The following is a 230,686-nucleotide window of genomic DNA, read 5'->3' on the forward strand; positions in this document are numbered from 1 at the left end:
TGCCGCTCGGGGCGGCTGAACGCCGTGTACACCCACGCCCGCGACAGCGCCTGCGCCGCGTCCCCGGGCAGCACCACGACCGCCGCCGGCCAGCGCGCGCCCGCCGCCTGGTGCGCTGTCAGCGCCCAGCCGTGCCGCAGGGTCTGCTCGACACGGTCCTTCGGTACGAGGACGGCGGCGCCGGCGCAGGTGATGCGCAGGCCGTCCGCGTCGGCGCCCACGACCCGGCCCGGGACCGTGCGGCCGGGCGCGGGGGCGTAGGCGACCAGGTCGCCCGGGTCGTACCCGGCGAACCGTCCCGGGCCGGGGTTCAGGCGCTCCTTGAGGGCCGCGTTCAGCGCGCGCGTGCCGGCCGCGCCGCCGTGGCCCGGCGTGATCACGACGGTCTCCCCGGGGGACACCCCGAACGCCCTCGGTACGGAGTCGGCGACCAGCTGCACGGTCCGGTGCACGGCCTCCCCGGCGTCCCGCACCGGGACGATCACGATCTCCTTGCCGGGCGCGTCCACCTGGTTCAGCTCCCCGATGCCGATCCCGGAGACCAGCTCCCCGATCGGCCCCGGGTCCGGCGTCCGCGACGCGACCTGCGGGCACACGCGCGCGGCGAGCACATCCCCGAACACGCGTCCCGCGCCGGCCGACCACAGCACCCCGGGGTCACCGCTGAGCACCAGCCGCGCCCCGTCCGGCAACGACTCCACGACCATCGCGGCTGCCTCGACGTCCAGTTGAGGCGCGTCGAGCAGGATCAGCAGGTCGAGCGCGAAGGCCCCGTCGGAGTCCCGTCCGGGACCTTCGAGACCGGCGAGGAGACCGGGGAGGGTGACGACGGAGGGGGTGGGGAGGGGGGCGCCGCTTGCGGGGCCGGGGCCGGGGCCGGGGGGCGGGGTGACCGGGGTGCCTGCGGTGGCTTCCCTTGTGCGGTGTGGTGGGCCTGCCGGGGTGCCGTGGGTGGCGGCGTTGTTGTGGCTGTCTGCGGGGGCGCCGGTGGTGTCGTGTGTGTCTGCCGGGGTGCCGTACGTGTCTGTGTCGGCCCCCCTGGGATGCGCGGGGTGCGGGATGCCTCCCCCGGTGCCGGGTTCCGCGTTCAGCAGCGCCGCGAACCTCTGGCGGCCGTCCGCCGTGTGGCAGGCGGCGACCGCGCGCAGGCCCAGGGCGTGGGCCGCGTCGAGGAGGGCGGCCGGTTCCGCGCGGGACGCCTCGCCGCCGGTGTGCAGGACGAGACCGTTCGCGGCGACGGCGCGGATCAGGTCGGCGGCGCCGCGGGGTGCGGTGGAGGCGGCCGTCTCCCACGCGGGGGAGTCGTCCTTGGGGAGCGCGTTGACGATCCGGGCGAGCCCGTCGGCGAGGCTCTCCTCCGCGAGCGCGTGCCGTTCGAGGCCGACCAGCACACGGACGGGACGCTCCTCCTCGTCGTCCTGCGCGGGCGCGGCTCCGGGCTCCTCCAGAGCGTCCTGGAAGATCAGCGCCTCCCCCTCGGCGACGGTGTCCTGTACGGCGCCGTCGGGGTCCGGTACGCCCCGCTGGGCCAGCGCGCCGGTCAACACCGACAGCTCCAGCGCGGTATGCCCGGCCAGCGCGGCCTGCTCCAGCAGCCACAGCGTCACCGCACGCCCCCGCCGCTCGTCCGCCGGCCCGCACTCGGCCCCGAGCAGGGCCCGCGCGAACCCGTCCGCCTGCTCGGGCCGCACCCCGGAGACCCGCAGCAACTGCCAGGGGTCCTCCCGCAGCAACTCCGCCGCACCCTCTCCGAGAGCCACCGCGACCTGCGGCGCCAGGGCCTCCGGCGCGGACCCGCCGACGAGGACGCGCCGGACGGCGTCGACGAGGGCGGGGGAGGGGGCGAGGGGGTTCCCGCCGACCCCGGGGAACGGGGCCAGGAAGCCCTCGGCGCCCCCGGAGGCCGAGGTGAAGGGACTCCCGGCACCCCCGGAGGACGCGGCCAGGGAGCCCCCGGCAATCCCGGGACTCGCGGCACTTCCTACGCCGCCCGTGCCGCCCGCGCTTCCCGAGCCACTCAAGCCGCCCGCGCTTCCCGTGCCGCTTGTGCCGCCCGTGCTTTCCGCGCCGCTCGCGACGCCCGAGCTTCCTGTGCCGCCCGAGCTTCCCGTGCCGATCGCGCTCACCGAGCCGCCCGAGCCACCCCCGCTTCCCGTGCCGACCGCGCTTCCCATGCCGCCCGTGCCGACCGCGCTTCCCGTGCCGACCGCGCCAGCCATGCTTCCGGTGGGCCCGAACCCGGTGTCAGCCCCCGGGCCTCCAGCGGCCCTTGAGACGCCGGTGGTACCCCCGGCGCGATCTCCCCCGCCGGACCCGAACCCCCCGGCGGTCGCGGCGTCCCCCACCGCCGACGGAGCGGACCCGTCCGGCATCCCCCGCTCAGGACGTCGCCCAGGGCCGGGAACGCTCCGCGAGGGAGGCGCGGCGTACGCGCTCGCGGGCTTCGCGCCGCTCTCCACGGCCCGTACGGCGGCCAGCAGTTCCGCGGCGGTCCCGCTCAACTTGCCGCCTGCGGCGATCGGACCGGCCTTCTCGGCCTTGCGCCGCGCGATCCGCTCCCGCTCGATCTTCTGCGCGGCGAGTTCGGCCTGGGCCTCACTGAGTTCAGGAGCCGCGGCCTCACCCTTCTGAGCCTCACCGGAACCATCCGCACCCTCACCGCCGGAGCTTTCCGCGCCGCCGGTCTCCCCGCTCGCCTCGGTTCCCGCCAGGCCGGAGGACTCCCCAACCGCTTCGACCTGGCCGTCCCCGCCCTCGGCGACCGAGAGTGCGGGCTCCTCGGCGCGCACACGCTCCCCGCCCCCGGCCTCCCCGCCGGTGGCCACCGGACGCGCGGCTTCCTCGGCCGCAACGCTCCCGGCGCCCTCCACCTCACCCCCGCCTCCGGCGCTCCCCGCACCCGAGGCGTCCGCGCCTTCGGCGTCCTGCGCTTCGCCCCCGGCGACCGCTGCCTCCCCCGTGCCCGAGGCGTCCGCGCCCTCGACGTCCTGTGCCCCGCCCTCGGCGAGATCCGCTTCCCCGCCCCCGGCGCTCCCCGCACCCGAGGCGTCCGCGCCCTCGACGTCCTGCGCTTCGCCCCCGGCGACCGCTGCCGCCCCCGCGCCCGAGGCATCCGCGCCCCCGGCATCCTGCACCCCACCCCCGGCGCCCCCTGTCCCCCCGGCGCCCAACCCCCCGCTCGCGTCGGTCTCCCCCTCCGGTGCCCCCGGCGTTTCGTTCTCCGTGGTCTCCGGGTCCGTGCTCACAGCGTGCTCCAGTCGTGATCGGGATAGCGGTGCACGGGCGCCGACACGTCGTCGAGGGCCCGGCAGATCTCGTCTGGAAGCGTAAGGGCCTCCACTGACAACGCGGCGCTGAGCTGCTGCGCGTTGCGCGGGCCGATGATGGGCGCGGCGACGCCGGGCCGGTCGCGGACCCAGGCGAGGGCGACGTGCAGCGGGGTGACGGCGAGTCCGTCGGCGGCGGTCGTCACCGCGTCGACGATGCGGCTGGCCGTGTCGTCGAGGTAGGGCTCGACGAACGGCGCGAAGTGGTCGGAGGCGGCGCGGGAGTCGGGCGGGAAGGCGTCGGCGCGGTACTTGCCGGTGAGGACGCCCCGGCCGAGCGGCGAGGAGGGCAGCAGCCCGATGCCGAGGTCGATCGCGGCCGGCAGCACCTCGCGCTCGACGCCGCGCTGGAGGAGCGAGTACTCCATCTGCGTACTGGACAGCCGCGTACGCGTGCCGGGCGCGGCGAGCTGCCAGGTGGCGGCCTTGGCGATCTGCCAGCCGCAGAAGTTGGAGACGCCCGCGTACCGCGCGCGCCCGCTGGAGACAGCGATGTCGAGGGCCTGGAGGGTCTCCTCCATCGGCGTGTGGGGGTCGTACGCGTGGATGTGCCACACGTCCACGTAGTCCGTGCCGAGGCGGGCCAGCGACGCGTCCAGCGCGGCCAGCAGATGGCCCCGCGAGCCGTCGAAGCGGCGGTCGGGGTCGGGCACGCTGCCCGCCTTCGTCGCGATGATCAGGTCCCGGCGCGGGACCAGGCCCTCTATGAGACGCCCCAGCAGGTATTCGGCATCCCCGTCGCCGTACACGTCCGCCGTGTCGACGAGGGTGCCGCCCGCTTCCCAGAACGTCTTCAAGAGGTCCGCCGCGTCGTGCTCGTCGGTGTCGCGGCCCCAGGTCAGGGTGCCGAGCCCGATACGGGACACGCGCAGGCCGGTGCGGCCGAGATGCCTCTGCTCCATGAACGCCGAGATTACTGGCCAGAACCGGGCGGTGGGTGGCCTGTGGATAACCGAATCCGCAGGTTGTGGATCGCAAGGCCGGTACTCCCGGCCGTGCGGGGGTGCGCGCTATGGTCTGTCCACAACGGACGTTACTGATCGGTAAGGGGATGCGGCCAATGCAGCTCGGGATCAACCTCGGGTACTGGGGTGCCGGGATGGACGGGGACAACCTCGCCGTGGCGCAGGAGGCCGACCGGCTCGGCTACGCCGTGTGCTGGGCGGCCGAGGCGTACGGCTCGGACGCGGCGACCGTGCTGACGTGGGTCGCCGCCAAGACCGAGCGCATCGACGTCGGGTCGGCCATCTTCCAGATCCCGGCCCGCCAGCCCGCGATGACCGCGATGACCGCCGCGACCCTGGACTCCCTGTCCGGCGGGCGCTTCCGCCTCGGCCTCGGCGTCTCCGGGCCGCAGGTCTCCGAGGGCTGGTACGGCGTCAAGTTCGACAAGCCGCTGGCGCGCACCCGCGAGTACGTCGAGATCGTCCGCAAGGCGATGACCCGCGAGCGCCTGTCGTACGAGGGCGAGCACTGGACGCTTCCGCTGCCCGGCGGCCCGGGCAAGCCGATCAAGCTGACCGTGCACCCCGAGCGCGAGCACATCCCGCTCTACATCGCCGCGATCGGCCCGAAGAACCTGGAGCAGACCGGCGAGATCGCCGACGGCGCGCTGCTGATCTTCCCCTCCGCCGAGCACCTGGAGGACACCGCGCTGAAGCACATCCGCGCGGGCCGCGAGAAGGCCGGCCACACCCTCGAAGGCTTCGACGTCTGCCCGACCCTGCCGCTCGCCCTGGGCGACGACAAGGACGTCGAGAAGCTCGCGGACACCTTCCGCCCGTACACGGCCCTGTACGTCGGCGGCATGGGCAGCCGCAAGCAGAACTTCTACAACCAGCTCGCCCAGCGCATGGGCTACGAGGCGGAGGCGGCGGAGATCCAGGACAAGTTCCTGGCGGGCGACAAGACCGGCGCCGCGGCGGCCGTCCCCCACGACCTGATCGACAAGACCGCCCTGCTCGGCTCGGTGGACCGCATCGCCGACCGCATGAAGTCCTACGCCGCCGTCGGCGTCACCACCCTCACCCTCGCCCCCGCGGGCTTCACCCTCGAAGAGCGCCTCGCGTCCCTGCGCGCGGGCGCGGAGGCCCTGGAGCTGGCCGGGGTGGCGTAACACCCCGGAGGGTTCCACGGCCGTGGCGGGGGCTCGGGGGTCTCCCCGCCACGGCCGACTGTGAGGAACAACGTCACTGCACGTGCGGAGTTACGGGGTGGGGGTACTTCGGACGGGTGAGTTGTCCGACCGACGTGTTGCGGGCAGGAAGAGATCGGACTTGACTCTTTCTTTGCGAAACCCCCGCAGGCGTGGAACGAGGTGATCGGGATGCTGTCGGCGAAGAGCCTGTTCGAGGAGATCCTGGACGACGACGAATCGTTCAGGCTGTTCTGTTCGATCGCGGCGAGCGGCGAGGCGCAGGGCGGCTGGGAGAACGCGCGGATCGCGGCCCTGGTCCCCGAGAGCGAACGCGACCTCGTGCCGAAGATCGCCCGCCACGGCGCCGACGAGGACAAGCACGGCCGGATCTTCGGCGCCCTGATGAAGAAGCGCGGCCTTGACCCCGTCCCGGTCCCCCCCGGACACCGACTACACGATGCTCCTGGAGCGCGGCGGCATCGGCCTGGCCCACGAGAAGCTGAAGGCGGACCAGCCGCTCACCGTCCAGGACGTCGTCACCTACCTCGCGCACAGCAGGGTCACCGAACAGCGCGCCTCCGAACAGATGGACCTCCTGCGCAGGCACTTCGCCGACCACCCCGACCTGGGCCGCGCCGTACGGATGATCTCCGCCGACGAGGACAACCACCTCGCCTACTGCCACGAGGAACTGCTGCGCTTCGCGCGCGCGGGACACGGCCGGACGATCCAGCGCACCCTGCGCGCGTGCGCGCTGGCGGAGATCAGGGTCTTCCGGGACGTCAGCCTCGCGGTGATGGCGCACATGGGCCGCATCCTCGGCTGGCCGAGGACGAAGTCGGCCGCCCTCGCGGCGGGCATCCACGCCCTGTACGCGTACGAACGCCTCGCCGGCTGGCACCGCATGGTCTCCCTGGAGATGCCGGCCCGCAGGAACGCCCTGGGCGGCCCGGCCGGCCCGCAGCTCGCCTGAGCCCAGCCCAGTTCAGCCCAGTCCAGCCCCGGAAAACCACCCCTCACAGCCACCCCCGCCGCTTGAACAGCCGGTACAGCACCACCTCGAACACGGCCATCACCAGGATCACCGCCGGATACCCCCACACCCACCGCAGCTCCGGCATGTGGTCGAAGTTCATGCCGTAGATCCCGGCGATCATGGTCGGCACGGCAGCCATCGCGGCCCACGCGGAGATCTTCCGCATGTCGTCGTTCTGCCGGACGCTCATCTGCGCGAGGTGCGCCGACAGGATGTCCGAGACGAGCCGGTCGAGCCCCTCGACGGACTCGTTCACGCGCGCGAGGTGATCGCCGACGTCCCGGAAGAACGGCCGGGACGTGTCGTGCACGAACGGCACGGGCGTCCCGTAGGACCCCGACAGCCGGGTCAGCGGCAGCGTGAGCGGCCCGGTGGCGCGCCGGAACTCCAGGACCTGGCGCTTGAAGGTGTAGATCCGCGACGCGGCCCCGCGCGAGTCCCCGCCGTCCGGCGAGAACACCTCCGCCTCCAGCCCCTCCAGATCGGTCTGGAGTTCGGTGGCGACCTCCAGGTACCGGTCGACGACGGCGTCCGAGATCGCGTACAGGACGGCCGTGGGGCCCTTCGCGAGGAGTTCGGGCCGCTCCTCCTCCAGCCGGTGCCGTACGGCCGCCAGAGGGGCGTCCTGGCCGTGTCTGACGGTGACGACGAAGCCCTCGCCGAGGAAGACCATCACCTCGCCCGCCGAGACGGTGTCGCGGTCCTGGTCGTACCCGACCGGCTTGAGGACCACGAACAGCGAGTCGTCGTACACCTCCAGCTTGGGCCGCTGATGGGCCTTGAGGGCGTCCTCCACGGCCAGCGGGTGGAGCCCGAACTCCTCGGTGACGAGGGAGAACTCGTCCTCGGTGGGCTCGTGCAGCCCGATCCACACGAAGCCGCCGCACGCCCGAGCCCCGGCCAGCGCGTCGGAGAAGTCCGGCGGACCCTCCACCCGGCGGCCGTCACGGTAGACGGCACAGTCGACGATCACGGAGAGTATTCTCCCTTCGCCCGAGAGACAGCGCACACGCGCGGACACCTACCCTGGCCGCATGCCCACCCTCATCCTCGTCAGGCACGGCAGGTCCACCGCCAACACTTCCGGGGTGCTCGCCGGCTGGACGCCCGGCGTCGCCCTGGACGAACGCGGCACCGCACAGGCCGCCGCCCTGCCCGGACGGCTCGACGGACTGCCGATAGCGGAAGTCGTCACCAGCCCCCTCCAGCGCTGCCAGGAGACCGTACGGCCCCTCCTGGACGCGCGCGGGATCACCGCGCACTCCGACGACCGCATCGGGGAGGCCCACTACGGCGACTGGAGTGGACGCAAACTCGCCGAACTGAGCGGCGACCCCCTCATGGAGGTCGTCCAGGCCCACCCCTCGGCCGCCGCCTTCCCCGGCGGCGAGTCCATGCGCTCCATGCAGACCCGCGCCGCCGAAGCCGTACGCGAGTGGAACGCGCGCGTGGAGCGCGACCACGGCGAGAACGCGGTCTACCTGATGTGCTCCCACGGCGACGTCATCAAGTCGCTCGTCGCGGACGCCCTCGGCCTGCACCTCGACCTGTTCCAGCGGATCTCCGTCGAACCGTGCTCCGTCACCGCGATCCGCTACACGCGCCTGCGCCCCTTCCTGATCCGCCTCGGAGACACCGGCGATCTCTCCTCCCTCGCGCCGCGCGAGGAGCCTCCGACCGGGCACGCGACCGTGGGAGGCGGTGCGGGCGCACCGTGATCGTCGCCCGCAGTAGGGTGAAGCGGTCCGCACAGCGCGCGCACACGCGCAGGACGTAATCCGAACCCACGACTCTTACTGGAGACAGGACGTGTCCCGTCAGGTGTTCCTCTACGACCCGCCGGACCGCTTCGTGGCCGGCACGGTCGGACTGCCCGGACGCCGTACCTTCTTCCTCCAGGCCGTCGCCGGCCCCCGGGTGACCAGCGTCGCGCTGGAGAAGACCCAGGTCGCCGCGCTCGCCGAGCGCATGGACGAACTGCTGGACGAGGTCGTGCGCCGCAGCGGCGGAAACGCCGCCGTACCCGCCGTCGCCCCCGCCGAGAACTCCGACACCCGCCCCCTCGACTCCCCTGTCGAGGAGGAGTTCCGGGTCGGCACCATGGCCCTCGCCTGGGACGGCGAGGAACAGCGCATGATCGTCGAGGCGCAGGCCCTCGTGGAGCTCGACGCGGACTCCGAGGAGGACCTCGCCGAGGCGGAGGAACGCCTCCTCCAGGACGAGGAGAACGGCCCCCCGATGCTCCGCGTCCGCCTCACCGGCGCACAGGCGCGCGCGTTCGCCAAGCGCGCCCTGGACGTCGTCAACGCGGGCCGCCCGCCCTGCCCGCTGTGCAGCCTGCCGCTCGACCCGGAGGGACACGTATGTCCGCGCCAGAACGGATACCGGCGAGGGGCGTGACCACCGTCGAACCCGCGGACACGCTCCTCCTGGCGCGCGGTGAGCTGACCGTGCGCGGACGCATCAGCGACGCCTCCAACGCGGCCCTGTACTGCACGGTGACCCACGACGGCCGGGAGGCGGCCTGCGTGTACAAGCCCGTCGCCGGGGAGCGGCCCCTGTGGGACTTCCCCGACGGCACGCTCGCGCAGCGCGAGGTCGCCGCGTACGAGGTGTCCGCCGTGACCGGCTGGGGGCTGATCCCCCCGACCGTCCTGCGCGACGGCCCCTACGGCGAGGGCATGTGCCAGCTGTGGATCGAGGCGTCCCCTGAGGCCGAACTCCTCGCGCTCGTCGACGCGCGGGAACCGGAGCCGGGCTGGAAGGCCATCGCGTTCGCCGAGGTCGGGGAGGGGAAGACCGCCCTCCTGGTGCACGCCGACGACGACCGCCTGCGCCGCCTCGCCGTCCTCGACGCCGTCATCAACAACGCCGACCGCAAGGGCGGCCACCTCCTGCCCACCGCCGACGGCCCGCTCTACGGCATCGACCACGGCGTCACCTTCAACACCGAGAACAAGCTCCGTACGCTCCTGTGGGGCTGGGCGGGCGAGCCCCTGACGACGGATGCCCTCACGGCCCTCAAGGCCCTCAGAGGGGCCCTGGAGCCCTCCGGAGCCCTCACCGCGACCCTCACGCCCCTCATCACCCCGGCCGAGCTGGACGCCACCCGCGCGCGGGTCGACGACCTGCTGACGACCGGCAAGCACCCGCAGCCCAGCGGAGAGTGGCCCGCGATCCCCTGGCCGCCGGTCTGAAAACTCCCCACCCACCCTGCACATCCCCCCGATCCCCGCAAGACCGCCTTTTCCGTCATCCGGTGCGCTCCGGTTCGTATACCGAACTACGGTCCGGTTACGCTCATGACATGCATGCCTGGCCCGCTTCCGAGGTCCCCGCCCTGCCTGGTCAGGGCCGCGACCTGAGGATCCACGACACCGCGACCGGTGACCTCGTCACCCTCGACCCCGGTCCCGTCGCCCGTATCTACGTGTGCGGCATCACGCCGTACGACGCCACGCACATGGGACACGCGGCGACCTACAACGCGTTCGACCTCGTGCAGCGCGTGTGGCTCGACACCAAGCGGCAGGTGCACTACGTCCAGAACGTCACCGACGTGGACGACCCGCTGCTGGAGCGCGCCGAGCGCGACGGCGTGGACTGGGTCGCGCTCGCCGAGAAGGAGACCGCCCTCTTCCGCGAGGACATGACCGCCCTGCGGATGCTGCCCCCGCGGCACTACATCGGCGCCGTCGAGGCGATACCCGGCATCGTGCCGCTCGTCGAGCGCCTGCGGGACTCCGGCGCGGCGTACGAACTCGACGGCGACATCTACTTCTCCGTCGAGGCCGACCCGCACTTCGGCAAGGTGTCCAACCTGGACGCCGCCGCGATGCGCCTGCTGTCCGCCGAGCGCGGCGGCGACCCCGACCGGCCGGGCAAGAAGAACCCCCTCGACCCGATGCTGTGGATGGCCGCCCGCGAGGGCGAGCCGAGCTGGGACGGCGCCTCCCTCGGGCGCGGCCGGCCCGGCTGGCACATCGAGTGCGTCGCCATCGCCCTCGAACACCTCGGCATGGGCTTCGACGTCCAGGGCGGCGGCTCCGACCTCGCCTTCCCGCACCACGAGATGGGCGCCTCCCACGCGCACGCGCTGACCGGCGAGTTCCCCATGGCCAAGGCGTACGTCCACGCCGGCATGGTCGCCCTGGACGGCGAGAAGATGTCCAAGTCCCGCGGCAACCTCGTCTTCGTCTCGCAGCTGCGCCGCGAGGGCGTCGACCCGGCCGCGATCCGCCTCGCGCTCCTCGCCCACCACTACCGCGCCGACTGGGAGTGGACCGACCAGGTCCTCGCCGACGCCGAGGCCCGCCTCGCGCGCTGGCGCGCCGCCGTCTCCCGCCCCGACGGCCCCGAGGCCGAGCCCCTCGTCCAGGAGATCCGCGACGCCCTCGCGCACGACCTCGACGCACCGGCCGCCCTCGACGCCGTCGACCGCTGGGCCTCCCGCCAGCAGGAGCAGGGCGGCACCGACATCGGCGCGCCCGGGGTCGTCTCCCGCGCCGTCGACGCGCTGCTCGGCGTCGCCCTGTAAGGGCAACGCCCAGGCGAACAGGGGCGGTTCCCCGTACCGGCACGTGTCACCGGTACGGGTGAACCGCCCCTCACGCTTGACGCCCCCCCGCGAGCCTCAGCCGCTTCGGCTCCTCAAGCTATCGATGCCCTGTCAACCCCTGTGTCCCGCGCGGCAGTTGTGATGGGGTGGGATCCCAGTTGACCGCCGGACCGGCCAACTGCCGGTCCCCGCACGCGGAAGGACGCCCCGTGGCACCCACACACGGTTCCTTCGCACAGCCCTTCTCCCGCCGCCGGATGCTCACCGCCGGCGCGGCGGCACTCGGCGCAGCCGCCATCGGCACCACGACAGGCACGACGGCCCACGCGGCCCCCCGCGCCGCCCGGCCCGACCTCATCCCCCTCCCGAACGGCTTCCGCCCCGAAGGCATCGCCATCGGCCGCGCCCCCTACGCCTACCTCGGCTCCCTCGGCGACGGCTCCATCTACCGCGCCGACCTGCGCACCGGCGAGGGAAAGATCCTCTCCGCGGGCCCCGGCACCCCCTCCGTCGGCCTCAAACTCGACGACAGGGGACGCCTGTTCGTCGCCGCGCGCGGCGAGGGCGCCCGCGTCGTCGACGCCCGCAGCGGCGAGATCCTCGCCACCTACCGGCTCACCACGACGACCCCCACCTTCGCCAACGACGTCCTCCTCACGCCGCGCGCCGCATGGTTCACCGACTCCTTCCAGCCCGCCCTCTACGCCCTCCCCCTCGGCCGGGGCGGCGCGCTCCCGGCCGCCGCCGACGTCGTACGCGTCCCCCTGAGCGGCGCCTGGGCGCAGGTTCCCGGCGAGGTCGTCAACGCGAACGGGATCGCGCGGACGCCCGACGGGTCGGCGCTGCTCGTCGTGCAGTCCGGCGTGGGCGCGCTGCACCGGGTCGACCCGCGCACCGGCGTGACCACGCTCGTCGACCTCGGGGACGCGGCGCCGCTCACCAACGGCGACGGGCTGCTGCGCGCCGGACGGCTCCTGTACGTCGTACAGAACCGGCAGAACGCGATCGACGTGTTCCGGCTGGCCGCCGACGGCCGTAGCGGGGTGTTCCTGCGGCGGATCACCGACGCGGACTTCGACGTGCCGACGACGGCCGCCGCCTACCAGGGGCGGCTGTACCTGCCGAACGCGCGGTTCACGACGACGCCGACGCCCGAGACGGCGTACGCGGTGGTCGCGGTACCGGCGTAGAAGGAGCAGGAGAAGAGGGCAGGGGCACCGGTCGGTGCCCCTGCCCTCTGTTCAGTCCTCCGACGAATCGTCGTCGTCCCCGCCGCCCGCCTTCGGTGGCCTCGGGGGGCGCGTCTTCTCGTTCGGGTCGTTCGGGTCGCGGCGGCGCAGGTAGCGCTCGAACTCGCGGGCGATGGCCTCGCCGGACGCCTCCGGCAACTCGGCCGTGTCGCGGGCCTCTTCGAGCGTCTGGACGTACTCGGCGACCTCGGTGTCCTCGGCCGCGAGCTGGTCCACGCCGACCTGCCAGGCGCGCGCGTCCTCGGCGAGCTCGCCGAGGGGGATGCGGACGTCGATGAGGTCTTCGAGGCGGTTGAGGAGCGCCAGCGTCGCCTTCGGGTTCGGGGGCTGCGACACGTAGTGCGGGACGGCCGCCCACAGCGACACCGCCGGTACGCCCGCGTGCGTGCACGCCTCCTGGAGGACGCCGACGATGCCCGTCGGGCCCTCGTACTTGGTCTCCTCCAGGTCCATCCGGCGCGCGAGGTCCGGATCGGACGTCGTCCCGCTGATCGGCACCGGACGTGTGTGCGGGGTGTCACCGAGCAGCGCGCCCAGGATCACCACCAGCTCGACGCCCAGTTCGTGCGCGAAGCCCAGCAGCTCGTTGCAGAAGGACCGCCAGCGCATCGACGGCTCGATGCCGCGCACCAGCACCAGGTCCCGCGGCTTCTCGCCGCCGATCCGCACGACCGACAACCGCGTCGTCGGCCACGTGATCTTCCGCACGCCGCCGTCCATGAACACCGTGGGGCGGTTCACCTGGAAGTCGTAGTAGTCCTCGGCGTCCAGCGCCGCGAACACCTCGCCCTTCCACTCCCGCTCCAGATGCATGACGGCGGTGGAGGCGGCGTCGCCGGCATCGTTCCAGCCCTCGAACGCGGCCACCATGACTGGGTCGATCAGCTCGGGAACTCCCTCCAGCTCGATCACCCAGCGCCTCCTTCCGACGTGCCCTCGCCTGACCACCCAACCTTACGGCGTGCGGCAAGGGCGCCCGCAGCCCCCTTCCACGGGGGAGTGAACGGATCACTGCCCCGTCCGGAGCCCTCGGACACCCCTGACCGCAAACGTACAGAAACCGGTTTCACAGACTCGCCCGCAGCCACTGCTCCACGCTCGCGATGTGCACCGTCGCCCACGACCGCGCCGCCTCCGCGTCCCGGTCCCTGAGCGCCTCCAGGATCGCCCGGTGCTCGTGCAGGGTCCGCGCCACCGCGTCCTCCTGCGTCAGGCCCCGCCAGATCCGGGCCCGCGTCGTCGGCCCCGACAGCCCGTCCAGCAGCGAGCACAGCACCGAGTTACCGGCGCTCTGCACGATCCCCCGGTGGAACTCCAGATCGCACGCGACCAGCTCCTCCACCGAGGGCCCGTCGCCGAGCCGGTCCAACTGGGCGCTCAGCGCGTCGAGTTGCTGCTCGCTGATGCGCAGCGCCGCCATCGCCGTCGCGGCCGGCTCCAGGATGCGGCGCACCGCGAGGAACTCCAGGACGGTGTCGTCGCGGTGGAAGTCGACGACGAAACTCAGCGCCTCCAGCAGGAGTTGGGGGTCCAGGCTGGTGACGTACGTGCCGTCGCCCTGGCGCACGTCCAGGATGCGGATCAGCGACAGCGCGCGCACCGCCTCCCGCAGGGAGTTCCTCGACAGGCCCAGTTCCGCGGCGAGTTCGCTCTCCTTCGGCAGCCGGTCGCCGGGGCGCAGCGCACCCGAGACGATCATCCCCTTGATCTTCTCGATCGCCTCGTCGGTGACTGCCATGCCGGCCTCCCATGCGTGCGTGTTTCCGACACCCCAGACATCGGAGGTCTAGCGGCCATTATGAGGGTTCAGACGATCAGTGACTCCAGATCCGCGACCACCGAACACTCGTCCAGCGTGGTCAGCGCCCGCCCCCGCATCAGGACCCTCCCGTCGACGACCGTGTCCCGCACGTCGTCGGCGCGCGCCGCGTACGCCAGCGTCGACCACGGGTCGTGCCGAGGCCGCAGATGCGGGCCGGACAGGTCCACGACGACGAGATCCGCCCGCTTGCCCGCCTCCAGCGACCCGATCCGCTCCCCGAGCCCCAGCGCCCGCGCACCCCAGCCGGTCGCCATCCGTACGGCCTGCTCGGCACCCACCGCCGTCGGGTCCCCGCCCGCCTTGTGCACCAGCGCGGCCTGCCGTACGGCACCCAGCACGTCCAGCGCGTTGGAGCTGACCGCGCCGTCCGTGCCGAGCCCGACGGTGACGCCCGCGCCGAGCAGCCTCGGTACGGGGGCGATCCCGCAGCCCAGCTTCAGGTTCGACACGGGGCAGTGGGCGACCGAGGTGCCGGTGCGGGCCAGTGCCGCGATCTCCGGGCCGGTCAGGTCGACGGCGTGCGCGAGCAGGACGTCCGGGCCGAGGAGACCGAGGGAGTCCAGCAACTCCACCGGGCGTTTCCCGTACTTGACCTCGACGGTCGCGACCTCGGTGGCGTTCTCCGCCGCGTGGATGTGGACCAGCGCGCCGAACTCCCGCGCCAGAGCGAAGACGTCGGTGAGCTGGGCGGGGGAGAGGGTGTAGGCGGAGTGGGCGAAGACGACAGGGCGGACGCGGGTATGGGCCTCAAGATCCTTACGCGCCCAGGTAGTTCGCGCCTCGAACGCCATCCCGTCCGGCGGCTCGGGGACGTCCATGAACGTCGGCCCGGTCAGCAGCCGCCAGCCCGCCTCCCGCGCGACCCGCTCGGCCGCCTCGTGGAACCAGTACATGTCGAGCGCGGTGGTGACCCCGGCCCGGATGGACTCGGCCGCCGCGAGCCGCACCGCCGCCGCCACGTTCTCCGGCGTGAGAAGCTCCGCCTCCCACTTCAACACCCGCTCCAGGAAGCCCTGGAGCGTGACGTCGTCGGCACGGCCGCGCAGCAGCGTCATCGCGAGGTGGGTGTGCGTGTTGACGAACCCCGGCAGGACCAGACACCCCGAGGTGTCGATGAACTCCCGGGCCTCGTAACGCCGTTGCAGTTCCTCGGCGGGACCCACGGCGACGATCTCGCCGTCGTGGACCGCAACCGCCCCTTCGGGTACGACAGTTCCGGCGTCGTCCACCGTCAGGACGTCACCCCCGTGCACCAACAGGTCGACACTCACCGGGAGTTCTCCTCCGCCAGCAGCCGCAGCGCCTCCAGCGAGACCACGGCACCCCGCTCGACGCCCTGCGCGACGACGTCCCGGTGCGGGTCGTACACGCTGGTGCCCTCCTCGTCGACCAACTCGTCGGCGTTCGCGCCGTCCACGACCAGGACGCCGCCCGCCGTCAGGCCCCGCAGCGACGCCGTGACCAGGAGGGCGGAGAGCTCCATCTCGATCGCGGCGAGGCCGACGCCGGTGTACGCGAACAGGGGGAGGTGGCCCGGCTGGAAGGCGGCACGAGTCCACACGATGCCCCGGTGGTGCGGGGCGCCGGTCTCGCGGGCCGCCCGCTGGAGGGCGAGGACCGCCTCGGGGGCCGCGAACGCCGGGTACTCCGGCGGCAGGAGCTGCTGGGTGACCCCGTCGTCCCGGACCGCCGCCTCGGCGATCACCAGATCGCCGTCCGCGATCCCCGGCTTCATCGCACCCGCCGTACCGAACCGCAGGATCGTCCGCACCCCCGCGTCCGCCAGCTCCTGGAAGAGGAGGTTCGCGCCCGGCGCGCCCACCCCGTGCGAGGCGACGACGACCGGCAGGCCCTTCCAACTCCCGCTGAAGACACGGTACTCACGCTGGTACGACACCTCCGCCGCCCCGTCGAGCAGCTCGGCGACGACCCCGGCGCGCGCCGGGTCGCCGACGACGACCGCGTGAACGGGCAGGCCGGTACGGGGAATTCGGGTGACCGGCAGGAGATCCTGCGTCATGAGACGGCTCCAGGAGAAGGGGTACGGCGACGGCGGCGGGCCGTCGACAGGAACAGGGCGCCGAGCGTGACGACGTACGGCGCGGCGTCGGTGGCCTGCTGGGGGAGGCCGACGCCTTGGAGACGGAAGCCGACCGCCTCCGCGAGGCCGAACAGCAGCGCCGCCAGCAGCACACCGACCGGCAGCGCACGGCCCAGCATCACCGCGACGACCGCGATCCAGCCACGGCCCGCCGTCATGTTCTCGGTGAACAACGTGACGTTCCCCAGGGCGAGTTGGGCGCCGGCCAGTCCGCACAGCACGCCCGACAACAGTACGGCCCCGTACTGGTACTTCGCCGGGCTGACCCCCAATGTCGCGGCGGCGTCCGGGGATTCACCCACGCCGCGCAGCCTGAGGCCCCACACGTGCCGGGACAGCACGAGCGCGGCCACGGCGACCGCGAGCCACGACAGGTACGTGAGCGGGGTGAACCCCCCTGCCAGGGGAAGGCCGTTGAGGCTCGGGTCGCTGAACGTGCCCTGCACGCCGAAGACCGTGCGCAGCAGGAAGCCCGTCAGGCCGACGGCGAGGAGGTTCATGGCGATGCCGAGCACCACCGCGTCACCCTTCAGCGTCACCGCGCCGACCGCGAGGACCAGCGAGTACGCCGCCGCCGCGAGAGCCGCCGCGAGGACGCCGAGCCAGGGGCTGCCGGTGAACCAGCTCGTGGCGACCGACGTGAAGCAGCCCAGCAGCATCATGCCTTCGAGGCCGATGTTGAACACACCCGCGCGCTCGCAGATCGCCCCGCCGAGGGCGGCGAGGAGGATCGGGGTGAGGGCGCGCAGGGCCGACATCAGGAGGTCGGAGTCGAAGAACATCAGACGGCCTCCGCTTTCGGGGACTTCTCGGCCGGGCCCGGCTTCCCGGACGGCCGCACCTTCCTGAACAGCCGTTGCGGGAACCGGAGTCGGGCCGCCAGGAATACGATCACGATCGCTTGCAGCACCTGCGTCAGCTCGCGCGGCACCTCCGTCGTCCGCTCCATCGCGAGCCCTCCGACCTGGAGGACCGCGAAGAAGAATGCCGCGATCACCGTGCCGACCGGGGCCGCCGTCGCCAGCAGCGCCGCCGTGAGCCCCGTCCAGGTGTAGCCCGGCGCGGTCAGCGAACCGTCCACGAAGCGGTACGGGAAGCTCAACACCCCGATGGCGCCCACGAGTCCGGCGAGCGCACCCGAAACGGACATCAACTTCAGCGTCAGGCCCGCCCGTTCGACCCCGGCGTACGCGGAGAAACGGGAGTTGAGCCCCGTCATGCGGATCTCGTACCCGAACGCCGTCCGCCGGTCCGTGAACCAGTAGGCCGCCGCCGCGAGGACGACCAGGACCAGGCCGACGGTGACCGTCGAGTCCCCGAACGCCGGCAGGGACACGCCGTCCGGGAACGCCCGCGTCTGGGGGAGGCTGGAGCCCGGCTCCTTCAGCGGGTGCCGGGCCAGGTACGAGGCCAGCGACACCGCCGGATAGCTCAGCAACAGGCTGCTGACCAGCAGCGGGACACCGAAGCGGTTCTCGCAGAGGGCGGCCAGCACGGCGTACCCGGCGCCGACGGCCATCCCCGCGAGGAGGGCCAGGACGACGGTCAGCGGTGCCGGGAGCGGGGAGTACAGGGCGGTGGCCGCCGCCGTGATGCCGCCCAGCACCAGCTGTCCGTCGCCGCCGAGGTTGATCAGCCCGGCGCGCAGCGGCACGGCCAGCGCGAGGGCGAGGCCCAGGACGCTGGTCGTCGTGGTGAGGGTGGCACCGATGCCGTCCGCGCCGAGCGCGCCGGTCAGGACGGCGTCGTAGGCGGTCAGGGGGTCGGAGCCGGTGCCGAGGAGGAAGAGGGCGCCGATGAGGAGACCGGCGAGGACGGAGGAGGTGACGGGGGAGCGGAGGGTTGCGGTGAGGCGGTCGACAGTCATATCAGATGCCCACACCCTCGTCCGCGCCCTCGTCCGTACCCCCGCGTGCACCCGCGCTCACAGCCGCGCCGCTCCCGCCTGCCATCGCCAGCCCCAGCATCCGCTCGTCCGCCTCTTCCTTCCCGTACGACGCCGTCACCCGCCCCTCGTACATCACCAGCACCCGGTCCGCGAGCCCCCGGATCTCGCTCAGCTCGGCCGAGACGAGGAGCATCGCGTGCCCGGCGTCCCGGTACGCGATCAGTTGGTCGTGGATGTTCTGCACGGCCCCGATGTCGACGCCCCGGGTCGGCTGCTCCACCAGCAACAGGGGTGCCCCGTGGGCGAGTTCGCGGCCGATGAGGAGCTTCTGGAGGTTGCCGCCGGACAGGGAGGAGGCCGGCGCCGAGGTGGCCGCCGTCTTCACGCCGAACCGCTCGACCAGCGTGCGCGCGTGTTCGCGGACCGCGCCGGGCGCCAGCAGGCCGCGCCGGGACAGCGAGGTGCGGTGGTGGCCCATCGCGAGGTTCTCGGCGACGCTCGCCGCAGGCGCCGTACCGACCGCGTGCCGGTCCTCGGGGACGTACGCCAGCCCGTGCGCCCGGCGTTCGGCGGCGGACGCGTGCGTGAGGTCGCGGCCCCGGACGGACACGCGTCCTCCGGTCACCGGCCGCAGCCCGGCCAGCGCCTCGACCAGCTCGCTCTGCCCGTTCCCGGCGACACCGGCGATCCCGACGATCTCCCCGGCCCGGACCGCGAGGTCCACATCGTGGACGCCTTGAGCGGAGAGACCGCGTACGTCGAGCACCGGCTCACCCGGCGTCCCCGCCGCGTGCACCCGGTCCAGCTCGACCGCCCGGCCCGTCATCGCGGCGGCGATCTCCCGCGCCGACGTCTCCGCGGTGACCAGCCGCGACACGACCCGCCCGTCCCGCAGGACCGTCACCCGGTCCGAGGCCGCCAGCACCTCACGCAGCTTGTGCGTGACGAGGATGACCGAACGCCCTTGCCCGGCAAGGGACGTGAGGACGGCGAACAGGGCGTCCGCCTCCGCCGGGGTCAGTACAGCCGTCGGCTCGTCGAGGATCAGCGTGCGCGCACCCCGGTGCAACAGCTTGAGGATCTCCACGCGTTGCCGCAGCCCGACCGGCAACTCCCCGACCCGCGCGTCCGCTTCGACCGCGAGGCCGTGCTCCTCGGCCAGCTCCCGCACCCGGCGCCGGGCGGCGTTCCGGTCCACCAGGCCGAAGCGGCGCGGCTCGGCGGCGTACACGACGTTCTCCGCGACCGTCAGCGAGTCGAACAGCTTGAAGCTCTGGTGGACCATGCCGAGCCCGGCGGCCATCGCGTCGGACGGGTTCGCGAAGACGACCTCGCGGCCGTCCACGCGGATCGTCCCGGCGTCCGGGCGCAGCATGCCGTACAGCACCGACATGAGCGTCGACTTGCCCGCGCCGTTCTCACCCATCAGCGCGTGGATCTCACCGTGCGGGACGGCCAGGTCGACGGAGTCGTTGGCGAGCGTGCCGGGGAACCGCTTCGTGATCCCCCGCAGCTCGACAGCGACCGGCGCCTCAGCTCGCGGCGGGGTCATCGACGGTCAGCTCACCGGAGACGATCTGGTCGCGCAGGGCCTTCACCTTGGTCAGCACGTCCGGATGCCGGGCGATCACGCACTTCGAGTCGGCCACCCCGGCCTCCAGGCCGGTCAGGCTGATGCCGCCCTCCTTCAGGCCGTACGACACGGTCGTGCCCGCCTTGCCGCCGAGCACCGCGTCGATGCCCTTCTGGACGGCGATGTCGGTGCGCTTGATCACGTTGTCCACGACCGTCCCGGGGGACGAGACGCACTGGTTCACGTCCACGCCGTACGCGAACGCGCCCTTGGCCTTCGCCGCCTCGAAGACGCCGTAGTTCCCGGCCGCAGCCGCCGCCATCAGCTGGTCGTAGCCCTGCGAGAGGAGCGTGTTCGCCTGCTCCTTCGCGCGCGCCGAGTCGTCGAAGGGGGACTGGCCGCCGACGAACCGCGTCCCCGTGGACGTCTTCGGCGCGACCTTCTTGGCGCCGGCCGCGAACGGGTCGCTGTAGCGGCGGAACTGCGGGGTGTCGAGGACGTCGACCGCGCCGACCTTCCCGGACTTGGACAGCAGGCCCGCCTCGGCGCCCGCGAGGTAGACGCCCTCGTGCTCGCGGAAGACCGCGCAGCTCACGTTCTTGTACGTCTTCGGCGTGCACGCGTCGACGATCAGGAACTGCTGGCCCGGGTTCTTCTGCGCCTGCTGGGCGACGATGTCCGCGAACTCGAAGCCGACCAGGACGATGACGTCCGGCTTCGCGTCCACGGCCGCCTGGACGTTCTGCTGCTGAGACGCGGTGTCCGTGGACTGGTACACCTTCTGTGAGCCGCCGTGCTCCTTCGCCGCCGCCTCGACGCCGGTGACCGCGAGCTTCAGGAACTCGTTCTGGCCCACCGCGTCCGGGGTGACCAGCGTGAACGACTTGCCGGAAGTGCCGGAGGCGTCGGTGTCCTTCTTCGCGGCGGCGTTGCAGGCGGTCGCGAGCAGGACCGTACCGGCGGCGAGCGCCGTGAGCTGGAGGGTGCGGCGAGGTCTGCGGGGCATCGGGGGAGCCTTCCGGGTATGGCGAGCGGCACTCCGCGGGGGCGACGGTGCCGGGCCGCGAGAGCGCTGGGGGAGAGGGGTCGTGCGAGCGGTGTGGGGGAAGGGCTCAACCGCGACAGCGGTCGCCGCGGCACCGGCCGAAGTCCAGGGAACGGCGCTTCGTGAGCAGGGGCACGTCTCCTCCTTCGTCTCGGCCGGGGGAATCGGTGGTGGACTGTACCACTGGGTCTCGGCCAACGGACAGACCGTCTCGAACTGTGGTTCTTCGAGGTCATGTACGGTATCGGACACCGACAGGACCCCCAGGAGCGATCCCTCATGTCCCAGGAACTGCGTGCCGTCGACTGGACCGGATCCGGTCTCGCGCTGATCGACCAGACTCTGCTGCCGCACCGCACCGCGACCATGGACGTCCGCGATGTGGACACCCTGGTCGACGCGATCAAGCGGCTCGTCGTCCGGGGCGCTCCCGCGATCGGCGCCGCCGGGGCGTACGGGGTCGCCATCGCGCTGATCCAGGGCGAGCGCGAGGGGTGGACCGACCTCCAGATCCTGGACGCCGTCGCCCGCATCCGCGAGGCCCGGCCCACCGCCGTGAACCTGATGGTCTGCGTCGACCGCGTCATGACCCGGTTCGCCGAAGGGCTCGACGCGGTCCTCGAAGAAGCCGCCGCCGTCCAGCGCGAGGACGTCGAGGCGAACCACGCGACGGGCGTCCACGGCGCGGACTGGCTGATCAAGAAGACCGGCGTCGACCGGCCGCTGCGCATCCTCACCCACTGCAACACCGGCGCGCTCGCCACGACCGGCTGGGGCACGGCGCTCGGCGTCATCCGCGAACTCCACGCGCGCGGCCTGGTCGAGGTCGTGTACGCCGACGAGACGCGTCCCCTGCTCCAGGGATCGAGGCTCACCGCCTGGGAGCTGGTCCAGGAGGGCATCCCGCACTACGTCCAGGCGGACGGCGCCGCCGCCGGGACCATCCTGCGCGGCGAGGTCGACGCGGCCGTCGTCGGCGCCGACCGCATCGCCGCCAACGGCGACACCGCGAACAAGGTCGGCACGGTCGGCGTCGCCCTCGCCTGCGCCGACGCCGGGATCCCCTTCCTCGTCGCGGCCCCCACGACCACGGTCGACCTCGCCACGGCCACCGGCGACGACATCCACATCGAACTCCGGGGCGAGGACGAGGTGTTGGAGTGGGGCGGCATCCGCACGGCCCCCGCCGAGTCGCGCGGCCACAACCCGGCGTTCGACGTGACCCCGGGCCGCCTCGTCACCGGACTGGTCACGGAACGCGGGGTGTTGGAGGTCTCGGCGGGCGAACTCCCGGGCGAGCGCCTCAAGTAGACAGGGCATCAAAAAGGGAGGGGGCCGTTTCGCGGGCTCCCTCCCTTTTCGACGCCTCGGATCTCAGCGCCGGGCCAGCTCCAACTCCAGCAGCCACTCCACGACTTCGGTGTGGTGCCGAGCCTGACGCGGGTCCGCCCCCCACACGTACAGCCCGTGCCCCGCCACGACGACCGCCGGCATCGAGGGGTTCCGCGCCTCCTCAAGACGGTCGCCCAGCTCCTTCATGTCCTGGCTGTTGGCGATGACCGGCAGGATCACCTCGACGTCGTGCGCGGGCTGCCCCACGCCCTTCAGCATCTCGACGTCCCGGAACGGAATCCCGCCCGGCTTCCGGTGCCCCATCGTCACCGACGCGACCGTGTGGACATGGACGACCGCCCCGGCACCGGTCAACGCCGCGACCCGCGCGTGGAGTTCGGCCTCGGCGGACGGCTTCCCGCCCTGCACGGCCGCCCCCTGCCCGTCCACCAACACCACGTCGGCGGGCGTCAGTTCACCCTTGTCGTGCCCGCTCGCCGTCACCGCGAGCCGCAGCGGATCGCGGGACAGCACGACCGACAGGTTGCCGGACGTCCCCCGCATCCACCCGAAGGAGGCGAACCGGGCGGACTCGGCGGCGAGCACGGCCCCCGCCTCGTGGAGGTCCTGCGCGGTGATGTCGGCGGTCATGTCGTGCTCCTGGAAACGGTGATCTCGTCGAAGGACCCGGCCTGCGCGTGGTCCCCGACGCCTTGCTCGAAGTACGGCTCCCCGGGCCGCCGGATGCCGACGGCGTGCCACCCGGCCTCGCGGGCCGCGTCCAGCTCGCCGGGCCGGTCGGAGAGGAACAGGAGCCGGGACGGCTCGACCCCGGCCGCCGAGGCGATACGGCGGTAGGACGCCGCTTCCTGCTTGGGCCCGGCGTTCTCCGTGTCGTACAGCCCCGAGGTCAGCGGCAGCAGATCGCCGTCCGGCGTCGAGGAGAACCACGCCCGCTGCGCCGCGACCGACCCCGAGGAGTAGACGTACAGCCGGACACCGGCCGCGTGCCAGGCCCGCAGCGCCGGGACGACGTCGTCGTAGAAGTGCGAGACGAGGTCGCCCCGCGCGAAACCCTCCGACCAGATGATCCCCTGGAGGGTCTTCAGCGGCGTCGCCTTGCGGTCCTCGTCCAGCCACGCGTTCAGCGTCTTCTCGACCGCGGCGGCATCGGCGTCCGGCTCGCCGGACACCTCACGGACCTGCGTGATCGCCCGCGCGACGGCCGGCTCGTCCGCCCGCTGGGACAGCAGTTCCGCGAACCGGTCACGCGAGTACGGGTACAGCACGTCCACCACGAACCCCGTCGCGCTCGTGGTGCCCTCGATGTCGAGCACCACGGCGTCGACGGCGTACCGGAGCGTCACGCGACGTACCCGGCGGCGATCGTGTCGTAGTCCGGGAAGCGGGACGCGATCGTCGAACCGGTGAAGTTGCCGATCCAGCCGTCCTCCTCGTGGAAGAAGCGGATCGCGGTGAACGAGGGGCTGGTGCCCATGTCGAACCAGTGCGTCGTCCCGCGCGGCACGCCCAGCAGGTCGCCCTTCTCGCAGAACACCGCGTGGACCTCGCCGTTCACGTGCAGGTAGAAGATGCCGGAGCCGGAGACGAAGAAGCGGACCTCGTCATCGTCGTCGTGCGTGTGCTCCTGGAGGAACTTCTCGCGCGCGGCCTTCGCCTTCGCCGGGAACTCCGGGTCGTCGCTGGGGTGCAGACCGAGGACGTCGACCGTGGTGAAGCCTTCCTCCGCGGTCAGCTTCTCGATCTCCGGTCCGTACGCCGAGAACACCGTCTCGCTGTCCGCGTCGAACGGCACGTCCTCGCGGATCGGCCACTGCTCGTAGCGCACGCCCAGCGGCTTGAGCGCCTCGGCGATCTCGGCGGGGTCGGAGGTCCGGCGGATCTGGGTCTCGGGGCCGGATTCGGACCAGGTGGTCAGGAGGGTCATGACAGCAGCTCCAGGATCTGTCTGGAAGGGCCGGTCCGTCCGGATGCCGAGACGGGCTGCGGACGGTCGGGGCGGAAAGGGGCAGGTGCCGGTCCCGCGATGGTAACTCCAGGCCGGACGATCACCCCGTGTGACGTAGTCGTTGTCTCATTCCGTGAGAATCCCCTTTTACGCCTTTGACGTATGGCTGAAACCGTTCACATCATCTGTCTATGAAGACGCTGCTGCTCGTGCGGCGGCTGTACGTGGACTTGCTCCGGTCGACCACAGCCAGCTGTCGCTGACCGCTCCCGGAGCCCTCGACTCCTCGCCTCCCCCGGCGCGCGCCCCATGGCGCGTTTCTTTCGCACCACCCGTACCTGGAGCCCCTCATGTCCCGTACCCGCCTGCCTCTCGCCGCGCTCTCGCTGGTGTCCGTCTCGGCCCTCGCGCTGAGCGCCTGCTCCCAGTCCTCGGACGCCTCCACCAAGGCGGGCGGCGACACGGCCGCCTCGGCCAAGGCCGCCACCGGCAAGAAGCCCGCGCCCTTCGCCTCGGGCGCGGTCAAGGTGGCCCTGGTCCGCCAGAGCGGCGCCGGCGACTACTTCGAGCAGTGGGGCAACGGCGCGAAGGCCCAGGCCAAGGCGCTGGGCATCGACCTGACGGTGTACGACGCGCAGGCCGACAACGCCAAGCAGGCCACCGACCTCTCCTCCGCGATCAACTCCGGCGCCAAGGCGATCATCGTCGACCACGGCTTCCCGGCGACGATCCAGCCGGAGATCGACGAGGCCGTCAAGAAGGGCGTCAAGGTCGTCGTCTACGACGTGGAGACCGCCACCAAGGGCGTCGTCACGACCCGGCAGAACGACGCGAGCATGGCCCAGGCCGTCCTGGACGTCATGGCGAAGACCCTCGGCAAGAACGCCAAGGTCGGGTACGTCAACGTCGCCGGGTACGCCGCCCTCGACAAGCGGGACTCCGTCTGGAAGACCGAGGTCACCGCGCAGGGCTGGAAGCAGGCGTTCAAGGTCGGCAAGGTCACCGACTCCACCGCCACGGACAACGTGCCGCTGGTCTCCGCCGCGCTGACCCAGAACTCCGACGTCACCGGCGTCTTCGCGCCCTACGACGAGCTCGCCAAGGGCACCGTCCTCGCCGTCCAGAACAAGAAGCTCCAGGACAAGGTCAAGGTCTTCGGCGCGGACGTCTCCAACGCGGACATCCAGCAGATGACCGCCGCCGACAGCCCGTGGGTCGCCACCGCCGGCACGGACCCGTCCGCCGTCGGCGCGGCGGTCGTCCGTACGACGGCCCTGGAACTGGCCGGGCAGCTCGGCAGGACCACCGTCGAGTTCCCGGCGGTCGCCATCACCCAGGACTTCCTGCGCGAGAAGAAGATCGCGAACATGGACCAGCTGCGGGCGGCGCTGCCGGCGCTGAACCTGTCCCAGGTGTCGACCGCGGACTGGATCGCGAATGTCGCCCACTGAGACACCGGCTTCTACGGGGACACCGGCCGTCGGTCTCACCGACGTCAGCATGGCGTTCGGCGGCAAGACCGTCCTCGCCTCCGTCTCCCTCGACATCGCCCCCGGCACCGTCGTCGCGCTGCTCGGCGCGAACGGCGCCGGGAAGTCGACGCTGATCAAGATCCTGTCCGGCGTGCACGCGGGACACGGCGGCGAGGTACGGGTGGCGGGGGACCCCGTCGCCCTCCAATCCCCGTCCGCCGCCCGCAAGTTGGGGATCCAGACCGTGCACCAGCGGATCGGTGAGGGCATCGTCCCCGGCCTCTCCGTCGCCGAGAACCTCGTCTTCGAGGAACTCGCCCAGCAGCGCGGCAACCCGTTCCTCAACGGCCGCCGTACGCTGGCCCGCGCCCGCGAGATCCAGGCCGGACTCGGCCTCGACTGGAGCGACGCCGTCCTCAAGCGCGACGTCACCGAACTCGGCATCTCCGACCGCCAGTTGCTGATCCTGGCCCGCGCGCTGGCGACCCGCCCCCGCCTCCTCATCCTCGACGAACCGACCTCCGCGCTCTCCGCCGCCGAGGCCGAACGCCTCTTCGCGCTGGTCGAGAGGATGCGCGCGGACGGCATCGCCGTGCTGTACGTCTCCCACCGCCTCGGCGAGATCGACGCGCTCGCGGACCGTCTGGTCGTCCTGCGGGACGGCCGTCTCACCGAGGACCAGGCGAAACCGTTCGACTGGGACGCCGCCCTGCGCGCGATGCTCGCCCAGGAGCAGGAGGCGACGACCGCGCGCCCGGAACGGGAGGGCGTCTCCGGTGACGTGGCCCTGTCCTTGCGCGGAGTCCGTCTCTTCCCGGGGCAGAAACCCCTCGACCTCGACCTGCGCGCCGGTGAAGTCACCGGCGTCGTCGGCCTGTTGGGCGCCGGCAAGACCGAGCTGGCGCGCGGCCTGTTCGGCGCGGAACCCTTCCTCGCGGGCGCCGTCGACCTGGACGGCAAGCCGTACGCGCCCCGCCGCCCCGCCGACGCGATCCGCGCCGGCGTCCACCTCGTCCCCGAGGACCGGCACGCCGACGCGCTCGTCCCCGGCTGGTCGGTCGCCCAGAACGTGTCGCTGCCGTTCCTGAAGTCCCTGTCCCGCCTGGGCCTCCTCCAGGGCTCGAAGGAGGACGCGCTCGGCCGCGACACCATCGCCGCCCTCGGCGTCGTCACCCGCGACGAGCACAGCAGCGTCGAGGAGCTGTCCGGCGGCAACCAGCAGAAGGTCGTCGTCGGCCGCTGGCTCGCCGAGACCCCGCGCGTCCTCATCCTGGATGAGCCGTTCCGAGGCGTGGACATCGGGGCGCGCCGCGACATCGGCCGCCGCGCCCGGCAACTCGCCGCCGAGGGAGCCGCCGTCCTCGTCCTGTCCGCCGACGTCGACGAGATCCTGGAGACCGCCGACCGGGTCGTCGTCCTCGCGGGCGGCGAGGTCCACCTCGACGCGTACGGCGACGACGCGCAGCGCGACCGCGTGATCCAGACCATCTCGGCGTCCGTCTGACGCTCGCCTCGCCGAAGGAAGCAGCCCTCCATGACCACCACTCAGAGCACCGAGGTCCGCGCGGTGACGGCGATCCCGTCCGCGGCCTCCACCGCCCTGCGCGTCCAGAACGCCGTCATCAAGTACGGGTTCATCTTCGTGACGGTCGCGCTGTTCCTGTACTTCGCGCTGAGCGAGGGCTCCTTCCGCGAGTCGGCGACCCTCCTCGACACGCTGCGGTACGTGTCCGTCGCCGCGATCCTCGGCCTCGGCGTCACCCTCACCATGGCTGTCGGCGGCATGGACATGTCCGTCGGCGCGGTCGCCGGGCTCGGGGTGTCGGTCGCCGCGCAGACCATGGTCGTCCACAACCAGGTCGGCGCGGTCGCGATCGTCGCCGTGCTGATCGCGGGCGCGCTCGCCGGTCTGCTGAACGCGCTGCTGATCGTCGTCCTGAAGATCCCCGACATGCTGGCCACGCTCGGCACGATGTTCGTCATCCAGGGCAGCAAACTGATCCTCGTCGACGGGCAGTCGATCACGCCGGGCATGACCATGTCCGACGGCTCGACCGCGCCCGGCAAGTTCACCGCCGGGTTCCTGAAGATCGACCGGGGGACCGTCTTCGGCATCCCGATCTCCGTCCTCATCTTCGGCGGGCTGACCGTCGCCGCGTGGGTGTTCCTCGCCCGCACCCGCTGGGGACGCGTGCTGTACGCCATCGGCGCGAACCCCGAGGCGTCCCGGCTGGCCGGCATCCGCGTCGGCGCCTACCGCGCGCTCGCGTACGTCATCTCCGGGGTCCTCGCGTCGGTCGGCGGGCTGATCCTCGCCTCCCGCATCGGGCAGGGCGACGTCAGCGCCGGTACCTCGCAGCTCCTGGAGGCCGTCGCCGTCGCGCTCGTCGGTACGTCGGTGCTCGGCCGGGGGCGGCCCAACGTGTGGGGGACCGCGCTGGGCGCCGTCCTCATCGGCATCATCACCACCGGGCTCACCATCAAGGGCCTGCCGTACTACACACAGGACGTCGTCGAGGGCGCCGTGCTCATCCTCGCGCTCGTCTTCAGCTTCACCCTGTCCAAACGCCGTACCGCATGAGGGAGTTCTGATGGGTTACCGCATCCTGGAGACCGAGGACATCCCGGCGTACCTGCGGGAGCGCGGCCACTGGGAGGGGGCTGCCGACCCCGGGGTCCGCGAGGTCTCCGACGGCAACATGAACCGGGTCTTCCTCGCGTCGTCCGCCGACGGCAGCCGCAGTCTCGCCGTCAAGCAGGCGCTGCCCTGGGTGCGGGTCGCCGGGCCCTCCTGGCCGATGAACCCCGACCGCGCGGACGCCGAGGCGCGCGCGTACGAGCAGGTCGCGAAGGTCGCCCCCGACAAGATCCCCGCGATCCTCGGCTACGACCCCGAGAACCACGCCCTCGTCATGGAGGACATGTCCGACCTGGAGGTCCTGCGCACGCTCCTCAACGAGGGCGCGTCCTACGGTACGGAGACGTCGGCGCGGATCGGCGAGTTCGTCGCGCAACTCACCTTCACCACCAGCGACTTCGGGATGCCGTCCGCCGAACGCAAGGCCCTGGTCGCCGCGTCGGTCAGCCCCGAGCTGTGCAAGATCACCGAGGACGTCGTCCTCTCCGAGCCGTACATCGAGCACGAACACAACCACTGGCTCCCGGAGTTGACGGACCTCGCCGCCGCCTTCCGCGCGGACGGGGTGCTCCGCACCGAGGTCGCCGACCTCCGCCACACGTTCATGACCAGCGCACAGGCGTTGTTGCACGGCGACCTCCACACGGGCAGCGTCATGGTGGGGGAGCGGGACGGCTCCCACGTGGTCCGCGTCTTCGACCCCGAGTTCTCCTTCGTCGGCCCGATCGGCTACGACCTCGGCCTGTACTGGGCCAACGCCCTCGTCTCGGAGGAACGCGCCCGCGCCCTCGGCCGGTTGACCGACCACGCCGACCAACTCCGCCTCTCCTGGGAGGCGTTCGAGGCGGAGTTCCGCCGCCTGTGGCCGACCCGGGTCGACACCTTCTTCGACGACGCCTACTTGGACCGCTTCCTCCACCGGATCTGGACGGAGTCGGTCGGCTACGCCGGCACGGAAATCATCCGCCGCATCATCGGCTTCGCCCACCTGACCGACCTCACAACCCTCCCCGACCCGGCCCCGGCCTCCCGCAGGGCCCTCCTCCTGGGCCGCGAACTGATCGTGCGCCGCGAGGAGTTGCGCGACGTGGAATCGGTACGTCAACTGGTGGCCTCGCTGGCCTGACCCGCCTCGCTCTCCTGGAACCACTCCTCACCGGCGGCCCACTGCCGCACCCAGTCGATGAACCACGGTCGGCTGTGCGGCATCGCACCCTCGCCGGTGACGAGCCAGACCCGCCCGCGCTGCGGGCCGGTGACGACGAGGTGCCAGTCCATCCCGCACCCGTCCGTACCCAGGTTCAGCGAACCGTGGTGGACGACCCCCTCGATCCCTTCGACGGCGGCGTCGGGGTCCTCCTCCCACACCCACATCCCGGTGAGCGGGAAAGGCGCGGCCAGCCGCTGACCCTCGGCGCTCTCGGCGAGCCCCACCCACCCGTACTCCGGCGGACCCTGGAAGGAGCCGTCCGCGATCTCCGCCACGAGCGTGCGGAACGGCTCCGGCAGCACCACATCGTGCGCCTCCTCGAACCGCCGCACCTCCTCCCAGCCCAGCGGTGACGTGTCTTTGCCGAACGACTCCCGCAGCATCGCGAGGTCTTCCGGGTCGGCCTTCTCGGTGTCTGTCCCCATGCCTCATGGGTAACACCCGGCACTGACAACCGGGTACGCGAAAGGGGTGGCACCCGGAGACGAAGCCGGAGGTGCCACCCCTTTCGGGCCGTACCGGTTACTTCTTGTCGAGCAGGTCCTGAACCTTCGCCCGTACCTCGTCCGTGGCGAGCCCACGGATCGTCAGGGTCGTGCGGCGGCGCAGGACGTCGTCCTGGGTCTCGGCCCACTCGTTGTCGCGGGCGTAGACGACCTGGGCCCAGATCTCGGGGGCGTCGGGGTGGACGCGCTCCGCCAGCTCCGGGTTCTCGTTCGCCAGGCGGGCGATGTCGAAGGCGAGGGAGCCGTAGTGGGTCGCGAGGTGCTTCGCCGTGTCCGCGGCCATGCGGGGGCCGGGGGCCGGGTTGTCGACGAGGAGGCGGTGGGCGACCGCGCGGGGGTTGGCGACGCCCGGGAGGGGCAGCTTCTTCGGCAGGGAGGAGATCGGCTCGAAGTCGTCGCCCAGCGGGTGGCCCGGCAGGGACTCCAGCTTCTGCATGACCGTACGGCCGATGTGCCGGAACGTCGTCCACTTGCCGCCCGCGACGGACAGCATCCCGCCGCGCCCCTCGGTGACGACGGTCTCCCGCTTCGCCTTGGCGGTGTCGCCAGGGCCGCCGGGCAGGACGCGCAGGCCCGCGAACGCGTACGTGATGTTCTCGCGGGCGAGTTGCTGGTCCCGGACGGAGAACGCGGCCTCGTCGAGGATCTGCGCCGTGTCCTTCTCGGTCACGGACACGTCCGCCGGGTCGCCCTCGTACTCCTCGTCCGTCGTCCCGAGGAGCAGCATGTCCTCCCAGGGCAGCGCGAACGTGATGCGGTACTTGTCGATCGGCGTCGCGAGCGCGGCCTTCCACGGGGAGGTCCGCTTGAGGACGAGGTGCGCGCCCTTGGAGAGGCGGATGGAGGGCGCCGCGTTCGGGTCCTCCATCTTGCGCAGGTGGTCCACCCAGGGGCCGGTCGCGTTGAGGACGAGACGCGCGTTGACCCCGAACTCGTCACCGGAGACCCGGTCCTTGAGGTCGGCGCCGGTCACCCGGCCGTTGGTGAACCGCAGGCCGGTGACCTCGGCGTGGTTGAGGACGGCCGCGCCCGCCTCGACGGCGCCGCGCACCGTCATCAGCGCCATGCGCGCGTCGTTCATCTGGTCGTCGCCGTACACCGCGACGGCCTTGAGGTTCTCGGTGCGCAGCTCCGGCACGTCCTGCGCCGCCTTCGCGGGGGACAGGAGGTGGCCGACGCCGTCGCCGAACGCGGAGAGCGCGGAGTAGGCGAACACGCCCGCCCCGAGCTTCGCCGCGCCGTGCGGGCCGCCCTTGTAGACGGGCAGGTAGAACGTGAGCGGGTTCGCCAGGTGGGGGGCCACCTGACGGGACACCGCGCGCCGCTCGAAGTGGTTCTCCGCCACCAGCTTCACCGCGCCGGTCTGCAAGTAGCGCAGACCGCCGTGGAGCAGCTTGGAGGAGGCGGAGGAGGTGGCGCCGGCGAAGTCGCCGGCGTCGACCAGCGCCACCCGCAGACCGGACTGCGCGGCGTGCCAGGCGGTGGAGATGCCCAGGATGCCGCCGCCGATCACGAGGAGGTCGTACGACGCCTTGGAGAGCTGTTCCCGGGTCTCGGCGCGGCTCGGGTTGGAGCCGGAGGCCGGGCGCGTCCCCAGGGCAGGCACGGTCTGGAGGGTGGGCTGACTGGTCATGTCGGGTTCTTACTCCTCATCAGAGCTCGAAGCGGGGGGTTCGCTTCAGCTCTCGTCCTCGATCCAGCCCATGGTCCGCTCGACGGCCTTGAGCCAGGTCTTGTACTCACGGTCGCGGGTCTCCGCGTCCATGCGGGGGGTCCACTCGGCGGCCCGGCGCCAGTTGGCGCGCAGGTCGTCGGTGCTGGTCCAGAAGCCGACGGCGAGGCCGGCGGCGTAGGCGGCGCCGAGGCAGGTCGTCTCGGCGACCATCGGGCGCACCACCGGCGCGTCCAGGAAGTCCGAGAGGGTCTGCATCAGCAGGTTGTTGGAGGTCATGCCGCCGTCGACCTTGAGGGCCGCGAGCTCGACGCCGGAGTCCTTCGTCATGGCGTCGGTGATCTCACGGGTCTGCCAGGCCGTGGCCTCCAGGACGGCGCGCGCGAGGTGCGCCTTCGTGACGTACCGGGTGAGGCCGGCGATCACGCCGCGGGCGTCGGAGCGCCAGTGCGGGGCGAACAGGCCGGAGAACGCCGGGACGAAGTAGGCGCCGCCGTTGTCCTCGACGGACAGGGCGAGCGTCTCGATCTCGGCGGCGGTGGAGATGAGGCCCATCTGGTCGCGCATCCACTGCACCAGCGAACCGGTGACCGCGATCGAGCCCTCCAGGGCGTAGACCGGGGCCTGGTCGCCGATGCGGTAGCCGACCGTGGTGAGCAGCCCGGAGTACGAGTTGATGATCTTCTCGCCGGTGTTCATCAGCATGAACGTGCCGGTGCCGTACGTGGACTTGGCCTCGCCCTCGGAGAAACAGGTCTGGCCGAACAGGGCCGCCTGCTGGTCGCCGAGCGCGGAGGCGACCGGGATGCCGCCGAGCAGCTCGCCGAGGGAGCCGCCGGTGACCTCGCCGTACACCTCGGCGGAGGAGCGGATCTCGGGCAGCATCCGCATCGGCACGCCGATGGACTCGGCGATCTTCTCGTCCCACGCGAGGGTGTGCAGGTTCATCAGCATCGTGCGGGAGGCGTTGGTGACGTCGGTGTAGTGCTTGCCGCCGTTGACACCGCCCGTCAGGTTCCAGATGACCCAGGTGTCCATCGTGCCGAAGAGGATGTCGCCCGCCTCGGCGCGCTCGCGCAGGCCCTCGACGTTGTCGAGCAGCCAGCGGGCCTTGGGGCCGGCGAAGTAGGAGGCCAGCGGGAGGCCGGTCTCGCGGCGGAAGCGGTCCTGGCCGACGTTGCGGCCCAGCTCCTTGCAGAGGGCGTCCGTGCGCGTGTCCTGCCAGACGATCGCGTTGTGGACGGGCTCACCGGTGTTCTTGTCCCACAGCAGCGTCGTCTCGCGCTGGTTGGTGATGCCGATGGCCTTGATGTCGTCGCGCGTGATGCCCGCCTTGGCGATGGCGCCGGCGACGACCTCCTGGACGTTCGTCCAGATCTCGTTCGCGTCGTGCTCGACCCAGCCCGGCTTCGGGAAGATCTGCTCGTGCTCCTTCTGGTCGACCGAGACGATCCGGCCGTCCTTGTCGAAGACGATGCAGCGGCTGGAGGTGGTGCCCTGGTCGATCGCGGCGATGAACGGGCCGGTGGTGTGGGAGTCGGTCACTGTCTGCTCCTGGGATTCCGTGGTTATGGGGCTTGACGATCGGCGTTCGCCGAGAGTTTCGAAAACCCGTACCTCGTACGGGTGAAACCCGCGGCTGTCAGACGAACGCGACGTTGTAGAGACCCGCGGCGAGAGCGGCGCCGACGAGCGGGCCGACCACCGGGATCCAGGCGTAGCCCCAGTCGGAACCGCCCTTGTTGGGCAGCGGCAGGAGCGCGTGCACGATGCGCGGACCGAGGTCACGGGCCGGGTTGATCGCGTAGCCGGTCGGGCCACCGAGGGACAGACCGACCGCGACGACCACGAAGGAGGTGATCAGGGCGCCGACCACACCGAGGCCCTTGCCGCTGTCGTTGAGGCCCTGCGCCAGGATCGCGATCACCAGGACGAACGTACCGATGATCTCCGTGGCGAGGTTCTGCCAGACCACCCGGATCTCCGGGCCGGTGGAGAAGATGCCCAGGACCGGGCCCGCGCCCTGTTCCCGCGCCTCGACGGCCTTGGTGGCCGTCGCGTCCGTGTCGCCGACGATCTCCTTGTCGGTGAGGTGCGCGTGGAAGTGGCCGTAGTAGGCGATCCACACCAGGGCCGCGCCGATCATGGCGCCGAGCAGCTGCCCGCCCCAGTAGACCGGGACGTCGCTCCAGTCGATGCCGTCCTTCTTGAGCGCGAGCGCCAGGGTCACGGCCGGGTTGAGATGCGCACCGGAGAGCGGTCCGGTGGTGTAAGCGGCTGTCAGAACGGCGAAACCCCACCCGAAGGTGATGGCGAGCCAGCCGGCGTTACGGGCTTTCGAGCCCTTGAGTACCACGGCCGCGACCACGCCGCCGCCGAGCAGGATGAGCAGGGCGGTACCGATGGTCTCGCCGATGAAGATGTCGGAGCTGGACACCCGCGACTCCTTTGTCCTTCGTCCAGGGGAAGCCGAACCCCGGGTCCCTCCGGGAGTTCCGTGCCCTCGGGGTGAGAGCGATGCCGGCCCTTGGCACTGTCACACTCTAGCGCGTATTGCCGGTAGGTGTTCGACAATGCCGACCGATGGACGGGAGTCTTGTCGCGGCGTGACGCGTGAGTCAAGAGTTCTGTTATCGGAAACGCGATCGTTATTGATAGTCATGGGTTATTGATCTTCGCGAGATCGGCCCATGTCTGACCGTTTATGTCCGGATCAGGGTATGCCGAGAACCGGAACGTCGCCCGACGTCCCGGTGGCCTCTCACGTACTTCTCAGACCCCGCCCGCACGCATCAGAACCTGCCCGCACCCAGATCCCGCGACACCGCACGCGCGCAGTCCCGCACCGACGCGATCAGCTCGGGCCGCAGCTCGCCGTCCGGACACACCCGCTCCACCGCGCCGGTGATCCCCACCGCGCCCACCGGCATCCGCCGCCGGTCGTGGATCGGCGCCGCGACCGACGCGACGCCCTCCCAGGTCTCCTCCACGTCCGCCGCGTACCCACGCGCGCGCGTGATGTCGAGGACCTGCTCGAACACCTTCGGATCGCACACCGTACGGTCCGTGAACGCCCTGCGCTCCGAATCCAGCGCCTCGCTGTGCGCGACCGGGTCGTACGCCGACAGCACCTTGCCCAGCGCCGTCGAGTGCAGCGGCTGCATCGCCCCGATCTCCAGCACCTGCCGGCTGTCGTCCGGCCGGAACACGTGGTGCACGATCAGCACGCCCTGCTGGTGCAGCACCCCCAGGTGCACGCTCTCGCCGCTCGCGCGCGCCAGATCGTCGGTCCACACCAGCGCCCGCGCGCGCAGCTCGTGCACGTCCAGGTACGTCGTCCCCAGGCGCAGCAGCTCCGCGCCCAGCTGGTACCGCCCCGACGCGTCGTCCTGCTCCACGAACCCCTCCTGCTGGAGGGTCCGCAGGATGCCGTGCGCCGTGCCCTTCGCCAGCCCCAGGGCCGAGGCGATGTCCGACAGGCCGAGCCGCCGCTCGCCGCCCCCGAGGAGCCGCAGCATCGCGGCTGCCCGTTCGAGCGACTGGATGTTCCGTGCCATCGCCGTCCTGCCTCCGTCCCCTTCGACCGCCGTACGTCCACACCGGCCGCGCTCCCATGGCCCAACCTCAGCCACGGTTCGACAATGCCGAACACTACCGGTCCATGTCGACCTCCTGCCAACGACCGTCACCCGCGTGTTCCCCCGTATTCCACCCCCCGGAGCCCCCGAAGTATCCCCACATCCAGACGAACCGGATCCCCACCCCCACGAAACCGGCCGGAAGCGACACCCCCGCGCCCCCGTGAACCCCCCGGCCGGACGAGAATCACTCGACCCCCGCGGTCCGTCCCCTGGAACGACCTGACGGCGGACCCCCGGTCCCCGCTACCCTGGCCCCAAAGCCGACAGCCGTCGCACCTGAGGGAGCCCTTACATGGCCTCTGTGCCGCTGACCCCTTCCGCCGACAGCCGGACCCGTGTGTCCGCGCTCCGAGAGGCGCTCGCCACCCGCGTGGTGGTCGCCGACGGAGCGATGGGCACGATGCTCCAGGCCCAGGAGCCGACCCTGGAGGACTTCCAGGACCTGGAGGGCTGCAACGAGATCCTCAACCTCACCCGCCCGGACATCGTCCGCTCCGTCCACGAGGCGTACTTCGACGCCGAGGTCGACTGCGTCGAGACCAACACGTTCGGCGCCAACTTCGCGGCCCTCGCCGAGTACGACATCCCCGAGCGCGTCCACGAACTCTCCGCGGCGGGCGCCAGGATCGCCCGCGAGACCGCCGACGCGTACACCGCGCGCGACGGCCGCCAGCGCTGGGTGCTGGGCTCCATCGGCCCCGGCACGAAACTCCCGACCCTGGGCCACGTCGCGTACACGACGATCCGGGACGCGTTCCAGCAGAACGCCGAGGGCCTCATCGAGGGCGGCGCCGACGCCCTGATCGTCGAGACCACCCAGGACCTCCTCCAGACGAAGGCCGCCGTGATCGGCGCCCAGCGCGCCCGGGAGCTCGCCGGCCTCGACGTACCGATCATCGTCTCGGTCACCGTCGAGACCACCGGCACGATGCTGCTGGGCTCCGAGATCGGCGCCGCGCTCACCGCGCTGGAGCCCCTCGGCATCGACATGATCGGCATGAACTGCGCGACCGGCCCGGCCGAGATGAGCGAGCACCTGCGCTACCTCGCCCGCAACGCCCGCGTCCCCCTGTCGTGCATGCCGAACGCCGGTCTGCCCGTGCTCGGCAAGGACGGCGCCACCTACCCGCTGACGGCCCCCGAGCTCGCCGACGCCCACGAGACGTTCGTCCGGGACTACGGCCTGAGCCTGATCGGCGGCTGCTGCGGCACCACCCCCGAGCACCTGCGCCAGCTCGTCCAGCGCGTGCGGGGCCTCACCCCCACCCCCCGCGACCCGCGCCCGGAACCCGGCGCCGCGTCCCTGTACCAGACCGTCCCGTTCCGCCAGGACACCGCGTACATGGCGATCGGGGAGCGCACCAACGCCAACGGCTCCAAGAAGTTCCGCGAGGCCATGCTGGAGGCCCGCTGGGACGACTGCGTCGAGATGGCCCGCGAGCAGATCCGCGAAGGCGCCCACATGCTGGACCTCTGCGTGGACTACGTCGGCCGCGACGGCGTCGCCGACATGGACGAACTCGCCGGCCGCTTCGCCACCGCCTCGACCCTCCCGATCGTCCTGGACTCCACCGAGGTGGACGTCATCCAGGCGGGCCTGGAGAAGCTCGGCGGGCGCGCGGTCATCAACTCGGTCAACTACGAGGACGGCGACGGCCCCGAGTCCCGCTTCGCGAAGGTCACCAGGCTCGCCCGGGAACACGGCGCCGCCCTGATCGCCCTGACCATCGACGAGGAGGGCCAGGCCCGCACCCCCGAGAAGAAGGTCGAGATCGCCGAACGCCTCATCGACGACCTCACCGGCAACTGGGGCATCCGCGAGTCGGACATCCTCATCGACACCCTGACCTTCACCATCTGCACCGGCCAGGAGGAGTCCCGCGGCGACGGCATCGCCACCATCGAGGCGATCCGCGAACTCAAGCGCCGCCACCCCGACGTACAGACCACCCTCGGCCTGTCCAACATCTCCTTCGGCCTCAACCCGGCCGCCCGCATCCTCCTGAACTCGGTCTTCCTCGACGAATGCGTCAAGGCGGGCCTGGACTCCGCGATCGTCCACGCGTCGAAGATCCTCCCCATCGCCCGCTTCAGCGAGGAGGAGGTCACCACCGCCCTCGACCTCGTCTACGACCGCCGGACCGAGGGCTACGACCCCCTCCAGAAACTGATGGCCCTCTTCGAGGGCGCCACCGCCAAGTCCCTCAAGGCCGGCAAGGCCGAGGAACTCGCCGCCCTGCCGCTGGAGGAACGCCTCAAGCGCCGCATCATCGACGGCGAGAAGAACGGCCTGGAGGCCGACCTCGACGACGCCCTGACGACCCGCCCCGCCCTCGACATCGTCAACGACACGCTCCTGGACGGCATGAAGGTCGTCGGGGAACTCTTCGGCTCCGGCCAGATGCAGCTGCCGTTCGTCCTCCAGTCCGCCGAGGTCATGAAGACGGCCGTCGCCCACCTCGAACCCCACATGGAGAAGACGGACGCCGACGGCAAGGGCACCATCGTGCTGGCCACCGTCCGCGGCGACGTCCACGACATCGGCAAGAACCTCGTCGACATCATCCTGTCCAACAACGGCTACAACGTCGTCAACCTCGGCATCAAACAGCCCGTCTCCGCGATCCTCGACGCCGCCGAGGAACACAAGGCCGACGTCATCGGCATGTCCGGACTCCTCGTGAAATCCACCGTGATCATGAAGGAGAACCTCCAGGAGCTGAACCAGCGCGGCCTCGCCGCCAGCTACCCCGTCATCCTCGGCGGCGCCGCCCTCACCCGCGCCTACGTCGAACAAGACCTCCACGAGCTGTACGAGGGCGAGGTCCGCTACGCCCGCGACGCCTTCGAGGGCCTGCGCCTCATGGACGCCCTCATCGGCGTCAAGCGCGGCGTCCCCGGCGCCGCCCTGCCCGAGCTGAAACAGCGCCGGGTCCGCGCCACGGCCGCCGTACAGACCGAGGAGCAGCCGGCGGAGGAAGGGCACGTCCGCTCGGACGTCGCCATCGACAACCCCGTACCGAAGGCCCCCTTCCAGGGCACCCGCATCATCAAGGGCATCCCCCTCAAGGACTACGCCAGCTGGCTCGACGAGGGCGCCCTCTTCAAGGGGCAGTGGGGCCTCAAGCAGGCGCGCGCGGGCGACGGGCCGACGTACGAGGAACTCGTCGAGAACGAGGGCCGGCCCCGCCTGCGCGGCCTCCTCGACCGGCTCCAGACCGACAACCTGCTCGAAGCGGCCGTCGTGTACGGGTACTTCCCGTGCGTCTCCAAGGACGACGACCTGATCATCCTCGACGAGCAGGGCAACGAACGCACCCGCTTCACCTTCCCCCGCCAGCGCCGGGGACGGCGCCTGTGCCTCGCCGACTTCTTCCGCCCCGAGGAATCCGGGGAGGTGGACGTCGTCGGCCTCCAGGTCGTCACCGTCGGAAACCGCATCGGCGAGGAGACCGCCAAGCTCTTCGAGGCCAACGCCTACCGCGACTACCTCGAACTGCACGGCCTGTCCGTCCAGCTCGCCGAGGCCCTCGCCGAGTACTGGCACGCCCGCGTGCGCGCCGAACTCGGCTTCGGCGGCGAGGACCCCGCCGAGATCACCGACATGTTCGACCTCAAGTACCGCGGCGCCCGCTTCTCCCTCGGCTACGGCGCCTGCCCCAACCTGGAGGACCGCGCGAAGATCGCCGAACTCCTCCAGCCCGAACGCATCGGCGTCCACCTCTCGGAGGAGTTCCAGCTCCACCCCGAGCAGTCCACCGACGCGATCGTCCTCCACCACCCGGAGGCGAAGTACTTCAACGCCCGCTGACCCCTTCTGCCCGCTGACCCGCTGAACCCTCCGGCCCGCCACGGCGTCTGTAAGGACCCGGGACCCGGGCCGGGAAACCGGGAAGCGCGCCACCCGGCCGAGTCGTACACTGGTCGGTCCACCGCAGGCCGGTCGCCTCCCCACCCGGGGAAGTGACCGGCCTGCGTGTCCCTCTCGTCCTACAAGGAGGTCGTGGATGACCAGTACGGTCCCCGCACCCGCAGCCCTCACCGCCGAGGGCTCCGCCCTCCAGGCCGTCCTGCTCGACATGGACGGCACCCTGGTGGACACCGAAGGCTTCTGGTGGGACATCGAGGTCGAGATCTTCGCCCGCCTCGGCCACACCCTCGACGACTCCTGGCGGCACGTCGTGGTCGGCGGCCCCATGACCCGCAGCGCCGGCTTCCTCATCGAGGCCACCGGCGCCGACATCACCCTCGACGAAGTCTCCGTCCTGCTCAACGACGGCTTCGAGGACCGCATCGGCCGCGCCCTGCCCCTGATGCCCGGCGCCGCCCGCCTGCTCGCCGAACTCGCCGCGCACGACGTGCCGACCGCCCTGGTCTCCGCCTCCCACCGGCGCATCATCGACCGCGTCCTCACCTCGCTCGGCCCCCAGCACTTCCGGCTCTCCGTCGCCGGCGACGAGGTCGCCCGCACCAAGCCGCACCCCGAGCCCTACCTCCTCGCGGCGAGCCGCCTCGGCGTGGATCCGGCCAGATGCGCGGTCATCGAGGACACCGCGACCGGTGTCGCCGCCGCCGAGGCCGCCGGATGCCAGGTCGTGGCCGTCCCGTCGGTCGCCCCGATCGCCCCCGCCGCCCGCCGCACCGTCGTCCCGTCCCTGGAACACGTCGACGTGACCTTCCTGCGCGCCCTCGTGACCGGCTGACAAAAACCCCGGTGGCCTGGTAATTCACGGATGACGGCGGTTCTCCGGCCTTTCCGGGGAACGTCCGGAACACCGCCCCGCCGCGATGTGACGTTCCCCACTCGCGGACAGGGGTTCCGGCCCGCCCCGGCCCGGCCAAGTGTCCCGATTGATGAACCGCTGCACGAAACATTCCCGGCCCGGTTCTCCGGTCCGTCCATACCCGGCTCCACAGCGTGAGGAATCGTCAACTCCGGTCACCGCAAGGCGACTCGCGGACGCCCACTAATCTCATACAGAACAACCCCGAGAACCCCGCGATCGTCGCCACGACCCGACCGACGAGACACCGAGATTCCGACGACAAGGCACGTACACGTGAACAAGCGCACCCAGTGGCCGGTCCTCCCGATCGTGGCAGGGCTCGCCTCCGGCCTGTTGACCGGCTGCGGCTCCGAGAACGGCTCCTCCGGGGGCAGCGGCTCCTCCGTGGTCATGGGGATGTCCGACGACGTCCTCGCCACCGACCCCGCCTCCGGCTACGACCCCGGCTCCTGGCTGCTGTTCAACAACGTCTTCCAGTCCCTGCTCTCCTTCCCCAAGGGCGGCACCGACCCCGAGCCGGACGCCGCGAAGGAGTGCACCTTCACCGACACCGAGACCAAGGTCTACGAGTGCACCCTGAAATCGGGACTGAAGTTCAGCAACGGTGACTCCCTCACCTCCGAGGACGTCAAGTACTCCTTCGACCGCATGCTGAAGATCAACGACGACGCCGGCCCCGCGATCATGTTCCCCATGCTCGACAAGGTCGAGGCGCCCGACGAACACACCGTCGTCTTCCGCCTCAAGGTCGCCGACGCCACCTTCCCCAGCAAACTCGCCTCCGGCGCCGGCTCCATCGTCGACCGCAAGCAGTACGACACGAACGGCCTCCGCAAGGACGGCAAAGCCGTCGGTTCGGGCCCCTACAAACTCGAATCCTTCGGCGAGGACCAGGCCGTGTTCTCCGTCAACGAGAACTACAAGGGAAACGCCCAGGTCAAGAACTCCGGCGTCACCCTCAAGTTCTTCCACGGCGACCAGGCGGGACTCAAGAAGGCCCTCCTCGACGGCAAGGTCGACATCGCCTACCGCGGGCTGACCGCCGCCGACATCACCGACGTCCAGCAGAGCGCCGACACCAAGGACGTCGTCGACGTCGTCGAGGGCTCCAGCGCCGAGGTCCAGCACCTCGTCTTCAACATGAAGGACCCCGTCGCCGGGAAACTCCCCGTCCGCCAGGCCATCGCCCACCTCATCGACCGCGACGCCCTCATCAAGGACGTCTACCAGGGCACCGCCGACCCCCTGTACTCGATCATCCCCGCGGGCATCACCGGCCACAACACCGCCTTCTTCGACCGCTACGGCGCCCGCCCCTCCGCCGAGAAGGCCGAAGCGGCCCTGCGCGCCGGCGGCATCACCGACAAGGTCGAGCTCACCCTCTGGTCCACGCCGTCCCGCTACGGCCCCGCCACCGACCAGGAACTCAAGACCATCGCCGCCCAGCTCAACGCCAGCGGCCTCTTCGACGCGAAGGTCAAGTCCGTCGCCTTCGACCAGTACGAGAAGGACATCGAGGCCGGCAAGTACGGCGTCTACGTCAAGGGCTGGGTCCCCGACTACCCCGACGCCGACAACTTCACCGCCCCCTTCTTCGGCGCCGGCAACGTCCTGAACAACCACTACACCAACGAGACCATCACCGGCACCCTCATCCCCCGCACCGCCGCCCAGAGCAACCGCGCCGACACCGACAAGGACTACGCCCAGCTCCAGGACATCGTCGCCGACCAGCTCCCCGTCCTCCCCGTCTGGCAGGCCAAGCAGTACGCCGTCACCCGCGACGCCGTCTACGGCCTCGAATACTGCCTCGACGCGTCGACGGTCTTCCGCTTCTGGGAACTCAGCAAGGGCTGAGTCCTTCGGGTACGAAAACGGGGCGCCCCTTCTCGAAGAGGCGCCCCGCGTCGGTCTCCTACTGCGCCCCCGGGCGCACCAAGCCGCTCTCGTACGCGTACACCGCCGCCTGCACCCGGTCCCGCAGGCCCAGTTTCGTCAGGACGTGACCCACATGCGTCTTGACCGTCGTCTCGCTCACGAACAGGTCCGCCGCGATCTCCGCGTTCGACAGGCCCCGGGCGACCAGCTTCAGGACCTCGACCTCGCGGTCGGTCAGCGTGTGCAGGGTGTCGGGGACCGGGTCGTCGCCGGACGGCAGGTGCGTCGCGTACTTGTCCAGCAGACGGCGCGTGATGCTGGGCGCGAGCATCGCCTCGCCGCCCGCGACCACCCTGATCGCCTGCACCAGCTCGTTCGCGGGCGCGTCCTTCAGCAGGAAACCGCTGGCCCCCGCGCGCAGGGCCTCCACGACGTACTCGTCCAGGTCGAACGTCGTCAGCACCAGCACCTTCGCCGGGCCGTCGCGCTCCGGGCCCGTGATCTGCCGGGTCGCCTCCACGCCGTCCATCCGCGGCATCCGGATGTCCATCAGCACCACGTCGGGCTGCAACGCCCGCACCTGGTCCAGTGCCTGTAGACCGTCACCGGCCTCCCCCACGACCGCGATGTCCTGCTCCGCCTCCAGAATCATCCGGAAGCCGGTACGCAGCAGCGGCTGGTCGTCGACCAGTAGGACACGGATGGCCACGAAAGTCTCCTTCGATAGTCCGGGCCCATTCTGCCCTGCGGAGGGGCGAGGGGGGCGAGCGGCCCGGAGGGGGAGGGGACGGAGGCGGCTACGGGCACGGGGCCGGGAGGGGGTACGGCGGGGGCGTGCCGCCGAACTCCGGGCAGTGGAGCTGGTGGTCGCACCAGCCGCACAGCTTTGTCGGGCGGGGACGCCAGTCGCCGGTGCGGGTCGCTTCGCTGATCGCCTCCCACAGGGCGAGGAGTTTGCGTTCGACGCGCTCCAGGTCAGCGGGGACCGGGTCGTACGTGACGACGTCGCCGCTGCCGAGGTACACGAGCTGGAGCCGGCGGGGGACCACGTTCTTCAGGCGCCACACCACCAGCGCGTAGAACTTCATCTGGAACAGGGCGCCCTCCGCGTACTCCGGGCGCGGCGCCTTGCCCGTCTTGTAGTCGACGATCCGCACCTCGCCGGTCGGCGCGACGTCGACCCGGTCGATGATCCCGCGCAGCGTCAGCCCCGACTCCAGCTCGGCCTCGACGAACAACTCCCGCTCCGCGGGCTCCAGCCGCGTCGGATCCTCCAGCGTGAACCACCGCTCCACGAGCCGCTCCGCCTCACCCAGCCACCGGGCGAGCCGCTCCCCCTCAGGGTCGTCCGAGAACAACTCGGCGACCTCGGGCCGGTGTTCCCGCAGCCTCTCCCACTGCCCCGGCACCAACCCCTTCGCCCGAGGCACGGTCCGCTCCCCGGCCGGCGCATCGAACAGCCGCTCCAGCACCGAGTGCACCAGCGTCCCCCGAGTCGCCGCCTCACTCGGCTTCTCCGGCAGCCGGTCGATCACCCGGAACCGGTACAGCAACGGACACTGCATGAAGTCACTGGCCCGGGAGGGGGAGAGAGAGGAGGGAACGGCGGGGGTACGGGAGCCCGGGACACCGGGGGTGAGGGCGGGCGCCGCAAGGGAGACGGGGCCGCTGGAGTCGGGGCCCGGGGAGACGGGGGAGTGGACAGGGGACGCGGCGGAGGGGGGACCGCCGACGGAGGCACCCTTGACGGAAGCCCCATCGGTGGAGGCCGTGTCGACGGAAGTCTCGGCGGAGGAGGCCGGGTCGGCGGCAGCTGTGTCGACGGAACCCCCGACGGAGGGAGCCTCGTGGCCGGCAGCCGTGTCGACGGAGGCCGCGTCGGATGAAGCCCCGCCGGAGGCAGCCGTGTCGGCGGAGCCCGCGTAGGCGAAAGCCTCGTCCGCAACGCGCTCGACAGCAGCCGGGCCGGCGTCCGCAGCGCCCCCGCCCACCCGGTGGACACCAGCCGAGCCGACGCCCCGGCCGTCCGACCCCTCGGCCCCCACCCCTCCCACCCGCGCGACCAACGCCGCCACCGCGTCGGCAGCACGACCCGCGGCTCTGCCCGAGGACGCCGGGGGAGCGGCGGGGGCATCGCCGGAGACGGTCGCCTCGCCGGCGTCGTAGGCGGAAGCGGCACCGGACGCCGCGACCGGCACCCCCGCCACCACGGGCCGCACATCCCCAGCCCTCACCCGCCCGACAACCGCACCACCACCGGAGGCCCCCGCACCACCACCGGAGGTAACCGGCTCACACGCCCGCGCGTCCGCCCCCTCGCGGCCCTGCGCCACACCCTCGCTGCTGCTCTCCATGCCCCAGACCCTACGACCCGCCACTGACAGTCACGTACATCCCGCACGCGCGCTTCCCGACGGCCGGGCGAACACAGGGGGTGCCGGGGCGGAACGCGTCGCGACGGCCGCATACCATCGGTCACAGACCCTTCCGCCCGGCAGGAGCGGGAGACCTTTCGATCGAGGGGACACCGTGGTGGAAAGCGGCGGGAGCGGGCAGCCGCGGCCGGACAACGAACAGCCGACCGAGCGCCCCTCCGACCCTGCACCCAAGGCGTCCACACCCCCCCACACCCCCGAGCCCGAACCCCCCACGAACGACTCCCCGGACGAATCGACCCGCCAGATCCGCCGCCCCACCGACGAGGACGCGTCCGCCGCTCAGCCCCCCGCAGAGCCGCAGCCCGACGACGCGACCCGCCAGATCCGCCGCCCCGCCGAGCCGTCCGACGACACGACACGGCCCCTCAGCCAGCCTGCCGAGCCTGAGCCCCCCACCACCCCGGACGCCTCCGGCAACGCGCCCCGCCAGGCCGGCCGACCCGTCGAGCCCGAGGCCCCCAGCGCCCCGGACGCCTCCGGCGCTCAGCCCTCCGGCGACGCGCCCCGTCAGGCCGGCCGACCCGTCGAGCCCGAGCGGCCGGGCGGCACCGCTGCCCCTGGCCCGCACTCCTCCGACGAGCCGCAGTCCGACGACGCGACCCGGCAGATCAGGCTCCCCGCCGACCCCCCGGCCGGCGAACCCTCCGCTGAGCCCCTGGCGTCCGCCGCCTCCACCGAACCCTCCGCTGAGCCCCCGGCGTCCGCCGCTCCCACCGACCCCGAGCCTTCCGAGAAGCCCCAGCCCCCCGCCCCCAGCCCGTACACGACTCCCGACACCCACCCCGACCGGGCGCACGCGCACGGGCATGCCGGGGCCGGGAAGAAGGAGGCGGAGAAGGCGCGGGAACCGCGTAGCGGGATTCTGATGGGGCGGCCCTTCGGGGTGCCCGTGTACGTCGCGCCGAGCTGGTTTCTCGTCGCCGCGCTGATCACGTGGGTGTTCGGCGGCCAGCTGGACCGGGTGCTCCCGGAGCTCGGCGCCGGCCGCTACCTCGTCGCGCTCTTCTTCGCCGTCGCCTTCTACGCCTCCGTACTGGTCCACGAACTCGCCCACACGGTCGCCGCCCTCCGCTTCGAACTCCCCGTCCGCCGCATCCAGTTGCAGTTCTTCGGCGGCGTGTCGGAGATCGAGAAGGAGGCGGAGACACCGGGCCGGGAGTTCTGGCTGGCGTTCGTGGGCCCGCTCCTGTCCCTCGTCCTGTCCGGCGTGTTCTACCTGGCGATGCTCCTGGTCGAACCGGGCACGGTCCCCGGCGTCCTGCTGGCCGGCCTGATGATCTCCAACCTGATCGTGGCGATCTTCAACCTCCTCCCCGGCCTCCCCCTGGACGGCGGCCGGATGCTGCGCGCGATCGTCTGGAAGGTCACCGGCAAGCCGATGAAGGGCACGATCGCTGCGGCCTGGGTCGGCAGGGCGCTCGCCGTCTCCGTCCTGATCGGCCTCCCCCTGCTCACCCAGTCCGGCGCGCTCGGCACGACCGCCGAGGACAGCGTCGGCATGGACACCGTCACCGACGCCCTGCTCGCCGCGATCCTCGCCGCGATCATCTGGACCGGCGCCGGCAACAGCCTCCGCATGGCCCGCCTGCGCGAACACCTCCCGGAACTGCGCGCCCGCAACCTCACCCGCCGCGCGGTCCCCGTCGAGACGGACACCCCCCTCTCGGAGGCCCTGCGCCGGGCGAACGCGGCAGGCGCCCGCGCGCTGGTCGTCGTCGACGCCAACGGCGAACCCCTCTCCCTGGTCCGCGAGGCCGCCATCGTCGGCGTACCCGAACACCGCCGCCCCTGGGTCGCCGTCAGCGGCCTCGCCCAGGACCTCACCGACGGCATGCGCGTCTCCGCGGAACTCGCCGGCGAGGACCTCCTCGACGTCCTGCGCGCCACCCCCGCCACCGAGTACCTCGTCGTCGAGGACACCGGCGAGATCTACGGCGTCCTGTCCGCCGCCGACGTGGAACGCGCCTTCGTGAAGGCCATGGCCCGCCCCAGCTGACCGTGGTCGGCGGCCCCCCGAAACGCCGGTAGGCTGTTCACATGTCCGAACCGACCGGTGCCGCCCGCAGGCGCGGGCCCTTCAAGGTCGGGGACCAGGTTCAGCTGACCGACCCCAAGGGCCGCCACTACACGTTCACGCTCGAAGCCGGGAAGAACTTCCACACCCACAAGGGTTCCTTCCCGCACGACGAACTGATCGGCGCACCCGAGGGCAGCGTTGTCCGCACCACCGGGAACGTCGCCTACCTCGCGCTGCGCCCCCTGCTCCCCGACTACGTCCTGTCCATGCCCCGCGGGGCAGCCGTCGTCTACCCGAAGGACGCGGGACAGATCCTCGCCTTCGCCGACATCTTCCCCGGCGCGCGCGTCGTCGAGGCCGGCGTCGGCTCCGGCTCGCTCAGCAGCTTCCTGCTGCGCGCCGTCGGCGACCAGGGCATGCTGCACAGCTACGAGCGCCGCGAGGACTTCGCGGAGATCGCGCAGCAGAACGTGGAGCGCTACTTCGGGGGCCCGCACCCCGCCTGGCAGCTCACCGTCGGCGACCTCCAGGACAACCTGTCCGACACGGACGTCGACCGCGTCATCCTCGACATGCTCGCCCCCTGGGAGTGCCTGGAGGCCGTCTCCAAGGCGCTCGTCCCCGGCGGCATCCTCTGCTGCTACGTCGCGACCACCACCCAGCTCGCCCGGACCGTCGAGTCCATCCGCGAGATCGGCTCCTTCAACGAGCCCACCGCCTGGGAGTCGATGATCCGCAACTGGCACATCGAGGGTCTCGCCGTCCGCCCGGACCACCGCATGATCGGCCACACCGGCTTCCTCCTCACCGCCCGCCGCCTCGCCGACGGCGTCGAGCCGCCGATGCGCCGCCGCCGCCCCGCCAAGGGCGCCTACGGCGAGGACTACTCCGGCCCCAACGCCGACGGCGGCACCGGGGAGCGCTGACACCCCGTCCAACGCCCGCATGCCGCGGCAGAGTTCCCGCACAGCCGTACGGAACTCCGCCGCGGCATCGTCGTATCGGCATCTTGTGCGACAGAACCGCCGGCGGAACACCGCCAGAACCACCTAGAACCACCGGCAGTCCCACCGCCTCCACGACCACCCCGCCCGCCCCCGCCGTTCCCCCACCCCACCCCGTGTGGCACCATGCTGGGCACCCCCACCCCACGCACCACCCCCCCCGCGCACACCCGCCCCCTTTCGGCACAGCCCCACAGGAGACGCGCTCTCGTGCAGCACCCCGTCGTCCCGGAACTGGCCCACACGCACACCCGCCCGATCCACTGGGTCGCGACCGCCACCGCCCTCGCGGGGGTCGTCGCCCTCTCCTCGGTGATCCAGCCGGGACCCGCGACCGCCGCGCAGCCCACGACGAAGGCGGACGACAGACCGGCCGCCGTCGCCCCGTCCGTACTCGGCGTGAAGTTCCCCCTGGACTGCGGCCCCGTGAAGGCGCTGGTCGTGAAACAGGCCGCCGGAGACCTCGACGGGGACGGACGGCCGGAAACCGTCGCCGTCGTCCACTGCGACGCCCCGATGGGCACCCCGCCCGACAGCGTGTACGTCCTCACCCGGGGCCCGAAGGACAGCGCCCCGCGCGTCGTCGCCACCCTCGTCACCGCCCAGGACCGCAACACGGTCACCACCGTCGCGGTCACCGACGGCGCCGTACGCGCGAGCATCCTCGGCTACTCCACGCCGGACGTGCCCCGTTGCTGCCCCGACGTCAAGAGCGAGGCCCAGTGGCGGTGGAAGGACGACCGGTTCGTCCGTACGGCACCGGCCGGCGCGCACAGCGTCTGAAACCGGCCACGCGACCGGACCCGGGGTGAGCGAACCGTCACTCCGCGTCCGGGCCGTAGACCTCCACGCTGTCCGAAACGCGCCGTACATGGATGCACTCGCCCGGACACTCCCGCGCCGAATCCACCACATCCGCCAGCAGCGGCAGCGGAACCGGAACCACCGCACCCGGATGCTGCAACAGCTCGTCACCCGGACCCCGCACGTACGCCAGACCGTCGATGTCGAGCTCGAACACCTCCGGCGCGTACTGCGCGCAGATCCCGTCCCCCGTGCAGAGGTCCTGGTCGATCCAGACCTCCAGCGCACCCGCCTCCGCGACCACGTCCACCACTCCCGAGACTCCCGCCGTTTAACACCGAGCCCCACGGGAACCATGCAGGCTCTGACCGCCGTTGAACACTTCGACCCTACCCGGACCGGCTTCCCAATCATGTTCGGTGGGTATTCCCCTGGCGTGAGGGAGAGCGCAAGGGTGAAGATCGGACACACCCCGACCGTCTTTGTGATCTAGGGGTTTCAACCGACACCCACCCAGGTAGGGTCTGGAAGCGTCCAGCTCCCCATGGAGGAGGTGAGGACCGTGGCAGCCCACGACGACGACATGAACCGCGGCATCCGCCCGGGACGAGGGTCCGACGACCCGTCCGGGCAGATTGCCTACCTTGAGCAGGAGATCGCCGTCCTGCGCCGCAAGCTCGCCGACTCTCCGCGGCACACGAGGATTCTCGAAGAGCGGATCGTCGAGCTACAGACCAACCTGGCCGGCGTGTCCGCCCAGAACGAACGACTCGCCAACACGCTCCGCGAGGCCCGCGACCAGATCGTCGCCCTCAAGGAGGAGGTCGACCGGCTCGCACAGCCCCCGGCCGGCTTCGGAGTCTTCCTGGCGGCCAACGAGGACGGCACCGCCGACATCTTCACCGGAGGCCGCAAACTCCGCGTGAACGTCAGCCCGAGCGTCGACCTCGACGACCTCAGGCGCGGCCAGGAAGTGATGCTCAACGAAGCACTCAACGTGGTCGAGGCCATGGAGTTCGAGAGCGTCGGCGACATCGTCACCCTCAAGGAGATCCTGGAGGACGGCGAACGCGCCCTCGTCCAGGGCCACACCGACGAGGAAAGGGTGGTCCGGCTCGCCGAACCGCTCCTCGACGTCACCATCCGGCCCGGTGACGCCCTCCTCCTCGAACCCCGCTCCGGCTACGTCTACGAGATCGTGCCCAAGAGCGAGGTCGAGGAACTCGTCCTCGAAGAGGTCCCCGACATCGGCTACGAGCAGATCGGCGGCCTCGGCGGACAGATCGAGGCCATCCGCGACGCGGTCGAACTCCCGTACCTGTACCCGGACCTGTTCAAGGAGCACGAGCTGCGCCCGCCCAAGGGCGTCCTGCTCTACGGGCCCCCCGGATGCGGCAAGACGCTCATCGCCAAGGCCGTCGCCAACTCGCTGGCCAAGAAGGTCGCCGAGGTCACCGGCCAGGCCCAGGGCAAGAGCTTCTTCCTCAACATCAAGGGCCCCGAACTCCTCAACAAGTACGTCGGCGAGACCGAGCGGCAGATCCGCCTCGTCTTCCAGCGCGCCCGCGAGAAGGCGTCCGAGGGCACCCCCGTCATCGTCTTCTTCGACGAGATGGAATCCCTCTTCCGCACCCGCGGCTCCGGCGTCAGCTCCGACGTCGAGAACACCATCGTCCCCCAGCTCCTCGCCGAGATCGACGGCGTCGAGGGCCTCCAGAACGTCGTCGTCATCGGCGCCTCCAACCGCGAGGACATGATCGACCCGGCCATCCTGCGCCCCGGCCGCCTCGACGTGAAGATCAAGATCGAGCGCCCCGACGCGGAAGCCGCCAAGGACATCTTCGGCAAGTACCTCACCGAACGCCTCCCCCTGCACGCCGACGACCTCGGCGAACACGGAGGCAGCAAGACGGTCACCGTCGAGAGCATGATCCAGACCGCCGTCGAGCACATGTACGCCGAATCCGAGGAAAACCGCTTCCTCGAAGTCACCTACGCCAACGGAGACAAAGAAGTTCTCTACTTCAAGGACTTCAACTCCGGCGCCATGATCGAGAACATCGTCGGGCGCGCCAAGAAAATGGCGATCAAGGACTTCCTGGAGAAAGAACAGAAGGGCCTGCGCGTCTCCCACCTCCTCCAGGCATGCGTGGACGAGTTCAAGGAGAACGAGGACCTCCCCAACACCACCAACCCGGACGACTGGGCCCGCATCTCCGGAAAGAAGGGCGAACGGATCGTCTACATCCGCACCCTCATCACCGGAAAGCAGGGCGCCGACACCGGCCGCTCCATCGACACGGTGGCGAACACCGGACAGTACCTGTAAGAAGACAGGGCGGCTGCGGGTGCCCCCGGCACTCGCAGCCGCCCTGTTTTACTCCCCGGGAAAAACCGCATAGCCCCCGCACAACAGAAAAACCGGCCACAAGCCGGACCGAGGCAATGACGCAAATGATCTCCCCGACGGCGCGCAGGCGTTCTAGGCTCTTTCGTACCGCCGAGTCGCACAGTGCGGGGACGGGCACCGCACACGCACCGCAGCACCAGCGGTACTTGAGCGACGCCCACGAAGGGCGCCGCCGGGCAAGGAGGGCCGCATGACCGTACGGCGAGTAATGGGCATCGAGACGGAGTACGGCATCTCCGTCCCCGGCCACCCCAACGCCAATGCCATGCTCACCTCGTCCCAGATCGTCAACGCCTACGCCGCGGCGATGCACCGGGCCCGCCGGGCCCGCTGGGACTTCGAGGAGGAGAACCCCCTGCGCGACGCCCGGGGATTCGACCTCGCCCGGGAGGCCGCCGACGCCAGCCAGCTCACCGACGAGGACATCGGCCTCGCCAACGTCATCCTCACCAACGGCGCCCGCCTCTACGTCGACCACGCCCACCCCGAGTACAGCTCGCCCGAAGTCACCAACCCCCGCGACGCCGTCCTGTGGGACAAGGCCGGCGAGCGCATCATGGCCGAGGCCGCCGAACGAGCCGCCCAGCTCCCCGGCGCCCAGCCCATCCACCTCTACAAGAACAACACCGACAACAAGGGCGCCTCCTACGGGACGCACGAGAACTACCTGATGAAGCGCGAGACCGCCTTCAGCGACATCGTGCGCCACCTCACGCCCTTCTTCGTCTCCCGCCAGGTCTTCACCGGCGCCGGACGCGTCGGCATCGGCCAGGACGGCCACGAACACGGCTTCCAGATCAGCCAGCGCGCCGACTACTTCGAGGTCGAGGTCGGCCTGGAGACCACCCTCAAGCGGCCCATCATCAACACCCGCGACGAACCCCACGCGGACGCGGAGAAGTACCGCCGCCTGCACGTCATCATCGGCGACGCGAACCTCTCCGAGATCTCCACCTACCTCAAACTCGGCACGACGGCCCTGGTCCTCTCCATGATCGAGGACGGCTTCATCGCCGTCGACCTCGCCGTCGACCAGCCCGTCCGCACCCTCCACCAGGTCTCCCACGACCCCGGCCTCCAGCGCCTCGTCACCCTCCGCAGCGGGCGCACACTCACCGCCGTACAACTCCAGATGGAGTACTACGAGCTGTCCCGCAAGTACGTCGAGGAACGCTACGGCGCGGACGCGGACGAGCAGACCAAGGACGTCCTCGCGCGCTGGGAGGACACCCTCACGCGGCTGGAGAACGACCCCATGAGCCTCGCCGGGGAGCTCGACTGGGTCGCCAAGAAGGAGCTGATGGAGGGCTACCGGCGCCGTGACGACCTCGACTGGGACGCCGCGCGCCTGCACCTCGTCGACCTCCAGTACGCCGACGTACGGGCCGAGAAGGGGCTCTACAACCGGCTCGCCGCGCGCGGGCGCATGAAGCGGCTGCTGGACGAGCGGGACGTCGAGCGGGCGATGTCCGAGCCGCCCGAGGACACCCGGGCGTACTTCCGGGGGCGGTGCCTCGACCAGTACGCCGACGACGTCGCCGCCGCGTCCTGGGACTCCGTCATCTTCGACCTGCCCGGGCGCGACAGCCTCCAGCGCGTCCCAACCCTGGAACCGCTACGCGGAACGCGAAATCACGTCAAGGAGCTTCTGGACCGCTGCCGGACCGCGGAAGACCTGGTCAGGGTCCTCTCCGGCGGCTGAACACATGATCCCCGGACACGGGTGGAAACCCCCTCCTCCGGGAATCATCGAGGTGGCCCCCGCACGTTGTACCAACTGCGGGGCCGATGTCGGACCCGGACTATAGGGTCTGATCATCACCGACATGTCGGGCGAATCGAGCGGGGTGAGGGTTATGGCGACCAAGGACACCGGCGGCGGCCAGCAGAAGGCGACCCGGACGAACGAAGAGGCCGAGGAGCAGGCGGCGGAGACGTCGGGCTCGGAGGACCTGAAGGAACGGCACGAGAAGCTGAGCGACGACGTCGACTCGGTTCTTGACGAAATTGACGATGTCCTCGAGGAGAACGCCGAGGACTTCGTGCGTGGATTTGTTCAGAAAGGTGGGGAGTAGTCCGAATTGGCCTTCGAATCGAAGGTTACGGGGGGCGAAGGTCATGGACGAACCCAACGCGAAGCGCTGCCCGGGCTGCGGGCGGGATCTGCCGCTCAAGTCGTTCGCGAAGGACAAGAACCGGCGGGACGGTCTTCAGTCCCGGTGCCGGGAGTGCGTGGCCGAGTACGGTGCCGCGCACTACCGGCGCCGCCGGGAAGCCAACCGAAGCCCAGCGCGACGAGATGATCGCCGAGCAGAAAGGGCTCTGTGTCATCTGCCTGAAAGCCCCCGCCGTTCATGTGGATCACTGCCATGAGACGGGTAGGGTCCGTGGCGTACTGTGCTTCAACTGCAATTCGGCCATCGGCAAGTTGGGGGACGACCCCGATGCGGTTCGTCGGGCGGCCTCCTACCTGGAAGGAATCTCGTGGAAGCCAACACTCGTAGCACCGGGCGTCTACCAGCTGCCTTCCTGACGCCCGGGTCCTCGTCGTTCATGGACTTCCTGTCGGCACATCAGCCGCAACTGCTGCCGGGGAACCGGCAGTTGCCGCCGGTGCAGGGCGTGGTGGAGGCCCCGCACGGGACGACGATCGTCGCGGTGACGTTCCAGGGCGGGGTGATCCTCGCGGGCGACCGCCGCGCGACGATGGGGAACATGATCGCCCAGCGGGACATCGAGAAGGTGTTCCCGGCGGACGAGTACTCGGCGGTCGGGATCGCCGGCACGGCGGGCCTCGCGGTGGAGATGGTGAAGCTGTTCCAGCTGGAGCTGGAGCACTTCGAGAAGGTGGAGGGCGCGCAGCTCTCGCTGGAGGGCAAGGCGAACCGCCTGTCGACGATGATCAGGTCGAACCTGGGCATGGCGATGCAGGGCCTGGCCGTGGTCCCGCTGTTCGCCGGGTTCGACGTGGACCGCGCGAAGGGCCGGATCTTCAGCTACGACGTGACGGGCGGCCGTTCCGAGGAGCAGAACTTCGCGGCGGTCGGCTCGGGTTCGATCTTCGCGCGGGGCGCGATGAAGAAGCTGTTCCACGCGGGCCTGACCGAGTCCGAGGCGACGACCCTGGTGGTGCAGGCGCTGTACGACGCGGCGGACGACGACTCGGCGACGGGCGGCCCGGATGTCGCGCGCCGGATCTATCCGATCGTCACGGTGATCACCGACGAGGGTTTCCGCAGGCTGACGGACGATCAGTCGGCCGAGATCGCGCGGTCGGTGCTGGAGAAGCGGCTGGAGCAGCCGGACGGCCCGCGGGCCGCGCTGCTGTAGCGGCGGATCTCGTTTCTTGTCAGGTGATCGAGTGACTTCCACAGAAAAGGACGGGTAACCGGTGTCGACGCCGTTCTATGTCTCCCCCCAGCAGGCGATGGCGGATCGCGCGGAGTATGCCCGCAAGGGCATCGCGCGGGGCCGGAGCCTGGTCGTCCTCCAGTACGCCGACGGCATCGTGTTCGTCGGCGAGAATCCGTCGCGCGCGCTGCACAAGTTCAGCGAGATCTACGACCGGATCGGGTTCGCGGCGGCGGGCAAGTACAACGAGTACGAGAACCTCAGGATCGGCGGTGTGCGCTACGCGGACCTGCGGGGTTACACCTACGACCGTGACGATGTGACCGCGCGGGGCCTCGCGAACGTGTACGCGCAGACGCTGGGGACGATCTTCTCGTCGTCGGCGGAGAAGCCGTACGAGGTGGAGCTGGTGGTCGCGGAGGTCGGTGAGACGGTCGAGGGCGACCAGATCTACCGGCTGCCGCACGACGGCTCGATCGTGGACGAGCACGGTTCGGTCGCGGTGGGCGGCAACGCGGAGCTGATCAGCAACTATCTGGACCAGCGCCACCGGGACGGCATGAGCCTGGCGGAGGCGCTGAAGCTGGCGGTGCAGGCGCTGTCGCGGGAGGCGAACGGGACGCAGCGGGAGATCCCGGCGGAGCGCCTTGAGGTGGCCGTCCTGGACCGTACGCGCCCGCAGCAGCGGAAGTTCAAGCGCATCGTGGGCCCGCAGCTGTCGCGCCTGCTGGAGGCGGAGGGCCCGGCGACGGAGGCGGAGAGCGCGGACGACGCCGGGGACGCCACGGGTTCCGAGGACTCCGGCGAGTAGCCGCCTCTCTCCCTGTACGTGCCCCGGCCGGGCCCTCCGGCTGGGGCACGGGGCTTTTCAGGACCTCGGCGGCGCGGTCGAGCCGCGTACGACGAGCCGCACCGGGATGTCGTCCTGGTCGGGCGTGCGGCCGTCGAGGACGGCGAGGAGCGCGTGCATACCGCGTTCGCCGAAGAGCTCGGCGTCGAGGCGGACGGTGGTGAGCTCCGGGTCGATGGCGGTGGCGAGGGCGAGGTCGTCGAGGCCGGTGACGGAGACGTCGTCCGGGATGCGCAGCCCGAGGCGGCGCAGGGCCTTGTAGGCGCCGGCGGCGAGTTTGTCGTCGTCACAGACCACGGCGGTGGGCCGGGGGCCGTCGTGGAGAGCCCGGGTGACGGCGTGCTGGGCGTCCTCGATGGTGATGGGGGAGCGCGCGGTGCGCAGGGTGGTGCCGGGTGCGGTGGTGAGCCGGTCGACGAGGGCGGCGGCGCGCACCTGGAAGGTCCAGGAGGGTACGTCGGCGGCGAGGTGGAGGAAGTCGCGGTGGCCGAGGCCGAGGAGGTGGTCGGCGACCTGGCGGGTGCCGTCGGCGATGTCGAGGTTGACGGTGGCGGCGCCGAGGCTGCCGCGGGGGTCGCTGTCGAGCATGACGAGGGGGAGCTGGTCGCCGCGGATGGCGGTGAGGGCGTCGGCGGCCATGGAGGAGGCGATGACGCCGTCGAGGGCGGCCTGGGCGCTGGCGAAGGGGTCGCGGGCGGGGCCCACGCCTTCGGGGGAGGGGTAGAGGACGACGCCGAAGCCGTGGTCGGCGGCGACGCGGGCGGCTCCGGTGTAGACGCCGGCGAAGAACTCGGTGGTGAGGGCGGGGACGACGAGCAGGACGGTGCGGGTGTGGCCGAGGCGGAGGTTGCGGGCGGCGAGGTTGGGCCGGTAGCCGAGGTCGCGGGCGGCCTGCCGGACGCGTTCGGCGGTGGTCTCGGCGACCCGGCCGCGCCACTTGTCGCCGAGGACGAGGGAGACGGCTGCCTGGGAGACTCCGGCGGCTTTGGCGACGTCGCGACTGGTCGGTCGGGTGCTGCTGTGTGCCACCGTGAGCCTGCCTCCTGTTCTGGACCGTTCGTCTCGGCTCATGGTACGTATGACCCTGGACGTTATACGTAACACCTGAGCGACGGGAGGCGCGATGGCCGGGGGTCTGGCGGGTTACGGAGAGGTCGTGCGGGCGCGGTACGCGGCGCGGCTGCTGGCCGGCACCCTGGTGGGCCGGCTGCCGTGCGCGACGGCGGCGATCACGATCGTGCTGTTCACGCGCGCGCAGGGCGGCACATACAGCCTCGCCGGGGTGCTGGCGGCGGTGTACGGCGTGGCGAACGCGGTGGGCCAGCCGGCGCTGGGCCGCCTGGTCGACCTGCACGGCCAGCCGCGCGTACAGCTCCCGGCCGCGCTGGGCTCGGCCCTGGGCATGGCCGTCTTCGCCTGGACGGGCCTGGAGCCGCTCTGGCTCGCCTGTACGGCGGTGGTGGCCGCGGGCCTGCTGACCCCGCCGCTGGAGGGCGGCCTGCGGGCCCTGTGGCCGTCCGTGCTGAAGCGCGAGGACCAGGTGCACACGGCGTACGCCATGGACGCGGTCGCGCAGGAGCTGATGTTCACGGTCGGCCCGCTGCTGGTGACGCTGTGCGTGGCCCTGTGGTCGGAGCAGGCGGCACTGCTGGTGATCAACGCGGTGGGCGTGCTGGGGGCGCTGTCGGTGGTGGTGTCGCCGCCCTCGCGCGCGTGGCGGTCGGCCCCGCGCGAGGCGCACTGGCTCGGCGCACTGCGCTCACGCCCGCTGCTGGCACTGCTGGGGGCATGCGTGTTCATCGGGGTGGCGCTCGGCTCGATCACGGTGGCGTCGGTGCCGTACGCGGACGCGCACGGCGGGGACGCGGTGTACGGCTGGCTGCTGGCCGCGCTGGGGCTCGGGGCGCTGGCCGGGGGGACGGTGTACGGGGCGCGGCAGTGGCCGGGGTCGGCGCAGCGGCGCCTCGAAGTGATCGTGGCGCTGCTGGCGGTGTGCTACCTGCCGCTGATGCTGCGTCCCGGCGCGGTGGCCATGGTGGCGCTCACCGCGCTGGCGGGGGTGTTCCTGGCGCCCGCCATCGCGTGCTCGTTCGTGCTGGTGGACCGGTACGCGCCGCGCGGGACGGTGACGGAGGCGTTCTCGTGGCTGGTGACGATGTTCGGGGTGGGGCAGGCGCTGGGGACCGGCGTGACGGGCCCGGTGGTGGAGGCGGGCGGCACGCTGTGGGGGTTCGCGGTGCCGGGCGCGGCGGGCTGTGCCGCGTTGCTGGTTTTGCTGGCGACGAGGGGGGTAATGGCGGTGCCCGAGGTGCGTACGGTGGCGGTGGTGTCGTCGGAAAATGATCCGAACCGTGCTGTCGAACCCCGTTTCAGTTCGGGGGATCGGGCGTAATGTTCAGTCATGGACCGCCGCATTTTCGGGCTGGAGAACGAGTACGGCGTCACGTGCACGTTCAGGGGACAGCGGCGTCTGTCTCCTGACGAGGTGGCGCGGTACCTCTTCCGCCGTGTCGTGTCATGGGGCCGCAGCAGCAATGTCTTTCTGCGGAACGGAGCCCGCCTCTATCTGGATGTGGGTTCGCACCCCGAATACGCGACACCCGAATGTGACAACGTGACCGAACTGGTGACTCACGACAAGGCCGGCGAGCGCATTCTCGAAGGGCTTCTGGTGGACGCGGAACGGCGCCTGCACGAGGAAGGAATCGCGGGCGACGTCTACCTCTTCAAGAACAACACGGACTCGGCAGGCAACTCCTACGGCTGTCACGAGAACTATCTGGTCGCGAGGCACGGGGAGTTCTCGCGGCTCGCGGACATCCTGATCCCGTTCCTGGTGACGCGTCAGCTGCTGTGCGGGGCGGGCAAGGTGCTCCAGACCCCGCGCGGCGCGGTGTACTGCGTCAGCCAGCGCGCGGAGCACATCTGGGAGGGCGTCTCCTCGGCGACGACACGCTCCCGGCCGATCATCAACACCCGCGACGAGCCGCACGCGGACGCGGAACGCTACCGCCGGCTGCACGTGATCGTGGGCGACTCGAACATGTCGGAGACGACGATGCTGCTGAAGGTCGGCGCGACCGACCTGGTGCTGCGGATGATCGAGGCGGGCACGGTGATGCGGGACCTGACGCTGGAGAACCCGATCCGGGCGATCCGCGAGGTCAGCCACGACATCACGGGCCGGCGCAAGGTGCGCCTGGCGAGCGGACGCGAGGCGTCGGCGCTCGAAGTGCAGCGCGAGTACTACGAGAAGGCCGTCGACTTCTGCGAACGGCGCGGCATCCGGACGGGGACGGTCGAGCAGGTCCTCGAACTGTGGGGCCGCACGCTGGACGCGATCGAGTCGGAGGACCTGGACCGGATCGGCACCGAGATCGACTGGGTGATGAAGTACCAGCTGATCGAGCGGTACCGGGCCAAGCACAACATGACGATGTCGCATCCGCGGGTGGCGCAGATCGACCTCGCCTACCACGACATCCACCGTCGCCGGGGTCTGTACTACCTGCTGGAGCGCAAGGGGCAGGCGGCGCGGATCTGCGACGACCTGAAGATCTTCGAGGGCAAGTCGGTGCCGCCGCAGACCACGCGGGCCCGCCTGCGCGGTGACTTCATCCGGCGCGCGCAGGAGCAGCGCCGGGACTTCACGGTGGACTGGGTGCACCTGAAGCTGAACGACCAGGCGCAGCGGACGGTCCTGTGCAAGGACCCGTTCCGTTCGGTCGACGACCGGGTGGAGAAGCTGATCGCCGGGATGTGACACACGTTCCGGTGACAGACCGGAACGCAACACGGGCGCCGTACGTTTCCCGTACGGCGCCCTTTGCACGCCGTAGAGTTGCGCGCACGCCATCCACCTGATCGATCGATTACGAGGCTTTCACCGTGCGCCGACGCTCCCTCATCCTCGCCGCCGTCCCCGCGGGACTGGTCACACTCGCCGGCTGCGGCGACGACAAGTCCGATTCGAACAAGGCGAGCGACAGCGCGTCGCAGTCGGCGTCCGACTCGCCGTCGGCCGCTCCGGCGCCGAAGGTCGTCGACGGCCCGCTGCCGGCCGTGACGGCGGGTCAGAAGTTCGGCGAGAAGCCGACCGTGGCGAAGGGCACCGGCTCCCCGTCGGACCAGCTCGCGGTGAAGACACTGATCGCGGGCAGCGGGCAGACGATCGCCGAGAAGGACTACGTCTGGGCGAACTACCTGGGCCAGATCTGGGACACGGCGAAGGTCTTCGACAACTCCTACGACCGCAAGACCCCCCTGTTCATCCAGCTCGCGCAGGGCAGCATCATCGACGGCTGGCGGTACGCCCTCGCGGGCAAGAAGACCGGCAGCCGCGTCGAGTTCTCCGTCCCGCCGACCTGGGGGTACGGCTCGGAGGGCCAGTCGCAGGCGGGCATCAAGGGCACGGACACGCTGGTGTTCGTGGTGGACGTGCTGGACACGTTCAACGCGAAGTCCTCCGCCAAGGGCAAGGACGTCGCGCAGGACGACGCCGCGCTGCCGAAGGTCGGCACGAACACGGACGGCAAGGCGCCGTCGGTCGAGATCCCGAAGTCGGCCGCGCCGAAGGGCCTGGTGGCGAACTACGTCATCGAGGGCGACGGCGCGGTCGTCAAGGCCGACTCCACGCTCGTCGTGCAGTACAAGGGCGTCGTGTGGGAGACCGGCAAGGAGTTCGACTCCTCGTACCAGCGCAGCGCGCCGACGTCGTTCTCGCTCCAGCAGGTCGTCAAGGGGTGGGCGCAGGGGCTGACCGGCAAGAAGGTCGGCAGCCGCGTCGTCGTCGTCGTACCGCCGGCGCTGGGCTACGGCGACAACCCGCCGAGCGGGAGCGGGATCGAGAAGACGTCGACGATGGTGTTCACGGTGGACATCCTGGCTTCCTCCTGACCCCGCCCGGCAGCTTCGTGACGCCGCGCGGGGTGTAAGACTGTGCGGGTTGCCTTTTTGTGAACGACCAGGAGTTTGACGTGAGCATCGAGAAGCCCGAGATCGACTTTCCCGAGGGTCAGCCGCCGGCGGACCTGGAGATCAAGGACATCTGGGAGGGCGACGGCGAGGTCGCGCAGGCCGGTCAGACCGTGACCGTGCACTACGTGGGCGTCACCTTCGCCACCGGCGAGGAGTTCGACGCGAGCTGGAACCGGGGCTCGGCCTTCAAGTTCCCGCTGGGCGCCGGCCGCGTCATCCAGGGCTGGGACAAGGGTGTGCAGGGCATGAAGGTCGGCGGCCGTCGCCAGCTGACGATCCCGCCGCACCTGGCGTACGGGGACCAGTCCCCGACCCCGGCGATCCCGGCCGGTTCCACCCTGATCTTCGTGGTGGACCTGATCGCGGTCTGAGCAGCGCACGACCGCCGCTGACCGAGTGGGGCCCATGCCTGTACGGGCGTGGGCCCTCGGCTTTTGCCGGGGCGGCGCGGGGCGGTACGGTCATCCGTCGGAAGCACCATAGGAAAGGCGTAGGGCGTCGATGGCCATTGCCAAGGCAGAACGGCTCATGAACCTGGCGCTGTGTCTGCTGGGGACGCGCAGGCCGCTGAGCAAGCGGGAGTTGCGGGAATCCATCGAGGCGTATCTTGAGGCGGCTGCGGACGACGCCTTCAACCGGATGTTCGAGCGCGACAAGGACGACCTGCGCGAACTCGGCCTGGTCATCGAGACGGTGGAGAACCTGGACGGCGAGGTCGGCTACCTCGCCCGCCGCGACAGCAACCGCCTCCCGCCGATCACCCTGGACGCGGAGGAGGCCGCCGCGCTGGGCGTCGCCGCGAAGGTGTGGCAGCAGGCACGCCTCGCCGGAGCCGCCTCCGGCGCGCTCCAGAAGCTGCGCGCCGCAGGTCTCCCGGAGGACGTCGACCCGTACGAGGCGCACGGCGCCCTGGAACCCCATATCCCCGTCCACGAGGCCGCGTTCGAGCCGCTGATGCTGGCGTGCCGGGACCGCAGGCCCGTCGTCTTCGACTACCGCAAGGTCACCGCCGCGCGCCCCGAGCCCCGCAACGTCGAGCCGTGGGCGCTGGAGTGCTGGCGCGGGCACTGGTACCTCGCCGGGTTCGACCGGGACCGGGGCGCCGAGCGGGTGTTCCGGCTGTCGCGGATCACCGGCCGCGTGCGGTCGCGAGGGGCCGGGTTCACGGCGCCGGTGCCGGACGTCGTCACCGTACGGGAGACCGTGGCCGGCTGGGCCGGGGAGGGCGCCGACCGCAGCGCGCTGATCCGGCTGCGGGCCGGCGCCGGGTACCCCCTTCGGGCGAAAGCCACGGTGGTCCGGGAACTCGGTGACGGGTGGGACGAGTTGGAGATTCCGTACGGGCACGGTCTGGACGCCTGGCTGGTGGAGTTCGGGCCGGACGTGGTGGTCGTCGAACCCGCCGAGCTGCGGGCGGACGTCGTCGACCGGCTGCGGGCCGTGGCCAAGGGCTGAGGGGGACGGGGAGCATGGCGGGAAAGCCGGTACGGCCGGTGAACGCGATCGACCAGACGCGGCGGATGCTGTCGCTGGTGACGTACCTGAAGGAGCGGCCCGGCGCGCGCGTCGAGGACGTGGCGCGGGCGTTCGGGATCAGCGAGGAGGAACTCGTCGCCGACCTGGACGTCCTGCCGATGTGCGGGACCAGCTTCCGGGGCGGGGACCTCCTCGACATCGACACCGACGGCGAGCACATCTGGTGGCACAACCCCGACGACGTCGCCGAGCCCCTGCGGCTCGCCGCCGACGAGGCGACGGCCCTGCTGGTCGCCGCGCGCGCGGTCGCCACGCTGCCGGGGCTGCGCGAGGGCGACCGGCAGGCGCTGCTGCGGGCCACCGCGAAGGTCGAGACGGCGGCCGGCGAGGCGGCCGTGTCCAGCGCGCGCCTGTCGGTGACCTTCGAGTCCGAGGGCGGGGTCTTCGCCGACGTCGACCGGGCCATCGCCGAGCGGCGCCGGCTGTGGATCCGCTACTACTCGCCCGCGCGCGACGAGGTCACCGAGCGGGAGATCGACCCGATCCGGCTGGTCAGCGTCGGGCACACGTACGTCGAGGCGTGGTGCCGGCGCTCCGAGGCGCGGCGCACGTTCCGGCTCGACCGGGTCGCCGAGATCAAGATCCTCGACGAGCCGTCCGCGCCGCCCGAGGTCGAGCTGCGGGATCTGTCGCTGGGGCTCGTGCAGCCCGCCGCGGAGGATCCCGAGGTCGTCGTCGAGGTGGGGCCCGGCGGGCGCTGGGTCGCCGAGTACTACCCGCACGACAGCGCCGACGAACTGCCCGACGGGGGGCTGCGGATCACCCTGCGCACACCCGACCCCGCGTCCCTGCGGCGCCTCGCGCTCCGGCTGGGGGCCGACGGGCGGATCGTCGCGCCGCAGGACCTCGCGGACAGCGCCCGCCGGGCGGCCCGGGAGGCGCTGGCCGCGTACGAGCAGGTCGAGGCGGGGGGAGCGGGCGGGTGAGCGGGACGCTTGAGGGGCGGGGGGTGCCGGTCGACCCGTGGGCGTCGGTGCGGCGGGGGGCTGAGGGGGATCGTGGGGCTGCGGTCGGGCAGGGGGGAGCGGTGGGCCGGGAGGCTGCGGTCGGGCAGGCGGCTGGAGTGGACCGCGGGGCGGCGGTGAGGCCGGAGGCTGGAGCGGGCCGCGGGGCGGCGGTGAGGCCGGGGGGCGAGGCGGGCCGTGGTGCTGGTGTCGGGCAGAGGGGCGAGGTGGACCGGGAGGCCGCGGTCGGTGAAGGGAGGGCGGCTGATGGGGGGATGACCGTCGCCATGGCCTTCGCGGGTATGAAGGACGTGGGAATCGAGGCCGTCACGCCGGTCGTGTTCACCGCTGGGTGTCCTGAGTGCCGGGGGCGGTTCCAACTGGGGGCCGAGGCGTTCATGCTGGCGATCGGGGGGAGCAGTCGGACGACGTTCTACTCCTTCACGTGCCCCGACTGCGGGGAGGCCGTGCGCAAGCCCGCGGGGGAGCGGATCGTGGAGCTGCTGGTGGGGGGCGGGGTGCGGACGCTGCGGTTGCAGGGGGCGTAGGCGGGTTTCGGGGGGCCGGGCCGGGTGGGGTGTCCCTCTGCCGGGGGCGGCGACCGCCTGTCACCGGGGCTCCCGTGGAGCGCTACGCTCGGGGCATGTTCTGGGCGATGGTCGCGGTTGCTGTGGGATTTCTCGGGCTGGTCGTGCTGGGGGTGCTCGCGGTGCGGGTGTTCGTGGAGGCGCGGCGGCTCGGGGCGCAGGTCGCGGCGTCCGCGGAGCGGATCGGGCGGGCCGCGGAGGAGCTGGAGCGGGCGGCGGTGAGCACCGCGCGGGCCGCCGACTCGCTGTGAGTGCGGCCGTGACGGCTCTGTGAGTCGGGGGGCCGATGCGATTTGGGCGACTTCTCCCTCCCGCGCCGACCGGTGCGGCGGGTACGCTGCTGGTCGCGGACCGGAGAACGAGGCCCGATTCGCGGAACAGGGAGTACGCACGGGGATTGCCTGACGTTCACCCCCGGGCGTTACGATCGCTGAGAGCACGATCGTTCGGACACCTGTCCGACCGGTCGCACAGCATCCCCACCCAGCCGCCTCGGTGAGAAGGTAAAGACTTATGTTCGGAAGGCTCGGAGCCCCCGAGATCATTCTCATCCTCGTCGTCATCATCCTGCTGTTCGGCGCGAAGAAGCTTCCGGACATGGCCCGCTCGCTCGGCAAGTCCGCGCGGATCCTCAAGAGCGAGGCCAAGGCGATGAAGGAGGAGGGTGGCAACTCCTCCACGACTTCGGCCGCCCCGCCCACCCCGGGTGACCAGGCGTCCGCGCAGCGCACCATCCAGGCGGCCCCCGGCGACGTGACCAGCTCCCGCCCGGTCACCGAGCCGACGGACTCCACCAAGCGCTGACGCAGGGCCGGTGACCTCCGGCCCGCCGTACGAGATGGGAACGTGGGTTGCTCAAGTCTGCCCGCAAGAAGGAGAAGGATCCCGAGGGGCGGATGCCCCTCGTGGAGCACATTCGCGAGCTCCGTAACCGGCTCGCGAAGGCCGTTCTGGCGATTGTCGTCATCACGGTCATCGCCGCCTTCTTCTACAAGGACATCATCGAGTTCTTCACGAACCCGATTCTGGACTCGGTCGGGTGCAACGCCACCCTCTCCGAACTGGCGCAGCAGCGGACCGGAACCTGCGCCCGCATCGTCCTCAACGGTCTGCTGACCCCGTTCACGCTCGCCCTCAAGGTCTCCCTGATGGCCGGTGTGATCTTCGCTTCGCCGGTCTGGCTCTACCAGCTGTGGGCGTTCGTCGCTCCCGGCCTGCACAAGCACGAGCGGAAGTACGCGTACGCGTTCGTCGGCGCCGGCTTCCCGCTGTTCCTGGGCGGTGCCTTCTTCGCGTACAAGACGCTGCCGACCATGGCGAAGGTGCTCCTGGAGTTCTCGCCCGCGGACCTGGACAACCAGCTGCCGCTGGACGACCTGCTCGACCTGATCGTCCGTATGGTGCTCGTCTTCGGGCTCTCCTTCGAGCTGCCGCTGCTGCTGGTGATGCTCAACCTGACCGGGGTGCTGACCGGCAAGCGGATGCTCGGCTGGTGGCGCGGCATGATCATGGGCATCACGGTCTTCGCGGCCGTCGCGACGCCCAGCACCGACCCGCTGACCATGCTGGCCCTCGCGGGACCGATCTGGGTCCTCTACTTCTGCGCCACCGTGTTCTCCCTCCTGAACGACAAGCGCAAGCGCCGCCGCGAGGAGATGGGCCCCGGCGACGACGAAGCGTCCGAACTCGACCTGACCCCCTCGGACATCGGCGAGGTCGAATCCGTGAGCTCCGCCCGCGCGCTGCCGGGCCAGTCGAGCACGGAGCGGGTCAACGGGTACGACGACGTGACCTGACCCTCCTTCGACCGCGGGACGCGGCCGGACGCCCACGAGGCGGCCGGCCGCTTCCGTTTCTCCACGATCCGTCCAGGATCCGGATAATGATCGTCCCGTTGTCAGTGGGGGCCGGTACGCTCGAAGGCACGATGACAGAGGACCTCTCTCCGGCTGAGCGGTATGCGGCGGCGCGCAGGCGTGCTGTCGAGCAGGCGACCGCGTTGGCCGGGTTTCGCGAGATGTATGAGTTCGGGCTCGATGCTTTTCAGATCGAGGCCTGTCGGGCGCTTGAGGCGGGGAAGGGGGTGCTGGTCGCCGCTCCTACGGGGTCGGGGAAGACGATCGTCGGGGAGTTCGCCGTTCACCTGGCCCTGGGGCAGGGGAAGAAGTGTTTCTACACGACTCCCATCAAGGCGCTCTCCAATCAGAAGTACGCCGACCTGTGCCGCCGCTACGGCGCGGACAAGGTCGGGCTGCTGACGGGCGACAACAGCGTCAACTCCGACGCGCCGGTGGTCGTGATGACGACCGAGGTGCTGCGGAACATGCTGTACGCGGGCTCGCAGACGCTGCTGGGCCTCGGGTACGTGGTGATGGACGAGGTGCACTACCTCTCCGACCGCTTCCGGGGCGCCGTATGGGAAGAGGTGATCATCCACCTCCCCGAGTCCGTGACGCTGGTCTCGCTGTCCGCGACCGTGTCCAACGCGGAGGAGTTCGGCGACTGGCTGGACACGGTCCGCGGGGACACCGAGGTCATCGTCTCCGAGCACAGGCCCGTGCCCCTGTTCCAGCACGTGCTGGCGGGGCGGCGGATGTACGACCTGTTCGAGGAGGGCGAGGGCAGCAAGAAGGCCGTCAACCCCGACCTCGTCCGGCTCGCGCGCATGGAGGCGCAGCGGCCCTCGTACCAGGACCGCAAGCGCGGCCGGATGCGGGAGGCCGACCGGGAGCGGGAGCGGCGTTCGCGCTCGCGCGTGTGGACGCCGGGCCGGCCCGAGGTCATCGAGCGGCTCGACGCCGAGGGCCTGCTCCCCGCGATCACCTTCATCTTCAGCCGCGCCGCCTGCGAGGCCGCCGTACAGCAGTGTCTGTACGCCGGGCTGAGGCTCAACGACGACGCGGCGCGGGCCGAGGTGCGCGCGCTCGTCGAGGAGCGTACGGCCGCGATTCCGCGTGAGGACCTGCATGTCCTCGGTTACTTCGAGTGGCTGGAGGGGCTGGAGCGGGGCATCGCCGCGCACCACGCCGGGATGCTGCCGACCTTCAAGGAGGTCGTCGAGGAACTGTTCGTGCGCGGGCTCGTCAAGGCCGTCTTCGCGACGGAGACGCTGGCGCTCGGCATCAACATGCCGGCCAGGTCCGTCGTCCTCGAAAAGCTCGTCAAGTGGAACGGCGAGCAGCACGCGGACATCACGCCGGGGGAGTACACGCAGCTCACCGGGCGGGCCGGGCGGCGGGGCATCGATGTCGAGGGGCACGCGGTCGTGCTGTGGCAGCGGGCCATGAGCCCCGAGCACCTCGCGGGGCTCGCGGGCACGCGGACGTACCCGCTGCGGTCGAGTTTCCGGCCCTCGTACAACATGGCCGTCAACCTCGTCGAGCAGTTCGGGCGCCACCGCTCGCGGGAGCTGCTGGAGACGTCGTTCGCGCAGTTCCAGGCCGACCGGTCGGTCGTCGGGATCTCCCGGCAGGTCCAGCGCAACGAGGAGGGGCTCGACGGGTACAAGGAGTCGATGACCTGCCACCTCGGGGACTTCGAGGAGTACGCCCGGCTGCGGCGCGAACTCAAGGACCGCGAGACCGAGTTGGCCCGGCAGGGGGTGGCTCAGCGGCGTGCCGAGTCCGCGGTCGCGCTGGAGCGGCTCAAGCCGGGTGACGTCATCCACGTGCCCACCGGCAAGTACGCCGGGCTCGCGCTCGTCCTCGATCCGGGGCTGCCGGCCGGGCGGGCCAACGGGCACCGGGGGTTCGAGCATCATGACGGGCCCCGGCCGCTGGTGCTGACCGCCGAGCGGCAGGTCAAGCGGCTCGCCTCCATCGACTTCCCGGTGCCGGTCGAGGCGCTCGACCGGATGCGGATCCCCAAGACCTTCAACCCCCGCTCGCCCCAGTCCCGGCGGGACCTCGCGTCCGCGCTGCGGACCAAGGCCGGGCACATTCCGCCGGAGCGGGCCCGCAAGAAGCGGTCCCAGGCCGCCGACGACCGCGAGATCGCCCGGCTGCGGGCCGAGTTGCGGGCCCACCCCTGCCATGGGTGCGCCGAGCGCGAGGACCATGCGCGGTGGGCCGAGCGGTACTACCGGCTGCTGCGGGACACGTCCCAGCTGGAGCGGCGGATCGAGGGGCGGACCAACACGATCGCCCGGACCTTCGACCGGATCGTCGCGCTGCTGACCGAGCTCGACTATCTGCGCGGGGACGAAGTCACCGAGCACGGGCGGCGGTTGGCCCGGTTGTACGGCGAACTCGATCTGCTCGCCAGTGAGTGTCTGCGGGCCGGGGTGTGGGAAGGGTTGTCGCCCGCCGAACTCGCCGCGTGCGTTTCCGCGTTGGTGTACGAGGCCCGTGTCGGGGACGACGCGATGGCTCCCAAGGTGCCGTCCGGGGCGGCCAAGGCCGCGCTCGGGGAGATGGTGCGGATCTGGGGGCGGCTGGACGGGCTGGAGGAAGAGTTCAAGATCAGTCAGACGGAGGGGGTCGGGCAGCGGGAGCCGGATCTCGGGTTCGCCTGGGCTGTGTTCATGTGGGCTTCCGGGAGTGGGCTGGACGAGGTGCTTCGGGAGGCGGAGATGCCTGCGGGGGATTTTGTGCGGTGGTGCAAGCAGGTGATCGATGTGCTGGGGCAGGTTGCGGCGGCGGCGCCGGCTGAGGGGTCGACCGTGCCCAAGGCTGCGCGTAAGGCTGTTGAGGGGGTGTTGCGGGGGGTGGTCGCCTATTCGTCGGTGGGGTGAGGTTGGGGGGCGGGTGCGGGAGGAATGTGGCTGGTCGCGCCCACGCGGCGGTAGTCGCACATCGATACAGCCCCGCGCCCCTGAAAGACGGGGCGTTGCTCTAGAGCCTGTTCAGATATGAGCGCCAGCCTCCATATGTCGTGATGTCCTCTGCGTTCCCCAGTGCGCTGGGTTCGCAGAGGAAGCCTGGTACCTGGGTGCCGTCTGTCAGGTCTACCTTGCCCAGCGTCATCGGGCGGGGGAGTGCTGACAGGAGGTGGCCCAGGCCCTCTGGGGGGATGTTCCAGATCTCCGTCTCTATGGCCGCTCCTCCTTCGCCTACGTGCACCAGGCCCGGCTTCGGTGGGGTCGTGTTCAGGGCGTGCAGGCGGTAGGCCGGGGCTGTTGTCGTCGTGCGGTTCAAGGTCGCGCCCAGGGACAGGAGTTGGGGGTTCAGGGGCTGGCCCGTCAAGTGGGCGCCCACTACCGCCAGTTGGACGTTGCCTGTCAGTAGTTCCGCGATTCTGGGGAGGCGTTCGTCCGTGTGGGCCGGGGCTATCAGCATGACGCCGAAGGGGAGGCCGTTCACCTTGCCCGCGGGGATCGCCGCTGCGGCCAGGTCGAAGAGGTTGGTGGAGTTGGTGAAGCGGCCGAGGCGGGCGTTGGTGGTGAAGGGGTCGGCGGCTACTTCGGCCAGGGTGGGGTGAGTCGGGGTGGTGGGGAGCAACAGGGCGTCCGCGTCCGCGAGTTGCTCAAGGGCCTTGGTGCGGAGGTTCGTCAACTTCGCCTGGTCCGCGAAGAGCCGGTGGGCCGGGATGTCGCGGGCCTTGGTGATGATCGCCGCTACCGTGGGGTCCAGGTCGGGGCCGGCTTTGTCGATGAACTCGCCCACCGCTGTGTAGCGTTCGGCGACGAAGGCGCCCTCGTAGAGCATCGCCGCGGCTTCGGTGAACGGCGTGAGGTCCAGGGTGCGGATCTCGGCGCCCGCCGCGCGGAGCCGGCCGACCGCCGCTTCGTACGCCTGTTGCCAGCCCTCGTCCAGGGGGCCCAGGTCGTCGGGGGTGGCGATCGCTATGCGCCAGGGGCCGGGGGCTCGGGGTGGGGTGGGGCTCGGGGTGGTGGTCATGTGGGCCAGGGCCTGTTCGGCTTCTCGCAGGGTGCGGGCGAAGACCGTGACGCAGTCCAGGGAGGCGCAGGCCGGGACCACGCCGTCCGTCGGGACCAGGCCCTTCGTCGGTTTGAGGCCGACGATGCCGTTGAAGGCCGCCGGGACCCGGCCGGAGCCCGCCGTGTCGGTGCCGAGGGCCAGGTCCGCGATGCCCAGGGCCACCGCGACCGCCGAGCCGGAGCTGGAGCCGCCGCTGACGCGGGACGGGTCGTGGGCGCCTCGGACCGCGCCGTACGGGGAGCGGGTGCCGACCAGGCCCGTGGCGAACTGGTCGAGGTTCGTGGTGCCGAGGACGAGGGCGCCGGCCGCGCGGAGCCGGGCGACCACGGGGGCGTCGGCCGGCGGGTCGTACGCGTACGAGGGGCAGGCGGCGGTCGTGGGGAGGCCGGCCACGTCGATGTTGCCCTTGACGGCGAGGAGCCGGCCGGCGAGGGGGAGGTGCTCGCCCGCCGCGAGGCGGGCTTCCAGGGACCGGGCCTCCGCCTCCACCGCCTCCCGGGGGCGCAGGGTGATCCAGATCTCCGGGCGGTCCACGGCGTCGATGCGGGCGTAGGCGGCGCGGACTCGGGTGGTGAGCATGGGGTGGTGCTCCTCTTTCAGTTCACGGCCGGGGCGAGGATCAGGAGTGCGGTTCCAGCTTCCACCTGGTCGCCGGGTCTGGTCAGGATCTCGTGGACGATTCCGGAGGTCGGGGCGTCGACGCGGGACTCCATTTTCATCGCCTCCAGGGCCAGGAGAGGCTGGCCCGTGGTGACCTCGTCGCCCTGCCGGACGTTCAACTGCCAGACGGACGCCGCGAATTCGGCCTCGACGAGGCGTCCGCCCGGCGGGATCTCGATGCGGGCCGGGGGCGGCGGGGGTGCGTCGGCGGCTTCGGCCCGGGCGAACTCGCCCGCTTCTTCCCAGGCTTGGCGTTCGGCGGCGAAGGCCTGCTGCTGGGTTCGTCTGAACTCGGCGATGGAGTCGGCGTGTTCGGTGAGGAAGCTGTCGTACTCCGCCAGCGAGAACGTGCCCTCCTCGACGCGGGGGGCGAAGCGGCCGGACGTGATGTCGGCGCGCAGGCCGAGGAGTTCGTCCGCGTCGACCGGGTACCACTTGATCCGGTCGAAGAAGCGCAGGAGCCACGGCTTGCCGGGTTCGAAGGCGCCGCGCTGCTGCCAGGGCGACCAGACCTGGGTGGTGCGGCCGACGAACTGGTAGCCGCCGGGGCCCTCCATGCCGTAGACGCACAGGTAGGCGCCGCCGATGCCGACGGAGTTCTCGGCGGTCCAGGTGCGGGCCGGGTTGTACTTCGTGGTGACCAGGCGGTGGCGGGGGTCGAGCGGCGTGGCGACCGGGGCGCCCAGGTAGACGTCGCCCAGGCCCAGTACGAGGTACTCCGCGTCGAAGATTGTGCGGTAGACGTCCTCGACCGTGTCCAGGCCGTTGACGCGGCGGATGAACTCGATGTTCCAGGGGCACCAGGGGGCGTCGTCGCGGACGCCGGCCATGTAGCGGGCGATGGCCTCGCGGGTCGCGGGGTCGTCCCAGGAGAGGGGGAGGTGGATCGTGCGGGAGGGGACGGTGAGCTGGGCCGTGGGCGGCAGGGCCTTCGCCAACCTGCGTGTTCTGGTGAGGAGTTCGGGCAGGGGGAGGCGGTCCGGGTCCGTCTTGATCTGGAGGGAGCGGATGCCCGGGGTGAGGTCCGTGACGCCCTCGATCGCCGCCTCGTTCACCGCTTCCATGAGGGCGTGGACCCGCATGCGCAGTGCCAACTCCAGTTGCATGGGGCCGAATTCGACCAGGAGGTTGTCGTCGCCGCTGCGCCGGTAGGTGACGTCGCCGTCACGGGCCAGGATGCCGCCGTCCACAATCTCCGCGCGGGCTACGCCTGTTGTGTCGACCGGCGTGAAGCGGACCGTGTCGCCCGGGCGGAGCTGGCCCAGCTTCCAGCGTTCCGCCGAGTGGATGGTCGCCGGGCAGACGAAGCCGCCCAGGGAGGGGCCGTCCGGGCCGAGGAGGACCGGCATGTCGCCGGTGTAGTCGACGGCGCCCACGGAGTACGGGGTGTCGTGGATGTTGGAGGGGTGCAGGCCGGCTTCGCCGCCGTCGGTGCGGGACCAGCGGGGTTTCGGGCCGATGAGGCGGACGCCGGTGCGGGCCGAGTTGAAGTGGACTTTCCAGTCGGCGGCGTAGAAGTCGTGGATGTCGGCCTCGGTGAAGAACTCCGGGGCGGCGTGGGGGCCTTCGGTCACGGCGATGTGCCATGTGGAGGTGAAGGGCGGGGGGTTGAGCGGCAGGGGGGCTTCCCGGGCTGGAGCCGGAGCCGGGGTCGGAGTCGGAGTCGGAGCCGGGGCGGGGGCCGGAGGTGGGGCGGGGGTCGCCGCTTCGCTCGTCGCGGTCGCGCCGCGCTCCTCGTGGGGGACCGTCCCGCCGTGCAGTACGTCCCCCGGCCGCAGTGCCCTCCCTCCGTGTCCGCCGAACCGTCCCAGCGTGAACGTGCTCGCGCTGCCCAGGAATTCGGGGACGTCGAGGCCGCCCGCGAACAGGACGTACGTCCGCAGGCCGTGTTCCGTCGGGGCGCCGACCTTCAGTACGGCCCCGGCCGGGACCGTCACCGGCTCCCACTGCGGCGCCGGTGAACCGTCCACCGTGACCGGTGCCGGTGCACCCGTCACGCACACCCGCGCCGGGTGTGTGAACCTCAACTCCGGGCCCTGGAGCGTGCATTCGAGGCCGGCCGTGCCCTCCGGGTTGCCCAGCGCGCGGTTGCCGGCCCGGAACGAGCGGTCGTCCATCGGGCCCGACGGCGGGACGCCCACCTGCCAGTGCCCGGTGCGGCCGGGCCAGTCCTGGACCGTCGTGAGCGTCCCGGCGGACACGACCTCGATGCGCGGCGTCGGGTCGGTGACCGTCGCCAGGGTCGCCGTGGAGTGGGTCGCCGACCTGAACTCGGCCTGCTCCAGCGCCGCTCGTAGCAGGCCGAGGTTCGTCTCGATGCCGTCCACCCTGGTGCCGGCCAGCGCCTTCGACAGGCGGCGCAGCGCGTCGGCGCGGTCGGTGCCGTGCGCGATGACCTTGGCGAGCATCGGGTCGTACGACGTCGTCACCTCCGTGCCGGTCTCCACCCAGCCGTCGACGCGTACCCCGTCCGGGTGGGTGACCCGCGTCAACAGGCCCGCGCTGGGGCGGTGTTCGCGGGTGGGGTCCTCGGCGTAGACGCGGGCCTCGACGGCGTGGCCGCGCGGCTGGGGCGGGGTGCGGACGACGCTCCGGTCGCCCTGGGCCAGGCGCAGCATCCAGGCGACCAGGTCGACGCCGTAGATCTCCTCCGTGACCGGGTGTTCGACCTGGAGGCGGGTGTTGACCTCCAGGAAGTACGCCTCCTCGCGGGCCGCGTCGTACACGAACTCGACGGTTCCCGCGGAGCGGTAGCCGACCGTGGCGCACAAGTCGTGGGCGTTCGTGGTGAGTTGGTGTCTGATGCGGGCCGGGAGGCCGGGGGCCGGGGCCTCTTCGACCACCTTCTGGTTGCGGCGCTGGAGGGAGCAGTCGCGGTCGCCGAAGGTGACGACCCGGCCGGCGCCGTCGCCGAAGACCTGGACCTCGACGTGGCGGGCGTGTTCCACCAGGCGTTCCAGGAAGACGCCCGCCGAGGAGAAGGAGGCGGCGGCCACGCGGTGCACAGACTCCCAGGCCGCGGTGAGGTTCTGGGGGGTGCGGCAGGCCGACATGCCGATGCCGCCGCCTCCGCCGGTCGCCTTCAGCATCACCGGGTAGCCGATCGACTCGGCCTGTTCCAGGGCCGCTTCGAGGGAGGGGAGCAGGTCCGTGCCGGGGGCCAGGGGGACGCCCGCCGCCCGGGCCGCCGCTCTCGCCGTGTGTTTCGCGCCGAAGAGGTCCAGGTGGGTGGGGGTGGGGCCGACGAAGACGAGGCCCGCTTCCTCGCAGCGGCGGGCGAAGCCGGCGTTCTCCGAGAGGAATCCGTAGCCGGGGTGGATCGCTCCCGCGCCGGTGTCCCGCGCGGCCTTCAGGACGAGGTCGGGGTTCAGGTACGAGTCCTTCGCCGGGGCCGGGCCCAGGCGGACCGCCTCGTCGGCGAGGCGTACGTGGGGGGAGTCGCGGTCCGGGTCGGAGTACACGGCCACCGTGCGCAGGCCGAGTCGGTGTGCCGTGCGGATGATGCGGGCGGCTATCTCGCCCCGGTTGGCTATGAGGAGGGTGTCGAAGGTCATGGCCGTCCCGCCTCCGTGCCGGGTGCCTCGTCGATCGTCATCTCCACCGCCGTCGGGGCGAAGCCGTTGCACGGGTTGTTGATCTGGGGGCAGTTGGAGACCAGGACCAGGACGTCGCGCTCCGCCCTCAGGGTCACGCGGAGGCCGGGGGAGGAGATGCCGTCGACGATGCCGAGCGTGCCGTCCTTGTCCACCGGGACGTTCATGTACCAGTTGATGTTGGACACCAAGTCCCGTTTGCCGAGGCCGTACTTGGCGCCCTCCGTGAGGAAGTTGTCCACGCATGCGTGCTGGGACCAGGTGTGGTGGCCGTAGCGGAGGGTGTTCGACTCCTTCGAGCAGGCGCCGCCCACCGTGTCGTGGCGGCCGACGTCGTCCCTCGTCACCGTCATCAGCGGGGTGTGCTCGTTCGACAGCAGGACGCTTCCCGTCGTCAGGAAGAGGGTGCCCTGGGCGTGGATCGTGTCCGGGGCGCTGTAGCGGATCGTCGTGTCGTGGGCGTCGTACACCAGGAAGTCGACCGCCTGGTTGCCGTGCAGGTCCGTGATCGTGAGGGACTCGCCCTCGCGGATCGTCGCCGACCAGGCCGCCCTGGGGGGTATCACCGTCATGCCTGGCCCCTTGCCGTGAGGAATTCCGCGGTGTTCAGGTACGTCCTGCGGGCCTCCGGGGTGGATGTCCACAGGGGGTCCGCTTCCGTCGTGGGGGATGCGCGCCAGGCCAGTACCTCCAGGGGGGTACACGTGTAGTCCTCGCGGGGGTCCGACGGGTGGGGGACGTTCGCCAGCAGGATCGTCACGGGCTGTTCCGTGCGGAGGGTGACGCCGGCGCCTGGGCCTGCGGAGCCGGTGAAGGCGAGGGTGCCGTCCTGGTCGACCCGTACGCCCTGGAAGAACGACAGCGACGGGGGGAGGTCCCTCGGGTCCAGGCCGTTCTTCGCCGCCGCTAGTTTCAGGAGCTCTCTGCCCGCGGGGGTTCGTGACTGGGGGGTGCCGTCGCCGTAACGGGCCTTGTTCCGTACGAGAGTCGACGTGCCGCACAGTGCGTCGTGCCGTCCCGACGTGTCCTGCGTGATCGTCGCCAGGACCCTGCCCTGGTCCGAGAGGAGGAGCGTGCCCTCCGTGACGTACGCGTTCCACTGGACCTTCACCGTGTCCGCCACGTTCAGGCGTTCCCACGGGCGGGTGTCGGCGTACAGGAGGATGTGCGCGCACGCGTCTCCCGCTACGTCCGTGAGGCGCAGCTCCGTTCCCCTCGCCAGCGTGCGGTGCGTGTAGTTGCCCCCCGCCACCGTCTCCGCCCACGTCAAATGCCCCGCCTCGCAAGGAGGTTGCGGCCACTCTCTCGCCGGTACCACCGGCATCGCCGCCGCCTTCGCGCCCTCCTGGGCTCTGGCGTGGGCGCGGGCTCCGTGCGGGGTGGCTGTTGCCATGAGGGCCTCCGGGCGGGCGGTTTCTGTCGCTCGACAGAAATTAGAGGCGGGGGGCTTCGGGGGGATTGCCCGGGGATTTCTGGACGGTTGCGGGGGTCTCACGGGTACGCCGACTTCTTCTCGCCCCCGCCGCCCCTACCCATCCCATCCCTGAGGGCTCCGCCCCCAGACCCCCAGGGGAAGCCGGAGCGGGGACACCACGAATGCCACCTCCCTCGGCGCCTGCGCCCCTGGGCCTGACGGTCCCGGCTCCACGCCGCCTGGCCCGGTCGCCTTGGCCCGCGCCGCCTGGGCTCCGCGCTTCCTCGGCTCTGCTCCACCCGGTCCCTCGCCCCTGGCGTTCCTTGGCTCCGCGCCGCCTCGCACCCCTCCCTCCCGTGACGCCGACTTCTCCTCGCCCCCGCCGCCCCTACCCTTCCCATCCCTGGGGGCTCCGCCCCCAGACCCCCAGGGGAAGCCGGAGCGGGGACACCACGAATGCCATCTCCCTCTGCCCCGCGCCCCTGGGCCTGACGGTCCCGGGCCCCGTGCCGGCCTGGGCCTGACGGTCTCGGCTCCGCGCCCCCTGGCCCGGTCGAGCGCCACTCGGCAACTCGGGCCCTTTGTCCGTCTCGGCTTCGCGCTGCCTCGGCCTGTGCCGCCTGGGCCTGGCCGTCTCGGCCTCCCGTGCCGCCTTGGCCTGGCGGTCCCGGCTCCGTGCCGCCTGGCCCGGTCGCCTTGGCTCCACGCCGCCTGGGCTCCGCGCTTCCTCGGCCCGGCTCTACCCGGTCCCTCGCCCCTGGCGTTCCTTGGCTCCGCGCCGCCTCGCACCCCTCCCTCCTGTGACGCCCGCGCTCCTCGGCGTCGGCTTCCTCGGTTCCGGGTCCCTCGGCCCGGGCCGACTGGGCCCGGCCCTCGCGGCCCCGTGCCCCCGGTCCCTTGGCGCCGCCTGCCTCAGCCCCCGCGCCTCTGGGCCTGGTCCCTTAGGCTCCGTGCCGTGCGGCTCGCCCCGGTCCCTCGGAGGCGCCTTCCTTGGCCCTGTGCCGCTGGGCCTGGTCCCTGAAGAGCCTGTGTCACCTCCCCGGCTGGGCGTCCGCCAGTTGGCGCGCTCTCCCGAGCAGGGGACCCCCAGCGGCGTTGCCGAAATGCCCACGTGGCTCCTCACCAAGCTCTCGGCTTCGCTCGATCAGGGAGCACCAGACGACGTGCGCTGATTCGACCGGGGAGGTGACACAGGCTCTTGGACTCCGCGTCCCTCGGCGTCGCCCTCCTCGGTCACCGTGTCCCCTCTGGCCCCGCCTCCCTCGTCTCGGCCCTCTCGGCTCCGCGCCCCTGGCTCGGTCGCCTTGGGATCGGCCTTTCTCGGCTCCGTGTCGTTGCCTCGGCCTGTGTCTCCTCTCAGTACCCCCTCCACCACGTCAGCACCCGGCGCCAGAACCTGGGTCGGTGTTGCTCGGTCGTCGGGGGGGCTGGCGGCGTCGTCGGTACTGCGGTCTCTTCCGCTGGGGCCTTCTTTTCTGCGGGTTTCTCCTCCGGCGTCGGCTTGCGGCGGGTCGGTAGTGGCCAGCTTGTTCGGGGTTGGGGGAGGTTGGCGTGGCTTGGTTTGTGGGTGATGTCCTGTTGGGGTTTGGGGTCGAAGTGGACCGGCAGGGAGACGAGGTGGCGGGAGGAGATGGACTGGGTGTAGCGCAACTCGGATTCGGGGCAGTCGAGTTGGACGTCGGGGAGGCGGAAGAGGAGGGCGTCGACGCCTACGTCGGCGATCGCGCGGCCGACGTCCTGGCCGGGGCATTCGTGGGCGCCGCTGCCGAAGGCGAGGTGGGAGCGGTTGCCGCGCATGTTCGCGGAGAGGTCGGGCCGCATCAGCGGGTCGACGTTCGCGGGGGCCGGGGCGAAGAGGAGGCCGTCGCCCTTGCGGATGCGCTGGCCGCCCAACTCCGTGTCGACCTTGGCGAAGTAGGCGAAGATCGTGCTGAAGGGGGGGTGGTCCCACAGGGATTGCTCGACCGCCTCGGGGACGGTCATCTGGCCGCCGTTCAGCTTCGCGTAGAAGCGCGGGTCGATGATGACCTGGAGCAGCACGCTGGACAGCAGGTTGACGCTGGCCTCGTACGCGGCGAACAGCAACAGCCGCAGGTGCTCGCGGACTTCGTCGTCCGTGAGCTTCGCGGGGTGCGTGACCAGCTTGCTCGCCGCGTCGTCCAGCGGTTCCGCGCGCCGGCGTGCGGTGAGGCGGCTGAGCGCGTCCATGACGTACCCGTGGCTGGCGATGGCGGTCTCGGTGCCTTTGAGGGCGTCGCGGGCCGCGTGGACGAGCCGGTCGTTGTACTCCTCGGGCATGCCGAGGACGTGGCACATGACGGCCATGGGGAGGTGTTCGGCGAACTGGGAGACCAGTTCGGCCTTTCCGCTCTCGCAGAACTCGTTGACGAGCCGCTGGGAGGAGCGGTTGATGTAGCGGCGCAGGGTGCGGTCGTCGAGCCCTTCCATGGACGCCTTGACTGCTCCGCGCAGCCGCTTGTGCTCGTCGCCCTCGGCGTGCGAGGCGATGGGCTGCCAGGCGATGTGCGGCATCAGCGGGTGGTCGGGCTTGACCTGTCCGTCGACGAGCGGCGTCCAGATCCGGCTGTCGCGGGTGAAGTGCGTGGGGGAGCGCACCATGTGCAGGTTCTCGGCGTGCCCGAGGACGATCCAGATGGGCACGTCGTCGTGGAGGAGGACCGGCGCGACGGGCCCGTGCTCCTCGCGCAACTGCTCGTACAGCGCGTTGAGATCCTCGGAGCCGGGCCCGAACAGCCGGGTCAGTCCCCCCGCGCCGCGCCCGTGGGCGGGGCAGCCGGCGGGGGGCTGGGTGGTGGTGTGGTCAGACGTCACGGGAAGGGGTCGCTTTCATGACGTGGACGGCGGCGTCAGACGAGAGCGCCGTTGTCCAGAAGGGTGTTGAGGAAGTCCATGAGGGTGGTGAGGAGGTCCCGGCTGGAGGCGCGGCGGCGGACGTCGCACTCGACGATCGGGATCCTGGGGTGCAGGTCAAGTGCCCCGCGCAGGACGGGAATCGGGTAACGGGGCCCGTCGGGAAAGGTGTTGACGCCGACGATGAACGGCACCCCGCGCTCTTCGAGCCGCCCCATCACCTCGTAACTCACGTCCATCCGCCGGGTGTCGACGAGGACGACCGCGCCGAGCGCCCCTTCGAACAGCCCGTTCCACAGGAACCAGAACCGCTCCTGGCCGGGCGTCCCGAAGAGGTAGAGCACGAACTCGTCGCTGATGCGGATGCGCCCGAAGTCCATGGCGACGGTGGTCGCGGTCTTCGTGTCGGAGCCGCAGTCGTCGTCGACGCCGATCCCGGCCTGCGTCATGGTCTCCTCGGTGGTCAGCGGCCTGATCTCGCTGACGGAGCCGACCATGGTGGTCTTGCCGACGCCGAACCCGCCCACGATGACGATCTTCGCGGCGGCGGCGGTGGTGTGCGGGAGCCGGTCCTCGGCGCGTGGGCCGGGGATCGTGTCAGAGGCGTTGAAGTCCATGCATCACCGCTTCGAGGAGGGACCGGTCGGGGATCTTCTGCCGGACGACGGGCGCGCGCGAGTCGAGGAGTCCGGCCGCGAGCATGTCGGTGATCAGCACGGACACGACGCTGAACGGCAGCGAGAGGTAGGCGGACACCTCGGCCAGGGACAGCGGCGTCGCGCACATCCGCAGCACCACCGTCCGCTCGGGGCCGGTCGAGGAGTTCGGCTCGGTCCGCGCCACGACGAGCGTCACCAGGTCGAGGGGCGCGCGCTCGCCGTCGGCGTCCGAGATGGTGTAGAGCCGTTCGGGGGCCTTCTTCTCCTTCCCCTCCCCGTTGCCGCCCGCCGCCGGTTCGGCCGGCTTCGGCAGGGGGCGCAGGGCGGCGCGTCGCCGGCGTTGCGGAGGAGTCATACGGTCTGGCCTTTCCGCCGGGGCGGACTCGTGAGGTGCGATCCGATGCGTACGACGAGGTCGCGCATGTGCAGGCTCATCGCGCCCGGCTCGCAGCGCACGTCGGACAGGACGGCGAGGAAGGCGCCGGCGCCCGCGGCCATCAGGTAGAAGTAGCCGCCGTCCATCTCGATGACGACGAGCTTCATGTCGCCCTGGACGGTGGGGATCTCCTCGGCGACGGCCCCGGCGAGGCTCTGGAGGCCCGCGCAGGCGGCGGCGACGCGGTCGGCGGCGTCCGGGTCGCCGCCGTAGCGGGCGATGCGCAGCCCGTCGGCGGAGAGCACCACGATCATCTCGATGCCCGGGACGCCGCTGTAGAGCTCTTTGAGCATCCAGTCGAAGTTGGCGCGCGGCTTGATCACGTGGGGTCCCCTTCGTCGTCGGCCTCGGCGGGGGCCATGGCCTTGTCGTCGATCAGGTGCAGGTATGCGGTGGGATTGCGGGTGAAGTCGGTGGGGTGGACGCCCTCGGGCGTGTTGTCCTTCAGGCCCGCCCAGAACGCCTCGAAGCCGAGGCCGGGCGCGGGGCCGGAGGGGGCGGGCTTGGCCAGCACGCGCGCGGCGGCCTCCGCCCACATCTCCTCCTCCTCGTCGACCGGCACCGGCTCGCCGCGCTCGGCGGCGGCCTTCTCCGCGGCCTCCTCGGCGAGCTGGCGGCGGTATGCCTCCGGGTAGGAGTCGAGGATGGAGACGACGGCCTTGCTGCGCCGCTGCGGCAGCCCCTCGGCCGTCCACTCGGTGACCTCCGGGGTCTCCTCCTCCATGGACACGCCTTCCGGGAGGCGGGGACTGGTCGGCCGGCGCTTCTTCGGCCTGCGCTGCGGGCCCTTGATGCCGCCGAGGTCGAGGGTCGGGGTGGCGCCCGCGCCGATGCCGTGCGCGTAGATCGTCTCCGGGCCCTCGGTGAGCATCTCGGCGGGCACGATCAGTACGGCGCGGACCCCGCCGTACGCCGAGACCCGCAGCGAGCACTGCATGTTGAACGTCGTGCACAGCCGGCCCACGACCGCGAGCCCGAGCTGCGGGGCGCCGCCGTCGTCGTGGATGTCCTCGCCGCGCTTGGCGTCCTCCAGGATCCGTTCGACCCGGGCGCGGCCCTCCTCGCTGAGGCTGACGCCGGCGTCCTCGATCTCGATGGCGATGCCGGTCTGCACCTCGATCGCGTTCACGTGGACCGTGCTCGCCGGGGGCGAGAACCTCGTCGCGTTGTCCATGAGTTCGGCGCAGGCGTGGATGACCGGCTCCACGGAGATGCCCCGGATGTTGACCTTCGCGATCGACTCCAGCTTGATCCGCGGGTACTCCAGGATGCGCGACATGCCGCCGCGCAGCACGCTGTACAGCGGGACCGGCGCGGGCCACTGGCGGCTGGGCCTGCCGCCGCCGATGACGCCGACGGAGTCCGCGAGGCGGCCGATCATCGCCGTGCCGTGGTCGATGCGCAGCAGGTCGTCGAAGACGTGCGGGTTGTTGCCGTGGTCGTACTCCATCTCCAGCAGTTCGTCGTTCTGCTGGTGCACGATCGCCTGGATGCGCCGGGCGACCGAGGTGTACGAGCGCAGCGCCGAGTCCCGCAGGTTCTCCTGATGCTCGACGATGTCCAGGACGCTCGTCACGACGCCCGCCTGGGCGCGGTCGAGGTCGCGGAACGTCGGGTCGATGTCCGGCATCAACTGGAGGACTTCCCGGGGGGAGTTGCCCGCCCGCAGCACCTTCACGGCCGTCGGGATGTGGTCCTCGACGACCCGCAGGTTGAGGGCCGCGTACTCCTCGATCCGCTGCTCCAGCGCGGCCGTACGGCGCTCCGTGTCCGCGCGCAGCTCGCGCAGCCGGCGTCCGCGCCGGACCACCTCCACCGCCGTCATCACCACCAGCACCGTGGCGACGGCCCCGCATACGCCGACCGCGACCCGAGCCGACCGCGGGACCAGCGCGAGGGCCGCCCCGCTCACCGCGGTCATCAGTATCGCCGGGGGCAACAGCACCCGGGCGAAGGGGCGTTCACGCCCGGGCGGGGAATGTGTCGAGGACTGAGCACTCACCATGGGAGACCCTCTGTCGGGAATTGTCCGCATCTTCAGAACATTCGGGAACAAGCGCCCGAATCCATCTCAACTCGGTGCGCCGCGGGCGAGCTTAGTCCGACCGGATCAACGCCGTGTCATGTTCGGCAACCGCCTGAAAGGGATCCCCCTGTGGGGGTATGGTCGTTCGTTTTGTGCGCTGCGGAATCGTTCGAACGCGCACGGTGACCGGGTACGGGTGTGCGGGAGTTCAGACGCCCGCGATCCGCAGGGCCGCGTCGGCCGTCGCCCGCGCGAACTCCGCCACCGGGCGGTCCGGGTCCGAGCGGCGGACCAGGATCACCCCCTCGATCAGGCCGAAGACGAGGTCCGTACGGAGGTTCAACCCGCCGCCTTCGAGGGACGTGGCCTCCGCCACCAACTCCCGGTACGCGGCCTTCAGTTCGTCCCGGGACTCACGGAAACCCGCGAAGCGCTCCCCCCGCACCTCCGGGAGCAGGTACAGGCCGCCGAGGTTGTACGCGCCGCCGCACAGGACCTCCACGTCCGCCCGGCACAGCTCCCACAGGCGGTCCCTGGGCGGCTCATCCGTCCGGGCGAGCAGCGCCCGCGCGTACGCGAGCGACGGAGAAACCGTCGACTCCAGCAACTCCGCCAGGAGTTCTTCCTTGCCCGACACGTAGTGGTACATCGTCGCCTGGCGCATCCCCGCCCGCTCCGCCACCGCCCGGGTGCTCGTCGCCGCGTACCCCTTCACGGTGAACAGCTCCGCCGCGGCCGTCAGCAGGTCCCCGCGGGGGTCGGTGCCCCGTCCCTCGCGCTCCACGGCCCGGGGGCGCCCTACACGCCGTCCACCTGGGGTTGTCGCCATGCGGGGATCTTCGCACAGGTGCTTCTTCACGCCGGGTCCGCTCGTCCCGCCCACGCCTCGTACGACTCCCACGCCTCCAGCGTCCGCCTGCTGTACAGGTGGTGCTCCCGGCCGGTGAGCGGGTCCGTGAAGTGGAGTTCCCTGGCGAGGAGTTGGAGGGGGCGGTGGAAGTCCGTCGGGGGGATCGGGGGGTGGACCTCCGGGTACAGGGGGTCGCCCAGGATGGGGACCCCCAACGAGGCCATGTGCACCCGGAGTTGGTGTGTCTGGCCGGTTTCCGGGGTCAGGCGGTACCTGGCCAGGTTCTCGCGGCGCGCTGTCTCGGCGATGTGCGTGATCGCGTTCGGCGGGCCGGGGAGTTCCAGGGTGGTCAGAGAGGTGCGGGGCTTCTCCATGCGGGAGTTGAGGGTGAGGGGGAGGGGTTCGCGCGGCTCACCTGAGGCCACCGCCTCGTACACCTTCCTGATCCTCCGGTCCCTGAACAGCGTCTGGTAGGCGCCCCGGTCCTGCGGGCGGATCGTGAACAGCACGAGGCCGGCCGTGAGCCGGTCCAGGCGGTGGGCCGCGCCGAGTTCGGGAAGGCCGAGGGTCCTGCGGAGGCGGGCCAGCGCCGTTTCCGTGATGTGGCTGCCCCGGGGGGTGGTGGCGAGGAAGTGGGGCTTGTCGGCGACGAGGACGTGGGCGTCGCGATAGACGACGTCGACGTCGAACGGCACGGGGATCTCGGGCGCGACCTCCCGGTGGAACCACACGTACGCCCCCGGCGCGAAGGGGGTGCCCCCGTCCAGGGCCCGCCCGTCGGCCCCGACGACCTCACCCCTCCGGAACAGCTCCTCGACCACACCCTCCCCGGCGCCGCTCAGCCGCCCCACGAGGTACTCCTGGACCGTCCCCCACGCCCCCTCCCCGGGCAGCCGCACCCGGACCGGGTCCACGCCGTCCCGCTGGGGGAGGGGCGAGGGCGGGGCGGGGGTACGGCGGCGTCTCATGGCAGGTCAGGGTACGGGGTGGGTCAGAGCTCGCGCCGTTTCGCCCGCGCCCGGTACGCCACCCCCAGGGCCACCGTCGCCCCCAGGAACAGCACCGTGAACCACTGGAAGTACCAGTGCCCGCCCTCCGGGTCGTACACGGCGGCCCGGGGCCAGGCGAGGTTGACGGTCATCAGGGCGCCGTACACCACGGCCACCGCGTTGACCGGGAGGCCCCAGCGGCCGAGGGAGAACAAGGGGGCGCCGGTTTCGTCGGTACCCTCCGGGCGCCCCCAGGTGCCGCGCAGGCGCCTGACGAGGAGGGGGCCGGTGACCATGGCGTAGGCCAGGTACAGCATGACGATGCAGGTCGTGCCGATCGCCAGGAACGCCTCGGGGGAGGCGAAGTTGAGGAGGAGCAGGGCCGCCGCGAGGGTGCCGACGACCACGGCGGGGGCGGTCGGCATGCCGGTGCCCGGGTTGACGCGGGCCAGTCTCCGGGCGAACGGCAGGCGGCCGTCGCGGGCCATCGAGAAGAGCATGCGGGAAGCCGACGTCTGGATCGCCAGCGTGGCCACCGCGATCGCCACCACCACGTCCGCCAGCAGCGCCTTGCCCACTCCGTCGCCGAGGCTGCTCGTCAGGACGTAGCTGAGGCCGTCCGTGGCCAGGTGGCCGTCCGTGAGGCTGGGGGCGGCGAGGAGGCCGGCGAGGACGATCAGGCCGCCCAGGAGGCCGGCGGCGGTCAGGGCCGTGAGGATCGTGCGGGGGGCCGTGCGGCGCGGGTGGTGGGTCTCCTCGCTCATCTCGCCCGCGCTGTCGAAGCCGATCATGACGTACGCGGCGGTGAACGAGCCGACGAGGAGGGCGCCCAGCAGACCGCCGTCGGACGGGCCCTCGAACGTGATCGTCGGGGTGCGTTCCGAGTGGGTCAGGAGCAGGGCGGCGATGAGGACCGCGCCGATGATCTCCGCGGTGACGCCGATCCGGTTGACGGCGGACAGGACGCGGTTGTCCAGGACGTTGACCAGGGTCGTCAGGGCGAGGAGGGCCACGCCGAGGAGCGCCGCGTTGGCCGCGCCGTCGGGGGACGTGGGGGCGGGGTCCGTGCCGATGAGCTGGAAGCCGGACCAGAGCGCGGGGAGGACCATCTGGAGGGCCAGGGCCGCCGCGGCGACCACCACGATCTGGCCGATCACCATGATCCAGCCCGCGAACCAGCCGAACGCGGGCGTGGAGAGCCGGGACGACCACTGGTAGATCGCCCCGGAGATCGGGTACCGCGCGGCGAGTTCCGCGAAGCAGGCGGCCACCGCGAGCTGGCCGAGCAGGACGACCGGCCAGGCCCAGAAGAAGACGGCGCCGCCGAACGCGTACCCGAAGGCGAAGAACTGGAAGACGGTGGTGAGGACGGAGATGAAGGAGAACCCGGCGGCGAAGGAGGCGTACCGGCCGAGGCTGCGGTGGAGTTCCTGGCGGTAGCCGAACTCGGCCAGAGAGTCGGGGGGTTGGGGTGCGGCGGGGTGGAGATCGGGGAGGGGAGGAGTGGTCGTCACGGCGGCACCTGCCTTGGGCGCGTGCTCCAGCACGTATTCCTGTCGGGTGACAGAAATTAGGGATGTGCTGTTGCGTGCGCGTCACGCGGGCATGTCCGAGGCGGGCCCAACTCCTCACGGAGCCGGGGCCGTCACGCCGCCGGCGTCTCCTGCTCCGCCTCGATGCGCGCGTTCCACTCCCGCTTCGACGCCTGCCACCCGTCCTCGTCGTGCCCGAGCCGCCAGTACCCGGAGATGGACAGGTCCTCGCGGGTCAACGCGCGCTCGACGCGCAGCAGTTGCCGCAGCTCCTTCACGAAGTGCGCCTCGCCGTGGACGAAGGCGTGCACGCGCCCCTCGGGCCACTGGAGGTCCCGTACGGCCGGGACGAGCAGCTCGCCCACCGGCCGGTCCCCCCGGTGCAGCCACGTCACCTCGATGTCGGAGTCGATCTTCTGCTCCTCCTCGGGCCCGGAGACCTCGATGAAGGCGTGGGCGACGGCCCCGGCGGGCAGCGCCTCCAGGGCGGCGGCGATCGCGGGCAACGCGCTCTCGTCCCCGGCGAGGAGATGCCAGTCGGCGTCGGGGGAGGGGGCGTAGGCGCCGCCGGGTCCCATGAAGCGGACGGTCTCGCCCGGCTGGACGCGCATCGCCCAGGGCCCGGCGAGGCCCTCGTCGCCGTGCAGGACGAAGTCGAGGGTCAGCTCGCGGTGTTCCGCGTCCCAGTGGCGGACCGTGTAGGTACGGGTCACCGGCCACTGTTCGCGCGGGAGTTCCTCGCGGATGCGTTCCAGGTCGAAGGGTTCCGGGTAGGAGACCCCACCGGGAGCGAACAGCATCTTCACGTAGTGGTCGGTGCAGGTGCCCGCCGTGAATTCGGCCAGCCCCTCGCCGCCGAGCACGACCCGCTGCATGTGCGGGGTGAGCCGTTCAGTGCGGACGACCCGCGCGGAATGGGGCTTCCGCGGTTTCCGTGCCGGACGTTCTGACATGACGGCCTCCCACGCTGTTATGGTTAGGTTTACCTAAGTTAGCATCACTCCCCCCACTCTCGCCCCCCTCGCCCGGGGGCTTGTTCGCGCGTTCCCGCACGAGACCCCGCCCACCTGCGAGAACGTCACTCTTCTTTGCGAGAGCATGACGTCCGGGGCGGGATCTCCGTCAAGTCGCCGGCCCCCTCAAGCCCCCAGCGTCGCCAGCAGCCTCCCCAGCGACCCGCCCAGCCCCCACCGCGCACCCAGCGCCGCCACCAGCTCGCCGTCCCGGGCCTTCCGGGGCAGCGCCGTCTCCACCTCGGGCAGCGGGACGTCCCCGGCGACCCGTACGACCTTCGGCGCGACGGCGACGTACGGCCGCGACTCGTCGAGCCGCTTGCGCTGCGAGGGCGTCAGCTTCGCCGACGGGTCGTCCACGGCCGCCATGATCCCGGCCAGGTCCCCGAACTCGGCCAGCAGTTTCGCCGCCGTCTTCTCCCCGATCCCCGGCACCCCGGGCAGCCCGTCGCTCGGGTCGCCCCGCAGCAGCGCCAGATCCGCGTACCCGCGCCCGTCCACGCCGTACTTCTCGCGCAGCACGGCCTCGTCGGTGACCTGGAGTGTGCCGACGCCCTTGATCGGGTACAGGACGCGCACTCCCCGCGCGTCGTCGACGAGCTGGTACAGGTCGCGGTCCCCGGTGACGATGTCCACCGGACCCTTCGCGCGCGCCGTGAACGTCCCGATCACGTCGTCCGCCTCGTACCCCTCGACCCCCACCCGCGCGATGCCCACCGCGTCGAGCACCGCCTCGATGACCGGCACCTGCGGCGACAGCGTGTCCGGGATCTCCTCCGCGTCCGGACCGGCCGCGCGCTCCTCGGCGACCCGGTGCGCCTTGTACGAGGGGATGAGGTCGACGCGCCACTGCGGGCGCCAGTCGGCGTCCATGCAGGCCACGAGCTCGTCGGGGTGGTGGTCCTTGACCAGCCGGTCGATGAATTCGAGGAGGCCGCGCACCGCGTTCACGGGCGTGCCGTCCGGCGCCTTCACGGACTCCGGGACCCCGAAATAGGCGCGGAAGTAGAGGGAGGCGGTGTCGAGGAGCATCAGTCGTCCGGTCACCCCCGCATCATGCCGCACGGCACTGACAGCGACCCGTCCGCGTTCACCCCCGTGGCCGCGTACGCCCCCTGTGACCTGGGACACCTGCGGGTTTGGCCGGAAAAGGTCCGGGCAGGCGCGCCCTCGGAGCGGCGCCGGTTGCGCACTCGGCAACCCGTTGCGCTCCCGACCATGTCCCCGACCGGAGAGGTCCGCGTGTCCGCGAGGCTAGAGGCAGACCACGTCTACAAAGTGTTCGGCAGAAAACCGGACGCCGCCGTCGAGCGGCTCAGAAGCGGGGAGACCCGCGACGACCTGCGCGCGGACGGCGCCATGCCCGCCGTCATCGACGCGTCCTTCACCGTCGAGCCCGGCTCGGTCTTCGTCGTGATGGGCCTGTCCGGCTCCGGCAAGTCGACGCTGCTGCGGATGCTCAACGGCCTCCTGGAGCCGACCGCCGGGCACGTCCGCTTCGACGGCCAGGACCTGACCGCGCTCGACGACCGCGGGCTGCGGGAGGTGCGTGCGCGGAAGATCTCCATGGTCTTCCAGCACTTCGCGCTCTTCCCCCATCGCACGGTCCTCGACAACGCGGCGTACGGCCTCGCCGTCCAGGGCGTCCCGCGCCCCGAGCGCGAGCGACGCGCCACCGAGGCGCTGACGTTGTGCGGCCTGGAGGGCTGGGAGTCCTCCTGGCCCGACGAGTTGTCCGGCGGTATGCAGCAACGCGTCGGCCTGGCCCGCGCGTTGGCCACCGACGCCGACCTCCTGCTGATGGACGAGTCGTTCAGCGCGCTCGACCCGCTGATCCGCCGCGACATGCAGGACCAGCTCCTCACGCTCCAGAAGACCCTGAAGAAGACCATCGTGTTCATCACCCACGACCTCAACGAGGCGATGCGGCTCGGCGACCGGATCGCCGTCATGCGCGACGGCCGCATCGTCCAGAACGGCACCGCCGAGGACATCCTGCTGCGCCCGGCCGACGACTACGTCGCCTCCTTCATCCAGGACGTCGACCGCTCCCGGGTGCTGACCGCGTCGGCCGTCATGGACACCGGCGCGCACGAGACGGACTGCTCGTGCGAGACCGTGACGCCGGGTACGCCGTTCACGGAGCTGTGCGCGATCTGTGCGCGCGTCGATCATCCGGTGGCCGTGCTCGACGACGCGGGGGCGGTCGTCGGGGTCGTCACGTCGGATCTGCTGGTCGGGGTCATGGCCGAGGAGGCGGGCGCGCATGCCTAGGCTGCATCTCGGGGACTGGGTCGACTCCGGTGTGGACTGGCTCGTGAACCATCTCGCCTGGCTGTTCGACGCGGTGAAAGCGGTGGTCGAGGGGCTGTACGACGTCCTCGACGCCGTCCTGAACGCGCCGCAGCCGCTGCTGCTCGCGGGCATCCTCGCCGTCCTCGCCTGGTGGCTGCGCGGCCTCACGGCGGGCGTGCTGTCGTTCGCGGGGTTCGCGCTGATCGACTCGCTGGACCTGTGGGAGAAGTCGATGTCGACGCTCTCGCTGGTCCTGGTCGCCACCCTCATCGCGCTGGTGGTCGCGATTCCGCTCGGCGTGTGGGCGGCCCGCTCCAAGGCGGTCAGCGCGGCGGTACGGCCGGTGCTCGACCTGCTCCAGACGATGCCGTCGATGGTCCTGCTGATCCCGGCGATCCTCTTCTTCGGCATGGGCGTACCGGCCGGGGTCGTCGCGACGCTGGTCTTCGCGGTCGCGCCGGGCGTGCGGATGACCGAGCTGGGCATCCGGCAGGTCGACGCCGAACTCGTCGAGGCCGCCGAGGCGTTCGGCACGACGCCGCGCGACACCCTCTTCCGCGTGCAGCTGCCGCTGGCCCTGCCGACCATCATGGCCGGCGTCAACCAGGTCATCATGCTGGGCCTGTCCATGGTCGTCATCGCGGGCATGGTCGGCACGGGCGGCCTCGGCGGCGCCGTCAACGAGGCCATCGGCCAGCTCGACATCGGGCTCGGCTTCGAGGCCGGGCTCGGGATCGTCGTCCTCGCGATCTACCTCGACCGCATGACGGGCGCGCTCGGCACCCGCCTCTCGCCGCTGGGCCGCAGGGCGGCGGCGAAGGCGAAGGGGAGCGCGTGGTCGTACCGGCCGCGCCCCGCCGTCGCCGTGTCCTGCGTGACCGTGCTCGCGGTCGTCGCGGGCGGGCTCGGGGTGTTCGGCGGGAACGGGGCTCCGGCGCACGCCTCGGGCACGGACGTCGGGCGCGGGCAGGAGATCAGGATCGGCTACATCCCCTGGGACGAGGGGATCGCCTCCACGTACCTGTGGAAGGAGATCCTCCAGGAGCGCGGCTTCAAGGTGACGACCACGCAGTACGCCGCCGGACCCCTCTACACCGGCCTCGCCACCGGCCGGCTCGACTTCCAGACGGACTCCTGGCTGCCGACCACCCACGCCGAGTACTGGAAGAAGTACGGCGACCGGCTCGACGACCTCGGCGCCTGGTACGGCCCGACGTCCCTGGAGCTGACCGTCCCCTCGTATGTGAAGGACGTCGACTCCCTCGCCGATCTCAAGAACCGGTCCTCCGAGTTCGGTGGCCGCATCGTCGGGATCGAGCCCAGCGCCGGGATGATGGGGCTGCTGAAGGACAAGGTCGTCAAGGAGTACGGGCTTCAGGGGTACGACGTCGTCGACGGCTCGACCCCGGCGATGCTGGCCGAACTGAAGCGGGCGTACGCGCGCAAGCAGCCGATCGTCGTCACCCTGTGGTCCCCGCACTGGGCGTACAGCGAGTACGGGCTGAAGAAGCTCGCGGACCCGCGCGGGGCCTGGGGCGCGGGCGACCACGTGCACACCGTCGCCCGGTCCGGGTTCGCCGCCGACCAGCCCGAAGTGGCGCGCTGGCTCAAGGAGTTCAGGATGACCGAGGCCCAGCTGACGTCGCTGGAGGCGCAGCTCCAGAAGTCCGGGAAGGGCAAGGAGCAGGACGCCGTACGCACCTGGCTCAAGGCCAACCCCGGGCTGATGGAGAAGTGGGCGCCCGTGGGGAACGAGGCCGCCTCGGCGCCGTAAGGATTCGGCCAACCACACAGCGTCATGTCGTACCCCGAGGTCACCCCTCGGCTCCCCTGGCGGGAGCCGGACGGGTGACTTCGGGGCGTACGGGGCGTACGCTCGCGACCCGCCGGGGGGCCGGGGGCCGTTTCCGCGGGCTCCGGGGATGTGATCCACTGGCGCGAACCCGTGCGTCGAGCGTGACCGGGTGTGTCGTCGATGTGACGGGCACATGAAACGGTTTGCGGAACATGCGTAGGGTGCAGAGAACTCATCAGACGACGTGTGCACGGCGACGCGGACCGACGAGCTGGAGGAGGGAGCCGGAGCTATGGGCGACCACAAGGAACGGCCCCTGCGCGTGGGGGCGGCCGTACGGCGTCGGCGGCATGCGCTCGAACTGACGCTGGCGGCCGTCGCCGAGCGCAGCGGGCTGTCCGTGCCGTTCCTCAGCCAGATCGAGAACGACCGGGCCCGGCCCAGCACGGCGTCCCTGGAGAAGGTCGCGGACGCGCTGCGCACCACCGCCGTCGAACTGCTCGCCGCCGCCGATCCCGCGTGCAGCGTCGACGTCGTCCGTGCGGACGAGGGGGAGGGCGGGAGTGGGGACGGGGGCGGGGGTGCTCCCCAGTCCCGGTCGCTCGTTCGCGGGCACCATCAGATGCACGCCACCGAGTTCACCGGCGACCACGACGCCGGGCGCGAATTCCAGTACCGCAACGACCAGTTGATGTACGTCGCCGACGGTGCCGTCGAGGTCGAGGCGGAGGGGCGGGCGTACCGGCTGGGGCGCGGGGACACGCTGTACCTCACCGGCGGGGTCCGGCATCGGTGGCGGGCCACCGTTCCCGATACGCGGATCCTGGTCGTGGCCGTCGCCGAGCACATCGAGGCCGTCCGGGGTGGGAAGCAGCGGTAGGGGTGCCGGGGGTCGTGCGGGGCGGGGTTGTGCGGGGCCGGCCTGGGGCCGTTGGGCTTGACCTGGGGTTATGAGGGCTCTGGGCATAAGCTGGTGTTATGAGCAGTGACGGTGTGGTGGTTTCCCTCTCCCATCGGGTGCCTGATCTCGGCGCCCTTGAGCTGTTGCTCGCCGTCGCCCGGGTGGGGAGCCTCGGGGCCGCCGCGCGGGAACTCGGCATCACGCAGCCCGCCGCCAGCAGCCGGGTCCGGTCCATGGAACGGCAGCTCGGGGTCGCGCTCGTCGACCGGTCGCCCCGGGGGTCCCGGCTCACCGACGCGGGGGCCCTCGTCACCGACTGGGCCCGGCGGATCGTCGAGGCGGCCGAGGCGTTCGACGCCGGGGCGCAGGCGCTGCGGGACCGGCGGGACTCCCGGCTGCGGGTCGCCGCGAGCATGACCATCGCCGAGTATCTGCTGCCCGGGTGGCTGCTGGCGCTGCGCGCTCAACGGCCCGATACGGCCGTGTCGTTGCTCGCCGGGAACTCCGCCGCCGTGGCTGAGCGGCTGCTCGGGGACGAGGTCGATCTCGGGTTCGTGGAGGGGCTGACTGTGCCCGCCGGGCTCGATTCCGCGGTCATCGGGCACGACCGGCTGATCGTCGTCGTCGCGCCCGGGCATCCCTGGGGGCGTCGGCGGCGGCCCCTGCGGGGGGAGGAGCTGGCCGCCACCGCGCTGATCCTGCGGGAGAAGGGGTCCGGGACCCGTCAGGTGCTGGACGCCGCGCTCGGCGGGGTGTCCGCCCGGCCGCTGATCGAGCTGTCGTCCACGACCGCGGTGAAGGCGGCTGCGGTGAGCGGGGCCGGGCCCGCTGTACTGAGCGAGCTGGTGGTGGGGGAGGAACTGGCCATGCGCAGGCTCGTCTCCGTGCCGGTGGAAGGGGTGGCGTTGGGGCGGGAGCTGAGGGCGGTGTGGCGAGCCGGGCATCGGCCGGCGGGGCCTGCGCGGGAGCTGTTGTCCCTGACCAGGGGATAACACACCTTCGCCCACCCACCCACCCGACTCGGTTCCTTGGAGGGGCGAGGTCTGAGGTGGGGGGTTCTGGGGGTTGGGGGTGGCTTGTGGTGGTGTTCGGCTGCGGGCTCGTCGTGGTTGGTCGCGCCCGCGCCCTCCCGCGGGGGCCGTGTCGCTCCGGTTCGGGTGTCGCCCCCCTCCGTGCCGGGGGACTTGGGGGCGGGCCTGGGTGTGGTGCCGGTGTGGCGTAGCCGCATGATGCTCAGGGTTCTGCGGGGGTTCAGCGCCCCGCTCCTTGGAAAAAGCGGTGGGAATTCTCGGGTGTCCCCGCCCACCATGTCTCCATGAACTACTCCGCCCCTCCCGCCACCGGCGTCCGCCTCGACTGGGAAGATCTGCCCGTCTCCGTGCGGGACGCCGTCGCGGGGATACTCGGGGCGCCCGTTGTACGGGCTGTCACTCAGCGGGGCGGGTTTTCGCCAGGGGTTGCTGCGAGGGTGGTGACGGGTCGGGGCAGGGGTGGGTTCGTCAAGGCGGTCAGTGGGGACGTGAACGCGTTCAGTCCGGTGCTGCATCGGCAGGAGGCTCGGTATGCGGCGGCGTTGCCTCCGGAGGTGCCCGCACCGAAGCTGCTGGGGGTGTACGACGACGGGGACTGGGTGGCCCTCGTGTTCGAGGACGTCGAGGGGCGGCAGCCTCATGTGCCGTGGGAGAAGGGGGAGTTGCGGGTTGTGCTGGACGCCGTCGGAGAGCTCGGGCGGCTGTTGAGCCCCGCCCCGTTCGCCGCGCCGGCCGCTGCCGAGGACGAGGATCTGGCGGAGGCGTTCGGCGGGTGGCCGGAGCTGGTGGAGCAGGGGTTCCCGGTCCTTCAGCGGGCCGAGGGGTGGGAGGAGGCCGTACGGGGGGACACTCTCGCGCACGGTGATCTGCGGGCCGACAACGTGCTGCTGGCCCAGGACGACGGCCGGGACGGCGCGCGCGTATGGTTCGTCGACTGGCCCCATGTCACCACGGCCGCCCCTTGGTTCGACCTCCTCCTCCTGCTCCCCAGCGTCCGCGCGCAGGGCGGCCCGGACCCGGAAACGCTGTTCACGGAACACCCCTTGGGCAGAAGGGCGGACCAGGACGCGGTCACCACCGCCCTCGCCGCGCTGGCCGGATACTTCTACGGCAGCTCGCTGAAGCCGGCACCCCCCGGCCTCCCCACCCTCCGCCCCTTCCAACGGGCCCAGGGCGAGGCGGCGTTGGAGTGGCTGCGGTCCCGCGTCCGGTGAGGCGCCCGGCCCTCACACGCGCCAGCGTCCGGTAAGGCGGGCGGGCCCCTACGCGCGTCCGCGTCCCCCGGCGTCACCCCGCCGCCTCGACCAGCGCCCGCCGTCCCCCGGCGTCACCCCGCCGCCTCCACCAGCGCCCGCATCACCCGCAGATCGTCCCCCATCTCGGGATGCCACTGAACCCCCAGCGTCCACCCCCCACCTCGCTCGACAGCCTCGACGGTCCCGTCCTCGGCGTACGCGGAGGCGATCAGCCCGGCCCCCAGCCGATCGACCGCCTGATGGTGGTAGGTCGGAACGCTGGACGCCTCGGGCACGATCCCCCCGTACAGGGTCCCGGCGACCGGCGTGACGGTGTGCCGCCCGAACACGCCCGGCGCCTTGACGTGCCCTTCCATGTGCTGGACGAGTGTCCCCCCGAGGGTGACGTTGAGGAGTTGCATCCCCCGGCAGATCCCGAGCAGCGGCACGCCCGTGTCGAGGGCCGCGGAGATCAACGCGGTCTCCCAGGCGTCGCGTTCGCGCGCGGGGACGTCCGTACGGGGCTCCCGCGAGGCCCCGTACAGAGCGGGGTCGACGTCGGGCCCGCCGGAGACGACGAGCCCGTCGAGGCGGGCTACGGCGGACGCGGCACGGGCGGGCGCGTCCGGCGGCAGCATCGCCGCGATCCCCCCGGCCCGCTGGACGAGCCGGGGATACCCGGCGGGCAGGAGCGCCGCCTCCATCTCCCAGACGCGCCAGCTCGCGGCGGGCTCCAGATAGGTGCTGATCCCGATGAGCGGCGTACCGGCCATGAACCCTCCAGGTAATGGACTCCAGGGATACCTTTGCAGAACGGGGCTCAGGTGAGGAAGCCCCGCAGCAGGGCGGCCGTCCCCCCGCAGTGCTCGCGCATGATCTCGCGCGCGGCGTCGGCATCGGCGTCGAGGACCGCCTCGACGAGGGCCTCGTGCTGGCGCTGGGAGTGTTCGAGGTTGCGCACGAGCAGGGGGATGCAGTCGAGGAGGTCGTTGACCTGCGCGCGGACGGCGGCGTACTGCGCGGTGAGGGAGGGGGAGCCGCAGAGTTCGGCGAGGGTGAGGTGCAGGAGCGTGTCGCGGCGGCGGTAGTCGGCGAGGGGCGCGTCGTGCGTCCCGGCGAGGGCCTCGCGCAGCCGGGAGACCTGTACGCCGGTGAGGCCGTGGCTCGCGCACAGGCCCGCCGCGCCGACCTCAAGGACCTCGCGGAACCGCAGGACGTCCTCGATGTCGACCTCGGCGATCCGCCGCCGGAGTTCGGCTTCGCCGGTTCCGGGGACGGCGGAGCGCGGCAGTACGAACGTACCGCCGTACCGCCCCCGCCTCGACTCCAGCAGCCCCTGGTCCTGGAGGACCTTCAGGACCTCGCGCAGGGTCACCCGGCTGATGCCGAGCCGCTCGGCCAACTCCCGTTCGGCGGGCAGCCGTTCGCCGCCGGGGACGAGGCCGAGGCGGACCACCTGGAGGATCTGCTCCAGCGCCTCCTCGAAGCCGTTGCCCGCCCGCACCGGCCGCAGGACCGGCGTCAGCCGGTCGCCCGTACCCGTGTTCTTCTCCACCGTCATCCGGCCGTGCCCCCTTCCCAAGCAATGGTTTTCAGCAATACCTTATGACTCTTGGACGCCCTAGAGGAGGCCCTCCGTGCCAGACCGCACAGCCCCGCTGCCCGTCGAGGACCTGCACGCCCTGGTCGCGGCGGGCGAGATCGACACGGTCGTCCTCGCCTTCCCCGACATGCAGGGCCGTCTCCAGGGCAAGCGGTTCGCGGCCCGCTTCTTCCTCGACGAGGTCCTCCGGCACGGCACGGAGGGCTGCAACTACCTCCTCGCCGTCGACACGGACATGAACACCGTCCGCGGCTACGCCATGTCGTCCTGGGAGAGCGGCTACGGCGACTTCGCGATGCGCCCCGACCTCGCCACCCTGCGCCGCATCCCCTGGCACCCCGGCACCGCCCTCCTGATCGCCGACCTGGCCTGGGAGGACGGCTCCCCGGTCGGCGCGGCGCCCCGCCAGATCCTGCGCCGCCAGCTGGACCGCCTCGCCGAGCGCGGCTGGACCGCGCAGGTCGGCACGGAGCTGGAGTTCATCGTCTTCCGCGACAGCTACGAGCAGGCGTGGGACGCGGGCTACAAGGGCCTCACCCCCGCCAACCAGTACAACGTCGACTACTCGATCCTCGGCACCGGCCGCATCGAACCCCTCCTGCGCCGCATCCGCAACGAGATGGCCGGCGCGGGCCTGACCGTCGAGTCCGCCAAGGGCGAGTGCAACCTCGGCCAGCACGAGATCGCCTTCCGCTACGACGAGGCCCTGACCACCTGCGACCAGCACGCCGTCTACAAGACCGGCGCGAAGGAGATAGCCGCCCAGGAGGGCGTATCGCTCACCTTCATGGCCAAGTTCGACGAGCGCGAGGGCAACTCCTGCCACATCCACCTCTCGTTGACCGACGCCGACGGCGCGAACGTCTTCGCGGGCCCGGACGGCATGACCGACACCATGCGCCACTTCCTCGCCGGACAGCTCGCCGCCCTGCGGGACTTCTCCCTGCTGTACGCCCCCAACATCAACAGCTACAAGCGGTTCCAGCCGGGCTCCTTCGCGCCGACCGCCGCCGCCTGGGGCCGCGACAACCGCACCTGCGCCCTGCGCGTCGTCGGCCACGGCCGCTCCCTGCGCTTCGAGAACCGCCTCCCCGGCGGCGACGTCAACCCGCACCTCGCGGTCGCCGGCCTGGTCGCGGCGGGCCTGTACGGCGTCGAGCACCAGCTCGAACTCCCCGCCGCCTGCGCCGGAAACGCGTACACCGGCGACTACGAGCACGTCCCCACCACCCTGCGCGAGGCCGCCGACCTCTGGGAGCACAGCCCCATCGCGGAGGCCGCGTTCGGTGAGGAGGTCGTCGCGCACTACCTCAACATGGCGCACGTGGAACTCGCCGCGTTCGACGCGGCCGTCACGGACTGGGAACTGCGCCGGTCCTTCGAACGCCTGTAGAGCCACTACGACTTACGACTGTGAAGGGTCACGCATTGTCCGAGCTGATCGTCCTCGACCCGGCCACCGAGGAGGTCGTCGCGAGGGTCCCCGCCGCCGGCGCCGCCGAGGTCGACGCGGCCGTCACCCGCGCGGCGCGCGCCCAGGAGACCTGGGCCGCCCTCGCCCCCGCCGACCGCGCCCGCCTCCTGCGCCGGTTCGCCGACCAAGTCGACGCCCACATCGAGGAGTTGGCCGCGCTGGAGGTCCGCGAGGCCGGGCACACGATCGGCAACGCCCGCTGGGAGGCGGGCAACGCGCGCGACCTGCTCCTGTACGCGGCGGGCGGCGTCGAGCGGTTGACGGGGAGTCAGATCCCGGTCGCCGGCGGCCTCGACGTCACCATCCTCGAACCCCTCGGCGTCGTCGGCGTGATCGCGCCCTGGAACTTCCCCATGCCCATTGCCGCCTGGGGTTCCTTCCCCGCGCTCGCGGCGGGCAACGCGGTCGTCCTCAAGCCCGCCGAGACCACCCCGCTCACGGCCCTGCGCCTCGCCCAACTCGCCCTGGACGCAGGGCTTCCCGAGGGCCTCTTCCAAGTCGTCCCCGGCCACGGCGACATCGCGGGCCGCGCCCTCGTCGACCACCCCGGCGTCGCCAAGATCGTGTTCACCGGCTCCACCCGCACCGGCCGCGACATCATGGAACGCTGCGCGGCCCTGGTGAAGCCGGTCACCCTCGAACTCGGCGGCAAGAGCCCCAACGTGGTGTTCGCGGACGCCGACCTGGCGAAGGCCCTCGACCCCTTCTCGTTCCTCGACAACTCCGGCCAGGACTGCTGCGCCCGCACCCGCATCCTCGTCCAGGAGAGCGTGTACGACGAGGCGCGCGCCTTCCTCGCCGAGGCCCTCGCGGCCGTCGTCGTCGGCGACCCGGCCGACGAGAAGACCCAGATGGGCCCGCTGATCTCCCGCCAACAGCTCGACCGCGTACGGTCGTTCGTGCCGGACGACGCACCCGGCGCCCTGCGCGGCAGCGCCCCCGGCGGCCCCGGCTTCTGGTTCCCGCCGACCGTCCTGACCGCCGAGGCCCCCGACTCGCCCGCCTGCCGCGAGGAGATCTTCGGCCCCGTCGCCGTCCTGCTCCCCTTCACCGACGAGGCCGACGCGATCCGCCTCGCCAACGACACCCCCTACGGCCTCTCCGGCTCCCTGTGGACCCGGGACCTCGGCCGCGCCCTGCGGCTCTCCCGGGCCGTCAAGGCGGGCAACCTGTCCGTCAACTCCCATTCCAGCGTGCGCTACTGGACCCCCTTCGGGGGCTACAAGCAGTCCGGGGTCGGCCGCGAGCTCGGCCCCGACGCGCTCGCCGCCTTCACCGAGACCAAGAACGTCTTCATCAGCACGGAGGACCCCGCACAGTGACCGAGACTCCTGTCTGCCGCCGCCTCGTCGGCCGTACCGCCGTCATCACCGGAGCCGGCAGCGGCATCGGCCTCGCCACCGCCCGCCGCCTCGCCTCCGAGGGCGCGCACGTCGTCTGCGCCGACATCGACGAGACCGGCGGAAAGGCCGCCGCCGACGAGGTCGGCGGCCTCTTCGTGAAGGTCGACGTCACGGACCCCGAACAGGTCGAGGCGCTCTTCAAGACCGCCTACGACACGTACGGCAGCGTCGACATCGCCTTCAACAACGCCGGGATCTCACCCCCCGACGACGACTCCATCCTGGAGACCGGGCTCGACGCCTGGAAGCGCGTCCAGGAGGTCAACCTGACGTCCGTGTACCTGTGCTGCAAGGCCGCGATCCCCTACATGCGCCAACAGCAGCGGGGTTCGATCATCAACACGGCGTCGTTCGTGGCCCGGATGGGCGCGGCCACCTCGCAGATCTCGTACACCGCGTCCAAGGGCGGCGTCCTCGCCATGTCCCGCGAACTCGGCGTGCAGTTCGCGCGCGAGGGCATCCGGGTGAACGCGCTGTGCCCGGGGCCGGTCAACACCCCACTCCTGCAAGAGCTGTTCGCGAAGGACCCCGAGCGCGCGGCCCGGCGGCTCGTCCACATCCCCGTGGGCCGGTTCGCCCAGGCCGAGGAGATCGCCGCCGCCGTCGCCTTCCTGGCGAGCGACGACTCCTCGTTCGTCAACGCGACCGACTTCCTGGTGGACGGCGGGATCTCGGGCGCGTACGTCACCCCGCTGTAGGTCTGTCCGTTCAGAGGAAGGTGTGGCCCTCGCCGCGGTAGGTGGGCACCGTCTCCGTGACGGTGTCCCCCTCGATCAGGTGCAACTGGTCGAACCGCTCGCAGAGTTCACCGGCCTTCGCGTGCCGGAACCACACCTTGTCGCCGATCAGCAGATCGTCGGCGGGCGCCCCGATCAGGGGCGTCTGGACCTCGCCGGGCCCCTCCTGGGGGTCGTACCTGAGCCCCTCCGGGAGATACGGCACCGGCAGGCGGTCCACGCCGGGTGCGCCCGAGGCGGGGTAGCCGCCGCCCAGGACCGTCACCACGCCGACGCCCGGGCGCCGTACGACCGGCTGCGCGAACAGGGCCGCCGGACGGCCCGTGAACGACGTGTAGTTGTCGAACAGGCGCGGCACGTACAGGCCCGAACCCGCCGCGACCTCCGTCACCGCGTCCTCGGCCACCGTGCTCTCCACGCTGCCCGTGCCGCCGCCGTTCACGAACTCCAGGTCCGGGGCGACGGCGCGGACCGCGCGGACCACCTCGGCGCGGCGCTCGGCGAGTTCGCGGCGGGCCGTGCGCTGCATCAGCTGGATCGCGCGGGAGCGGAGGGGCCGGCCGGCCACCGAGTCCCCGACGCCGGCGATGTGACCCTCGTACGCCATGATGCCGACCAGCTTGAAGCCCTGACGCCGGGTCACCGTGCGGGCGAAGTCGGCGAGTTGGGTGGGGGAGCGGAGGGGGGACCGCAGTGCGCCGACCCTGATCCGGCCGCCCAGCATCTGGAGGGACGTGTCCAACTCCAGGCAGACACGGACCACTTCACGGCCGTCGCCCCGCGCGGCGTCGATCAGGTCGAGCTGGGCGACGTCGTCGACCATGACCGTCACCGCCGCGGCGAGCTTCGGGTCGGCCGCCAGTTCCGCGTACCCCGCCCGGTCCGCCGACGGGTACGCCAGCAGGACGTCCTCGAAACCCGAGCGGGCCAGCCACAGGGACTCCGCCAGCGTGAACGACATCAGCCCCGCGAAGCCGTCCCTCGCGAGCACCCGCTCCAGCAGTGCCCGGCAGCGGACGGACTTGCTCGCCACCCGGACCGGCTTCCCCGCGGCCCGGCGGCGCAGGTCCTCCGCGTTCGCGTCGAACGCGTCCAGATCGACGATCGCGAGCGGAGCGTCCAGATGAGCGGTGGCCCGGTCGTAACGGGCCCGGTCGGCGGCGCGCACAGTCATGCACGCAGCCTGCCAGACCCGATTACCGCAGGGTAGGGGGACGATACGGGCAGAAGCCCCGGGGTGGTGGTACGGGTTCTCCCTCCTCCCACGACAAGCCGTAGAGTGACGCGCACGCACGGAGGAACTGCTCCGGCCGGGATGCCGGTCGACCTGTGCGGGTATGCGTGCCCGAGGGGACCACCGTCCACGGGGACGCCGCCGCTCACCGGGCGGCTCGGCACGCACGAGGAAACGGGGGGTGCACTTGAGCACGGAAGCGCGGCGCCCTCCTGCGGAACACACGGCTGCGGAAGGGGCGTCCTTGAGGGAGGGCTCTGCGGGGGACGGGGCGCTGCGGAGGGACGGGCGTGTGGTGGGGGGTGAGGCATGGGACGAGGTGAGCGAGCGGTCCGCTCGGGGCGAGGGGGGTGTGGTTCGGGGTGGGGTGAGTGAGAGACCTGATGTGAGCGTGCCGCGTGCGGGGAGCGGGGTTCGTGAGGTGGGTGCGGGGGTCGGAGGGGACGTCTTCCCACCGCCGGTGGCTTCGGCCCGGTTCCCGGACGTGGCGCCTTCGGCTCCTTGGCCGGGGGTGGGGGTGCGGGGGCCTGGGGTGAGCGACGGTGAACAGGCGGGCGGTGCTGCGACTGGTGGCGGTGCCTCTGCCGGCGCCGGGTCTGGTGTCGGTGGCGCTGCTTCCGGTGCGGCGTCTGGTGATGGCGGTGCCTCTTTCCACGCCGCCCCTGGTGGCGGTCGTGCCTCTTCCGGTACTGCGTCCGGTGGCGGCGACGCGTTTTCCGGTGCCGCGTTCAGCGCCGACGGTGTTCGGCCGTACGTCTCTCGTGCCGCGCAGGCGTCGGCCGGTGACGCTCCGCGTCCGTCCGCTTCCGGCAGTGCCTGGACGCCGTTCTCGCGCAGCCGGATGGCTCCGCCGAGCCGTCGTCCCTCCGGTGAGTCGCCCGCACGCTCCGTCCCGACGGACACGCCGGCCTGGACACCCACGTCCTCGGCGCGTCCCCCCGAGTTCGACGTCCCGTTCCCCTCGGCCGACTCGACTTCACCCCGCCCAACGCCGCCGTACGACGCCCCGACACAGGACGGCGCCACCCCGCCGCGCCCTCGGTCCACGCCAAAGGTGTCGTACGAGACCCCTACGCCGCCGGAACAGGACAACTCCTCGGCCGACCACACCTCGAAGCCCCCGTCCCGCCCCGACACGGCGGCGAACTCCCTCCCTTCGGACCCGCCTCACCCCTCGGGACCTCCCCTCAGCCCCGGTCCCGGAACAGCCCCGACCACTCCGAACCCGACCCAGCCCGTGGGTGCCCCGCCCCGCCCCGGCTCGGTGTCAGGCCGGACTTCTCCGAACCCGGCCCAGCCCGTGGGTGCTCCGCCCCGCCCCGGCTCCGTGCCAGGTGGGACTCCTTCGGCCCCGGCCCAGCCCGTGGGTGCCTCGCCCCGCCCCGGCTCCATGTCAGGTCCGACCCCCTCGGGCTCGGCGCGGGAAGCGGACCGCGGCGCGTCGTCCCGCCGTTCCGGCTCCGGCGCGCAGGAGAAGGGCCGGCCCTTCTCGCCAGGCGCTGAGGCTCAGGGACGGGTAGCCGCGTCGTACGGCACGGATGCCTCGGGGCGAGCCGATTCGCCGTACGGCGCTGAGGGCCCCGAGCGAGCTGCCACGCCGTACGGCGCTTCCCCGCGCCCGGGCACCCCGGCGACGCCCGGCACCAGCTCGTCGTACGCCCCTCCCGGCCAGGACCCTGAACAAGGCACCCCGGCGACGAAGAACCACCACACAGCACCGCACCCGCCCACAGACCCCGCGTCAGAGACACATCGCGCTGAGCCCCGCCCAGGGAGGGGACCCGCGTCAGAGACCCCTGCCACCCCACCGCACCCGGCCACCGCACCCGCGCCGAAGAGCCCCTCCATCCCGCCGCGCCCGACAGACGCCCCGGCGCCGGAGAGCCACCGCCCCGCCCCGCGTCCGGCCACCGCCCCCGCGTCGGAGAGCCCCGTACCCCCGCCGCGTCCAGCCACGGCCCCCACCGCCGAGAGCCCCGTCACCCCACCCCGCTCGGCCACCGCCCCCGCGCCCGACGGCCGGCCCTCCCAAGCCGCCGAACCCACCCGCCCCATCCCCCCGCGCCCCTCCACCCCACCCAAGTCCGCGCGCCCCGGTACCACTCGTGTCACCCCGGAACAGACCCCCCCGATGCAGCCGCCCACGACCGTCCCGACCCCGACGACCCCGACCTCCTCGGGGCGGGCCGGTGAGCGCCCCGCTCCCGTGACCGGCGGATCCCCCCGGCCCACGGCCCCGCACTCCACGACGGGCACCCCCGGTTCCGGCCGGAACACTCCGGACCCCGCCGTGCCCTCGACGCCCGTGGGGTCCCCGGCCTCCGCGCCGCCCTCGACTCCTACGGCGTCCCCAGCCTCCATGGCACCCCAGGTCTCTGCGGCGTCCCCAGCCTCCACGGCACCCCAGGCGTCCACGGCGCCAGCCTCCACAGCCCCCCACGTCCCCGCAGCGCCCTCGGCTTCGATGACGCCCCCCACCCCCACGGCACCCCCAGCTTCCACGGCACCCCGAGCTTCCATGGCACCCCCGACCCCCCTCCGCGCCCCCTCTGACACCCCTGTCTCCTCAGCCCCTCACCACACCCCCGGCCACCCCACACCTCCACCCTCCGCTTCCTCCCCCCTGCCCCCTCACCTCACCCCCGACCCCTCCCTCTCCTGGACCGCCGCTCCTCCGACGGTCACCGCGTTCGGTGGGAGTTTTGAGGGGGCGGTCTCTCCGTCACCCCTGGCCCGTGGCCGGATAGTCGCCGCGGCTGTCTGTGTCGTGCTCGGTCTGGGGCTCATCGGCGGTGCGGTGACGGGGAGTTGGCTGGTCGGGGGCGACGCGGCGGCGGCGAGTGGGAGTTACGCGGCGGCCGGGGCGATCTGGCACAGCGTCCCGGTGGACGAACTGTTCCCGGTGACGGTGGACGGACAGGGCGCGGGCCCCGGCGGGGCCGACCGGACGTGGACGCGGATCGGCGTGGCCCCGGACACGGGCTGCGAGAAGGCGTTCGACCCCCTGCTCGCACAGGTCCTCGCCCCGGTGGGCTGCGACCGCCTGCTGAGGGCGACGTACGTGGACGCGACGCAGAGCTACGTGACCACCGTCGGCATGCTGTTCACGACCGCCGACCCGGCCCGCATGCGGGAGCTGGACGCGAGGTTCGAGAAGGAGGGCCTGGCCCGCCGTACGGACCTGATGCCCCGCCCGTACGCCGCCCCGGACACCCTCGCGGCCCGCTTCGGCACGGCGCAGCGCGCGTCGTGGACGGTGTCGGTCCTGACGGACGCGCCCGTGGTGGTGTACTCCGTCTCCGGCTGGGCGGACAACCGCACGGTCGACACCCCCCAGCCCGCCGCCGAGGCGACCGCGACCGGCGCGACGTCGGACATCGCCCAGGCGGGCCTCGGCAACGAGGCCAAGGGCCTCGCCGACCGCATCGAACGAGCCCTGCGCAAGGCCGCCGCCGCCCCGACGGAGCAGCCGTCATGACGACCCACGGAAACGAATCGGCACCCCCCTCGACCACCCGCCGACGAACCACCCCCCGACCCATCACCTCCCGACCTGCCCCCCTCCGACCCATCACCCCCCAATCCACCACCCTCCAACCCGCCACCCCCCGACGAACCACCCGTCACCGCACCACCTGCCGCGCGACCCTCCTCGGCTGCCTCCTCGCCGCCGCGGTCGCCCTCGTCCCCCCGACCACCGCCTACGCGGACGGCATACGCGACCAGCAGTGGGCCCTGGAGGCGATGCACACGCAGGAGGCGTGGCAGACCACCAAGGGCGCCGGGATCACCGTCGCCGTACTGGACACCGGCGTCGAGGCCGATCACCCCGACCTCACCGGCAACGTCCTGCCCGAGAAGGACCTCGTCGGGTTCGGCGCGGTGCGCGGGCAGCGGGCCTGGGCCCGGCACGGCACCGCGATGGCCGGGATCATCGCGGGCCATGGGCACGGGTACGACAACGCCGACGGCGTCATGGGCATCGCCCCGGAGGCGAAGATCCTGCCCGTCAGGGTGATCCTGGAGGACGGCGACCCGGCCCGCACCCGCGCGAGGAACACCCGCGGCAACGCCCTCGCCGAAGGCATCCGCTGGGCCGCCGACCAGGGCGCCGACGTCATCAACCTGTCCCTCGGCGACGACTCGGCGTCCGCGCACCCCGAGCCCGCCGAGGACGAGGCCGTGCAGTACGCCCTGAAGAAGGGCTCGGTCGTCGTCGCCTCCGCGGGCAACGGCGGCGACAAGGGCGACCACATCTCGTACCCGGCGGCCTACCCGGGCGTGATCGCCGCGACGGCCGTCGACAAGAACGGCGTACGCGCCTACTTCTCCACCCGCCGCTGGTACGCCACGGTCAGCGCCCCCGGCGTGGACGTCGTGATCGCCGACCCCGACCACAAGTACTACGAGGGCTGGGGCACGAGCGCGGCGGCGGCCTTCGTCTCCGGCGCGGTCGCGCTCATCAAGTCCGCGCACCCCGGCCTCACCCCGGCGCAGATCAAGAACCTCCTGGAGTCCACCGCCCGCGACGCCCCCACCGGCGGCCGGGACGACTCACGCGGCTACGGCTTCATCGACCCCGCCGCCGCGATCAGGGCCGCCGCGAAACTCAAGCCGCAGGGCCTGACCTCCCGGTCGTACGGCAAGGAGTACTTCGGCGCGGGCCCCGACAAGGAGAAGGCCGACGACGACACGTCGGACTGGGCGGGCCCGCTGGCAGGAGGCGCCGGGGGAGTACTGCTGGTGGCATCGGTGGTGCTGTGGCGGGGACGCCGGCGCACGGAGTTCTAGGAGCGAGCGGTACGGGGCCCAGCGGTACGGCACCGGCCGCAGGGCCCTGGACGCCGCCGCGCCCCCCGCTACGCCGTGCAGCCGGCGTCCGCCCGGTCCCGTCGGGGCGGGACGCCGCCGTGACCCCCGTTACGCCCCCGCCAGGAACGCCCCCACCGCCACCCGCGCCGCCTCCTCCACCAGCGACACCCCCGCCGCCATGCTCACGTTCCCGTCGGACAGCACGGCCACCAGATACGCCCCGCCCCCGGCCGTCACCCGCCCGATGCTGTTGACGTCCCACAGCCCCGTCGTGCTGCGCGGGAGCCACCCGTTCTTCAGCGCCCACCCGGCGCCCTGCGCGGCGGCCGACACCCCCCACCGCTGATCGGCCTCGACCTGGGCCATCAGCCCGCCGACGTACGCCCGGGAGGCGTCGCTCAGTTCCGAGGAGTCCCCGAACACCTGCTGGAGCAGGGCGAGTTGATCGGCGGCGGTCGTCTGCGTGAGCCCCCACAGCGCGCCCTCCCCGCCCTCCGTGCCGGTCATCCCGAACCGGTCGTTGGCCGCGTCGAGCCCCTCCGCCCGGCCGATGCTGTTCCACAGGGCGGTGGCCGAGTCGTTGTCGCTGTTCTCGATCATCAGGGCGGCGTACGCCTTCTCCCGCGCGGTGAGGCTCCGGCCCGCGTCCTGCGCCTGGAGCAGCAGCGCGGCGAGGATGTCGACCTTCACGATGCTGGCCGTGTCGAACGCGGCCTCCCCGTACACGGCACTGTCCCCGGAGGCCAGATCGAGCACCCCCACGGACACGGCGGCGTCACCGGGGACGCTCACCGTCCCCATCGCCGTCTTCAGCAGCGCGGTGCGGTCGGTCTCCGGCACAGGTTCCTCCTGGGTGCGCGCGGCCGGCGAGGACGTCGCCGCCGGGGCCGACGATACGGGGGTGCCGGGAGCGCTGTCGTGGGTCTTCACGTACGCCGTCCCGCAGGCCATCGCGACGACGGCGAGCACGGACACCAGGAGCGGCCGGCGCCGGGAGGAGGGGCGGGCGCGGTGGCGTCGTACGGCTCTGGAGGACTCCATCCCGCGATGGTGGGGGCGGTGACTGTGTCCCCCGTGAGACGGACGTTAGAGCTGTGTCAGGGATTTCTGAGAGAACCGTGAAACCGGTGACCGCGCGGTTACCGGCCCCGCACAACCGCAGCAGCATCCCCCCGATAGGGTCGTCGACCGTGGCGAACAAGAACATTCCCGACCCCGGCTTCCCCGACGACGACGGCACGGCCGACCCGGCGCTCGCGGCGGCGCTCACCGCGTGGTCGCAGGACCGCACGGCCGTCCCCCCGGTGCTGGCGGCTCTGCGGGACGCCCGCCTCCTGGTCCCCGTCGTGGCGGTCCTCGGCGAGGTCGAGGAGGACGAGAACGGACTGCGCCGCGAGAAGACGAGCGACATGGCGGTCCCCACCCTGAAGGCGGGCCCCCGCAAGGCGCTCCCCGCGTTCACGTCGACGGCGTCCCTGGCCCTCTGGGACCCCCAGGCCCGCCCGGTCGCGGTCCGCCTCCACCAGGCCCTGGAGGCGGCGGCCCACGAGAAGGCGGACACGCTCATCCTGGACCTCGCGGGCCCGGTCCCCTTCGAACTGACGGGACAAGCGCTGCTGGCGTTGGCGGAGGGCCGCACGACGACGGACCCGCTGGCGGACCCGGCAGTGCGCGAGGCGGTGCGAGCAGCGGTGGCATCGGAACCGGCGGTCCAGCGCGCGTACCTGGGCCCGGGAGACTCGGACGGCACCCTGGCCCTGGTCCTGGCGGACGACGCCGTACCGGCCAAGGCGGCCCAGTCGGTGGCGGAACGCCTGGCGGCGGACGAGACACTCAGGGCACGCTTGGTGAAGGGCTTGGATTTGGCACTACTGCCGACCGGCACCGAACTACCGGGCAGCAGCCAGGTCTTCTAGCTGTAAACCGGCCCCGTGTACTTCTCGCCAGGCCCCTGCCCCACCGCGTCCGGCACGATCGACGCCTCGCGAAACGCGAGCTGCAACGACTTCAGGCCGTCCCGCAGCGGCGCCGCATGGAAACTGCTGATCTCCGTGGCGGACGCGTCCAGCAGCCCCGCCAACGCGGTGATCAGCTTGCGCGCCTCGTCCAGGTCCTTGAACTTCTCGCCCTCCTCGGTCAGCCCGAGCTTGACGGCCGCGGCGCTCATGAGGTTGACGGCGACCGTCACGATGACCTCGACGGCGGGGACCTCGGCGATGTCGCGGGTCATTTCGTTGAAGTCGGGGGTGTCACTCATGGGGGACACGATAGGGGGAGGGCGCACAGGGTCCACCACGGAGCCCGGATTGGCCAGTACCGACGCGAACTGTTAACGTTGGAGAACGACCGGCTGGACATGACTGTGCCCGGCCCACAAGTGGAGGCTTCGAACTCCCACCCGACCACCCCCAGGGGCGGCGGGTCACCGGTCAGACGGCCGCCCCTCGCGGGGCGCCGCCGTCCGATGAGTACGCCCCGCGATCCCGCGGCGGTGTTCCGGTAGTTCGAGGAACCCCGCATGTGATCGTCCGGGGCATTTTTTCTGCCTCGGCATGGTTGAAGGTCTTAAGAGACAGACGTTACGCGGCGCTCGAACCAGGGAGTCGCGTGGTGCAACCGAGGAGGACTCATCAGCGCCGAGCCCCGCATCAACGACCGGATTCGCGTTCCCGAGGTGCGACTTGTCGGTCCCAGTGGCGAGCAGGTGGGCATCGTCCCCCTGGCCAAGGCACTGGAGCTTGCGCAGGAGTACGACCTGGACCTGGTCGAGGTCGCGGCGAACGCCCGCCCGCCGGTCTGCAAGCTCATGGACTACGGGAAGTTCAAGTACGAGTCGGCCATGAAGGCCCGTGAGGCGCGCAAGAACCAGGCGCACACGGTCATCAAGGAGATGAAGCTCCGGCCGAAGATCGACCCGCACGACTACGACACCAAGAAGGGTCACGTCGTCCGGTTCCTCAAGCAGGGCGACAAGGTCAAGATCACGATCATGTTCCGCGGCCGTGAGCAGTCGCGCCCGGAGCTGGGCTACCGCCTGCTCCAGCGCCTCGCTTCGGACGTCGAGGACCTCGGGTTCGTCGAGTCGAACCCGAAGCAGGACGGCCGAAACATGATCATGGTTCTCGGTCCGCACAAGAAGAAGACCGAGGCGATGGCCGAGGCCCGTCAGGCGCAGGAGGCCCGCAAGGCCGAGGCGAAGGCCAACCCCGGCCGCTCGCAGAACGCTGCGGACGCCGACGCCGTGAACGCCGAGGTCCGGGAGACCGACGAGGCCGACGAGGTCGTCGAGACCCCTGCCGAGGCTTCCGCCGAGGCGTGATCCACGGGACGCGAGTCCCTCGGATCGACCGACAGAACAGCGACGCTCCACCCCGTGCCCGGTTTCACGACCGGGCACCGGAGCGCCACCGACGAGGAGAGTACGGCGCTATGCCGAAGAACAAGTCGCACAGCGGTGCCAGCAAGCGCTTCAAGATCACCGGCTCCGGCAAGGTGCTCCGCGAGCGCGCCGGCAAGCGCCACCTGCTTGAGCACAAGTCGTCCCGCGTGACGCGTCGCCTCACCGGCAACGCCGAGATGGCCCCGGGCGACGCCGCGAAGATCAAGAAGCTTCTCGGCAAGTGACGTACGGCGCCTAGCGCCCTACGCCTCGACCGGGACCTATTCGACACCGGGTCGTGTGAGTCCAACCACGGCCCCGCTACAAGGAGTTAACAAGTGGCACGCGTCAAGCGGGCAGTCAACGCCCACAAGAAGCGCCGGGCGATCCTCGAAGCCGCCTCCGGCTACCGTGGTCAGCGTTCGCGCCTGTACCGCAAGGCCAAGGAGCAGGTCACCCACTCGCTGGTCTACAACTACAACGACCGCAAGAAGCGCAAGGGCGACTTCCGTCAGCTGTGGATCCAGCGCATCAACGCCGCTGCCCGCGCGAACGGCATCACCTACAACCGCTTCATCCAGGGTCTGAAGGCCGCGAACGTCGAGGTCGACCGCAAGATCCTCGCCGAGCTGGCCGTGAACGACGCGAACGCGTTCGCCGCGCTCGTCGAGGTCGCCCAGAAGGCGCTGCCGGCGGACGTCAACGCCCCCAAGGCGGCGTGACTCCGGGCTTGAGCCTGACTGTACGGACCCGTGGGTTTACCTACGGGTCCGTTTTGTTGACGCGAACTGTCTGAAAGAGACCCTCATGACCCCCGACCTCATCTCCCCCCGTTCCCCCCGCGTCTCCGCCGCGCGGCGCCTCGCCAAGCGGAACTTCCGGAGCAAGGAGCGGCTGTTCCTCGCGGAGGGGCCGCAGGCGGTGCGGGAGGCGGCCAGGGGGACGCTGGTCGAGCTGTTCGCGACCGTGGAGGCCGCCGAGCGGTACGCGGACGTCGTCGGGGAGGCCAGGGACGCGGGCGCGCGGGTGCACCTCGCCGACGAGCAGGTCGTCGCCGACATCTCCACCACCGTCACCCCGCAGGGCCTCGTCGGGATCTGCCGGTTCCTGGACACCCCCTTCGAGGACATCCTCGCCGCCCGCCCGAAGCTCGTCGCCGTCCTCGCCCACGTACGCGACCCCGGGAACGCCGGTACGGTCCTGCGGTGCGCGGACGCGGCCGGCGCCGAGGCCGTCGTCCTCACCGACGCCTCCGTCGACCTGTACAACCCGAAGGCCGTACGCGCGTCCGTCGGATCGCTGTTCCACCTCCCCGTCGCCGTCGGGGTGCCGATCGAGCGGGCCGTGGCGGGGCTGAAGGCGGCCGGCGTCAGGATTCTCGCGGCCGACGGGGCGGGCCGGGACGACCTGGACGACGAGCTGGACAAGGGGACGATGGGCGGCCCGACCGCCTGGGTGTTCGGGAACGAGGCGTGGGGGCTCCCGGAGGAGACCAGGGGGCTCGCGGACGCCGTCGTGCGCGTCCCCATCCACGGAAAGGCTGAAAGTCTGAACCTGGCCACCGCCGCCGCCGTATGTCTCTATGCGTCAGCCCGTGCACAGCGTGCCTCAGGAGGGTGCCGCAGCGTCACCGAGAACTTGTAGGGTGACGTGCTCGGGGGTCCTCGTCGCGGGAGGTGGGGTACGAGGATGAGTGCGGTCACGAGCGGCACACCGGAAGCCCGCAGGGTCTGGTGGCCGCCCGGGATGGGGCCGGACGAGCTGCCGGACGGCCTGGTGGTCGCCGACGAGCACGGCCGGGTCGTCTGTTTCAACGCCGCGGCCGAGCGGATGACCGCCACCGCCGCGGCCGACGTCCTCGGCAGGCCGCTCGACAAGGCGCTGCCGTTAGAGGACCTGGAGGGCCGCCGCTGGTGGCAGCTCACCGATCCCTACGGCGGCCTCGCCACCCGGGTGCGCCAGCCCGAACGCAACCTGCTCCTGCCCGGCGGACGCGAGTTCCTCGTCTCCGCCCGCTACGTCCGCGACCGCCCCGCCGGCCCCGTACAGCGTGTCGTCGTCTGCCTGCGTGACACCGAGGCCCGCCGCCGCACCGAGCGCTCCCACGCCGAGCTGATCGCCACGGTCGCCCACGAACTGCGCTCCCCCCTCACCTCCGTCAAGGGCTTCACCGCGACCCTCCTCGCCAAGTGGGAGCGGTTCACCGACGACCAGAAGCGCCTCATGCTGGAGACCGTCGACGCCGACGCGGACCGCGTGACCCGCCTGATCGCCGAGCTCCTCGACATCTCCCGCATAGACTCCGGCCGCCTGGAGGTCCGCCGCCAGCCCGTCGACATGGGCGCGGCCGTCGGCCGCCACATCCAGGCGTACGTCGCGGCGGGCCTGCCCGCCGACCGCTTCCTCCTGCGCATCGGCCAGCCCCTGCCCGCCCTGTGGGCCGACCCCGACAAGGTCGACCAGGTGCTCAGCAACCTCATCGAAAACGCCGTGCGCCACGGCGAGGGAACCGTCACGATAGACGTCACGTCCGCCGCGTCCCCCCGCGAAGGGGAGGACACGGGCACGTCGGTCACCGTGAGCGACGAGGGGGCGGGCATCCCGGAGGAGTCCATGAACCGCGTCTTCACCCGCTTCTGGCGGGGCAGCAAGCGCGGCGGCACCGGCCTCGGGCTCTACATCGTCAAGGGCATCGTCGAGGCCCACGGCGGCGTCATCACGGTCGGCCGCGCCCCCCAGGGCGGCGCGCAGTTCCGATTTACGTTGCCCGTGGCGGCCCCTGCCTATCTGAGCTAGGCCGCCACGGGCGCGTTCGAACATCCACGCCCCGTTAGACTCGGCCTTTGGCACCTTTGTGTCCCACAGAGCTCAGCGAGCCGGTCACGGGGGTCTTCAGCCAGCCAACCGGAAGCACGGGAAGAGATGTCGGCACCGAATAAGTCGTACGACCCAGTAGAGGTCGAGGCGTTGAAACCGGAAGAAGTCGAGCGTATGCGGGACGAGGCGCTCGCCGCGTTTACCGCCGCCGACTCCCTGGACGCGCTCCAGGAGGCGAAGGTCGCCCACACCGGCGGCACCTCCCCGCTGGCCCTGGCCAACCGCGAGATCGGCGCGCTGCCCCCGCAGGCCAAGGCCGCCGCGGGCAAGCTCGTCGGCCAGGCCCGCGGCGCCGTCAACAAGGCGCTCGCGGCCCGCCAGGCCGAGCTGGAGGCCGAGCGCGACGCCCGCGTCCTCGTCGAGGAGGCCGTCGACGTCACCCTGCCGTACGACCGCGTCCCGGCCGGCGCCCGCCACCCGCTGACGACCCTCTCCGAGCGCATCGAGGACGTCTTCGTCGCGATGGGCTACGAGGTCGCCGAGGGCCCGCAGGTCGAGGCCGAGTGGTTCAACTTCGACGCCCTCAACATCGGCCCCGACCACCCGGCGCGCGGCGAGCAGGACACCTTCTTCGTCCAGGCCGCCGACGGCACCGCCGACTCCGGACAGGTGCTGCGCACCCACACCTCGCCCGTGCAGATCCGCTCCCTCATGGACCGCGACCTGCCGGTGTACGTGATCTGCCCCGGCGTCGTCTACCGCACGGACGAGCTGGACGCCACGCACACCCCGGTCTTCCGCCAGGTCGAGCTGCTCGCGGTCGACGAGGGCCTCACCATGGCCGACCTCAAGGGCACCCTGGACCACATGGTCCGCTCCCTGTTCGGCCCGGACATGGAGACCCGGCTGCGGCCGAACTTCTTCCCGTTCACCGAGCCGTCCGCCGAGATGGACATGGTCTGCTACGTCTGCAAGGGCGAGTCCGTCGGCAACCCCGACCGCCCCTGCCGCACCTGCTCCTCCGAGGGCTGGATCGAGCTGGGCGGCTGCGGCATGGTCAACCCCAAGGTGCTCACCGCCTGCGGCGTCGACCCCGAGAAGTACAGCGGGTTCGCCTTCGGGTTCGGCATCGAGCGCCTGCTGATGTTCCGCCACAACGTCGAAGACATGCGAGACATGGTCGAGGGTGACGTGCGCTTCACCCGGCCGTTCGGGAGTGAGATCTGATGCGTATCCCGCTTTCCTGGCTGCGGGAGTACGTCGATCTCCCCGCCACCGAGACCGGCCGCGACGTGCAGGCCAAACTGGTCTCCGCCGGCCTTGAGGTCGAGACCGTCGAGCAGCTCGGCGAGGGCCTCAAGGGCCCCCTCGTCGTCGGTCAGGTCCTCACCATCGAGGAGCTGGAGGGCTTCAAGAAGCCGATCCGCTTCTGCACCGTCGACGTCGGCACCGCCAACGGCACCGGCGAGCCGCAGGAGATCGTCTGCGGCGCCCGGAACTTCGCCGTCGGCGACAAGGTCGTCGTCGTCCTGCCCGGCGCGGTCCTGCCCGGCGACTTCGCCATCGCCGCCCGCAAGACCTACGGCAAGACCTCCCACGGCATGATCTGCTCCAGCGACGAGCTGGGCATGGGCGAGGACGGCACCAAGGGCATCATCGTCCTGCCGCCCGAGACCGAGGTCGGCAAGGACGCCATCGAGCTGCTCCAGCTCGTCGACGAGGTCCTCGACATCGCCGTCACCGCCAACCGCGGCGACTGCCTGTCCATCCGCGGCGTCGCCCGCGAGACCGCCATCGCCTACGGCCTCCCGCTCAGCGACCCGGCGCTCCTCGACGTGCCCGGACCGAACGCCTACGGCTACCCGGTCCAGGTCTCCGACCCCTTCGGCTGCGACCGCTTCACCGCCCGCACCGTCACCGGGCTCAGCGCCGAGGCACGCTCCCCGATCTGGCTGACCCGCCGCCTCCAGAAGGTCGGCATCCGCCCGATCTCCCTCGCCGTCGACGTCACGAACTACGTGATGACCGAGCTGGGCCAGCCCCTGCACGCCTACGACCGCTCCCGCGTCCAGGGCGCGATCGGCGTCCGCCGCGCCGCCGAGGGCGAGAAGCTCGTCACCCTCGACGCCGTCGAGCGCACCCTCCACGCCGAGGACCTCGTCATCACCGACGAGCGCGGGCCCATCGGCCTCGCGGGCGTCATGGGCGGCGCCAACACCGAGATCGACGACGACGGCGCCACCGGTGACGTCGTCATCGAGGCCGCCCACTTCGACGCGGTCGCCATCGCCCGCACGGCCCGCCGCCACAAGCTGTCCACGGAGGCGTCCCGCCGCTTCGAGCGCGGCGTCGACCCGCAGGCCGCGTCCGCCGCCGCGCAGCGCGCCGTCGACCTGCTCGTCCTCCTCGCCGGTGGCACCGCCGAGGCGGGCGTCACCGAGGTCATCGCGCCGTCCGCGCCGCACACGGTCAGCGTCCCGGCCGACCACCCCGACAAGGTCGCCGGGGTCGCCTACGGCCGCGAGACCGTCGTACGCCGCCTCCAGCAGATCGGCTGCGACGTCTACGGGCAGGACGAACTGATCGTCACCGTCCCGTCCTGGCGGCCCGACCTCGCCGCGCCCAACGACCTCGCCGAAGAGGTCATCCGGCTTGAGGGGTACGAGAACCTGCCCTCCACCCTGCCCAAGCCGCCCGCCGGGCGCGGCCTCACCGGGCGGCAGCGCCTGCACCGCCGGGTCGGCCGCGCGCTGGCCGGGGCCGGGTACGTCGAGGCGCCGTCCTACCCGTTCATCGGGGAGCAGGTCTTCGACCAGCTGCTGCTCGACGCGGACGACGTCCGTCGGCGGGTCGTGAAGCTGACCAACCCCCTCAACGACGAGGAGCCCGCGCTCCGTACGTCGCTGCTGCCCGGGCTGCTCGGTGCGCTCCGCCGCAACGACGGACGCGGCTCGCACGATCTCGCCCTGTTCGAGACGGGGCTCGTGTTCCACCCCCGCGAGGAGCAGGCCGTCGCCCCGGTGCTGCCCGTCGACCGGCGACCCACGGACGAGGAACTCGCTTCCCTGAACGCCGCGTTGCCGGTTCAGCCCCGGCACGTGGGTGTCGTCCTCGCCGGGGCCCGCGAGCAGGCCGGCTGGTGGGGCAAGGGCCGCCCCGCCGACTGGGCCGACGCCGTCGAGGCGGGGCGCGCGGTCGCGCGTGAGGCCGGGGCCGAGGTCGTGGTGCGGCAAGGGCAGTACGGGCCCTGGCACCCCGGTCGGTGCGCCGAGTTCGTGATCGGTGAGACCGTCGTCGGATACGCCGGCGAGCTGCACCCCCGCGTGGTCAAGGCGTTCGGGCTGCCCGCGCGGACCGCCGCGATGGAGATCGACCTCGACGCGGTCGAGTTGGCCGGGGTCGGGCTCCTTGAGGCGCCCCGGATCTCGTCGTTCCCCGTCGCCACGCAGGATGTCGCGCTGGTGGTGGAGAAGACGGTTCCTTCTGCCGACGTCGAGGCCGCGCTTCGGGAAGGTGCCGGGGAGCTGCTGGAGGCGGTTCGGTTGTTCGACGTGTACGAGAACGTCGAGCAACTGGGGGAGGGGCGGAAGTCGTTGGCTTACGCGCTGCGCTTCCGTGCGGGTGACCGGACACTGACGGTTGATGAGGCTTCGGCTGCTCGGGATGCTGCTGTGGCTCTCGCGGGGGAGCGTACGGGGGCTGTCCTGCGGGGTTGATGGTTCGTTGCCGGGTGCGGGTGATCTGTGGCCGTTCGCGCAGTGCCCCGCGCCCCTAAAAGACCTTCACTCGTCCGGGTGACATTGGCGGCCCTCCTGGTCTCCTTGAGTCATCCCTCGACAGAATGCAGACCGGTCTCTCGGGGCCGGTCTGTTTTCGTTCCTGGCCTAGATGGGGGGCCGTCGGGGATGTTCGGCGTCAGGCGGTCGTTGGGGTGGGTGGTCACGCCCGTGATGTGGGGGGCCGTGGCGGTCACCTCGTATCAGTTGGTGTGTCCGTTCGTCGGGGGAGTGGTGTTCTGTGCCGTCGCGCTGCATCTGCGACGGGAGTTGAAGCAGGCCAGGTACGTCGCCGGGGTCGCCCAGAGTGTGGTGCTGCGGCCCCTGCCGCCTCGCGTCGAGGGCCTCGGTGTCGCCGCCGTGCAGGTCTCCGCCGAGCGGGGGGCCTCGGTCGGCGGGGATCTGTACGACGTCGTCGGCACCGAGTTCGGGGTGCGGGTCGTGATGGGGGACGTGCGGGGGCACGGGCTCGCCGCGTTGGGGACCGTCGCGGCGCTGCTCGGGGGGTTCCGGGAGGCCGTGTACGACGAGCCCGAACTCGGGGGAGTGTTACGCCGGTTGGACCGCACGCTCGCCCGGCATCTACGGGATCGCGCGACGGGGCCGGTGGGGGAGGAGTTCGTCACGGTGCTGCTGCTGGAGATCGGCGCGGACGGGGGCGTACTGGCGTTGAACTGCGGCCACCCGTGGCCGTACGTGATCACGGGCAGCCGGGTGCTTCCGCTGTCGAGAGCGGATCCCCTCCCACCCCTGGGCCCGTTCCCCCTGCCGGCCGACCCGGCAGCGGAGCACGGTTTCCTCCTCCCCGGCGAGTCCATGGTCCTCTTCACGGACGGCGCGGAGGACGCGAGGGACAGGAGGGGCCGCTTCTTCCCGCTCCCGTACATGCTGGAAAGGGCGGCGGCAGAACATGGCGGTTCACCAAGGGAGTTGGTGACGACGGTACTGACGGACCTCCTGCGACACACGGCGGGAAGACCAGGGGATGACGCAGCCTTACTGGCACTTCGCAACGCCCGCTCAGGTGGCTCTTTTAGGGGCGCGGGGCAGCATCTATCAGCGGCTCCGCCGCAGGGCGCGAGCAACCACAACGAACCCGCACATCCGTAGCCGCCCTGCCAACCCTCCGGCCAGAACGTCGCTTCGAGGGGGAGCCGCCGCCCCGGCCGGAGGCACTCCAGTGAACCCGCACAGACCCCCCGCCCGAAACCGAGCGCGCCCCACAACCGCGGGCGCTCCCTTCACACCCCGTGTGAACCCACCCCCACTACCCTGGTCCCAGGCGAGCCACAACGGGGGCACCCATGCAGCCCAACACCCTCCTCGACGCGATCCTCGACGAAGCCGGCATCTCGCACGCGGGCCTGGCGGCTCACGTCAACGAGGTGGGCCGGAGACGGGGGTTGGCGCTCCGGTACGAACACACCGCGGTGGCCCGCTGGTTGAAGGGCCAGCGCCCGAGGGGCCAGGTCCCGGACCTGATCTGCGAGGTGCTGGCGGCGCGCCTGCACCGCCCGGTGACGCTGGACGACATAGGTCTCGGCGTACCGGGCGAACCCGGCGCCCCCCACTCGGGCACGCTCTCGGGCTTCGTGGAGCGGGCGACCGCGCTGTGGCGCTCGGACGAGCAGCAACGGCCGCACATCCTGGGCGCTCCGGCGGTCACCGGCACTCCGGCGGTGATGCCGGTGTGGGAGTGGGAGAACCCTCCGGAGGACGTGGACGTGAGCCGGGGGGGCCGCCACCGCGTGACCGCCGGGGACATCGAGATGCTGAGGGCGGCGAGGGCGCACTACGAGCAGATGTACCGCAAGGCGGGCGGCGTGGCGACGCGCGCGAGGATCGTCGGTTTCCTGAACGCGGAGGCGGCCCCGCTGCTGAGGGGCGGCTACACGGACGCGACGGGACGCCAACTGCACCGCGCGACGGGCGGGTTGGTGGCGATCGCGGGCATCTGCGCCTACGACTCGGACGCGCACGGCCTCGCGCAGCGCTACTTCCACCAGGCGCTGCGCCTGGCGAAGGCGAGCGGCGACCGGGGACTCGGCGCGTACGTGATCGCGCTGCTCGTCAACCAGGCGTTGTTCATGCGGGAGTTCCGCCAGGCGGTCGCGTTCGCGGAAGCGGCGTTGCGGACGGCCGGCAAGCACATCACCCCCGCCCTCGCCTCCGACCTGTACGCGATGCAGGCGAAGGCGTACGCGCACCTCGGTGACAGCACGAGCGCGATCTCCTGCATCCGGCGCGCGGAGACGGCGGCCGACCGCATCCGGCGCGGCCACGAGCCCGACGAGACGGGCTATGTCCAGCCGGGCCTGGTCAACGTCCAGGTCGCGGAAGCCCTGTTGAGCCTCGGTGACATCACGGCCGCCGCCGAGCACGCCGCCGCGGCCGTCGACACCCCGGCACACGACCGGGGCCGCGTCCACCGCCTCGCGATGCTCTCCACGATCGAGCTGCGGCAGGGCAACGCGGACAAGGCGGTCGTCACGGCCGTCGAAATGGCCGAGCAGGCGCGGGGGATGGAGTCCCAGCGGCTGCGCGACCGGCTGCGCGAGGTCCGCGAGCACCTGGCGCGCAGCGGCGGCGCGGGTACGGCCGAGGCGGCCGAGCTGATCGACGGGGCGCTGCGGGTTCCGCTGTAGGGGAGCCTCGTACGACTGAGACGCGGCGGACGGGGAAGCCGCATCACTAGCCGTATGACCGAGCCCTGCTCGTGTACCCCCGATCCGCCCCCTGTGTGCTCCCGCTCCCACCTCCGCAGATCTCCGCCGCGCATCCCCTGCTGCGATATTGCCCCTTACCCGAACGGAAGGTGGCAGAACCGTGCAGTGGACGAAAAAAAACGAACAGGCCGTGTACGTGAACCGGTGGTTCAGCGTCAATCTCGCGGACGTCGAACTGCCCGACGGACGGCACCTGGACCACTTCCTCATCCGGCTGCGGCCGGTCGCGGTCGCGACGGTGGTCAACGAGGCGAACGAGGTGCTGCTGCTGTGGCGGCACCGCTTCATCACGGACAGCTGGGGGTGGGAACTCGCGGCCGGCGTCGTCGAGGACGGCGAGGACGTCGCGGACGCGGCGGCGCGGGAGCTGGAGGAGGAGACCGGCTGGCGGCCGGGGCCCCTCCACCACCTGATGACCGTCGAGCCGTCCAACGGACTCACCGACGCCCGCCACCACATCTACTGGGCGGACGAAGGGGAGTACGTCGGACATCCCGTCGACGACTTCGAGTCGGACCGCAGGGAGTGGGTCCCGCTCAAGCTCGTCCCCGACATGGTCGCCCGTGGGGAGGTCCCGGCCGCGAACATGGCCGCGGCCCTGATGCTCCTGCATCACCTCAGGCTGGGGTGAGCGTCCTCCTCAACGCCCCATCCGCTCCCACAGGGTGGCCACCAGGGCGCCGATGGACGTGACCGCAGCCAGCGAGGGAAGCGGCCAGCGGCGGTGCTCCAGGGTGACGATCCGGCTGTTCAGCTCGTCGAGTTCCTTGGCGGTCTGCTCGGTACGGTGGGTCAGCAGAGCGAGGCCGCCCTCGACGCGGGCGTACGCCACGTCGAGTCGGCGCCGTAACTCTGCGAGTTCCTCGGTCTTCATGGTCCTGGTGGGATGTTCCGGATCGCCGGTCACCTCTCCGCTCCTCTCCGCGATGATCCGTGATGGTCCGTAACGGAACGCCATCCCTTGCATGCGCATGAAGAGTGAACCTCCCTGGTGGGCGCGGCGGGAGAGTGTGCGGAGGGCATATGCGGGCCCGGCGCGCACACGGTGTGTGAATGGCGCGGGCCCGGTGCTCCGAAGAGCGCCGGGCCCGTTCCGGGTGACGGTCCGTAGTCAGCCGTAGGTGTAGAAGCCCGCGCCGGACTTCCGGCCGAGACGGCCCGCGTCCACCATGCGCGCCAGCAGCGGGGGAGCGGCGTACAGGGGCTCCTTGTATTCGTCATACATGGACGCGGCGACCGACGCGACCGTGTCCAGGCCGATCAGGTCCGACAGCTTCAGCGGGCCCATCGGGTGGGCGCAGCCCAGTTCCATGCCGTTGTCGATGTCCTCGCGGCTCGCGATGCCCGTCTCGAACATCCGGATCGCGGACAGGAGGTAGGGGATCAGCAGCGCGTTCACCACGAAGCCCGAGCGGTCCTGGGCGCGGATCGCGTGCTTGCCCAGCAGCTTCTCGGCGAAGAGCTGGGCGCGGGAGAGGGTGCCCTCGCTGGTGGTCAGCGCCGGGATCAGCTCGACGAGCTTCTGCACCGGGGCCGGGTTGAAGAAGTGGATGCCGATCACGTGGTCCGGGCGGGACGTCGCGACCGCGAGCTTCACCAGCGGGATCGAGGAGGTGTTGGAGGCGAGGATCGCGTCCGGGCGGGTCACGACCTGGTCCAGGACCTGGAAGATCTCCGTCTTCACCTGCTCGTTCTCCACGACCGCCTCGATGACGAGGTCCCGGTCGGCGAACTCGCCGAGGTCCGTGGTGAAGCTGAGGCGGCCGAGCGTGGCGTCCCGCTCCTCCTCGGTGATCTTGCCGCGCTCGGCGGCCTTCGTCAGCGAGGTGAGCAGCCGGGTACGGCCGAACTCCAGGGCCTCGCCGGTCGTCTCGGCGACCTTCACGTCGAGTCCGGCGCGGGCACAGACCTCGGCGATACCGGCGCCCATCTGGCCGCAGCCGACCACTCCGACGCGTTCGATGTCGGTCACATCGCTCCTCTCACGGTGCTGATCCTGCTCCGAGCTGATCCTGCTCCGAACGTGCACGTTACTAGCAAGTATCGATGATCGATCGCCGGGGTCGGGCATGCTGTGCCCCGAGACGATCCGCACACCGAGTTTCCGAGGGGTTCTGCTATGGGGCGAATGACGCGGCGGGCGTTCACGGTGGCGGCGCTGTCGGTGCTGGCGGGGGGAACCGACGCGGCTGCCGCGGGGCGGGAGTTCGGGGGGTACGCCCGGCGCGAGATGCGGGGCATGTGGCTCGCCACCGTCGCCAACCGGGACTTCCCCTCCACGGCCGGGCTCACCGCCGTCCAGCAGCGCGCCGAGCTGGTCTCCTGGCTCGACCTCGCCGTCCGGTCCCGGCTCAACACCGTGATCCTCCAGGTGCGGCCCACCGCCGACGCGCTCTGGCCGTCCCCGTACGAGCCCTGGTCGGCCGTCCTCACCGGCACGCAGGGCGTGGACCCCGGCTGGGACCCGCTCGGTACGGCCGTCGCGGCGGCGCACGCGCGCGGGCTCCAGCTCCACGCCTGGTTCAACCCGTTCCGGATCGCCAACCACGCGGATCTCACGAAGCTGACGCCCACGCACCCCGCCCGCGTCCACCCCGAGTGGGTCGTCACCTACGGCGGACGCATGTACTACAACCCCGGGCTCCCCGAGGTCCGCGCCTTCTGCCGCAGGGCGATCCTCGACGCGGTACGCCGCTACCCGCTGGACGCCGTCCACTTCGACGACTACTTCTACCCGTACCCCGTCGCGGGCCAGGTCTTCGACGACGACGCCGCCTACGCGGTGTACGGCAAGGGCTTCCCCGACCGGGCCGCCTGGCGGCGCGCCAACATCGACGCGTTCGTCCTCGACATGGCCGCCCGGATCAAGGCGGTCCGCCCCGCCACCCGCTTCGGCATCAGCCCCTTCGGCGTCTGGCGCAACAAGGCGACCGACCCCCTCGGCTCCGACACCCGCGCCGCCCAGTCCTACGACGACAACTTCGCGGACACCCGGACGTGGGTGCGCGAGGGCTGGATCGACTACATCGTCCCCCAGGTGTACTGGAACATCGGCTTCGCGGCGGCGGACTACGCGAAGCTCGTGCCGTGGTGGGCGGACGTCGCGAAGGGCAGCCGCACGGAGCTCTACATCGGCGAGGCCCTCTACAAGGCGGGCGCCCCCGCCCAGCCCGCACCCTGGCAGGACCCCGCCGAACTCTCCCGGCACCTCACCCTCGCGGACGCCCGGCCCGAGGTGCGGGGGCACGTGTACTTCGCGGCGCGCGAGGTGCGGGCGGACCCGATCGGCGCGTTCTCACGGGTGGTGAAGGACCACTACAAAAAGAAGGCCATGGGGTGAACCCGGGGGCCCACCCCGTGGCCGTCCTCAGCCCCGGTTCTCCGGGTGCCGGATCTCGCAGTCCGGGCCCGGGGACATCAGCGCCTCGTGGCCGTCGGGGAAGCGGACCCGGTACGGGGGCTGGCCTGCGGGGCCCAGGACCTCGATCACCTCGGTGACCTGGTCCTGGCGGCCAACCACTCTGCCGTGCTGGACGAGCTGGTCGCCCACGGATGCTTGCATCTGGGCCTCCTCATCTCGTTCCCGAGTCTACGGCGGTACGGGGGCCGGGTCAGCTCCGCGCGCGTCGGGCGACCGGGATCCGGACGAGGACCGTGGCGGCGGTGACGGACCTCCGCGAGGGGGTCGTCCTCGCCCCCCGCTACGCGGTAAACCCCTTCGACTCCCCCGCCCCCGCCTGCGACCCTCCTCCCATGACCGACACCTTCCCCCTCGCCGAGGGATACGAGTTCTCGTCCGACACCGCCCGGATCGACGCGGAGCGGGTGCACAAGTGGCTGTCCACCGACGCGTACTGGGCGCTCGGGAGGGCCCGGGAGAAGCAGGACGCCGCCATCGCCGGGTCGCTCAACTTCGGGGTGTACGCGGTTGGTTCGGGGGAGCAGGTGGCGTACGCGCGGGTGGTGACCGATCGCGCCACCTTCGCCTGGCTGTGTGACGTGTACGTCGATCCGGGCGTCCGGGGCAAGGGCATCGGCACCTCCCTCGTGGCCGGAGTCCGCGACCACCTCGCCGGGTTCGGCATCCGCAGGATGCTGCTGGCGACGCACGACGCGCACGGCGTGTACGAGAGGCTGGGGTTCGCGGCGCTGGAGCGGCCGGACCAGTGGATGGCCTTGTACTTCGGGTGAGTTCAGGGGCGGCGGGTGTAACTCGTCGTGAGGACGAGGTCTTTCGCCGGGCCGCCCACCCGCCACACCGTCAGCCAGCGGTCGGGGTCGAGGACCGTGAACTCGCCCCGGTAGAGGTCGGCGGAGCAGGGGTGCTCGGCGAGGTGGTGGCCGGTCGTGAGGTCGAGGTCGTGGAAGGGGCGCCCGTCGGAGAAGCGGACGTCGGCGCGGCCCGGCGTCGCCCCTGGCAGGAACCGCAGGGTGCGTGAGGCGGGACGGGCGACGCCCTGCCAGGTGAACGTCCCGGACTCCAGGTGCAGCAGCCCGCCGCCGTCCAGGGGCCGGAAGTCGGTCGTACCGGTGAACGAGCCGGTGTCCTCGCTCGCGAGGTCCCGCACGGACCGCTCCACCGCCCAGGCCCCCGCGAGATGGCCGAGAACATCCGCGACCGCCCACAACCCGCTCACCCGCGCCTCGCCTTCCGACACTTTCGGTACCGCGCGACGCATTGACGCCTTCGCGCCCCCTCCCTATCTTGCCGTTCGAAGTGCTGACCACTGTCCGATATTTCGAACATCGAGCCGCGGAGCCCCCATGTCACGCACCCGCCTGAGACCAGTTCTCGGCGCCACCGCCCTCCTGCTGGCCACGGCCGCACTGCCCACCACCGCACACGCCGCCCCCACCGACTACACGATCACCGTCGACCCCGCCGCGAAGGGTGCGACGATCGACGACACGATGTACGGCGTGTTCTTCGAGGACATCAACAGGGCCGCGGACGGCGGCCTGTACGCGGAACTCGTCCAGAACCGCTCCTTCGAGTACTCGACCGTCGACAACCGCTCGTACACCCCGCTGACGGCGTGGACGGTCACCGGCTCGGCGAACGTCGTGGACGACGCGGGCCGCCTCAACGACCGCAACCGCAACTACCTCTCCCTGGCCGCCGGTTCGGCGGTCACGAACTCCGGCTACAACACCGGCGTCCACGTCGACCAGGGCAAGAAGTACGACTTCTCGGTCTGGGCCCGCGCGCAGGCCGGCACCGCGCTGACGGTCACCCTCCAGGACGCGGGCGGCACCCTGGCGACCGCGCGCCAGGTCGCCGTACGGGCGGGCGGCTGGCGGCAGTACAGGGCGACGCTGACGGCGACCCGCACGAGCAGCGCCGGCCGGCTCACCGTCGCCTCCACCGGGGCCGCCGCGCTGGACATGGTGTCGCTGTTCCCCCGCGACACCTACAAGAACCAGCCCAACGGCCTGCGCAAGGACCTGGCCGAGAAGGTCGCCGCCCTGAAGCCCGGCTTCGTCCGCTTCCCCGGCGGCTGCCTCGTCAACACCGGCTCCATGCAGGACTACAGCGAGGCGTCGAACTGGCAGCGCGCCCGCTCGTACCAGTGGAAGGACACGGTCGGCCCGGTCGAGACCCGCGCCGTCAACTCCAACTTCTGGGGCTACAACCAGAGTTACGGCCTCGGCTACTACGAGTACTTCCGCTTCTCCGAGGACATCGGCGCGATGCCGCTGCCCGTCGTCCCGGCCCTGGTGACCGGCTGCGGCCAGAACCAGGCCGTCGACGACCCCGCGCTCCTCCAGCGGCACATCCAGGACACCGTGGACCTCATCGAGTTCGCCAACGGACCCGTCACCTCCAAGTGGGGCAGGCTCCGCGCGCAGATGGGCCACCCGAAGCCGTTCCACCTCACGCACATCGAGGTCGGCAACGAGGAGAACCTCCCCGTCGAGTTCTTCGACCGCTTCAAGCAGTTCCGGGCGGCCATCGAGGCCAAGTACCCGTACATGACGGTGATCTCCAACTCCGGCCCGGACGACTCGGGTTCGACCTTCGACACGGCCTGGCAGCTCAACCGGGACGCCAAGGTCGACATGGTCGACGAGCACTACTACAACAGCACCCAGTGGTTCCTCCAGAACAACGACCGCTACGACACCTACGACCGCGGCGGCCCGAAGGTCTTCCTCGGCGAATACGCCTCCTGGGGCAACGAGTTCAAGAACGGCCTCAGCGAGGCCGCGTTCATGACCGGCCTGGAGCGCAACGCGGACGTCGTCAAACTCGCCTCCTACGCGCCGCTGTTCGCGAACGAGGACTACGTCCAGTGGCGCCCCGACCTGATCTGGTTCAACCACCACGCCTCCTGGAACTCCGCCAACTACGAGGTCCAGAAGCTGTTCATGACCAACGTCGGTGACCGCGTCGTCCCGTCGAAGGCCACCGGCACCCCGTCCCTCCAGGGCCCGATCACGGGCGCGGTCGGCCTCTCCACCTGGGCCACCAGCGCCGCCTACGACGACGTCACGGTCACCGGCGCCGACGGCACGGCCCTGCTGAGCGACGACTTCTCCGGCGACGCCTCGAAGTGGACGCACTCGGGCGGCGGCAGCTGGAGCGTCCAGGACGGCCAGTACGTCCAGACGGACACGGCCGCCGAGAACACCCTGGTCAGCGCGGGCGACCCGAGCTGGCACGACTACGACCTGCACGTGAAGGCCACCAAGAAGGCAGGGAAGGAAGGGTTCCTGGTCGCGTTCGGCGTCAAGGACACCGGAAACTTCTACTGGTTCAACATCGGCGGCTGGAACAACACCCAGACCGCCGTCGAACAGGCCGTGGACGGCGGCAAGTCGACGCTGATCTCGAAGGCGGGCAGCGTCGAGACGGGCCGCGCCTACGACGTCGACGTCAAGGTCAGGGGCCGCCAGGTCACCCTGTCCATCGACGGCGAGGAGTGGGGCAGCTTCACCGACGACAAGCCGGCCGAGCCGTTCCGCCAAGTCGTCACGCACGACGCGCGGACCGGCGAGCTGATCGTGAAGGTCGTCAACGCGCAGGCGGTGGACGCCCGTACGGCGATCGACCTCGGCACCTCCCGGGTCGCGTCCCGCGCGAAGGCCACCACGCTGGCCGCAGCCGCCGACGCCGTGAACACGGAGACGGCCACCCCGGTCGCGCCCGTGACGTCCACCGTCGACGGAGTCGCCAGGAAGTTCACGTACACCTTCCCGGCGAACTCGGTGACGTTCCTGCGGATCAAGCAGAGGTAGCCGGCAGGATCCCCCGCTCCGTGAAGACCTTCTTCGCGACGAACGTCGCGTTGAGGGCCTTCGGGAAACCGCAGTACCCGGCGGAGTGCAGCAGCGCCTCGGTGATCTGCGTCGGCGTGAGGCCGACGTTCAGGGCGGCGTTGATGTGCACCTCCAGCTGCGGTTCGCAGCCGCCGAGCGCGGTGAGCATCCCGAGCGTCACCAACTGGCGGTCACGAGGCGCCAGTTCGGGACGTGCGTAGATCTCGCCGAAGCCCCAGGCCACGATCTGGTGGCCGAGTTCGGGGCTGATGTCGGCCAGCGAGTCGATGACCCGCTGGCCGGCTTCCCCGTCGACCGCGCGCAGGACTTCGAGGCCGTGGGCGAAACGCTCGTCGCGGGTGGTGCTCGTGTTCTCGTTCGTCATGGGAGAGACCGTAGAAGCTGGAGCGCGCTCCAACGCAACTCCTATGCCCCGAAGTACTTCTGCGCCGCCCGCACGCCCTCCACCAGCGCGTCCACCTCCGCCGCCGTGTTGTACACGTAGAAGCTCGCCCGCGTCGTCGCCGCAATCCCGTACCGCTTCACGATCGGCCGCGCACAGTGGTGCCCGACGCGCACGGCGACACCGCGCTCGTCGAGGATCTGCCCGACGTCGTGCGGGTGGACGCCGTCCACCGTGAAGGAGAGGGTCGCGCCCCGGTCGGTGAGGTCGGTCGGGCCGACGATCCGTACGCCGTCGACCCGCTGGAGCTCCTGGAGCGCGTACGCCGTCAACCGGTCCTCGTGCGCGGCGACCTCGCGCATGTCCAGGGCCGTGAGGTAGTCGATGGCCGCCGCGAGGGCGACCGCCTGGGACGTCATCGGGACGCCCGCCTCGAAGCGCTGCGGCGGCGGCAGGAACGTCGAGCGGTCCATCTCGACGATCTCGATCATCGAGCCGCCGGTGAGGAACGGCGGGAGGTCCGCGAGGAGTTCGGCCCGGCCCCACAGGACGCCGATGCCGTTCGGCGCGAGCATCTTGTGGCCCGAGAAGGCGAGGAAGTCGGCGCCCAGTTCCCGTACGTCCACCGGGCGGTGGGGCACCGACTGGGCGCCGTCCACGACGACCACGGTGCCGAAGCGGTGCGCGCGGTCCGCGAGTTCACGGACCGGGTTGATCGTGCCGAGGACGTTCGACTGGTGGGTCAGCGCGAGGACCTTCGTGCGCTCGTCGAGGAGTTCGCCGATCCGGCTCAGGTCGAGGCGGCCGTCGTCCGTGAGGCCGAACCAGTCCAGGGTGGCGCCGGTCCGCTGGGCGAGCTGCTGCCAGGGGACCAGGTTCGCGTGGTGCTCCATCTCCGTGACGACGATCCGGTCGCCCGGACCGAGACGGCCGGCGTTGCCGAGCGCGTACGCGACGAGGTTGATGCCCTCGGTGGTGTTCTTCGTGAACACGATCTCCTCGTCCTCGGCGCCGATGAACGCCGCGACCGTGTGCCGCGCGTCCTCGTACCCCTCGGTCGCCTCCACCGACAGCTGGTGCGCGCCGCGATGCGGGGCGGCGTTGCGGGTGAGGTAGAACTCCCGCTCCGCGTCCAGCACTTGGAGCGGCTTCTGGGTGGTCGCGCCCGAGTCCAGGTAGATCAGCGGGGCGCCCGAGTCCAGCGTCCGGCGCAGGATCGGGAAGTCCTCGCGCACCACGTCCACGTCGAAGCTCACGGTCGGCCACCTCTCACGGTTTCGGAGTTTATCCTCCGTGAGGATGGTAACGCTTCCTCACGGGTTTCCCTGCCGGTTAGCATGAGAACCGTGCCTGTCCACCTGCATCAGACGCCCGTGCCCGGCGAGGAGCGGTACGCGTCGCTGGCCCTGGTCAACACGCGGTACGCGCTCACCCACGGCCCGGTCGACCTGCTCGCCGACCCCGGCGCCGCGCACCTGTGGCTCGTGCGGCACGCCCTGCTGCCCGACCATATCGCCCTGGACGGACGGCAGTTCGGCAGGCTGCTCGGCGTACGGGACGCGGTCCGGGACGCGTTCACGGCGTACGTCGCGCGCACCCCGCCCCCCGCGACCGGCCTCGCCACCCTCAACTCCGCGCTCGCCGCCGCCCCTTCGACGCCCCGCCTCACCTGGCCCGCCGCCGGACCCCGCCGCACCACCGACCCCGACACCGGCAACCCGGCCGCCGCCGCCCTCTCCCTCCTCGCCGAGGACACCCTCGACCTCCTCACCGGCCCCGACGCCGACCAGCTCACGCGGTGCGCCGCCCAGGGCTGCGCCCGCTGGTTCCTGCGCTCCCACGGGGCACGCCGCTGGTGCTCGACGAAGTGCGGCAACCGGGTCAGGGCGGCGCGGGCGTACGCGGCGAAGAAGGAACGCGGGGCCTAGACGCTCCGGCGCCGGAACCAACGCCGCTTGCGCGCCTCCCCGAACCCCGGCAACCCCTTGAACCCCTCGTCCAGCGTCACCGTGGGCGTCACCCGCCGCAGCGTCTCCCGTACCCGCGTCAGCGGATGGTCCGGGAAGCGGGCGTCCCACTGTTCCAAGTCGCCCACGTGGTACGGGAGTCCGCCCCGAGCCCCGTACGGATGCGGCCGGAAGTACTCGTCGGGCCCCACCTCCGCCAGGATCATGGCCTCCCGCATCCCGGTCATCGGCCCCTCGGCGGCCTGCGCCTTGACCACGACGCTGCACCGGTCCCTCGGCACGGTCCACGACGCGAGGAACGCCTGGCCGGGCCGCGACCCCAGCGGCATCTTCACGAGCTGCCACAGCGCCGGCACCCCGTCGAGAGCCCCGATCTCGGCCTCGATGAGCCCGCCCCCGCTCCCGGCGACCCCCTGTGCGGCACCGGCACGCAGACGCGCGGGGTCGTTCAGGGGAGCCGGGAGATCGGGGGCGAGCGGGAAGAAGTGCACGGACAGGAGGAGCCCCGCCTCGTCCTGCCACAGGCCGGACCCGACCTCGGTGAAGCCGGTGAGGCCGAGCCCGGTGACCGGCGTGTCAGTTATGTTCACGCCGGTCATCCTCGCAGGTGGGACGGGTTACAGGTACGGCCGGGTGAGCAGCTCGATCGCGTGGCCCGAGGGGTCCTTGAAGTAGACGCCCCGGCCGCCGTGCCCGGTGTTCGTCTCACCGGGCCGGGTCATCTGCGGGTCGGCCCAGTGCGTGACACCGGCCTCGCACAGGCGCCCGTACGCGCGGTCGAACAGCTCGTCGTCCACGAGGAACGCGTAGTGCTGCATCTGGATCTCGACCGGCGGCTCCGCGAACTGGAGCAGCGTGCCGTCGGCGAGCTGGATGTTGGTGAAGGGACCCCAGGACGGGGCCGCGCCGACTTCGAGGAGCTCCCGGAAGAAACGGGCGGACTCCTCGCGGTCCTTGGACGCGATGATCGTGTGGTTGAAGGAAGCGGGCATGCGGTGGTGAACCTCTTCGCTCGGAACGGAAACTGCGGAACGCGTCGTCGTCTCCGAGCAGTTGGCGGGGCTCGACCCCGCCCGAGGATCAGTCGGCCACCGGGTAGCCGATCCGTGCGTGGCGCCTGCGCGCCGGTCCGGTGTTCACGGAGGCGACCCTAGCCAAGGGGAACAGCGGTCGACAAGCCGGTTAACCTTCCGCGGCGCGCACAACCCTCGGGCCGCCGCCGGGCTCTGTGCCTGCGTGGAACCCACCCTCCGGACCCGGCGCACCGCCGCGGGACTCGCCGCGCTCCTCACGCTCGCCGTCTTCTGCACGGCCGACGCCATCGCCCGCAGCTACCCCTTCGGCCCGCGCACGCGCAACGTCAACGACCTCGGCAACCAGTACCTGCCGTACCACGCGCACCTCTGGGACCTCCTGCACGGCCGCGCCGACGGCGGCCTGGTCATGAACTGGCAGTCCGGCTTCGGCGCGAGCTTCCTGCCCGACTTCGCGACGTACGTCAGCAGCCCCTTCGCGCTCCTCGTCGGGGTGTTCCCGCGCGACGAGATCGACCTCGCGGTGTACGTCATCACCGCGCTGAAGACGGCGAGCGCGGCGGCGGCCATGACTTGGCTCCTCCTCACGCTGCGGCCGGGCCCGCGCTGGGCCGCCGTCCTGCTCGGCGTCTCGTACGCGCTGTGCGGCTGGAGCCTCGCCGACGCGTCGTACAACCTCATGTGGCTCGACGGGCTGATCGCGCTGCCGGTGCTGTGCCTGGTGGGGGAGTGGCTGCTCGCCGGGCGCCGGTACGTCGTGGGCGTCCTGGTGGTGGCGCTCGCGTGGACGGCGAACTTCTACACGGCGTACATGGCGACCCTGGGCGCCGCCCTGGTCCTGGCCGTCCGGCTGGTCCTCCTCGCCCCGCCCCGCCGCGAGACCCTCGCGGTCCTGGGCCGCGCCGCCCTCACCACCGCCCTCGGCATCGGGCTCGCCGCGCCCCTCGTCACCGTCGTCTACTTCGGCAGCGAGCACGCCTCCCCGGGCCACTTCAGCGGCTTCGTCCCCTCCGGCACCCAGGACGTCCTGGCCCGCCTGCTGCCCACGACGTACGGCTTCGGCACGCCCAGCCTGTACGTCGGTACGACCGCGCTGCTGCTCGCGCTGGCCCTGCCGTTCCACCGCGCGGTGCCGTCGCGGGTGCGGTGGGCCTGGACCGGCCTGGTCGCCCTCATGTTCGCGTCGATGCAGTGGGAGCCGACGCAGCTCGCCTGGCACGGCTTCACGACCCCGCAGGGCTCCGGCTACCGGGAGGCGTTCGTCCTGTGCGGGTTCCTGGTGCTGGCGGCCTGGTACGGGCTGTCGTACGGGGTGCCGGAGCGGCGGGCGCTGGGTATCGCGGGCGGGATCCTCGTGCTGGTGGGGCTGGGGGCGAGCGGGAGTCACCTGGTGCGGCCGTTCGTCCTGCCGATCGCGGGGGTCGCTGCGGCGGGGGTGCTGACGGGGCTGTGGCTGCTGGGGAGGGCGGCGGGCCAGGGGGCGGGAGCGGGCGGCGGCGAACGAGCGGATGATCACACCGGGGCTGGTGGAGATGCCGGGCCTACCGGCGGCGTTGCGTCTGCTGGAGCACATGCGTTCGCCGCGCCTGCCGCGCCTGCCGCGCCTGCCGCGCCTGCCGCGCCTGCCGCGCCTGCCGCGCCTGCCGCGCCTGCCGCGCCTGCCGCGCTTCCCGTGCCCACGGCGCCCGCCGCGTCCACCGGTCCCGCCGCCCTGCTCCGCAAGAAGTTCGCCCGTCCCCTCCCCGCGACCCTCGCCATCGCCCTCCTCCTCGCCCTCCAGCTCGGCGAAGCCGCCGGCACCTCCGCCGTCACCACCCGGCTGCGCCTCGCCCACTTCGACAACTACGCCCCCTGGGGCGCCCGCCAGACCGCGCAGGCCGAAGCCGTCCGCTCGGCGGACGGCTGGCCCGCCTACCGCACCGACCCCGGCCGTGAACAGACCGTCGGGAACGATCCGATGATGGTCGGCGGACAGGGCGCCCAGTACTACAGCAGCCACACGTCCGACGTCCTGTACCGCACCCTCACCGCCCTCGGCGACGGCTGGACCTCCGGCGGGCGCAGCCTCCAGAGCCTCGACAACGCCGTCACCGACACGGTCTTCTCGGTCGGCGCCCGCGTCCACTCCCCGCCCGACCCGCACCAGGACTGGTTCCCGCAGGACGGCACCGGCGAGACGGTGACCAGGCAGGACGTACCCCCGCTGGTGACGGTACGGCCGAAGACCGCGCGCCCGGCCTTCGGTCCGTCGCCCTACCGCAACCAGGAACTGCTGCTGGGGACGAGGGTCTACACCGTCCCGAGGGTCACCCTGCGCGGCACGAGCCTCACCGCCCGGTGCCCGGCGGGCAGCGAGGCGTACCTGTACGCACCCCGCTACGCGGGCACCGCCCGCCTGGAGGGCAGCGACCTCACCGGCCGCTCCCGCTCCGACCTGCGCAAGAAGATCGCGGCGATGGCGAGGCTGGGCCAGGTCCCGGCATCGGGCGAGGTCCGCGTCACCCTCGCCCCGAAGAGGGCGAGCCGTATGCCGGGCCAGGGCTCGATCGGCTGCCTCGACACGGGCAGGCTGCGCGCTGCGGCGGACCACCTGAAGGCGACCGGCGCGACGAAGGTGACCGTCGACGACGACACGATCCGCGCCGAACTGCCCCAGGGCAGCAAGGGCCTCGCGGTGATCGCGGCCCCCCGCATCGCCGGCTGGCGCTGCGCGATCGGCGACGCCCCGGCCGTACCGGCGGAGGACTTCCACGGCCTGATCGCGGCCCCCCTGAACCCGACCTCGTCGACTCTGACCTGCACGTTCCACACACCGGGCCTGCGGCTGGGGCTGAGCGTCGGCGCCCTCGCGCTCGCCGGGACGCTGCTGCTCGCGGCCTGGAGCGCGGCCGGCCGGAGACGGCGTACGCGAGCGCGCGCCGAGCCGAGCGAGGAGCTGGTCATGGCGTCCTGAGCGCTTCCGACGAGAGGTACGCCACGATTTCCTCCCGCGCGGCCGGGGGAGTACTTCCCCTGGCCGCCGCGCGTCGACGTATGCGATCGATTGCATAAACGTGCAGCGAGACGTATAGTCATGCCATTCAGGAGGAGGAGTTCATGGTGGTACGTGCGGCAGTCGCCGGAGCGAGCGGGTACGCGGGCGGTGAGGTGCTGCGCCTGCTCCTCGCGCACCCCGAGGTCGAGATCGGCACGCTGACCGGGAACTCCAACGCCGGACAGCGCCTCGGCGCACTCCAGCCGCACCTGCTGCCGCTGGCCGACCGGGTCCTCGCCGAAACCACGCCCGAGGCGCTCGCCGGGCACGACGTCGTCTTCCTCGCGCTCCCGCACGGCCAGTCCGCCGCCGTCGCCGAGCAACTCGGCCCGGACGTCCTGGTCGTCGACATGGGCGCCGACTTCCGCCTGAAGGACGCCGGCGACTGGGAGAGGTTCTACGGCTCCCCGCACGCCGGCACCTGGCCCTACGGCCTCCCCGAACTTCCGGGTGGCCGCGCCGCGCTGGAGGGGTCCAAGCGCATCGCGGTCCCCGGTTGCTACCCCACCGCCGTCTCCCTCGCCCTCTTCCCCGCCTACGCGGCCGGTCTCGCCGAGAACCAGGCGATCATCGTCGCCGCCTCCGGCACCTCCGGCGCGGGCAAGGCCCCCAAGGCCAACCTGCTGGGCAGCGAGGTCATGGGCTCCATGTCGCCGTACGGCGTCGGCGGCGGCCACCGGCACACGCCCGAGATGATCCAGAACCTCAGCGCGGCGGCGGGCGAGCCGGTCACCGTCTCCTTCACACCGACCCTCGCGCCGATGTCCCGGGGCATCCTCGCCACGTGCAGCGCACAGGCCAAGCCGGGAGTCACCGCCGAGACCGTCCGCGCCGCGTACGAGAAGGCCCTCGCCGACGAGCCGTTCGTCCACCTGCTCCCCGAGGGACAGTGGCCCGCGACGGCGTCCGTGCAGGGGTCCAACGCCGTGCAGATCCAAGTCACTTACGACGAGGCCGTGGGCCGGATCATCGCGATCAGCGCCATCGACAACCTGACCAAGGGCACCGCCGGCGGTGCCGTACAGAGCATGAACATCGCCCTCGGTCTCCCCGAGGAGCTGGGGCTTTCCACGATCGGAGTCGCACCGTGAGCGTGACGGCAGCAAAGGGATTCACGGCGGCGGGCATCGCCGCCGGGATCAAGGAGAGCGGCAACCCGGACCTGGCCCTCGTGGTCAACACCGGGCCGCGCCGCGCCGCCGCCGGTGTCTTCACCTCCAACCGCGTGAAGGCCGCGCCGGTGCTGTGGTCCGAACAGGTCCTCAAGACCGGCCAGTTGGCGGCCGTCGTCCTCAACTCCGGGGGCGCCAACGCCTGTACGGGACCGAAGGGGTTCCAGGACACGCACACGACCGCCGAGAAGGCCGCCGAGGTGCTGAACGTCGGCGCGGGCGAAGTGGCCGTCTGCTCCACGGGACTCATCGGTGTGCTGCTCCCGATGGACAAGCTGCTCCCGGGAGTTGAAGCCGCAGCCGCTTCTTTGAGTGAACACGGCGGCGAGAAGGCCGCCATCGCCATCAAGACCACCGACACCGTCCACAAGACGGCCGTCGTCACCTGGGGGTCCCCCCGGACGGAGTCTGGGGGAGGCTGGACCGTCGGCGGCATGGCCAAGGGCGCCGGGATGCTCGCGCCGGGCCTCGCCACCATGCTGGTCGTCGTCACCACCGACGCGGACGTCCCGAGTGACCTGCTGGACAAGGCACTTCGCGACGCGACGCGGACCACCTTCGACCGCGTCGACTCCGACGGCTGCATGTCGACCAACGACACCGTGCTGCTGCTCGCCTCCGGCGCCTCCGGCGTCACCCCGGAGTACGCCGAGTTCGCGGAAGCCGTACGCCAGGTCTGCGACGACCTCGGGCAGCAGCTCATCCGGGACGCCGAGGGCGCCAGCAAGGACATCAAGATCGAGGTGATCAACGCGGCGAGCGAGGACGACGCCGTCGAGGTCGGCCGGTCCATCGCCCGCAACAACCTCCTCAAGTGCGCCATCCACGGCGAGGACCCCAACTGGGGCCGCGTCCTGTCCGCGATCGGCACGACCAAGGCCGCCTTCGAGGCCGACGAGCTGAACGTCGCCATCAACGGCGTCTGGGTCTGCAAGAACGGCGGCGTCGGCGAGGACCGCGACAAGGTCGACATGCGCTACCGCGAGGTCCACATCGTCGCCGACCTCGCCGCCGGCACCGAGACCGCGACCATCTGGACCAACGACCTCACCGCCGACTACGTCCACGAGAACAGCGCGTACTCCTCATGAGCGAGACACGGAAGCACAAGGCGCTGCCCAAGGCGCAGATCCTCATCGAGGCACTGCCCTGGCTCACCCGGCACAACGGCAAGACCGTCGTCATCAAGTTCGGCGGCAACGCCATGGTCGACGAGGAGCTGAAGGCCGCGTTCGCCCAGGACGTCGTCTTCCTCCACCACGCCGGGCTCAAGCCGGTCGTCGTGCACGGCGGCGGCCCGCAGATCAACGCCGCCTTCGAGAAACACGGCATCGTCAGCGAGTTCAAGGCCGGCCTGCGCGTCACCACCGAGGACGCCATGGACGTCGTACGGATGGTCCTCGCCGGGCAGGTCCAGCGCGAGCTGGTCGGCCTCCTCAACCAACACGGGCCCCTCGCCGTCGGGTTGACCGGCGAGGACGCCCACACCATCACCGCGACCAAGCACCGGCCCGAGATCGACGGCGAGCTGGTCGACATCGGACGCGTCGGCGAGATCACCGAGATTGACACCGGCGCCATCGAGGCGCTCCTCGCGGACGGCCGCATCCCGGTCGTCTCGTCGATCGCGCGCAGCCAGGACGACGGACATGTCTACAACGTCAATGCTGATACGGCTGCTGCGGCACTCGCTGCGGCACTGGGAGCCGAAACCCTCATGGTCCTCACGGACGTCGAGGGACTCTACGAGGACTGGCCGAACTCCGACGAGGTGATCAGCCGCCTCACCGCCTCCCAACTGGAGAAGCTGCTCCCGGAGTTGAGCTCCGGAATGGTCCCCAAGATGGAGGGCTGCCTGCACGCGGTGCGCGGCGGCGTGCAGACCGCGCGCGTCATCGACGGCCGCGTCCAGCACTCCATCCTGCTGGAGATCTTCACGAACGACGGGATCGGCACGATGGTCGTGCCCGACGAGCAGGACGACGAACAGGAGGGGGACTCGGAATGACCGGCAACCAGGAGCTGACCGCCCGCTGGCAGGGCGCGCTCATGAACAACTACGGCACCCCCCGGCTCCCGCTCGTGCGCGGCGCCGGCACCAAGGTGTGGGACGCCGACGGCAACGAGTACCTCGACCTCGTCGGCGGCATCGCCGTGAACGCGCTCGGCCACGCGCACCCCGCGATCGTCGAGGCCGTCTCCACGCAGATCGCGTCCCTCGGCCACGTCTCCAACCTCTTCGTCGCCGAGCCCCCCGTCGCCCTCGCCGAACGGCTCCTCGCCCGGTTCGGGCGCGACGGCAAGGTGTTCTTCTGCAACTCCGGCGCCGAGGCCAACGAGGGCGCGTTCAAGATCGGGCGCCTCACCGGCCGTACGCACATGGTCGCCACGACCGGCGGCTTCCACGGGCGGACCATGGGCGCCCTCGCGCTCACCGGCCAGCCCGGCAAGCAGGACGGCTTCCACCCGCTGCCGGGCGACGTCACGCACGTCCCGTACGGCGACGCGCAGGCCCTCGCCGCCGCCGTCACCGACCAGACCGCGCTCGTCATCATCGAACCCGTGCAGGGCGAGAACGGCGTCGTCGTGCCGCCCGCCGGGTACCTCAAGGCGGCCCGCGCCATCACCGCCGCGACCGGCGCGCTGCTGGTGTTGGACGAGGTGCAGACCGGCATCGGGCGCACCGGGAACTGGTTCGAGTACCAGGCCCACGAAGGCGTCCTGCCCGATGTGGTCACGCTGGCCAAGGGGCTCGGCGGCGGGCTCCCGCTCGGCGCGACCGTCGCCTTCGGGCGTGCCGCCGAGCTGCTCCAGCCCGGGCAGCACGGGACCACCTTCGGCGGCAACCCCGTCGCCTGCGCCGCCGGCATCGCCGTCCTCGACACCATCGAGAACGAGGGGTTGCTGGAGAACGTCAAGGCGCAGAGCGAGAAGTTGCGGGACGGGATCGAGGGTCTCGGGCACTCGTTGATCGATTATGTCCGGGGCGCGGGCCTTCTCCTCGGTATCGTGCTCACCGGGCCGTACGCCGCGCAGGTGCAGCAGGCGGCCCAGGAGGCCGGGATCCTGGTGAACGCGCCCGCCGCCGACGTCGTACGGCTCATGCCGCCGCTCAATCTGAGCGACGACGAGGTGGCCGCGTTCCTCCGGGCGCTGCCCGGCATCCTCGATGCCGTGAACGGGGACTGAGCCGGAGTGAGACGACGATGAGTGATGCCGCCGCTGGGCCGGCCGTTCCCCAGACGCGCACCGCGCGTCATCGGAGGATCGTGGACATCCTGAACCGGGAACCGGTTCGGTCGCAGAGCCAGTTGGCGAAGCTGTTGTCCGACGACGGGTTGAGTGTCACGCAGGCGACGCTGTCGCGTGACCTCGACGAGCTGAACGCCGTCAAGATCCGTAACACCGATGGGGATTTGATCTACGCCGTGCCCAGCGAGGGGGGGTTCCGTACGCCTCGCGCTCCGCTGGGGGAGTCCGCGAAGGAGGAGCGGATGCGGCGGCTCTCCTCCGAGCTGCTGATCTCCGCGGAGGCTTCCGCGAACCTGGTGGTGCTGCGTACGCCGCCGGGGGCCGCGCAGTTCCTGGCGTCGGCGATTGACCAGGCTGAGCTGCATGACATCTTGGGGACCATCGCCGGAGATGACACGCTGCTGCTGATCAGCCGGGAGCCGAGTGGGGGACAGGCGCTCGCGGATCACTTGCTGCGGTTGGCTCAGAACGGCAACTGAGTGGGGTGGTTTCGGGGGGTGTGCCGAGTGCGGGTGATCTGTGGCTTGTCGCGCCCGCGCGGCGGTAGCCGCAAATCGACACAGCCCCGCGCCCCTAAAAGCAAAAGCACCTCAGCGGCCCTGAGTTGAGAGATCACCCCAGTCTTGCTGCCAGGCCGCCCGTGCATCTGACCTCGTCTCCCGCCGTGATCAGTAGAGCCTCTGCGTCCGGCAGGTTCTCCAGCCACTCCAGCGCCTCCCTCGAACCCATCGCGAATGCCGCCGTCGCCCAGCAGTCCGCCCAGGTGAGGGTGGGGGCCACAACGGTTACCGCCGCTAGGTCGGTTACCGCCGAGTGGCCCGTCCGGGGGTCCACGATGTGTGCGCCCCGTTCCGCTGTGCCCGACGTCGCCACCGCCAACTCCGGGGCGCCCGCCGCCGATACCACCGCGGCCAGACCGCCCGGGCGCAACGGGTCCGACACCCCTACGCGCCACGGGCGTTCGGGGCCCGGTGTCCCCAACAGCTGTACGTCGCCGCCCCCGTTGACGCTCACCCCCGTCGCTCCCGCCGCCGCGAGTATGCGGGCCGCCCTTTCCGTGGACCAGCCCTTCACTATCCCCGTCGGGTCCAGGCGGCCCTCGTAGCGCATGCTGAACCAGCCGCCGCTCAACTCCTCCGCCTGCGCGCCCAGTTCGAGGATCTCCGTCACCTCGGGGGAGCAGGCGGACAAGGGGAGTTCGCCCCGCGCCATGCGGGAGATCTCGCTGTCCTCGCGGTACGTGCTGAAGACCTCGTCCACGCGGTGCAGGGAGGCCACCGCCTCCTCCAGCGCCGCGCTGATCCGGGCCGGGTTCCCGCCGCGGACGTCGAAGGAGAAGACAGTCCCCATGACTTCTTCCACATGACGTACCGCGGCGGGAGCTTCGGGGGTCACCGGGTCAGACTCCGGCCTGGTCGAGGGCGGACTGCAACGACTTCTTGTAGCCCTCGGAGGTGTACGTCGCTCCCGACACCGTGTCGATGTCGGCGCTCTGCTTGGCGAGCGCCTCGGAGTTCAGCTTGGGGACGGACTGTTCGGTCTTCTGCGTGCTCGTCCCGCCCGTGGGCGCCTTGACGGCCTCGGCCTTGGTGACCTTGCCCCCGGCGACGGTGATCCGGACCTGGACGTCCCCGTACTGGGTCTGCGCCGCGTCCCCGGTGAACGTCCCGGACGCCTGCGCCTGACCGCTCCCCGAACCCTGCTCCTGCTGCGAACCGCCCTGCGCGGAACCGGCGTTGGCCTTGTCGATCGCCGACTGGAGGGACTTCTTGTACCCCTCGGACGTGGAGGTCGCCCCCGACACCGTGTCGACGTCGGCCGACTGCTTCGCCAGGACCTCGGAGTTGAGCTTGGGGACGGACTGTTCGGTCTTCTGCGTGCTGGTCCCGCCCGTGGGCGCCTTGACGGCCTCGGACTTGGTGATCTTCCCGCCCGCGACGGTGATCCGCACCTGGACGTCGCCGTACTGGGTCTGCGCGACGTCCCCGGTGAACGAACCGGACGCCTGGGCCTGGCCGCCGCCGTTGCCGGAACCGCCCTGCGCACCGCCCGAGTTGGCCTTGTCGATGGCCGACTGCAACGACTTCTTGTAGCCCTCGGACGTGTACGTCGCCCCCGACACCGTGTCGATGTCGGGCGACTGCTTGGCGACGACGGCCGCGTTGAGCTTGGGCACCGCGTCCGCGGTCCGCTGCGTGCTCTGACCGCCGGACGGCGCCTGGACGGCCTCCGCCTTGGTGATCCGGTTGCTGTCGATCGTCAGCTTGACCTGGACGTTGCCGTACTGCGTCTGGATCGCGTCCCCGGTGACCGTGCCCGTGACGGGCGCGCCGGCGCCGCCCTGGGCCGCCTCCTGCGCCGCCGCGCCCGTGCCGGACGCCTGCGCGGACGAACCGGGGTCGGAGGACGGCTTGAGCGTCAGCAGCAGCACGATCCCGGACACGGTGGCGGCGCTGGCCAGCACGACACGCCGAAGCGGGTGGCTCTTCCTCATCTGTTTCTGGGCTCCTGGATATCCGTGGAAGGAGAGGTCTGGGGGCGCCGAGGGAGCGCCAGTGCTACATCTCGAACGACTCGTGGTGGATACGGCGGGCCGGGACCCCGGCGCCGCGCAGCGACTCGTACACCGACTGCGCGAACCCGCCCGGACCGCACATGAAGACGTCGTGCTCGGCGATGTCCGGGATCTTCCGCTGGAGGGACTCGGCGGAGATGTCGGGACGCTCGCCGTCGGGGCTGTTCACGGCGTACATGAGCCGGGCACCGCGCTCGTCGGCGATCTTCGCGAGCTCGTCCCACAGGGCGAGGTCCTGGGTGCTGTTGGCGCGGTAGAGCAGGGTCAGGTCACCGGGGGCGCCGGGCAGCGTCTCGAACAGGGCGCGCATCGGGGTGATGCCGACCCCGCCGGCCACCAGCAGCACCTTGCCCCGGCTGCGGCGCGACGCGGTCATCGCGCCGTACGGGCCCTCGGCCCACACCTTCGTGCCGGGCTCGAGACCCCTGAGGGCCGTGCTGTGGTCGCCGTTCGCCTTCACCGTGATCCGCAGCATGCCGGGGCGCGGCGCGGCCGACAGGGAGTACGGGTGCGAGCTGAACCGCATACCGGGCGCGAGGAACCGCCAGCGGAAGAACTGGCCCGCCTCGGCGCCCATCCGGTGCAGCTTGCGCCCGCCGATCAGCACCGACACGACGCCGGGCGCCTCCTCGACGACCGCCTCGACGTACATGCGGTGGCGCAGGTTGAGCCGGATCGGCGTCAGCACCCGGTACCAGACCACCAGCGCGGTGACCGTGCCGTACAGGCCGTACCAGACCGTCTTCGCCGTCGAGTTGACGACGAACTCGTTGCCCGTGGTGAGCTGGTGCCAGAACGTCAGGAACACGGCCGCGTACGTCATCAGGTGGATGTGGTACCAGGTGTCGTACGGCATCCGCTTGCGCACGCCGCCCACCGAGACCACGCCGATCAGCACCAGCAGGCCCGTGCCGATCGCCGCCTTGCCCATGTCCGGCAGCTGGTTGACCAGGTCGATGGTCTGCTGCACGAAGTCGCCGAGCGTCTTGCCCGCCTGGAGCGCGTAGCCCCACACGATCAGGAACACGTGCGCGAACGTCAGGCACAGCGTGTACCGGCCGCTCATCGCGTGCCACCGCGCGACCCGGTCGGAGCCGACCCAGCGCTCCAGCACGGGCACCCGGGCCATCTGCAACACCACGAGCGCCATCAGATATCCCGCCAACAGGCCGGTGATACGGCCCGCGTTGAGGATCATGCTGTCGGTGTTCGCGACGTTCGGCGTGTTGTCCCACCACAGCCACAGCACACCCACCGCACCCGCCCACACGGCGAGCAGCAGAGGGACTGCCGGGGACCGGCGCGGGCGGATGCGGCGCATCGTCTGGCGGCGGGCGGCACGTCCGCCTGCGATCGTGGTGGTCACGGTTCCTCCGTGGGACTTGACCCTTGGCCCACAGATACGCGGCGGAGGCGGAGAGTGTTCAGCCGGTGGCGAGTATCGGCTCCGAGACTTCTACACAATCTTTCAGTACGGGGGGCCACGGGGGCCATACGGAGGGTCTTACGGAGGTCTTACGAGGGGCAGGCCGCGACCGGCGTCACCGAGGTCACCTGCGCCGCGGGCAGCAACGTCTCCTCGCCGCCGCCCGGCTTGATACGCACGCCGCCCGGGCCCGCGCCCAGCAGCTCCCCGCACCGCTCCCCGGTCGTCGTCGTGACCCGGATCAGGTGGCTGGGGGCGGGGTTCCCCTCCGTCGTCGCCCATACGACGATCACGGCCGCCGCCGACAGGGCGATTCCGGCCAAGCAGCAGGCCGCCGCGTACCGGAGATATCGGGTGACCCGGGCGATCTCGCTTCTCGTCCAGGTACGCAGGGACCGGCCGGCCAGGAGGATGCGGTGGTCGGGGCTGCCGTGAGCGGCTCGTACGGCGAGGACCGAGCCGGCGAGGAGGAGGACGAACGCGGTGGCCATCAGGGCGCCGGCCGTGTAGCGGGACCAGTCGGGGGTCTTGGCGAGGTCGTCCCTGCCCTTGAGGGTGACGAGGACGGCGAGCAGCGCGGTGAGGCCGGTCAGCCCGGCCCGCCAGCCTTCCGCCTGGCGGCGGAGTTCGGGGAGTTGCGTGAACTCCAGTTCGCGGGCCGCCTCGGCCCAACGCCGGTCGCGTCTGTCCACGGGGTTCGCCATCAGGGGGTCCCTGCCTGGAGGTTGGTGACCGTCCAGCTCGCTCCGCAGCCGATGAAGGGGACGTCCGGGGGGAGCTGGGGGTGCGGGTGGCCGCACTCGCAGTAGTGGATCTCCTGGAGGAGGGCGGATTCGGGGGTCGGGGGCGGGGTGCGGCGGCCGAAGAGGCCCTTGGTGCCGGTGCCGGGGAGGCCGTAGGCGTAGTGCGAGGCGGTGGGGCCCTGGCAGCGGGGGCAGGTGCCTCGGAGGGTGAGGGTCTCGCCGTCGGGGGAGGTGTGGTGGGTGAAGGGGGTGGGAGCGGGGCCGGTGTCTGTTTCGGCGTACGGGGTGTCGTGGTCGTGGTTCGGCATGGGTGGGTGTCAGTCCAGGTCCAGGGTCAGGGAGAACATGTCGGCGTACCGGGCGAGGCGGTCCTCGACCCAGGGTTCGGGCATGGCGGTGGCCTCGGCGGCTCGGGTGATGCGGTCCTGGGTGACGTGGCCTTCCAGGGCGGGGAGGAGGCCGTCGAAGCGGAGGCTGAGGATGGCCAGGTCTTGCCAGAGGGGGATCAGGTCGGGGGTCGGCGGGAGCGGGGTCGGCGTTTCGGTGAGGGGGAGGTAGGGGGTGATGCGGGCGGCTGTGCGGGGGAGGGGTTCGCCCAGGCGGGCGGCGATGCTGAGGAGGTCGAGGGGGGTGTAGGGGGTGTCATGGGGGGAGACGCGGTGGGAGTCGGCCAGGGCCAGGAGGTCGTGCTGGTCCGGGATTTGGGCGGGGAGGGCGTCGACTTCCTCGGGGGAGAGCTCGGGTACGAGGGCGTCGATCGCACGAAGGACGAGGAGCTGTGCGTACGCCGCGGCAGGGGTGAGGGCGCGGCGGTGGGCGTAGGCCGCGAGACCCCGGGGGCGCAGGGGGCGCCAGACGGGGGTGCCGAGAGTTTGGTCGGGGTTGTCCAGGTGGGCGACCAAGGCGGGCACCATGGCTCTGTCGGGCCGGAAGTCCCCCAGGTCAACGGGGAGTTCGGGGATCGTGAACCCGTAGCGGTCGGCGTACCGCGCTGCCGACGACCACACCTCTCCCAGCGTCTCGTTGAGGTGTTCCGCCGCGTTGAACAGGACGGCCCAGGTCGTCTCGTAGGCGGGGTAGTCCTCCTCCTGGAGGGACGCCTCCTTGCCGGACAGGATGTAGCGGTCGTGGAGCGGCAGGCCGTCCCAGTCGACGACGAGGGAGACCTCCGGAACGCTGACGCCCGCGTTCTGGAGATCCGCCGCCGCGCGGAACAGGTCCTCGACATCGGCGGTCCTGCGCACGGCGAGGGAGAGGTCCTCGACGGTCACACCGTCCTCCAGGTCCCTGCCGAGGAACGCCAGCCCTCGGACCAGGCGGGCCGTATCGGTCGAGGGGCGTGTGCAGCCGGCCCCGGTGCCGGGTGCGTAACGGCGCTCGTAGCGCAGGCGGAGTCCCTCGGCGACCGGCGCGAGCGCTTCCTCGGCCGACGCGAGGTCGGTGTCCAGCGTGTCGGCGTAGTCCACGGTCGCCGCCCACAGCAGCAGACCGTCGCGGACGAAGATGCCCATCAAGTCCCGGAGTTCCTCGTCCAGGAGGCTCCAGGAACGGACCTCGTCCTCCGGCGGAACCGGCCAGCCCAGCCAGGAGAACTCGGTGAGCGCACGGTGTACCTCCAGCATGCCCACCCCAGCTTCCTCGGCTACCTCTTCGAGCTCCAGAGGGGTGGTGGGCAGCTCCAGGAAGGTCCGGTCGGACGAGGTACGGAACAGGAGTTGCAGGTCGCTGTTCGTGCACACGTGATCCCGGTGGTGTTCCGGAACCTGCGGCAGGGGGGCGGGGAGAAGCGGCTGCAAAGGGGCGAGCCTGCGGACCAACTCGCCCAGGGAAACGGAGGACCGGGCCGAGAGCACGACCAGGGAACCCCAATGGGAGGTGCCGTCGCCTCGATGCACCAGGCTCAGGGTTCCGGAGCCCGGAGCGAAGTTCTTGAGGAACGCGTCGTTCTCCGGAACGTGACTCACGGCGTCGCCCGTCCAGGGCAGGGGAGCATAGGACGGGTGGACGATGCGCAGGCTCCGCAGTCGGCGTTGCACCGCTTCCGGGCTCGTCTCCTGTACCGCGGACCGGTGCAGGACGTGATGCCAGCGGGCGGGAACGTGCTGAACGAGTTCCCCGTCCCCCGGAACGGGAACCGGATGACCGGCGAGGCTGGTCGGCAACGCCATCTCCTGACCCCGCCGTGACATCCCGAAGACCTGGGCACGCCACGGCAGGTACGTCTCATGAGCCGCTCGCGTGTTCGGGTTGTCCACCAGGGTCTCGTCCTGCGAGAACCACCCCACCTGGTCCAAGGACACCGGCTCACCCTCCGCCCTCTCGACCACCACCCCCTTGCCCCGCCACTCCGAGTCCAGCATCCGCGCCGCCGCGGGACTCCGCTTGTCCATCTGCCACGTCCACCGGAGCGACGGAAGCGAGGAGGCGGCCAGCACCTCCGCCCCGCGCCGCCACAGGGACTCCACCCACCCGGTGTCGTACCCCTGCAACTCCTTCCGGCTGACACTGAGTTGCCCGGCGTGCGCCCCGTTCAGATCGACCACGTACCCGAACGGCTCCCGGTCGGTGGCGATCCCGTCGCACAGGATGGCCCCGCCCCCGTCGACCCACCACAACGCCCCCGGCACGGCCTCCACGGCCGGAAGCACCCCCGCCTCCAGCACCCCCGGCCGCCACACCTGCTCCCGCCCGCCCCCGTCCCGGGCCTCCAACCGGAACTCGCTCACCCACACCAGATCGTGCAGCACCCGAACACACGACAGATCCCGAAGCCGCTCCTCGTCCCGCACGTACAACCGGACCCGAGTGCCCCCCTCGGCCATCCCGTCATCGGCACCGTCATGCCGCTGAACCCGGAACAGACTCCCGCTGCTCGGAATCTCCACCCGAAGCGCGTGGTCGGCCGGAATTCCCTCAGGACTCACCACCCGCGTGACGATGCTCATCTCCTCCGCGAGCATGAAGTAACTGAACACCCCGATCCCGAACCGGCTGTTGGGATACAGCCGCAACTCCGGATCGTGCCGCAGCCACTTCGACTGCTCCCGCCGAAAAGAAGTGGACCTCTCGAACCGGCTCCCCGCCCGGGTGAACGTCTGCTTGAGCTGCTCCGCACTCATCCCCACGCCATTGTCACGGCACTCCACGTACCGCCCCCGCTCGTCCTCCCCCTGCGTGAAAACGATCCGCCCGCTCCACTCGGCGGGATGAGCCCCGACGCTGTCCAGATATTTCCAGCGCATTCCGCGATAGCGGCAGGCGTCCATGGCGTTCTGATACAGCTCCCGAAGAGCCAACTCGGGCTCACCCCCGTAAAGCTGCTCACCCATCAACAGATCCCGCACCTCGGTCTGCGCGAGATGGAACCGGAGCAGAGGAACCTCGTAGGACTCCCTCCCGCCCACCCGGGACGGCCGCAGGTCCCGGTCGGTGACCCGCCCGGGTACGTCGGCGAGGAGCCCGCTGCGGGAAGCCCGCCCGGCGACCCGGTCGGCCTCCTCCGCGACCTCGGCCAGCGCCGCGTGCACGGCCTGATGAGGACAGAGCGCGTCGAGATGCAGCGAGTCCCCTTCCCGATGCCAACTCAACTCCCGCGCGACACCGACCACTTGCTGAGGCAACACCGCATCGGAAACGGCGAGATGATCCGCCACCACATCGGGCAGCACCCGGACATCCACGGCCAGCAGAGCGGCGAGCCGCAGCAACACCCCCAACTCCCCGACCCGCAACACCTGATGCCCCCTGCCCGGCACCAGAACCTTCCGCGAACCCCACGACTCGACCGCCTCGTCGGACCCCACCCCGGAGGCCACCACCCCCAGCAACTCCCCGAGATCCCGCGCCCGGTCCTCCGCGAGCCCGAGCCGCCCCGCGAGCGAGACGGCACCCACCGGCACCACCTCGTCCTCGGTCTCGGACAGATCCGCGATCCACCGATGGACGAGCCACATCGTCAACGCGGCGACATCCTCGACCCGCCCACGCCCCCGGCAGTCCACCAACTTCCGTGCGACACGCCCGTGTTGCTCCACGATCTGCTCGTAGTGCAGCCGGTGAGCACTCCCGCCCCGCCGCTCGACGTCGAAGGGCTCCACCTCGACGGCCTGGCTCAACCGTGAAGCCCAGGCCACCTCATGGAGGAACGGCGCGGCGACAAGAGCGACCACTTCGACGACGGACAACGACGCGCCCGACGGCAACAGCGAGGGCAGCCGGTCACGCAACACCCGTACCGGAAACAAGTCGTCGCCCCACGGATCGGCCTCGGACCACCGCTCCTGGGCCAGGTGCACACGCCGAGCGCAGTCCTCGGCGAACTCCTCCAACACCCCCACCAGAGAAGCCCGTTCACCCTCCGGGACGTACTCCCACAGGGGCGTGCCCCGAACGGCCTCCTGCCACGCCTCCAGCAGCGCCCGCCCCTCGCAGATCTCCGTCTTCCTGGTCCGGTCCTCCTCGAAGGACCCGTACTGGAACCACGGACTCTGCCGCACCCCGTGCCGCCGAGCGGCCTTGACGGTGGCGGCGCGGGCGGCGGCGAGGACGTCCTCCACGGACCGGGCCGGCGTCATCGGACCGAGCGCCTCGGCCAACCCCCGGGTGAAGAAGCTCCCTTCGGGCGTGGACCCGCTGAACTCCCCGGCGGAACACCCGGCCATGAAGGCGAACCCGCCCCGAGGGGGACCGCTGACCGCCTGATTGGCGAACGCCTCCCCGTCGAGCTCGTTACGGCACGCGTCGACGAACCACAGAACGGTCTCGGCCGCACAACCCTTCAGCAGGGGGCTGATGTTGGCGGAGACCAGGGAGTCGAGATGCACCTCGCTCCACACCCCGTCCGCAGGGGCGATCGCATCGGAGGGAACGAGATAGTCGGCACCCCCGACCCGCACACCGTGCCCGCTGAAATACACCAACAGCGTTCCACCGGGCGGAACTCGACGAGCTGTCTGGTCGATCGTCACCTTGATCCGACTGCGCCCCGCGTCGGACAGCACCTCGACGTCGTACCCCGACGCCCGCAACGTCGTCTCCAGCAGCCGGAGATCGGAACCGACCGTCTCCTCCAGCGGTTCCAGCACCCCGACGGTCTCGGGCGCCCGCCCGACCCCGATGAGCAGAGCCCTGCGCGCCTGCACCATGTCCCCGTCCCCTCCCCGAGCAGAGAGAACATGATGGCAAACGGCGCACGCGGCTGAGCAACACCGGGAAAACGAGCGTCACTTCACCCGAGTGCCGCCAGACACCGCAGTGGCCGCCCCGGCCGGCGTTTCCTCGGGGCGGCCACTGCGTCCTGTCACGTCACTGGTTGACCGTGCAGGGCGCGAGCGCGTCGAGGCCGACCGGCTTCACACCCTGTCGCCCGATGGCCGTGGCGATGCGGTTGATGGTGGCGACGCGCTTGTCCTTGAGCGGGCCGACGATCGCGTTCTGGACGAAGTTCGGGCCGCCCTGACCGACCGTCTTGACGATCCGCTCGTTGGCTTCGTTGATCTGCGTCTGGAGAAGCTGGAGGTTGCGGGTGACCTCGGCCTGCGCGGACGCGGGGATGTTCGCGGGGAGCTGCGAGGCGACGTCCGGGCAGGAGACTGTCCCTGGGCTCGCCGCGAGCGTCTTGGCGTTCGTCGCGTTGTTGTCGGACGAGTCCTGCCCGGCGAGGGCGGTACCCGCGATGACGGCGCCGGAGAGCACGACCGCGGCGGCGCCGCCGATGAGGCCGACGCGACGCTTGTTGTACTTGGGGAGAGCCCTGGACATGGAGATGCCTCACTTGGGTCAGGAAGTGGGTGTTCAACGCGGCGCCTGCGTTCGTCGGGAAGTACGAGCAAGCGGTTGCCGTTGTTCAACGTCTCCTCAAACGCACCTCAAGAGATCTTCACAGCCGGGTCGGGTGAGTGAACGCACACAGGTGCCCCTCGGACCCCAGATTGACGAACCATGCAGAGTTCTGCATACTCATGCATGTCAGCGAATGCACTGTGAGGAGAAACCCGTGACCGAGCGCGTCGTACTCGCCTACTCAGGCGGATTGGACACCTCCGTCGCCATCGGCTGGATCGCCGAGGAGACGGGCGCCGAGGTCATCGCCGTCGCGGTCGACGTCGGCCAGGGCGGCGAGGACCTGGACGTCATCCGCAAGCGCGCCCTCGCGTGCGGCGCCGTCGAGGCCGAAGTGGCCGACGCGAAGGACGAGTTCGCCGAGGAGTACTGCCTCCCCGCGATCAAGGCCAACGCCCTCTACATGGACCGCTACCCGCTGGTCTCCGCGCTCTCCCGGCCGACCATCGTCAAGCACCTCGTCGCCGCCGCCCAGAAGCACGGCGCCACCACGGTCGCCCACGGCTGCACCGGCAAGGGCAACGACCAGGTCCGCTTCGAGGCCGGCATCGTCGCCCTCGCCCCCGACCTCAAGTGCATCGCCCCGGTCCGCGACTACGCGATGACCCGTGACAAGGCGATCGCGTTCTGCGAGGAGAAGAACCTCCCGATCGCGACCACCAAGAAGTCCCCCTACTCCATCGACCAGAACGTCTTCGGGCGCGCGGTCGAGACGGGCTTCCTGGAGGACATCTGGAACGCCCCGATCGAGGACATCTACGAGTACACCCAGAACCCGGCCGTCGCCCGCGACGCCGACGAGGTGATCATCTCCTTCAAGGCGGGCGTCCCGGTCGCCATCGACGGCAAGCCCGTCACCGTCCTCCAGGCCATCCAGCAGCTCAACGAGCGCGCCGGCGCCCAGGGCATCGGCCGGATCGACATGGTCGAGGACCGGCTCGTCGGCATCAAGTCCCGCGAGGTGTACGAGGCTCCGGGCGCGATCGCCCTCATCACGGCCCACCAGGAGCTGGAGAACGTCACCGTCGAGCGCGAACTCGCCCGCTACAAGCGGCAGGTCGAGCAGCGCTGGGGCGAACTGGTCTACGACGGCCAGTGGTTCTCCCCGCTCAAGCGCGCCCTGGACGGCTTCATCGACGAGGCCAGCCAGCACGTCAACGGCGACATCCGGATGACCCTCCACGGTGGCCGCGCCGTCGTCACGGGCCGCCGCTCCGACACCTCCCTCTACGACTTCAACCTGGCGACGTACGACACGGGCGACTCGTTCGACCAGGCCGCCGCCAAGGGCTTCATCGACATCTACAGCCTGTCGTCGAAGATCGCGGCCAAGCGCGACCTGGCCTAACCGATAGCGTGACAACCGCCTCCCCGCGCACACGCGTTGGGGAGGCGGTGGCACATCATCAGCTTTGAGGAGCAAGTGCAGTGAGCAGCAACAGCGGTGACGTACGGCTCTGGGGCGGCCGTTTCGCCGACGGTCCCGCCGAGGCCCTGGCGAAGCTGTCCGCGTCCGTCCACTTCGACTGGCGTCTGGCGCCCTACGACATCGCCGGCTCCCGCGCCCACGCGCGCGTCCTGCACAAGGCGGGCCTCCTCACGGCGGACGAACTCACGCGCATGATCGCCGGGCTGGACCAGCTGGAGGCCGACGTGGCGTCCGGCGAGTTCGTCGGCACGATCGCCGACGAGGACGTCCACACCGCCCTGGAGCGCGGCCTCCTGGAGCGCCTCGGCCCCGACCTCGGCGGCAAGCTCCGCGCGGGCCGCTCCCGCAACGACCAGGTCGCGACGCTCTTCCGCATGTACCTCCGCGACCACGCCCGCGTCCTCGGCGGCCTCATCGCCGACCTCCAGGACGCGCTGATCGCCCTCGCGGAGGCCCACCCCGACGTCGCGATGCCCGGCCGCACGCACCTCCAGCACGCCCAGCCGGTCCTCTTCGCCCACCACCTGCTGGCCCACGTCCAGCCCCTCACCCGCGACGCCGAGCGCCTGCGCCAGTGGGACGCCCGTACGGCCGTCTCCCCGTACGGCTCCGGCGCCCTCGCCGGCAGCAGCCTCGGCCTCGACCCCGAGTCGGTCGCGGCGGACCTCGGCTTCGAGCACGGCAGCGCCGGCAACTCCATCGACGGCACGGCGTCCCGCGACTTCGTCGCCGAGTTCGCCTTCATCACGGCGATGATCGGCGTCAACCTCTCCCGGATCGCCGAGGAGATCATCATCTGGAACACGAAGGAGTTCTCCTTCGTCACCCTCCACGACGCGTTCTCCACGGGCTCGTCGATCATGCCGCAGAAGAAGAACCCGGACATCGCGGAACTGGCCCGAGGCAAATCAGGCCGCCTGATCGGCAACCTGACGGGTCTCCTGGCCACCCTGAAGGCCCTCCCCCTGGCCTACAACCGAGACCTCCAGGAAGACAAGGAACCGGTCTTCGACTCCTGCGACCAACTGGAGATCCTCCTCCCCGCCTTCACGGGCATGATCGCCACCCTCACGATCCACCGCGACCGCATGGAGGCCCTCGCCCCCGCAGGCTTCTCCCTGGCCACGGACATCGCCGAATGGCTGGTCAAACAGGGCGTCCCCTTCCGCGTAGCCCACGAAGTGGCCGGCGAGTGCGTCAAGCTCGCAGAATCCCAATCAAAGGAACTAAACGACCTCACCGACGAAGAATTCACCAAAATCTCCCCCCACCTCACCCCCGAGGTCCGCACCGTCCTCAACGTCCCCGGAGCCCTGGCCTCCCGCAACGGCCGAGGCGGCACAGCCCCCAGCGCGGTAGCGATCCAACTGGCAGAGCTCAAGTCAGACGTGGCAGAGCAACACAACTGGGCAGAGGCCAAAAACAAGTAACCCCGCAACGGAAGCACCCCGGAAACGAAACCGGAGTCCTGAAGGGGGGAAGGGCCGAAGGCTCCTTCCCCCCTTCAGGGGCGCGGGGAACTGCGCGCTCAACCAAAGACCACCCGCACCCGCCCGCGAACCGAGCCCCCACCCCCGTAGGCGAAGGGGGTCGAAGGGGCACAGCCCCTTCAGGATGGGAAGGGTAGGGGCGGCGGGGGCGATCCAATCCCCACAGAGTTACGTTGGCGGAGCCAGAACACCTCTGCGAACAGGACCCCACATGCGTCTGACCACCCTCCCCACCCCCCGCCTCGGCCTCGGCCTGGCCGCTGTGGGCCGCCCCGGCTACATCAACCTCGGCCGGGACCGGGACCTGGGTGAGGACAGAAGCGTCGACGCCCTGAGGACCCGCACGCACGCCCTCCTCACCGCAGCCCACACCGCCGGCATCCGCTACCTGGACGCGGCCCGCTCGTACGGCAGGTCGGAGGAGTTCCTGGCGACCTGGCTGGACGAGAACCCGCGGATCGACGACGTGGCCGTGGGCAGCAAATGGGGCTACACGTACACGGCGGACTGGACGACGACCGCGGAGAAGCACGAGGTCAAGGACCACTCGCTCCAGACGTACGACCGCCAGCGCACGGAGACGGCGGCCCTCCTGGGCGACCGCCTGGACCTGTACCAGATCCACTCGGTCACCCCGGACAGCCCGGCCCTGACGGACAGGGCCCTGCACGAGCGGCTGGCCGAGTCCGGCACCCCCGTAGGCTTCTCGACGAGCGGCCCCGCCCAGCCGGCCGCGATCAGAGCGGCCCTGGCGATCACGGTCGCCGGAAAACCCCTGTTCAGCACGGTCCAGTCGACGTACAACGTGCTGGAGACGTCGGCGGCCGAGGCCCTCGCGGAGGCGCACGCGGCCGGCCTCACGGTGATCGTGAAGGAGGGCATGGCGAACGGCCGCCTCGCGGGCGACGAGGCCCCCCAGCCCGTACGGAAGATCGCGGAGGAGACCGGCGTGGGCCCGGACGCGATTGCCCTGGCCTGGATCCTGGCCCAGCCCTGGACCGGCTTCGCCCTCTCGGGCGCGGCGACGACGGCCCAGCTCACGGCGAACCTGAAGGCCGAGAAGGTCACCCTGGACGACGAGCGGAAGGCGGCGCTGGCGACCCTCGCGGAACCCCCGGCGACGTACTGGGCGACCCGCGGCGCCCTGCCCTGGCACTGACCCCCGCGAACCTCTCCACGCACAGGAAGCCATGAGACGACCACGCCCCCAATGAGACATGAACGTCTCAAATGGGCTATGATCGTCTCATGGCCGTCGACCGTGACCACGTACTGCGCACCGCCGCAGCCCTCCTGACCCGCAAGGCCACCGCCACGATGGACGAGGTGGCGAAAGCGGCCGGCATCGGCAGAGCGACCCTGCACCGCCACTTCGCGGGCCGCGACGCACTGATCCGCGCCCTGGAGGCGCACGGCATCGAGGAGTGCGAGACCGCGCTGGACGCGGCACGGCTCGACGAGGGGACCGCGCAGGACGCCCTGCGCCGCCTGGTCCGCGAACTCGAACCCTCCGCCGCCCTGATGGCGTTCCTCTACACGGAGAACCAGCTCTTCGAGGGCGAGGGCCTGAACGAGGGCTGGGCGCGGATCGACGAACGGGTCGCGGCGCTGTTCAGACGCGGCCAACTCGCCGGCGAGTTCCGCATCGACCTCGCCCCCGCCTGGCTGACCGAGGCCCTGTACGGCCTGCTCGGGGCCGCCGCCTGGATGATCCAGTGCGGAAAGGGCGCCCCCAAGGACTTCCACCACATGACCGTCGAGCTGCTGCTCGGCGGCGCGCTGAGGAGAGAGGAATCATGACCAGCACCGTGCGGACGACGGGTACGACGGAGGCGGTGAACCGCCCGGGCCGCTGGCTCGGCCTCGCCGTCCTCGTGCTCGCCGTGCTGCTGGTGGCCGTGGACGCCACCGTCCTCGGCCTCGCGACCCCGTACATCAGCGAGGACCTCAAGCCGTCCGGTACGCAGCTGCTGTGGATCGGTGACGTCTACTCCTTCGTCATCGCCGGACTGCTCGTCTCCATGGGCAGCCTCGGCGACCGCATCGGCCGCAAGCGCATCCTGCTCGTCGGCGCGACCGCGTTCGGCCTGATATCGATCCTCAACGCCTATGCCACGACGCCGGAGTTGATGATCGCGGCCCGCGCGCTGCTGGGCGTGGCCGGCGCGACGCTCATGCCGGCGACCCTCGCCCTGATCCGCAACCTCTTCCCGGACCCCCGCGAACGCAGCCTCGCGGTCGGCATCTGGGGAGCGACCGCCTCCGCCGGTACGGCAGTCGGCCCGATCACCGGCGGCTTCCTCCTCGAACACTTCTGGTGGGGCTCGGTCTTCCTCATCAACCTCCCGGTGATGGCCGCCCTGGTCCTCATCGGCGCGAAACTCCTCCCCGAGTCCCGCAATCCGAACCCCGGCCCCTGGGACCTCCCGAGCGTCCTGCTCTCCCTCGTCGGCATGGTCGCGGTCGTGTACGGCGTGAAGGAGACGGCGGTCCACGGCATCACGCCGGTCACCCTCGCGGTGGCCGCCCTCGGCGCGGCAGCGCTGTACACCTTCGTACGCCGCCAACTCGCCCTCCCCACCCCCCTGTTGGACATGCACCTCTTCCGCGACCAGGGCTTCAGCGGAGCAGTCCTCGCCGACCTCCTGACCATCCTCGGCCTCTCCGGCGTGGTCTTCTTCCTCTCCCAGTACCTCCAACTCGTCCAGAACCGCCGCCCATTGGAAGCGGGCCTGGCCGAACTCCCCGCAGCGATAGGCGCGGTAGCAGCAGGCCTCATCGCCGGCCGAGCGGCCCGCCGCTTCTCGGTACGAGCAGTGGTCTCGGGAGGCCTAGCGGCCATAGGCATCGGCCTGGCAACCCTGACCCAACTCCACACCTCAACGGGCTACCCACTCCTGGGCGCAGCCCTGCTACTGGTGGGCGCAGGAGCAGGCTTCTCCTTCACCGTGACAGCAGACGTCATCCTGTCCTCGGTCCCCAAGGAGCGGGCAGGTTCAGCATCAGCGGTCTCAGAAACGGCGTACGAACTGGGCGCGGCCCTGGGCATCGCGGCCCTGGGCTCGATAGTGACGGGCGTGTACAGAGGCTTCGAGTCCCCGCAAGGCACCCCCGAGGCGGCTCACGAATCCCTGGGAGGCGCGGTAGAAGCAGCGACAACGCTCCCACCCCACACGGCAGAAGCCCTACTGACATCAGCGAGACAGGCCTTCATGGACGGCCTGTCACTGGCGGCGGGAGTAGGAGCGGCGGTCTTGCTGGCAGCGTCGGCGGCGGCGTGGGTGCTGCTACGAGGCCGAAAGCTGGAAGACGCTGGGTGACTATCTGCCGTTTAGGGGCGCGGGGAACTGCGCGAACAACCACAACGCGCCAGTTCCCCGCAACACCACAGAACCTCTACGGCGATTAGGCAGCCTTGGCCTTCGTCGCATACACGTCCACATACTCCTGCCCCGACAACCGCATGACCTCAGCCATCACCGAATCCGTCACCGCCCGCAGCACATACCGGTCCCGCCCCATCCCGTCGTACCGGGAGAACTCCATCGCCTCCCCGAACCGCACGGTCACCTTCCCCATCCGAGGAATCCCCGCACCCCCCGGCTGCAACTTGTCCGTCCCGATCACCGCGAACGGCACCACCGGCGCCCCGGTCATCAGCGTCAGCCGAGCGATCCCGGTCCGCCCCCGGTACAGCCGCCCGTCGGGGGAGCGGGTCCCCTCGGGATAGATCCCGAACACCTTGCCCTCTTCGAGCACCCGCCGCCCGGTCATGAGCGCGGCGACACCCCCACGCCCCCCGTCACGGTCGACGGGGATCATCCCGACCCCCGTGAAGAACCACGCCATGAGGCGCCCCTTGAGGGACGTCCCCGTCACGTACTCGTCCTTCCCGATGAAGAACACCTGCCGATCGCAGACCAGCGGCAGGATCATGGAGTCGATGAACGTGAGGTGATTGCCCGCCAGGATGACAGGCCCGTCCCCCGGAATGTTCTCGACTCCTTCCACCTGCGGCCGGAACCACAGACGCATGACCGGTCCGAGGACTGCCTTAAGGAGCGCGAAGCGGGACAACGGGCCCTCCGATGTCAAGGGATTGTGTATAAGTCCGTGCAGGTAGGCACGTTACTCTCGGCTACCCGGGTGACGCACATCGGGACGCCGAGGTCTTACGCAGTGTTGACACGGGTTTACCTGCGGGACGGCCGCGAAACCCGTTCGTGTTCTCCCGGTAGCCATGTTCACGCCTCTACGATCAGCGCGCACGCACGAGCCGACGACGATAGGGGAGAGCCGATGGCGACGCAGGACGAGGGCACGCGCGGGACCGGTCGGCGCGCACTGCTGGGCGCGGCGGTACTGGGCGCGACGGGAACGGTCATAGGCACGGCGGGTACGGCGAGAGCGGCGAGCACCTCGAAGGGGCACGGCCTCACGTCCCTGCCCGTGCCGACGATCATCGGCCACCGGGGAGCCAGCGGCTACCGCCCCGAGCACACCCTCGGCTCCTACCAGCTCGCCCTGGACATGGGCGCGGACATCGTCGAGGCGGGCGACCTGGTCCCCACGAAGGACGGTCACATCGTCTGCCGCCACGAACCGGAGATCGGCGGCACGACGGACGTCGCCGCGCACCCGGAGTTCAAGGACCGCAAGCGCACGAAGGTCCTGGACGGCGTCACGGTCACCGGCTGGTTCACGGAGGACTTCACGCTGGCGGAGCTGAAGCGGCTGCGCGCGGTCGAGCGCATCCCGGCGAACCGCCCGCACAACACGCTGTACGACGGCCGCTGGGAGATCCCGACCTTCGAGGAGGTCCTGAAGTGGCAGGACGAGCAGACGCGTAAGCGCGGCAAGCAGGTCTGGATCTACCCGGAGACCAAGCACCCCACGTACTTCCGCAAGCTGGGCCTGGGCCTGGAGGAGCGCGTCGCGAAGCTGCTGCGCAAGCACGGCAAGGACCGCCGCGACTCCCCGGTGATCCTCCAGTCCTTCGAGCCGACCAGCATCCAGCGGCTGAACAGGCTCGTCGGCAACCCCCTCGTCGTGCTCCTGGACGCGGCCGAGTCCCGCCCCTGGGACTTCGTCGAGTCCGGCGACCCGCGTACCGTCGCCGACCTGATCACCCCCAAGGGCCTCAAGGAGATCGCCGGGTACGCGCAGGGCATCGGCCCGACCCTCAACCTGATCATCCCGAGGGACGCGGACGGCCGGCTCACGAAGCCGACCACGCTGGTCCGCGACGCGCACCGGGCCGGCCTGATCCTGCACCCCTACACGATGCGCAACGAGAACCCCTTCCTCCCGGCGGAGTACCGCAAGGGCACGGACGCGGACGGGTACGGCGACGTGTTCGGCGCGTACCGCACGTACTTCGCGACCGGCATCGACGGGGTCTTCACCGACAACCCGGACACCGGTGTGCTGGCCCGCGAGGACTTCCGGAACTCGTGACGTCGGGTATGTCACAGCACTACTGAGTGTCCGGGAGGTTGCGACCGGGCGAGCGCGGGGATAGGAGTGGAGAACTACCGACGATCAGATGAGCGGGAGGCGTGCGCACATGGGCATGAGCGTGACCATCTCGGGCGCGACCGAGCAGGATGCCGAGCAGATCTTCAGGCTTCAGTACCTGTGTTTCCAGAGTGAGGCCGCCCTGTACGGCAACTACCGCATCGACCCGCTCGTCCAGTCCCTGGACTCCGTCCGCGAGGAGCTGACCACCGACTGCGTCTTCGTAGCCCGCCTGGGCGAGGAAGTGGTCGGCTCCGTCCGGGGCCACATCACGGACGACGGCGCGGCCTCGATCGGCAAACTCTGCGTCCACCCCCGCCTCCAGGGCCACGGCATCGGCGCGAGGCTCCTGCGAGCGGCCGAAGCGGCCCTGGCGGAGGAGCGCGGCGCCAAGAAGTTCCGCCTCCACACAGGCCACCGCAGCGAGGGCAACCTCCGCCTCTACCGCAAGGTCGGCTACGAAACGGTAGGCACCTCGGAGGGCACGGACGGCGTCCCGATGATCGTCCTGGAGAAGCAGGCCACCGCGTACGCCGCTACCGCGTGACGGCGGGCGCCTTCCTCAGCCAGTACAGGGCGGACAGCGGAAGCAGCACCGGGATGAACACGTACCCCATCCCGTAGTCCGACCACACGGTCGAGTCCGGGAACGCCGACGGCTCCACCAGCGTCCACGTCCCCACGATCAGCACCCCCGCGAGTTCGGCGGCGCAGCACACCTGCGCCGCCTTGCGGGCCGCCTCCCCGCCGCGCACGAGCGAGTACGTGATGAACCCGTACACGACCCCGGCGACGGCGGACAGGGAGTACGCGAGCGGCGCCCGGTCGAACTCCGTGGCGATCTGGTAGACGGACCGCGACACCGCGCCGACGACCATCACCCCGTAGAACCAGACGAGCAGCAGACCCGGCCCGCTGATCAACCGGCGTCCCCCCACGGCGTCAGCCTCCCCAGATGTCATAGAGCCGCACCTCCAGCACCGCCAGCACGACGCCACTCGCCGCGACCGTCACCGACCCCCACCGCGTCCGCTCGGCCAGCGACATGAACGCGGCGGCGGGCACACACGCGAAGGCCCCCAGCAGATAGGCGACGAAGATCGTCGTCCCCTGATCCGGCTTGTCCCCGCGCGCGAGCTGCACGATCCCGACGACGAGCTGGACGACCGCCAGCACCGTCACCACGGCCATCCCGATGAAGTGCCAGTCCTTGGTCGGCTGATCTCGGTACGCCGCCCAGCCGCACCACGCGGCGAGCAGCAGCGCGGCGACGGACGTCACCACGGTGAGGGCAACAAGCATGCGGCGACCCTATTACGCCGGTATCAACCCCCCGACGCCGGGCTCGCCCCCACGGTGTCCACGACTGTCCAACATACGGACAGCCCACTCCCGGTCAGCACCATACGTCTGCTTTACTGATCGCATGACCACGACGAGCAGCCGCACCCTTGCGACCGAGGCGACCATGACGCCCGGTGCTCGTTGTCTGTGTCGAATGCGCGCCTTCTAGAGGGCCCCCGCACCACCCCCTGCGCTCGCGCCCCCGAAGCGAGCCGCGCCGCCGCGCCCCACCTCCGTACGGAACCGTCCGCACGTGACCTCGCGCGCCCGCCCCCCTCTCGTACCGGGGCACACCCACGCCCCCGTACTCGACAGTGACGGAAACCCAGTGATCACCACATCGGGCCTGACCAAGGTCTACCGCACCCGCGGCCGAGAGGTCACCGCCCTCGACGGCGTCGATCTGCACGTCCGCGAAGGCGAGGTGTACGGCGTCATCGGCCAGTCCGGCGCCGGAAAGTCCTCGCTGATCCGCTGCGTCAACCTCCTGGAGCGCCCCACCGCCGGGACGGTCACCGTGGACGGCCGGGACCTCACCGCCCTCGCGGGCCGCGGCCCCCGCGCCGGCAAGGAGCTGCGCCGGGCACGCAGCCGTATCGGCATGGTGTTCCAGCACTTCAACCTGCTCTCCTCACGGACCGTCCAGGACAACGTGGAACTCCCGCTGGAGATCCTCGGTGTCAACGGCAAGGCGCGCGAGGCGAAGGCCCTCGAACTCCTCGACCTCGTCGGGCTCGCCGACAAGGCGAAGGCGTACCCGGCGCAGCTCTCCGGCGGCCAGAAGCAGCGCGTCGGCATCGCCCGCGCCCTCGCCGGCGACCCGAAGGTGCTCCTGTCCGACGAGGCGACCAGCGCCCTCGACCCGGAGACGACCCGCTCGATCCTCCAGCTCCTGCGCGACCTGAACCGCCAACTGGGCCTGACGGTCCTGCTGATCACGCACGAGATGGACGTCGTGAAGTCGATCTGCGACTCCGCCGCGCTGATGGAGAACGGTCGGATCGTCGAGTCCGGCACGGTCGGCGAACTCCTCGCGACGCCGGGCTCGGAGCTGGCCGCCGCGCTGTTCCCGGTGAGCGGCGAGCCGACGGGCGACGAGCGGACCGTCGTCGACGTCACCTTCCAGGGCGAGGCCGCCACCCAGCCGGTCATCTCGCAGCTCTCGCGGACCTACAACATCGACATCTCGATCCTGGGCGCGGCCATCGACACCGTCGGCGGCCTCCAGGTCGGCCGGATGCGCATCGAACTGCCCGGCCGGTACGAGGACAACGTGGTGCCCATCGGGTTCCTGCGCGAGCAGGGCCTCCAGATCGACGTCGTGGGCAGCGCGCCCGTACTGGTGAAGGACGGTGCCCAGTGACCTGGTCCGAGATGCAGCCCCTGCTGTCGCAGGCGTGTTGGGACACCCTCTACATGGTCGGCTGGTCCGCCCTCATCGCCGTCGTCGGCGGCCTCCCGCTCGGCATCCTCCTCGTCCTCACCGACCGGGGCGGCCTCCTCCAGAACGTCGTCGCGAACAAGGTCATCGGCCAGATCGTGAACGTCGCCCGCTCGATGCCGTTCATCATCCTGATGGTCGCGCTCATGAACTTCACCCGCACGATCACCGGTACGACGATCGGCCGCGAGGCGGCGATCGTGCCCCTGGCGATCGGCGCCATCCCGTTCTTCGCGCGCCTCGTCGAGACGGCCGTCCGCGAGGTGGACGGCGGGCTCGTGGAGGCCGTGCAGTCGATGGGCGGCAACACCTGGACGATCGTCCGCAAGGTCCTCGTCCCCGAGTCGCTGCCGTCGCTGATCGCGTCGACGACGACCACGGTCGTCGCCCTCATCGGGTACTCGGCGATGGCCGGGACGGTCGGCGCGGGCGGCCTCGGCGACATCGCCATCCGCTACGGCTACCAGCGGTTCGAGACCGAGCTGATGTGGATCACCGTCCTCATCCTCGCGGTCGTCATCTCCGTCATCCAGTTCGCCGGCGACTACGCGGCCCGTTCGCTGCACCGGCGAGGTGGCCGCTCCGGCCCGGCGCCGAAGCTGCGGCTGCTGAAGGCGGCACCGGTCAAGACCGGCTGAATCAACCTCCCAAATTCTTCCCGCACCACCCCTCGCGGGATCGTCACACCCTCAGGAAAGGCACTTTTCGTGCGTAACACCACCAAACTCACCACCGCCGTCCTCGCCGCTGGAGCGCTCACCTTCGCGCTCAGCGCCTGCGGTTCGGACAAGGACAACGCCTCCTCGTCCACCGACTACAGCGGCCCCCTCGTCGTCGCCGCGAGCCCCGTCCCGCACGCCGAGATCCTCAACTACGTCAAGGACAACCTGGCGAAGAAGGCCGGACTCGACCTGGAGGTCAAGGAGTTCCAGGACTACATCGTCCCGAACACCGCGACCGAGGACGGCTCGGTGGGCGCCAACTACTTCCAGAACCAGCCGTACCTCGACGACTTCAACAAGAAGCGCGGCACCCACATCGTGCCCGTCGTCACGGTCCACCTGGAGCCGCTCGGCCTCTACTCCCACAAGGTCAAGAAGGCCGACGAGCTGAAGAGCGGCGCGACGATCGCCGTCCCCAACGACGCGGTCAACGAGGCGCGTGCCCTGAAGCTGCTCGCCGCGAACGGACTCATCACCCTCAAGGACGGCGCCGGCAGCGCGGCGACCCCACAGGACATCGCCAAGAACCCCAAGGACCTCACGTTCAAGGAGGTCGAGGCCGCCCAGACCGCCCGCTCCCTGGACGACGTCGACGCCGCCGTCATCAACGGCAACTACGCCATCGCCGCCGACCTCAAGCCCGCCACCGACGCGATCGTCCTGGAGTCCGCCAAGGACAGCCCGTACGGCAACTTCCTCGCGGTGAAGAAGGGCAACGAGAAGGACCCGCGCGTCGTGAAGCTCGCCAAGCTGCTCACCTCGCCGGAGGTCAAGAAGTTCATCGAGGACAAGTACAAGGGCTCGGTCATCCCGTCCTTCTGACCAGCCCGATCGGGGGAGAACAGACATGCTGCGCAAGGCAGTTGTGACGGTGGCGGCGCTGGCGCTCGGCCTGACGGCGTGCGGGGCCGACAAGAAGGCGGACGCCGATGACGATCGCCTCGTCGTCGGCGCCACCGCCGTCCCCGCCGGGGAAGTCCTGGCGTACATCAAGGACAACCTGGCGAAGAAGGCCGGACTCAAGCTGGAGATACGGGAGTTCACGGACTACGTCCTGCCGAACACCGCGCTCCAGGAAGGCTCGCTGGACGCCAACCTGTACCAGAACCAGCCGTTCCTCGACGAGTTCAACAAGACCAAGGGCACCGACCTGGTCTCCGTCGTCAAGGCGTACCTGCCGCCCATGGGCGTCTACTCGAAGAAGATCGAGGACATCTCGAAGCTCGCCGACGGAGCCACCGTCGCCGTCCCCAACGAGACCACCAACGAGGGCCGCGCCCTCAAGCTCCTCGCCTCCGCAGGGCTCATCACCCTCAAGGCGGACGCCGGTACGACGGCCTCACCGGCCGACATCACCGCCAACCCCAAGAAGCTCGTCATCAAGGAACTGGAACCCGCTCAACTCCCGCGCTCCCTCGACGACGTGACCATCGCCGTCATCAACAACAACTACGCCCAGGACGCGGGCCTCAGCCCCGCCAAGGACGCCAAGTACCTGGAATCGGCCGAGAACAACCCGTACGCCAACCTCCTCGCCGTGAAACGCGGCAACGAGAAGGACCCGCGCGTCCAGAAGCTCGCGAAGCTCCTGACCTCACCCGAAGTGCACACGTTCCTCAAGGACAAGTACCAGGGCTCGGTCCTGCCGGTGACCTCCGGCTGACCCCGTGATGTGCCGCCCGGCCCGCATACTGCATGCTGGGCAGTTCACCAGGGAGCCCACAAGGCTCCCGACGAAGGTTACGGAGCGGCGCAATGACGAGCACCTTCCCCACCATCTCCATCAGCACGGAGCGGTTGGTGCTGCGCCCCCTCGACGAGGACGACGTCCCGGCGCTGACCGCGATGGCGGGCGACGAACAAGTCACCGCCTGGACGTCCGTCCCGCACCCCTTCACCGAGGCCGACGCCCTCCACTGGATCACGGAGTACGCCCCCGCGGAACGCGCCGCGGGCCACGGCCTCGACCTGGCGGTCACGGAATTCCTCACCCAACGCCTGGTGGGCGTGCTCCAACTGACCAGAACCGACTGGCACGTCCGCTCCACCGAGATGTCCTACATCATCGCCCCCTGGGCCCGCGGCGAGGGCTACGCCTCCGAGGCCGCCCTGGCCGCCGCCCAGTGGCTCTTCACCGCTCAGGGCCTGGAACGCATCGAACTCCGCACGGCGGCCGACAACACGGCCTCCCAGCAGGTGGCCCAGAAGATCGGCTGCATCAGCGAAGGCGTACTGCGCAACGCCTCGATAGTCAGAGTCCGCGCCGAGGCCGGCACCTGGACCGAGGCCCGCACCGACTACATCGTCTGGAGCCTCCTCCCCGAGGACCTCGACGGCGCGGGCGACTCCCTGGCGGAGAGCGGCGGCTACACCTCGTACGCCGACTGGAACTGAGCCCGGCAGCCACCCGGCACGACGGGACCAGGTACCCTCACGGAGCCCGCTGCCTGCGTGAATCCCCGGGAGACTGACGACGATGGCCGACCGCGTCACGGTGATCGGCTGGGACGGCTCGCCCCTGAACGCGGCGGCGCGTTCCGCTCTCGCCGCCGCCACGCTCGTCGCGGGGGCCGCACACCATCTGGACCTCCCCGAGGTACCGCCCGGCGCCGAACGCATCCGCCTCGGCAGCGTCGCCCTCGCCGCCCGCCGCATCGCCGGCCACCACCGGGGCACGGCCGTCGTCCTCGCCGACGGCGACCCCGGCTTCTTCGGCGTCGTACGGACCCTGCGCGCACCGGAGTTCGGCCTGGAGGTCGAGGTCGTCCCCGCCGTCTCCTCGGTCGCCGCCGCCTTCGCCCGCGCGGGCATGCCCTGGGACGACGCACAGGTGGTCGTCGCCCACCGCCGCACCCTGCGCCGCGCGGTGAACGTCTGCCGCGCCCACACCAAGGTCGCCGTCCTCACCTCGCCCGGCGCCGGACCCGCCGAACTCGGCCTGCTCCTGGAGGGCGTGCACCGCACGTTCGTCGTCTGCGAGGAACTCGGCACCGAACGCGAGCGCGTGAGCGTCCTGTCGTCCGACAAGGCCGCCGACCGCAGCTGGCGCGACCCCAACGTCGTCATCGCGATCGGCGGCCCGGCTGCGGCGGGCGGCCAGGGCGAGTGGATCGCCGGCCGCGACCCGGCCACCGGGCCACGCGGACACGCGTACGCCGACGGCCGCGGCGAGGGCGAGTCCCAGATGCTGCGCACCGCCCAACTCGCCCGCCTGGGACCGCGCGTGGGCGACCTCGTCTGGGACATCGGCTGCGGCACCGGCGCCTTCGCCACAGAGGCCGCCCGCACAGGCGCCGCCGTCCTCGCCGTCGACCAGGACATCGACGCCTGCGCCCGCACCGACGCGACGGCCCGGCACCTCGGCGTCCAGCTCCAGATCGTCCGGGGCCAGGCCCCGCACGTCCTGGAGAACCTCCCCGAACCCGACGTCGTCCGCGTCGGCGGGGGCGGCCCCGCGGTCGTCTCCGCCGTCGCCGACCGCCGCCCCGAACGCATCGTCACCCACGCCCTCACCCGCGACGCCGCCGAACGCCTCGGCCGTGACCTGACCGAGCACGGCTACCACGTCGAGTGCGCCCTCCTCCAGTCCGTCCAACTCGACACCCGGGCCTGGACGGAGCGCCGCCGCAGCGTCGCGTTCCTGCTCAGCGGGGTTCTCCCGGATCGCGGGCTGTGATCCTGTTGTCGTACTGCGCGCGGTAGGCTGGCCGATCGTCGTACCGCTTTCCGGCGTCCGGCAGTTCATCAGCCAATGTCCGGAAAGCGTGTCCGCTTTGGGCACGTGCGGTACGACACGAACCGGAGGGCCGCGCAACGTGGCGCAGTCCACAGCGGGGCGTCGCGGGGCGACCTGTCGCGCCACGACCATGACCGGGACAATGCCACTGAATGGCTTTGTCGCTTTTTCGGGAGGGTCGTTCGTGCCGCTGGGCGCCGAGGCTCGTTCTTCACAGCGGGGCGGACGGTGCGCCGTTCCGGTGAGCCGGCCGAAGGAGCACTAACCGATGGGCGAGGGGTACGCATGACCGACACCGGCCAGATCCCGGGCGAGGGGCTGCCGGAGAACGCAGGCACGGTGGAGCAGCCGGGCGTCCCCACGCCCCCCGCGTACGCCTACCTCTCCGAGACCCCCGCCGAGGACGAAGACCAACTCCTCCTGCCGGGCGCCCAGAGCGCCTGGGGCAACGAGGTGGCACCCCCCGTACCGGAGCCGGTGGTGGAAACGGTCCACGCGGGCTACGCCCAGCAGGCCGTACCCGGGGTTCAGGACGCGGGGGCTCCTGAAAACGGGATGTACTACGGCGCGGGGTACGGCGCCGGCGAGGGGGGACAGGTGACCGGGGGTCAGGGAAGCGGGGAAGCGGGTGTCGGTGTGTACGGGGGTGGCGAGCCGGTGAGTGCGGGGGAGCAGGGGGACGGTGCGGCTGGTGTTCTTGTTGGTGGGGAACAGGTGAGTGGTGTTCATGAGCCCGGGCCGCATGAGGTCGGGGGGCGGGACACCGGGTCCGTGGATCTCGGTGCTGTGCGGAGGCCGGCGATGAGCCGTCCGCGGCGGACCGCTCCCACGACGCCGATTCCGCCGATCACGCCTCGGCGGCCGTTGCATCTCGGGCCGCCGATTCCGGACGCGTCGGCGAGTCCGGTGCGGTCGCTCGCGGATCGGGGGCCGGCCGACGCGTCGTTGCGGCAGGCGGCGTCCGGGGCGGGCGGGTCCGAGTACCTGGACGCCCAGCCGGGTCACGAGGCTGCTCCGCAGGGGGCGGTGCCGTGGGGGGCGGCGCCTCAGCTTCAGGTGTCGGCGGGGGTGTCGGAGGCGGTGCAGGGGGGCATGGCGGTCGCGTCGGACGTGGAGGGCGTGGCGGTTGTCGCGTCGGACGCCGAGGGCGGGGCGTTGACGGCTTCGGTGTCTCGGGGCGGGGGTGAGGCGCAGGTGGTGGAGAGCTCGGCGCAGTTGCTGGCTGAGCCGGGGACTCAGGGGGGTTCGGCTCAGGGGTTGGCCGAGCCGGGGGCTCGGGAGGGTTCGGCTCAGGGGCTGGTGCGGGCGGAATCTCTGGTGGAGGGGGTGGCTCAGGGGCTGGTTCAGTCCGAGGGGCAGGGCGAGGGGGCGGCTCAGGGTGAGGCGCTGACTCAGGCCGGGGGCGCGGGCGGGAGTGGGTTTGCGGACCAGGGCGGGGTTGTGGCTGGGGGTGCGCACCAGGCCGGGGACGCGGTTGAGGGCGCGGCTCAGTCTGAGGGTGCGGACCAGGCCGGGATCGCGGCTGAAGGTTCTGAGCGGGCCGGGGTTGTGACTGAGGGCGCGGGCGAGTCTCAGGGCGCGGGCCAGGGCGGGGGCGCGGCTGAGGTTGAGGCTGGAGTCGCCGGCCAGGCTGATGGTTCGGGCCAGGCCGACGCTGTCGGTCAGCCTGAGGGTGCGCACCGGCTCGGGGCTGCGGAGCAGTCCGGTGAGGCGGGCCAGGTTGAGGGTGCAGGCCAGCCCGAGGGAGCCGGTCAGGCTGAGGGTGCGGAGCAGCTTGAAGGTGCCGAGCAGGCTGGGGTTTTGGGTGAGGCTGAGGGGATGAGCAACGCCGGGGTGTCGGCGCAGGCCGAGGCGTCGGTGGGTGCTGTGGGTTCGGGGCAGTCTGAGTTGCCGGGTGAGGCTGGGGTCTCTGGGCCTGAGGGCGTTGCTGCTCAGTCGGGTGAGGCTGAAGCGGCGCTGGGGGCGGGGGATTTGGTGCATTCAGGGGCGCTGGAGCAGGGCGGGGTTTCTGCTTCTGGGGGAGTTGCGGCGCAGGCCGGGGTGTTGGGGGAGGGCGGTGCTTCTGGGCAGGCCGGGGATTCCGGTGCCGGGCAGGGCGTGGTTCAGCCCGGCGTGCCGGGGCACGCGGAGTCGGTGGCCGAGGGCGGTGTTTCTGACGCCGAGGGAGCTGCGGCGCAGGCCGGGGATTCTGTCGCCGGAGAGGGCGTGGTTCAGTCCGGCGCGCCGGGGCACTCTGAGTCCTCGGTAGAGGTCGGTGTCTCTGATGCCGGGCAAGTTGCCGCGCAGGCTGGGGGGTCGGTGCAGCCCGTGGCGGCGGTGCAGGCCGGAGTCTCTGACTCCGAGCAGGCTGAGGCCCAGCAGGGGACGCCGGTTAACCCTGAGACGTTGGGTCAGGCCGAGGTCTCAGGTTCCGAGCAGAGCGTGGCTCAGCAGGGGGCGCCGAACGACTTCGAGACGTCGGCTCAGCCTGGGGGTTCCACTTCCGAGCAGGGCGCGGTCCAGGAGGGGGCGCCGAGCGACTCCGAGACGTCGGCTCAGCCCGGGGGTTCCACTTCCGAGCAGGGCGAGGTTCAGCAGGGGGCGCCGAACCACTCCGAGGTGTCGGCTCACCCCGAGGGTGCCGCTTCCGAAGGAGCGGGGCAGCAGGGCGGGGCCGAGGTGTCTGCTCATGCGGGTGCTCAGGGTCAGTCCGAGGGCGTGGTTCAGCACGGTGGGGCCCAGGAGTCCACTCAGCCGGAGACTTTGGATCAGTCCGGGGGTGCGGTTCAGCCGGGCGGACCCGAGGTGTCTGCTCAGTCCGAGGGCGCGGACCAGGTCGCGGCGGAGTCCGCCACCTCGGGCCAACCCGAGGCATCGGCTCAGCCCGACGCCGCTCAGCCCGGTACTGCGGGCCAGCCCGAAACCTCGGAACAGGCCGAGGCTTCCACGCCACAGCAAGTCGTGGTCCAGCAGGCCGAGTCGGAGACGTCGGCCCAGCCGGAGACCTCGGAACAGCCGGAACAGGATGCGGCGCAGCCCGCTGCCTCCGCTCAGCCCGAGGCGTCCACTCAGCCGGAAACTTCAGGCCGGCCCGAGGCGCAGGAGCAAGCGGCGGGAACCCTCGCCACCGACCAGGTCACGGCGCAGCCCAGCACTCCCGGTCAGCCCGACGCAGCAGCCCACCCCAACACTGCGGGCCAGCCTGAAGCATTGGCTCAGCCCGAAATCGCGGCTCAGCCTGAAATCGCGGCCCAGCTCGAAACCGCGGCCCAGTCCGAAGGAGCACCCGAGCCCGAGGCGGCAGCCCAGCCCGAGGCATCGGCTCACCTCGGGGCAGCAGCCCAGCCCGACGTAACAGCCCAGCCCGGTACTGCCACTCAGCCCAGCGCTGCGGCCCAGCCCGATGCCGCCGCTCAGCCCAGCACCGCGAACCAGCCCGGTACTGCGTCCCAGCCCGAAACACCGGAACACGCCGAGGTGTCCACTCCCGACCAGTCCACAGCGCAGCCCAACACCCCCGGTCAGCCCGAGGCGTCCGCTCAGCCCGAGCCGTCAGGCGCCCCCGCTGCTTCGGCCCAGCCCGACACACCGGAGCAGCCCGCACCCCCCGCTCCCGAGCGAACCGCCGAGCAGCCCACCGCCCCCACCCACCCCGGCGTCCCCGCGCAGCCCGACCCGTCGGACCAGCTGGAGGCCCTCGCCTCGAAGCAGCCCGAGCCCCACTCGGCCACGCCGGAAACCCCCGCCCCATCGGCAGACCCCGGCACGCCTACCCCCGAACAACTCGCCGCCCACCCCGACCCCTCGGGCCAAGCCGCACCCCCCGCCCCCGAGCGAACCGCACCCCAGCCCGGCCCACGAGCCCGCGCCCGTGCCAGAGCGAGGGCGAAGAACAGCACGCCACCCCCGGTGGAAGCACCACCCCAGACGGAAACACCCCACCACCCCGACGCCTCCCCCCACCCCCAGACGGCCCAGCCCGAGGCACTCGCCCCGGCCCAGCCCACCCCCCAGGAGCCAACCGACACAACCCCCCCGGCCCCCACCTCCGTCTCCCCGATGGACGACCCCCACCCCGACCACGGCTCCCCGTCCACCCCTGCGGAAACGGTTGCCCAGCCCAACAACACCCCCCTCACCCTCGCGGAACCCCCCGTACCCCCGACCCAAGAACCCGTACACGTGCACGCTGAAGCCCAGCCCACCCCGGACGAAACCCCCGGCCTCACCCCTCCGCACCAGATCCCCGACACCCCTGTCGGCGAGTTCACCGCGGCCGGGGGCCACGTCCCCCTCCCGCCCCAGCGGGACACGGACGACCCCGGCGCGGCCCAGAGCGCGGACGACCTGGCGACGACGGAGGAGCACACGGGCCCGGCGGCCCCCGCGTACGACGACGCGGAACGCGAAGCCGTACTGAAGGTGATGAGGGAACGCCGGGACATCCGCAACGGCTTCCGCGGCGACCCCATCCCGCACGAGGTGCTGCTCAGGGTCCTGGAGGCCGCGCACACCGCGCCGTCCGTCGGCCACTCCCAGCCGTGGGACTTCGTCGTCATCAGGTCCCAGGAGACCCGCCAGACGATGCACGACCTGGCGATGCGCCAGCGGGACGCGTACGCCCAGTCCCTCCCCAAGGGCCGCGCGAAGCAGTTCAAGGAACTGAAGATCGAGGCGATCCTCGAAACCCCCGTGAACATCGTGGTCACCGCCGACCCCACGCGGGGCGGCCGGCACACCCTCGGCCGGCACACGCAGCCGCAGATGGCCCCGTACTCCTCCGCGCTGGCGGTCGAGAACCTGTGGCTGGCGGCCCGCGCGGAGGGCCTCGGCGTCGGCTGGGTCAGCTTCTTCGACGAGCGCGAGATGGTCCGGGCCCTGGGCCTGCCGGAGCACCTGGAGGTCGTCGCCTACCTGTGCGTCGGCTACGTCGACGAGTTCCCGCCCGAGCCCGAGCTGATGCAGGCGGGCTGGGCCAAGCGCCGCCCCCTGTCCTGGGTCGTCCACGAGGAGACGTACGGCCGCCGCGCGCTGCCCGGCGAGGACCCGCACGACCTCCTCGCGGAGACCGTCGCGAGCATCCGCCCGCTGGACGCGAAGGCGCTCGGCGAGGCGTGGGAGCGGCAGAAGCGGATGACGAAGCCGGCGGGCGCCCTCGGCATGCTGGAGATCATCTCCGCCCAGCTCTCCGGCCTGTCCCGCCAGTGTCCGCCGCCCATCCCGGAGCCCGCAGCGGTCGCCATCTTCGCGGGCGACCACGGCGTCCACGCGCAGGGCGTCACCCCCTGGCCCCAGGAGGTGACGGCCCAGATGGTCGCCAACTTCCTTGGCGGCGGCGCGGTCTGCAACGCGTTCGCGAACCAGGTCGGCGCCGAGGTCTGCGTGATCGACGTGGGCGTGGCGACGGACCTCCCGGCGACCCCGGGCCTGCTGCCCCGCAAGATCCGCGCCGGCACGTCCGACATGACGACGGGCCCCGCGATGACCCGCGAGGAGGCCAAACAGGCCATCGAGGTGGGCATCGAGACGGCCCGCGACCTGGTGGCGGCGGGCAACAAGGCCCTCCTGACCGGCGAGATGGGCATCGCCAACACGACGGCCTCCGCAGCCCTGATCGCCGTCTTCACCGGCGCCGACCCCGCCGAGGTGACAGGCCGGGGCACCGGCATCAACGACGAGACCCTCGCCCGCAAGACAGAGGTGGTCCGCCGAGCCCTCGACTTCCACCAACCCGACCCCGCGGACCCGATCGCGGTCCTCGCGGCCCTGGGCGGCTTCGAACACGCGGCCATGGTGGGCCTCCTCCTCGGCGGCGCCTCCCTCCGGACCCCGGTGATCCTGGACGGCGTCAGCGCGGGAGCGGCAGCCCTGGTAGCCCGGGCCATCGCCCCCGAGGTCCTCGCAGCCTGCATCGCAGGCCACCGAAGCGCCGAACCGGGCCACGTAGCAGCCCTGAACAAACTGGGCCTCCGCCCCCTCGTGGACCTGGACCTACGCCTGGGCGAAGGCACAGGAGCCCTCCTGGCCCTCCCCCTGGTCCAGAGCACAGCAAGGGCCATGCACGAGGTAGCAACCTTCGACTCAGCAGGCGTAACGGAAAAATAGATCACCCAGCAAGAAGGGAGCCTGCCAACAACGCAGGCTCCCTTCTCATCACCCCTCCCACGCCCCCGCACCCACTCCACTTGCCCCCCAGCTACGGCCAGCCGCCCCGCACCCCCACCCGCCCGCACCCGCTCCACCCCGCCCCACCCAGCTGCGGCCAGCCGCGCCACACCCCCACCCCACCCACCCGCACCCACTCCACCCCCCTGCCGTAGCTGCGGGCAGTCGTGCCGCTAGGGGCGGCACGGGTGGGCGCAGCGGCACCCCGCCAGCGCGGGCAAGCGACAACGCCCCCACCCCAGCCCCCACCGAACCCGCACCCACCCCCTCACCACCACCCCCCACCCCCTGACCCCACCCCCAAAGCCGCGCCCTCCCCGAAGTCCACCCCCCGAACCCCCACCCCACTCCACCCCCTCACCCCGTAAAATCCGCACGTCAGAGCCCACCCACCCAGGAGCCGAACCATGGCCGAACACCCCGCCTACCCCGTGGGCCTCCGCCTAACCGGCCGCCGAGTGGTCGTCCTCGGCGGCGGCCAGGTAGCCCAACGCCGCCTCCCGGCCCTGCTCGCGGCAGGCGCGGACATCGTCCTGATCTCCCCGCACGCAACCCCGTCGGTAGAGGCGATGGCAACGGCGGGAGAACTGACCTGGGAGCAGCGGGCGTACGAGCCCGGCGACCTGGCCACGGCCTGGTACGCCCTGATCGCGACGGACGACGAGGACGCCAACACCGCAGCCTCGGCGGAAGCGGAAGCGCACCGAGTCTGGTGCGTACGCTCGGACGACGCGGACAGGGCAACGGCCTGGACCCCGGCAACAGGCACCAGCGAGGGCGTGACGATCGCGGTCCTGACGACGGACGCGAAGAACCGGGACCCCCGCCACACGGCGAGGATCAGGGACGCGGTCCTCGCGGGCCTGCGCGACGGCACCCTGGTGGCCCCCCACCACCGCACCCGCACCCCCGGCGTGTCCCTGGTCGGCGGCGGCCCGGGCGACCCGGACCTGATCACGGTCCGGGGCCGCCGCCTCCTCGCGGAGGCGGACGTGGTGATCACCGACCACCTCGGCCCCAGGGACCTCCTCGCGGAACTCCCCCCGCACGTGGAGGTGATCGACGCGGCGAAACTCCCGTACGGCCGCTACATGGCCCAGGAGGCCATCAACAACGCCCTGATCGAACACGCGAGGGCGGGCAAGTCGGTCGTACGTCTGAAGGGCGGCGACCCGTACGTGTACGGCCGGGGCATGGAGGAGGTCCAGGCCCTCGCCGCGGCCGGCATCCCCTGCACGGTCGTCCCCGGCATCTCCAGCTCGATCTCGGTCCCGGGCGCGGCCGGCATCCCGGTCACCCACCGGGGCGTGGCCCAGGAGTTCACGGTGGTCAGCGGCCACGTCGCCCCCGACGACGAACGCTCGAAGGTCGACTGGCCGTCCCTCGCGAAGCTGACCGGCACGCTGGTCGTCCTCATGGGCGTCACGAAGATCGACCGGATCGCCGAGACCCTGATCGCCCACGGCAAGTCCCCCGACACCCCGGTGGCCCTGGTCCAGGAGGGGACGACGGCCGCTCAGCGCAGGGTCGACGCGACGCTCGCGACGGTCGGCGAGACGGTCGTCACGCAGGACGTGAAGTCCCCGGCGGTGATCGTCATCGGCGAGGTCGTCACCGTGGGCCCCGACACCGTGGCGTAACCCCGGGTAACACAACCCGTCCCGAGCCGTTGGCACCGCACCCAGGACAAGGCAGTATCACTTCTGTGGCCGATCTCATCACCGTCGACGACCCCGACGACCCCCGTCTGCGCGACTACACGGGCCTGACCGACGTAGAACTCCGCCGCAGACGCGAACCGGCCGAGGGCCTCTTCATCGCCGAGGGCGAGAAGGTCATCCGCCGCGCGAAGGAGGCGGGCTACGAGATGCGCTCGATGCTCCTGTCCGCCAAGTGGATCGACGTCATGAGAGACGTCATCGACGAACTCCCGGCCCCCGTCTACGCGGTCACCCCGGAGCTGGCGGAACGGGTGACGGGCTACCACGTCCACCGAGGCGCCCTGGCGTCCATGCAACGCAAGCCCCTGCCGACGGCGGAGGAACTCCTCCGCGAGGCCCGCCGGGTAGTGATCATGGAATCGGTGAACGACCACACCAACATCGGCGCGATCTTCCGCTCGGCGGCGGCCCTCGGAATGGACGCGGTCCTCCTCTCCCTGGACTGCGCCGACCCCCTCTACCGCCGCAGCGTGAAGGTCTCGATGGGCGCGGTCTTCTCCGTCCCCTACGCCCGCCTCGACACCTGGCCCAAGGGCCTGGACTCGGTACGGGAAGCAGGCTTCGACCTCCTGGCCCTGACTCCGGACGAAAAAGCCCGCTCGCTGGACGAGGCGGCCCCCCACAAGATGGACAGAGTGGCCCTGATGCTGGGAGCGGAGGGCGACGGCCTCTCGACCCAGGCCCTGATGGCAGCGGACGAATGGGTACGCATCCCGATGTCACACGGCGTGGACTCCCTGAACGTAGGAGCAGCGGCGGCGGTGGCGTTCTACGCGGTGGCGACCGGCCGCCCGGAAAACTGACGCCCTCTGGGGAGCAGCGCAGGGCCGGTTTCCCAAAACGCCGCGATGACCAACGCCCTCAAGGGGCGCGGGGCTGTATCTGATACGCGGCTACCGCCGCGTGGGCGCGACCAGCCACAACAAACCCGCACCCGCCCGCAACCCGTCAGTCCCCCGACGACGGCCCCCGCCCCTGCTCCTGCCACACAACACTCCCGCCCTCGCCACCCAACCCCCGCGCAGGCCCCTGACAAGCCTGAACCAACCCAATCCCCAACGCCACCAACAACGTCACCACGACAAACACGAACAACCGCTGCCGCAGCAACCGAGGATTGGCGGGCCGCCGCCCAGTCCCGGTGGGCCGAGGCCGAGTCCCCGGCGGCCGACCAGCCCCGGTACCCCCACGCGGCGCAGGTCGACTACCGCTGGGCCGAGGCCCCCGCCCCGAAGACGGAGTAGGCCGAGCGCTCCCGGACGGCCGGGACGACGACGGCGCCCCCCGGGACGGCCGAGGCGGCGGAGTGACCCCCGAGGACCGAACACTCCGCTCGGTATAGCTGGCGGTATCGGCAACCCGCCCCACCCCCCGCTCCCCCTCAGCGGACCGAGGCCCGGCGACCCGCCCCTCGATGACCGCCCCCTGAGCCTCCCGAGCGGCGATCTCCTTCAGCCGCAGAGACAACTCCAGCGTGCTGGGCCGTTCCTCGGGATCCTTGGCGAGACAGGCCCGAACCAGCGGAGCCAGCGCATCGGGCACTCCCTGGAGCTGAGGCTCCTCATGCACGACCCGATAGAGCATCACCTCCGAACTCCCGTGCCCGAAGGGCGAGTCGGCGGTGGACGCGTACGCCAGAGTCGCCCCCAGCGAGAACACGTCCGTGGCCGGCGTGACAGCGGCCCCCCGAACCTGCTCGGGCGCGAGGAACCCCGGCGACCCCACGGCGGTCCCGACATGCGTGAGCGTGGACGCGCCCGTGGCCCAGGCGATCCCGAAGTCGATGATCCGGGGCCCCTTGGGCGACAGCAGAATGTTGGACGGCTTCAGATCCCGGTGGACGACCCCGGCTTCGTGGACGGCGACGAGCCCCTCGGACAGCGCGGCCCCGATGGAAGCGAGCTCGGCGGCCCCTATGGGCCCTTCGTCGCCGACTTTGTCGTGCAGGGAAGGCCCGGGAACGTACTGCGTGGCGAACCAGGGCCGCTCGGCCTCGAGATCGGCGGCGACGAGCCGGGCCGTGCACCCGCCCCGGATCCTGCGCACGGCGGACACCTCGCGAGCGAACCGCGAGAGGAACTCCTGGTCCTCCGCCAGATCGGGCCGGATGACCTTGAGCGCGACGCGCTGCCCCTTCTTGTCGGAGCCCAGATAGACGACGCCCATCCCGCCCGCGCCGAGCCGTCTGTGAAGCCTGAACGAGCCGACGACGCGCGGGTCCTCGCGCCTCAGGCGCATCATCGCCATGTTCATCCCCGCTGCCGGTCCGTGTGACGTGCCACAGCTTACGTTTCCCCGCCCGCCGGTGTGCAGGAGCCGCGCCCTCTCGGCCCGATCGATTGTCAGTGCCGGGTGGGAGACTTGAGAGGTGGTCAGGAAGGCGGCGCCGCAACGGTTTTCGGCCGTGACCTGATCTCAACCAGCCGTCACAGAAGGGGGATTGGCACTGTGAAGGGTGACCGAGTGGAGATAGTCGTGGACGCGGGGGACACGACGCGGACCTACGAGGTGGTGGCCAGCAGGGCGGGCCGCAGGGTGGAGACGGCGGTCCGCAGGGGGGTGGTGGAAGTGAGCGAAGTCACGCGCTCCGGGACGGTGATCCGTACGGCCCGCTTCATGGCGAACCGGGTCCTGGCCCTCGTCGAGCAGCCGGTCCCCCGGGAAGCGGAATCGGAAAAACCGGCCCGGACCGGACACCCCTTCCGGGAAGACCCTGAGTCGTAGGATCCCGTCTCCACCCAGGGGAGTACGCCGCAGGTCGAGGCTCATCCTCCGGGAGGCCCACCGATCGGTACGAAGGCATGACGCCCGCGCGGCGCCACCCGCCTAAGTTAGAGGTCAAGCGGCGGGTGCAGCACTCGTCCCCCGAGGTCAGACACCCGCCGCTGCCAACGACAACCTGAAGTCGGGAAGGAGGAGCCATGGCCTACACGGCCCCGCGGAACACCTACCGCGACCAGCCCGAGCCCGGCCGTCGTCACCCTCTGACGGCGACCCTGATGGTCCTCCCTCTCGCGGTCCTGCTCTTCGTCGTCTTCGGCGGCTGGGAGACAGTGGCCACACAGGCGTCGTCCGTGGGCGTGATGCTGGGGCGCTGAGCGGCGACCCCAGGCCCGGAAGAGCGGTCCGGGCGGGGACATCCCACCCATGAAACCCCGTGGGGACGGGGGTGCGGCGGACGGCAACAATGCCGGCGCAGCTGGGGAGCTGCGCCGGCATTACTTTTGTCCCTGCGCGACGTCCGTACGCGATGTCCGTACGCGACAGAAGGACCCCCGTGACCCTGCTCACCGACCTCACGTTCCGCCTCCGTGCCCGGGCCCACTCCGAGCCCCCACCCTGCGCCTGCCCCACCGCCACCCTCGCGGACCGCCCCGACGCCACGGTCGTCCGGCACGCCGGCACCGTCGCCAAGGCCCACGCCCCCGGCACACCCCCCGAGACCCTCCTCCCGCGCCTGCGCACGGCGGCCCGCCTCCCCGACGTCTTCCTCCCGCCGCTGACCCCCGCCCCGGCCCTCCTGCACGACCGCCTGGTCACGTTCTGGCCCTACGGCACCCCGGTGGACCCCGAGGCCCCCGAAGAGGCCCCCTGGGAAGCCGCCGGTGCCCTCCTGGCCCGCCTCCACCGCGCCGCCCCGCCCCCGGGCCTCCCCCCGATGCGCGGCCCGGCGAAGGCCGCGCAGGCCCTCGCCCGCCTCGCCGCCGTCACCCACCCGGCGACCACCCCCGTACGCCGCGCCTGGCGCCGCCTCCCCGCCTGGGCCCGCGCCGAGGCCCCCATGCCGGCGGCGGGCCTCTGCCACGGCGACCTCCACCTCGGCCAGCTCGTCCGCACCCCGGCCGGAGACTGGCGCCTCATCGACGTCGACGACCTCGGCACCGGCGTCCAGACCTGGGACCTCGCCCGCCCCGCCGCCTGGTACGCCTGCGGCCTCCTCCCGCCCGAGGAGTGGAACCGCTTCCTCACGGCCTACCGCGACGCGGACGGCCCCGCCCTCGACGGGTACGACGATCCCTGGCCCGCCCTCGACGTCGCCGCGCGTGCGCTGACCGTCCAGACCGCCGCCCGCGCGATCGCCAAGTCGGCCCAGCAGCGACGGCAGTTGGACGAGGTGGAGGAGGCGCTGGTGGACGCGTGCGCGCGGATGGGCGCCGTACCGCCTGGTCAGGTGACGATCGACCCGCCGTAGGGTGCAACCGTCCGGCCCCGGACGGAGTCTGTCCTGGGGTAACGCGAAACAGGAACGAACAGTGAGGAGTCGAGGCCGATGATGCAGTGTCCGAAGTGCCACGCGGCGATGCACACCTACAACCGCAACGGCGTCCAGATCGAACAGTGCAGCAACTGCCGGGGGATCTTCCTCGACTACGGCGAACTGGAGGCCCTGACCCGCCTGGAGGGCCAGTGGGGCCAGCCCGGCCCGCAGGCATACCCGCCGGCGCCGCCGGTCCCCCCGCCGGGCCCGGCCTGGGGCGCCCCGCAGCACCACGGCGGCCACCACGGGGGTCACCACGGCGGGCACCACCGCCACAAGAGCTTCGGCCACATGCTGTTCTCCAGCTAGCCGGAACGCCACGAAGCCCCCGGTGGCAACCGGGGGCTTCGGCGGATGTGGACGATACTGGGATTGAACCAGTGACCTCTTCCGTGTCAGGGAAGCGCTCTCCCGCTGAGCTAATCGTCCGGGAGAAACCACGACCCGAAGGCCATGGCCAGTGCGCGATACTGGGATTGAACCAGTGACCTCTTCCGTGTCAGGGAAGCGCTCTCCCGCTGAGCTAATCGCGCGGGGAAGCCTTGCGGCTCCAGTGGACGATACTGGGATTGAACCAGTGACCTCTTCCGTGTCAGGGAAGCGCTCTCCCGCTGAGCTAATCGTCCTTGGAGGTGGAGACGGGATTTGAACCCGTGTAGACGGCTTTGCAGGCCGTTGCCTCGCCTCTCGGCCACTCCACCAGGAGTGCAGGGGTTCGGGAAGATCCCCTTGCTTTCCTTCGAGCGGACGACGAGGCTCGAACTCGCGACCTCAACCTTGGCAAGGTTGCGCTCTACCAACTGAGCTACGTCCGCTTGTCTTTCCCGGCCCGCTTGCGCGTCCCGGCGACGTGTTGAACTCTAGCGGATTCCCGGGCCAGCACAAAAACGCGTTTGCGCAGCGTGCTGCCACACGTCACCGAACCGCCCAGCTCAGGCCCCCTCACGGACACCCCACCTAGACTCGACGCGTGCCCCACCTCCCTCCCCTCGCCCGCTTCGGCACCCGCGTCGCCACCGACCTCCTGGACGTCACGAGCGACCCCGCCGCCCTGGAGTCCAGCGGTTTCTGGGCTGTCGCCGCCGACTTCGAGGGCCGCCTGACCTGCGCCCGCTTCGCCGACGTACGCCGCGAACCGGTCCCCGCGCCGGTGCCGGGCGCCTGGCACGGACCGGCGGCGGGGGACTGGACGTCGTCCCTGGACCGGTCCGCGTACACGGCGGGCGTCCGGCGTATCCGCGAGCACATAGCCGCGGGCCGCGTCTACCAGGCCAACCTCTGCCGGGTGCTGTCCGCGCCGGTCCCCGAGGACGCCGACGTCGACGCCCTCACCGCCCTCCTCGCCCTCGGCAACCCGGCGCCGTACGCGGGCACGATCCGCCTCCCCGGGCACGGCGTGCAGATCGCCACCGCCTCCCCGGAGCTCTTCCTGCGCCGCGCCGGCCGCGCGATCCTCTCCGGCCCCATCAAGGGCACCGGCCGCACCGAGGCCGACCTCCTGGAGAAGGACTACGCCGAGAACGTCATGATCGTGGACCTCGTCCGCAACGACATCGGCCAGGTCTGTGCGACGGGCAGCGTCACCGTCCCCGACCTGTGCGCGGTGGAGAAGCACCCCGGCCTCGTCCACCTCGTCTCCACCGTCGCCGGCGAACTGCGCCCCGGCGCCGGCTGGCCCGAGCTCCTCGCCGCCGCGTTCCCGCCCGGCTCCGTCACCGGCGCCCCCAAGTCCAGCGCCCTCAGCATCATCGACGCCCTGGAGACCGCGCCGCGCGGCCCCTACTGCGGCGGCGTCGGCTGGGTCGACGCCGACCGGGGGAGAGGTGAACTCGCCGTCGGCATCCGGACGTTCTGGATCGACGGGGGCCTGCTGAAGTTCGGCACGGGCGCCGGGATCACCTGGGGCTCCGACCCGGAGGGCGAGTGGCGGGAGACCGAACTGAAGGCGTCCCGGCTGCTCGCGGTAGCGTCGGGGGAGTACGACGGCTGACGAAACCCGCGAGGTGGCACCGGTGAAACTCTGGCTCGACGGCGGACTGAAGGACATCGACGACGCGCGCGTCTCCGTCCTCGACCACGGACTGACCGTGGGCGACGGCATCTTCGAGACCCTGAAGGCGACCGAGGGGCGCCCCTTCGCGCTCACCCGCCACCTCGACCGCCTCACCCGCTCCGCCCGGGGCCTGGGCCTGCCCGACCCCGACCACGACGAGATCCGTACGGCCTGCGCGGCCGTCCTCGCCGCCAACCCCATGCCGCTCGGCCGCCTGCGCATCACCTACACCGGCGGCCAGGGCCCCCTCGGCTCCGACCGCGGCGCCCACGGCACGACCCTCGTCGTCGCCCTCGGCGAGACGGCCCGCCGCGCCGACACGACCGCCGCGGTCACGGTCCCCTGGACCCGCAACGAACGCGGCGCCCTCACCGGCCTCAAGACCACCTCGTACGCCGAGAACGTCGTCGCCCTCTCCCGCGCGCACGACCAGGGCGCCACCGAGGCGCTCTTCGCCAACACGGTCGGCGCGCTCTGCGAAGGCACCGGCTCCAACGTCTTCGTCGTCCTCGACGGCGAGCTCCACACCCCGCCGCTCGCCTCCGGCTGCCTCGCCGGGATCACCCGCGAACTGGTCGTCGAGTGGACCGGCGCCCACGAGACCGACCTCCCCCTCGACGTCCTCGAACGCGCCGACGAGATCTTCCTGACGTCCACCCTCCGGGACGTCCAGGCGGTCCACCGCGTGGACGCGCGCGAGCTGCCCGGGACGCCGGGGCCGGTGACGGCGAAGGCGATGCGGGTGTTCACGGAACGGGCGGCGGACGATCTCGACCCGTGAGCGGCCCCGTAATTGAACTGCTCAGAGGACCTGCGACGGGTAGAAATTCGGCATGACCACGACTCTGCGCCCCACCGAGCCGCTCCAGCGCGAACCCGGCCCCGCCGGACGGCTCTCACGCCGCTACCAGGTGTGCGTGAACAGCCGCCCCGTCGGCACGCTCCACCTCGGCACGCACCCCGGCTTCGGCCCCACGATCGCCCGCATCGAGGAACTCCACATCGACGAGGCCGACCGCCACCGGGGCCGCGCGACGGTCGCCGCGCTCGCCGCGGAGGAGGTGGCGCGCGGGTGGGGCTGCCGGTCCATCGAGGTGTACGTCCCCGTCGAGCGCGGCACCGACCCGGCGACCGTCCCCGGCATCCGCCTCGCCACCGCCCTCGGCTACGTCCTGCGCAACCGCGGCATGGAGAAACCCCTCGGCGCGACCGCCCCGGCCCTCCCGCCCGGCCTCACCGTCCGCCCCATCACCGAGACCGAGCACGGCCCCTTCATGGAGAACAGCTTCCGCGCCTTCGCGGAGGCGTGCGTGGAACGCGGCATCACCCGCGAGGAGGCGGACACACGCCTCGCCCGCGAGATCCCCGCCCCTCCCGCGACCCGTCCCGTTCCACCCGGCTCCACCATCGACGTCCTCGAACACCCCGACGGCCGCCTCGGCATCCTCTGGCTCGCCACCGAGGGCGACAAGTCCTACATCTACGACGTGGAGGTCGCCGAGGAGTTCCGGGGGCGGGGACACGGCCGCACCCTGATGCACCTCGCGGAATCGAGGGCGATCACGGCGGGCAAGGCCCTGATCGGCCTCAACGTGTTCGCCGGCAACACTCCGGCGGAGCGGCTGTACGAATCGCTGGGGTACGAGGTGGTGGGACACGGCATGTACAAGGTGCTCTGACCTCGGGGCCGCCTTACGCGCCGGGCGCCGCCAGCAGCCGGTCGGCGATCTCCTCGATGCGCTCCCGGAGCCCCTCCTGGCTCTTGCCGCCGTCGAGCCGCTCGCCGTCGATGACGTACGTCGGGGTACCGGTGACGCCGATCGCCTTGCCCTCGGCCTGGTCCGCGTCCACGATCAGGATGTGCCGGCCGTCGATGAGCGCCGTGTCGAACTCCTCGGCGTCCAGCCCGAGTTCACGCGCCGTATCGACGAGGAAAGCCTCCCCGCGCCGGTCCAGCTCCTCGACCCGCCCGAGCACCGCCTCGACGTACGCCCACCCCTGCCCCTGCTCCAACGCCTCCTCCGCGGCCTGCGCGGCTGCGAAGGAGTGCTTGTGCTTCTCCAGCGGAAAGTGCCGCAGCCGCACGTCCAGCCGGTCCCCGTACCGCTCCCGCAACAGCCGCAGATCGTCCAGCGCGGACCGGCAGTCGGGACACTGGAGCTCGCACCAGACGTCGAGGACGACGGGGGAGGGGGAGGAATCGTTCATGGGGGGAGTCTTCCAGGTCGGGGTGGGGGAACCCAACCTGCGGGTGGCCCGCGCCTCGTCGGGGTGTTCGTCGGGGGCGACCCGGAGATGTCCCTGATGTCCTCGCCGGGGCGTGGCCGCGACGGGTGGGGGAGGTGCACGATGGAGGGAGGACGGGGCGTGCGGACCGGGAGGACGGGGTGCGCGGCCCGTGCGAGCAGTGCACACCGAGCCTGGAGGACCGGATGATTGCCGAGACCGTCTGTTCCGCTGTGGCCGCGGCCGGCCTGGGCATCGCGGCGGTGACGGCGTACCGGAAGCGCTTCCTGGCGGCGGCCCGCATCGCGGCGTACGCGCTCGTGCCGCTGGGCCTCGTGATGACCGGTGTCGTCGAGTGGGCGGCGGACACCGCGTTCAGCCCTGTCGCCTGGGCGGGATTCGCCGTACTCGGCGGTGCCTGGGGGCTGTTCGCGCTGACCCGTTCCGTGGAGCGGCGCAGGGGCGGCACCCGCAAGGAGCGCAGGGCGGCGGCGCGCACGGCGAGCCGTGAGGCCGTCGCGCCGGGTGCCTCGACCCCGACGCTCGGAGCGGCGGCGCCCCGGCAGTCCCGGCCCGCGGCGGGCCGCCGTACGGAATCCGCCTCCTCCGGCGAGGACTTCAGCGACATCGAGGCGATTCTCAAGAAGCACGGCATTTGAGGCACCTCGGCTGAAACGACACAAGTGGTCCCCCGGCCGCGCGGAAATGATCACGCCCTGAAACGGACCTCGACGGTTTCGGCGAACTCCCGCTCAATCCGCGCGTATTGATCGCAACAGGGGTCCCACCTGCGCCATCATCGCCCGCGAGATGCTGGACACCACACAGAGCGATGCCGCGCCCCCTCAGGACGAGCCGCGCGGATGCCTCTTCGCCCTATCCCAGCCACCGCTCATGATCTTCCTCGCGGTGATCGGGTCCCTCCTCCTCATGGCAGCCCTGCACGACCTGCTGCTGCTGTGACCGTCCCGCGCCCCCGGCGCCACCCGCCGGGGCGCGCGCCCACCCCACCCCTACAGACCACCCCACCCACGGCCCCGCTTCTCACCCCGTGGCTTCCTTCCTCCGTGCCCGGTAGGCCGCCACGTGCAAGCGGTTGCCGCAGGTTCTGCTGTCGCAGTAGCGGCGGGAGCGGTTGCGGGAGAGGTCGACGAAGGCCCGGCGGCAGTCGGGGGCCTCGCAGCGGCGCAGGCGCTCCTGTTCGCCGGCGACGACGAAGAACGCGAGGGCCATGCCGCAGTCGGCGGCGAGGTGGTCGGCGAGGGAGGCGCCGGGGGCGAAGTAGTGGACGTGCCAGTTGTAACCGTCGTGATCGGTGAGCTGCGGCGTCGTACCCGCCCCGGCGACCAGCTTGTTGATCAGCTCCGCCGCGGTACGGGCGTCCGGCGCCTCGAAGATCTCGGCGAACCGATCGCGCAGTGCGCGGACCGACTCCAGGTCGACCGGGGTCAGCGCCTCGGCCCCGCTGATCTCGTTGGAACGTACGAACTCTTCGAGCGAGGCGACGTCCGGCAGCCCGTCCACCGCCGTCTCGTCCTCCGGCGTGGTGTTGACCAGGCCCACCACCGCGTCCAGCGCGCACCGGGTGTCGTGGGGGATCAGCACATTTCGCTCCCTGCCCTGAGGACGGGCCACGCGCCCGCCGATGCTGGCCGATGGTAGCCGTCCCGGCCCGCGGACCACGGCCCCACGACCCCCGCCCACCTGGACATCGCCTCACCCCGCATCCGCCGACGGGAACCCCCTGCCCGGCCCCCGCGCGGCGAAAACGCCTCCGCCGCAAACACCGGCGCCGCCCACCGGAGAACCCGGTGAGCGGCGTCGGTCGCGGCCCGTTACGGCCCGCGTCCGTGGCTGCCCGAGCCGTCTCCCCGAGTGGACGGCGTCGGGCGGGGTGGAGGTGTCGCGCTGCCTAGCTCTCCGCCAGGATGTGCGACAGCTCCTGATCGAGGTCGAAGTGCCGATGCTCCGTGCCCGGTGGCACGGCCGCGTCGGTGCGCTTCAGGAAGGATTCCAGTGCCCGCGCCGGTGCTTCCAGGAGGGCCTCGCCCTCGGGGGAGCTGAGGGCGATGCAGACGACCCCCTGACCGTGGCTGCGCGACGGCCATACGCGGACGTCACCGGTTCCGGTGGGCCGGTGGAGGCCCTCCGCGAGGAGGTCGCGGGCGAACACCCACTCGACGGTCTCCTCGGCTCCGGTGTGGAAGGTGGCGTGCACGGCGTAGGGATCGGCCGTGTCGTACCGCAGACCTGCGGGAACAGGCAGGGAGGACTCGCTCGACACAACGAGGCGCAGGTGCAGCTCGCAGCTGACCGTGGTGTTCATAAGCGCCAGGGCCTTTCGCTCAGTGTGCGCTCGGGGATTCGCACGTCGGCGAAATCGACATGCCACCTACGGTGCCGTTGTAAACCCCTCTGAGTGTTTTGTGCGTCTTTACGTAACTCTTCCGGCCGAGACCCTCTTCTCCCGGTACCACCATTCCGGTGATCGGATTCTCTCCGGTAAGGTTCAGGTATGAATACGGGGAGTGACGAGCCCGGCGAGGCGACCGTGGTCACGGACAGTGCGAAACCCGACGGCCTCGGGTCCAAGGCGCCGGCGTTCATCAAGAAGAGCAGGACACTGCACCTGAGCTGGCAGGTCGGCGTCTTCGTCGTCGGCCTCGCGGTCGTGGTGCTCGGCATCGTCATGCTGCCGCTGCCCGGGCCCGGCTGGGTCGTGATCTTCGCCGGCATGGCGATCTGGGCCACCGAGTTCGTCTGGGCCCAGCTGGTCCTGCGCTGGACGAAGCGGAAGGTCACCGAGGCCGCTCAGAAGGCGCTCGACCCGAAGGTGCGCCGCCGCAACATCATCCTGACGTCGATCGCGCTGGTGATCATCGGCGCGCTGGCCGGCGTCTACCTCTGGAAGTACGGCCTGGAGATGCCCTGGAACATCAAGAACCAGTGAGAACAGCACGCTGACCGCTCCCCGTCGGTCGTCCCGTGCCACCGACCGCCTCCCCCCTCGGTGGCCCCGACCCCGGTCGTACCCACCCCCTGACATGCGGTAATGTTCACCCCGCACCCGGGCGATTAGCTCAGTGGGAGAGCGCTTCGTTCACACCGAAGAGGTCACTGGTTCGAACCCAGTATCGCCCACCCGATCCAGGGGCCGTTCCGGACGCCGGAACGGCCCCTGGTGCATGCCCAGGGGGGAACGCATGGCCAGCCTGATATCGATCATCACGCCGATCTACGACCCCCACCCCGCGTACCTGACGGCCGCCCACGCCTCCCTCGCCGCGCAGACCCTGCCGCCGGGTTGGTCCTGGGAGTGGATCGTCCAGGAGGACGGCGGGACGGGCGTCGCCGAGGCGCTGCTCCCGCGGGACCCCCGGATCCGTACGGCGCGTGGCCGCCATGGCGGCGTCGCCATCACCCGCAACCTCGGCCTCGCCCGCGCCGAGGGCTCCCTGGTCAAGAACCTCGACCAGGACGACGTCCTCACCCCCGGCGCCCTGGCCAGGGACATCGGGGTCATGAGCGACCCGGCAACCGGCTGGACCACCTCACGCGCCCTCGATCTCCTGCCCGACGGCACGACGGCCGCCAACGACAACGACCCCGACCCCGGCCCGGTCCCCCGGGGCACGGTCGCCGCCTACTGGCGCACCCACGGCCACCGCCTCCCCGTCCACCCCGCCACCCTGTGCATCCGCCGCACCCTGGCCGTGGCCCTCGGCGGCTGGATGGCCGTACCCGGCTCGGACGACACGGGACTGCTGATCGCGGCGGGCACGATCGCGCCGGGCCACTTCACCGGTGAGCCGGGCCTGCTGTACCGCAAGTGGCCCGGTCAGGTCTCCGCGGGCGACGCCCATACGGAACCGGTCGAACGGGCCCTGCGGATGCGCCTGATCGACGAGCGGGCCCGGCTGCTCGCGGCACTGTTCGACCAGCGACAGGACCAGCGACAGGACCAGCGGGAGGACCAGCGGCAAGATCAGCAGCAGGATCAGCGGCAGGGCTAGGGACAAACGGCGCCAGTCCGCCGTACCCGTACCAGACCGTCTCAAGACCCCGTTCAAACCGTCCCGGCGAATTTCGGCCCATGCTCGTTGGCGCCCGGTGGGGTCTCGGGTGTTCGGGTGCTCGAACCGGCCTCGTTCACCTGCGGGTATGTCAAGGTGACTGCCGGGTAGGGGACTTGGTGCGGGGGGGCCGTCCCCAAGCCGTCTCGGAAGAAAATCCTGTCCGAATCATTGACGCTCTCTCACCCCCCTCGTACCTTGTGCCAGCAAGCGCTTTCTTGAAACGATTCATGCAAGCGGCAACGACGCTGCGGGGAGGGCCCGACTGTGGGAACCAGCAGGAATGTTGAGAGGCGAACGATCCTGAAGGCGGCCGGAGCTACGGCAGCCACACTCGGGCTGGCGGCGACTACGGGATGCGGCGGGGACAGCGGTTCGTCCTCCGACGGGACGGTGACGATCCGTTACGCGTGGTGGGGAGCCGACGACCGCGCCAAGAGAATCAACCAGACCATCGCGCTCTTCGAGAAGAAGTACCCGAAGATCAAGGTGAAAACGGACTTCCAGCCGTACACGGACTTCTGGAAGAAGTTCAATACGCAGGCCTCGGGCGGAAATCCGCCGGACGTCTTCCAGAACGCCATCGGATTCCTGCGGAAATACGACGCGAAGAACGTTCTGCTCGACCTGAGTTCACAGGTCAAGGCCGGCAATCTCTCCATGGACGGCTTCCGCGCCGGACTCGACAAGTTCGGCGAGGTCGACGGCAAGCTCCTCGGCGTCCCGGTCGGCTCCAACTCGATGGCCCTCGTCATCGACCAGCCCGTCTACACCCGCTCCGGCGTCACCCCCAAGCCGGGCTGGACCTGGGACGAGTTCCACGCCGCGATGCTGAAGATCCATCAGAAGACCGGACGCGCGGGCGACTCCGGCATGTACGGCGTCATGTACCTCTACGACCTGTACCTCCGGCAGAACGGCAAGGCGTTCTTCACCGCCGACGGCCTCGGATTCACCGAGTCGGACCTGAAGGACTGGTGGACCAAGGCCGAACAGGGCCTGGAACAGGGCGAGTTCGCCGACGCCAAGAAGGTCGCGCAGGTCAAGCCGAAGTCCGCGGTCGCCGCCGAACTCGCCGCCGGTGAGTTCACCTGGGACAACTTCACCGTCCGCTACACCTCCGAGGGCAAGAGCCAGTACCGCCTCGCCCCCATCCCCACCACCGACGGCAAGAAGACCGGCCAGTACCTCGGCTCCCTCATGCTGAGCGCCTCCAAGCGCACCAAGCACCCCAAGGAAGTCGCCCAGTTCATCAGCTTCATGGTCCACGACCCCGAGGTCGCCAAGATCATGGGCTACGACCGGGGCGTGCCCGCCACCCAGGCGCAGTACGACGCGTTCAAGCCGACCGACGAGGTCGCCAAGTCGATCGCCGCCTACGAGGAGTCCCTCGTCTCCTCCGGCGTCCTGGAGCCCATCACTCCGCACCCCAGCGGCGCCGACCTCTGCGAGTCCGCGTTCCTGCGGATCGCCGAGGAGCTCGCGCTCGGGACCCGGTCGGTGGACGACGCCGTCAAGCAGTTCTTCACCGAGTCGAAGACGGCCCTCTCGGCCTGATGGGAACCACCGTGACACACGCCCCCGCGCTGGAGGGCCTGACCGAGGACTCCGGGCCGCCCCGCGGCCCGGAGCGGTTGGCCAAACCCCCCGCGCTCAAGCGCCGCCTGCGCCGGGAGAACCTGGCCGGCTACCTCTTCATGTCGCCGTGGATCGCCGGGTTCCTGCTGCTCACGGCGGGCCCGATGGTCGCCTCGCTCTACTTCGCGTTCACCGACTACAACCTCTTCGACCCGCCGAAGTGGATCGGCCTCGACAACTTCTCCGAGATGTTCGGCGACCCCCGCTGGCGCCACTCGGTCCAGGTCACCCTCTGGTACGTCGTCGTCGGTACGCCCCTCAAGCTGCTCGCCGCGCTCGGCGTCGCCCTGCTGCTCGCCCAGAAGCGGCGCGGCCAGGCCTTCTACCGGGCCGCGTTCTACGCCCCGTCCCTGATCGGGGCCAGCGTCTCCATCGCGATCGTCTGGAAGGCGATCTTCTCGGACGACGCCGTCGTCGACCAGACCCAGCAGTTCTTCGGCATTGACGCGGGCGGCTGGACCGGTGACCCCGAGCTGATCATCTACAGCCTCGTCGCCCTCACCGTCTGGCAGTTCGGCGCCCCGATGGTCATCTTCCTCGCCGGCCTCAAGCAGGTACCGCGCGAGCTGTACGAGGCCGCCGAGATGGACGGCGCCGGGACCTGGCGCAGGTTCTGGAACATCACCCTGCCGATGATCTCCCCGGTCCTCTTCTTCAACGTCCTGCTGGAGACCATCCACTCCTTCCAGATCTTCAGCTCGGCGTACATCGTCGGCGGCGGCGCGGGAAGCAACGCCTGCGGACCGGCCGACGGTTCGATGGTCTACACCTGTTATCTGTACGTCCAGGGCTTCGAGAACAGCCGGATGGGCCTCGCCTCCGCCATGGCGTGGCTGCTGCTCGTCGCCGTCGCGCTGGTCACCGCCGTCCTCTTCTGGTCGCAGAAGAAGTGGGTGCACTACGAGGAGGACGCCCGGTGAGCGCCACCACCACGATCCACAAGACCTCGGGCACCGGCAGGAAGCGGGCCGGCTCCCTCGCCTGGCACCTCGGCTCCCTCGCGATCCTCGCCGTGATCCTCTACCCCGTGATCTGGGTCATCGGCGGCTCGTTCAAGAAGAGCGAGGACATCGTCGGCAGCCTCGACCTCTTCCCGACCGACCCGATCGTCTCCAACTACTCGCGGCTCGGCGACGGCATCGCCGACATCTCCATCTCGACGTTCTTCACCAACTCGCTGTTCCTCGCCCTCGGTTCCGTGGTCGGCATCCTGATCTCCTGCTCGCTCACGGCGTACGCGTTCGCGCGGATCAAGTTCGCCGGCCGCAACCTGCTCTTCACGCTGATGATCGGCACCCTCCTGCTGCCGTACCACGTCCTGCTCATCCCGCAGTACGTGCTCTTCCGCAACATGGACATGATCAACACGTACACCCCGCTGCTGCTGGGCAAGTACCTCGCCACGGAAGCCTTCTTCGTCTTCCTCATGGTCCAGTTCATGCGCAACCTGCCCAAGGAACTCGACGAGGCCGCCCGCCTCGACGGCTGCGGACACCTGCGCATCTACTGGTCGATCGTGCTCCCGCTGTGCCGCCCCGCCCTCATCACCAGCGCGATCTTCACGTTCATCAACTCGTGGAACGACTTCATGGGCCCGCTGATCTACCTCAACGAGCCCGACAAGTACACCGTCTCCCTGGGCCTGAAGATGTTCGTCGACCAGGAAGGCGTGGCCGACTACGGCGGCATGATCGCCATGTCGCTCGTCGCGCTGCTGCCCGTCCTCGCCTTCTTCCTCGCCTTCCAGCGCTACCTCATCGACGGCATGGCGACCTCCGGACTCAAGGGCTGACGCCATGGCCACCGAGACGAGGGTGAAGCCGAAGCCGCGCAAGGAGTCCGTGTTCGCCGAACGGTTCGCGGTCTTCGCCGAGTGCCTGCTCACCGGCGTCTGGATCGCCGTCGCCTGCCTCGGCGTCGTCACCTACCCCGCCGCGCTCGCCGCCGGCAGCCGCCACCTGGCCCGCCGTACCGCCCATGTGGACGGCGGACTGCGGGAGTTCGTCCAGGACTTCCGTACGGCGCTGCGCGGCGGGTGGGCCGTCGGGCTCGCCGGGTGGGCGGCCGTCGTGGCGGTCTGGGTCGACGTGTGGGCGGTGCGCGCGGGGCTGCCGGGCGGGCCGCTGATCGGCGCGATCGGGGTGTTCGCCCTGATCGGGGCCGCCGTCGCGCTGCTGCGGGCCGCGGCCGTCTGGACGCCGGGTGCGAGCTGGCGGGCGCTGCTCGCCGGGTCCGGGCGCCGGACCGTCCTCGACCCGGCCGGGTCCTTCCTCGTCGTCGCCGGGCTCGCCGTCGTCGTCATGTCCGCGTGGTTCATCGCGCCCCTGGGCGCTCCCGTCCTCGGCGCCGTCGTCGCGGCGGCGCTCGCGGTGGAGGAGCGGTACCGGCGGCGCTGAGCAGTCGTTCTGCCGGTACGACGCGGGTGCCCCCGGCGTCGTACCGGAACCAAGGCCGGTGTCCCCGTGCCTTTCTCTGTCATGCCCTTGACCAGCCCGAAGCTTCCCCCGCACGGAAAGGAACGGCCATGTCCCCCCTTCCTCGCAGATCCCTCCTCAAAGCGGCAGCAGTCGCAGGAGTCGCCGCACAGTTCAGCTGGGCGCTCGGCTCGAACGCCTCCGCAGCACCCAACGCCGGGAGCGGCGACCGCGACCCCGTGACCCTGGACTGGCTGGAGGACGGCGGCCAGGGCGCCGCCCCCGGCTCCACGCTCGGCGTGCCCTGGCCGATGGGCGCCTTCCGGGAGGACCAGGCCTTCGCGGTCACCGACGCCGCCGGCAAGGACGTCCCCGTCCAGTCCTGGCCCATCGCCTACTGGCCCGACGGCTCCCTCAAGTGGACCGCGCACGCGGTGAGTTCGGGCGACGGCAAGCTCACCCTCGCCCCCGGGACCCCGGCCGCGCCCGGCAAGAAGGTCACCGTCGACAAGAGCGGCGGCACGATCGACGTGTCGACCGGCGTCGTGGACGTGAAGATCGGCAAGTCCGGCGCCACGCTCATCAAGTCCGTGAAGCGCGGCTCCACCGAGATCGCCAAGAACGGCCGCCTCGTCCTCATCCGCCAGCCCGAGATCGAGGACGAGGACCAGGGCACCGTCAAGACCGAGCGCTTCGAGGGCGCCATCTCCTCGGTGACCGTCGAACAGGACGGCCCCGTCCGCGCGGTCGTCCGCATCGACGGCAAGCACCGCAAGGGCAACCGCAGCTGGCTCCCCTTCTCGATCCGCCTCTACTTCTACGCGGGCGCCGACTCCTTCCGCATGGTCCACACCATCACCTACGACGGCACCCAGGAACCCGGCAAGGCCAGCGGCGACTTCATCCGCGGCCTCGGCGTCCGCTTCACCGTGCCCATGCGCGACCAGTCCTACGACCGCCACATCCGCATCGGCGGCGAGGGCACCGGCCTCCTGCGCGAGGCCGTCAAGGGCATCACCGGCCTGCGCCGCGACCCCGGAATCGCCATCCAGGAAGCCCAGTTCGCCGGCAAGAAGCTGCCCGACCCCTCGACCTGGGACCAGCGGGTCACCACCCGGCTCCAGTACATCCCCGAATGGGGCGACTACACCCTCTCCCAGCTCTCCGCCGACGGCTTCACCGTCCGCAAGCGCACCAAGAAGGGCCACGGCTGGATCGGCGCGGGCGGCGGCAAGCGGGCCTCCGGGTTCGGGTACGTCGGCGGCGCGAGCGGCGGATTCTCCTTCGGGCTGCGCGACTTCTGGGAGCGCCACCCCTCCCAGCTCGACATCCGCGACGCCCAGACCGACGAGGCCGAGGTCACCCTCTGGCTCTGGTCCCCCGAGGCCCAGCCCATGGACCTGCGCTTCTACCACGACGGCATGGGCCAGGACACGTTCCCCGAACAGCTCGAGGGCCTCAACATCACGTACGAGGACTACGAGCCCGAGTTCGGCACGCCCTACGGCATCGCCCGCACCTCCGAACTCCTCTTCTGGGCCAACGAGTCCACGCCGACGCCCGAAGTGCTCGCCCAACAGGTCGACGCGGTAAGGGTGTTGCCGCAACTCGCCGCGCCGCCCAAGCAGTTGATCAAGGCCGGCGTCTTCGGGCCCGGCCTCTACTCCGAACCCGACCGCTCCACCCCGGCCAAGGCGAAGATCGAGGACCACCTCGACTTCCTCTTCACGTACTACAAGGACCAGGTGGAACAGCGCCGTTGGTACGGCTTCTGGGACTACGGCGACATCATGCACACGTACGACACCGTCCGCCACCAGTGGCGGTACGACATCGGCGGGTACGCGTGGGACAACTCCGAACTCTCGCCCGACCTGTGGCTCTGGTACGCCTACCTGCGCTCCGGGCGCTCCGACATCTTCCGGTTCGCCGAGGCCATGACCCGGCACACCGGGGAGGTCGACGTCTACCACCTCGGCAAGTGGGCCGGGCTCGGCACCCGGCACGGCGTCCAGCACTACGCCGACAGCGCCAAGCAGCAGCGGATCGCCAACACGACGTACCGCCGCTACTACTACTTCCTCACCGCCGACGAACGCGTCGGTGACCTCATGCACGCCAACGTCGACTCCGACGAGACGTTCCTCGTCCTCGACCCCATCCGCAAGATCCGCACCGAGCCCTACACGCCCGACCGGCACGCCCTGTCCATCGGGTTCGGCACCGACTGGAGCGGGCTCGTCTCCGCGTGGCTCACCGAGTGGGAGCGGCGCGGGCCCAAGTGGGAGAAGGCCAAGGCGCGCGTCCTGTCCACCATGGAGACCATCGCCGCGCAGCCCAACGGGTTCGTGCAGGGGACCGGGCTGTACGACCTCGACACGGGGAAGTTCGCGGTCGCGCCCGCGCCGGTCGTCGGGGTCTCGCACCTCTCCGCCGTCTTCGGACTCAACGAACTGTGCGCCGAGTTGATCCACCTCGTCGACATGCCCCGCTTCAACGAGGCCTACTTTGACTACTGCCGGTACTTCAACGCGACCAAGGCCGAACAGGCGGCACGGTACGGGTCCAACTTCGGGACGCTGCTGCTCTTCCAGGGACACTCCCGCCTCGACGCGTACGCCGCCGTCAAGACCGGCGACGAGAAGCTCGCCAAGCGAGCCTGGGACAAGTTCTACAACTCCGACGGGTACAAGGAGTCGGCGCCGTGGCGCACGGAGAAGGTGAGCGGGCCCACGGCACTGGTCGCCGGTAGCGAGGCCGCCTGGGTGTCCACCAACGACACCGCGCTGTACGGACTCGCGGCCATCGAGAACCTCGCGCTGCTGGGGAACAAGATGCCGTAGCCCCACACTGGCACCATGGACTGGACGCACTACCGCTTCCACAGCCTGTGGCACCTGCCCGCTCCGGTCGCCGCCGTCTACGCGGCACTGGAGCGGGCCGAGGAGTACCCCCGTTGGTGGCCGCAGGTCCGTTCCGTCACCCGCATCGACGACACCAGCGGCCTCGTCCGTATCCGCGCCACCCTTCCCTACACCCTCACCTTCACCGCGCGTGAAGTCCGGCGCGACCCCCTCGCCGGGGTGCTGGAAATCTCCATGACCGGGGACCTCGAAGGGTGGGCGCGGTGGACCCTCACGGCTCGCGGGGACGGGACGCTCGCCGCGTACGAGCAAGTCGTCGTCGTGCGCAAGGCGTTGCTGCGGGCGCTCGCCGTTCCCGGGCGGCCCGTGTTCCGGCTCAATCATCGGCTGATGATGCGCGCCGGGCAGCGGGGGCTGGCCCGGGCTCTGCGAGCGGTTTGAAGGAACGGCACGCGGGACTGTATTGTTCAGTGCGTTCCCGGGCGATTAGCTCAGTGGGAGAGCGCTTCGTTCACACCGAAGAGGTCACTGGTTCGAACCCAGTATCGCCCACCGGGAAAAGGCCGGTCAGCCTCAGCTGACCGGCCTTTCGCCTGCCCTTACGCCGCCGCAGGGAGAGCCGGCGGGCGCACCGGCCACGACGGGTCGACCGTCTCCTCCTGGCCGCTGCGGGCGAACCACGCCTGGAGACCGCGCGCCTGGGCCGCGTGCCAGCCCGTCTGAAGCGTGTGCAGCTCGCCGGGGGAGAGGCGTTCGAGGCGGGCCGAGAAACGGCGCCCGACCGCCCGCACAACCTCCAGCGCGGCCAGCGCGTCGGCCGCCGCGTCGTGCGCCTCGGCCAGCGTCACCTCGTAGTGCGCGCACAGGTCCGCCAGCGTGCGGCGGCCCTTGCGGTAGCGGTCCAGGTGCTTGTCGAGGACCCGGGGGTCCAGGACACGCAGCGGCGACTGCCCCAGCCGGTCGTCCAGCGACGACGCCCGGTGCCGGCGCAGCTCGCGGTCGAGGAGCGTCAGGTCGAACGGCGCGTTCATCACCACCAACGGCCGCCCCACCGCCGCCTGTTCGGTCAGCAGCTCCGCTATCTCGTACATCACCGGAGCCGGCCAGCGGCCGTTGCGCTGGAGGTGCTCCTCCGTCAGCCCGTGCACCGCCGTCGCCGAACTCGGCACCGGCACCCCCGGGTTGACCAGCCAGCGGTTCACCCGGGGCCGGGTCCCCGTGGCGTCCTGCACGACGAGCGCGGCCGACACGATCCGGTCCGACTCGACGTCCACTCCTGTCGTCTCCGTGTCGAAGGCCGCGAGGGGGCCTTCGTACCAGCACGTCATATCCTCACAACCCCTCGTTCACGCCTGGCCGATGACATGCCGTCTTCTGCCTGTTCGGTGATACCCGGGCTGTTTGCGCCGTACGCCGGAAGGACACAACAGGAGTGCGGGACCAGGGAGTTCACCGGACCGCACCAAGAACCGGCACAACGGGGAAGGCTGTTCGCCATGGCGATAGCGCAGCCCGAACGGGGCGGGCTGCTGCCCGGGCGCACGGGCCCCCGGCGCGGCACGCTCGCCACCACCGCCTGCATGGAGACCCTCCAGGTCGGCTACCTGCACGCCGTCGCCGCCGCGGCCGGCTGCTCGCTCTCCCAGCCGTTCCCGGACAACGGCATCGACTGGCACGTCAGCCACGGCTCGCCCGGCCACACCGTCGACGACGAGGTCACCATCAAGGTCCAGCTCAAGGCGACCTACCAGCTCCCGCCCCACCCGCCGGGCCGCACCTTCCCCTTCACCCTCGAAAACGACCACCTGCGCAAACTCGCCCGCACTCCGGTGTCCGTGCACAAGATCCTGGTCGTCATGCTCGTCCCGCGCTCCCCGGACGACTGGCTGCGCGCCAGCCACGACCGCCTCGACCTGCGGCACTGCTGCTACTGGGTCAACCTCGCCGGCCAGCCCGTCACCGGCCGCACCCGCACCACCGTACGGATACCGACCTCACGCATCTTCGACGACCGGGCGCTGTGCGAGATCATGACGCGGGTCGGGACGGGAGGACGACCATGAGCCACCCCGGTGAGCCGCTGAGGCTCGTCCGCACCCACCCCGCCCCCGACCCCGCCGACGTCGACCCCGCCGTCCTCGCTGCCCTCCTGTGCCGCCACGGCTGGCAGCGGCGCGGCGGCGCACCCGGCCGCTACGGCCGCTGGACCCCGCCGGGACCGGGCGCGTCCGCGACCAGCCTCCTCGTCCCCGAGAGCCGCGCCTTCCCCGACAGCGACGACCTGTTGACGGAAGCACTCACCGCCCTTACCCGCACGGGCACACCCACCGCGCGCGAAGTGCTGCTCGGCCTCGCCGTCCCCAGCGACGAGATCCGCTGGTGGCGGGACATCCCCGAGGGGCCGGCCGCATGGAACGCCGACGACGACCTGCGCACCGCCGCCCGCGCCACCCTCCTCGCCGGCGCCCTCGCCGCCCACGCCCCCGCCGGCTACCACGGCGCCCGCCACCGCCGCAGCGCCGCCGCGCTCCTCGACGACGTCCTCGTCGGCACCGCCGAAGGGGGACGCCGGCTCACCGCGTTCGTCCCCGTCGCCGCCGCCCGGCCCCTCGCCGTACGCCTCCACCAGGCGCTGTACGCCGCCCGCGAAGCCATCGACTACCAGCGCGCCACCGGCGGCATGGACGCCTTCGACGGCGCCGTCGAGGCGGGCGTCAGCCGGGAGCTGACCGAGGCGCTCATCGCGCTCGTGCGGGGGACGGAGGTGGCGCGCGTCGCCGTCGCGTGGGCGCCCGGCGCCGGGGTGCCCGAGGGGTGCGCCGGGTCCGGGGAGGCCGTCGAGTTCTCGCCGGGGGACGTACCCGTACTGCGGGAGGCCGGGGCGCGGTACCTGCGGGAGGAGCCGTCCGTGCCGGTCACGGTGACCGGGGCCGTCGTACGGCTGCGGCGCTCCGGGCCCCGGGGAGAGGGGAGCGTGCGGCTGCGGGTGCTCGCGGGGGCTGAGGTCGGCCAGGTGCGGGTGCGGCTCGACGAGGAGGACTACCGGATCGCCGGGCAAGCCCACCTGCTGGGGCTGCCGGTGCGCGTGCGCGGACGGCTGGAGAGCCGGGGCGGGTTCCGGCGGCTCGCGCAGGGGTACGGCGTCGTACCCGTCGAAGTCGACGACGAGGAGCGCGACCGGCTGCTCAAGTCGCTCCAGGAGAACCTTGACTACTTCGAGGAGGCGTGCGGGGGCGAGATCGACGACTGACCTGGGGGGCTTGTTTCGCGGAGGGTGGTCCCGGGTCGGTACGATCCCCTCTTGCGCGCGCTCCTCGTATGGCGCCGCATTTCACCTTCAGGCAGGAGAGACCGGTGTCAGACGTCCGTGTGACCATCCAACGCGATTCCGAGCGGGAAGAGCGCGTGGTGACGACGGGGACCACGGCTGCCGACCTCTTCGCCGGCGAGCGCTCGATCGTCGCCGCGCGCGTGGGCGGCGAGCTGAAGGACCTCGCGTACGTGCTGTCCGACGGCGAGACCGTCGAAGGCGTCGAGATCACCTCCGAGGACGGCCTGGGCATCCTGCGCCACTCCACCGCGCACGTCATGGCGCAGGCCGTGCAGGAGATCTTCCCCGAGGCCAAGCTCGGCATCGGACCGCCGGTCAAGGACGGCTTCTACTACGACTTCGACGTCGAGAAGCCGTTCACGCCCGAGGATCTCAAGGCCATCGAGAAGAAGATGCAGGAGATCCAGCGCAGGGGGCAGAAGTTCGCCCGCCGCGTCGTCACCGACGAGGCCGCCCGCGAGGAGCTCGCTGACGAGCCGTACAAGCTGGAGCTGATCGGGCTCAAGGGGTCCGCCTCCTCCGACGACGGCGCGGACGTCGAGGTCGGTGCCGGTGAGCTGACGATCTACGACAACCTCGACGCGAAGACCGGCGAGCTGTGCTGGAAGGACCTGTGCCGTGGTCCGCACCTGCCGTCGACCCGGCTGATCCCGGCGTTCAAGCTGATGCGGAACGCCGCCGCGTACTGGCGGGGCAGTGAGCGCAACCCGATGCTCCAGCGCATCTACGGCACCGCCTGGCCGTCCAAGGACGAGCTGAAGGCATACCTCGACTTCCTCGCCGAGGCCGAGAAGCGCGACCACCGCAAGCTCGGCAATGAGCTGGACCTCTTCTCCATCCCCGAGCAGATCGGCTCCGGGCTCGCGGTCTTCCACCCCAAGGGCGGGATCATCCGCCGGGTGATGGAGGACTACTCGCGGCGGCGGCACGAGGAGGAGGGGTACGAGTTCGTCTACACGCCCCACGCGACCAAGGGCAAGCTTTTCGAGCAGTCCGGGCACCTCGACTGGTACGCGGACGGGATGTACCCGCCCATGCAGCTCGACGAGGGCGTGGACTACTACCTCAAGCCGATGAACTGCCCCATGCACAACCTGATCTTCGATGCGCGGGGGCGGTCGTATCGCGAGTTGCCTTTGAGGTTGTTCGAGTTCGGGACCGTGTACCGGTACGAGAAGTCGGGCGTCGTGCACGGGCTCACCCGTGCGCGCGGCTTCACCCAGGATGACGCCCACATCTACTGCACGCGTGAGCAGATGTCCGAGGAGCTGGACCGGACGCTGACGTTCGTGCTGGGGCTGCTGCGGGACTACGGGCTCGACGACTTCTACCTGGAGCTGTCGACCAAAGACCCCGAGAAGTTCGTCGGCAGCGACGAGGTCTGGGAAGAGGCCACCGAGACGCTGCGGCAGGTGGCCGAGAAGCAGGGGCTGCCGCTGGTGCCGGACCCGGGTGGGGCGGCGTTCTACGGGCCGAAGATCTCCGTGCAGGCGCGCGATGCGATCGGGCGGACCTGGCAGATGTCGACCATTCAGCTCGACTTCAACCTGCCCGAGCGGTTCGAGCTGGAGTACACGTCGGCGGACGGTACGAAGCAGCGGCCGGTCATGATCCACCGGGCGCTGTTCGGGTCGATCGAGCGGTTCTTCGCGGTGCTGCTTGAGCACTACGCGGGGGCGTTCCCGGCATGGCTGGCGCCGGTGCAGGCGGTGGGTATCCCGATCGGCGACGGGCACGTGGAGTACCTGGAGGAGTTCGCCGCCGAGGCCAAGAAGAAGGGCCTGCGTGTCGAGGTGGACTCGTCCTCCGACCGGATGCAGAAGAAGATCCGCAACGCGCAGCGCTCCAAAGTGCCGTTCATGATCATCGTGGGCGACGAGGACATGAACGCGGGCACGGTGTCGTTCCGCTACCGGGACGGGTCGCAGGAGAACGGCATTCCGAAGGACGAGGCGCTGGCGAAGCTCGTCGACGTCGTGGAGCGTCGCGTCCAGGTCTGACAGCGGTTTGAGGGCCCCCGGAGTTCTCTTCGGGGGCCTTTCTCTTGCCCTCGTGCGTACGCCATATGCTGCTCACCATGACGAGTGAGCCGGAGCAGCAGATCGGAGTGGGCGTGCCGGACGCGTTCCAGCGCCTGTGGACGCCTCATCGGATGGCCTACATCCAGGGTGAGAGTAAGCCGACCGGTCCGGGGGCCGACGACGGTTGCCCGTTCTGCTCGATTCCGGCGAAGTCCGATGAGGACGGGCTGATCGTCAGGCGGGGGGAGCTGGCGTACGTCGTGCTCAATCTGTACCCGTACACCGGGGGTCACGCGATGGCCGTGCCGTATCGTCACGTCGCCGATTACACGGACCTCACGGACGCGGAGACGGCGGAGGTCGCGCTGCTGACGAAGCAGGCGATGACGGCGTTGCGGAAGGCGTCGGGGGCGCACGGGTTCAACCTGGGGATGAACCAGGGTGCGGTGGCGGGCGCGGGGATCGCGGCGCACCTGCATCAGCACATCGTGCCGAGGTGGGGCGGGGATACGAACTTCATGCCGGTGGTGGGGCACACGCGGGTGCTGCCGCAGCTGCTGGCGGACACGCGGAAGATGCTGGCGGAGGCGTGGCCGGCCGAGTCGTGAGGGCCCGGCCGGCTCGCGCTCACGCGTTGTAGGTGTCCGACTTTCCGGGCTCCGCGCCCTGGACGCCGCCGCTGAGGACTCCGGCGCGGTTCATGAACTTCTCGACGTCCACGTCGTGTTCCTTGAGGACCTTGATCGTCGCGGCGTGGACGACGCGCAGGACGGGGGTGGCGGCGCGCAGGGCGTCGTCGGCCATGAAGCGGTTCTTCCAGGGCTGGTCGGCCCAGGCGTGGCGCAGGCCGAAGGGTTCGGGGAGGGTGATGGAGCCGCCGAGCCACTGGAGGAGCGGGGGGTACCAGCTGATCGTCGCGCGGGCGCCGAGGCGGACGACCTCGTCGGTGGTGACGAGGGGGAGCTTTATCTTGCGGGTCTCCCAGAAGCGGACGGTCTTGGCGACCTCCTTGGTGGGGGCCTCGGGCTTGGTCATGAACAGGCCGTTGACGGGGCCGAGGGCGTGGCCGGTGACCTCTATGCGCAGCGTCTCGTGCAGGACGGTGACGGTGATCATCATCGTGATGATGAGCTGGCCGTCCCAGGTGGTCCACTGGACGCCCAGGTAGTGTCGGTTGCCGCTGCCGAACTGCTGGGTGTTGCAGATGTCCTCGATGGCCTTGGGCTTGAACTGGTACGCCTCGACGTCGGTGCCCTCGGGGCGGGTGACGGCCTTGGCGCCCTCGCCGACGTGGGAGACGATCCAGTGCCGTACGGAGGGGGCGGGGAAGCCGCCGGTCTTGAGGCTCTGGCGTTGCAGCAGGTTGAGCTGGTCGCTGATGGCGCGGGCGACGGTCCAGCTGCGGAACTCGTGGACGCCCTTGACCGGGTCGAGGGGGACGAGTTCCTCGGCGAGGTGCCAGGAGCCCCAGCGGGTGCCCATGCCGAGGATGCCCTTGGGGCCCGCGTAGAAGACGCCGTTGGACTGCTGTTCGGCGGAGAGGCGGGCCAGGGACTGGCGGAGCTGTTCGGCGGCGGCCTGGTCGGGGCTGGTGGGGACGGCCTCGGGGATCTTCGCGCCGACGCCGGCGCCGGACAGGAGGCTGTCCCAGCGTTCGCGCAGGTCCTTCGCGGTGGACTCGCAGATGCGGCGGGCGAGGAACCAGCCGGCGACGGGGGCGACGATCGCTCCGCGTACGTACCAGCCGAGGATGCCGCCGAAGGGGAGCTTGATCAGGAGGAGCGCGGCGAGGATGCCGACGACGACGAGGAGGGCGGTGGCGAGGCCGGAGGCGCGCTTGTTGCTGCTCTTGCCCATCATCGCGCGGAGCTGGAAGACGCCCAGCCAGACCAGCAGGCCGGGCAGGAAGACGACGCCGCACAGGAACATGACGGCGGCGAGCTTGCGGTCCCGCTCGCGGCGGATGTTGTTCGCGGCGAGGCAGTGTTCGACGACGACGGCGGGTTCCGCGCCGAAGGACTGGATGAGGGGTTTGCGGCCGACGCCGAGCATGCGGTCGATGACGGCCTGGGAGAAGGCCTCGCCGAGGTTGGGCCGGAAGATCTTGGCCCATGCGCGGCCGGTGCTCACCGACGACTGGTGCCACTCGTTGTCGGCCTTCTTTATCTCCTCCGCCGGGCTGTCCCGGTAGGCGGCCGAGGCCAGCGCGAAGGTCGCCGTCTGCCCTCCGTCGCCCATCAGCGGCACCTGTGGGCCGAAGATGTCGCCGTACACACTGTCAACGGTCATGTAACCGCCCCCATCGCCGCCCGGACCCGCTCCTGCGGCTTTCCCGACTTCCGTGCTCCGCACACCTGTTGATCAGGTCATCAGGGTATCCGCCCCCACTGACATCCGGACCCGGAGCGGGGGAGCGGACCGGCGGAACGGAGGGGGAGGTTCCGTGAACTCGCCGCCCCCGGGCGCATGTTCGGCTCGCGGGGGCGCGTGGAGGCGCACGGGGACGGGGAGTTGGGGGCGGGCGCCTGCACCCGCCCCCGGTTCCGCCTACGCCTTCTCCTCCTGCCCCCTCACCTTCTCCGCCACATGCGCCGGCATCGCCTCGTGCCGTGCGTACACGCGGTCGAAGCGGGCCGTGCCGTGGGACAGGGAACGCAGGTCGACCGCGTACCGGCCGATCTCGATCTCGGGCACCTCGGCGCGCACCAGCGTGCGTCCTGAGGTGGTCTGTTCCGTGCCGAGGACGCGGCCCCGGCGGCCGGAGAGGTCGCTCATGACGGCGCCCACGTAGTCGTCGCCGACCAGGACGCTGACCTCGGCGACGGGTTCCAGCAGGTGGATCGTCGCGTCGGCGGCGGCTTCGCGCAGGGCGAGGGCGCCGGCCGTCTGGAACGCGGCGTCGGAGGAGTCCACGGAGTGGGCCTTGCCGTCGAGGAGGGTGACGCGGACGTCGACGAGCGGGTACCCGGCGACCACCCCGCGCGCGGCCTGCGCGCGCACGCCCTTCTCGACGGACGGGATGAACTGCCGGGGCACCGCGCCGCCGACCACCTTGTCGACGAACTCGATGCCGGAGCCGCCGGGCAGCGGCTCGACCTCGATCTCGCAGATGGCGTACTGCCCGTGCCCCCCGGACTGCTTGACGTGCCGCCCGCGCCCGCCGGAGCGCCCGGCGAACGTCTCGCGCAGCGACACCTTGTGCGGGACGACGTCGACCTGCACCCCGTACCGGCTGCGCAGCCGCTCCAGCGCGACGTCCGCGTGGGCCTCGCCGAGCGCCCACAGGACGACCTGGTGGGTGTGCGGGTTGTGTTCGAGGCGCATCGTGGGGTCCTCGGCGACGAGCCGGGCGAGGCCCTGGGAGAGCTTGTCCTCGTCGGCCTTGCTGTGTGCCTCGATGGCGAGCGGCAGCAGCGGGTCGGGCATCCGCCAGGCGGCCATCAGCAGGGGGTCGTCCTTCGCGGAGAGCGTGTCCCCGGTCTCGGCCCGCCCGAGCTTGGCGACGCACGCGAGGTCCCCGGCGATGCAGTGCGACAGCGTCCGCTGCTGCTTCCCGAAGGGCGCCGACAGGGCGCCCACGCGTTCGTCGACGTCATGGTCCTCGTGCCCCCGGTCGGCGAGCCCGTGCCCGGACACGTGCACCGTCTCGTCGGGGCGCAGGGTGCCGGAGAAGACGCGGACGAGGGAGATCCGGCCGACGTACGGGTCGGAGGTGGTCTTCACGACCTCGGCGACGAGCGGGCCGTCCGGGTCGCAGGGCTTCAGCGCGCGCGTACGGCCGTCGATGGTCGTCACGTGCGGTGCCTCGCGCTCCAGCGGGGTGGGGAAGCCGCGGGTGACCAGTTCGAGGAGTTCGACGGTCCCGATGCCCTGCCGGGCGCCGTCGGCGGCGGGCGCGCCCGCGAGGACGGGGAAGAACGTCCCGCGCGCGACGGCCCGCTCCAGGTCGTCGATGAGGGTCTGGACGTCGATCTGCTCGCCGTCCAGGTAGCGGTCCATGAGGGTCTCGTCCTCGCTCTCCGCGATGATCCCCTCGATGAGCCGGTTGCGGGCCTCTTCGATCGCCGGGAGCTGTGCCTCGTCCGGCTCGGACTCCTTGCGCTCGCCGGACGCGTAGTCGAACAGGGTGCGCGTGAGGAGTCCGGTGAGGCCGGTGACGGGCGCGTGGCCGTCGGGGCCCGCGGGTCCGTGCAGCGGCAGGTAGAGCGGGAGCACGGCGTCGGGGTCGTCCCCGCCGAACGCCTGCGCGCACGTGCGGACCATCTCCTCGAAGTCCGCGCGGGCCGACTCCAGGTGCGTGACGACGATCGCGCGCGGCATCCGCACGGCCGCGCACTCGTCCCACACCATGCGCGTCGAGCCGTCCACGCCGTCCGCCGCCGAGACGACGAAGAGGGCCGCGTCCGCCGCGCGCAGACCGGCCCTCAGCTCGCCGACGAAGTCGGCGTACCCGGGTGTGTCGAGGAGGTTGACCTTGATGCCGTTCCATTCGACGGGCACCAGCGAGAGCTGTACGGACCGCTGCTGGCGGTGCTCGATCTCGTCGTAGTCGGAGACGGTGCCGCCGTCCTCGACCCGGCCCGCCCTGTTCACCGCCCCCGCCGTCAGCGCGAGGGCCTCCACCAGTGTCGTCTTGCCCGCTCCGCAGTGGCCGACCAGCACCACATTCCGTACGGACGCGGGGTGGCCGGCCGCCGTAGCCCTGCCGGCGGCCCCGAGGTGTGCGTTCGCCTTGTCGCCCATGTCCTTGCCTCCCGAGCATCGGGTGAGGTCCCTGGGACGCGGGCACACACGGGGATCCGCGACCAGCGGCGGCTCCGATGACGCCCGCGGTCCTTCGAGCTTTCCACTCCCGTCACGGGGCGTCCATACGGCGGACGCGAACCCTTCGCGCCAAAGGGTGGGTGCGGGTGCCCGACCGTCGTACAGGCGCGCGCGTGGCTACGATGGGCCAGCCGGTGGCCAGCAAGGGCCGCGGCGCCTTACGACTGTCGGGAAAGCCATGCTGAACAAGTACGCGCGTGCGTTCTTCACGCGTGTCCTCACACCGTTCGCCACGTTTCTGATCAGGCGGGGCGTCAGCCCCGACACGGTCACGCTGATCGGCACGGCGGGTGTGATCGCGGGCGCGCTGGTCTTCTTCCCCCGGGGCGAGTTCTTCTGGGGCACGATCGTCATCACGCTGTTCGTGTTCTCCGACCTGGTCGACGGGAACATGGCCCGCCAGCTCGGCCGTTCCAGCCGCTGGGGCGCCTTCCTGGACTCCACGCTGGACCGGGTCGCCGACGGCGCCATCTTCGGCGGGTTCGCGCTCTGGTACGCGGGCAACGGCGACGACAACGTGCTGTGCGCCGTCTCGATCTTCTGCCTGGCGAGCGGGCAGGTCGTGTCGTACACGAAGGCGCGCGGCGAGTCGATCGGGCTTCCGGTGGCCGTCAACGGGCTCGTGGAGCGCGCCGAGCGGCTCGTGGTGTCCCTGGTCGCCGCGGGGCTCGCCGGGCTCCACACGTTCGGCGTGCCCGGCATCCAGTACCTGCTGCCGGTCGCGCTGTGGCTGGTCGCCGTCGGCAGCCTCGTCACGCTGATCCAGCGCGTCGTCACGGTCCGCCGCGAGTCCGCCGAGGCCGACGCCGCTGCCGCCGCCGCGCAGCAGGAGACGGCCGGGTGAACGCCCGGGACCGGTTGACGGACGCGCTGTACGGCGTCGGCTGGGGGGCCGTCAAGAAGCTCCCCGAACCCGCCGCCGTACGCCTCGGACAGGCCATCGCCGACCTCGCCTGGCGCAGGCGCGGCAAGGGGGTGCTGCGGCTGGAGAGCAACTACGCGCGCGTACGGCCGGGCGCGAGCCCCGAGCAGCTCAGGGAGCTGTCCCGCGCGGGCATGCGGTCGTACCTGCGGTACTGGATGGAGTCCTTCCGGCTGCCCGCGTGGAGCAAGGAGCGCGTCCGGGGCGGCTTCGACCCCAAGGACGTCCACCACCTCACCGACGCCCTCGCCTCCGGCAAGGGCGTCGTCCTCGCGCTGCCGCACATGGCGAACTGGGACCTCGCGGGCGCGTGGGTGACGACGAAACTCGACACCCCGTTCACGACGGTCGCCGAACGCCTCAAGCCCGAGTCCCTGTACGACCGGTTCGTCGCCTACCGGCAGGGGCTCGGCATGGAGGTCCTGCCGCACAGCGGCGGCACCGCCTTCGCCACCCTCGCGCGGCGGCTGCGCGACGGGGGGCTCGTGTGCCTCGTCGCCGAGCGCGACCTGTCCGCGAACGGCGTCGAGGTCGACTTCTTCGGCGAGCGGACCCGCATCCCCGCCGGGCCCTCCCTGCTCGCCCAGCAGACCGGGGCGCTGCTGCTGCCGGTGACCCTCTGGTACGACGACTCGCCCGTCATGCGAGGACGCGTGCATCCCCCGATCGAGGTACCCGAGTCAGGTACCCGGGCCGAGAAGACGTCTGTCATGGCACAGGCGCTGGCAGACGTCTTCGCCTCGGGAATCGCCGACCATCCGGAGGACTGGCACATGCTCCAGCGGCTGTGGCTCGCGGACCTCGACCCCGCGAGGGGGCCCGCGTGAGGATCGGGATCGTCTGCCCGTACTCCTGGGACGTGCCGGGCGGCGTCCAGTTCCACATCCGCGACCTCGCGGAGTACTTCATCCGCCTGGGGCACGAGGTCTCCGTCCTCGCCCCCGCCGACGACGACACACCGCTCCCGCCGTACGTCGTCTCCGCCGGCCGTGCCGTCCCCGTCCCGTACAACGGCTCCGTCGCCCGCCTCAACTTCGGCTTCCTCAGCGCCGCGCGCGTACGCCGGTGGCTCCACGACGGCGCCTTCGACGTCGTCCACATCCACGAACCGACGTCCCCCTCCCTGGGGTTGCTGACGTGCTGGGCCGCGCAGGGGCCGATGGTCGCCACGTTCCACACGTCCAACCCGCGCTCGCGCGCGATGATCGCCGCGTACTCCATCCTCCAGGCCGCGCTGGAGAAGATCAGCGCGCGCATCGCGGTGAGCGAGTACGCGCGGCGGACGCTGGTGGAACACCTCGGCGGAGACGCGGTGGTCATCCCCAACGGCGTCGACGTGGACTTCTTCGCCCGAGCCGAGCCCCGGCCGGAGTGGCAGGGGTGGGGGCGCGGGGTGGGGGACGGGGTGTGTGGTTCGGGTGAGGGCGATGGGGCTGGGGGTCGGCCACAGGGCTCGGCTGACGGGGGCGAGGTGTGTGGTCCGGCCGGCGGGGCCGTGGACGGTGTGGTGCCCGGTCCGGGGGCGGGCGGTGGGCCGGCCCGTGTGCAGGGCGAGACCCTCGGGTTCATCGGGCGTATCGACGAACCCCGCAAGGGGCTGCCGGTGCTCGTCAAGGCGCTCCCGCGGATCTTCGCCGAGCGGCCCGGCGCGCGCCTGCTGATCGCCGGGCGCGGGGACGAGGAGGAGGCCGTCGCCGGGCTTCCCGCCGAGCTGCGTGCGCGCGTGGAGTTCCTCGGCATGGTCTCCGACGAGGACAAGGCGCGGCTGCTGCGCAGCATCGACCTGTACGTCGCTCCCAACACCGGCGGCGAGAGCTTCGGGATCATCCTCGTCGAGGCGATGTCCGCGGGGGCGCCCGTCCTGGCCTCGGACCTCGACGCCTTCGCCCAGGTCCTCGACCAGGGCGCGGCGGGCGAACTGTTCGCCAACGAGGACGCGGACGCGCTCGCGGAGGCGGCGATCCGCCTGCTGGGCGACCCGGCGAGACGCGCCGAACTCCGGGAGCGGGGGAGCGCGCACGTACGCCGGTTCGACTGGTCGGTGGTCGCCGCGGACATCCTGTCGGTGTACGAGACGGTGACAGCGGGAGCGGCGGCCGTGGCGGCGGACGAGAAGGCGGGGGGCGGGGGGCTGCGGGCACGGCTGGGACTGGCGCGGGACTGAGGGCGGGCTGCGGCGGGGGCGGCTCGGAGCTGAGGGGGAACCAGGAAGGGGCGGTTCGGTACGGGGCCAGGCTGCGCCGGGACCTTCGGGAGCAGCCAGGGGTGGAGGGGGCTCAGGGTTCGCCGTAAGGAGCGCGGGACCGTGCCCCGTACGGAGCGTACGTACGCCCCCTCCCGTCACCCCCGTGCCCACCCACCGCCACCACCCCCCACCCCCGCACCCCGCTACCCTTGCCGCCCGTGACCGCAACCCTGATCTGGACCCTCGTCGTTCTCGTCGCGATCGGCCTCTACCTGAGCTGGACGGCGGGGAGGCTCGACCGGCTGCACGCGCGTATCGACGCGGCGCGGGCCGCGCTGGACGCGCAGTTGCTGCGGCGGGCCTCGGTCGCGCAGGAGCTGGCGACGTCCGGGGTGCTGGACCCGGCCGCCTCGATCGTCCTGTACGAGGCCGCGCACGCGGCGAGGCAGGCGGAGGAGGAGCAGCGGGAGGTCGCGGAGAGCGAGCTGAGCCAGGCGCTGAGGGCGGTCTTCGCGGACCACCAGCAGGTCGACGAGGTCAAGGAGGCCCCCGGCGGCGAGGCGGCGGCCCACGAACTCACCGAAGCCGTACGCCGCGTCCCCATGGCCCGCCGCTTCCACAACGACGCCGTCGGCGCGGCCCGCCGCCTCCGCGAACACCGCAAGGTCCGCTGGTTCCACCTCGCGGGCCACGCCGCGTTCCCGATGGCCTTCGAGATGGACGACGAGCCTCCGGCGGCGCTGGCGGAACGATGACCCGGCGGATCACCCTGGACCCGGAGGGCTCCGGCACCGGCTGGGTGTGCGTGATCGTCGCTGCGCCGACCGGCGTGGTGTACGAGGTGCAGGGCGGCGGCCACGCGTGCGTGCCGTACACACAGGAGGGCTACCTGGTCCCCCTCTTCGTCCCGGATGCCGACAGCGCGCTGAGGGACCTCTTCGTCCGGGACCTGAAGGGGTGGGGGAAGCCGGACCCGCCTCGCCCTGGACGAGTCACGGCTCGCCGAGGCCGACGAGGCGTGGGTCCCCGTCCTCACGCCCGACGGCCCCGGCGTCCTCGTGTGGGAGAACTCCGACTGACCCCGAAAAGATCCACCGCCTGGTCATTGGCCCTTGATGTGGACTGGTCGCCGGGAGTTTCCTCGGGAGTACCCCCCTCCAGGAAACCCCCTTTCACTTCAGTGAGGTCGTACGTGTCCAGCAGCGAGAACCAGGCCCCCGAGACCGGCACCGCGCGGGTGAAGCGCGGGATGGCCGAGCAGCTCAAGGGCGGCGTGATCATGGACGTCGTGACGCCGGAGCAGGCGAAGATCGCGGAGGACGCGGGAGCCGTGGCGGTCATGGCGCTGGAGCGGGTCCCGGCGGACATCCGCAAGGACGGCGGCGTGGCCCGGATGTCGGACCCGGACATGATCGAGGGCATCATCGAGGCCGTGTCGATCCCGGTCATGGCGAAGTCGCGGATCGGGCACTTCGTCGAGGCCCAGGTGCTCCAGTCCCTCGGCGTGGACTACATCGACGAGTCCGAGGTGCTGACCCCGGCCGACGAGGTCAACCACTCCGACAAGTGGGCGTTCACGACCCCCTTCGTCTGCGGCGCCACCAACCTCGCCGAGGCCCTGCGCCGCATCGCCGAGGGCGCCGCGATGATCCGCTCGAAGGGCGAGGCCGGCACCGGCAACGTCGTCGAGGCTGTCCGCCACCTGCGCCAGATCAAGAACGAGATCGCCCGCCTGCGCGGCTTCGACAACAACGAGCTGTACGCCGCCGCGAAGGACCTGCGCGCCCCGTACGAGCTGGTCAAGGAGGTCGCCGAACTCGGCAAGCTCCCCGTCGTCCTGTTCTCCGCGGGCGGCGTCGCCACCCCCGCCGACGCCGCGCTGATGCGCCAGCTCGGCGCCGAGGGCGTCTTCGTGGGCTCCGGCATCTTCAAGTCCGGCGACCCCGCCAAGCGCGCCGCCGCGATCGTGAAGGCGACCACCTTCTACGACGACCCGAAGATCGTCGCGGACGCGTCCCGCAACCTCGGTGAGGCCATGGTCGGCATCAACTGCGACACCCTCCCCGAGACCGAGCGCTACGCCAACCGCGGCTGGTAAGCACCGATGCCCACTCCCGTGATCGGAGTGCTCGCGCTCCAGGGCGACGTACGCGAACACCTCGTCGCCCTGGCCGCGGCCGACGCCGTGGCCCGCCCGGTCCGCCGCCCCGAGGAGCTCGCCGAGGTCGACGGCCTCGTCCTGCCCGGCGGCGAGTCCACCACCATCTCGAAACTGGCCGTCCTGTTCGGCCTGCTGGAGCCCCTCCGCGCGCGCGTACGCGCGGGGATGCCGGTCTACGGCACCTGCGCGGGCCTCATCCTCCTCGCCGACAAGATCCTCGACCCCCGCTCGGGCCAGGAGACGGTCGGCGGCATCGACATGATCGTCCGCCGCAACGCCTTCGGCCGCCAGAACGAGTCCTTCGAGGCCGAGGTCGCCGTCCGGGGCGTCGACGGCGCCCCCGTGGACGGCGTCTTCATCCGCGCCCCCTGGGTTGAGTCGGTCGGCGCGCGCGTGGAGGTGCTCGCCGAGTACGACGGTCATGTCGTCGCCGTACGCCAGGGCAACGCGCTCGCCACGTCGTTCCACCCCGAGCTGACCGGCGACCACCGCGTGCACGCGCTCTTTGTCGACATGGTGCGCGCGAACCGGGCTGCGGAGTCCTTGTAGGATCTCTGCGTTGGTAGGTAGATGGGTTACGCGAAGGAGACAGGCAGATGTCCGGCCACTCTAAATGGGCTACGACGAAGCACAAGAAGGCCGTGATCGACGCCAAGCGCGGCAAGCTCTTCGCGAAGATGATCAAGAACATCGAGGTCGCGGCGCGTACCGGCGGTGCCGACCCGGCCGGTAACCCGACCCTCTTCGACGCCATCCAGAAGGCCAAGAAGAGCTCGGTCCCCAACAAGAACATCGACTCCGCGGTCAAGCGCGGCGCCGGTCTCGAAGCCGGCGGCGCCGACTACGAGACGATCATGTACGAGGGTTACGGGCCGAACGGCGTCGCGGTGCTCATCGAGTGCCTCACCGACAACCGCAACCGCGCCGCCTCCGACGTCCGCGTCGCGATGACCCGCAACGGCGGCTCCATGGCCGACCCCGGCTCGGTGTCGTACCTCTTCAACCGCAAGGGCGTCATCGTCGTCCCCAAGGGCGAGCTGACCGAGGACGACGTCCTGGGCGCCGTCCTGGACGCGGGCGCGGAAGAGGTCAACGACCTCGGCGAGTCCTTCGAGGTCCTCAGCGAGGCCACCGACCTGGTCGCCGTCCGCACGGCCCTCCAGGACTCCGGCATCGACTACGACTCCGCCGAGGCGAACTTCGTCCCGACCATGCAGGTCGAACTGGACGAGGAGGGTGCCCGCAAGATCTTCAAGCTGATCGACGCCCTCGAGGACAGCGACGACGTGCAGAACGTGTTCGCGAACTTCGACGTCTCGGACGACGTCATGGCCGCGGTAGACGCCTGACGCTGCCGCGGGCTGAGCTGTTTCGGCGGGCCGGATGGGACACGTCCCACCGGCCCGCCGTCGTTGTCGGTGGCAGCGGCTAGCCTGGCGTCATTCATGGATCACCGTCCACGGGCCGCAACCATCGATTGAGGAACCACGACGGTGCTCAACCAGGTCCGCGAGAGCGGCGGCGGTTTAGCCGCAAAAGGGGGAGGGAGGGCGGTGTGCGGGTACTCGGGGTCGACCCCGGACTGACCCGGTGCGGTGTGGGGGTGGTCGAAGGCGTTGCCGGGCGGCCGTTGACCATGGTCGGCGTCGGGGTCGTCCGCACGCCCGCCGACGCCGAGTTGAGCCACCGCCTCCTCGCCGTCGAGCAGGGCATCGAGCGGTGGCTCGACGAACACCGGCCCCAATTCGTCGCCGTGGAGCGCGTGTTCAGCCAGCACAACGTCCGCACCGTGATGGGCACCGCGCAGGCCAGCGCCGTCGCCATGCTGTGCGCCGCCCGCCGCGGCATCCCCGTCGCGCTGCACACGCCCAGCGAGGTCAAGGCCGCCGTCACCGGCAGCGGGCGCGCGGACAAGGCGCAGGTCGGCGCGATGGTGACGCGTCTGCTGCGGCTCGACGCGCCCCCGAAACCCGCCGACGCGGCCGACGCCCTCGCCCTCGCCATCTGCCACATCTGGCGCGCCCCCGCCCAGAACCGACTCCAGCAGGCCGTCGCCCTGCACACCTCGAAAGGCCGTACGACATGATCGCCTTCGTCAGCGGCACGGTCGCCGCCCTCGCCCCCGACGCGGCCGTGGTCGAGGTCGGCGGGGTCGGGATGGCCGTCCAGTGCGCGCCGAACACGCTCGCGGGCCTGCGGATCGGGCAGCCCGCCAAGCTCTCGACGTCCCTCGTCGTGCGCGAGGACTCCCTCACGCTGTACGGATTCGTGGACGACGACGAACGCCAGGTGTTCGAACTGCTCCAGACGGCGAGCGGGGTCGGGCCGAGGCTCGCGCAGGCGATGCTCGCGGTCCACACGCCCGACGCGTTGCGCAGAGCGGTGGCGACGGGGGACGAGAAGGCCCTGATCGCCGTACCCGGCATCGGCAAGAAGGGCGCGCAGAAACTGCTGATCGAACTGAAGGACAGGCTGGGCGAGCCGGTCGGTTCGCCGGCGGTCGGGGCGCCGGTGTCCCTGGGCTGGCGGGATCAACTTCACGCGGCGCTGCTGGGGCTGGGGTACGCGACCCGCGAGGCCGACGAGGCGGTGGCGGCGGTGACACCGCAGGCGGAGGCGGCCGAAGGCACGCCGCAGGTGGGCCAGTTGCTGAAGGCGGCGCTGCGCTCCCTGAACAGGGCCAGGTAGAACGCCCTTCACGTACATCGACCCCCCAACCCCTGAGGCGCACGAAATGAACTGGGACGACACGACCGACGAAGACCGCCTCGTCGGCGCGTCAGCGGACCGCGAGGACCAAGCCGTAGAGGCCGCCCTCCGGCCCAAGGACCTGGGCGAGTTCATCGGCCAGGAGAAGGTCAGGGAACAGCTGGACCTCGTCCTCAGGGCGGCCCGCGCGCGCGGCGCGACCGCCGACCACGTCCTCCTCTCCGGCGCGCCCGGCCTCGGCAAGACCACGCTGTCGATGATCATCGCGGCGGAGATGGGCGCGCCCATCCGCATCACCAGCGGCCCGGCGATCCAGCACGCGGGCGACCTCGCCGCGATCCTCTCCTCGCTCCAGGAGGGCGAGGTGCTGTTCCTCGACGAGATCCACCGGATGTCGAGGCCGGCGGAGGAGATGCTGTACATGGCGATGGAGGACTTCCGGGTCGACGTGATCGTCGGCAAGGGCCCCGGCGCGACGGCGATCCCCCTGGAACTCCCGCCGTTCACGCTGGTCGGCGCGACCACCCGGGCCGGCCTCCTCCCGCCGCCCCTGCGGGACCGCTTCGGCTTCACCGCGCACATGGAGTTCTACGAACCGGCCGAACTCCAGCGCGTCGTCCACCGCTCGGCCGACCTCCTGGACGTGGAGATCGACCCGGCGGGCGCGGCGGAGATCGCCGGCCGCTCCCGGGGCACCCCGCGTATCGCCAACCGCCTCCTGCGCCGGGTCCGCGACTACGCCCAGGTCAAGGCGGACGGCCTGATCACGAGGGACATCGCGGGCGCGGCCCTGAAGGTGTACGAGGTGGACGGCCGGGGCCTGGACCGCCTCGACCGCGCGGTCCTGGAGGCCCTCCTGAAACTCTTCGGCGGCGGCCCGGTGGGCCTGTCGACCCTGGCCGTCGCGGTGGGCGAGGAACGCGAGACGGTGGAGGAGGTGGCCGAGCCCTTCCTGGTCCGCGAGGGCCTGCTGGCCCGCACCCCCCGGGGCCGCGTGGCGACCCCCGCGGCCTGGACCCACCTCGGCCTGACCCCGCCCGGCCGGCCCCAGGGCGGCGGCCAGCAGGACCTGTTCGGCGCCTGACCCCCCCCGCCCCGCGCCACATCACGGCAAAGACACGGCCCGGTCACCGGTGGAGGTATTGGCCGGGTAAGGAACCCAGGTGCCATGCTGAACGTTGTTCCCTGTACGCGGACTCGCTTAGACTCCGCCGATGCCGCCCTTGTCGGCGGCATTCACAGATCCCATCCATCAGGCCGCTCAGCAGACGCGGTCGTGTGAAGGAAGTTCCGACCCGTGAGTCTCGTGACCCTCCTCCCGTTCATCGTGCTCATCGGGGCCATGTTCCTGATGACCCGGTCGGCCAAGAAGAAGCAGCAGCAAGCGGCCGACATGCGGAACCAGATGCAGCCCGGCAGTGGCGTCCGCACGATCGGGGGGATGTACGCGACGGTCAAGGAGTCCAACGAGGACACGGTCCTCCTGGACGCCGGCCCGGGCGTGGAACTGCTCTTCGCGAAGAACGCCATCGGCGCCGTACTGACGGACGAGGAGTACAACCGCATCGTCCACGGCATCGAGGCCGACCTGAAGTCCGACTCCGACATCGTTCCGGACGACGCCTCCTCCCTCACCGAGACCGCCGAGACCGCCGACGCCGACGAGCCTTCCGACGCTGCCGCCGCCTCCGACGACAAGCCCGTCGACCTCGGCAAGAAGGACGAGCCCGAGAACGACGAGGAGCCGAAGAAGACCGACGGCGAGTCCGACGCGAAGAAGTAGTCACGCCCCCGGGGCGCGCGGGCCGCTCCCGCGCCTCCCGGGGTGTGCGCTTCTCGCGGGGGATTCCCGACACCAGTCATGGCAGCCGCGCCACGCCGACCAGGGCGTGCGGGCGGCCCGAGAGGGAGTACGAGAAGGTGGCAGCACCTAAAAAGGGCAGGAGCGCGAGCGCCCAGAGCAAGCCGGGGCGCTCGCTGGCCCTGATCCTGATCGCCATCGTGGGCCTCACGGGCGGCATGTTCGCCACCGGGGACACCACGCCGCGCCTGGGCATCGACCTGGCCGGCGGCACGAGCATCACGCTGGAGGCCAAGGCCGACCAGGGCTCGGCGATCAACAAGGCGAACATGGACACCGCGGTCGACATCATGAACCGCCGTGTCAATGGTCTGGGCGTGTCCGAGGCGGAGGTGCAGACCCAGGGCAACTCCAACATCATCGTGAACATCCCCAAGGGCACCAACTCCGAGGAAGCCCGAGCCCAGGTCGGTACGACCGCCAAGCTGTACTTCCGCCCGGTCCTGGCCCAGGAGGCCACCGGCGCCGCGGCGGCCCCGTCCCCGAGCCCCTCGGCGTCGCCCAGCGGCAGCCCGAGCCCCTCGGCATCCCCCTCGTCCAGCGCCTCCACCGGCGAGAAGGCGAGCTCCTCGCCGTCCCCGTCGACGTCCTCGACGACCCAGGGCCGCGCGGTCACCGACTCCCTGCGCGCCGACGGCACCCCGTCGCCGTCCGCGTCCGCGAAGGAGTCCCCGGCCCCGGCGGCCAGCCCCTCCCCGGGCGCGGCCACCGGTGACACCGCCAAGCTCCAGGCCGCGTACGCCGCCCTGGACTGCTCGAAGCCCGAGCAGCGCGCCAAGGCAGGCGAGGGCGCCAAGCCCACCGACACGATCGTGGCCTGCGGCGAGATCAGCAAGGTCTGGTACAAGTACCTGCTCGGCCCGGCGGCCGTCGACGGCACCGACGTGAAGAAGGCCGACGCGGTCATCGACACCCAGGGTGCCGGCGGCTGGCAGGTCACGATGAACTTCACCGGCGGGGGCGCCAAGAAGTTCGCCGACATCACCGGCAAGCTCGCGCAGAACCAGCAGCCGCAGAACGAGTTCGGCATCGTCCTCGACGGCGAGGTCGTCTCCAGCCCCTACGTCCAGTCCGCGATCACCGGCGGCCAGGCGCAGATCTCCGGCTCCTTCACCTCGGAGGAGGCGCAGAGCCTCGCGAACATGCTGTCGTACGGCGCGCTCCCGCTCTCCTTCAAGGAGCAGAGCGTCACCACAGTGACGGCCGCGCTCGGCGGTGAGCAGCTGCACGCCGGTCTGCTGGCCGGCGCCATCGGCCTCGCGCTCGTCGTGCTCTACCTGATCGCCTTCTACCGCGGCCTGTCGCTCATCGCGATCGCCTCGCTGCTGGTCTCGGCGGCGCTCACCTACCTGCTGATGTCGCTCCTCGGCCCGGCCATCGGCTTCGCGCTGAACCTGCCGGCCGTCTGCGGCGCGATCGTCGCCATCGGTATCACGGCGGACTCGTTCATCGTGTACTTCGAACGCATCCGCGACGAGGTCCGCGAGGGCCGCTCGCTGCGCCCCGCCGTCGAGCGGGCCTGGCCGCGCGCCCGGCGCACCATCCTGGTCTCCGACTTCGTGTCGTTCCTGGCCGCCGCGGTCCTGTTCGTCGTCACCGTCGGCAAGGTCCAGGGCTTCGCCTTCACCCTCGGTCTGACCACCGTCCTCGACGTCGTCGTGGTGTTCTTCTTCACCAAGCCGCTGATGACGATCGTCGCGCGGACCAAGTTCTTCGGCGGCGGCCACAAGTGGTCCGGCCTCGACCCGAAGGGCCTGGGCGCCCACCCGCCGCTGCGCCGCACCCGCCGTCCCTCCGGCCCGCTCGCCGGCCCCGTAGACCCGAAGGAGGCGTGAGATGTCGAAACTCGGGAACATCGGCGCCCGGCTGCACCGCGGTGAGATCTCCTACGACTTCATCGGCCACCGCAAGATCTGGTACGGCGTCTCGATCCTGATCACCATCACGGCGATCGTCGGCCTCGCGGTGCGCGGCCTGAACATGGGCATCGACTTCCAGGGCGGCGCGGTCTTCACCACCCCGAAGACGAGCGTCTCCGTCTCGCAGGCGGAGGACTACGCCAAGGATGCCTCCGGCCACGACGCGGTCGTGCAGAAGCTCGGCAACGGCTCGCTGCGCATCCAGATCGCCGGCATGGACACCCAGCAGTCCGACCAGATCAAGAACAAGCTGGCCGCCGACTTCAAGGTCGACACCGAGAAGATCGCCGCCGACCTGGTCGGCCCGAGCTGGGGCGACCAGATCGCCAACAAGGCCTGGCAGGGCCTCGCGATCTTCATGGTCCTCGTCGTGATCTACCTGGCGATCGCCTTCGAGTGGCGGATGGCCATCGCGGCCCTCGTCGCCCTGATCCACGACATCACGATCACCGTCGGCATCTACGCCCTCGTCGGCTTCGAGGTCACGCCCGGTACGGTCATCGGTCTGCTGACGATCCTCGGGTACTCGCTGTACGACACGGTCGTCGTCTTCGACTCGCTCAAGGAGCAGACGAAGGACATCACCAAGCAGACGAAGTCGACGTACAGCGACATCGCGAACCACTCCATCAACGGCACGCTGGTCCGCTCGGTCAACACGACCGTCGTGGCCCTGCTCCCGGTCGCCGGGCTGCTGTTCATCGGCGGTGGCTTCCTCGGCGCGGGCACGCTCAACGACATCTCCCTGTCGCTGTTCGTCGGCCTCGCGGCCGGCGCGTACTCGTCGATCTTCATCGCCACCCCGCTGGTCGCCGACCTCAAGGAGCGCGAGCCGCAGATCAAGGCCCTGCGCAAGCGGGTCCTCGCCAAGCGCTCGCAGGCCGCCACCGAGGTGGAGCAGCCCCAGGAGGCGAGCAGCGAGGGGGCCGAAGAGTACGACGACGACGCCGCGGCTGTCGTCGGCCCCCGCAACCAGCCCGCGTCCCGTGGCCGTGGCCGCGGCCGACCTTCCGGGAAGCGCCGGTGACCGACATCAAGGAGCTGCTCCTCAGCCGTATCCGTGACGTCGCGGACTACCCCGAGCCCGGCGTGATGTTCAAGGACATCACCCCGCTGCTCGCGGACCCGGCCGCGTTCACGGCGCTCACCGACGCGTTCGCCGAGATCGCGGTGCGCACCGGGGCCACGAAGATCGTCGGCCTCGAAGCGCGCGGCTTCATCCTCGGCGCACCCGTCTCCGTCCGCGCGGGCCTCGGCTTCGTCCCGGTCCGCAAGGCCGGCAAGCTCCCCGGCGCCACCCTCTCCCAGTCGTACGACCTGGAGTACGGCTCGGCGGAGATCGAGATCCACGCCGAGGACCTCACGCCCGAGGACCGCATCCTCATCGTGGACGACGTCCTCGCGACCGGCGGCACGGCGGAGGCGGCGATCCAGCTGATCCACCGCGCCGGCGCCCAGGTCTCCGGGGTGGCGATCCTGATGGAACTGACGTTCCTGAACGGCCGCCCGCGCCTGGAGTCCGCCCTCGACGGCGCTCCCGTGGAGTCGCTGCTCACCGTCTGAGCACCGCGGAAGGCGGGCCCGGGGTCTCCCGGGCCCGCCTTCCGCGTACGCATGGCCGAAACACGTCCCTGCCCCCGTTCCCCCGCGTACGCCTGCGGGGAAGCCCCTGTCCACCCCTCGTGTTCCTCCCGTGTACGGCTCTCACAGGCGGCTGGAGGCGATGCCGGGGCGCGGGATCGCTACGATGGGGGCTCCGGAGCCTGACCGGGGACCCGGATCGCGCACGAGGAGTCCTCTTGCCAGACGAGGCCCAGCACCTGACCGCCGCCAAGCCCGAGAGTGGTTCGGGGCCCGCGTCGCGTGGCCAGAACGGCACCGCCGCGCCGGTGGAGCACGACCGTACGGCGCCCGCCGACCGCCAGCCCGAGCAGCCGCGCCCCAAGCCGGCCCCGCCCGAGCGCCCGGCGTCCGCGCCCGCCCCGGCCCCCGCCTCCGGCCCGGCGCCCGCGCCCGGCGGCCCCGCGCCCGCCCCGGCCGCCGCCCGCCCCGCCGCGGCCCCCCAGCCCGCCCGCACCGGCTCCTCGAACCGGGTCCGCGCCCGCCTGGCCCGCCTCGGCGTCCAGCGCGCGAACCCGTACAACCCGGTGCTGGAACCGCTCCTGCGGATAGTCCGCAGCAACGACCCGAAGACCGAGACGGCGACGCTGCGCCAGATCGAGCGGGCCTACCAGGTCGCCGAGCGCTGGCACCGCGGCCAGAAGCGCAAGAGCGGCGACCCGTACATCACCCACCCCCTCGCGGTGACGACGATCCTCGCCGAACTGGGCATGGATCCGGCCACCCTGATGGCGGGCCTGCTGCACGACACCGTCGAGGACACCGAGTACGGCCTCGACGACCTGCGCCGTGACTTCGGCGACGTCGTCGCGCTCCTCGTCGACGGCGTCACCAAGCTCGACAAGGTCAAGTTCGGCGAGGCCGCGCAGGCCGAGACCGTCCGCAAGATGGTCGTCGCCATGGCCAAGGACCCGCGCGTCCTGGTCATCAAGCTCGCCGACCGCCTGCACAACATGCGCACGATGCGCTACCTCAAGCGCGAGAAGCAGGAGAAGAAGGCGCGCGAGACCCTGGAGATCTACGCGCCGCTCGCCCACCGCCTGGGCATGAACACCATCAAGTGGGAACTGGAGGACCTCGCGTTCGCGATCCTCTACCCCAAGATGTACGACGAGATCGTCCGCCTGGTCGCCGAGCGCGCCCCCAAGCGCGACGAGTACCTGGCCATAGTGACCGACGAGGTCCAGTCCGACCTGCGCGCCGCCCGCATCAAGGCGACCGTCACCGGCCGGCCGAAGCACTACTACTCCGTCTACCAGAAGATGATCGTACGAGGCCGCGACTTCGCGGAGATCTACGACCTGGTGGGCATCCGCGTCCTCGTGGACACCGTCCGCGACTGCTACGCGGCCCTCGGCACCGTCCACGCGCGATGGAACCCGGTCCCCGGCCGGTTCAAGGACTACATCGCGATGCCCAAGTTCAACATGTACCAGTCGCTGCACACGACGGTCATCGGCCCCAACGGCAAGCCCGTCGAACTCCAGATCCGCACGTTCGACATGCACCGCCGCGCCGAGTACGGCATCGCCGCGCACTGGAAGTACAAGCAGGAGGCCGTGGCCGGCGCCTCCAAGGTCCGCACCGACGCCCCGAAGGCCGCCGGCAAGGACAAGGACGCCATCAACGACATGGCGTGGCTGCGCCAGCTCCTCGACTGGCAGAAGGAGACCGAGGACCCCAGCGAGTTCCTGGAGTCCCTGCGCTTCGACCTCTCCCGCAACGAGGTCTTCGTCTTCACCCCCAAGGGCGACGTCATCGCGCTCCCGGCGGGCGCCACCCCGGTCGACTTCGCGTACGCCGTCCACACGGAGGTCGGGCACCGCACGATAGGAGCGAGAGTCAACGGCCGGCTCGTGCCGCTCGAATCGACCCTCGACAACGGCGACCTCGTCGAGGTCTTCACCTCCAAGGCGGCCGGCGCCGGGCCCTCGCGCGACTGGCTCGGCTTCGTCAAGTCACCGCGCGCCCGCAACAAGATCCGCGCCTGGTTCTCCAAGGAGCGCCGCGACGAGGCGATCGAGCAGGGCAAGGACTCCATCGCCCGCGCGATGCGCAAGCAGAACCTGCCGATCCAGCGCATCCTCACCGGCGACTCCCTGGTCACCCTGGCCCACGAGATGCGCTACCCCGACATCTCGTCCCTGTACGCCGCGATCGGCGAGGGCCATGTCGCGGCGCAGGGCGTCGTCCAGAAACTCGTCCAGGCGCTCGGCGGGGAGGAGGCGGCCACCGAGGAGATCGACGAGGCGGTACCGCCGTCCCGCACCCGGGGCCGTAAGCGGCGCAGCAACAACGACCCCGGTGTGGTCGTCAAGGGCGTCGACGACGTGTGGGTCAAGCTGGCCCGCTGCTGCACGCCCGTACCGGGCGACCCGATCATCGGGTTCGTCACCCGGGGTAGTGGCGTATCGGTTCACCGCAGCGACTGCGTCAACGTGGAGTCACTCTCCCGCGAGCCCGAGCGCATCCTCGACGTCGAGTGGGCGCCCACCCAGTCCTCGGTGTTCCTGGTCGCCATCCAGGTCGAGGCCCTCGACCGCTCCCGGCTCCTGTCGGACGTCACCCGCGTCCTGTCCGACCAGCACGTCAACATCCTCTCCGCGGCCGTCCAGACGTCCCGCGACCGCGTCGCCACCTCCCGCTTCACCTTCGAGATGGGCGACCCGAAACACCTCGGGCACGTCCTGAAGGCCGTGCGGGGCGTGGAGGGCGTGTACGACGTGTACCGGGTGACGTCGGCCAGACGCCCGTAGGGCGCACGGAAAGAGGGCCCCGCGTACGGGGCCCTCTTCAGCGTCCGGAAAAACTCAGCCGCCGAACTCCTGAAGCCCCTTCAGCGCCTGGTCCAGCAGCGCCTGGCGGCCCTCCAGCTCGCGCTCCAGCTTGTCCGCGCGGGAGTTGTTGCCCTGCGCGCGAGCCGTCTCGATCTGGCCCTTCAGCTTGTCGACGGCGGCCTGGAGCTGGCCGGTGAGACCGGCGGCACGCGCACGCGCCTCCGGGTTCGTCCGGCGCCACTCGGTCTCCTCGGCGTCCTGGAGGGCGCGCTCGACCGTGTGCATCCGGCCCTCGACCTTCGGGCGGGCGTCGCGCGGGACGTGGCCGATGGCCTCCCAGCGCTCGTTGATCGCGCGGAACGCCGCACGCGCCGACTTCAGGTCGCCGATCGGCAGGAGCTTCTCGGCCTCCTCGGCCAGCTCCTCCTTCAGCTTGAGGTTCTCCGTCTGCTCGGCGTCCCGCTCCGCGAAGACCCCGCTGCGCGCCGCGAAGAACACGTCCTGGGCGCCGCGGAAGCGGTTCCACAGGTCGTCCTCGTGCTCGCGCTGGGCGCGGCCCGCGGCCTTCCAGTCCGCCATCAGCTCGCGGTAGCGGGCCGCCGTCGGACCCCAGTCCTGGGACGACGACAGCGACTCGGCCTCCGCGACCAGCCGCTCCTTGATCCGGCGGGCGTCCTCGCGCTGCGCGTCGAGCTGCGCGAAGTGCGCCTTGCGCCGCTTGGAGAACGCCGAGCGGGCGTGCGAGAAGCGGTGCCACAGCTCGTCGTCCGACTTGCGGTCCAGGCGCGGCAGGCCCTTCCACGTGTCCACCAGCGCCCGCAGCCGCTCGCCGGCCGCCCGCCACTGGTCGGACTGCGCGAGCTGCTCCGCCTCCGCGACCAGCTCCTCCTTGGCCTTGCGGGCCTCCTCGGACTGCTTGGCGCGCTGCTGCTTGCGCTCCTCGCGCCGCGACTCGACCGAGGACACCAGCGCGTCCAGCCGCTCCCGCAGCGAGGCCAGGTCACCGACCGCGTGATGCGCGTCGACCTGCTCGCGCAGGTGGTCGATCGCCAGCTGGGCGTCCTTGGCCGACAGGTCGGTGGTGCGCACGCGCTTCTCCAGGAGGCCGATCTCGACCACCAGGCCCTCGTACTTGCGCTCGAAGTAGGCCAGCGCCTCCTCGGGAGAGCCGGCCTGCCAGGAACCGACGACCTGCTCGCCGTCGGCCGTACGCACGTACACGGTCCCCGTCTCGTCGACGCGGCCCCACGGGTCGCTGCTCACAGCGCCTCCTCCACATGATGCCTGCGCGAGGCTCGCCGGCCCCCGGGCATCGTCCACAGTTTCGTCTTGGCCAACATAGGCGACCGGCGGTGTGCCTGTCCGCATCCAGCGCGACCGAAATTACGCTGGCCGCCGCCCCGGATTCGTCAGGACTTCGCGACCGTCGCCTTGTCGATCACGACCGTCGCGTTCGGGGCCGTGTTGCCCGTCGTCGGGTCCGCGGCCTGCGCTCCCGCGGCGGCGATCTTCTTCAGGACCTTCATCCCGTCGGCCGACACCGTACCGAACGGCGTGTACTGCGGCGGGAGCTGGCTGTCCTGGTAGACGAGGAAGAACTGGCTGCCGCCGGTGTGCGGCTGGCCGGTGTTCGCCATCGCGACCGTGCCCGCCGGGTAGATGCCGTTCTTCAGCGAGGTGTCCTTCAGGTTCTCGTCCGGGATCGTGTACCCGGGACCGCCCGAGCCCTTCGCGGTCGGGTCGCCGCACTGGAGGACGTAGATGCCCTCGGTGGTGAGCCGGTGGCACCTGGTGTGGTCGAAGTAGCCCTTGCCGGCCAGGAAGTCGAAGGAGTTCACGGTCTGCGGGGCCGCCGACGCCTTGAGGTCGATGCCGATCTCACCGCAGGTCGTGTCGAGCGTCATCGTGTACTTCGCCGACTTGTCGATCGCGAGCTTCGGCTCGGTCTTCCACGTCTCCGTCTTGACCGACCCCGCCGCCGGCTTCCCGCACGGGTCCGGTCCCTTGCTCGGCTGCGGCGACGGGGAGGCGGCCACGTCGTCCGACTTCTTCGTGCCGTCGTCCTCGAACGCGCCCGTCGCGTAGAGCGCGGCGCTCCCGATCACGACCACACCGAGCGCCGACGCGATCACCGAGTTGCGCATCCGTGCCTTGCGCCGGGCGGCGGTGCGCCGTTGCTGCTGCCGCAAGAACTTCTCCCGCGCGAGCTGCCGCTTCCGCTGTTCCTGGGTGACCACCGGTCTTCTCCTCGTGCCGTCTCGTACGCCGGTTCGCGCTGCGTGTGCCCCGTACCGTATATGGGTTCGCTGAGGAATCGGCAGCGCCGGTAGGCTCTGACGTGGGTCGCGCTGTGCGCAAGCCCCCCGTATCGAGACAAACGAAGGACGATCGTGCTCATTGCCGGGTTCCCCGCCGGAGCCTGGGGGACGAACTGTTATCTCGTCGCCCCGGCCGCCGGTGAGGAGTGCGTGATCATCGACCCGGGCCACGAGGCGGCCCCCGGAGTCGAGGAGACGCTCGCCAAACATCGGCTCAAGCCCGTCGCCGTCGTCCTCACCCACGGTCACCTCGACCACGTGGCCTCGGTCGTCCCGGTGTGCGGCGCGCACGACGTGCCCGCCTGGATCCACCCCGAGGACCGCTACATGATGAGCGACCCCGAGAAGGCCCTCGGCCGGTCCATCGGGATGCCGCTGCTGGGCGAGCTGACCATCGGGGAGCCGGACGACGTCCGCGAACTCACCGACGGGGCGCGGCTGGAACTGGCAGGTCTGGAACTCACCGTCGCGCACGCGCCGGGCCATACCAAGGGGTCGGTGACGTTCCGGCTCCCGGAGGCCGCCGACATCCCGCCGGTGTTCTTCTCCGGGGACCTGCTCTTCGCCGGCTCCATCGGACGCACCGACCTGCCCGGCGGCTCCATGGACGACATGCTCGCCTCCCTGGCGCGCGTGTGCCTGCCGCTCGACGACTCCACCGTGGTCCTGTCCGGACACGGCCCCCAGACCACCATCGGCCGCGAACGCGCCACCAACGCCTACCTGAGGCAGGTGGCCGACGGCCAGGGAGCGCCCGGCGCCCCCCGACGAGGAATGTGACGAGTGAGTACCTTCCAGGCCCCCAAGGGCACGTACGACCTTCTGCCGCCCAGCTCCGCCGCCTTCCTCGCGATCCGCGAGGCCCTCGCCGCACCGCTGCGCGTCTCCGGCTACGAGTACATCGAGACCCCCGGCTTCGAGAACGTCGAACTCTTCGCGCGCGGCGTCGGCGAGTCCACCGACATCGTCACCAAGGAGATGTACGCCTTCGAGACCAAGGGCGGCGACCGGCTCGCACTGCGCCCCGAAGGCACCGCCTCCACCCTGCGCGCCACGCTGGAGGCCAACCTCCACAAGGCCGGCAACCTGCCCGTCAAGCTCTGGTACTCGGGCTCGTACTACCGCTACGAGCGCCCCCAGAAGGGCCGTTACCGCCACTTCTCCCAGATCGGCGCCGAGGCGATCGGCGCGGAGGACCCCGCCCTCGACGCCGAGCTGATCGTCCTCGCCGACCAGGCGTACCGCTCGCTGGGCCTCAGTGACTTCCGCATCCTGCTGAACTCCCTGGGCGACAAGGAGTGCCGCCCCGTCTACCGCGAGGCCCTCCAGACGTTCCTGCGCGGCCTCGACCTCGACGAGGAGACCCTGCGCCGCGCCGAGATCAACCCGCTGCGCGTCCTCGACGACAAGCGGGCCGACGTCCAGAAGCAGCTCGCGGACGCCCCGCTCCTCGTGGACTACCTGTGCGACGCGTGCAAGGCGTACCACGAGGAGGTCCGCGCACTCCTGAGCGCCGAGGGCGTCGTCTTCGAGGACGACCCGAAGCTGGTCCGCGGCCTCGACTACTACATGCGCACGACCTTCGAGTTCGTCCACGACGGCCTCGGCGCGCAGTCGGCGGTCGGCGGCGGCGGACGCTACGACGGCCTCTCCGAGATGCTCGGCGGCCCCGCCCTCCCGTCCATCGGCTGGGCCCTCGGCGTCGACCGCACGGTCCTCGCCCTGGAGGCGGAAGGCATCGTCCTCGACCTCCCGGCCGTGACCTCGGTCTACGCCGTCCCGCTCGGCGAGGAGGCCCGCCGCGTCCTCTTCGGCAAGGTCGCCGAGCTCCGCAGGGCCGGCGTCGCCGCCGACTTCGCGTTCGGCAACAAGGGCCTCAAGGGCGCCATGAAGAACGCCAACCGCTCCGGCGCCCGCTACACGCTGGTCGCGGGGGAGCGGGACCTCGCGGAGGGCGTCGTCCAGCTCAAGGACATGGAGTCGGGGGAGCAGACGGCGGTCGCCGTGGACCAGATCGTGGCGGAGCTGACGTCGCGGCTCACACCGTCTTCCTAACCGTCAACACGACAAGGCCGGAATCGTCCTCACGGGCGATTCCGGCCTCGCCGTTTCCGGGCCGGTCACCTGTCCTGAACAGGCTTCCGACAGGGCGTCCTTATGTCCATCGAACGGTGGACGACGGGACAGGTGCGGCAGAATGACCGCTGTCAGAAGTACGTCCCCTCTCGACTTGACGGATCGGCGTGATGAGCAAGACGACAGTCAAAGAGGTCTCCATGGACCACGAGCCGGAGCGCGCCACCGCCGACGCGTCCCGAGCGGTGGGCGGCAGCAGGGCGTTCGCGCTGATGCTGGTGATCACGGGCGCTGCGGGGCTGCTCGCCGCCTGGGTCATCACCATCGACAAGTTCAAGCTGCTCGAAGCGAAGGTCGAGGGGAAGACGTTCGTCCCCGGGTGCAGCCTCAACCCGGTCGTCTCCTGCGGCAGCGTCATGGAGTCCAAGCAGGCCGCAGCCTTCGGGTTCCCCAACCCGATGCTCGGACTGGTCTGCTACGGCATCGTCATCGCCGTCGGCATGAGCCTGCTGGGCCGCGCCCGGTTCCCCCGCTGGTACTGGCTCACCTTCAACTTCGGCACGCTGTTCGGGGTCGGGTTCTGCACGTGGCTCCAGTTCCAGTCGCTGTACCGGATCAACGCGCTGTGCCTGTGGTGCTCGCTGGCCTGGGTCGCGACGATCATCATGTTCTGGTACGTGACGTCGTTCAATGTCAGGAACGGCTTCCTGCCCGGGCCGGCCTGGCTGAAGAGCTTCTTCGGCGAGTTCACGTGGGTGCTGCCGGCCGTGCACATCGGGATCATCGGCATGCTGATCCTGACCCGCTGGTGGGACTTCTGGACCAGCTGACGCTCCTCACGGGATTGTCAGTGCCGTGACTTAGGGTTTCCGTGTGGAGCCCGATCTGTTCACCGCAGCCGCCGAAGACCGCCAGGAGAAGGACCCGACGGGGAGCCCCCTGGCGGTGAGGATGCGCCCGCGCACGCTCGACGAGGTCGCGGGCCAGCAGCACCTCCTCAAGCCCGGCTCGCCGCTGCGCCGCCTGGTCGGCGAGGGCGCGGGCGGTCCGGCCGGAGTCTCCTCGGTGATCCTCTGGGGCCCGCCCGGCACGGGCAAGACGACCCTCGCGTACGTCGTCTCGAAGGCCACCAACAAGCGGTTCGTGGAGCTGTCGGCGATCACCGCCGGCGTCAAGGAGGTCCGCGCGGTCATCGACGGCGCGCGCCGCGCGAGCGGGGGATACGGCAAGGAGACCGTCCTCTTCCTCGACGAGATCCACCGCTTCAGCAAGGCCCAGCAGGACTCCCTCCTCCCCGCCGTCGAGAACCGCTGGGTCACCCTCATCGCGGCGACCACCGAGAACCCGTACTTCTCGGTCATCTCCCCCCTCCTGTCCCGCTCCCTCCTCCTCACCCTCGAACCCCTCACGGACGACGACCTGCGCGGCCTCCTGCGCCGGGCCGTCACCGACGACCGCGGCCTGAAATCCGCCGTCACCCTCCCCGAGGACACCGAGGACCACCTCCTGCGCATCGCCGGAGGCGACGCCCGCCGCGCCCTCACCGCCCTGGAGGCCGCCGCCGGAGCCGCCCTCGACCAGGCGGAGACCGAGATCACCCTCGCGACCCTGGAGCAGACCGTCGACCGCGCGGCGGTCACGTACGACCGCGACGGCGACCAGCACTACGACGTCGCCAGCGCCCTCATCAAGTCCATCCGCGGCTCCGACGTGGACGCCGCCCTGCACTACCTGGCCCGCATGATCGAGGCCGGCGAGGACCCCCGCTTCATCGCCCGCCGCCTGATGATCTCGGCCAGCGAGGACATCGGCCTCGCCGACCCGAACGCCCTGCCCATAGCCGTAGCGGCAGCGCAGGCCGTCGCCATGATCGGCTTCCCCGAGGCCGCCCTCACCCTCAGCCACGCCACCATCGCCCTCGCCCTCGCGCCCAAGTCCAACGCGGCGACGACCGCGATCGGCGCCGCCCTGGAGGACGTCCGCAAGGGCCTGGCCGGACCGGTCCCCATGCACCTGCGCGACGGCCACTACAAGGGCGCCGCCAAGCTGGGGCACGCGCAGGGGTACGTCTACCCGCACGACATCCCCGAGGGCATCGCCGAGCAGCAGTACGCCCCGGACCAGATCAAGGACCGCGAGTACTACACGCCCACCCGGCACGGCGCGGAGGCGCGGTACGCGGACGCCGTCGAGTGGACCAGGAAGCACCTCGGTCGCAAGCGGTCCTGAGCGCCCTGTAGACTCGCCCGAAGTGCCGTGTCCCGCGCTGTCAGAGCGGGACGACCGGCCGGAACCCCCGCGAGGGGGCTCCAGGAGCGTCGCGCAAGCACGTATGTGCCCAGACCAGGGAGCGGCTGCCCACCCCGTCACTCAGGTGAACGAGGCGGGTTTCCCGGCTGCGGATCGTGACCTCTCTTGATGCTGACAAGCCGAAAATCACACGGAGAGAAAAACACAGTGGCGAACCAGTCCCGCCCCAAGGTCAAGAAGTCGCGTGCCCTCGGCATCGCGCTGACCCCGAAGGCCGTCAAGTACTTCGAGGCCCGCCCCTACCCGCCGGGCGAGCACGGCCGTGGCCGCAAGCAGAACTCGGACTACAAGGTCCGTCTGCTGGAGAAGCAGCGTCTGCGCGCGCAGTACGACCTCTCCGAGCGCCAGCTCGTCCGCGCCTACGAGCGCGCCTCCAAGGTCCAGGGCAAGACCGGTGAGGCCCTGATCGTGGAGCTGGAGCGCCGTCTCGACGCGCTGGTCCTGCGTTCGGGTATCGCCCGCACGATCTACCAGGCCCGCCAGATGGTCGTCCACGGCCACATCGAGGTCAACGGTCAGAAGACCGACAAGCCCTCGTTCCGTGTCCGTCCCGACGACGTCGTCCAGGTGCGCGAGCGCTCCAAGGAGAAGACGCTCTTCACGATCGCCCGTGAGGGTGGCTTCGCCCCCGACGGCGAGACCCCGCGCTACCTCCAGGTGAACCTCAAGGCCCTGGCGTTCCGCCTGGACCGCGAGCCGAACCGCAAGGAAGTTCCGGTCATCTGCGACGAGCAGCTGGTCGTCGAGTACTACGCCCGTTGATCCTTCACCGGTTGTAGTACCGCTCGGAGCCCGCTGTCCCCTTGGGGGCGGCGGGCTTTCGCGTGCCCGTAATGCGGTACAGAGCGCTGCGCCGGGCGCGATAGGCTCAGTCTCTATCTAGTATCGAAAGCTTCAGGGAGTGGGTGCGAGGTGTCCGGAGGCGAGGTAGCCGGGATCATCGTGGCCGTCTTCTGGGCGATCCTGGTCTCCTTCCTCGCCGTCGCGCTGGTGAGGCTGGCCCAGACGCTCAGGGCGACCACCAAGCTCGTGGCGGACGTGACCGACCAGGCGGTCCCGCTGCTCGCGGACGCCTCCACGGCCGTACGCTCCGCGCAGACGCAGATCGAGCGGGTCGACGCGATCGCCTCGGACGTCCAGGAGGTCACCTCGAACGCCTCCGCGCTGTCGACGACGGTCGCCTCGACGTTCGGCGGGCCTCTCGTGAAGGTCGCCGCGTTCGGGTACGGCGTACGCCGGGCGCTCGGCGGCGGCAGAGGGGACGACCCCCGCCGCACCGTGATCGTGGGCCGCGTCCGTGGGAAGAGGGACTGAGAGCAGCGATGTTCCGCCGTACGTTCTGGTTCACGACCGGCGTCGCAGCCGGTGTCTGGGCCACCACCAAGGTCAACCGCAAACTGAAGCAGCTCACCCCGGAGAGCCTCGCCGCGAGCGCGGCGAACAAGGCGCTGGAGACGGGCACGCGGCTCAAGGACCGCGCGGTCGGCTTCGCGCTCGACGTCCGGGACGGCATGGCCCAGCGGGAGGCCGAGCTCCAGGACGCGCTCGGCATCGAGCAGGCACCCGAACTCCCCGCACCCCGGCGCATCGCCGCCATCGAGAACACGACGTACAACACGACGTATACGTACAACCGGAATGAGGACCACTGATGGAGTCGGCCGAGATTCGCCGCCGCTGGCTGAGCTTCTACGAGGAGCGCGGGCACACCGTCGTGCCTTCGGCGTCGCTCATCGCGGACGACCCGACTCTGCTCCTCGTCCCGGCCGGCATGGTTCCCTTCAAGCCGTACTTCCTCGGTGAGGTCAAGCCGCCGTGGTCGCGCGCCACCAGCGTGCAGAAGTGCGTGCGTACGCCGGACATCGAAGAGGTCGGCAAGACCACCCGGCACGGCACGTTCTTCCAGATGTGCGGCAACTTCTCCTTCGGCGACTACTTCAAGGAAGGCGCCATCAAGTACGCCTGGGAGCTGCTCACCAGCCCCCAGGACAAGGGCGGTTACGGCCTCGACCCCGAGCGTCTGTGGATCACCGTCTACCTGGACGACGACGAGGCCGAGCGCATCTGGCACGAGGTCGTCGGCGTGCCGAAGGAGCGCATCCAGCGTCTCGGCATGAAGGACAACTACTGGTCGATGGGCGTCCCCGGACCTTGCGGCCCCTGTTCCGAGATCAACTACGACCGCGGCCCGGAGTTCGGCGTCGAGGGCGGCCCGGCCGTCAACGACGAGCGGTACGTCGAGATCTGGAACCTCGTCTTCATGCAGTACGAGCGCGGCGAGGGCATCGGCAAGGACAACTTCGAGATCCTCGGCGAGCTGCCCAGCAAGAACATCGACACGGGCCTCGGACTTGAGCGCCTCGCGATGATCCTGCAAGGCGTGCAGAACATGTACGAGATCGACACCTCGATGGCCGTCATCAAGAAGGCCACCGAGCTGACCGGCGTCGAGTACGGCCGCGCCCACGAGTCGGACGTCTCCCTGCGCGTGGTCACCGACCACATGCGCACGTCGGTGATGCTGATCGGCGACGGCGTCACCCCCGGCAACGAGGGCCGGGGCTACGTCCTGCGCCGCATCATGCGCCGCGCCATCCGCAACATGCGCCTCCTCGGCGCCACCGGCCCGGTCGTCCTGGACCTCATCGACGCCGTCATCGGCATGATGGGCCAGCAGTACCCGGAGCTGATCACCGACCGCGAGCGGATCGAGAAGGTCGCCGTCGCCGAGGAGAACGCCTTCCTCAAGGCCCTCAAGGGCGGCACGAACATCCTCGACACGGCCGTCTCCGAGACCAAGGCGTCCGGTGGCACGGTCCTCGCCGGCGACAAGGCGTTCCTCCTGCACGACACCTGGGGCTTCCCCATCGACCTCACCCTGGAGATGGCCGCCGAGCAGGGCCTTTCCGTGGACGAGGAGGGCTTCCGCCGCCTGATGAAGGAGCAGCGGGAGCGCGCCAAGGCCGACGCCCAGGCCAAGAAGACCGGCCACGCCGGCGCCGGTGCCTACCGGGAGATCGCCGACCAGGCCGGTGAGACCGACTTCATCGGCTACACCGACACCGAGGGCGAGACCACGATCGTCGGCATCCTCGTCGACGGCGTCTCCTCGCCGGCCGCCACCGAGGGCGACGAGGTCGAGATCGTCCTCGACCGCACCCCGTTCTACGCCGAGGGCGGTGGCCAGATCGGTGACACCGGGAAGATCCGGGTCGACTCCGGTGCCGTCATCGAGGTCCGCGACTGCCAGAAGCCGGTGCCGGGGGTGTACGTCCACAAGGGCGTCGTCCAGGTCGGCGAGGTGACCGTCGGGGCCAAGGCCCACGCCACGATCGACTCCCGGCGCCGCACGGCCATCGCCCGTGCCCACTCGGCCACGCACCTCACCCACCAGGCCCTGCGCGACGCGCTCGGCCCGACGGCCGCCCAGGCCGGTTCCGAGAACCAGCCGGGCCGCTTCCGCTTCGACTTCGGCTCGCCGTCCGCCGTCCCGACGGCCGTGATGACCGACGTCGAGCAGAAGATCAACGAGGTGCTCTCCCACGACCTCGACGTGCGCGCCGAGATCATGGGGATCGACGAGGCGAAGAAGCAGGGTGCCATCGCCGAGTTCGGCGAGAAGTACGGCGAGCGGGTGCGCGTCGTGACCATCGGGGACTTCTCCAAGGAGCTGTGCGGCGGCACGCACGTCCACAACACCTCGCAGCTCGGCCTGGTCAAGCTGCTCGGGGAGTCGTCGATCGGCTCGGGTGTGCGCCGGATCGAGGCCCTGGTCGGCGTCGACGCCTACAACTTCCTGGCCCGCGAGCACACGGTCGTCGCCCAGCTCCAGGAGCTGGTCAAGGGGCGTGCGGAGGAGCTGCCGGAGAAGATCTCGGCCATGCTCGGCAAGCTGAAGGACGCCGAGAAGGAGATCGAGAAGTTCCGCGCGGAGAAGGTCCTCCAGGCCGCCGCCGGACTCGCCGACTCGGCCAAGGACGTGCGCGGGATCGCCCTGGTCACCGGGCAGGTCCCGGACGGGACGACCCCGGACGACCTGCGCAAGCTGGTCCTCGACGTGCGGGGCCGTATCCAGGGCGGGCGGGCCGCTGTCGTCGCCCTGTTCACCGTGAACAACGGCAAACCGCTGACCGTGATCGCCACCAACGAGGCCGCCCGCGAGCGCGGTCTCAAGGCGGGCGACCTGGTCCGCACGGCCGCCAAGACGCTCGGCGGCGGTGGCGGCGGGAAGCCGGACGTCGCCCAGGGCGGTGGCCAGAACCCGGCCGCCGTCGGCGAGGCCGTCGACGCGGTCGAGCGGCTGGTCGCCGAGACGGCCAACTGATGCGCCGCGGACGCCGGCTCGCGATCGACGTCGGGGACGCCCGGATCGGGGTCGCCTCGTGCGACCCCGACGGGATCCTCGCGACCCCGGTCGAGACGGTCCCCGGCAAGGACGTACCCGCCGCCCGGCGCCGGCTGAAGCAACTTGTCGACGAGTACGAGCCGATCGAGATCGTCGTCGGGCTCCCACGCTCCCTCAAGGGGGGCGAGGGCCCGGCGGCGGTCAAGGTCCGGGGGTTCGCCGAGGCGCTGGCCAAGGCGGTCGACCCGGTTCCGGTTCGGCTCGTGGACGAGCGGATGACGACCGTGACGGCCAGCCAGGGGCTGCGCGCCTCGGGCGTGAAGTCGAAGAAGGGACGCTCCGTCATCGACCAGGCCGCCGCTGTGATCATCCTTCAGCAGGCGCTGGAATCCGAACGGGTGTCAGGTAAAGCACCGGGAGAGGGCGTCTAAGTGGTCATCTGATCGCGATACGGTAACGTTCCGCGCGATGCGGAGGTGTTCGAACAGCCTCCGCACAACAAGAGGCGGAACCGCAGCCGGACCCCCCAGCCGCGAACCGCCGCCTCGCGGCTCTAGGGGATCGATGACTGAGTATGGCCGGGGCCCGGGCCCCGCACCGTGGCATCCGGAGGACCCGTTGTTCGGGGACGGCGGATGGGAAGGGCAGCAGGCGCCCCAAGGGCACCAGCCTGCCTACGGGGGCCACCAGCAGTACCCGCAGGAGCCGCAGCAGCAGACGGCGTACAACGGCTGGACGGACGGCGGCCAGCAGCCCGGATACGGCCAGCCACCCCAGCACGATCAACCCCAGTACGACCAGCAGCAGTACGACCAGTACGGTCAACCGGTCTACCCGCAGTACGACCAGCGGCAGTACCCCGACCCGAACCAGCCGCAGTCCTACCATCAGGGCGGCTGGGACGGCACCGGCACCCACGCGCACGTCCCCTACGCGGCGGACCCCGGCGACCCCTACGGCCAGCAGCCCGCCGCGTACGGCGCCGAACAGCCCGACTTCTACGGCACCCCCGACGCCTACCCGCCCCCGGAGCCCCCGGCCCGCCGCCGCGAGCCCGACCCGGAGCCCGAGCCCGACCCCGAGCCGCTCGGCGGCATCCTGCCCGAGCCGGACGGCGACCTCGCCGACGAGGCCACGGCCGCCGGGACCGCACCCGAGGAGCGCGGCCGGCGGGGCGGTAAAGGCGGCAAGGGGGACAGCGGCAAGAAGAAGCGCCGCAACGGCGCCGCCTGTCTCGTCGTCGTCCTCGTCTTCGGCGGCGGTATCGCCGGTGTCACCTACTTCGGCATGCAGTTCTACCAGGACCGTTACGGCGCGTCCCCGGACTACACGGGCAACGGCACCGACGAGACGGTGTCCATCACCATCGCCAAGGGTGCCGGGGGCGCGGCCATAGGGCGTGAGCTCAAGGCGGCGGGCGTCGTCAAGAGCGTCGACGCGTTCGTGTCCGCGTACACGCAGAACGCCGAGTCCGGGAGCATCCAGGCGGGTTCGTACGTCCTGAACAAGGAGATGTCCGCCCAGGCGGCCGTCGCGATGATGCTCGACCCCAAGAGCCAGAACAACCTGATCATCGCCGAGGGCACCCGCAACGTCGCGGTCTACGCGCAGATCGACAAGCGCCTCGACCTCTCCGAGGGCACCACCGCGGGCGTCGCGAAGGCGAAGTACAAGGACCTCGGGCTGCCGGACTGGGCGCTGAACCACCCGAACGTGAAGGACCCGCTGGAAGGGTTCCTGTACCCGTCGCGGTACGCCGTGGCCAAGGCGGACAAGCCCGAGACCCTCCTCAAGGAGATGGTGACTCGCGCCAACCAGAAGTACGAGCAGCTCGGGCTGGAGAAGCAGGCCGAGAAGCTCGGGCTCGACGGGCCCTGGCAGCTCCTCACCGTGGCGAGCCTCGCGCAGGCCGAGGGCACCAGCCACGACGACTTCCGCAAGATGGCCGAGGTCGTCTACAACCGCCTCAAGCCCGGCAACCCCCAGACGTACGGCTCGCTGGAGTTCGACTCCACGTACAACTACATCAAGAACCAGAGCAAGATCGACCTGACGATCGCCGAGCTCAAGCGGTTCAACAACCCGTACAACACGTACTACGTCAAGGGACTGCCCCCCGGCCCCATCGACAACCCGGGTGACGAGGCGCTGCGGGGCGCCCTCAACCCGACGGACGACGGCTGGTACTACTTCATCTCGCTGGACGGCAAGACCAGCAGGTTCACCAAGACCCTCGCGGAACACGAGGAACTGGTCGCCGAGTTCAACGAGTCCCGCAAGGGCTCCTGAGAAGGACGGATCCCATGACAGAACGGGCCGCCGCAGCCCGCCGCGCCGCCGTGCTCGGTTCGCCGATCGCGCACTCCCTCTCCCCGGTGCTGCACCGCGCCGCGTACGACGCGCTGGGGCTGACGGAGTGGTCGTACGACCGCTTCGAGGTCGACGAGGAGTCCCTCGCTGACTTCGTCGCCGGGCTCGGCGCGGAGTGGGCGGGGCTGTCGCTGACGATGCCGCTGAAGCGGGCCGTCATCCCGCTGCTGGACGAGATCAGCGAGACGGCGGCCTCGGTCGAGACCGTCAACACGCTGGTGTTCACCGAGGACGGCCGCAAGGTCGGGGACAACACCGACATCCCCGGCATGGTCGCGGCCCTGCGCGAACGCGGCGTCGAGAAGGTCGACTCCGCCGCGATCCTCGGCGCCGGCGCCACCGCCTCCTCCGCCCTCGCCGCGCTCTCCCGCATCTGCACCGGCGAGGTCGTCGCCTACGTCCGCAGCGAGGCGCGCGCCGCCGAGATGCGGCAGTGGGGCGAGCGGCTGGACATCGAGGTCCGTACGGCGGACTGGGCCGACGCGGCCGAGGGGCTGCGGGCGCCACTGGTCGTCGCGACGACGCCGGCCGGGACGACGGACCTGCTCTCCCACGCCGTACCGGAGCGTCCGGCGACCCTCTTCGACGTCCTGTACGACCCCTGGCCCACCGAACTCGCCGCGCGCTGGTCGATGTACGGGGGCGCCGTCGTGAGCGGACTGGACCTTCTGGTCCATCAGGCGGTCCTCCAGGTCGAGCAGATGACCGGGCACCGGCCCGCTCCCGTCGACGCGATGCGAAAAGCGGGCGAACACGCGCTCGCCTCCCGCTAAGGTTCCCGGGGGCGCCGCGCAGGGGGCGGGGCGCGCATCGGGGGGAGTACCGCCATGTCCCTGGCGTCCGGCAAGAGCGAGATCTTCGAGTTCGTCCTGCACTTCATGCCCGACTGGATCCAGATTCCCGTCCTGTGCCTGGTCATCGGGCTCGTGGTGCTCTCCTGGGCCCTGAAGCTGCGCCGCAAGTGGCTGCTGCGCCGGGCGCTGCGGCAGGCCGGCGCGGGACAGGGGGCCGTCGTCCAGCAGCAGGGGGACGGGACGCGGGGCGCGGACTTCCTGGGCGCCTACGCACCCCGGCAGCCGCAGGCCGAAGGGCCCCGGGGCGCGGATTTCCTCGGGACCTACGCGCCCGGGAACCAGCCGGAGCGCCGCTGAGATCCCGGGGGCCTCGTTCCTCCCGGTGAGTCCGCTTCGTGGACCGGAGAGCGGGTTCGGGCGGCGGACGTGGGAGGATCGAGGGCGGCGGGGCCGGGACGCGCACCCGGGGTCGCCCGTGCCGTCCGCGTGGACGCGTGGCGGCGCAGCGGTACCAGGCGCGAGCACCGAGGAGCATCGTTGAGCAGGCTGCGTTGGCTGACCGCGGGGGAGTCCCACGGTCCCGCACTCGTCGCCACGCTGGAGGGCCTTCCCGCCGGCGTGCCGATCACCACGGAGATGGTCGCGGACCATCTCGCGCGGCGGCGGCTCGGCTATGGCCGGGGCGCTCGGATGAAGTTCGAGCGGGACGAGGTCACCTTCCTGGGCGGTGTCCGCCACGGCCTCACCCTGGGCTCCCCGGTCGCGGTCATGGTGGGCAACACCGAGTGGCCGAAGTGGGAGAAGGTCATGGCGGCCGACCCGGTCGACCCGGCCGAGCTGGCCCAGTCCGCCCGCAACGCGCCGCTGACCCGCCCCCGCCCGGGCCACGCGGACCTGGCCGGCATGCAGAAGTACGGCTTCGACGAGGCCCGCCCGATCCTGGAGCGCGCCTCGGCCCGCGAGACCGCCGCCCGCGTCGCGCTCGGCGCGGTCGCCCGGTCGTACCTCAAGGAGACGGCCGGCATCGAGATCGTCAGCCACGTCGTCGAACTGGCCGCAGCGAAGGCCCCGCTGGGCGTCTACCCGCTCCCCGGCGACGTCGAGAAGCTGGACGCGGACCCGGTGCGCTGCCTCGACGCGGACGCGTCGAAGGCGATGGTCGCGGAGATCGACCAGGCCCACAAGGACGGCGACACCCTGGGCGGGGTCGTGGAGGTGCTTGCGTACGGGGTGCCGGTGGGCCTCGGCTCGCACGTGCACTGGGACCGGCGCCTGGACGCGCGGCTCGCGGGCGCCCTGATGGGCATCCAGGCGATCAAGGGCGTCGAGGTCGGCGACGGCTTCGAGCTGGCGCGGGTGCCGGGGTCGAAGGCGCACGACGAGATCGTCGGCACCGACGAGGGCCTGCGCCGCACCTCGGGGCGCTCCGGCGGCACCGAGGGCGGTCTGAGCACGGGCGAGGTGCTGCGGGTGCGGGCGGCCATGAAGCCGATCGCGACCGTGCCGCGCGCCCTGCGGACCGTGGACGTGGCGACCGGTGAGCCCGCGCAGGCGCACCACCAGCGCTCCGACGTGTCGGCGGTGCCGGCCGCCGGGATCGTCGCCGAGGCGATGGTCGCGCTGGTCCTCGCGGACGCGGTCGCGGAGAAGTTCGGCGGGGACAACGTCGTCGAGACGCGCCGCAACGTCCGCTCGTACCTCGACAGCCTGACGATCCGATGAGCGGACCGCTGGTCGTCCTGGTCGGGCCGATGGGCGTCGGCAAGTCCACCGTCGGGCAACTCCTCGCCGAGCGCCTCGGCGTGCCCTACCGGGACACCGACGACGACATCGTCGCCGAGCAGGGCCGCACCATCGCCGACATCTTCGTCGAGGAGGGCGAGCCCGCCTTCCGCGCGATCGAGAAGGCCGCCGTCGAGGCCGCCCTCGCCGGGCACGACGGAGTCCTCGCGCTCGGCGGCGGCTCCATCCTCGACGCCGGCACCCGCGCGCTGCTCGCCGGCCGCCGGGTCGTCTACCTCTCCATGGACGTCGAGGAGGCCGCCCGCCGCACCGGCCTCAACGCCGCCCGGCCCCTCCTCGCCGTCAACCCGCGCAAGCAGTGGCGCGAGTTGATGGAGGCTCGCCGTCATCTGTACGAGGGGGTCGCCACGGCCGTCGTCGCGACGGATGATCGGACCCCGGAAGAGGTCGCCCAAGCCGCCCTGGACGCACTGGAGTTGAAGGACGTATGACGACGACGCGGATCCACGTCGGCGGCGACACGCCGTACGAGGTGCTGGTGGGCCGTCAACTGCTCGGCGAACTCGCCGGGTTGATCGGGACCAAGGCCAAGCGCGTCGCGGTGATCCACCCCGAGGCCCTGGCCGAGACCGGGGACGCGCTGCGCGCCGACCTCGCCGAGCAGGGGTACGAGGCCGTCGCCATCCAGGTGCCCAACGCCGAGGAGGCCAAGACCGCCGAGGTC

General features: G+C 71.1%; 203 protein-coding genes, 7 tRNA genes and 3 pseudogenes (2 of these 213 only partly in view). 137 read left to right on the plus strand and 76 right to left on the minus strand.

Annotation, left to right across the window (positions count from 1 at the left end):
- Window positions 1-2,372 carry the 5' portion of a helix-hairpin-helix domain-containing protein gene (locus PV682_RS08525; protein ID WP_319726280.1) on the minus strand. Its footprint begins 124 nt before the window's first position, so 2,372 of the gene's 2,496 nt are visible here — the first part of the coding sequence; the start codon lies at window positions 2,370-2,372; its stop codon lies off the left edge, out of view.
- A gap of 869 nt (window positions 2,373-3,241) precedes the next feature.
- Window positions 3,242-4,228, minus strand: a complete 987-nt coding sequence (locus PV682_RS08530; protein ID WP_055724937.1) for an aldo/keto reductase — start codon at window positions 4,226-4,228, stop codon at window positions 3,242-3,244.
- A gap of 158 nt (window positions 4,229-4,386) precedes the next feature.
- Here PV682_RS08530 and PV682_RS08535 point away from each other — a divergent pair, with 158 nt between their 5' ends.
- Window positions 4,387-5,442, plus strand: a complete 1,056-nt coding sequence (locus PV682_RS08535) for an LLM class F420-dependent oxidoreductase (RefSeq protein WP_319725723.1) — start codon at window positions 4,387-4,389, stop codon at window positions 5,440-5,442.
- A gap of 210 nt (window positions 5,443-5,652) precedes the next feature.
- Window positions 5,653-6,436: pseudogene (locus tag PV682_RS08540) on the plus strand (ferritin-like domain-containing protein).
- A 43-nt stretch (window positions 6,437-6,479) separates the two neighbouring features.
- Here PV682_RS08540 and corA read toward each other — a convergent pair.
- Complete coding sequence (corA, locus tag PV682_RS08545; protein WP_319725725.1) at window positions 6,480-7,472, minus strand: magnesium/cobalt transporter CorA; 993 nt, start codon at window positions 7,470-7,472, stop codon at window positions 6,480-6,482.
- 61 nt (window positions 7,473-7,533) lie between these two features.
- Between corA and PV682_RS08550 the strand changes: the two genes are divergently transcribed.
- The 5 genes from PV682_RS08550 to PV682_RS08570 all read left to right on the plus strand — a co-directional run bounded on the left by PV682_RS08550 (window position 7,534) and on the right by PV682_RS08570 (window position 12,247).
- Window positions 7,534-8,217, plus strand: a complete 684-nt coding sequence (locus PV682_RS08550; protein ID WP_055718975.1) for a histidine phosphatase family protein — start codon at window positions 7,534-7,536, stop codon at window positions 8,215-8,217.
- A 91-nt stretch (window positions 8,218-8,308) separates the two neighbouring features.
- Window positions 8,309-8,899: a DUF3090 domain-containing protein gene (locus PV682_RS08555; protein WP_055718976.1), complete on the plus strand. Its 591-nt coding sequence runs from the start codon at window positions 8,309-8,311 to the stop codon at window positions 8,897-8,899.
- Window positions 8,863-9,696 (plus strand): SCO1664 family protein, encoded by an 834-nt coding sequence (locus PV682_RS08560; protein WP_407705621.1) that lies wholly within the window; start codon window positions 8,863-8,865, stop codon window positions 9,694-9,696. The genes PV682_RS08555 and PV682_RS08560 overlap by 37 nt, the downstream gene beginning before the upstream one ends.
- A gap of 110 nt (window positions 9,697-9,806) precedes the next feature.
- Window positions 9,807-11,036 (plus strand): cysteine--1-D-myo-inosityl 2-amino-2-deoxy-alpha-D-glucopyranoside ligase, encoded by a 1,230-nt coding sequence (gene mshC, locus PV682_RS08565; protein WP_319725732.1) that lies wholly within the window; start codon window positions 9,807-9,809, stop codon window positions 11,034-11,036.
- Between the two features lie 230 nt (window positions 11,037-11,266).
- Window positions 11,267-12,247: an SMP-30/gluconolactonase/LRE family protein gene (locus tag PV682_RS08570; protein WP_319725734.1), complete on the plus strand. Its 981-nt coding sequence runs from the start codon at window positions 11,267-11,269 to the stop codon at window positions 12,245-12,247.
- Between the two features lie 51 nt (window positions 12,248-12,298).
- Here PV682_RS08570 and PV682_RS08575 read toward each other — a convergent pair whose 3' ends face one another.
- From PV682_RS08575 to PV682_RS08610, 8 genes are all read right to left on the minus strand, one after another.
- A complete protein-coding gene (locus PV682_RS08575) occupies window positions 12,299-13,219 on the minus strand; it encodes a PAC2 family protein (protein WP_319725738.1) in 921 nt (306 codons plus the stop codon).
- A 154-nt stretch (window positions 13,220-13,373) separates the two neighbouring features.
- Window positions 13,374-14,045, minus strand: a complete 672-nt coding sequence (locus tag PV682_RS08580; RefSeq protein WP_055723049.1) for a FadR/GntR family transcriptional regulator — start codon at window positions 14,043-14,045, stop codon at window positions 13,374-13,376.
- 68 nt (window positions 14,046-14,113) lie between these two features.
- Window positions 14,114-15,400 carry an amidohydrolase gene (locus PV682_RS08585; RefSeq protein ID WP_319725741.1) on the minus strand — a complete coding sequence of 429 codons (1,287 nt, stop codon included), beginning with the start codon at window positions 15,398-15,400 and terminating at the stop codon, window positions 14,114-14,116.
- Complete coding sequence (locus PV682_RS08590) at window positions 15,397-16,149, minus strand: nucleoside phosphorylase (RefSeq protein ID WP_319725743.1); 753 nt, start codon at window positions 16,147-16,149, stop codon at window positions 15,397-15,399. Before PV682_RS08590 ends, PV682_RS08585 begins: the two co-directional genes overlap by 4 nt.
- On the minus strand, window positions 16,146-17,012 hold the full coding sequence (locus PV682_RS08595; RefSeq protein ID WP_319725744.1) for an ABC transporter permease: 867 nt from the start codon (window positions 17,010-17,012) through the stop codon (window positions 16,146-16,148). The genes PV682_RS08590 and PV682_RS08595 overlap by 4 nt, the downstream gene beginning before the upstream one ends.
- The gene (locus PV682_RS08600; protein WP_319725746.1) at window positions 17,012-18,097 is read right to left on the minus strand and encodes an ABC transporter permease; all 1,086 of its coding nucleotides are present in this window, start codon (window positions 18,095-18,097) and stop codon (window positions 17,012-17,014) included. The genes PV682_RS08595 and PV682_RS08600 overlap by 1 nt, the downstream gene beginning before the upstream one ends.
- A 1-nt stretch (window position 18,098) precedes the next feature.
- Window positions 18,099-19,670 (minus strand): ABC transporter ATP-binding protein, encoded by a 1,572-nt coding sequence (locus PV682_RS08605; protein ID WP_319725749.1) that lies wholly within the window; start codon window positions 19,668-19,670, stop codon window positions 18,099-18,101.
- On the minus strand, window positions 19,651-20,697 hold the full coding sequence (locus tag PV682_RS08610) for a BMP family ABC transporter substrate-binding protein (RefSeq protein ID WP_319725751.1): 1,047 nt from the start codon (window positions 20,695-20,697) through the stop codon (window positions 19,651-19,653). Before PV682_RS08610 ends, PV682_RS08605 begins: the two co-directional genes overlap by 20 nt.
- Before the next feature lie 318 nt (window positions 20,698-21,015).
- Here PV682_RS08610 and mtnA point away from each other — a divergent pair, with 318 nt between their 5' ends.
- Window positions 21,016-22,047: an S-methyl-5-thioribose-1-phosphate isomerase gene (gene mtnA, locus PV682_RS08615; protein WP_319725753.1), complete on the plus strand. Its 1,032-nt coding sequence runs from the start codon at window positions 21,016-21,018 to the stop codon at window positions 22,045-22,047.
- A gap of 63 nt (window positions 22,048-22,110) precedes the next feature.
- Here mtnA and mtnB read toward each other — a convergent pair whose 3' ends face one another.
- From mtnB to PV682_RS08630, 3 genes are read right to left on the minus strand one after another with little or no spacing between them, the layout of a single operon-like run.
- Window positions 22,111-22,719 (minus strand): methylthioribulose 1-phosphate dehydratase, encoded by a 609-nt coding sequence (gene mtnB / locus PV682_RS08620; protein WP_319725755.1) that lies wholly within the window; start codon window positions 22,717-22,719, stop codon window positions 22,111-22,113.
- On the minus strand, window positions 22,716-23,435 hold the full coding sequence (gene mtnC / locus PV682_RS08625; protein WP_319725757.1) for an acireductone synthase: 720 nt from the start codon (window positions 23,433-23,435) through the stop codon (window positions 22,716-22,718). The genes mtnB and mtnC overlap by 4 nt, the downstream gene beginning before the upstream one ends.
- Complete coding sequence (locus PV682_RS08630) at window positions 23,432-24,016, minus strand: 1,2-dihydroxy-3-keto-5-methylthiopentene dioxygenase (protein WP_319725759.1); 585 nt, start codon at window positions 24,014-24,016, stop codon at window positions 23,432-23,434. Before PV682_RS08630 ends, mtnC begins: the two co-directional genes overlap by 4 nt.
- Window positions 24,017-24,387: 371 nt before the next feature.
- On the opposite strand from PV682_RS08630, the gene PV682_RS08635 reads away from it, so the two are divergent.
- From PV682_RS08635 to mtnK, 4 genes are read left to right on the plus strand one after another with little or no spacing between them, the layout of a single operon-like run.
- Entirely contained in the window at window positions 24,388-25,488 is a 1,101-nt protein-coding gene (locus tag PV682_RS08635; protein ID WP_319725761.1) for a substrate-binding domain-containing protein, read from the plus strand.
- Window positions 25,475-27,013 carry a sugar ABC transporter ATP-binding protein gene (locus tag PV682_RS08640; RefSeq protein WP_319725763.1) on the plus strand — a complete coding sequence of 513 codons (1,539 nt, stop codon included), beginning with the start codon at window positions 25,475-25,477 and terminating at the stop codon, window positions 27,011-27,013. The genes PV682_RS08635 and PV682_RS08640 overlap by 14 nt, the downstream gene beginning before the upstream one ends.
- A gap of 30 nt (window positions 27,014-27,043) precedes the next feature.
- The gene (locus PV682_RS08645) at window positions 27,044-28,090 is read left to right on the plus strand and encodes an ABC transporter permease (RefSeq protein WP_319725766.1); all 1,047 of its coding nucleotides are present in this window, start codon (window positions 27,044-27,046) and stop codon (window positions 28,088-28,090) included.
- Between the two features lie 10 nt (window positions 28,091-28,100).
- A complete protein-coding gene (gene mtnK / locus PV682_RS08650; RefSeq protein ID WP_319725767.1) occupies window positions 28,101-29,273 on the plus strand; it encodes an S-methyl-5-thioribose kinase in 1,173 nt (390 codons plus the stop codon).
- On the opposite strand, the gene PV682_RS08655 is transcribed toward mtnK, so the two are convergent.
- The 5 genes from PV682_RS08655 to PV682_RS08675 form a co-directional block, all read right to left on the minus strand.
- Entirely contained in the window at window positions 29,249-29,782 is a 534-nt protein-coding gene (locus PV682_RS08655; protein ID WP_319725770.1) for an SMI1/KNR4 family protein, read from the minus strand. The genes mtnK and PV682_RS08655 overlap by 25 nt on opposite strands.
- Before the next feature lie 97 nt (window positions 29,783-29,879).
- A complete protein-coding gene (locus PV682_RS08660) occupies window positions 29,880-31,496 on the minus strand; it encodes a glycerol-3-phosphate dehydrogenase/oxidase (protein WP_319725773.1) in 1,617 nt (538 codons plus the stop codon).
- Between the two features lie 45 nt (window positions 31,497-31,541).
- Window positions 31,542-33,080, minus strand: a complete 1,539-nt coding sequence (gene glpK / locus PV682_RS08665; protein WP_319725776.1) for a glycerol kinase GlpK — start codon at window positions 33,078-33,080, stop codon at window positions 31,542-31,544.
- A 97-nt stretch (window positions 33,081-33,177) separates the two neighbouring features.
- Window positions 33,178-33,972, minus strand: a complete 795-nt coding sequence (locus tag PV682_RS08670) for an MIP/aquaporin family protein (RefSeq protein WP_319725778.1) — start codon at window positions 33,970-33,972, stop codon at window positions 33,178-33,180.
- 355 nt (window positions 33,973-34,327) lie between these two features.
- Entirely contained in the window at window positions 34,328-35,092 is a 765-nt protein-coding gene (locus tag PV682_RS08675; RefSeq protein ID WP_319725781.1) for an IclR family transcriptional regulator, read from the minus strand.
- A 376-nt stretch (window positions 35,093-35,468) separates the two neighbouring features.
- Between PV682_RS08675 and metH the strand changes: the two genes are divergently transcribed.
- The 3 genes from metH (at window position 35,469) to PV682_RS08690 (ending at window position 41,820) form a co-directional block, all read left to right on the plus strand.
- Window positions 35,469-38,987, plus strand: a complete 3,519-nt coding sequence (gene metH / locus PV682_RS08680; RefSeq protein WP_319725783.1) for a methionine synthase — start codon at window positions 35,469-35,471, stop codon at window positions 38,985-38,987.
- Window positions 38,988-39,183: 196 nt separating this feature from the next.
- Entirely contained in the window at window positions 39,184-39,879 is a 696-nt protein-coding gene (locus PV682_RS08685; protein WP_319725785.1) for an HAD family hydrolase, read from the plus strand.
- Between the two features lie 357 nt (window positions 39,880-40,236).
- Complete coding sequence (locus PV682_RS08690) at window positions 40,237-41,820, plus strand: ABC transporter substrate-binding protein (RefSeq protein WP_319725787.1); 1,584 nt, start codon at window positions 40,237-40,239, stop codon at window positions 41,818-41,820.
- A 58-nt stretch (window positions 41,821-41,878) separates the two neighbouring features.
- On the opposite strand, the gene PV682_RS08695 is transcribed toward PV682_RS08690, so the two are convergent.
- Window positions 41,879-42,550, minus strand: a complete 672-nt coding sequence (locus PV682_RS08695) for a response regulator (RefSeq protein WP_109365101.1) — start codon at window positions 42,548-42,550, stop codon at window positions 41,879-41,881.
- Between the two features lie 88 nt (window positions 42,551-42,638).
- Complete coding sequence (locus PV682_RS08700; RefSeq protein ID WP_109365103.1) at window positions 42,639-43,406, minus strand: RecB family exonuclease; 768 nt, start codon at window positions 43,404-43,406, stop codon at window positions 42,639-42,641.
- Window positions 43,407-44,370: 964 nt separating this feature from the next.
- On the opposite strand from PV682_RS08700, the gene PV682_RS08705 reads away from it, so the two are divergent.
- The 3 genes from PV682_RS08705 to PV682_RS08715 all read left to right on the plus strand — a co-directional run bounded on the left by PV682_RS08705 (window position 44,371) and on the right by PV682_RS08715 (window position 48,083).
- Window positions 44,371-46,275 (plus strand): site-2 protease family protein, encoded by a 1,905-nt coding sequence (locus PV682_RS08705; RefSeq protein WP_319725790.1) that lies wholly within the window; start codon window positions 44,371-44,373, stop codon window positions 46,273-46,275.
- Between the two features lie 41 nt (window positions 46,276-46,316).
- On the plus strand, window positions 46,317-47,222 hold the full coding sequence (locus PV682_RS08710) for a tRNA (adenine-N1)-methyltransferase (protein WP_319725792.1): 906 nt from the start codon (window positions 46,317-46,319) through the stop codon (window positions 47,220-47,222).
- Between the two features lie 288 nt (window positions 47,223-47,510).
- Window positions 47,511-48,083: a hypothetical protein gene (locus PV682_RS08715; protein WP_112475069.1), complete on the plus strand. Its 573-nt coding sequence runs from the start codon at window positions 47,511-47,513 to the stop codon at window positions 48,081-48,083.
- 37 nt (window positions 48,084-48,120) lie between these two features.
- Here the strand turns inward: PV682_RS08715 and PV682_RS08720 are convergent, their stop codons facing one another.
- Window positions 48,121-48,414 carry a ferredoxin gene (locus tag PV682_RS08720; protein ID WP_319726283.1) on the minus strand — a complete coding sequence of 98 codons (294 nt, stop codon included), beginning with the start codon at window positions 48,412-48,414 and terminating at the stop codon, window positions 48,121-48,123.
- 252 nt (window positions 48,415-48,666) lie between these two features.
- Between PV682_RS08720 and arc the strand changes: the two genes are divergently transcribed.
- From arc to prcA, 6 genes are all read left to right on the plus strand, one after another.
- Window positions 48,667-50,433 (plus strand): proteasome ATPase, encoded by a 1,767-nt coding sequence (arc, locus tag PV682_RS08725; RefSeq protein ID WP_055721189.1) that lies wholly within the window; start codon window positions 48,667-48,669, stop codon window positions 50,431-50,433.
- Between the two features lie 271 nt (window positions 50,434-50,704).
- The gene (gene dop, locus PV682_RS08730; RefSeq protein ID WP_407705622.1) at window positions 50,705-52,216 is read left to right on the plus strand and encodes a depupylase/deamidase Dop; all 1,512 of its coding nucleotides are present in this window, start codon (window positions 50,705-50,707) and stop codon (window positions 52,214-52,216) included.
- Between the two features lie 154 nt (window positions 52,217-52,370).
- On the plus strand, window positions 52,371-52,589 hold the full coding sequence (locus tag PV682_RS08735) for a ubiquitin-like protein Pup (RefSeq protein ID WP_319726287.1): 219 nt from the start codon (window positions 52,371-52,373) through the stop codon (window positions 52,587-52,589).
- Window positions 52,590-52,813: 224 nt separating this feature from the next.
- Window positions 52,814-53,047, plus strand: a complete 234-nt coding sequence (locus PV682_RS08740) for an endonuclease VII domain-containing protein (RefSeq protein WP_319726289.1) — start codon at window positions 52,814-52,816, stop codon at window positions 53,045-53,047.
- A complete protein-coding gene (gene prcB / locus PV682_RS08745; protein ID WP_055721185.1) occupies window positions 52,999-53,844 on the plus strand; it encodes a proteasome subunit beta in 846 nt (281 codons plus the stop codon). Before PV682_RS08740 ends, prcB begins: the two co-directional genes overlap by 49 nt.
- 61 nt (window positions 53,845-53,905) lie before the next feature.
- A complete protein-coding gene (gene prcA / locus PV682_RS08750) occupies window positions 53,906-54,676 on the plus strand; it encodes a proteasome subunit alpha (protein ID WP_319725798.1) in 771 nt (256 codons plus the stop codon).
- A gap of 57 nt (window positions 54,677-54,733) precedes the next feature.
- Here the strand turns inward: prcA and PV682_RS08755 are convergent, their stop codons facing one another.
- Entirely contained in the window at window positions 54,734-55,744 is a 1,011-nt protein-coding gene (locus PV682_RS08755; protein WP_319725800.1) for a LacI family DNA-binding transcriptional regulator, read from the minus strand.
- Window positions 55,745-55,838: 94 nt separating this feature from the next.
- Between PV682_RS08755 and PV682_RS08760 the strand changes: the two genes are divergently transcribed.
- From PV682_RS08760 to PV682_RS08810, 11 genes are all read left to right on the plus strand, one after another.
- Window positions 55,839-57,107, plus strand: coding sequence for an MFS transporter (locus PV682_RS08760; RefSeq protein WP_319725802.1), 1,269 nt, complete (start codon window positions 55,839-55,841; stop codon window positions 57,105-57,107).
- 9 nt (window positions 57,108-57,116) lie between these two features.
- A complete protein-coding gene (pafA, locus tag PV682_RS08765; RefSeq protein ID WP_055723213.1) occupies window positions 57,117-58,478 on the plus strand; it encodes a Pup--protein ligase in 1,362 nt (453 codons plus the stop codon).
- A 125-nt stretch (window positions 58,479-58,603) separates the two neighbouring features.
- A complete protein-coding gene (locus PV682_RS08770; RefSeq protein ID WP_319725805.1) occupies window positions 58,604-59,611 on the plus strand; it encodes an FKBP-type peptidyl-prolyl cis-trans isomerase in 1,008 nt (335 codons plus the stop codon).
- 80 nt (window positions 59,612-59,691) lie between these two features.
- A complete protein-coding gene (locus PV682_RS08775; RefSeq protein ID WP_055723215.1) occupies window positions 59,692-60,063 on the plus strand; it encodes an FKBP-type peptidyl-prolyl cis-trans isomerase in 372 nt (123 codons plus the stop codon).
- A 130-nt stretch (window positions 60,064-60,193) separates the two neighbouring features.
- The gene (locus tag PV682_RS08780) at window positions 60,194-61,147 is read left to right on the plus strand and encodes a helix-turn-helix transcriptional regulator (RefSeq protein ID WP_109365049.1); all 954 of its coding nucleotides are present in this window, start codon (window positions 60,194-60,196) and stop codon (window positions 61,145-61,147) included.
- Window positions 61,148-61,161: 14 nt separating this feature from the next.
- The gene (locus tag PV682_RS08785; protein WP_109365050.1) at window positions 61,162-62,154 is read left to right on the plus strand and encodes a helix-turn-helix transcriptional regulator; all 993 of its coding nucleotides are present in this window, start codon (window positions 61,162-61,164) and stop codon (window positions 62,152-62,154) included.
- Between the two features lie 293 nt (window positions 62,155-62,447).
- Window positions 62,448-62,720: a hypothetical protein gene (locus PV682_RS08790; protein WP_109364542.1), complete on the plus strand. Its 273-nt coding sequence runs from the start codon at window positions 62,448-62,450 to the stop codon at window positions 62,718-62,720.
- Window positions 62,721-62,815: 95 nt separating this feature from the next.
- The gene (locus tag PV682_RS08795) at window positions 62,816-63,010 is read left to right on the plus strand and encodes a hypothetical protein (RefSeq protein WP_055723694.1); all 195 of its coding nucleotides are present in this window, start codon (window positions 62,816-62,818) and stop codon (window positions 63,008-63,010) included.
- 262 nt (window positions 63,011-63,272) lie between these two features.
- Complete coding sequence (gene tatA / locus PV682_RS08800) at window positions 63,273-63,563, plus strand: Sec-independent protein translocase subunit TatA (protein ID WP_319725811.1); 291 nt, start codon at window positions 63,273-63,275, stop codon at window positions 63,561-63,563.
- 47 nt (window positions 63,564-63,610) lie between these two features.
- On the plus strand, window positions 63,611-64,555 hold the full coding sequence (gene tatC / locus PV682_RS08805; RefSeq protein ID WP_319725813.1) for a twin-arginine translocase subunit TatC: 945 nt from the start codon (window positions 63,611-63,613) through the stop codon (window positions 64,553-64,555).
- An 86-nt stretch (window positions 64,556-64,641) separates the two neighbouring features.
- Complete coding sequence (locus tag PV682_RS08810) at window positions 64,642-67,491, plus strand: DEAD/DEAH box helicase (RefSeq protein ID WP_319725815.1); 2,850 nt, start codon at window positions 64,642-64,644, stop codon at window positions 67,489-67,491.
- Window positions 67,492-67,591: 100 nt separating this feature from the next.
- On the opposite strand, the gene atzF is transcribed toward PV682_RS08810, so the two are convergent.
- The 14 genes from atzF to PV682_RS08880 all read right to left on the minus strand — a co-directional run bounded on the left by atzF (window position 67,592) and on the right by PV682_RS08880 (window position 85,728).
- Window positions 67,592-69,217 (minus strand): allophanate hydrolase, encoded by a 1,626-nt coding sequence (atzF, locus tag PV682_RS08815; RefSeq protein ID WP_319725817.1) that lies wholly within the window; start codon window positions 69,215-69,217, stop codon window positions 67,592-67,594.
- A 17-nt stretch (window positions 69,218-69,234) separates the two neighbouring features.
- Window positions 69,235-72,852 carry a 5-oxoprolinase/urea amidolyase family protein gene (locus PV682_RS08820; protein WP_319725821.1) on the minus strand — a complete coding sequence of 1,206 codons (3,618 nt, stop codon included), beginning with the start codon at window positions 72,850-72,852 and terminating at the stop codon, window positions 69,235-69,237.
- Window positions 72,849-73,463: an urea amidolyase associated protein UAAP2 gene (locus PV682_RS08825; RefSeq protein ID WP_319725823.1), complete on the minus strand. Its 615-nt coding sequence runs from the start codon at window positions 73,461-73,463 to the stop codon at window positions 72,849-72,851. The genes PV682_RS08820 and PV682_RS08825 overlap by 4 nt, the downstream gene beginning before the upstream one ends.
- Window positions 73,460-74,284: an urea amidolyase associated protein UAAP1 gene (locus PV682_RS08830; protein ID WP_319725826.1), complete on the minus strand. Its 825-nt coding sequence runs from the start codon at window positions 74,282-74,284 to the stop codon at window positions 73,460-73,462. The genes PV682_RS08825 and PV682_RS08830 overlap by 4 nt, the downstream gene beginning before the upstream one ends.
- Before the next feature lie 1,377 nt (window positions 74,285-75,661).
- Complete coding sequence (locus PV682_RS08835) at window positions 75,662-77,137, minus strand: cytochrome P450 (protein WP_319725828.1); 1,476 nt, start codon at window positions 77,135-77,137, stop codon at window positions 75,662-75,664.
- Window positions 77,138-77,172: 35 nt separating this feature from the next.
- Window positions 77,173-77,793: a GTP-binding protein gene (locus PV682_RS08840; protein WP_319725831.1), complete on the minus strand. Its 621-nt coding sequence runs from the start codon at window positions 77,791-77,793 to the stop codon at window positions 77,173-77,175.
- Window positions 77,774-78,190 carry a DUF742 domain-containing protein gene (locus tag PV682_RS08845; RefSeq protein WP_319725833.1) on the minus strand — a complete coding sequence of 139 codons (417 nt, stop codon included), beginning with the start codon at window positions 78,188-78,190 and terminating at the stop codon, window positions 77,774-77,776. Before PV682_RS08845 ends, PV682_RS08840 begins: the two co-directional genes overlap by 20 nt.
- A complete protein-coding gene (locus PV682_RS08850; RefSeq protein WP_319725835.1) occupies window positions 78,187-78,594 on the minus strand; it encodes a roadblock/LC7 domain-containing protein in 408 nt (135 codons plus the stop codon). Before PV682_RS08850 ends, PV682_RS08845 begins: the two co-directional genes overlap by 4 nt.
- Window positions 78,591-80,276 carry an ATP-binding protein gene (locus PV682_RS08855; protein WP_319725838.1) on the minus strand — a complete coding sequence of 562 codons (1,686 nt, stop codon included), beginning with the start codon at window positions 80,274-80,276 and terminating at the stop codon, window positions 78,591-78,593. The genes PV682_RS08850 and PV682_RS08855 overlap by 4 nt, the downstream gene beginning before the upstream one ends.
- A 229-nt stretch (window positions 80,277-80,505) precedes the next feature.
- The gene (locus PV682_RS08860) at window positions 80,506-81,126 is read right to left on the minus strand and encodes a TetR/AcrR family transcriptional regulator (RefSeq protein ID WP_319725841.1); all 621 of its coding nucleotides are present in this window, start codon (window positions 81,124-81,126) and stop codon (window positions 80,506-80,508) included.
- Between the two features lie 26 nt (window positions 81,127-81,152).
- Window positions 81,153-82,115: a pseudouridine synthase gene (locus PV682_RS08865; RefSeq protein ID WP_319725843.1), complete on the minus strand. Its 963-nt coding sequence runs from the start codon at window positions 82,113-82,115 to the stop codon at window positions 81,153-81,155.
- 23 nt (window positions 82,116-82,138) lie between these two features.
- Window positions 82,139-83,650 (minus strand): amino acid permease, encoded by a 1,512-nt coding sequence (locus PV682_RS08870; protein ID WP_319725846.1) that lies wholly within the window; start codon window positions 83,648-83,650, stop codon window positions 82,139-82,141.
- Between the two features lie 131 nt (window positions 83,651-83,781).
- Window positions 83,782-84,621 (minus strand): siderophore-interacting protein, encoded by an 840-nt coding sequence (locus PV682_RS08875; RefSeq protein ID WP_319725848.1) that lies wholly within the window; start codon window positions 84,619-84,621, stop codon window positions 83,782-83,784.
- Window positions 84,622-84,807: 186 nt separating this feature from the next.
- Window positions 84,808-85,728, minus strand: coding sequence for a 5'-3' exonuclease (locus tag PV682_RS08880; protein ID WP_319725851.1), 921 nt, complete (start codon window positions 85,726-85,728; stop codon window positions 84,808-84,810).
- 195 nt (window positions 85,729-85,923) lie between these two features.
- On the opposite strand from PV682_RS08880, the gene PV682_RS08885 reads away from it, so the two are divergent.
- The 5 genes from PV682_RS08885 to PV682_RS08905 all read left to right on the plus strand — a co-directional run bounded on the left by PV682_RS08885 (window position 85,924) and on the right by PV682_RS08905 (window position 91,917).
- Window positions 85,924-86,955, plus strand: a complete 1,032-nt coding sequence (locus PV682_RS08885) for a quaternary amine ABC transporter ATP-binding protein (protein ID WP_319726291.1) — start codon at window positions 85,924-85,926, stop codon at window positions 86,953-86,955.
- Window positions 86,948-88,750 carry an ABC transporter permease/substrate binding protein gene (locus PV682_RS08890; protein WP_319725852.1) on the plus strand — a complete coding sequence of 601 codons (1,803 nt, stop codon included), beginning with the start codon at window positions 86,948-86,950 and terminating at the stop codon, window positions 88,748-88,750. The genes PV682_RS08885 and PV682_RS08890 overlap by 8 nt, the downstream gene beginning before the upstream one ends.
- Before the next feature lie 313 nt (window positions 88,751-89,063).
- On the plus strand, window positions 89,064-89,651 hold the full coding sequence (locus tag PV682_RS08895; RefSeq protein WP_319725854.1) for a helix-turn-helix domain-containing protein: 588 nt from the start codon (window positions 89,064-89,066) through the stop codon (window positions 89,649-89,651).
- Between the two features lie 98 nt (window positions 89,652-89,749).
- On the plus strand, window positions 89,750-90,664 hold the full coding sequence (locus PV682_RS08900; protein ID WP_109364541.1) for a LysR family transcriptional regulator: 915 nt from the start codon (window positions 89,750-89,752) through the stop codon (window positions 90,662-90,664).
- 323 nt (window positions 90,665-90,987) lie between these two features.
- Window positions 90,988-91,917, plus strand: a complete 930-nt coding sequence (locus PV682_RS08905; protein ID WP_319725858.1) for a phosphotransferase family protein — start codon at window positions 90,988-90,990, stop codon at window positions 91,915-91,917.
- Window positions 91,918-92,030: 113 nt separating this feature from the next.
- Here PV682_RS08905 and PV682_RS08910 read toward each other — a convergent pair whose 3' ends face one another.
- Both PV682_RS08910 and PV682_RS08915 read right to left on the minus strand, forming a co-directional pair.
- Window positions 92,031-92,711: a gamma-glutamyl-gamma-aminobutyrate hydrolase family protein gene (locus PV682_RS08910; RefSeq protein WP_319725860.1), complete on the minus strand. Its 681-nt coding sequence runs from the start codon at window positions 92,709-92,711 to the stop codon at window positions 92,031-92,033.
- A 47-nt stretch (window positions 92,712-92,758) separates the two neighbouring features.
- Entirely contained in the window at window positions 92,759-93,499 is a 741-nt protein-coding gene (locus tag PV682_RS08915) for a FadR/GntR family transcriptional regulator (protein ID WP_109364518.1), read from the minus strand.
- Between the two features lie 76 nt (window positions 93,500-93,575).
- Between PV682_RS08915 and PV682_RS08920 the strand changes: the two genes are divergently transcribed.
- The 3 genes from PV682_RS08920 to PV682_RS08930 are packed head-to-tail and all read left to right on the plus strand — an operon-like array spanning window position 93,576 to window position 97,116.
- Window positions 93,576-94,934, plus strand: a complete 1,359-nt coding sequence (locus PV682_RS08920) for a glutamine synthetase family protein (RefSeq protein WP_319725864.1) — start codon at window positions 93,576-93,578, stop codon at window positions 94,932-94,934.
- Window positions 94,935-94,969: 35 nt separating this feature from the next.
- On the plus strand, window positions 94,970-96,337 hold the full coding sequence (locus PV682_RS08925; RefSeq protein WP_319725866.1) for an aldehyde dehydrogenase family protein: 1,368 nt from the start codon (window positions 94,970-94,972) through the stop codon (window positions 96,335-96,337).
- Complete coding sequence (locus PV682_RS08930; RefSeq protein ID WP_319725868.1) at window positions 96,334-97,116, plus strand: 3-oxoacyl-ACP reductase; 783 nt, start codon at window positions 96,334-96,336, stop codon at window positions 97,114-97,116. Before PV682_RS08925 ends, PV682_RS08930 begins: the two co-directional genes overlap by 4 nt.
- A gap of 10 nt (window positions 97,117-97,126) precedes the next feature.
- Here the strand turns inward: PV682_RS08930 and PV682_RS08935 are convergent, their stop codons facing one another.
- Window positions 97,127-98,329 carry an amino acid deaminase/aldolase gene (locus tag PV682_RS08935; protein ID WP_319725870.1) on the minus strand — a complete coding sequence of 401 codons (1,203 nt, stop codon included), beginning with the start codon at window positions 98,327-98,329 and terminating at the stop codon, window positions 97,127-97,129.
- Window positions 98,330-101,156: 2,827 nt separating this feature from the next.
- On the opposite strand from PV682_RS08935, the gene PV682_RS08940 reads away from it, so the two are divergent.
- Together PV682_RS08940 and mycP are read left to right on the plus strand one after the other, a co-directional pair.
- A complete protein-coding gene (locus PV682_RS08940) occupies window positions 101,157-101,867 on the plus strand; it encodes a hypothetical protein (RefSeq protein WP_319725872.1) in 711 nt (236 codons plus the stop codon).
- On the plus strand, window positions 101,864-103,180 hold the full coding sequence (gene mycP, locus PV682_RS08945; protein ID WP_319725875.1) for a type VII secretion-associated serine protease mycosin: 1,317 nt from the start codon (window positions 101,864-101,866) through the stop codon (window positions 103,178-103,180). Before PV682_RS08940 ends, mycP begins: the two co-directional genes overlap by 4 nt.
- A gap of 129 nt (window positions 103,181-103,309) precedes the next feature.
- Here mycP and PV682_RS08950 read toward each other — a convergent pair whose 3' ends face one another.
- Window positions 103,310-104,242 carry a serine hydrolase gene (locus tag PV682_RS08950; RefSeq protein WP_319725876.1) on the minus strand — a complete coding sequence of 311 codons (933 nt, stop codon included), beginning with the start codon at window positions 104,240-104,242 and terminating at the stop codon, window positions 103,310-103,312.
- A gap of 149 nt (window positions 104,243-104,391) precedes the next feature.
- Here PV682_RS08950 and PV682_RS08955 point away from each other — a divergent pair, with 149 nt between their 5' ends.
- Window positions 104,392-105,117 (plus strand): SseB family protein, encoded by a 726-nt coding sequence (locus PV682_RS08955; RefSeq protein ID WP_319725878.1) that lies wholly within the window; start codon window positions 104,392-104,394, stop codon window positions 105,115-105,117.
- Here the strand turns inward: PV682_RS08955 and PV682_RS08960 are convergent.
- Window positions 105,114-105,458, minus strand: a complete 345-nt coding sequence (locus PV682_RS08960; RefSeq protein ID WP_319725880.1) for a DUF1844 domain-containing protein — start codon at window positions 105,456-105,458, stop codon at window positions 105,114-105,116. The two genes, PV682_RS08955 and PV682_RS08960, sit on opposite strands and share 4 nt — an antisense overlap.
- 372 nt (window positions 105,459-105,830) lie before the next feature.
- On the opposite strand from PV682_RS08960, the gene infC reads away from it, so the two are divergent.
- The 10 genes from infC (at window position 105,831) to PV682_RS09010 (ending at window position 116,530) form a co-directional block, all read left to right on the plus strand.
- Window positions 105,831-106,520 (plus strand): translation initiation factor IF-3, encoded by a 690-nt coding sequence (infC, locus tag PV682_RS08965; protein ID WP_079056703.1) that lies wholly within the window; start codon window positions 105,831-105,833, stop codon window positions 106,518-106,520.
- Window positions 106,521-106,630: 110 nt separating this feature from the next.
- Complete coding sequence (rpmI, locus tag PV682_RS08970) at window positions 106,631-106,825, plus strand: 50S ribosomal protein L35 (RefSeq protein ID WP_003977225.1); 195 nt, start codon at window positions 106,631-106,633, stop codon at window positions 106,823-106,825.
- Window positions 106,826-106,918: 93 nt separating this feature from the next.
- Window positions 106,919-107,302 (plus strand): 50S ribosomal protein L20, encoded by a 384-nt coding sequence (gene rplT, locus PV682_RS08975; RefSeq protein ID WP_010350261.1) that lies wholly within the window; start codon window positions 106,919-106,921, stop codon window positions 107,300-107,302.
- Window positions 107,303-107,387: 85 nt separating this feature from the next.
- Complete coding sequence (locus tag PV682_RS08980; RefSeq protein ID WP_319725882.1) at window positions 107,388-108,224, plus strand: TrmH family RNA methyltransferase; 837 nt, start codon at window positions 107,388-107,390, stop codon at window positions 108,222-108,224.
- Between the two features lie 45 nt (window positions 108,225-108,269).
- Window positions 108,270-109,376 carry a sensor histidine kinase gene (locus PV682_RS08985; RefSeq protein ID WP_055724832.1) on the plus strand — a complete coding sequence of 369 codons (1,107 nt, stop codon included), beginning with the start codon at window positions 108,270-108,272 and terminating at the stop codon, window positions 109,374-109,376.
- 126 nt (window positions 109,377-109,502) lie between these two features.
- Complete coding sequence (gene pheS / locus PV682_RS08990) at window positions 109,503-110,624, plus strand: phenylalanine--tRNA ligase subunit alpha (protein WP_319725886.1); 1,122 nt, start codon at window positions 109,503-109,505, stop codon at window positions 110,622-110,624.
- On the plus strand, window positions 110,624-113,113 hold the full coding sequence (gene pheT, locus PV682_RS08995; RefSeq protein ID WP_319725889.1) for a phenylalanine--tRNA ligase subunit beta: 2,490 nt from the start codon (window positions 110,624-110,626) through the stop codon (window positions 113,111-113,113). Before pheS ends, pheT begins: the two co-directional genes overlap by 1 nt.
- Window positions 113,114-113,302: 189 nt before the next feature.
- Window positions 113,303-114,283: a PP2C family protein-serine/threonine phosphatase gene (locus PV682_RS09000; RefSeq protein ID WP_319725891.1), complete on the plus strand. Its 981-nt coding sequence runs from the start codon at window positions 113,303-113,305 to the stop codon at window positions 114,281-114,283.
- Between the two features lie 194 nt (window positions 114,284-114,477).
- Window positions 114,478-115,818, plus strand: coding sequence for a hypothetical protein (locus PV682_RS09005; protein WP_055718610.1), 1,341 nt, complete (start codon window positions 114,478-114,480; stop codon window positions 115,816-115,818).
- Window positions 115,819-115,999: 181 nt separating this feature from the next.
- The gene (locus tag PV682_RS09010; protein WP_319725894.1) at window positions 116,000-116,530 is read left to right on the plus strand and encodes an NUDIX hydrolase; all 531 of its coding nucleotides are present in this window, start codon (window positions 116,000-116,002) and stop codon (window positions 116,528-116,530) included.
- Window positions 116,531-116,539: 9 nt separating this feature from the next.
- On the opposite strand, the gene PV682_RS09015 is transcribed toward PV682_RS09010, so the two are convergent.
- Together PV682_RS09015 and PV682_RS09020 are read right to left on the minus strand one after the other, a co-directional pair.
- Window positions 116,540-116,806 (minus strand): hypothetical protein, encoded by a 267-nt coding sequence (locus tag PV682_RS09015; protein ID WP_319725897.1) that lies wholly within the window; start codon window positions 116,804-116,806, stop codon window positions 116,540-116,542.
- A 204-nt stretch (window positions 116,807-117,010) separates the two neighbouring features.
- A complete protein-coding gene (locus PV682_RS09020) occupies window positions 117,011-117,871 on the minus strand; it encodes a 3-hydroxybutyryl-CoA dehydrogenase (protein WP_319725899.1) in 861 nt (286 codons plus the stop codon).
- A gap of 147 nt (window positions 117,872-118,018) precedes the next feature.
- Between PV682_RS09020 and PV682_RS09025 the strand changes: the two genes are divergently transcribed.
- Complete coding sequence (locus PV682_RS09025) at window positions 118,019-119,239, plus strand: glycoside hydrolase family 10 protein (protein ID WP_319725902.1); 1,221 nt, start codon at window positions 118,019-118,021, stop codon at window positions 119,237-119,239.
- 27 nt (window positions 119,240-119,266) lie between these two features.
- Here the strand turns inward: PV682_RS09025 and PV682_RS09030 are convergent, their stop codons facing one another.
- Complete coding sequence (locus PV682_RS09030) at window positions 119,267-119,461, minus strand: DUF1918 domain-containing protein (RefSeq protein WP_055718615.1); 195 nt, start codon at window positions 119,459-119,461, stop codon at window positions 119,267-119,269.
- A gap of 191 nt (window positions 119,462-119,652) precedes the next feature.
- On the opposite strand from PV682_RS09030, the gene PV682_RS09035 reads away from it, so the two are divergent.
- On the plus strand, window positions 119,653-120,090 hold the full coding sequence (locus tag PV682_RS09035; RefSeq protein WP_319725906.1) for a GNAT family N-acetyltransferase: 438 nt from the start codon (window positions 119,653-119,655) through the stop codon (window positions 120,088-120,090).
- A gap of 2 nt (window positions 120,091-120,092) precedes the next feature.
- Here the strand turns inward: PV682_RS09035 and PV682_RS09040 are convergent, their stop codons facing one another.
- A complete protein-coding gene (locus PV682_RS09040; RefSeq protein WP_407705624.1) occupies window positions 120,093-120,557 on the minus strand; it encodes a DUF6314 family protein in 465 nt (154 codons plus the stop codon).
- 106 nt (window positions 120,558-120,663) lie between these two features.
- Between PV682_RS09040 and PV682_RS09045 the strand changes: the two genes are divergently transcribed.
- A complete protein-coding gene (locus PV682_RS09045) occupies window positions 120,664-123,138 on the plus strand; it encodes an alpha-L-arabinofuranosidase C-terminal domain-containing protein (protein WP_319725909.1) in 2,475 nt (824 codons plus the stop codon).
- Here PV682_RS09045 and PV682_RS09050 read toward each other — a convergent pair.
- Both PV682_RS09050 and PV682_RS09055 read right to left on the minus strand, forming a co-directional pair.
- Window positions 123,125-123,544, minus strand: a complete 420-nt coding sequence (locus tag PV682_RS09050; protein ID WP_319725912.1) for a carboxymuconolactone decarboxylase family protein — start codon at window positions 123,542-123,544, stop codon at window positions 123,125-123,127. The two genes, PV682_RS09045 and PV682_RS09050, sit on opposite strands and share 14 nt — an antisense overlap.
- Window positions 123,545-123,585: 41 nt before the next feature.
- Window positions 123,586-124,818: a cysteine desulfurase gene (locus PV682_RS09055; protein WP_319725915.1), complete on the minus strand. Its 1,233-nt coding sequence runs from the start codon at window positions 124,816-124,818 to the stop codon at window positions 123,586-123,588.
- Between the two features lie 90 nt (window positions 124,819-124,908).
- Here PV682_RS09055 and PV682_RS09060 point away from each other — a divergent pair, with 90 nt between their 5' ends.
- A complete protein-coding gene (locus PV682_RS09060; protein ID WP_407705625.1) occupies window positions 124,909-125,490 on the plus strand; it encodes a CGNR zinc finger domain-containing protein in 582 nt (193 codons plus the stop codon).
- Here the strand turns inward: PV682_RS09060 and PV682_RS09065 are convergent.
- The gene (locus PV682_RS09065; RefSeq protein WP_319725920.1) at window positions 125,487-126,119 is read right to left on the minus strand and encodes a hypothetical protein; all 633 of its coding nucleotides are present in this window, start codon (window positions 126,117-126,119) and stop codon (window positions 125,487-125,489) included. The genes PV682_RS09060 and PV682_RS09065 overlap by 4 nt on opposite strands.
- Window positions 126,120-126,146: 27 nt before the next feature.
- Window positions 126,147-126,521, minus strand: a complete 375-nt coding sequence (locus tag PV682_RS09070) for a VOC family protein (protein WP_319725922.1) — start codon at window positions 126,519-126,521, stop codon at window positions 126,147-126,149.
- A gap of 244 nt (window positions 126,522-126,765) precedes the next feature.
- Between PV682_RS09070 and PV682_RS09075 the strand changes: the two genes are divergently transcribed.
- From PV682_RS09075 to PV682_RS09100, 6 genes are all read left to right on the plus strand, one after another.
- A complete protein-coding gene (locus tag PV682_RS09075) occupies window positions 126,766-129,516 on the plus strand; it encodes a YfhO family protein (RefSeq protein ID WP_319725924.1) in 2,751 nt (916 codons plus the stop codon).
- 143 nt (window positions 129,517-129,659) lie between these two features.
- A complete protein-coding gene (gene argC / locus PV682_RS09080; RefSeq protein WP_319725925.1) occupies window positions 129,660-130,688 on the plus strand; it encodes an N-acetyl-gamma-glutamyl-phosphate reductase in 1,029 nt (342 codons plus the stop codon).
- Complete coding sequence (gene argJ, locus PV682_RS09085) at window positions 130,685-131,860, plus strand: bifunctional glutamate N-acetyltransferase/amino-acid acetyltransferase ArgJ (protein WP_319725928.1); 1,176 nt, start codon at window positions 130,685-130,687, stop codon at window positions 131,858-131,860. The genes argC and argJ overlap by 4 nt, the downstream gene beginning before the upstream one ends.
- The gene (gene argB, locus PV682_RS09090) at window positions 131,857-132,777 is read left to right on the plus strand and encodes an acetylglutamate kinase (RefSeq protein WP_319725931.1); all 921 of its coding nucleotides are present in this window, start codon (window positions 131,857-131,859) and stop codon (window positions 132,775-132,777) included. The genes argJ and argB overlap by 4 nt, the downstream gene beginning before the upstream one ends.
- Complete coding sequence (locus PV682_RS09095; RefSeq protein ID WP_319725934.1) at window positions 132,774-133,958, plus strand: acetylornithine transaminase; 1,185 nt, start codon at window positions 132,774-132,776, stop codon at window positions 133,956-133,958. The genes argB and PV682_RS09095 overlap by 4 nt, the downstream gene beginning before the upstream one ends.
- A gap of 17 nt (window positions 133,959-133,975) precedes the next feature.
- Window positions 133,976-134,500, plus strand: coding sequence for an arginine repressor (locus PV682_RS09100; RefSeq protein WP_010350234.1), 525 nt, complete (start codon window positions 133,976-133,978; stop codon window positions 134,498-134,500).
- Window positions 134,501-134,633: 133 nt separating this feature from the next.
- On the opposite strand, the gene PV682_RS09105 is transcribed toward PV682_RS09100, so the two are convergent.
- The 7 genes from PV682_RS09105 to PV682_RS09135 form a co-directional block, all read right to left on the minus strand.
- Entirely contained in the window at window positions 134,634-135,371 is a 738-nt protein-coding gene (locus PV682_RS09105; protein ID WP_319725937.1) for an FAD:protein FMN transferase, read from the minus strand.
- Between the two features lie 49 nt (window positions 135,372-135,420).
- A complete protein-coding gene (locus PV682_RS09110) occupies window positions 135,421-136,515 on the minus strand; it encodes an FMN-binding protein (RefSeq protein WP_319725939.1) in 1,095 nt (364 codons plus the stop codon).
- A 64-nt stretch (window positions 136,516-136,579) separates the two neighbouring features.
- Window positions 136,580-137,962: a ferredoxin reductase family protein gene (locus tag PV682_RS09115; RefSeq protein WP_319725941.1), complete on the minus strand. Its 1,383-nt coding sequence runs from the start codon at window positions 137,960-137,962 to the stop codon at window positions 136,580-136,582.
- Between the two features lie 149 nt (window positions 137,963-138,111).
- Window positions 138,112-138,726: a hypothetical protein gene (locus PV682_RS09120; RefSeq protein WP_319725943.1), complete on the minus strand. Its 615-nt coding sequence runs from the start codon at window positions 138,724-138,726 to the stop codon at window positions 138,112-138,114.
- Window positions 138,726-139,073: a hypothetical protein gene (locus PV682_RS09125; RefSeq protein ID WP_112472421.1), complete on the minus strand. Its 348-nt coding sequence runs from the start codon at window positions 139,071-139,073 to the stop codon at window positions 138,726-138,728. Before PV682_RS09125 ends, PV682_RS09120 begins: the two co-directional genes overlap by 1 nt.
- Window positions 139,074-139,082: 9 nt before the next feature.
- Entirely contained in the window at window positions 139,083-143,909 is a 4,827-nt protein-coding gene (locus tag PV682_RS09130) for an HD domain-containing protein (RefSeq protein WP_319725949.1), read from the minus strand.
- 160 nt (window positions 143,910-144,069) lie between these two features.
- On the minus strand, window positions 144,070-144,525 hold the full coding sequence (locus tag PV682_RS09135; RefSeq protein WP_319725951.1) for a hypothetical protein: 456 nt from the start codon (window positions 144,523-144,525) through the stop codon (window positions 144,070-144,072).
- A gap of 235 nt (window positions 144,526-144,760) precedes the next feature.
- On the opposite strand from PV682_RS09135, the gene PV682_RS09140 reads away from it, so the two are divergent.
- The 5 genes from PV682_RS09140 (at window position 144,761) to PV682_RS09160 (ending at window position 150,845) form a co-directional block, all read left to right on the plus strand.
- On the plus strand, window positions 144,761-145,954 hold the full coding sequence (locus PV682_RS09140) for an argininosuccinate synthase (protein WP_319725954.1): 1,194 nt from the start codon (window positions 144,761-144,763) through the stop codon (window positions 145,952-145,954).
- Window positions 145,955-146,034: 80 nt separating this feature from the next.
- On the plus strand, window positions 146,035-147,465 hold the full coding sequence (argH, locus tag PV682_RS09145; protein WP_319725956.1) for an argininosuccinate lyase: 1,431 nt from the start codon (window positions 146,035-146,037) through the stop codon (window positions 147,463-147,465).
- Between the two features lie 271 nt (window positions 147,466-147,736).
- A complete protein-coding gene (locus PV682_RS09150; RefSeq protein WP_319725959.1) occupies window positions 147,737-148,684 on the plus strand; it encodes an aldo/keto reductase in 948 nt (315 codons plus the stop codon).
- Between the two features lie 89 nt (window positions 148,685-148,773).
- Window positions 148,774-149,325, plus strand: a complete 552-nt coding sequence (locus PV682_RS09155; RefSeq protein ID WP_319725961.1) for a TetR/AcrR family transcriptional regulator — start codon at window positions 148,774-148,776, stop codon at window positions 149,323-149,325.
- On the plus strand, window positions 149,322-150,845 hold the full coding sequence (locus tag PV682_RS09160; RefSeq protein WP_319725964.1) for an MFS transporter: 1,524 nt from the start codon (window positions 149,322-149,324) through the stop codon (window positions 150,843-150,845). Before PV682_RS09155 ends, PV682_RS09160 begins: the two co-directional genes overlap by 4 nt.
- 85 nt (window positions 150,846-150,930) lie before the next feature.
- Here the strand turns inward: PV682_RS09160 and PV682_RS09165 are convergent, their stop codons facing one another.
- Window positions 150,931-151,602 carry a lysophospholipid acyltransferase family protein gene (locus PV682_RS09165; RefSeq protein ID WP_319726295.1) on the minus strand — a complete coding sequence of 224 codons (672 nt, stop codon included), beginning with the start codon at window positions 151,600-151,602 and terminating at the stop codon, window positions 150,931-150,933.
- A 222-nt stretch (window positions 151,603-151,824) separates the two neighbouring features.
- Here PV682_RS09165 and PV682_RS09170 point away from each other — a divergent pair, with 222 nt between their 5' ends.
- Both PV682_RS09170 and PV682_RS09175 read left to right on the plus strand, forming a co-directional pair.
- Window positions 151,825-152,982 (plus strand): glycerophosphodiester phosphodiesterase, encoded by a 1,158-nt coding sequence (locus PV682_RS09170; protein WP_319725966.1) that lies wholly within the window; start codon window positions 151,825-151,827, stop codon window positions 152,980-152,982.
- Between the two features lie 109 nt (window positions 152,983-153,091).
- Window positions 153,092-153,589, plus strand: a complete 498-nt coding sequence (locus PV682_RS09175) for a GNAT family N-acetyltransferase (protein WP_319726297.1) — start codon at window positions 153,092-153,094, stop codon at window positions 153,587-153,589.
- Here the strand turns inward: PV682_RS09175 and PV682_RS09180 are convergent.
- Together PV682_RS09180 and PV682_RS09185 are read right to left on the minus strand one after the other, a co-directional pair.
- Complete coding sequence (locus PV682_RS09180; protein WP_319725968.1) at window positions 153,579-154,004, minus strand: hypothetical protein; 426 nt, start codon at window positions 154,002-154,004, stop codon at window positions 153,579-153,581. The two genes, PV682_RS09175 and PV682_RS09180, sit on opposite strands and share 11 nt — an antisense overlap.
- Window positions 153,985-154,344: a hypothetical protein gene (locus PV682_RS09185; RefSeq protein ID WP_112472430.1), complete on the minus strand. Its 360-nt coding sequence runs from the start codon at window positions 154,342-154,344 to the stop codon at window positions 153,985-153,987. Before PV682_RS09185 ends, PV682_RS09180 begins: the two co-directional genes overlap by 20 nt.
- Before the next feature lie 370 nt (window positions 154,345-154,714).
- On the opposite strand from PV682_RS09185, the gene PV682_RS09190 reads away from it, so the two are divergent.
- The 6 genes from PV682_RS09190 to cbiE all read left to right on the plus strand — a co-directional run bounded on the left by PV682_RS09190 (window position 154,715) and on the right by cbiE (window position 160,225).
- A complete protein-coding gene (locus tag PV682_RS09190) occupies window positions 154,715-155,749 on the plus strand; it encodes a methionine ABC transporter ATP-binding protein (RefSeq protein ID WP_319725971.1) in 1,035 nt (344 codons plus the stop codon).
- Complete coding sequence (locus PV682_RS09195; protein WP_319725973.1) at window positions 155,746-156,465, plus strand: methionine ABC transporter permease; 720 nt, start codon at window positions 155,746-155,748, stop codon at window positions 156,463-156,465. The genes PV682_RS09190 and PV682_RS09195 overlap by 4 nt, the downstream gene beginning before the upstream one ends.
- A 69-nt stretch (window positions 156,466-156,534) precedes the next feature.
- Complete coding sequence (locus PV682_RS09200) at window positions 156,535-157,371, plus strand: MetQ/NlpA family ABC transporter substrate-binding protein (RefSeq protein ID WP_319725975.1); 837 nt, start codon at window positions 156,535-156,537, stop codon at window positions 157,369-157,371.
- A 25-nt stretch (window positions 157,372-157,396) separates the two neighbouring features.
- The gene (locus PV682_RS09205) at window positions 157,397-158,212 is read left to right on the plus strand and encodes a MetQ/NlpA family ABC transporter substrate-binding protein (protein ID WP_407705627.1); all 816 of its coding nucleotides are present in this window, start codon (window positions 157,397-157,399) and stop codon (window positions 158,210-158,212) included.
- A gap of 92 nt (window positions 158,213-158,304) precedes the next feature.
- A complete protein-coding gene (locus tag PV682_RS09210) occupies window positions 158,305-158,943 on the plus strand; it encodes a GNAT family N-acetyltransferase (RefSeq protein WP_319725977.1) in 639 nt (212 codons plus the stop codon).
- Window positions 158,944-159,025: 82 nt separating this feature from the next.
- Window positions 159,026-160,225, plus strand: a complete 1,200-nt coding sequence (gene cbiE / locus PV682_RS09215) for a precorrin-6y C5,15-methyltransferase (decarboxylating) subunit CbiE (RefSeq protein ID WP_319725979.1) — start codon at window positions 159,026-159,028, stop codon at window positions 160,223-160,225.
- 321 nt (window positions 160,226-160,546) lie between these two features.
- On the opposite strand, the gene PV682_RS09220 is transcribed toward cbiE, so the two are convergent.
- Together PV682_RS09220 and PV682_RS44285 are read right to left on the minus strand one after the other, a co-directional pair.
- A complete protein-coding gene (locus PV682_RS09220; RefSeq protein WP_407705629.1) occupies window positions 160,547-162,265 on the minus strand; it encodes a hypothetical protein in 1,719 nt (572 codons plus the stop codon).
- Window positions 162,266-162,517, minus strand: a complete 252-nt coding sequence (locus PV682_RS44285) for a hypothetical protein (RefSeq protein ID WP_407705630.1) — start codon at window positions 162,515-162,517, stop codon at window positions 162,266-162,268. It lies immediately after the preceding gene.
- Window positions 162,518-164,629: 2,112 nt separating this feature from the next.
- Here PV682_RS44285 and cobT point away from each other — a divergent pair.
- From cobT to PV682_RS09235, 3 genes and pseudogenes are all read left to right on the plus strand, one after another.
- Window positions 164,630-166,369, plus strand: a pseudogene (gene cobT, locus PV682_RS44290) (nicotinate-nucleotide--dimethylbenzimidazole phosphoribosyltransferase); the annotation flags it as partial.
- A gap of 467 nt (window positions 166,370-166,836) precedes the next feature.
- A complete protein-coding gene (gene cobA / locus PV682_RS09230; RefSeq protein WP_319725983.1) occupies window positions 166,837-168,069 on the plus strand; it encodes a uroporphyrinogen-III C-methyltransferase in 1,233 nt (410 codons plus the stop codon).
- A 65-nt stretch (window positions 168,070-168,134) separates the two neighbouring features.
- Entirely contained in the window at window positions 168,135-168,953 is an 819-nt protein-coding gene (locus PV682_RS09235; protein ID WP_319725985.1) for a TrmH family RNA methyltransferase, read from the plus strand.
- Between the two features lie 145 nt (window positions 168,954-169,098).
- Here PV682_RS09235 and PV682_RS09240 read toward each other — a convergent pair whose 3' ends face one another.
- Window positions 169,099-170,403 (minus strand): serine/threonine-protein kinase, encoded by a 1,305-nt coding sequence (locus tag PV682_RS09240; RefSeq protein WP_319725987.1) that lies wholly within the window; start codon window positions 170,401-170,403, stop codon window positions 169,099-169,101.
- Between the two features lie 195 nt (window positions 170,404-170,598).
- On the opposite strand from PV682_RS09240, the gene PV682_RS09245 reads away from it, so the two are divergent.
- The 4 genes from PV682_RS09245 to PV682_RS09260 all read left to right on the plus strand — a co-directional run bounded on the left by PV682_RS09245 (window position 170,599) and on the right by PV682_RS09260 (window position 172,717).
- Window positions 170,599-170,874, plus strand: coding sequence for a hypothetical protein (locus PV682_RS09245; protein WP_319725989.1), 276 nt, complete (start codon window positions 170,599-170,601; stop codon window positions 170,872-170,874).
- A 197-nt stretch (window positions 170,875-171,071) separates the two neighbouring features.
- Entirely contained in the window at window positions 171,072-171,248 is a 177-nt protein-coding gene (locus tag PV682_RS09250) for a hypothetical protein (protein WP_010351326.1), read from the plus strand.
- A 152-nt stretch (window positions 171,249-171,400) separates the two neighbouring features.
- A complete protein-coding gene (locus tag PV682_RS09255) occupies window positions 171,401-172,342 on the plus strand; it encodes an aminoglycoside phosphotransferase/kinase family protein (RefSeq protein WP_319725994.1) in 942 nt (313 codons plus the stop codon).
- An 81-nt stretch (window positions 172,343-172,423) separates the two neighbouring features.
- Window positions 172,424-172,717 (plus strand): TFIIB-type zinc ribbon-containing protein, encoded by a 294-nt coding sequence (locus PV682_RS09260; protein ID WP_109364107.1) that lies wholly within the window; start codon window positions 172,424-172,426, stop codon window positions 172,715-172,717.
- A 48-nt stretch (window positions 172,718-172,765) separates the two neighbouring features.
- Here PV682_RS09260 and PV682_RS09265 read toward each other — a convergent pair.
- The 5 genes from PV682_RS09265 to PV682_RS09285 form a co-directional block, all read right to left on the minus strand.
- Window positions 172,766-172,837, minus strand: a tRNA-Val gene (locus PV682_RS09265).
- Window positions 172,838-172,869: 32 nt separating this feature from the next.
- Window positions 172,870-172,941: transfer RNA gene (locus tag PV682_RS09270), tRNA-Val, on the minus strand.
- A 21-nt stretch (window positions 172,942-172,962) separates the two neighbouring features.
- Window positions 172,963-173,034: transfer RNA gene (locus tag PV682_RS09275), tRNA-Val, on the minus strand.
- A gap of 1 nt (window position 173,035) precedes the next feature.
- A tRNA-Cys gene (locus PV682_RS09280) sits at window positions 173,036-173,109 on the minus strand.
- Between the two features lie 41 nt (window positions 173,110-173,150).
- Window positions 173,151-173,223 (minus strand) — tRNA-Gly (locus tag PV682_RS09285).
- Window positions 173,224-173,378: 155 nt separating this feature from the next.
- Between PV682_RS09285 and PV682_RS09290 the strand changes: the two genes are divergently transcribed.
- The 3 genes from PV682_RS09290 to PV682_RS09300 are packed head-to-tail and all read left to right on the plus strand — an operon-like array spanning window position 173,379 to window position 176,140.
- On the plus strand, window positions 173,379-174,398 hold the full coding sequence (locus tag PV682_RS09290; RefSeq protein ID WP_319725996.1) for a chorismate-binding protein: 1,020 nt from the start codon (window positions 173,379-173,381) through the stop codon (window positions 174,396-174,398).
- 22 nt (window positions 174,399-174,420) lie between these two features.
- Window positions 174,421-175,242 (plus strand): aminotransferase class IV, encoded by an 822-nt coding sequence (locus PV682_RS09295; protein ID WP_319725999.1) that lies wholly within the window; start codon window positions 174,421-174,423, stop codon window positions 175,240-175,242.
- Between the two features lie 52 nt (window positions 175,243-175,294).
- Window positions 175,295-176,140: a GNAT family N-acetyltransferase gene (locus PV682_RS09300; protein WP_319726001.1), complete on the plus strand. Its 846-nt coding sequence runs from the start codon at window positions 175,295-175,297 to the stop codon at window positions 176,138-176,140.
- A 13-nt stretch (window positions 176,141-176,153) separates the two neighbouring features.
- Here PV682_RS09300 and PV682_RS09305 read toward each other — a convergent pair whose 3' ends face one another.
- Window positions 176,154-176,669: a DsbA family protein gene (locus PV682_RS09305; RefSeq protein ID WP_319726002.1), complete on the minus strand. Its 516-nt coding sequence runs from the start codon at window positions 176,667-176,669 to the stop codon at window positions 176,154-176,156.
- A 224-nt stretch (window positions 176,670-176,893) separates the two neighbouring features.
- On the opposite strand from PV682_RS09305, the gene PV682_RS09310 reads away from it, so the two are divergent.
- Both PV682_RS09310 and PV682_RS09315 read left to right on the plus strand, forming a co-directional pair.
- A complete protein-coding gene (locus PV682_RS09310; protein ID WP_319726005.1) occupies window positions 176,894-177,346 on the plus strand; it encodes a hypothetical protein in 453 nt (150 codons plus the stop codon).
- Between the two features lie 151 nt (window positions 177,347-177,497).
- The gene (locus tag PV682_RS09315) at window positions 177,498-177,650 is read left to right on the plus strand and encodes a hypothetical protein (RefSeq protein WP_187750717.1); all 153 of its coding nucleotides are present in this window, start codon (window positions 177,498-177,500) and stop codon (window positions 177,648-177,650) included.
- Window positions 177,651-177,731: 81 nt separating this feature from the next.
- On the opposite strand, the gene PV682_RS09320 is transcribed toward PV682_RS09315, so the two are convergent.
- Window positions 177,732-178,292: a CGNR zinc finger domain-containing protein gene (locus tag PV682_RS09320; RefSeq protein WP_319726011.1), complete on the minus strand. Its 561-nt coding sequence runs from the start codon at window positions 178,290-178,292 to the stop codon at window positions 177,732-177,734.
- Between the two features lie 307 nt (window positions 178,293-178,599).
- Window positions 178,600-179,013, minus strand: coding sequence for an SsgA family sporulation/cell division regulator (locus PV682_RS09325; RefSeq protein ID WP_004002642.1), 414 nt, complete (start codon window positions 179,011-179,013; stop codon window positions 178,600-178,602).
- Between the two features lie 189 nt (window positions 179,014-179,202).
- Between PV682_RS09325 and PV682_RS09330 the strand changes: the two genes are divergently transcribed.
- From PV682_RS09330 to PV682_RS09375, 10 genes are all read left to right on the plus strand, one after another.
- A complete protein-coding gene (locus PV682_RS09330) occupies window positions 179,203-179,637 on the plus strand; it encodes a TIGR02611 family protein (RefSeq protein ID WP_319726012.1) in 435 nt (144 codons plus the stop codon).
- Window positions 179,638-179,756: 119 nt separating this feature from the next.
- Window positions 179,757-179,828, plus strand: a tRNA-Val gene (locus PV682_RS09335).
- 62 nt (window positions 179,829-179,890) lie between these two features.
- Window positions 179,891-180,700, plus strand: a complete 810-nt coding sequence (locus tag PV682_RS09340) for a glycosyltransferase family 2 protein (RefSeq protein WP_319726013.1) — start codon at window positions 179,891-179,893, stop codon at window positions 180,698-180,700.
- A 327-nt stretch (window positions 180,701-181,027) separates the two neighbouring features.
- A complete protein-coding gene (locus PV682_RS09345) occupies window positions 181,028-182,317 on the plus strand; it encodes an ABC transporter substrate-binding protein (RefSeq protein WP_319726015.1) in 1,290 nt (429 codons plus the stop codon).
- Window positions 182,317-183,318 (plus strand): carbohydrate ABC transporter permease, encoded by a 1,002-nt coding sequence (locus tag PV682_RS09350; RefSeq protein ID WP_319726016.1) that lies wholly within the window; start codon window positions 182,317-182,319, stop codon window positions 183,316-183,318. Before PV682_RS09345 ends, PV682_RS09350 begins: the two co-directional genes overlap by 1 nt.
- Window positions 183,315-184,190: a carbohydrate ABC transporter permease gene (locus tag PV682_RS09355; protein ID WP_319726018.1), complete on the plus strand. Its 876-nt coding sequence runs from the start codon at window positions 183,315-183,317 to the stop codon at window positions 184,188-184,190. The genes PV682_RS09350 and PV682_RS09355 overlap by 4 nt, the downstream gene beginning before the upstream one ends.
- Window positions 184,191-184,194: 4 nt before the next feature.
- Window positions 184,195-184,794 carry a hypothetical protein gene (locus tag PV682_RS09360; protein WP_319726020.1) on the plus strand — a complete coding sequence of 200 codons (600 nt, stop codon included), beginning with the start codon at window positions 184,195-184,197 and terminating at the stop codon, window positions 184,792-184,794.
- Window positions 184,795-184,922: 128 nt separating this feature from the next.
- On the plus strand, window positions 184,923-187,655 hold the full coding sequence (locus PV682_RS09365) for an exo-rhamnogalacturonan lyase family protein (RefSeq protein ID WP_319726022.1): 2,733 nt from the start codon (window positions 184,923-184,925) through the stop codon (window positions 187,653-187,655).
- Window positions 187,656-187,670: 15 nt separating this feature from the next.
- A complete protein-coding gene (locus PV682_RS09370; RefSeq protein ID WP_319726024.1) occupies window positions 187,671-188,117 on the plus strand; it encodes an SRPBCC family protein in 447 nt (148 codons plus the stop codon).
- Window positions 188,118-188,156: 39 nt separating this feature from the next.
- A tRNA-Val gene (locus PV682_RS09375) sits at window positions 188,157-188,228 on the plus strand.
- A gap of 47 nt (window positions 188,229-188,275) precedes the next feature.
- Here PV682_RS09375 and PV682_RS09380 read toward each other — a convergent pair.
- Entirely contained in the window at window positions 188,276-189,004 is a 729-nt protein-coding gene (locus PV682_RS09380; RefSeq protein ID WP_319726025.1) for a 3'-5' exonuclease, read from the minus strand.
- A gap of 168 nt (window positions 189,005-189,172) precedes the next feature.
- Between PV682_RS09380 and PV682_RS09385 the strand changes: the two genes are divergently transcribed.
- From PV682_RS09385 to PV682_RS09400, 4 genes are all read left to right on the plus strand, one after another.
- The gene (locus tag PV682_RS09385) at window positions 189,173-189,739 is read left to right on the plus strand and encodes a DUF4365 domain-containing protein (RefSeq protein ID WP_319726027.1); all 567 of its coding nucleotides are present in this window, start codon (window positions 189,173-189,175) and stop codon (window positions 189,737-189,739) included.
- Window positions 189,736-190,926 (plus strand): hypothetical protein, encoded by a 1,191-nt coding sequence (locus PV682_RS09390; protein ID WP_319726028.1) that lies wholly within the window; start codon window positions 189,736-189,738, stop codon window positions 190,924-190,926. The genes PV682_RS09385 and PV682_RS09390 overlap by 4 nt, the downstream gene beginning before the upstream one ends.
- A 104-nt stretch (window positions 190,927-191,030) precedes the next feature.
- Window positions 191,031-193,007, plus strand: coding sequence for a threonine--tRNA ligase (gene thrS, locus PV682_RS09395; protein WP_319726031.1), 1,977 nt, complete (start codon window positions 191,031-191,033; stop codon window positions 193,005-193,007).
- A 77-nt stretch (window positions 193,008-193,084) separates the two neighbouring features.
- Complete coding sequence (locus PV682_RS09400; RefSeq protein WP_319726034.1) at window positions 193,085-193,636, plus strand: HIT family protein; 552 nt, start codon at window positions 193,085-193,087, stop codon at window positions 193,634-193,636.
- A 19-nt stretch (window positions 193,637-193,655) separates the two neighbouring features.
- Here PV682_RS09400 and PV682_RS09405 read toward each other — a convergent pair whose 3' ends face one another.
- Window positions 193,656-195,317, minus strand: coding sequence for a hypothetical protein (locus tag PV682_RS09405; protein WP_319726037.1), 1,662 nt, complete (start codon window positions 195,315-195,317; stop codon window positions 193,656-193,658).
- Window positions 195,318-195,575: 258 nt separating this feature from the next.
- On the minus strand, window positions 195,576-197,771 hold the full coding sequence (locus PV682_RS09410; protein WP_319726040.1) for an elongation factor G-like protein EF-G2: 2,196 nt from the start codon (window positions 197,769-197,771) through the stop codon (window positions 195,576-195,578).
- A 259-nt stretch (window positions 197,772-198,030) separates the two neighbouring features.
- On the opposite strand from PV682_RS09410, the gene pgsA reads away from it, so the two are divergent.
- The 17 genes and pseudogenes from pgsA to PV682_RS09495 all read left to right on the plus strand — a co-directional run bounded on the left by pgsA (window position 198,031) and on the right by PV682_RS09495 (window position 213,985).
- On the plus strand, window positions 198,031-198,696 hold the full coding sequence (gene pgsA, locus PV682_RS09415) for a phosphatidylinositol phosphate synthase (RefSeq protein ID WP_055722514.1): 666 nt from the start codon (window positions 198,031-198,033) through the stop codon (window positions 198,694-198,696).
- Window positions 198,693-199,601 carry a phosphatidylinositol mannoside acyltransferase gene (locus PV682_RS09420; protein WP_319726044.1) on the plus strand — a complete coding sequence of 303 codons (909 nt, stop codon included), beginning with the start codon at window positions 198,693-198,695 and terminating at the stop codon, window positions 199,599-199,601. Before pgsA ends, PV682_RS09420 begins: the two co-directional genes overlap by 4 nt.
- The gene (locus tag PV682_RS09425; protein WP_319726047.1) at window positions 199,598-200,938 is read left to right on the plus strand and encodes a glycosyltransferase family 4 protein; all 1,341 of its coding nucleotides are present in this window, start codon (window positions 199,598-199,600) and stop codon (window positions 200,936-200,938) included. The genes PV682_RS09420 and PV682_RS09425 overlap by 4 nt, the downstream gene beginning before the upstream one ends.
- Window positions 200,939-201,168: 230 nt before the next feature.
- Window positions 201,169-201,714, plus strand: a complete 546-nt coding sequence (locus PV682_RS09430) for a LemA family protein (protein ID WP_079056966.1) — start codon at window positions 201,169-201,171, stop codon at window positions 201,712-201,714.
- Window positions 201,711-201,863: pseudogene (locus PV682_RS09435) on the plus strand (DUF6210 family protein); the annotation flags it as partial. The gene PV682_RS09430 and the pseudogene PV682_RS09435, both read left to right, overlap by 4 nt.
- Window positions 201,864-201,942: 79 nt before the next feature.
- Entirely contained in the window at window positions 201,943-202,038 is a 96-nt protein-coding gene (locus PV682_RS09440) for a DUF6210 family protein (protein ID WP_319726304.1), read from the plus strand.
- Window positions 202,039-202,151: 113 nt separating this feature from the next.
- Window positions 202,152-203,057 (plus strand): pyridoxal 5'-phosphate synthase lyase subunit PdxS, encoded by a 906-nt coding sequence (gene pdxS / locus PV682_RS09445; RefSeq protein WP_319726306.1) that lies wholly within the window; start codon window positions 202,152-202,154, stop codon window positions 203,055-203,057.
- Window positions 203,058-203,063: 6 nt separating this feature from the next.
- Window positions 203,064-203,669 (plus strand): pyridoxal 5'-phosphate synthase glutaminase subunit PdxT, encoded by a 606-nt coding sequence (gene pdxT / locus PV682_RS09450; RefSeq protein ID WP_319726049.1) that lies wholly within the window; start codon window positions 203,064-203,066, stop codon window positions 203,667-203,669.
- Between the two features lie 47 nt (window positions 203,670-203,716).
- Window positions 203,717-204,469 carry a YebC/PmpR family DNA-binding transcriptional regulator gene (locus PV682_RS09455; protein WP_055722174.1) on the plus strand — a complete coding sequence of 251 codons (753 nt, stop codon included), beginning with the start codon at window positions 203,717-203,719 and terminating at the stop codon, window positions 204,467-204,469.
- A gap of 206 nt (window positions 204,470-204,675) precedes the next feature.
- A complete protein-coding gene (ruvC, locus tag PV682_RS09460) occupies window positions 204,676-205,206 on the plus strand; it encodes a crossover junction endodeoxyribonuclease RuvC (protein WP_319726050.1) in 531 nt (176 codons plus the stop codon).
- Window positions 205,203-205,808 (plus strand): Holliday junction branch migration protein RuvA, encoded by a 606-nt coding sequence (ruvA, locus tag PV682_RS09465; protein ID WP_319726051.1) that lies wholly within the window; start codon window positions 205,203-205,205, stop codon window positions 205,806-205,808. The genes ruvC and ruvA overlap by 4 nt, the downstream gene beginning before the upstream one ends.
- A 46-nt stretch (window positions 205,809-205,854) precedes the next feature.
- Window positions 205,855-206,913 (plus strand): Holliday junction branch migration DNA helicase RuvB, encoded by a 1,059-nt coding sequence (ruvB, locus tag PV682_RS09470; RefSeq protein ID WP_319726052.1) that lies wholly within the window; start codon window positions 205,855-205,857, stop codon window positions 206,911-206,913.
- 213 nt (window positions 206,914-207,126) lie between these two features.
- The gene (gene yajC, locus PV682_RS09475) at window positions 207,127-207,612 is read left to right on the plus strand and encodes a preprotein translocase subunit YajC (protein WP_319726054.1); all 486 of its coding nucleotides are present in this window, start codon (window positions 207,127-207,129) and stop codon (window positions 207,610-207,612) included.
- Between the two features lie 137 nt (window positions 207,613-207,749).
- The gene (secD, locus tag PV682_RS09480) at window positions 207,750-209,525 is read left to right on the plus strand and encodes a protein translocase subunit SecD (RefSeq protein WP_319726056.1); all 1,776 of its coding nucleotides are present in this window, start codon (window positions 207,750-207,752) and stop codon (window positions 209,523-209,525) included.
- A gap of 1 nt (window position 209,526) precedes the next feature.
- A complete protein-coding gene (gene secF / locus PV682_RS09485) occupies window positions 209,527-210,636 on the plus strand; it encodes a protein translocase subunit SecF (RefSeq protein ID WP_319726057.1) in 1,110 nt (369 codons plus the stop codon).
- A complete protein-coding gene (locus PV682_RS09490) occupies window positions 210,633-211,172 on the plus strand; it encodes an adenine phosphoribosyltransferase (RefSeq protein WP_319726059.1) in 540 nt (179 codons plus the stop codon). Before secF ends, PV682_RS09490 begins: the two co-directional genes overlap by 4 nt.
- 236 nt (window positions 211,173-211,408) lie before the next feature.
- Entirely contained in the window at window positions 211,409-213,985 is a 2,577-nt protein-coding gene (locus PV682_RS09495) for a RelA/SpoT family protein (RefSeq protein WP_319726061.1), read from the plus strand.
- Between the two features lie 54 nt (window positions 213,986-214,039).
- On the opposite strand, the gene PV682_RS09500 is transcribed toward PV682_RS09495, so the two are convergent.
- Together PV682_RS09500 and PV682_RS09505 are read right to left on the minus strand one after the other, a co-directional pair.
- Complete coding sequence (locus PV682_RS09500; protein WP_319726063.1) at window positions 214,040-215,269, minus strand: DUF349 domain-containing protein; 1,230 nt, start codon at window positions 215,267-215,269, stop codon at window positions 214,040-214,042.
- Window positions 215,270-215,415: 146 nt separating this feature from the next.
- Window positions 215,416-216,243, minus strand: coding sequence for a peptidylprolyl isomerase (locus PV682_RS09505; RefSeq protein WP_055720954.1), 828 nt, complete (start codon window positions 216,241-216,243; stop codon window positions 215,416-215,418).
- A gap of 153 nt (window positions 216,244-216,396) precedes the next feature.
- On the opposite strand from PV682_RS09505, the gene PV682_RS09510 reads away from it, so the two are divergent.
- The 15 genes from PV682_RS09510 to aroB form a co-directional block, all read left to right on the plus strand.
- A complete protein-coding gene (locus PV682_RS09510) occupies window positions 216,397-217,104 on the plus strand; it encodes an MBL fold metallo-hydrolase (RefSeq protein ID WP_319726067.1) in 708 nt (235 codons plus the stop codon).
- A 3-nt stretch (window positions 217,105-217,107) separates the two neighbouring features.
- On the plus strand, window positions 217,108-218,379 hold the full coding sequence (hisS, locus tag PV682_RS09515) for a histidine--tRNA ligase (RefSeq protein WP_319726069.1): 1,272 nt from the start codon (window positions 217,108-217,110) through the stop codon (window positions 218,377-218,379).
- 191 nt (window positions 218,380-218,570) lie between these two features.
- On the plus strand, window positions 218,571-219,230 hold the full coding sequence (locus PV682_RS09520; protein ID WP_055720957.1) for a vitamin K epoxide reductase family protein: 660 nt from the start codon (window positions 218,571-218,573) through the stop codon (window positions 219,228-219,230).
- A gap of 43 nt (window positions 219,231-219,273) precedes the next feature.
- Window positions 219,274-220,629, plus strand: a complete 1,356-nt coding sequence (locus PV682_RS09525; RefSeq protein WP_319726070.1) for a replication-associated recombination protein A — start codon at window positions 219,274-219,276, stop codon at window positions 220,627-220,629.
- Window positions 220,630-220,857: 228 nt separating this feature from the next.
- Complete coding sequence (gene rpsD, locus PV682_RS09530; protein ID WP_055720959.1) at window positions 220,858-221,472, plus strand: 30S ribosomal protein S4; 615 nt, start codon at window positions 220,858-220,860, stop codon at window positions 221,470-221,472.
- Between the two features lie 150 nt (window positions 221,473-221,622).
- Window positions 221,623-222,024, plus strand: coding sequence for a DUF948 domain-containing protein (locus PV682_RS09535; RefSeq protein ID WP_319726071.1), 402 nt, complete (start codon window positions 221,623-221,625; stop codon window positions 222,022-222,024).
- A gap of 8 nt (window positions 222,025-222,032) precedes the next feature.
- The gene (locus tag PV682_RS09540) at window positions 222,033-222,362 is read left to right on the plus strand and encodes a hypothetical protein (protein ID WP_319726073.1); all 330 of its coding nucleotides are present in this window, start codon (window positions 222,033-222,035) and stop codon (window positions 222,360-222,362) included.
- Window positions 222,362-225,034 (plus strand): alanine--tRNA ligase, encoded by a 2,673-nt coding sequence (alaS, locus tag PV682_RS09545; protein WP_319726075.1) that lies wholly within the window; start codon window positions 222,362-222,364, stop codon window positions 225,032-225,034. The genes PV682_RS09540 and alaS overlap by 1 nt, the downstream gene beginning before the upstream one ends.
- Window positions 225,034-225,486, plus strand: coding sequence for a Holliday junction resolvase RuvX (gene ruvX / locus PV682_RS09550; RefSeq protein WP_055720963.1), 453 nt, complete (start codon window positions 225,034-225,036; stop codon window positions 225,484-225,486). The genes alaS and ruvX overlap by 1 nt, the downstream gene beginning before the upstream one ends.
- Before the next feature lie 133 nt (window positions 225,487-225,619).
- Complete coding sequence (gene mltG, locus PV682_RS09555) at window positions 225,620-227,344, plus strand: endolytic transglycosylase MltG (RefSeq protein ID WP_319726078.1); 1,725 nt, start codon at window positions 225,620-225,622, stop codon at window positions 227,342-227,344.
- A 14-nt stretch (window positions 227,345-227,358) separates the two neighbouring features.
- Window positions 227,359-228,198: a shikimate dehydrogenase gene (locus tag PV682_RS09560; RefSeq protein ID WP_319726081.1), complete on the plus strand. Its 840-nt coding sequence runs from the start codon at window positions 227,359-227,361 to the stop codon at window positions 228,196-228,198.
- A 54-nt stretch (window positions 228,199-228,252) separates the two neighbouring features.
- Window positions 228,253-228,576: a hypothetical protein gene (locus PV682_RS09565; protein WP_319726083.1), complete on the plus strand. Its 324-nt coding sequence runs from the start codon at window positions 228,253-228,255 to the stop codon at window positions 228,574-228,576.
- A 180-nt stretch (window positions 228,577-228,756) separates the two neighbouring features.
- Window positions 228,757-229,941 carry a chorismate synthase gene (aroC, locus tag PV682_RS09570; protein WP_319726086.1) on the plus strand — a complete coding sequence of 395 codons (1,185 nt, stop codon included), beginning with the start codon at window positions 228,757-228,759 and terminating at the stop codon, window positions 229,939-229,941.
- Entirely contained in the window at window positions 229,938-230,453 is a 516-nt protein-coding gene (locus tag PV682_RS09575; protein WP_319726089.1) for a shikimate kinase, read from the plus strand. Before aroC ends, PV682_RS09575 begins: the two co-directional genes overlap by 4 nt.
- Window positions 230,450-230,686 carry the 5' portion of a 3-dehydroquinate synthase gene (aroB, locus tag PV682_RS09580; protein ID WP_319726091.1) on the plus strand. Its footprint extends 840 nt past the window's final position, so the window shows 237 of its 1,077 coding nt (coding positions 1-237); its start codon is at window positions 230,450-230,452; its stop codon lies off the right edge, out of view. Before PV682_RS09575 ends, aroB begins: the two co-directional genes overlap by 4 nt.

Origin of the sequence: Streptomyces niveiscabiei (assembly GCF_033794345.1) — a bacterium.
GTDB classification, from domain to species: Bacteria; Actinomycetota; Actinomycetes; order Streptomycetales; family Streptomycetaceae; genus Streptomyces; species Streptomyces niveiscabiei.

Excerpts from the sequence above, each read along its gene's own strand:
- PV682_RS08530 (WP_055724937.1), bottom strand. The coding sequence starts at position 4,228 with ATGGAGCAGAGGCATCTCGGCCGCACCGGCCTGCGCGTGTCCCGTATC.
- PV682_RS08535 (WP_319725723.1), top strand. The coding sequence starts at position 4,387 with ATGCAGCTCGGGATCAACCTCGGGTACTGGGGTGCCGGGATGGACGGG.
- PV682_RS08550 (WP_055718975.1), top strand. The coding sequence starts at position 7,534 with ATGCCCACCCTCATCCTCGTCAGGCACGGCAGGTCCACCGCCAACACT.
- PV682_RS08560 (WP_407705621.1), top strand. The coding sequence starts at position 8,863 with ATGTCCGCGCCAGAACGGATACCGGCGAGGGGCGTGACCACCGTCGAA.
- mshC (WP_319725732.1), top strand. The coding sequence starts at position 9,807 with ATGCATGCCTGGCCCGCTTCCGAGGTCCCCGCCCTGCCTGGTCAGGGC.
- PV682_RS08580 (WP_055723049.1), bottom strand. The coding sequence starts at position 14,045 with ATGGCAGTCACCGACGAGGCGATCGAGAAGATCAAGGGGATGATCGTC.
- PV682_RS08590 (WP_319725743.1), bottom strand. The coding sequence starts at position 16,149 with ATGACGCAGGATCTCCTGCCGGTCACCCGAATTCCCCGTACCGGCCTG.
- PV682_RS08595 (WP_319725744.1), bottom strand. The coding sequence starts at position 17,012 with ATGTTCTTCGACTCCGACCTCCTGATGTCGGCCCTGCGCGCCCTCACC.
- PV682_RS08600 (WP_319725746.1), bottom strand. The coding sequence starts at position 18,097 with ATGACTGTCGACCGCCTCACCGCAACCCTCCGCTCCCCCGTCACCTCC.
- PV682_RS08605 (WP_319725749.1), bottom strand. The coding sequence starts at position 19,670 with ATGACCCCGCCGCGAGCTGAGGCGCCGGTCGCTGTCGAGCTGCGGGGG.
- PV682_RS08610 (WP_319725751.1), bottom strand. The coding sequence starts at position 20,697 with ATGCCCCGCAGACCTCGCCGCACCCTCCAGCTCACGGCGCTCGCCGCC.
- mtnA (WP_319725753.1), top strand. The coding sequence starts at position 21,016 with ATGTCCCAGGAACTGCGTGCCGTCGACTGGACCGGATCCGGTCTCGCG.
- mtnB (WP_319725755.1), bottom strand. The coding sequence starts at position 22,719 with ATGACCGCCGACATCACCGCGCAGGACCTCCACGAGGCGGGGGCCGTG.
- PV682_RS08630 (WP_319725759.1), bottom strand. The coding sequence starts at position 24,016 with ATGACCCTCCTGACCACCTGGTCCGAATCCGGCCCCGAGACCCAGATC.
- PV682_RS08635 (WP_319725761.1), top strand. The coding sequence starts at position 24,388 with ATGTCCCGTACCCGCCTGCCTCTCGCCGCGCTCTCGCTGGTGTCCGTC.
- PV682_RS08640 (WP_319725763.1), top strand. The coding sequence starts at position 25,475 with ATGTCGCCCACTGAGACACCGGCTTCTACGGGGACACCGGCCGTCGGT.
- PV682_RS08645 (WP_319725766.1), top strand. The coding sequence starts at position 27,044 with ATGACCACCACTCAGAGCACCGAGGTCCGCGCGGTGACGGCGATCCCG.
- mtnK (WP_319725767.1), top strand. The coding sequence starts at position 28,101 with ATGGGTTACCGCATCCTGGAGACCGAGGACATCCCGGCGTACCTGCGG.
- PV682_RS08655 (WP_319725770.1), bottom strand. The coding sequence starts at position 29,782 with ATGGGGACAGACACCGAGAAGGCCGACCCGGAAGACCTCGCGATGCTG.
- PV682_RS08660 (WP_319725773.1), bottom strand. The coding sequence starts at position 31,496 with ATGACCAGTCAGCCCACCCTCCAGACCGTGCCTGCCCTGGGGACGCGC.
- PV682_RS08675 (WP_319725781.1), bottom strand. The coding sequence starts at position 35,092 with ATGGCACGGAACATCCAGTCGCTCGAACGGGCAGCCGCGATGCTGCGG.
- metH (WP_319725783.1), top strand. The coding sequence starts at position 35,469 with ATGGCCTCTGTGCCGCTGACCCCTTCCGCCGACAGCCGGACCCGTGTG.
- PV682_RS08685 (WP_319725785.1), top strand. The coding sequence starts at position 39,184 with ATGACCAGTACGGTCCCCGCACCCGCAGCCCTCACCGCCGAGGGCTCC.
- PV682_RS08700 (WP_109365103.1), bottom strand. The coding sequence starts at position 43,406 with ATGCAGTGTCCGTTGCTGTACCGGTTCCGGGTGATCGACCGGCTGCCG.
- PV682_RS08710 (WP_319725792.1), top strand. The coding sequence starts at position 46,317 with ATGTCCGAACCGACCGGTGCCGCCCGCAGGCGCGGGCCCTTCAAGGTC.
- dop (WP_407705622.1), top strand. The coding sequence starts at position 50,705 with ATGACCGTACGGCGAGTAATGGGCATCGAGACGGAGTACGGCATCTCC.
- PV682_RS08735 (WP_319726287.1), top strand. The coding sequence starts at position 52,371 with ATGGCGACCAAGGACACCGGCGGCGGCCAGCAGAAGGCGACCCGGACG.
- PV682_RS08740 (WP_319726289.1), top strand. The coding sequence starts at position 52,814 with ATGATCGCCGAGCAGAAAGGGCTCTGTGTCATCTGCCTGAAAGCCCCC.
- PV682_RS08760 (WP_319725802.1), top strand. The coding sequence starts at position 55,839 with ATGGCCGGGGGTCTGGCGGGTTACGGAGAGGTCGTGCGGGCGCGGTAC.
- pafA (WP_055723213.1), top strand. The coding sequence starts at position 57,117 with ATGGACCGCCGCATTTTCGGGCTGGAGAACGAGTACGGCGTCACGTGC.
- PV682_RS08780 (WP_109365049.1), top strand. The coding sequence starts at position 60,194 with ATGGCCATTGCCAAGGCAGAACGGCTCATGAACCTGGCGCTGTGTCTG.
- PV682_RS08785 (WP_109365050.1), top strand. The coding sequence starts at position 61,162 with ATGGCGGGAAAGCCGGTACGGCCGGTGAACGCGATCGACCAGACGCGG.
- PV682_RS08790 (WP_109364542.1), top strand. The coding sequence starts at position 62,448 with ATGACCGTCGCCATGGCCTTCGCGGGTATGAAGGACGTGGGAATCGAG.
- PV682_RS08795 (WP_055723694.1), top strand. The coding sequence starts at position 62,816 with ATGTTCTGGGCGATGGTCGCGGTTGCTGTGGGATTTCTCGGGCTGGTC.
- tatA (WP_319725811.1), top strand. The coding sequence starts at position 63,273 with ATGTTCGGAAGGCTCGGAGCCCCCGAGATCATTCTCATCCTCGTCGTC.
- PV682_RS08810 (WP_319725815.1), top strand. The coding sequence starts at position 64,642 with ATGATCGTCCCGTTGTCAGTGGGGGCCGGTACGCTCGAAGGCACGATG.
- atzF (WP_319725817.1), bottom strand. The coding sequence starts at position 69,217 with ATGCTCACCACCCGAGTCCGCGCCGCCTACGCCCGCATCGACGCCGTG.
- PV682_RS08820 (WP_319725821.1), bottom strand. The coding sequence starts at position 72,852 with ATGACCTTCGACACCCTCCTCATAGCCAACCGGGGCGAGATAGCCGCC.
- PV682_RS08825 (WP_319725823.1), bottom strand. The coding sequence starts at position 73,463 with ATGACGGTGATACCCCCCAGGGCGGCCTGGTCGGCGACGATCCGCGAG.
- PV682_RS08830 (WP_319725826.1), bottom strand. The coding sequence starts at position 74,284 with ATGGCAACAGCCACCCCGCACGGAGCCCGCGCCCACGCCAGAGCCCAG.
- PV682_RS08840 (WP_319725831.1), bottom strand. The coding sequence starts at position 77,793 with ATGGACTTCAACGCCTCTGACACGATCCCCGGCCCACGCGCCGAGGAC.
- PV682_RS08845 (WP_319725833.1), bottom strand. The coding sequence starts at position 78,190 with ATGACTCCTCCGCAACGCCGGCGACGCGCCGCCCTGCGCCCCCTGCCG.
- PV682_RS08855 (WP_319725838.1), bottom strand. The coding sequence starts at position 80,276 with ATGGTGAGTGCTCAGTCCTCGACACATTCCCCGCCCGGGCGTGAACGC.
- PV682_RS08860 (WP_319725841.1), bottom strand. The coding sequence starts at position 81,126 with ATGGCGACAACCCCAGGTGGACGGCGTGTAGGGCGCCCCCGGGCCGTG.
- PV682_RS08865 (WP_319725843.1), bottom strand. The coding sequence starts at position 82,115 with ATGAGACGCCGCCGTACCCCCGCCCCGCCCTCGCCCCTCCCCCAGCGG.
- PV682_RS08875 (WP_319725848.1), bottom strand. The coding sequence starts at position 84,621 with ATGTCAGAACGTCCGGCACGGAAACCGCGGAAGCCCCATTCCGCGCGG.
- PV682_RS08890 (WP_319725852.1), top strand. The coding sequence starts at position 86,948 with ATGCCTAGGCTGCATCTCGGGGACTGGGTCGACTCCGGTGTGGACTGG.
- PV682_RS08895 (WP_319725854.1), top strand. The coding sequence starts at position 89,064 with ATGGGCGACCACAAGGAACGGCCCCTGCGCGTGGGGGCGGCCGTACGG.
- PV682_RS08900 (WP_109364541.1), top strand. The coding sequence starts at position 89,750 with ATGAGCAGTGACGGTGTGGTGGTTTCCCTCTCCCATCGGGTGCCTGAT.
- PV682_RS08905 (WP_319725858.1), top strand. The coding sequence starts at position 90,988 with ATGAACTACTCCGCCCCTCCCGCCACCGGCGTCCGCCTCGACTGGGAA.
- PV682_RS08910 (WP_319725860.1), bottom strand. The coding sequence starts at position 92,711 with ATGGCCGGTACGCCGCTCATCGGGATCAGCACCTATCTGGAGCCCGCC.
- PV682_RS08915 (WP_109364518.1), bottom strand. The coding sequence starts at position 93,499 with ATGACGGTGGAGAAGAACACGGGTACGGGCGACCGGCTGACGCCGGTC.
- PV682_RS08935 (WP_319725870.1), bottom strand. The coding sequence starts at position 98,329 with ATGACTGTGCGCGCCGCCGACCGGGCCCGTTACGACCGGGCCACCGCT.
- mycP (WP_319725875.1), top strand. The coding sequence starts at position 101,864 with ATGACGACCCACGGAAACGAATCGGCACCCCCCTCGACCACCCGCCGA.
- PV682_RS08950 (WP_319725876.1), bottom strand. The coding sequence starts at position 104,242 with ATGGAGTCCTCCAGAGCCGTACGACGCCACCGCGCCCGCCCCTCCTCC.
- PV682_RS08960 (WP_319725880.1), bottom strand. The coding sequence starts at position 105,458 with ATGAGTGACACCCCCGACTTCAACGAAATGACCCGCGACATCGCCGAG.
- rpmI (WP_003977225.1), top strand. The coding sequence starts at position 106,631 with ATGCCGAAGAACAAGTCGCACAGCGGTGCCAGCAAGCGCTTCAAGATC.
- PV682_RS08980 (WP_319725882.1), top strand. The coding sequence starts at position 107,388 with ATGACCCCCGACCTCATCTCCCCCCGTTCCCCCCGCGTCTCCGCCGCG.
- PV682_RS08985 (WP_055724832.1), top strand. The coding sequence starts at position 108,270 with ATGAGTGCGGTCACGAGCGGCACACCGGAAGCCCGCAGGGTCTGGTGG.
- pheS (WP_319725886.1), top strand. The coding sequence starts at position 109,503 with ATGTCGGCACCGAATAAGTCGTACGACCCAGTAGAGGTCGAGGCGTTG.
- pheT (WP_319725889.1), top strand. The coding sequence starts at position 110,624 with ATGCGTATCCCGCTTTCCTGGCTGCGGGAGTACGTCGATCTCCCCGCC.
- PV682_RS09000 (WP_319725891.1), top strand. The coding sequence starts at position 113,303 with ATGTTCGGCGTCAGGCGGTCGTTGGGGTGGGTGGTCACGCCCGTGATG.
- PV682_RS09005 (WP_055718610.1), top strand. The coding sequence starts at position 114,478 with ATGCAGCCCAACACCCTCCTCGACGCGATCCTCGACGAAGCCGGCATC.
- PV682_RS09025 (WP_319725902.1), top strand. The coding sequence starts at position 118,019 with ATGGGGCGAATGACGCGGCGGGCGTTCACGGTGGCGGCGCTGTCGGTG.
- PV682_RS09030 (WP_055718615.1), bottom strand. The coding sequence starts at position 119,461 with ATGCAAGCATCCGTGGGCGACCAGCTCGTCCAGCACGGCAGAGTGGTT.
- PV682_RS09035 (WP_319725906.1), top strand. The coding sequence starts at position 119,653 with ATGACCGACACCTTCCCCCTCGCCGAGGGATACGAGTTCTCGTCCGAC.
- PV682_RS09045 (WP_319725909.1), top strand. The coding sequence starts at position 120,664 with ATGTCACGCACCCGCCTGAGACCAGTTCTCGGCGCCACCGCCCTCCTG.
- PV682_RS09050 (WP_319725912.1), bottom strand. The coding sequence starts at position 123,544 with ATGACGAACGAGAACACGAGCACCACCCGCGACGAGCGTTTCGCCCAC.
- PV682_RS09070 (WP_319725922.1), bottom strand. The coding sequence starts at position 126,521 with ATGCCCGCTTCCTTCAACCACACGATCATCGCGTCCAAGGACCGCGAG.
- argC (WP_319725925.1), top strand. The coding sequence starts at position 129,660 with ATGGTGGTACGTGCGGCAGTCGCCGGAGCGAGCGGGTACGCGGGCGGT.
- argB (WP_319725931.1), top strand. The coding sequence starts at position 131,857 with ATGAGCGAGACACGGAAGCACAAGGCGCTGCCCAAGGCGCAGATCCTC.
- PV682_RS09095 (WP_319725934.1), top strand. The coding sequence starts at position 132,774 with ATGACCGGCAACCAGGAGCTGACCGCCCGCTGGCAGGGCGCGCTCATG.
- PV682_RS09100 (WP_010350234.1), top strand. The coding sequence starts at position 133,976 with ATGAGTGATGCCGCCGCTGGGCCGGCCGTTCCCCAGACGCGCACCGCG.
- PV682_RS09105 (WP_319725937.1), bottom strand. The coding sequence starts at position 135,371 with ATGGGGACTGTCTTCTCCTTCGACGTCCGCGGCGGGAACCCGGCCCGG.
- PV682_RS09110 (WP_319725939.1), bottom strand. The coding sequence starts at position 136,515 with ATGAGGAAGAGCCACCCGCTTCGGCGTGTCGTGCTGGCCAGCGCCGCC.
- PV682_RS09120 (WP_319725943.1), bottom strand. The coding sequence starts at position 138,726 with ATGGCGAACCCCGTGGACAGACGCGACCGGCGTTGGGCCGAGGCGGCC.
- PV682_RS09125 (WP_112472421.1), bottom strand. The coding sequence starts at position 139,073 with ATGCCGAACCACGACCACGACACCCCGTACGCCGAAACAGACACCGGC.
- PV682_RS09130 (WP_319725949.1), bottom strand. The coding sequence starts at position 143,909 with ATGGTGCAGGCGCGCAGGGCTCTGCTCATCGGGGTCGGGCGGGCGCCC.
- PV682_RS09135 (WP_319725951.1), bottom strand. The coding sequence starts at position 144,525 with ATGTCCAGGGCTCTCCCCAAGTACAACAAGCGTCGCGTCGGCCTCATC.
- PV682_RS09150 (WP_319725959.1), top strand. The coding sequence starts at position 147,737 with ATGCGTCTGACCACCCTCCCCACCCCCCGCCTCGGCCTCGGCCTGGCC.
- PV682_RS09155 (WP_319725961.1), top strand. The coding sequence starts at position 148,774 with ATGGCCGTCGACCGTGACCACGTACTGCGCACCGCCGCAGCCCTCCTG.
- PV682_RS09160 (WP_319725964.1), top strand. The coding sequence starts at position 149,322 with ATGACCAGCACCGTGCGGACGACGGGTACGACGGAGGCGGTGAACCGC.
- PV682_RS09170 (WP_319725966.1), top strand. The coding sequence starts at position 151,825 with ATGGCGACGCAGGACGAGGGCACGCGCGGGACCGGTCGGCGCGCACTG.
- PV682_RS09175 (WP_319726297.1), top strand. The coding sequence starts at position 153,092 with ATGGGCATGAGCGTGACCATCTCGGGCGCGACCGAGCAGGATGCCGAG.
- PV682_RS09180 (WP_319725968.1), bottom strand. The coding sequence starts at position 154,004 with ATGACATCTGGGGAGGCTGACGCCGTGGGGGGACGCCGGTTGATCAGC.
- PV682_RS09185 (WP_112472430.1), bottom strand. The coding sequence starts at position 154,344 with ATGCTTGTTGCCCTCACCGTGGTGACGTCCGTCGCCGCGCTGCTGCTC.
- PV682_RS09205 (WP_407705627.1), top strand. The coding sequence starts at position 157,397 with ATGCTGCGCAAGGCAGTTGTGACGGTGGCGGCGCTGGCGCTCGGCCTG.
- PV682_RS09210 (WP_319725977.1), top strand. The coding sequence starts at position 158,305 with ATGACGAGCACCTTCCCCACCATCTCCATCAGCACGGAGCGGTTGGTG.
- cbiE (WP_319725979.1), top strand. The coding sequence starts at position 159,026 with ATGGCCGACCGCGTCACGGTGATCGGCTGGGACGGCTCGCCCCTGAAC.
- PV682_RS09220 (WP_407705629.1), bottom strand. The coding sequence starts at position 162,265 with ATGCACCAAATCCCCCGCCCCCAGCGCCGCTTCAGCCTCACCCGACTG.
- cobA (WP_319725983.1), top strand. The coding sequence starts at position 166,837 with ATGGCCGAACACCCCGCCTACCCCGTGGGCCTCCGCCTAACCGGCCGC.
- PV682_RS09240 (WP_319725987.1), bottom strand. The coding sequence starts at position 170,403 with ATGAACATGGCGATGATGCGCCTGAGGCGCGAGGACCCGCGCGTCGTC.
- PV682_RS09250 (WP_010351326.1), top strand. The coding sequence starts at position 171,072 with ATGGCCTACACGGCCCCGCGGAACACCTACCGCGACCAGCCCGAGCCC.
- PV682_RS09255 (WP_319725994.1), top strand. The coding sequence starts at position 171,401 with ATGTCCGTACGCGACAGAAGGACCCCCGTGACCCTGCTCACCGACCTC.
- PV682_RS09260 (WP_109364107.1), top strand. The coding sequence starts at position 172,424 with ATGCAGTGTCCGAAGTGCCACGCGGCGATGCACACCTACAACCGCAAC.
- PV682_RS09300 (WP_319726001.1), top strand. The coding sequence starts at position 175,295 with ATGACCACGACTCTGCGCCCCACCGAGCCGCTCCAGCGCGAACCCGGC.
- PV682_RS09305 (WP_319726002.1), bottom strand. The coding sequence starts at position 176,669 with ATGAACGATTCCTCCCCCTCCCCCGTCGTCCTCGACGTCTGGTGCGAG.
- PV682_RS09310 (WP_319726005.1), top strand. The coding sequence starts at position 176,894 with ATGATTGCCGAGACCGTCTGTTCCGCTGTGGCCGCGGCCGGCCTGGGC.
- PV682_RS09315 (WP_187750717.1), top strand. The coding sequence starts at position 177,498 with ATGCTGGACACCACACAGAGCGATGCCGCGCCCCCTCAGGACGAGCCG.
- PV682_RS09325 (WP_004002642.1), bottom strand. The coding sequence starts at position 179,013 with ATGAACACCACGGTCAGCTGCGAGCTGCACCTGCGCCTCGTTGTGTCG.
- PV682_RS09330 (WP_319726012.1), top strand. The coding sequence starts at position 179,203 with ATGAATACGGGGAGTGACGAGCCCGGCGAGGCGACCGTGGTCACGGAC.
- PV682_RS09340 (WP_319726013.1), top strand. The coding sequence starts at position 179,891 with ATGGCCAGCCTGATATCGATCATCACGCCGATCTACGACCCCCACCCC.
- PV682_RS09350 (WP_319726016.1), top strand. The coding sequence starts at position 182,317 with ATGGGAACCACCGTGACACACGCCCCCGCGCTGGAGGGCCTGACCGAG.
- PV682_RS09360 (WP_319726020.1), top strand. The coding sequence starts at position 184,195 with ATGGCCACCGAGACGAGGGTGAAGCCGAAGCCGCGCAAGGAGTCCGTG.
- PV682_RS09365 (WP_319726022.1), top strand. The coding sequence starts at position 184,923 with ATGTCCCCCCTTCCTCGCAGATCCCTCCTCAAAGCGGCAGCAGTCGCA.
- PV682_RS09370 (WP_319726024.1), top strand. The coding sequence starts at position 187,671 with ATGGACTGGACGCACTACCGCTTCCACAGCCTGTGGCACCTGCCCGCT.
- PV682_RS09380 (WP_319726025.1), bottom strand. The coding sequence starts at position 189,004 with ATGACGTGCTGGTACGAAGGCCCCCTCGCGGCCTTCGACACGGAGACG.
- PV682_RS09385 (WP_319726027.1), top strand. The coding sequence starts at position 189,173 with ATGGCGATAGCGCAGCCCGAACGGGGCGGGCTGCTGCCCGGGCGCACG.
- PV682_RS09390 (WP_319726028.1), top strand. The coding sequence starts at position 189,736 with ATGAGCCACCCCGGTGAGCCGCTGAGGCTCGTCCGCACCCACCCCGCC.
- PV682_RS09400 (WP_319726034.1), top strand. The coding sequence starts at position 193,085 with ATGACGAGTGAGCCGGAGCAGCAGATCGGAGTGGGCGTGCCGGACGCG.
- PV682_RS09405 (WP_319726037.1), bottom strand. The coding sequence starts at position 195,317 with ATGACCGTTGACAGTGTGTACGGCGACATCTTCGGCCCACAGGTGCCG.
- PV682_RS09410 (WP_319726040.1), bottom strand. The coding sequence starts at position 197,771 with ATGGGCGACAAGGCGAACGCACACCTCGGGGCCGCCGGCAGGGCTACG.
- pgsA (WP_055722514.1), top strand. The coding sequence starts at position 198,031 with ATGCTGAACAAGTACGCGCGTGCGTTCTTCACGCGTGTCCTCACACCG.
- pdxT (WP_319726049.1), top strand. The coding sequence starts at position 203,064 with ATGCCCACTCCCGTGATCGGAGTGCTCGCGCTCCAGGGCGACGTACGC.
- PV682_RS09455 (WP_055722174.1), top strand. The coding sequence starts at position 203,717 with ATGTCCGGCCACTCTAAATGGGCTACGACGAAGCACAAGAAGGCCGTG.
- ruvA (WP_319726051.1), top strand. The coding sequence starts at position 205,203 with ATGATCGCCTTCGTCAGCGGCACGGTCGCCGCCCTCGCCCCCGACGCG.
- ruvB (WP_319726052.1), top strand. The coding sequence starts at position 205,855 with ATGAACTGGGACGACACGACCGACGAAGACCGCCTCGTCGGCGCGTCA.
- secF (WP_319726057.1), top strand. The coding sequence starts at position 209,527 with ATGTCGAAACTCGGGAACATCGGCGCCCGGCTGCACCGCGGTGAGATC.
- PV682_RS09520 (WP_055720957.1), top strand. The coding sequence starts at position 218,571 with ATGAGCAAGACGACAGTCAAAGAGGTCTCCATGGACCACGAGCCGGAG.
- PV682_RS09540 (WP_319726073.1), top strand. The coding sequence starts at position 222,033 with ATGTTCCGCCGTACGTTCTGGTTCACGACCGGCGTCGCAGCCGGTGTC.
- alaS (WP_319726075.1), top strand. The coding sequence starts at position 222,362 with ATGGAGTCGGCCGAGATTCGCCGCCGCTGGCTGAGCTTCTACGAGGAG.
- ruvX (WP_055720963.1), top strand. The coding sequence starts at position 225,034 with ATGCGCCGCGGACGCCGGCTCGCGATCGACGTCGGGGACGCCCGGATC.
- mltG (WP_319726078.1), top strand. The coding sequence starts at position 225,620 with ATGACTGAGTATGGCCGGGGCCCGGGCCCCGCACCGTGGCATCCGGAG.
- PV682_RS09560 (WP_319726081.1), top strand. The coding sequence starts at position 227,359 with ATGACAGAACGGGCCGCCGCAGCCCGCCGCGCCGCCGTGCTCGGTTCG.
- PV682_RS09565 (WP_319726083.1), top strand. The coding sequence starts at position 228,253 with ATGTCCCTGGCGTCCGGCAAGAGCGAGATCTTCGAGTTCGTCCTGCAC.
- PV682_RS09575 (WP_319726089.1), top strand. The coding sequence starts at position 229,938 with ATGAGCGGACCGCTGGTCGTCCTGGTCGGGCCGATGGGCGTCGGCAAG.